Source organism: Pseudomonas fluorescens, from assembly GCF_902498065.1.
In the GTDB taxonomy this organism is placed as follows: Bacteria; Pseudomonadota; Gammaproteobacteria; order Pseudomonadales; family Pseudomonadaceae; genus Aquipseudomonas; species Aquipseudomonas fluorescens_BJ.
Genome location: NZ_CABVIR010000008.1, coordinates 168,914 through 336,031, shown reverse-complemented (window position 1 = coordinate 336,031; position 167,118 = coordinate 168,914). Strand labels below are relative to the sequence as shown.

At 59.5% G+C, this 167,118-nt stretch carries 165 protein-coding genes and 5 tRNA genes (1 of these 170 running past the window's edge); 106 read left to right on the top strand and 64 right to left on the bottom strand.

The annotated features are described in order from the left end of the window. Nucleotides 1–209: 209 nt before the first annotated feature. The 49 genes from birA (at nt 210) to bfr (ending at nt 35,585) form a co-directional block, all read left to right on the top strand. Nucleotides 210–1,169 (top strand): bifunctional biotin--[acetyl-CoA-carboxylase] ligase/biotin operon repressor BirA, encoded by a 960-nt coding sequence (gene birA, locus F8N43_RS25285; RefSeq protein ID WP_150634797.1) that lies wholly within the window; start codon nt 210–212, stop codon nt 1,167–1,169. Continuing rightward, the gene (locus F8N43_RS25280; protein ID WP_150634796.1) at nt 1,159–1,908 is read left to right on the top strand and encodes a pantothenate kinase; all 750 of its coding nucleotides are present in this window, start codon (nt 1,159–1,161) and stop codon (nt 1,906–1,908) included. The genes birA and F8N43_RS25280 overlap by 11 nt, the downstream gene beginning before the upstream one ends. Before the next feature lie 7 nt (nt 1,909–1,915). After that, on the top strand, nt 1,916–2,356 hold the full coding sequence (locus F8N43_RS25275) for a hypothetical protein (RefSeq protein ID WP_150634795.1): 441 nt from the start codon (nt 1,916–1,918) through the stop codon (nt 2,354–2,356). A 142-nt stretch (nt 2,357–2,498) separates the two neighbouring features. Continuing rightward, nucleotides 2,499–2,583 (top strand) — tRNA-Tyr (locus tag F8N43_RS25270). A gap of 23 nt (nt 2,584–2,606) precedes the next feature. After that, nucleotides 2,607–2,680 (top strand) — tRNA-Gly (locus tag F8N43_RS25265). A gap of 26 nt (nt 2,681–2,706) precedes the next feature. Further along, nucleotides 2,707–2,782 (top strand) — tRNA-Thr (locus F8N43_RS25260). 169 nt (nt 2,783–2,951) lie between these two features. Beyond that, nucleotides 2,952–3,027: transfer RNA gene (locus F8N43_RS25255), tRNA-Trp, on the top strand. A gap of 45 nt (nt 3,028–3,072) precedes the next feature. Continuing rightward, nucleotides 3,073–3,441, top strand: coding sequence for a preprotein translocase subunit SecE (secE, locus tag F8N43_RS25250; protein WP_007896620.1), 369 nt, complete (start codon nt 3,073–3,075; stop codon nt 3,439–3,441). 9 nt (nt 3,442–3,450) lie between these two features. Beyond that, nucleotides 3,451–3,984 (top strand): transcription termination/antitermination protein NusG, encoded by a 534-nt coding sequence (gene nusG, locus F8N43_RS25245; protein WP_007896622.1) that lies wholly within the window; start codon nt 3,451–3,453, stop codon nt 3,982–3,984. A gap of 117 nt (nt 3,985–4,101) precedes the next feature. Beyond that, nucleotides 4,102–4,533, top strand: coding sequence for a 50S ribosomal protein L11 (gene rplK, locus F8N43_RS25240; RefSeq protein ID WP_017341076.1), 432 nt, complete (start codon nt 4,102–4,104; stop codon nt 4,531–4,533). Further along, nucleotides 4,533–5,228, top strand: coding sequence for a 50S ribosomal protein L1 (gene rplA / locus F8N43_RS25235; RefSeq protein WP_008030883.1), 696 nt, complete (start codon nt 4,533–4,535; stop codon nt 5,226–5,228). The genes rplK and rplA overlap by 1 nt, the downstream gene beginning before the upstream one ends. Nucleotides 5,229–5,426: 198 nt before the next feature. Beyond that, nucleotides 5,427–5,927 (top strand): 50S ribosomal protein L10, encoded by a 501-nt coding sequence (gene rplJ / locus F8N43_RS25230; RefSeq protein ID WP_010467255.1) that lies wholly within the window; start codon nt 5,427–5,429, stop codon nt 5,925–5,927. Between the two features lie 80 nt (nt 5,928–6,007). Then, nucleotides 6,008–6,373, top strand: coding sequence for a 50S ribosomal protein L7/L12 (gene rplL, locus F8N43_RS25225; protein ID WP_008073881.1), 366 nt, complete (start codon nt 6,008–6,010; stop codon nt 6,371–6,373). 220 nt (nt 6,374–6,593) lie between these two features. Then, on the top strand, nt 6,594–10,667 hold the full coding sequence (rpoB, locus tag F8N43_RS25220) for a DNA-directed RNA polymerase subunit beta (RefSeq protein ID WP_010467260.1): 4,074 nt from the start codon (nt 6,594–6,596) through the stop codon (nt 10,665–10,667). A 64-nt stretch (nt 10,668–10,731) separates the two neighbouring features. Beyond that, nucleotides 10,732–14,931, top strand: coding sequence for a DNA-directed RNA polymerase subunit beta' (gene rpoC, locus F8N43_RS25215; protein ID WP_017341073.1), 4,200 nt, complete (start codon nt 10,732–10,734; stop codon nt 14,929–14,931). 216 nt (nt 14,932–15,147) lie between these two features. After that, nucleotides 15,148–15,519 (top strand): 30S ribosomal protein S12, encoded by a 372-nt coding sequence (rpsL, locus tag F8N43_RS25210; protein WP_002555494.1) that lies wholly within the window; start codon nt 15,148–15,150, stop codon nt 15,517–15,519. Nucleotides 15,520–15,638: 119 nt separating this feature from the next. Then, nucleotides 15,639–16,109, top strand: a complete 471-nt coding sequence (gene rpsG, locus F8N43_RS25205) for a 30S ribosomal protein S7 (protein ID WP_002555493.1) — start codon at nt 15,639–15,641, stop codon at nt 16,107–16,109. Between the two features lie 30 nt (nt 16,110–16,139). After that, on the top strand, nt 16,140–18,245 hold the full coding sequence (fusA, locus tag F8N43_RS25200; protein WP_150582440.1) for an elongation factor G: 2,106 nt from the start codon (nt 16,140–16,142) through the stop codon (nt 18,243–18,245). Between the two features lie 31 nt (nt 18,246–18,276). Then, the gene (gene tuf, locus F8N43_RS25195) at nt 18,277–19,470 is read left to right on the top strand and encodes an elongation factor Tu (protein WP_150634595.1); all 1,194 of its coding nucleotides are present in this window, start codon (nt 18,277–18,279) and stop codon (nt 19,468–19,470) included. A 156-nt stretch (nt 19,471–19,626) separates the two neighbouring features. Continuing rightward, nucleotides 19,627–19,938 carry a 30S ribosomal protein S10 gene (rpsJ, locus tag F8N43_RS25190; protein ID WP_003186070.1) on the top strand — a complete coding sequence of 104 codons (312 nt, stop codon included), beginning with the start codon at nt 19,627–19,629 and terminating at the stop codon, nt 19,936–19,938. 80 nt (nt 19,939–20,018) lie between these two features. Then, nucleotides 20,019–20,654 (top strand): 50S ribosomal protein L3, encoded by a 636-nt coding sequence (rplC, locus tag F8N43_RS25185; protein ID WP_003186059.1) that lies wholly within the window; start codon nt 20,019–20,021, stop codon nt 20,652–20,654. 12 nt (nt 20,655–20,666) lie between these two features. Then, nucleotides 20,667–21,269, top strand: a complete 603-nt coding sequence (gene rplD, locus F8N43_RS25180; protein ID WP_007896707.1) for a 50S ribosomal protein L4 — start codon at nt 20,667–20,669, stop codon at nt 21,267–21,269. Next, complete coding sequence (rplW, locus tag F8N43_RS25175) at nt 21,266–21,565, top strand: 50S ribosomal protein L23 (protein ID WP_002555488.1); 300 nt, start codon at nt 21,266–21,268, stop codon at nt 21,563–21,565. Before rplD ends, rplW begins: the two co-directional genes overlap by 4 nt. A gap of 14 nt (nt 21,566–21,579) precedes the next feature. After that, nucleotides 21,580–22,404 carry a 50S ribosomal protein L2 gene (gene rplB / locus F8N43_RS25170; RefSeq protein WP_003210080.1) on the top strand — a complete coding sequence of 275 codons (825 nt, stop codon included), beginning with the start codon at nt 21,580–21,582 and terminating at the stop codon, nt 22,402–22,404. A gap of 16 nt (nt 22,405–22,420) precedes the next feature. Further along, on the top strand, nt 22,421–22,696 hold the full coding sequence (gene rpsS / locus F8N43_RS25165) for a 30S ribosomal protein S19 (protein WP_002555486.1): 276 nt from the start codon (nt 22,421–22,423) through the stop codon (nt 22,694–22,696). A gap of 11 nt (nt 22,697–22,707) precedes the next feature. Continuing rightward, entirely contained in the window at nt 22,708–23,040 is a 333-nt protein-coding gene (rplV, locus tag F8N43_RS25160) for a 50S ribosomal protein L22 (protein WP_003103908.1), read from the top strand. 13 nt (nt 23,041–23,053) lie between these two features. Continuing rightward, nucleotides 23,054–23,740 (top strand): 30S ribosomal protein S3, encoded by a 687-nt coding sequence (gene rpsC, locus F8N43_RS25155; protein ID WP_003176422.1) that lies wholly within the window; start codon nt 23,054–23,056, stop codon nt 23,738–23,740. Nucleotides 23,741–23,752: 12 nt separating this feature from the next. Next, a complete protein-coding gene (rplP, locus tag F8N43_RS25150; protein WP_007896757.1) occupies nt 23,753–24,166 on the top strand; it encodes a 50S ribosomal protein L16 in 414 nt (137 codons plus the stop codon). Then, entirely contained in the window at nt 24,166–24,357 is a 192-nt protein-coding gene (gene rpmC / locus F8N43_RS25145; protein ID WP_008030901.1) for a 50S ribosomal protein L29, read from the top strand. Before rplP ends, rpmC begins: the two co-directional genes overlap by 1 nt. 2 nt (nt 24,358–24,359) lie before the next feature. Then, complete coding sequence (gene rpsQ, locus F8N43_RS25140) at nt 24,360–24,626, top strand: 30S ribosomal protein S17 (RefSeq protein ID WP_003176419.1); 267 nt, start codon at nt 24,360–24,362, stop codon at nt 24,624–24,626. A 23-nt stretch (nt 24,627–24,649) separates the two neighbouring features. Continuing rightward, nucleotides 24,650–25,018: a 50S ribosomal protein L14 gene (gene rplN, locus F8N43_RS25135; protein WP_002555479.1), complete on the top strand. Its 369-nt coding sequence runs from the start codon at nt 24,650–24,652 to the stop codon at nt 25,016–25,018. 11 nt (nt 25,019–25,029) lie between these two features. Then, on the top strand, nt 25,030–25,344 hold the full coding sequence (gene rplX / locus F8N43_RS25130; RefSeq protein WP_003176416.1) for a 50S ribosomal protein L24: 315 nt from the start codon (nt 25,030–25,032) through the stop codon (nt 25,342–25,344). A 20-nt stretch (nt 25,345–25,364) separates the two neighbouring features. Next, nucleotides 25,365–25,904, top strand: a complete 540-nt coding sequence (rplE, locus tag F8N43_RS25125; protein ID WP_003176415.1) for a 50S ribosomal protein L5 — start codon at nt 25,365–25,367, stop codon at nt 25,902–25,904. A gap of 13 nt (nt 25,905–25,917) precedes the next feature. Further along, on the top strand, nt 25,918–26,223 hold the full coding sequence (gene rpsN / locus F8N43_RS25120; protein ID WP_003176414.1) for a 30S ribosomal protein S14: 306 nt from the start codon (nt 25,918–25,920) through the stop codon (nt 26,221–26,223). A gap of 209 nt (nt 26,224–26,432) precedes the next feature. Beyond that, nucleotides 26,433–26,825, top strand: coding sequence for a 30S ribosomal protein S8 (gene rpsH, locus F8N43_RS25115; RefSeq protein ID WP_003186040.1), 393 nt, complete (start codon nt 26,433–26,435; stop codon nt 26,823–26,825). Nucleotides 26,826–26,837: 12 nt separating this feature from the next. Then, complete coding sequence (rplF, locus tag F8N43_RS25110; protein ID WP_007896774.1) at nt 26,838–27,371, top strand: 50S ribosomal protein L6; 534 nt, start codon at nt 26,838–26,840, stop codon at nt 27,369–27,371. Nucleotides 27,372–27,381: 10 nt separating this feature from the next. After that, entirely contained in the window at nt 27,382–27,732 is a 351-nt protein-coding gene (gene rplR, locus F8N43_RS25105; RefSeq protein ID WP_003186037.1) for a 50S ribosomal protein L18, read from the top strand. A gap of 3 nt (nt 27,733–27,735) precedes the next feature. Then, nucleotides 27,736–28,236 (top strand): 30S ribosomal protein S5, encoded by a 501-nt coding sequence (gene rpsE, locus F8N43_RS25100; protein WP_007943782.1) that lies wholly within the window; start codon nt 27,736–27,738, stop codon nt 28,234–28,236. Between the two features lie 2 nt (nt 28,237–28,238). Then, nucleotides 28,239–28,415, top strand: a complete 177-nt coding sequence (gene rpmD / locus F8N43_RS25095) for a 50S ribosomal protein L30 (protein WP_003186033.1) — start codon at nt 28,239–28,241, stop codon at nt 28,413–28,415. A gap of 3 nt (nt 28,416–28,418) precedes the next feature. After that, nucleotides 28,419–28,856, top strand: a complete 438-nt coding sequence (gene rplO / locus F8N43_RS25090) for a 50S ribosomal protein L15 (RefSeq protein ID WP_007896782.1) — start codon at nt 28,419–28,421, stop codon at nt 28,854–28,856. After that, entirely contained in the window at nt 28,857–30,185 is a 1,329-nt protein-coding gene (gene secY, locus F8N43_RS25085) for a preprotein translocase subunit SecY (RefSeq protein ID WP_008073883.1), read from the top strand. A gap of 27 nt (nt 30,186–30,212) precedes the next feature. Next, entirely contained in the window at nt 30,213–30,329 is a 117-nt protein-coding gene (gene rpmJ / locus F8N43_RS25080; RefSeq protein WP_002555468.1) for a 50S ribosomal protein L36, read from the top strand. A gap of 130 nt (nt 30,330–30,459) precedes the next feature. Then, the gene (gene rpsM, locus F8N43_RS25075; RefSeq protein ID WP_003186020.1) at nt 30,460–30,816 is read left to right on the top strand and encodes a 30S ribosomal protein S13; all 357 of its coding nucleotides are present in this window, start codon (nt 30,460–30,462) and stop codon (nt 30,814–30,816) included. Nucleotides 30,817–30,846: 30 nt separating this feature from the next. Then, nucleotides 30,847–31,236, top strand: a complete 390-nt coding sequence (rpsK, locus tag F8N43_RS25070) for a 30S ribosomal protein S11 (protein WP_002555466.1) — start codon at nt 30,847–30,849, stop codon at nt 31,234–31,236. 18 nt (nt 31,237–31,254) lie between these two features. Beyond that, entirely contained in the window at nt 31,255–31,875 is a 621-nt protein-coding gene (gene rpsD, locus F8N43_RS25065; RefSeq protein ID WP_003210056.1) for a 30S ribosomal protein S4, read from the top strand. A 22-nt stretch (nt 31,876–31,897) separates the two neighbouring features. Beyond that, complete coding sequence (locus F8N43_RS25060) at nt 31,898–32,899, top strand: DNA-directed RNA polymerase subunit alpha (RefSeq protein WP_003186012.1); 1,002 nt, start codon at nt 31,898–31,900, stop codon at nt 32,897–32,899. Between the two features lie 42 nt (nt 32,900–32,941). Further along, on the top strand, nt 32,942–33,328 hold the full coding sequence (gene rplQ, locus F8N43_RS25055; protein WP_007896790.1) for a 50S ribosomal protein L17: 387 nt from the start codon (nt 32,942–32,944) through the stop codon (nt 33,326–33,328). 188 nt (nt 33,329–33,516) lie between these two features. Then, nucleotides 33,517–34,971, top strand: a complete 1,455-nt coding sequence (locus tag F8N43_RS25050) for a catalase (RefSeq protein WP_150630299.1) — start codon at nt 33,517–33,519, stop codon at nt 34,969–34,971. A gap of 149 nt (nt 34,972–35,120) precedes the next feature. Beyond that, nucleotides 35,121–35,585 carry a bacterioferritin gene (bfr, locus tag F8N43_RS25045; protein WP_150630300.1) on the top strand — a complete coding sequence of 155 codons (465 nt, stop codon included), beginning with the start codon at nt 35,121–35,123 and terminating at the stop codon, nt 35,583–35,585. Between the two features lie 65 nt (nt 35,586–35,650). Here bfr and uvrA read toward each other — a convergent pair whose 3' ends face one another. Further along, nucleotides 35,651–38,485, bottom strand: a complete 2,835-nt coding sequence (uvrA, locus tag F8N43_RS25040) for an excinuclease ABC subunit UvrA (RefSeq protein ID WP_150654511.1) — start codon at nt 38,483–38,485, stop codon at nt 35,651–35,653. Nucleotides 38,486–38,676: 191 nt separating this feature from the next. Here uvrA and F8N43_RS25035 point away from each other — a divergent pair, with 191 nt between their 5' ends. Together F8N43_RS25035 and F8N43_RS25030 are read left to right on the top strand one after the other, a co-directional pair. Continuing rightward, complete coding sequence (locus F8N43_RS25035) at nt 38,677–40,074, top strand: MFS transporter (protein WP_150630302.1); 1,398 nt, start codon at nt 38,677–38,679, stop codon at nt 40,072–40,074. Between the two features lie 9 nt (nt 40,075–40,083). Next, nucleotides 40,084–40,611, top strand: a complete 528-nt coding sequence (locus F8N43_RS25030) for a single-stranded DNA-binding protein (RefSeq protein ID WP_150630303.1) — start codon at nt 40,084–40,086, stop codon at nt 40,609–40,611. Nucleotides 40,612–40,680: 69 nt separating this feature from the next. Here F8N43_RS25030 and F8N43_RS25025 read toward each other — a convergent pair whose 3' ends face one another. From F8N43_RS25025 to F8N43_RS24980, 10 genes are all read right to left on the bottom strand, one after another. Further along, the gene (locus F8N43_RS25025; protein ID WP_150638501.1) at nt 40,681–42,885 is read right to left on the bottom strand and encodes an OsmC domain/YcaO domain-containing protein; all 2,205 of its coding nucleotides are present in this window, start codon (nt 42,883–42,885) and stop codon (nt 40,681–40,683) included. Nucleotides 42,886–43,041: 156 nt separating this feature from the next. Further along, a complete protein-coding gene (locus F8N43_RS25020; RefSeq protein WP_150630305.1) occupies nt 43,042–44,199 on the bottom strand; it encodes a glutathionylspermidine synthase family protein in 1,158 nt (385 codons plus the stop codon). A 12-nt stretch (nt 44,200–44,211) separates the two neighbouring features. Then, nucleotides 44,212–44,928, bottom strand: coding sequence for a DUF1190 domain-containing protein (locus tag F8N43_RS25015; RefSeq protein WP_150638497.1), 717 nt, complete (start codon nt 44,926–44,928; stop codon nt 44,212–44,214). A gap of 18 nt (nt 44,929–44,946) precedes the next feature. Beyond that, a complete protein-coding gene (locus F8N43_RS25010; RefSeq protein WP_150630307.1) occupies nt 44,947–45,375 on the bottom strand; it encodes a DUF350 domain-containing protein in 429 nt (142 codons plus the stop codon). A 14-nt stretch (nt 45,376–45,389) separates the two neighbouring features. Next, on the bottom strand, nt 45,390–46,064 hold the full coding sequence (locus F8N43_RS25005) for a DUF2491 family protein (RefSeq protein ID WP_150630308.1): 675 nt from the start codon (nt 46,062–46,064) through the stop codon (nt 45,390–45,392). Further along, nucleotides 46,051–47,085 carry an ion channel gene (locus F8N43_RS25000; RefSeq protein WP_150630309.1) on the bottom strand — a complete coding sequence of 345 codons (1,035 nt, stop codon included), beginning with the start codon at nt 47,083–47,085 and terminating at the stop codon, nt 46,051–46,053. The genes F8N43_RS25005 and F8N43_RS25000 overlap by 14 nt, the downstream gene beginning before the upstream one ends. 72 nt (nt 47,086–47,157) lie before the next feature. Further along, entirely contained in the window at nt 47,158–47,721 is a 564-nt protein-coding gene (locus tag F8N43_RS24995) for a rhomboid family intramembrane serine protease (RefSeq protein WP_150654510.1), read from the bottom strand. A 154-nt stretch (nt 47,722–47,875) separates the two neighbouring features. Further along, complete coding sequence (locus F8N43_RS24990; protein WP_150638493.1) at nt 47,876–48,574, bottom strand: PspA/IM30 family protein; 699 nt, start codon at nt 48,572–48,574, stop codon at nt 47,876–47,878. Nucleotides 48,575–48,599: 25 nt separating this feature from the next. After that, a complete protein-coding gene (locus F8N43_RS24985) occupies nt 48,600–49,181 on the bottom strand; it encodes a YjfI family protein (RefSeq protein ID WP_150630312.1) in 582 nt (193 codons plus the stop codon). Nucleotides 49,182–49,464: 283 nt separating this feature from the next. After that, nucleotides 49,465–50,013, bottom strand: coding sequence for a cysteine hydrolase family protein (locus F8N43_RS24980; RefSeq protein ID WP_150630313.1), 549 nt, complete (start codon nt 50,011–50,013; stop codon nt 49,465–49,467). 102 nt (nt 50,014–50,115) lie between these two features. On the opposite strand from F8N43_RS24980, the gene F8N43_RS24975 reads away from it, so the two are divergent. The 3 genes from F8N43_RS24975 to F8N43_RS24965 all read left to right on the top strand — a co-directional run bounded on the left by F8N43_RS24975 (nt 50,116) and on the right by F8N43_RS24965 (nt 53,274). Continuing rightward, on the top strand, nt 50,116–51,108 hold the full coding sequence (locus F8N43_RS24975) for a GlxA family transcriptional regulator (RefSeq protein WP_150630314.1): 993 nt from the start codon (nt 50,116–50,118) through the stop codon (nt 51,106–51,108). A gap of 308 nt (nt 51,109–51,416) precedes the next feature. Beyond that, complete coding sequence (locus tag F8N43_RS24970; RefSeq protein WP_150630315.1) at nt 51,417–52,526, top strand: DUF3182 family protein; 1,110 nt, start codon at nt 51,417–51,419, stop codon at nt 52,524–52,526. After that, complete coding sequence (locus tag F8N43_RS24965) at nt 52,516–53,274, top strand: alpha/beta hydrolase family protein (RefSeq protein ID WP_150630316.1); 759 nt, start codon at nt 52,516–52,518, stop codon at nt 53,272–53,274. Before F8N43_RS24970 ends, F8N43_RS24965 begins: the two co-directional genes overlap by 11 nt. A 105-nt stretch (nt 53,275–53,379) precedes the next feature. Here the strand turns inward: F8N43_RS24965 and F8N43_RS24960 are convergent, their stop codons facing one another. The 5 genes from F8N43_RS24960 to F8N43_RS24940 all read right to left on the bottom strand — a co-directional run bounded on the left by F8N43_RS24960 (nt 53,380) and on the right by F8N43_RS24940 (nt 58,801). Then, nucleotides 53,380–54,381 carry a lysylphosphatidylglycerol synthase domain-containing protein gene (locus F8N43_RS24960; protein ID WP_150638491.1) on the bottom strand — a complete coding sequence of 334 codons (1,002 nt, stop codon included), beginning with the start codon at nt 54,379–54,381 and terminating at the stop codon, nt 53,380–53,382. Continuing rightward, a complete protein-coding gene (clsB, locus tag F8N43_RS24955) occupies nt 54,368–55,663 on the bottom strand; it encodes a cardiolipin synthase ClsB (RefSeq protein ID WP_150630318.1) in 1,296 nt (431 codons plus the stop codon). Before clsB ends, F8N43_RS24960 begins: the two co-directional genes overlap by 14 nt. Next, complete coding sequence (locus F8N43_RS24950) at nt 55,660–56,457, bottom strand: endonuclease/exonuclease/phosphatase family protein (RefSeq protein ID WP_150638489.1); 798 nt, start codon at nt 56,455–56,457, stop codon at nt 55,660–55,662. The genes clsB and F8N43_RS24950 overlap by 4 nt, the downstream gene beginning before the upstream one ends. Continuing rightward, the gene (locus F8N43_RS24945; RefSeq protein WP_150654509.1) at nt 56,454–57,380 is read right to left on the bottom strand and encodes a DUF72 domain-containing protein; all 927 of its coding nucleotides are present in this window, start codon (nt 57,378–57,380) and stop codon (nt 56,454–56,456) included. Before F8N43_RS24945 ends, F8N43_RS24950 begins: the two co-directional genes overlap by 4 nt. Before the next feature lie 209 nt (nt 57,381–57,589). Beyond that, nucleotides 57,590–58,801, bottom strand: a complete 1,212-nt coding sequence (locus F8N43_RS24940; protein ID WP_150654508.1) for an MFS transporter — start codon at nt 58,799–58,801, stop codon at nt 57,590–57,592. Nucleotides 58,802–59,111: 310 nt separating this feature from the next. Between F8N43_RS24940 and F8N43_RS24935 the strand changes: the two genes are divergently transcribed. Further along, the gene (locus F8N43_RS24935; RefSeq protein ID WP_150630322.1) at nt 59,112–61,229 is read left to right on the top strand and encodes a mechanosensitive ion channel family protein; all 2,118 of its coding nucleotides are present in this window, start codon (nt 59,112–59,114) and stop codon (nt 61,227–61,229) included. Between the two features lie 134 nt (nt 61,230–61,363). Here the strand turns inward: F8N43_RS24935 and F8N43_RS24930 are convergent, their stop codons facing one another. Then, nucleotides 61,364–65,674 carry a DEAD/DEAH box helicase gene (locus F8N43_RS24930; protein ID WP_150630323.1) on the bottom strand — a complete coding sequence of 1,437 codons (4,311 nt, stop codon included), beginning with the start codon at nt 65,672–65,674 and terminating at the stop codon, nt 61,364–61,366. A 315-nt stretch (nt 65,675–65,989) separates the two neighbouring features. Between F8N43_RS24930 and F8N43_RS24925 the strand changes: the two genes are divergently transcribed. Both F8N43_RS24925 and F8N43_RS24920 read left to right on the top strand, forming a co-directional pair. After that, nucleotides 65,990–66,874, top strand: a complete 885-nt coding sequence (locus F8N43_RS24925) for a sugar nucleotide-binding protein (protein WP_150630324.1) — start codon at nt 65,990–65,992, stop codon at nt 66,872–66,874. After that, complete coding sequence (locus tag F8N43_RS24920) at nt 66,867–67,796, top strand: NAD-dependent epimerase/dehydratase family protein (RefSeq protein WP_150630325.1); 930 nt, start codon at nt 66,867–66,869, stop codon at nt 67,794–67,796. Before F8N43_RS24925 ends, F8N43_RS24920 begins: the two co-directional genes overlap by 8 nt. Before the next feature lie 73 nt (nt 67,797–67,869). On the opposite strand, the gene F8N43_RS24915 is transcribed toward F8N43_RS24920, so the two are convergent. The 5 genes from F8N43_RS24915 to F8N43_RS24895 form a co-directional block, all read right to left on the bottom strand. Beyond that, nucleotides 67,870–68,568 carry an OmpW/AlkL family protein gene (locus tag F8N43_RS24915; protein WP_150630326.1) on the bottom strand — a complete coding sequence of 233 codons (699 nt, stop codon included), beginning with the start codon at nt 68,566–68,568 and terminating at the stop codon, nt 67,870–67,872. A 221-nt stretch (nt 68,569–68,789) separates the two neighbouring features. After that, a complete protein-coding gene (locus tag F8N43_RS24910) occupies nt 68,790–69,308 on the bottom strand; it encodes a DUF3299 domain-containing protein (RefSeq protein ID WP_150630327.1) in 519 nt (172 codons plus the stop codon). Nucleotides 69,309–69,319: 11 nt separating this feature from the next. Beyond that, the gene (locus F8N43_RS24905) at nt 69,320–70,585 is read right to left on the bottom strand and encodes an ABC transporter permease (protein ID WP_150638479.1); all 1,266 of its coding nucleotides are present in this window, start codon (nt 70,583–70,585) and stop codon (nt 69,320–69,322) included. Between the two features lies 1 nt (nt 70,586). Further along, entirely contained in the window at nt 70,587–71,297 is a 711-nt protein-coding gene (locus tag F8N43_RS24900; protein ID WP_150630329.1) for an ABC transporter ATP-binding protein, read from the bottom strand. 156 nt (nt 71,298–71,453) lie between these two features. Continuing rightward, complete coding sequence (locus F8N43_RS24895) at nt 71,454–72,038, bottom strand: DUF2796 domain-containing protein (protein ID WP_150630330.1); 585 nt, start codon at nt 72,036–72,038, stop codon at nt 71,454–71,456. A gap of 134 nt (nt 72,039–72,172) precedes the next feature. On the opposite strand from F8N43_RS24895, the gene F8N43_RS24890 reads away from it, so the two are divergent. Further along, nucleotides 72,173–72,520: a hypothetical protein gene (locus F8N43_RS24890; RefSeq protein WP_150654507.1), complete on the top strand. Its 348-nt coding sequence runs from the start codon at nt 72,173–72,175 to the stop codon at nt 72,518–72,520. On the opposite strand, the gene trxA is transcribed toward F8N43_RS24890, so the two are convergent. From trxA to F8N43_RS24875, 3 genes are all read right to left on the bottom strand, one after another. Further along, nucleotides 72,517–73,389: a thioredoxin gene (gene trxA, locus F8N43_RS24885; RefSeq protein WP_084319670.1), complete on the bottom strand. Its 873-nt coding sequence runs from the start codon at nt 73,387–73,389 to the stop codon at nt 72,517–72,519. The two genes, F8N43_RS24890 and trxA, sit on opposite strands and share 4 nt — an antisense overlap. Nucleotides 73,390–73,587: 198 nt before the next feature. Then, on the bottom strand, nt 73,588–74,244 hold the full coding sequence (locus F8N43_RS24880) for a class I SAM-dependent methyltransferase (RefSeq protein WP_150630333.1): 657 nt from the start codon (nt 74,242–74,244) through the stop codon (nt 73,588–73,590). Further along, a complete protein-coding gene (locus tag F8N43_RS24875) occupies nt 74,241–74,705 on the bottom strand; it encodes a YbaY family lipoprotein (protein WP_150630334.1) in 465 nt (154 codons plus the stop codon). The genes F8N43_RS24880 and F8N43_RS24875 overlap by 4 nt, the downstream gene beginning before the upstream one ends. A gap of 128 nt (nt 74,706–74,833) precedes the next feature. On the opposite strand from F8N43_RS24875, the gene nrdR reads away from it, so the two are divergent. The 12 genes from nrdR to F8N43_RS24815 all read left to right on the top strand — a co-directional run bounded on the left by nrdR (nt 74,834) and on the right by F8N43_RS24815 (nt 83,639). Next, entirely contained in the window at nt 74,834–75,298 is a 465-nt protein-coding gene (nrdR, locus tag F8N43_RS24870; protein WP_003228656.1) for a transcriptional regulator NrdR, read from the top strand. Beyond that, nucleotides 75,295–76,428, top strand: a complete 1,134-nt coding sequence (gene ribD, locus F8N43_RS24865; protein WP_150654506.1) for a bifunctional diaminohydroxyphosphoribosylaminopyrimidine deaminase/5-amino-6-(5-phosphoribosylamino)uracil reductase RibD — start codon at nt 75,295–75,297, stop codon at nt 76,426–76,428. The genes nrdR and ribD overlap by 4 nt, the downstream gene beginning before the upstream one ends. 45 nt (nt 76,429–76,473) lie before the next feature. Further along, the gene (locus F8N43_RS24860) at nt 76,474–77,136 is read left to right on the top strand and encodes a riboflavin synthase (RefSeq protein ID WP_150654505.1); all 663 of its coding nucleotides are present in this window, start codon (nt 76,474–76,476) and stop codon (nt 77,134–77,136) included. Nucleotides 77,137–77,152: 16 nt separating this feature from the next. Further along, the gene (gene ribBA, locus F8N43_RS24855; protein ID WP_150630336.1) at nt 77,153–78,244 is read left to right on the top strand and encodes a bifunctional 3,4-dihydroxy-2-butanone-4-phosphate synthase/GTP cyclohydrolase II; all 1,092 of its coding nucleotides are present in this window, start codon (nt 77,153–77,155) and stop codon (nt 78,242–78,244) included. Between the two features lie 91 nt (nt 78,245–78,335). Then, nucleotides 78,336–78,812, top strand: coding sequence for a 6,7-dimethyl-8-ribityllumazine synthase (ribE, locus tag F8N43_RS24850; protein WP_003185938.1), 477 nt, complete (start codon nt 78,336–78,338; stop codon nt 78,810–78,812). Then, nucleotides 78,809–79,309, top strand: a complete 501-nt coding sequence (nusB, locus tag F8N43_RS24845; RefSeq protein ID WP_150630337.1) for a transcription antitermination factor NusB — start codon at nt 78,809–78,811, stop codon at nt 79,307–79,309. The genes ribE and nusB overlap by 4 nt, the downstream gene beginning before the upstream one ends. An 18-nt stretch (nt 79,310–79,327) precedes the next feature. Beyond that, nucleotides 79,328–80,293: a thiamine-phosphate kinase gene (gene thiL, locus F8N43_RS24840; protein WP_150638465.1), complete on the top strand. Its 966-nt coding sequence runs from the start codon at nt 79,328–79,330 to the stop codon at nt 80,291–80,293. After that, nucleotides 80,290–80,793, top strand: a complete 504-nt coding sequence (locus F8N43_RS24835; RefSeq protein ID WP_008033735.1) for a phosphatidylglycerophosphatase A — start codon at nt 80,290–80,292, stop codon at nt 80,791–80,793. Before thiL ends, F8N43_RS24835 begins: the two co-directional genes overlap by 4 nt. Before the next feature lie 24 nt (nt 80,794–80,817). After that, nucleotides 80,818–81,555 carry a substrate-binding periplasmic protein gene (locus F8N43_RS24830; RefSeq protein WP_150654504.1) on the top strand — a complete coding sequence of 246 codons (738 nt, stop codon included), beginning with the start codon at nt 80,818–80,820 and terminating at the stop codon, nt 81,553–81,555. 250 nt (nt 81,556–81,805) lie between these two features. After that, nucleotides 81,806–82,423 (top strand): GTP cyclohydrolase II, encoded by a 618-nt coding sequence (ribA, locus tag F8N43_RS24825; RefSeq protein WP_150630340.1) that lies wholly within the window; start codon nt 81,806–81,808, stop codon nt 82,421–82,423. After that, nucleotides 82,420–82,839, top strand: coding sequence for an MFS transporter (locus tag F8N43_RS24820; RefSeq protein WP_150630341.1), 420 nt, complete (start codon nt 82,420–82,422; stop codon nt 82,837–82,839). Before ribA ends, F8N43_RS24820 begins: the two co-directional genes overlap by 4 nt. After that, complete coding sequence (locus F8N43_RS24815; RefSeq protein ID WP_150654503.1) at nt 82,839–83,639, top strand: cobalamin-binding protein; 801 nt, start codon at nt 82,839–82,841, stop codon at nt 83,637–83,639. Before F8N43_RS24820 ends, F8N43_RS24815 begins: the two co-directional genes overlap by 1 nt. A 34-nt stretch (nt 83,640–83,673) precedes the next feature. Here the strand turns inward: F8N43_RS24815 and F8N43_RS24810 are convergent, their stop codons facing one another. The 5 genes from F8N43_RS24810 to F8N43_RS29735 form a co-directional block, all read right to left on the bottom strand. Beyond that, nucleotides 83,674–85,557, bottom strand: a complete 1,884-nt coding sequence (locus F8N43_RS24810; protein WP_150654502.1) for a TonB-dependent receptor domain-containing protein — start codon at nt 85,555–85,557, stop codon at nt 83,674–83,676. Between the two features lie 170 nt (nt 85,558–85,727). Continuing rightward, the gene (gene dxs / locus F8N43_RS24800) at nt 85,728–87,626 is read right to left on the bottom strand and encodes a 1-deoxy-D-xylulose-5-phosphate synthase (protein ID WP_150654501.1); all 1,899 of its coding nucleotides are present in this window, start codon (nt 87,624–87,626) and stop codon (nt 85,728–85,730) included. A gap of 91 nt (nt 87,627–87,717) precedes the next feature. Then, nucleotides 87,718–88,605 carry a (2E,6E)-farnesyl diphosphate synthase gene (gene ispA, locus F8N43_RS24795; RefSeq protein ID WP_150638453.1) on the bottom strand — a complete coding sequence of 296 codons (888 nt, stop codon included), beginning with the start codon at nt 88,603–88,605 and terminating at the stop codon, nt 87,718–87,720. Next, nucleotides 88,602–88,844: an exodeoxyribonuclease VII small subunit gene (locus F8N43_RS24790; protein ID WP_007894317.1), complete on the bottom strand. Its 243-nt coding sequence runs from the start codon at nt 88,842–88,844 to the stop codon at nt 88,602–88,604. Before F8N43_RS24790 ends, ispA begins: the two co-directional genes overlap by 4 nt. Nucleotides 88,845–89,498: 654 nt before the next feature. Further along, nucleotides 89,499–89,624 (bottom strand): hypothetical protein, encoded by a 126-nt coding sequence (locus F8N43_RS29735; RefSeq protein WP_263596747.1) that lies wholly within the window; start codon nt 89,622–89,624, stop codon nt 89,499–89,501. Between the two features lie 15 nt (nt 89,625–89,639). Between F8N43_RS29735 and F8N43_RS24785 the strand changes: the two genes are divergently transcribed. Genes F8N43_RS24785 through F8N43_RS24760 form a run of 6 tightly spaced genes read left to right on the top strand, consistent with a single transcriptional unit; the run spans nt 89,640 to nt 99,813 of the window. Next, nucleotides 89,640–90,431 (top strand): YfaP family protein, encoded by a 792-nt coding sequence (locus F8N43_RS24785; protein ID WP_150630346.1) that lies wholly within the window; start codon nt 89,640–89,642, stop codon nt 90,429–90,431. A gap of 32 nt (nt 90,432–90,463) precedes the next feature. Next, on the top strand, nt 90,464–92,176 hold the full coding sequence (locus tag F8N43_RS24780) for a DUF2138 domain-containing protein (RefSeq protein WP_150630347.1): 1,713 nt from the start codon (nt 90,464–90,466) through the stop codon (nt 92,174–92,176). Then, nucleotides 92,146–92,811, top strand: coding sequence for a DUF1175 domain-containing protein (locus F8N43_RS24775; RefSeq protein WP_412070962.1), 666 nt, complete (start codon nt 92,146–92,148; stop codon nt 92,809–92,811). The genes F8N43_RS24780 and F8N43_RS24775 overlap by 31 nt, the downstream gene beginning before the upstream one ends. Then, nucleotides 92,808–97,373: an alpha-2-macroglobulin family protein gene (locus F8N43_RS24770; RefSeq protein ID WP_150654500.1), complete on the top strand. Its 4,566-nt coding sequence runs from the start codon at nt 92,808–92,810 to the stop codon at nt 97,371–97,373. The genes F8N43_RS24775 and F8N43_RS24770 overlap by 4 nt, the downstream gene beginning before the upstream one ends. Before the next feature lies 1 nt (nt 97,374). Beyond that, on the top strand, nt 97,375–98,994 hold the full coding sequence (locus tag F8N43_RS24765; RefSeq protein ID WP_150654499.1) for a DUF2300 domain-containing protein: 1,620 nt from the start codon (nt 97,375–97,377) through the stop codon (nt 98,992–98,994). 3 nt (nt 98,995–98,997) lie between these two features. Next, nucleotides 98,998–99,813 (top strand): YfaP family protein, encoded by an 816-nt coding sequence (locus tag F8N43_RS24760; protein ID WP_150630350.1) that lies wholly within the window; start codon nt 98,998–99,000, stop codon nt 99,811–99,813. Nucleotides 99,814–100,271: 458 nt separating this feature from the next. On the opposite strand, the gene F8N43_RS24755 is transcribed toward F8N43_RS24760, so the two are convergent. From F8N43_RS24755 to F8N43_RS24715, 9 genes are all read right to left on the bottom strand, one after another. Continuing rightward, entirely contained in the window at nt 100,272–101,021 is a 750-nt protein-coding gene (locus F8N43_RS24755; RefSeq protein WP_150630351.1) for a S24 family peptidase, read from the bottom strand. A 226-nt stretch (nt 101,022–101,247) separates the two neighbouring features. Further along, complete coding sequence (gene ppa, locus F8N43_RS24750) at nt 101,248–101,775, bottom strand: inorganic diphosphatase (RefSeq protein ID WP_150654498.1); 528 nt, start codon at nt 101,773–101,775, stop codon at nt 101,248–101,250. 113 nt (nt 101,776–101,888) lie between these two features. Beyond that, nucleotides 101,889–102,701 (bottom strand): zinc-dependent peptidase, encoded by an 813-nt coding sequence (locus tag F8N43_RS24745; protein WP_150654497.1) that lies wholly within the window; start codon nt 102,699–102,701, stop codon nt 101,889–101,891. A 3-nt stretch (nt 102,702–102,704) separates the two neighbouring features. Further along, nucleotides 102,705–103,361 (bottom strand): DedA family protein, encoded by a 657-nt coding sequence (locus F8N43_RS24740; RefSeq protein WP_150630353.1) that lies wholly within the window; start codon nt 103,359–103,361, stop codon nt 102,705–102,707. A gap of 288 nt (nt 103,362–103,649) precedes the next feature. Next, on the bottom strand, nt 103,650–104,111 hold the full coding sequence (locus F8N43_RS24735) for a GNAT family N-acetyltransferase (RefSeq protein WP_008042983.1): 462 nt from the start codon (nt 104,109–104,111) through the stop codon (nt 103,650–103,652). 119 nt (nt 104,112–104,230) lie between these two features. Further along, nucleotides 104,231–105,055: an ethanolamine ammonia-lyase subunit EutC gene (eutC, locus tag F8N43_RS24730; RefSeq protein ID WP_191623647.1), complete on the bottom strand. Its 825-nt coding sequence runs from the start codon at nt 105,053–105,055 to the stop codon at nt 104,231–104,233. An 8-nt stretch (nt 105,056–105,063) separates the two neighbouring features. Further along, nucleotides 105,064–106,458: an ethanolamine ammonia-lyase subunit EutB gene (locus F8N43_RS24725; protein WP_150630355.1), complete on the bottom strand. Its 1,395-nt coding sequence runs from the start codon at nt 106,456–106,458 to the stop codon at nt 105,064–105,066. A gap of 136 nt (nt 106,459–106,594) precedes the next feature. Beyond that, on the bottom strand, nt 106,595–107,965 hold the full coding sequence (eat, locus tag F8N43_RS24720; RefSeq protein ID WP_150654496.1) for an ethanolamine permease: 1,371 nt from the start codon (nt 107,963–107,965) through the stop codon (nt 106,595–106,597). Nucleotides 107,966–108,231: 266 nt separating this feature from the next. Beyond that, nucleotides 108,232–109,752, bottom strand: a complete 1,521-nt coding sequence (locus F8N43_RS24715) for an aldehyde dehydrogenase family protein (RefSeq protein ID WP_017341015.1) — start codon at nt 109,750–109,752, stop codon at nt 108,232–108,234. A gap of 300 nt (nt 109,753–110,052) precedes the next feature. Here F8N43_RS24715 and F8N43_RS24710 point away from each other — a divergent pair, with 300 nt between their 5' ends. The 4 genes from F8N43_RS24710 to F8N43_RS24695 all read left to right on the top strand — a co-directional run bounded on the left by F8N43_RS24710 (nt 110,053) and on the right by F8N43_RS24695 (nt 114,408). Next, on the top strand, nt 110,053–111,966 hold the full coding sequence (locus F8N43_RS24710) for a sigma-54-dependent Fis family transcriptional regulator (protein ID WP_150638413.1): 1,914 nt from the start codon (nt 110,053–110,055) through the stop codon (nt 111,964–111,966). A gap of 186 nt (nt 111,967–112,152) precedes the next feature. Next, nucleotides 112,153–113,502, top strand: a complete 1,350-nt coding sequence (mpl, locus tag F8N43_RS24705) for a UDP-N-acetylmuramate:L-alanyl-gamma-D-glutamyl-meso-diaminopimelate ligase (protein ID WP_150630359.1) — start codon at nt 112,153–112,155, stop codon at nt 113,500–113,502. Beyond that, complete coding sequence (gene ubiX / locus F8N43_RS24700) at nt 113,499–114,131, top strand: flavin prenyltransferase UbiX (RefSeq protein ID WP_008035761.1); 633 nt, start codon at nt 113,499–113,501, stop codon at nt 114,129–114,131. The genes mpl and ubiX overlap by 4 nt, the downstream gene beginning before the upstream one ends. Next, entirely contained in the window at nt 114,124–114,408 is a 285-nt protein-coding gene (locus tag F8N43_RS24695; RefSeq protein WP_150630360.1) for a YceK/YidQ family lipoprotein, read from the top strand. The genes ubiX and F8N43_RS24695 overlap by 8 nt, the downstream gene beginning before the upstream one ends. 188 nt (nt 114,409–114,596) lie before the next feature. Here F8N43_RS24695 and F8N43_RS24690 read toward each other — a convergent pair whose 3' ends face one another. The 3 genes from F8N43_RS24690 to F8N43_RS24680 form a co-directional block, all read right to left on the bottom strand. Next, a complete protein-coding gene (locus F8N43_RS24690) occupies nt 114,597–115,238 on the bottom strand; it encodes an oxidoreductase (protein WP_150630361.1) in 642 nt (213 codons plus the stop codon). Between the two features lie 27 nt (nt 115,239–115,265). Next, a complete protein-coding gene (locus F8N43_RS24685; protein ID WP_150630362.1) occupies nt 115,266–116,984 on the bottom strand; it encodes a C13 family peptidase in 1,719 nt (572 codons plus the stop codon). Between the two features lie 103 nt (nt 116,985–117,087). Then, nucleotides 117,088–117,543, bottom strand: a complete 456-nt coding sequence (locus F8N43_RS24680; RefSeq protein WP_084319697.1) for a MaoC family dehydratase — start codon at nt 117,541–117,543, stop codon at nt 117,088–117,090. A gap of 183 nt (nt 117,544–117,726) precedes the next feature. Here F8N43_RS24680 and F8N43_RS24675 point away from each other — a divergent pair, with 183 nt between their 5' ends. From F8N43_RS24675 to F8N43_RS24665, 3 genes are read left to right on the top strand one after another with little or no spacing between them, the layout of a single operon-like run. Continuing rightward, nucleotides 117,727–118,089 (top strand): CidA/LrgA family protein, encoded by a 363-nt coding sequence (locus F8N43_RS24675; protein WP_150630363.1) that lies wholly within the window; start codon nt 117,727–117,729, stop codon nt 118,087–118,089. Then, nucleotides 118,086–118,802 (top strand): LrgB family protein, encoded by a 717-nt coding sequence (locus F8N43_RS24670; protein WP_084319699.1) that lies wholly within the window; start codon nt 118,086–118,088, stop codon nt 118,800–118,802. Before F8N43_RS24675 ends, F8N43_RS24670 begins: the two co-directional genes overlap by 4 nt. Nucleotides 118,803–118,812: 10 nt before the next feature. After that, nucleotides 118,813–119,403 (top strand): LON peptidase substrate-binding domain-containing protein, encoded by a 591-nt coding sequence (locus F8N43_RS24665; RefSeq protein WP_150638411.1) that lies wholly within the window; start codon nt 118,813–118,815, stop codon nt 119,401–119,403. On the opposite strand, the gene F8N43_RS24660 is transcribed toward F8N43_RS24665, so the two are convergent. Next, entirely contained in the window at nt 119,404–120,720 is a 1,317-nt protein-coding gene (locus F8N43_RS24660) for a bifunctional DedA family/phosphatase PAP2 family protein (protein ID WP_150630365.1), read from the bottom strand. A 191-nt stretch (nt 120,721–120,911) separates the two neighbouring features. Further along, entirely contained in the window at nt 120,912–121,610 is a 699-nt protein-coding gene (locus F8N43_RS24655; protein WP_150630366.1) for a DNA-3-methyladenine glycosylase, read from the bottom strand. A gap of 189 nt (nt 121,611–121,799) precedes the next feature. Here F8N43_RS24655 and F8N43_RS24650 point away from each other — a divergent pair, with 189 nt between their 5' ends. The 13 genes from F8N43_RS24650 (at nt 121,800) to F8N43_RS24590 (ending at nt 134,373) form a co-directional block, all read left to right on the top strand. After that, complete coding sequence (locus F8N43_RS24650; RefSeq protein WP_150638409.1) at nt 121,800–123,071, top strand: glutamate-5-semialdehyde dehydrogenase; 1,272 nt, start codon at nt 121,800–121,802, stop codon at nt 123,069–123,071. A 1-nt stretch (nt 123,072) separates the two neighbouring features. Beyond that, nucleotides 123,073–123,762: a nicotinate-nucleotide adenylyltransferase gene (gene nadD / locus F8N43_RS24645; protein WP_150630368.1), complete on the top strand. Its 690-nt coding sequence runs from the start codon at nt 123,073–123,075 to the stop codon at nt 123,760–123,762. A gap of 72 nt (nt 123,763–123,834) precedes the next feature. Then, nucleotides 123,835–124,329: a ribosome silencing factor gene (gene rsfS / locus F8N43_RS24640; protein ID WP_150630369.1), complete on the top strand. Its 495-nt coding sequence runs from the start codon at nt 123,835–123,837 to the stop codon at nt 124,327–124,329. 9 nt (nt 124,330–124,338) lie between these two features. Next, a complete protein-coding gene (gene rlmH / locus F8N43_RS24635) occupies nt 124,339–124,806 on the top strand; it encodes a 23S rRNA (pseudouridine(1915)-N(3))-methyltransferase RlmH (protein WP_150654495.1) in 468 nt (155 codons plus the stop codon). A gap of 9 nt (nt 124,807–124,815) precedes the next feature. Then, entirely contained in the window at nt 124,816–126,711 is a 1,896-nt protein-coding gene (gene mrdA / locus F8N43_RS24630) for a penicillin-binding protein 2 (protein WP_150630371.1), read from the top strand. Between the two features lie 31 nt (nt 126,712–126,742). Continuing rightward, entirely contained in the window at nt 126,743–127,846 is a 1,104-nt protein-coding gene (gene rodA, locus F8N43_RS24625) for a rod shape-determining protein RodA (RefSeq protein ID WP_191623650.1), read from the top strand. A 17-nt stretch (nt 127,847–127,863) separates the two neighbouring features. Then, nucleotides 127,864–128,874, top strand: a complete 1,011-nt coding sequence (mltB, locus tag F8N43_RS24620) for a lytic murein transglycosylase B (RefSeq protein ID WP_150630373.1) — start codon at nt 127,864–127,866, stop codon at nt 128,872–128,874. Next, nucleotides 128,874–129,884 carry a septal ring lytic transglycosylase RlpA family protein gene (locus F8N43_RS24615; RefSeq protein ID WP_150630374.1) on the top strand — a complete coding sequence of 337 codons (1,011 nt, stop codon included), beginning with the start codon at nt 128,874–128,876 and terminating at the stop codon, nt 129,882–129,884. The genes mltB and F8N43_RS24615 overlap by 1 nt, the downstream gene beginning before the upstream one ends. Before the next feature lie 183 nt (nt 129,885–130,067). Further along, nucleotides 130,068–131,225 (top strand): D-alanyl-D-alanine carboxypeptidase family protein, encoded by a 1,158-nt coding sequence (locus tag F8N43_RS24610; protein WP_008035100.1) that lies wholly within the window; start codon nt 130,068–130,070, stop codon nt 131,223–131,225. An 86-nt stretch (nt 131,226–131,311) separates the two neighbouring features. Beyond that, the gene (locus tag F8N43_RS24605) at nt 131,312–131,587 is read left to right on the top strand and encodes a DUF493 domain-containing protein (protein ID WP_003215438.1); all 276 of its coding nucleotides are present in this window, start codon (nt 131,312–131,314) and stop codon (nt 131,585–131,587) included. After that, entirely contained in the window at nt 131,587–132,234 is a 648-nt protein-coding gene (gene lipB / locus F8N43_RS24600) for a lipoyl(octanoyl) transferase LipB (protein ID WP_150638404.1), read from the top strand. The genes F8N43_RS24605 and lipB overlap by 1 nt, the downstream gene beginning before the upstream one ends. A 1-nt stretch (nt 132,235) precedes the next feature. Next, nucleotides 132,236–133,261, top strand: coding sequence for a lipoyl synthase (lipA, locus tag F8N43_RS24595; RefSeq protein ID WP_010467371.1), 1,026 nt, complete (start codon nt 132,236–132,238; stop codon nt 133,259–133,261). Nucleotides 133,262–133,422: 161 nt separating this feature from the next. Continuing rightward, nucleotides 133,423–134,373 (top strand): S66 peptidase family protein, encoded by a 951-nt coding sequence (locus F8N43_RS24590; RefSeq protein ID WP_150630375.1) that lies wholly within the window; start codon nt 133,423–133,425, stop codon nt 134,371–134,373. Nucleotides 134,374–134,490: 117 nt separating this feature from the next. On the opposite strand, the gene F8N43_RS24585 is transcribed toward F8N43_RS24590, so the two are convergent. The 5 genes from F8N43_RS24585 to leuS form a co-directional block, all read right to left on the bottom strand. Next, nucleotides 134,491–135,813, bottom strand: coding sequence for a lytic murein transglycosylase (locus F8N43_RS24585; RefSeq protein ID WP_150630376.1), 1,323 nt, complete (start codon nt 135,811–135,813; stop codon nt 134,491–134,493). Between the two features lie 62 nt (nt 135,814–135,875). Continuing rightward, a complete protein-coding gene (gene arfA, locus F8N43_RS24580; protein WP_150638402.1) occupies nt 135,876–136,040 on the bottom strand; it encodes an alternative ribosome rescue factor ArfA in 165 nt (54 codons plus the stop codon). A 130-nt stretch (nt 136,041–136,170) separates the two neighbouring features. Continuing rightward, complete coding sequence (gene holA / locus F8N43_RS24575) at nt 136,171–137,208, bottom strand: DNA polymerase III subunit delta (RefSeq protein ID WP_150638400.1); 1,038 nt, start codon at nt 137,206–137,208, stop codon at nt 136,171–136,173. A gap of 39 nt (nt 137,209–137,247) precedes the next feature. Then, a complete protein-coding gene (gene lptE / locus F8N43_RS24570; protein WP_150630379.1) occupies nt 137,248–137,853 on the bottom strand; it encodes an LPS assembly lipoprotein LptE in 606 nt (201 codons plus the stop codon). 87 nt (nt 137,854–137,940) lie between these two features. Beyond that, on the bottom strand, nt 137,941–140,547 hold the full coding sequence (gene leuS, locus F8N43_RS24565; protein WP_150630380.1) for a leucine--tRNA ligase: 2,607 nt from the start codon (nt 140,545–140,547) through the stop codon (nt 137,941–137,943). 279 nt (nt 140,548–140,826) lie between these two features. Here leuS and F8N43_RS24560 point away from each other — a divergent pair, with 279 nt between their 5' ends. Then, nucleotides 140,827–141,147 carry a hypothetical protein gene (locus F8N43_RS24560; protein WP_150630381.1) on the top strand — a complete coding sequence of 107 codons (321 nt, stop codon included), beginning with the start codon at nt 140,827–140,829 and terminating at the stop codon, nt 141,145–141,147. A 702-nt stretch (nt 141,148–141,849) separates the two neighbouring features. Here F8N43_RS24560 and F8N43_RS24550 read toward each other — a convergent pair. From F8N43_RS24550 to miaB, 6 genes are all read right to left on the bottom strand, one after another. Next, nucleotides 141,850–141,931: transfer RNA gene (locus F8N43_RS24550), tRNA-Ser, on the bottom strand. 131 nt (nt 141,932–142,062) lie between these two features. Beyond that, on the bottom strand, nt 142,063–143,586 hold the full coding sequence (gene lnt / locus F8N43_RS24545) for an apolipoprotein N-acyltransferase (RefSeq protein WP_150630383.1): 1,524 nt from the start codon (nt 143,584–143,586) through the stop codon (nt 142,063–142,065). Nucleotides 143,587–143,601: 15 nt separating this feature from the next. Beyond that, a complete protein-coding gene (locus F8N43_RS24540) occupies nt 143,602–144,441 on the bottom strand; it encodes an HlyC/CorC family transporter (protein WP_045062079.1) in 840 nt (279 codons plus the stop codon). 5 nt (nt 144,442–144,446) lie between these two features. Further along, entirely contained in the window at nt 144,447–144,941 is a 495-nt protein-coding gene (gene ybeY, locus F8N43_RS24535; RefSeq protein ID WP_150630384.1) for an rRNA maturation RNase YbeY, read from the bottom strand. Continuing rightward, on the bottom strand, nt 144,934–145,938 hold the full coding sequence (locus tag F8N43_RS24530) for a PhoH family protein (protein ID WP_150630385.1): 1,005 nt from the start codon (nt 145,936–145,938) through the stop codon (nt 144,934–144,936). Before F8N43_RS24530 ends, ybeY begins: the two co-directional genes overlap by 8 nt. A 206-nt stretch (nt 145,939–146,144) precedes the next feature. Next, the gene (gene miaB, locus F8N43_RS24525) at nt 146,145–147,473 is read right to left on the bottom strand and encodes a tRNA (N6-isopentenyl adenosine(37)-C2)-methylthiotransferase MiaB (protein WP_191623648.1); all 1,329 of its coding nucleotides are present in this window, start codon (nt 147,471–147,473) and stop codon (nt 146,145–146,147) included. 135 nt (nt 147,474–147,608) lie between these two features. Between miaB and F8N43_RS24520 the strand changes: the two genes are divergently transcribed. Further along, a complete protein-coding gene (locus F8N43_RS24520) occupies nt 147,609–147,938 on the top strand; it encodes a DUF1820 family protein (RefSeq protein ID WP_007894425.1) in 330 nt (109 codons plus the stop codon). A gap of 42 nt (nt 147,939–147,980) precedes the next feature. On the opposite strand, the gene F8N43_RS24515 is transcribed toward F8N43_RS24520, so the two are convergent. The 4 genes from F8N43_RS24515 to F8N43_RS24500 all read right to left on the bottom strand — a co-directional run bounded on the left by F8N43_RS24515 (nt 147,981) and on the right by F8N43_RS24500 (nt 151,516). Beyond that, the gene (locus tag F8N43_RS24515) at nt 147,981–148,535 is read right to left on the bottom strand and encodes a tetratricopeptide repeat protein (protein WP_150630387.1); all 555 of its coding nucleotides are present in this window, start codon (nt 148,533–148,535) and stop codon (nt 147,981–147,983) included. Nucleotides 148,536–148,760: 225 nt separating this feature from the next. Continuing rightward, on the bottom strand, nt 148,761–150,044 hold the full coding sequence (gene hemL / locus F8N43_RS24510) for a glutamate-1-semialdehyde 2,1-aminomutase (protein WP_150654494.1): 1,284 nt from the start codon (nt 150,042–150,044) through the stop codon (nt 148,761–148,763). 32 nt (nt 150,045–150,076) lie between these two features. Then, the gene (gene thiE / locus F8N43_RS24505; protein WP_150630389.1) at nt 150,077–150,700 is read right to left on the bottom strand and encodes a thiamine phosphate synthase; all 624 of its coding nucleotides are present in this window, start codon (nt 150,698–150,700) and stop codon (nt 150,077–150,079) included. Nucleotides 150,701–150,718: 18 nt separating this feature from the next. Further along, a complete protein-coding gene (locus tag F8N43_RS24500; RefSeq protein WP_150654493.1) occupies nt 150,719–151,516 on the bottom strand; it encodes a hydroxymethylpyrimidine/phosphomethylpyrimidine kinase in 798 nt (265 codons plus the stop codon). A gap of 313 nt (nt 151,517–151,829) precedes the next feature. Here F8N43_RS24500 and F8N43_RS24495 point away from each other — a divergent pair, with 313 nt between their 5' ends. From F8N43_RS24495 to F8N43_RS24480, 4 genes are all read left to right on the top strand, one after another. Beyond that, nucleotides 151,830–154,214, top strand: coding sequence for a hybrid sensor histidine kinase/response regulator (locus tag F8N43_RS24495; protein ID WP_150630391.1), 2,385 nt, complete (start codon nt 151,830–151,832; stop codon nt 154,212–154,214). A 73-nt stretch (nt 154,215–154,287) separates the two neighbouring features. Next, nucleotides 154,288–155,934, top strand: coding sequence for an acyl-CoA dehydrogenase family protein (locus tag F8N43_RS24490; protein ID WP_150654492.1), 1,647 nt, complete (start codon nt 154,288–154,290; stop codon nt 155,932–155,934). Between the two features lie 177 nt (nt 155,935–156,111). Then, nucleotides 156,112–157,611 carry an AMP nucleosidase gene (amn, locus tag F8N43_RS24485; RefSeq protein ID WP_191630150.1) on the top strand — a complete coding sequence of 500 codons (1,500 nt, stop codon included), beginning with the start codon at nt 156,112–156,114 and terminating at the stop codon, nt 157,609–157,611. A 71-nt stretch (nt 157,612–157,682) separates the two neighbouring features. Further along, nucleotides 157,683–158,324: a pseudouridine synthase gene (locus F8N43_RS24480; RefSeq protein ID WP_150654491.1), complete on the top strand. Its 642-nt coding sequence runs from the start codon at nt 157,683–157,685 to the stop codon at nt 158,322–158,324. Here F8N43_RS24480 and F8N43_RS24475 read toward each other — a convergent pair. Both F8N43_RS24475 and F8N43_RS24470 read right to left on the bottom strand, forming a co-directional pair. Then, complete coding sequence (locus tag F8N43_RS24475) at nt 158,319–158,528, bottom strand: DUF2788 domain-containing protein (RefSeq protein WP_007937369.1); 210 nt, start codon at nt 158,526–158,528, stop codon at nt 158,319–158,321. The two genes, F8N43_RS24480 and F8N43_RS24475, sit on opposite strands and share 6 nt — an antisense overlap. Nucleotides 158,529–158,738: 210 nt before the next feature. Further along, nucleotides 158,739–159,218 (bottom strand): Lrp/AsnC family transcriptional regulator, encoded by a 480-nt coding sequence (locus F8N43_RS24470; protein WP_007894448.1) that lies wholly within the window; start codon nt 159,216–159,218, stop codon nt 158,739–158,741. Nucleotides 159,219–159,654: 436 nt separating this feature from the next. On the opposite strand from F8N43_RS24470, the gene F8N43_RS24465 reads away from it, so the two are divergent. Continuing rightward, nucleotides 159,655–160,719 (top strand): DUF6515 family protein, encoded by a 1,065-nt coding sequence (locus tag F8N43_RS24465; protein ID WP_150638386.1) that lies wholly within the window; start codon nt 159,655–159,657, stop codon nt 160,717–160,719. Here F8N43_RS24465 and F8N43_RS24460 read toward each other — a convergent pair. Next, nucleotides 160,704–161,612, bottom strand: coding sequence for a cation diffusion facilitator family transporter (locus F8N43_RS24460; RefSeq protein WP_150630396.1), 909 nt, complete (start codon nt 161,610–161,612; stop codon nt 160,704–160,706). The genes F8N43_RS24465 and F8N43_RS24460 overlap by 16 nt on opposite strands. A gap of 29 nt (nt 161,613–161,641) precedes the next feature. Further along, nucleotides 161,642–162,061: a polyribonucleotide nucleotidyltransferase gene (locus F8N43_RS24455; RefSeq protein WP_150630397.1), complete on the bottom strand. Its 420-nt coding sequence runs from the start codon at nt 162,059–162,061 to the stop codon at nt 161,642–161,644. A 362-nt stretch (nt 162,062–162,423) separates the two neighbouring features. On the opposite strand from F8N43_RS24455, the gene hrpB reads away from it, so the two are divergent. The 3 genes from hrpB to F8N43_RS24440 all read left to right on the top strand — a co-directional run bounded on the left by hrpB (nt 162,424) and on the right by F8N43_RS24440 (nt 166,235). Beyond that, nucleotides 162,424–164,943, top strand: a complete 2,520-nt coding sequence (gene hrpB, locus F8N43_RS24450; RefSeq protein ID WP_150638383.1) for an ATP-dependent helicase HrpB — start codon at nt 162,424–162,426, stop codon at nt 164,941–164,943. Nucleotides 164,944–165,113: 170 nt separating this feature from the next. Continuing rightward, the gene (locus F8N43_RS24445) at nt 165,114–165,692 is read left to right on the top strand and encodes an NAD(P)H-dependent oxidoreductase (protein ID WP_150638381.1); all 579 of its coding nucleotides are present in this window, start codon (nt 165,114–165,116) and stop codon (nt 165,690–165,692) included. A gap of 159 nt (nt 165,693–165,851) precedes the next feature. After that, nucleotides 165,852–166,235: a MerR family transcriptional regulator gene (locus tag F8N43_RS24440; protein ID WP_150654490.1), complete on the top strand. Its 384-nt coding sequence runs from the start codon at nt 165,852–165,854 to the stop codon at nt 166,233–166,235. Nucleotides 166,236–166,316: 81 nt separating this feature from the next. Here the strand turns inward: F8N43_RS24440 and F8N43_RS24435 are convergent, their stop codons facing one another. Beyond that, nucleotides 166,317–167,118, bottom strand: partial view of a LysR substrate-binding domain-containing protein gene (locus tag F8N43_RS24435; RefSeq protein ID WP_150654513.1) — the 3' portion only. The gene runs 128 nt beyond the window's last position; the window shows 802 of its 930 coding nt (coding positions 129–930); its start codon lies off the right edge, out of view; its stop codon occupies nt 166,317–166,319.

The window sequence follows — 167,118 nt, the reverse complement described above, 5'->3', positions numbered from 1 at the left end:
ACTCAGCAGTGAAACGATGCATCGCCGATGGTAGTGTGGGGTTTCCCCATGTGAGAGTAGGTCATCGTCAAGATTAAATTCCGAAACCCCTATCTGCGTATGCAGGTAGGGGTTTTGTTTTGTCCGCGAGAAAATCTGCCCAGTACGGTTTCTATGCAACGGCTCGAGGCATGGCTATCATGCGGGCCTCATTGTGAGGCGGGACTTGCATGCTGACGTTGTTAAAGCTTCTTAAGGATGGCCGATTCCATTCAGGTCAAGCGCTAGGCGCCGCTTTAGGTGTCAGTCGGAGTGCTGTGTGGAAGCAGCTTCAGCTTCTGGAGGCTGAGCTTGGCTTGTCCATCCACAAGGTGCGAGGGCGTGGTTATCAATTGGCCTCGCCGTTGACACTGCTCGACTCTGTCGCGATAGCAGAGCAGGCGCCTTCTTGTAATTGGCCCGTTCTGGTTTTCGATTCAATTGACTCCACTAACGCTGAAGCGCTGCGCGCAATAGAGCGCGGTCAGGTAGCGCCGTTTCTTGTGCTCGCCGAGCGGCAGACGTCTGGCCGTGGGCGTCGTGGGCGTAAGTGGGCAAGTCCTTTCGCGGAAAATATCTATTACAGCCTGGTGCTGCGTATTGACGGTGGCATGCGCCAGCTGGAAGGCTTGAGCCTTGTTGTTGGACTTGCAGTCATGCAAACCTTGCGAGCGCTTGGTGTCTCAGATGCAGGCTTGAAATGGCCTAACGATGTTTTGGTAGGTCAGAAAAAGCTCGCGGGGATACTGCTTGAGTTGGTGGGAGATCCTGCTGATGTGTGTCATGTGGTTCTGGGTGTCGGGATCAATGTGAACATGCAGATGACCGATGAGGTTGATCAGCAGTGGACGTCTTTGCGGCTTGAATCAGGGCGGTCATTCGATCGCAATCAATTGGTCGCGCAGTTGGGGCAGATGCTCCAGGTTTATTTGCGTCGGCATCAGCTCGGTGGATTTCCTGCTATCCAGGCAGAGTGGGAGCAGAATCATCTGTGGCAGGGGCGGGCAGTGTCGTTGATCGCCGGAGTTAACCATGTAGATGGCGAGGTGCTGGGTGTTGATAGTCAGGGGGCTCTGCGCTTGAAGGTGGGTGGTGTGGAAAAAATCTTTAGTGGTGGTGAGCTCAGCTTGAGGTTGCGTGATGATTCTTGAGCTCGACTGCGGGAATAGTTTCATCAAGTGGCGAGTACTCAAAGCTGATGCTCGCCAGGTGGTTGGTGAGGGGGTTGTGGACTCCAATCTTGCGTTGCTGGAGAGTTTGGGCGCGCTCAAGGGGCTCGCCCTCAAGTTTTGCCGATTGGTCAGTGTTCGAACGGCAGAAGAGACCAGTGCATTGATTGTTCTGCTGACCGATACTTTTGGAGTGTCAGTAGTTTGCGCGGCGCCCGCTCGCGAAATGTCGGGCGTTCGCAATGGCTATGAAGAGTTCGAACGCCTGGGGCTCGATCGCTGGCTCGCGATGCTTGGGGGATTCAAATTAGCATCGGGTGCATGCCTGGTGCTTGATTTTGGTACTGCCGTCACTGCGGATTTCGTCGCCGGTGATGGAGAGCATCTCGGGGGATTTATTTGTCCGGGAATGCCATTGATGCGAAATCAGTTGCGCACCCATACCCGTAAAATTCGCTATGGGGATCTGGCAGCTGAGCGCGCCATTGAAAGCCTCGTTCCCGGCCGCACAACCGCCGAAGCGGTTGAGCGGGGCTGCTCGCTGATGCTTAGAGGCTTTGTTCTGACCCAGTTGGAGCTTGCGCGTAGCTACTGGGGGGCAGATTTTACCGTATTTCTGACCGGTGGAGATGCAGGGTTGGTTTCTGAGATTGTGCCAGACGCTAGAGTGGTCCCGGACCTGGTATTTGTGGGGTTGGCTATGGCATGTCCTTTGTCCTGAGGTTCTTATGCGTTGGTTGTTTCTGCTGCTGCTTGTTCTGAATGTGTTCTATTACATCTGGCACCAACAAGAGGCTCCTCTGCGCGCGAAGGATGTCACTCCTCTGAGTTTGTATAGGGGAGGGCAGCAGGATATTCGCTTGTTGAGTGAGACGACTGATCCTTCCCTTGACAAGGGAAAGGCGTCTCTGTCGGACGGTAGCTGTTTGTACTTGGGTGGTTTTGTTCGTCAAGAAGCGATTCAGGCCGTTGAGCGGCGCTTGAATGGCATGGAGATCAAGTATCAGCTCCTGCCAAAGGATCTTCCTGAATTAGCGGGTTATTGGGTTCGAATCGCCCCTGAAAGCCGGCGTTGGCTGGGTGACATTCAGCTGCAAAACCTTTCTAGAGAATTCAATGAGTTAAAACATAAAATAATGCTGTGCGAGGGGGTTGCACCCGCTGAATAGTTTGAATAGAATGGCGCCCGCTTCGCAGTGAACGCCTTTAACGGCAAGCGCTACGAAGTGACGTCAACGCAGCTAACCTCAGGTTTTTAATGAGAAAATGCTTGACAGAAGGCTGGCATGATATAGAATGCCGGCTCGCTTAGGAGGGGTTCCCGAGCGGCCAAAGGGATCAGACTGTAAATCTGACGTCTACGACTTCGAAGGTTCGAATCCTTCCCCCTCCACCATTTTTAGCGAGAGCTGCAAGCTCGCGGGTATAGTTTAGTGGTAGAACCTCAGCCTTCCAAGCTGATGATGCGGGTTCGATTCCCGCTACCCGCTCCAAGTTTGCAGATCCTGCAAAGTGTTGCGCTCTTGTAGCTCAGTTGGTAGAGCACACCCTTGGTAAGGGTGAGGTCAGCGGTTCAAATCCGCTCAAGAGCTCCATATAACAAGGCAGATATGAAAATATCTGCCTTTGTTTTAATGGTCGCGGTCGCTACTGGTTTTTTGCTGGGTGGTCGTGCGGATAGCTCTGGTTTGAAGTCGGGGCTGTCGAGTAAATTGTTGTAATGTCTTTTTTGGGCCGGCATAATGGTCGGCCTGATTTTGTTTTAGGTCAGTAGCTCAATTGGCAGAGCGACGGTCTCCAAAACCGTAGGTTGGGGGTTCGATTCCCTCCTGACCTGCCAGATTCACCTGGTGTGTCTGGCTTTCTTTTCACAGGATCTTCATAGATGACTCCTAAAGCTGAAGCTCAAGGCTCTCGCTTCGATCTGCTCAAGTGGCTAGTAGTAGTCGCTTTGGTGGTTGTTGGCGTTGTTGGTAATCAGTATTATTCTGCTTCGCCGATCCTGTACCGCGTGCTTGCATTGCTTGTCATTGCTGCTGTAGCTGCCTTTGTAGGTCTGCAGACAGTTAAGGGCAAGTCTTTCTTTGTACTGGTTAAGGAAGCTCGCACCGAGATTCGTAAAGTCGTATGGCCAACTCGCCAAGAAACCACGCAGACCACGCTGATTGTTGTGGCTGTCGTTCTGGTTATGGCGTTGCTGTTGTGGGGGCTTGATTCCCTGCTCGGCTGGCTTGTTTCCTTGATTGTCGGCTAAGGGTGTCCCGTGGCTAAGCGTTGGTACGTTGTGCATGCTTACTCCGGTTACGAGAAGCATGTCATGCGCTCGTTGGTAGAGCGCGTAAAGCTGGCTGGCATGGAAGATGGCTTTGGCGAAATTCTGGTTCCCACTGAAGAAGTGGTTGAAATGCGTAATGGCCAGAAACGCAAAAGCGAGCGCAAGTTCTTCCCAGGTTATGTGCTGGTTCAGATGGACATGAATGAGGGTACTTGGCACTTGGTCAAGGATACTCCTCGGGTGATGGGTTTCATTGGCGGTACCGCTGATAAGCCTGCGCCGATCACAGATAAAGAAGCAGAAGCAATTCTGCGTCGCGTTGCTGATGGTAGCGACAAGCCGAAGCCGAAGACGTTGTTCGAGCCGGGCGAGTCTGTACGTGTCAATGACGGACCGTTTGCCGATTTTACCGGTACGGTTGAAGAAGTTAACTACGAAAAGAGTCGGATCCAAGTGGCAGTGCTCATTTTCGGTCGCTCTACTCCGGTAGAGCTCGAGTTCAGTCAGGTCGAAAAGGTCTAGCTGAGCAAGCATCCCAACCCCGCAGCCCTAGGCTGTGGGGTTTTGTCGTCACTGGGATAAACGCGCAAGTAACCGGGGAGCCTTTCGAGGCGTTCGAACCCGTAATTGGAGTGCCTCATGGCCAAGAAGATTACCGCTTACATCAAGCTGCAAGTGAAGGCCGCTCAGGCTAACCCAAGCCCACCTGTTGGTCCTGCTCTGGGTCAGCACGGCGTGAACATCATGGAATTCTGCAAGGCCTTCAACGCCCGTACTCAGGGTATTGAGCCAGGTCTGCCGACTCCAGTGATCATCACTGTCTACAGCGACCGTAGCTTCACTTTCGAAACCAAATCCACCCCTGCTTCGGTTCTGCTGAAGAAGGCGGCCGGTCTGACTAGCGGTTCCGCTCGTCCGAACACCGTTAAGGTTGGCACCGTGACTCGTGCTCAGCTGGAAGATATCGCGAAAGTTAAAAACGCGGATCTGACTGCAGCTGATATGGAAGCAGCCGTGCGTACCATCGCCGGTTCTGCTCGTAGCATGGGCCTTAACGTGGAGGGTGTGTAATGGCTAAGTTGACCAAGCGTCAAAAGGCTATCGCCGGCAAAATCGAAGCAGGCAAGTCCTACAACTTTGTAGACGCTGCCTCTCTGCTGGCCGAGCTGTCGACTGTCAAGTTCAGCGAGTCGTTCGACGTTGCTGTGAACCTGGGCGTTGACCCGCGTAAATCTGACCAGGTCGTTCGTAGCGCTACTGTGCTGCCACACGGTACTGGTAAGACTGTTCGCGTTGCTGTGTTCACTCAGGGTCCAGCTGCTGAGGCCGCTCTGGCTGCCGGCGCTGACCGTGTAGGTATGGACGACCTGGCTGCCGAAATGAAAGGCGGCGACCTGAACTATGACGTAGTTATCGCATCCCCGGATGCAATGCGCGTTGTAGGTCAGTTGGGTCAGATCCTCGGTCCACGTGGCCTGATGCCTAACCCTAAAGTCGGCACCGTAACGCCAGACGTAGCTACCGCGGTTAAGAACGCCAAGGCTGGTCAGGTTCGTTATCGCACCGACAAAAACGGCATCATCCACACTTCCGTTGGCAAGATCGGCTTCGACGCCGTCAAGCTGAAGGAAAACGTTGAAGCCCTGATCGCTGATCTGAAGCGTATCAAGCCAGCTTCCTCGAAAGGCATTTACGTCAAGCGCGTTACCCTGAGCACCACCATGGGCCCAGGTCTGGTCATCGACCAAAGCTCGCTCGACGCGTAAGACACAGGTTGGCGTAAGCGATTGCGCCAATTGAAAGATTGGGGTCCCTGCCTGGCGGGGGCTATCCAAGACCGTAGGCGACGCAAGTCTTAAACCTCAAGCCTACGCAGATGGTGCTCCCGGTTCCTTACCGAATCAGACACCAAAACGACATCTGGCCTCGGTTGGATGAAACGGTAACAAGCAGGAGTTTTTCCCGTGGCAATTAAACTTGAAGACAAGAAGGCCATCGTCGCTGAAGTCAACAAGGCTGCCCAAGTTGCTCTGTCCGCTGTCGTGGCTGATGCCCGTGGCGTAACAGTAGGCGCTATGACCGGACTCCGTAAAGAGGCTCGTGAAGCTGGCGTTTACGTACGTGTTGTACGTAACACCCTGCTCAAGCGCGCCGTTGCTGGCACTCAATATGACGTGCTCAACGACGTGTTCACTGGCCCGACCTTGATTGCATTCTCCAAAGAACATCCGGGCGCTGCTGCTCGTATCTTCAAAGAGTTCGCAAAAGGTCAGGATAAGTTCGAGATCAAGGCAGCTGCGTTCGAGGGCAAGTTCCTCGCGGCTAATCAGATCGACGTACTGGCAAGCCTGCCGACCCGTGACGAAGCAATTTCTCAGCTGATGAGCGTGATTCAAGGCGCAACCAGCAAATTGGCTCGTACTCTGGCGGCTCTTCGCGACCAGAAAGAAGCTGCTGCAGCCTAAGGCTGAGCGTCTCCTTTCAGCGTTTATTGTTTATTTCGACGGCCGCGTAGGCTGTCACCCCAATACAGGAATTTATAGTCATGTCTCTGACTAACGACCAAATCATCGAAGCAATCGGCGAAAAATCCGTTCTGGAAATCGTTGAGCTGATCAAGGCCATGGAAGAGAAGTTCGGCGTTTCTGCTGCCGCTGCTTCCGCTGGTCCAGCTGCTGTTGCTGCCGTTGTTGAAGAACAAACTGAATTCAACGTCATGCTGACCGAAGCTGGCGAGAAGAAAGTTAACGTGATCAAGGCAGTACGTGAACTGACCGGTCTGGGCCTGAAAGAAGCCAAGGCTGTAGTTGACGGCGCTCCTGCCATGGTTCTGGAAGCTGTTTCGAAAGACGCCGCTGACAAAGCCAAAGCTACTCTGGAAGAAGCAGGCGCTAAAGTCGAGCTGAAGTAAGCATCGACTTTGCTCCTCCAGCCCGAGCGTTAAGCGAAAGGCTGATGGCTGGTGGCTCTTGCCACCGGCCTTTTTCCGTTATTGGCAGCCGACTGGGTCGGTGCTCGTAACGAGCTGTAACCACCCGATGCGGTGGCGCAAACCATGGGGTTTGCACGATTTTCTGGCTGCTCCCGTCGGGAGGGGCCAAACAAGCAGGTGACCAAGCTGGGGAACGCTGATGGCTTACTCATATACTGAGAAAAAACGTATCCGCAAGGACTTTAGCAAGTTGCCGGACGTCATGGATGTGCCGTACCTCCTGGCCATCCAGCTGGATTCGTATCGTGAATTCTTGCAAGCGGGAGCGACTAAAGATCAGTTCCGCGACGTGGGCCTGCATGCGGCCTTCAAATCCGTTTTCCCGATCATCAGCTACTCCGGCAATGCTGCGCTGGAGTACGTCGGTTATCGCCTGGGCGAACCGGCATTTGATGTCAAAGAATGCGTATTGCGCGGTGTAACTTACGCCGTACCTTTGCGGGTAAAAGTGCGCCTGATCATTTTCGACAAAGAATCGTCGAACAAAGCGATCAAGGACATCAAAGAGCAAGAAGTCTACATGGGTGAAATTCCCCTGATGACTGAGAACGGTACCTTCGTAATCAACGGTACCGAGCGTGTAATCGTTTCCCAGCTGCACCGTTCCCCGGGCGTGTTCTTCGACCACGACCGTGGCAAGACGCACAGCTCCGGCAAACTGCTGTACTCCGCGCGCATCATTCCTTACCGCGGTTCGTGGCTGGACTTCGAGTTCGACCCGAAAGACTGCGTGTTCGTACGTATCGACCGTCGTCGCAAGCTGCCTGCATCGGTACTGCTGCGCGCGCTCGGCTATACCACTGAAGAAGTGCTCGACGCGTTCTACACCACTAACGTTTTCCACCTGAGCGGCGAAACCCTCAGTCTGGAACTGATTGCTTCGCGTCTGCGTGGTGAAATCGCTGTTCTTGATATTCAGGACGAGAAGGGCAAGGTCATCGTTGAGGCTGGTCGCCGTATTACTGCGCGCCACATCAACCAGATCGAAAAAGCCGGTCTCAAGACCCTGGAAGTGCCTCTGGACTACGTCCTGGGTCGCACTACCGCCAAGGCCATCGTGCATCCGGCAACCGGCGAAATCCTGGCAGAGTGCAACACCGAGCTGAACACCGAGATCCTGGCAAAAATTGCCAAGGCCCAGGTTGTTCGTATCGAAACTCTGTACACCAACGATATCGACTGCGGTCCGTTCGTCTCCGACACCTTGAAGATCGACTCCACCAGCAACCAATTGGAAGCGCTGGTCGAGATCTATCGCATGATGCGTCCTGGCGAGCCGCCAACCAAAGACGCTGCCGAGACTCTGTTCAACAACCTGTTCTTCAGCCCTGAGCGCTATGACCTGTCTGCGGTCGGCCGGATGAAGTTCAACCGTCGTATCGGTCGTACCGAGATCGAAGGTTCGGGCGTGTTGTGCAAAGAAGACATCGTCGCGGTATTGAAGACTCTGGTCGACATCCGTAACGGTAAAGGCATCGTCGATGACATCGACCACCTGGGTAACCGTCGTGTTCGCTGCGTAGGCGAAATGGCCGAGAACCAGTTCCGCGTTGGCCTGGTACGTGTTGAGCGTGCGGTCAAAGAGCGTCTGTCGATGGCTGAAAGCGAAGGCCTGATGCCGCAAGACCTGATCAACGCCAAGCCAGTGGCTGCGGCGGTGAAAGAGTTCTTCGGTTCCAGCCAGCTGTCCCAGTTCATGGACCAGAACAACCCGCTGTCCGAGATCACCCACAAGCGTCGTGTTTCTGCACTCGGCCCTGGCGGTCTGACTCGTGAGCGTGCTGGCTTTGAAGTTCGTGACGTACACCCGACTCACTACGGTCGTGTATGCCCGATTGAAACACCAGAAGGTCCGAACATCGGTCTGATCAACTCCCTGGCCGCTTATGCGCGCACCAACCAGTACGGCTTCCTGGAGAGCCCGTACCGTGTGGTGAAAGACGCTCTGGTCACCGACGAGATCGTATTCCTGTCCGCCATCGAAGAAGCTGATCACGTGATCGCTCAGGCTTCGGCCACGATGAACGACAAGAAAGTCCTGATCGACGAGCTGGTAGCTGTTCGTCACTTGAACGAGTTCACCGTCAAGGCGCCGGAAGACGTCACCTTGATGGACGTATCGCCGAAGCAGGTAGTTTCGGTTGCAGCGTCGCTGATCCCGTTCCTCGAGCACGACGACGCCAACCGTGCGTTGATGGGTTCGAACATGCAGCGTCAAGCTGTACCAACCCTGCGCGCTGACAAGCCGCTGGTCGGTACCGGCATGGAGCGTAACGTAGCCCGTGACTCCGGCGTTTGCGTCGTGGCTCGTCGTGGCGGTGTTATCGATTCCGTCGACGCCAGCCGTATCGTGGTTCGTGTTGCTGATGATGAAGTTGAAACCGGCGAAGCTGGTGTCGACATCTACAACCTGACCAAATACACCCGCTCCAACCAGAACACCTGCATCAACCAGCGTCCGCTGGTGCGTAAAGGTGATCGGGTTCAGCGTAGCGACATCATGGCCGACGGTCCGTCCACCGATATGGGTGAGCTGGCTCTGGGTCAAAACATGCGCATCGCGTTCATGGCATGGAACGGCTTCAACTTCGAAGACTCCATCTGCCTGTCCGAGCGTGTTGTTCAGGAAGACCGCTTCACCACGATCCACATCCAGGAACTGACCTGTGTGGCGCGTGACACCAAGCTTGGGCCAGAGGAAATCACTGCAGACATCCCGAACGTGGGTGAAGCTGCACTGAACAAGCTGGACGAAGCCGGTATCGTTTACGTAGGTGCTGAAGTAGGCGCAGGCGACATCCTGGTTGGTAAGGTCACTCCGAAAGGCGAGACCCAGCTGACTCCGGAAGAAAAACTGCTGCGTGCCATCTTCGGTGAAAAAGCCAGCGACGTTAAAGACACCTCTCTGCGCGTGCCTACCGGCACCAAAGGTACTGTCATCGACGTACAGGTCTTCACTCGCGACGGCGTTGAGCGTGATGCTCGTGCACTGTCGATCGAGAAGACTCAACTCGACGAGATCCGCAAGGACCTGAACGAAGAGTTCCGTATCGTTGAAGGCGCGACTTTCGAACGTCTGCGCTCCGCTCTGGTCGGCCACAAAGCCGAGGGCGGCGCTGGTCTGAAGAAAGGTCAGGACATCACCGACGAAGTACTCGACGGTCTTGAGCATGGTCAGTGGTTCAAACTGCGCATGGCTGAAGATGCTCTGAACGAGCAGCTCGAGAAGGCCCAAGCCTATATCGTTGATCGCCGCCGTCTGCTGGACGACAAGTTCGAAGACAAGAAGCGCAAACTGCAGCAGGGCGATGACCTGGCTCCAGGCGTGCTGAAAATCGTCAAGGTTTACCTGGCAATCCGTCGCCGCATCCAGCCGGGCGACAAGATGGCCGGTCGTCACGGTAACAAAGGTGTGGTCTCCGTGATCATGCCGGTTGAAGACATGCCGCACGATGCCAATGGCACCCCGGTCGACGTCGTCCTCAACCCGTTGGGCGTACCTTCGCGTATGAACGTTGGTCAGATCCTTGAAACCCACCTCGGCCTCGCGGCCAAAGGTCTGGGCGAGAAGATCAACCGGATGATCGAAGAGCAGCGCAAAGTCGCTGAACTTCGTAAATTCCTCGACGAGATCTACAACCAGATCGGCGGTCGTAACGAAGATCTGGATAGCTTCTCCGACCAGGAAATCCTGGATCTGGCGAAGAACCTGCGTGGCGGCGTTCCAATGGCCACTCCAGTGTTCGACGGCGCCAAGGAAAGCGAAATCAAGGCCATGCTGAAACTGGCTGACCTGCCAGAAAGCGGCCAGATGCAGCTGACCGACGGCCGTACCGGCAACAAGTTCGAGCGCCCGGTTACTGTTGGCTACATGTACATGCTGAAGCTGAACCACTTGGTAGACGACAAGATGCACGCTCGTTCTACCGGTTCGTACAGCCTGGTTACCCAGCAGCCGCTGGGTGGTAAGGCACAGTTCGGTGGTCAGCGTTTCGGGGAGATGGAGGTCTGGGCACTGGAAGCATACGGTGCTGCTTACACTCTGCAAGAAATGCTCACAGTGAAGTCGGACGATGTGAACGGCCGTACCAAGATGTACAAAAACATCGTGGATGGCGATCACCGTATGGAGCCGGGCATGCCCGAGTCCTTCAACGTGTTGATCAAGGAAATTCGTTCCCTCGGCATCGATATCGATCTGGAAACCGAATAACACGTGACGCGAATCGAGAGCGGGGCAGGATTGCCCGCTCTCTGCTCCGCCAGGAGGAAAGGCCTTGAAAGACCTACTGAATTTGCTGAAAAACCAGGGTCAAGTCGAAGAGTTCGACGCCATCCGTATTGGATTGGCATCGCCTGAGATGATCCGTTCGTGGTCGTTCGGTGAAGTTAAAAAGCCGGAAACCATCAACTACCGTACGTTCAAACCTGAGCGTGACGGCCTGTTCTGCGCCAAGATCTTTGGCCCGGTAAAGGATTACGAGTGCCTGTGCGGTAAGTACAAGCGCTTGAAGCACCGTGGTGTGATCTGCGAGAAGTGCGGCGTTGAAGTCGCGCTGGCTAAAGTTCGTCGTGAGCGCATGGCGCACATCGAACTGGCCTCGCCAGTTGCCCACATCTGGTTCCTGAAATCGCTGCCGTCGCGTATCGGTTTGCTGATGGACATGACCCTGCGTGATATCGAACGCGTTCTCTACTTCGAGAGCTATGTCGTTATCGATCCAGGCATGACCACCCTTGAAAAGGGTCAGCTGCTGAACGACGAGCAGTACTTCGAAGCGCTGGAAGAGTTCGGCGACGATTTCGATGCCCGCATGGGTGCCGAAGCTGTCCGCGAACTGCTGCACGCTATCGATCTGGAGCACGAGATTGGCCGTCTGCGTGAAGAAATTCCGCAAACCAACTCCGAAACCAAAATCAAGAAGCTTTCCAAGCGTCTGAAGTTGATGGAGGCCTTCCAGGGTTCCGGCAACCTTCCAGAATGGATGGTGCTGACCGTTCTGCCGGTTCTGCCGCCGGATCTGCGTCCACTGGTCCCGCTGGATGGCGGTCGCTTCGCGACTTCCGACCTCAACGATCTGTATCGTCGAGTGATCAACCGTAACAACCGCTTGAAGCGTCTGCTCGATCTGTCCGCTCCGGACATCATCGTTCGCAACGAAAAGCGTATGTTGCAGGAAGCTGTCGATGCACTGCTCGACAACGGTCGTCGTGGCCGCGCTATCACCGGTTCCAACAAGCGTCCTCTGAAATCCCTGGCTGACATGATCAAGGGTAAGCAAGGTCGTTTCCGTCAGAACTTGCTCGGTAAGCGTGTTGACTACTCTGGCCGTTCGGTAATTACCGTAGGTCCGACCCTGCGTCTGCACCAGTGCGGTCTGCCGAAGAAAATGGCTCTCGAGCTGTTCAAACCGTTCATTTTCGGCAAGCTGGAAATGCGTGGTCTCGCGACCACCATCAAAGCCGCCAAGAAGATGGTCGAGCGCGAGCTGCCGGAAGTTTGGGACGTTCTCGCTGAAGTGATCCGTGAACACCCGGTTCTCCTCAACCGTGCACCGACCCTTCACCGTCTGGGTATCCAGGCGTTTGAACCGGTACTGATCGAAGGTAAGGCTATCCAGCTGCATCCTCTGGTCTGTGCTGCGTACAACGCCGACTTCGACGGCGACCAAATGGCCGTGCACGTACCGCTGACGCTGGAAGCCCAGCTGGAAGCGCGTGCGTTGATGATGTCGACCAACAACATTCTGTCGCCAGCCAACGGTGAGCCAATCATCGTTCCGTCGCAGGACGTTGTATTGGGTCTGTACTACATGACTCGTGAAGCGATCAACGCCAAGGGCGAAGGTCGTGTCTTCGCGGATCTGCAGGAAGTTGACCGTGTGTTCCGTGCCGGCGAAGCCGCACTGCACGCCAAGGTCAAAGTGCGGATCAACGAAACTGTCAACGATCGTGATGGTGGCAGCGTCAAGAACACCCGTATCGTCGACACCACTGTCGGCCGTGCGCTGTTGTTCCAGGTTGTTCCACCTGGTCTGTCGTACGACGTCGTCAACCAGCCGATGAAGAAAAAAGCGATCTCCAAGCTGATCAACCAATGCTATCGCGTGGTTGGTTTGAAAGAGACCGTGATCTTCGCTGACCAGTTGATGTACACCGGTTTTGCCTATTCGACCATTTCCGGCGTTTCCATCGGTGTTAACGACTTCGTTATCCCGGATGAAAAAGCCCGCATCATCGGTGCTGCCACCGACGAAGTGAAAGAGATCGAAAGTCAGTACGCCTCCGGCCTGGTAACCCAGGGCGAGAAGTACAACAAAGTGATCGACCTTTGGTCCAAGGCGAACGACGAAGTTTCCAAGGCGATGATGGCCAACCTCTCGAAAGAGAAAGTCATCGACCGTCATGGCGTCGAAGTCGACCAGGAATCTTTCAACTCGATGTACATGATGGCCGACTCGGGCGCACGGGGTTCTGCTGCGCAGATCCGTCAGCTCGCCGGTATGCGTGGCCTGATGGCCAAGCCGGACGGTTCCATCATCGAAACGCCGATTACTGCGAACTTCCGTGAAGGTTTGAGCGTACTTCAGTACTTCATCTCGACTCACGGTGCTCGTAAAGGTCTGGCGGATACCGCGTTGAAAACTGCGAACTCCGGTTACCTGACTCGTCGTCTGGTAGACGTGGCGCAGGATCTGGTTGTGACCGAGATCGATTGCGGCACCGAGCATGGCCTGGTAATGACTCCGCACATTGAAGGCGGTGACGTTGTTGAGCCGTTGGGTGAGCGCGTATTGGGCCGTGTCATCGCCCGTGACGTGTTCAAGCCAGGTACTGAAGAAGTTATCGTTCCTGCCGGCACGCTGGTAGACGAGAAGTGGGTCGAGTTCATCGAGCTGAACAGCATCGACGAAGTGATCGTGCGTTCGCCAATCAGCTGCGAAACCCGCTACGGTATTTGCGCCAAGTGCTACGGCCGTGACCTGGCTCGTGGTCACCAGGTGAACATTGGTGAAGCGGTCGGCGTTATCGCTGCCCAGTCCATCGGTGAGCCGGGTACCCAGCTGACCATGCGTACGTTCCACATCGGTGGTGCGGCAAGCCGGACCTCCGCAGCCGACAGCGTTCAGGTGAAGAATGGCGGTACCGTCCGTCTGCATAACCTGAAACACGTTGAGCGAGTGGATGGCTGCCTGGTGGCTGTATCCCGTTCCGGTGAGCTGGCAATCGCTGATGACTTCGGTCGTGAGCGCGAGCGCTACAAGCTGCCGTACGGTGCTGTGATTTCGGTTAAAGAAGGTGACAAGGTCGACGCTGGCGCAATCGTGGCCAAGTGGGATCCGCACACTCACCCAATCGTTACCGAAATGAAAGGTACCGTGACCTACGTGGGCATGGAAGAAGGCATCACGATCAAGCGTCAGACTGACGAATTGACCGGTATGACCAACATTGAAGTACTCGACGCCAAAGACCGTCCAGCTGCCGGTAAAGATATCCGTCCTGCTGTGAAGATGGTTGATGACAACGGTAAGGATCTCTTGCTGCCGGGTACCGACGTAATTGCTCAGTACTTCCTGCCTGCCAACGCCCTCGTCGGTGTTGCGGATGGTGCGAAAATCGCGATCGGTGATGTTATCGCTCGTATTCCGCAAGAGACTTCGAAGACCCGTGACATCACCGGTGGTCTGCCGCGTGTTGCCGACTTGTTCGAAGCCCGTCGTCCGAAAGAAGCCTCGATTCTGGCTGAAGTCAGCGGCACCATCGCGTTCGGTAAAGAGACCAAAGGCAAGCGCCGTCTGGTTATCACCCCGAACGACGGTAGCGATCCGTACGAAGAGCTGATTCCGAAGTGGCGTCACCTGAACGTCTTCGAAGGCGAACAGGTAAACCGCGGCGAAGTCATCTCCGACGGCCCGAGCGATCCACACGACATCCTGCGTCTGCTGGGTGTGAGTGCGCTGGCCAAGTACATCGTGAACGAAATCCAGGACGTTTACCGTCTGCAAGGCGTGAAGATCAACGACAAGCACATCGAGACCATTCTGCGTCAGATGCTGCGTAAAGTTGAAATCGCTGAATCCGGCGATTCCAGTTTCATCAAGGGCGACCAGATGGAATTGACTCACGTACTGGTAGAGAACGAACGTTTGGCTGGCGACGAGAAATTCGTTTCCAAGTTCACTCGCGTGCTGCTGGGTATCACCAAGGCGTCGTTGTCCACCGAATCGTTCATCTCGGCGGCTTCCTTCCAGGAAACCACTCGCGTACTGACCGAAGCGGCGGTAACCGGCAAGCGCGATTACTTGCGTGGCCTGAAAGAAAACGTGGTCGTGGGTCGTCTGATCCCGGCCGGTACCGGTCTGGCTTATCACAGCGAGCGTAAACGCCGTCGTGATGCTGACAAACCGTTGCGCGTAAGCGCCAGTGAAGTGGAAGCTGCACTGACCGAAGCGCTGAACTCTAGCGGTAACTGAGTTCTGCGATAAATGAGTGTAAGGCCCTGGTCGTTCCGTTCATCGAATCAAGACATTTTGTCGAGGTTGGATGAGCGGGAAGGTCGGGGCCTTGCCTTGACTGGGGGCAAGATCCTCTTTAGACTCTTGTACCCCTAAATTTGGCGGGAATTCGTTCCTGCCATTTTGCTTTTCTTGCAAGACAATAGCGTCGCAAGACAACAGTGGAGCTAGTAGATGGCAACTATCAACCAGCTGGTACGTCAGCCGCGTAAGCGTATCGTCGAGAAATCCGACGTGCCTGCGCTGCAGAACTGCCCGCAACGTCGTGGCGTATGCACTCGTGTGTATACCACCACGCCGAAAAAACCTAACTCGGCACTGCGTAAAGTATGCCGTGTGCGTCTGACCAACGGTTTCGAGGTTTCCTCGTACATCGGCGGTGAAGGCCACAACCTGCAAGAGCACAGCGTCGTACTGATCCGTGGCGGCCGTGTAAAAGACTTGCCAGGTGTTCGTTACCACACCGTTCGCGGCTCTTTGGATACTTCCGGCGTTAAAGGTCGTAACCAAGGTCGTTCGAAGTACGGTACCAAGAAGCCTAAGTAGTAGTGGCTTTTTGTAAAAACTGAATCATCTATTTTTCTGAGTCGATAAGAGTAAGGTCGGAGGCGTCCCGAAAGGGCACCGATTCCGAGCGAACCTGAAGACCGTTTGAGGGCTTATCCATGCCAAGAAGACGCGTAGCAGCCAAGCGCGAAGTGCTTGACGATCCAAAATACGGCAGCCAGATCCTGGCCAAGTTCATGAACCACGTGATGGAAAGCGGCAAGAAAGCCGTTGCCGAGCGTATCGTTTATGGCGCGCTGGAAAAGGTTAAAGAACGCAAGAACAGCGACCCCCTGGAAATCTTCGAGAAAGCTCTCGACGCCATCGCTCCGCTGGTCGAAGTAAAGTCGCGCCGTGTAGGCGGTGCTACTTACCAGGTTCCGGTCGAAGTTCGTCCGTCCCGTCGTAACGCTCTGGCAATGCGCTGGTTGGTAGACTTCGCCCGTAAGCGCGGCGAGAAGTCTATGGCCCTGCGTTTGGCTGGCGAACTGTTGGACGCTGCTGAAGGCAAAGGTGCTGCAGTTAAGAAGCGTGAAGACGTGCACCGTATGGCTGAAGCCAACAAGGCTTTCTCGCACTACCGCTTCTAATTTTAGCGTCACTAATTTTGCGAGGGCTTTATGGCTCGTACAACACCGATTAACCGCTACCGTAACATTGGTATCGTTGCTCACGTGGATGCTGGTAAAACCACCACCACCGAGCGCGTCCTTTTTTACACTGGCAAAAGTCACAAAATGGGCGAGGTGCATGACGGCGCCGCGACCACAGACTGGATGGTTCAGGAGCAGGAGCGTGGTATTACCATTACTTCTGCTGCCATTACCGCCTTCTGGCAGGGTTCCGAGAAGCAGCACAAGGACCAATACCGTTTCAACGTCATCGACACCCCGGGCCACGTTGACTTCACTATTGAAGTTGAGCGTTCCCTGCGTGTTCTCGACGGCGCGGTCGTTGTGTTCTGCGGCACCTCGGGTGTTGAGCCTCAGTCGGAAACCGTATGGCGTCAAGCCAACAAGTACGGCGTTCCACGTCTTGTTTACGTAAACAAGATGGACCGTGCTGGTGCAAACTTCCTGCGCGTGATCGGCCAGATCAAGCAGCGTCTGGGTCACACTCCGGTGCCAATCCAATTGGCTATCGGTTCCGAAGACAACTTCCAGGGTCAGATCGATCTGATGGCTATGGAAGCTGTTTACTGGAATGACTCCGACAAAGGCATGGTTCCAGTTCGCAAGCCTATCCCTGCTGAGCTGCAGGAACTGGCTGACGAGTGGCGCGGCAACATGGTTGAGGCTGCGGCCGAAGCCAGCGAAGAACTGATGAACAAGTACCTCGAAGGTGAAGAACTCACCAACGCGGAAATCAAGGCCGCTCTGCGTCAGCGTACTATCGCTGGCGAAATCGTCCTGGCTGTTTGCGGTTCTTCCTTCAAGAACAAGGGCGTTCCCCTGGTTCTCGACGCCGTTATCGATTACCTGCCTGCTCCAACTGACATTCCTGCCATCAAGGGTACTGACCCTGATGACGAGGAAAAGCAGATGGAGCGTCATGCAGATGACAGCGAGCCGTTCTCGGCTCTGGCTTTCAAAATCGCTACCGACCCATTCGTGGGTACTTTGACCTTCGTCCGTGTTTACTCGGGCGTGTTGGCCTCCGGCGACGGCGTGATCAACTCGGTTAAAGGCAAGAAAGAGCGCGTGGGTCGTATGGTGCAAATGCACGCAAACGCCCGTGAAGAAATCAAGGAAGTGCGCGCTGGTGACATCGCGGCCTTGATCGGCATGAAGGACGTCACCACTGGCGAAACCTTGTGCAGCGCTGACAAGCCAATCATCCTGGTTCGCATGGACTTCCCGGAGCCGGTTATTTCGGTTGCCGTAGAACCTAAGACCAAGGATGACCAGGAAAAAATGGGTATCGCTCTGGGCAAGCTTGCTCAGGAAGATCCATCTTTCCGCGTCAAGACTGATGAGGAGACTGGTCAAACGATCATCTCCGGCATGGGCGAGTTGCACCTGGACATCCTGGTTGACCGGATGCGCCGCGAGTTCAACGTTGAAGCCAACATCGGTAAGCCTCAGGTTTCCTATCGTGAGCGCATCACGAAGAACTGTGAAATCGAAGGCAAGTTCGTTCGTCAGTCCGGCGGTCGTGGTCAGTTCGGCCACTGCTGGATCCGTTTTGCTCCTGCTGACGAAGGTCAGGAAGGTCTGCAATTCGTGAACGAAGTGGTGGGTGGTGTGGTTCCTAAGGAATACATCCCGGCTATCCAGAAGGGTATCGAAGAGCAGATGAAGAACGGCGTTGTTGCCGGTTATCCGCTGATCGGCCTGAAGGCTACCGTGTTTGATGGTTCCTACCACGACGTCGACTCGAACGAGATGGCGTTTAAGGTGGCTGCTTCCATGGCGACCAAGCAACTGGCCCAGAAGGGCGGTGGTGAGTTGCTCGAGCCGATCATGGCGGTAGAGGTTGTTACACCTGAAGACTATATGGGTGACGTGATGGGCGACCTTAACCGTCGTCGCGGCATGATCCTGGGTATGGAAGATACGGTTTCCGGTAAAGTAATTCGTGCCGAGGTTCCGTTGGGCGAGATGTTCGGTTATGCGACCGACGTTCGTTCCATGTCCCAAGGTCGCGCAAGCTACTCTATGGAATTCAAAAAATACAATACGGCTCCGTCGCACATCGTCGAAACCGTTACCAAAAAACAAGGCTGATTCAGCCCCTTTAGGCTAGGAGTTAATTGTCGTGGCTAAAGAAAAATTTGATCGTTCCCTACCGCACGTCAACGTTGGCACCATCGGTCACGTTGACCATGGTAAAACCACTCTGACTGCTGCTCTGACTCGCGTCTGCTCCGAAGTTTTCGGTTCGGCTGTTGTTGCTTTCGACAAGATCGACAGCGCACCAGAAGAAAAGGCTCGTGGTATCACCATCAACACCGCGCACGTTGAGTACAACTCGAAGATCCGTCACTACGCTCACGTTGACTGCCCAGGTCACGCTGACTATGTGAAGAACATGATCACCGGTGCTGCTCAAATGGACGGCGCTATCCTGGTTTGCTCGGCCGCTGATGGTCCGATGCCACAAACCCGTGAGCACATCCTGCTGTCCCGTCAGGTAGGCGTTCCGTACATCGTGGTTTTCCTGAACAAGGCTGACCTGGTAGACGACGCTGAGCTGCTGGAACTGGTTGAGATGGAAGTGCGCGATCTGCTGAGCACTTACGACTTCCCGGGCGACGACACTCCGATCATCATCGGTTCTGCTCGTATGGCTCTTGAAGGTCTTGACGACAACGAAATGGGTACCACTGCTGTTAAGAAGCTGGTGGAAACTCTGGACAGCTACATCCCAGAGCCAGTTCGTCTGACCGACAAGCCGTTCCTGATGCCAATCGAAGACGTATTCTCGATCTCGGGTCGCGGTACTGTTGTGACTGGTCGTATCGAGCGCGGTATCGTTCGCGTTCAAGATCCACTGGAAATCGTTGGTCTGCGTGACACTACTGTCACCACCTGCACCGGTGTTGAAATGTTCCGCAAGCTGCTCGACGAAGGTCGTGCTGGCGAGAACTGCGGTGTTCTGCTGCGTGGTACCAAGCGTGACGACGTTGAGCGTGGCCAGGTTCTGGTTAAGCCGGGTTCGGTTAAGCCGCACACCAAGTTCACTGCAGAAGTTTACGTTCTGAGCAAGGAAGAAGGCGGTCGTCATACTCCGTTCTTCAAAGGCTACCGTCCACAGTTCTACTTCCGTACTACTGACGTGACTGGTAACTGCGAGCTGCCAGAAGGCGTTGAAATGGTAATGCCAGGTGACAACATTCAAATGACTGTTACCCTGATCAAAACCATCGCAATGGAAGACGGTCTGCGTTTCGCTATCCGTGAAGGCGGTCGTACCGTCGGCGCTGGCGTCGTAGCCAAAATCATCGAGTAAGCTCTTTTTGAGTTAACTTTGATGAGTTGAAAAAGCCCCCGCTTAGCGGGGGCTTTTTTATTGGGTTGACACCTATCTGGGGCGTCTATAGAATTGCGCCTCCTTTTAACGGGCGTATTGCGCTCGGTGGGAATAGCAGCCGGAGTCTGAAATCCAATGCAAAATCAGCAAATCCGTATCAGGTTGAAGGCTTTTGACCATCGCCTGATCGACCAATCCACCCAGGAAATCGTGGAAACCGCGAAACGTACTGGTGCTCAAGTGCGTGGTCCAATTCCACTGCCTACCCGTAAAGAGCGGTTCACCGTTCTGGTCTCCCCGCACGTCAACAAAGACGCGCGTGACCAGTACGAGATCCGTACTCATAAGCGCGTTCTGGACATCGTCCAGCCAACGGATAAAACCGTTGATGCTCTTATGAAGCTTGATCTTGCGGCCGGTGTGGAAGTGCAGATCAGCCTCGGCTAAGACTCGGTCTTAGTCGTGTAACGCTCTGAAATGGGCGGCCATAGCGGGTGAAAGCCCCGTACACTCATGAGGTTTACAACATGACTATTGGTGTAGTCGGTCGTAAATGCGGTATGACCCGTATTTTCACCGAAGAAGGTGTCTCCATTCCGGTCACGGTCATTGAGATCGAGCCGAATCGCGTCACCCAGTTCAAAACTGAAGAGACCGATGGCTATCGTGCAGTGCAAGTCACTGTAGGCGAGCGTCGTGCTTCGCGTGTTACAGCTGCTCAGGCTGGCCACTTCGCTAAGGCGAACGTTGCCGCTGGTCGTACCGTAATGGAATTCCGTCTTGAAGAAGGCGAGTACCAGGCCGGCGATCTGATCAACGCTGAAATCTTCGCTGCTGGTCAACTGGTTGATGTAACCGGTCAGTCCAAAGGTAAAGGCTTCCAGGGTACGATCAAGCGTTGGAACTTCCGCGGGCAAGATAATACCCACGGTAACTCCGTGTCCCACCGCGTTCCAGGCTCTATCGGCCAGTGCCAGACTCCTGGTCGTGTATTCAAGGGCAAAAAAATGTCCGGTCATATGGGCGCTGAGCGCGTGACCGTGCAGTCCCTCGAAGTAGTGCGCGTGGACGCTGAACGCAATCTGTTGTTGGTCAAGGGCGCTGTTCCTGGCGCTACTGGCGGCAACTTGGTTGTACGTCCAGCAGCCAAGGCTCGCGGTTAAGGGGAAGCTGACATGCAATTAAATGTAAATGACGCTCAAGCGATCGAAGTTTCCGAACTGACATTTGGCGGCGAATTCAACGAGACGCTGGTTCACCAAGCAGTCGTGGCCTACATGGCCGGCGGCCGTCAAGGTTCCAAGCAGCAAAAGACCCGTTCCGACGTTCGTGGTGGCGGTAAGCGCCCATGGCGTCAGAAAGGTACTGGCCGTGCTCGTGCCGGTACTATCCGTAGCCCAATCTGGCGTGGCGGCGGTACCACTTTCGCAGCTCGTCCTCAGGATCACACCCAGAAGCTGAACAAGAAGATGTACCGCGCAGCAATGCGTTCCATCCTTGCTGAGCTGGTGCGTACTGATCGTCTGGTTGTGGTTCAGGACTTCGCTGTTGATGCACCGAAGACCAAAGATCTGCTGAACAAACTGACCGGCATGGGCCTGACTGACGTCTTGATCGTGTCTGAAGTGGTTGATCAGAACCTGTACCTGGCTGCTCGCAACCTGCCACACGTTGATGTACGTGACGTGCAAGGTTCCGATCCAGTTAGTCTGATCGCATACGACAAGGTGTTGATCACCGTGTCGGCCGTGAAGAAATTCGAGGAGCTGCTGGGATGAACCAGGAACGCGTATTTAAAGTTCTGCTTGGCCCGCACGTTTCCGAGAAGGCTACGGTTCTGGCTGACAAGAAAGGCCAGTTCGTTTTCAAGGTTGCAACTGACGCAACCAAGCTGGAAATCAAGAAGGCCGTCGAAAGCCTGTTCAGCGTGAAAGTTGAGCGTGTTACTACCCTGAATGTTCTGGGTAAGAGCAAGCGCACCGCTCGCGGTCTGGGCAAGCGTAATGACTGGAAGAAGGCAGTTATCTCCCTTCAGCCAGGCCAAGATCTCGATTTCAGCAGCAGTGCTGAGTAAGGAAGGGGTGCATCATGGCAATCGTTAAATGCAAACCGACTTCCCCTGGCCGCCGTTTTGTGGTCAAGGTGGTCAACCAGGAGCTGCATAAAGGCGCTCCTCACGCACCGCTGCTCGAGAAAAAATCGAAGACTGGTGGTCGTAACAACAATGGTCGTATTACCACTCGTCACATCGGTGGTGGCCATAAGCAGCATTATCGTCTGGTCGATTTCCGTCGTAACGACAAAGATGGCATCGCTGCCACTGTCGAGCGTATCGAATACGATCCAAACCGTACTGCTCACATCGCTCTGCTGCTGTACGCAGATGGCGAGCGTCGCTACATCATCGCCCCTAAAGGCGTTAGCGCTGGCGACCAGCTGATCGCAGGTGCTTTGGCGCCGATCAAGCCGGGCAACGCTCTGCAACTGCGTAACATTCCAGTTGGTAGCACCGTACACGGCATCGAATTGAAGCCAGGTAAAGGCGCGCAAATCGCTCGTTCCGCTGGTGCTTCGGCTCAGCTGATCGCTCGTGAAGGTGTCTACGTGACCCTGCGTCTGCGTTCTGGTGAGATGCGTAAAGTGCTGGCTGAATGCCGCGCGACCCTGGGTGAAGTCTCGAACTCCGAGCACAGCCTGCGTTCGCTGGGTAAAGCTGGTGCCAAACGCTGGCGTGGCGTTCGCCCAACCGTTCGTGGTGTTGCCATGAACCCGGTTGACCACCCACATGGTGGTGGTGAAGGTCGTACCTCTGGTGGTCGTCATCCGGTATCGCCATGGGGCTTCCCGACTAAGGGCGCGAAGACTCGTGGTAATAAGCGTACCGACAAAATGATCGTCCGTCGTCGCAAGTAAATAGAGGGATACGACAGTGCCACGTTCTCTGAAAAAAGGTCCTTTTATCGATCTTCACCTACTGAAGAAGATCGAAGTGGCGGCGGAAAAGAACGATCGCAAACCAGTTAAAACCTGGTCGCGCCGTTCGATGATCCTGCCACAAATGGTCGGTCTGACCATCGCAGTACACAACGGTCGTCAACATGTGCCAGTTCTCGTGAACGAAGACATGGTCGGCCACAAACTGGGCGAGTTCGCCGGTACCCGCACATATCGTGGGCACGTGGCTGACAAGAAAGCCAAGCGTTAAGGGGTTAGGAAATGGAAGTAGCCGCTAAGTTGTCGGGCGCTCGAATCTCCGCCCAGAAAGCCCGCTTGGTCGCCGACCAGATCCGCGGGAAGAAGGTGGGCGAAGCGCTCAACTTGTTGGCTTTCAGCAGTAAGAAAGCCGCCGAGATCATGAAGAAAGTGCTGGAGTCGGCCGTAGCCAACGCCGAGCATAACGAAGGCGCAGACGTTGATGACCTTAAGGTCAGCACCGTTTTCGTCAACGAAGGGCGTTCGCTGAAGCGAATCATGCCACGTGCCAAAGGCCGTGCTGATCGCATCGTCAAGCGGTCTTGCCATATCACTGTCAAGGTTGCTGACAAGTAACGGAGTCGAAGAGATGGGTCAGAAAGTACATCCCATTGGCATTCGCCTGGGAATCGTCAAGGAGCACACCTCCGTCTGGTACGCAGACGGTCGGACTTATGCGGACTATTTGTTCGCTGATCTGAAGGTGCGTGAGTATCTCCAAGACAAACTAAAAAGCGCGTCCGTAAGCCGTATCGATATCCATCGTCCGGCCCAAACTGCACGTATCACCATCCACACCGCTCGTCCAGGTATCGTTATCGGGAAGAAAGGTGAAGATGTTGAGAAACTGCGTCAGGACCTGACCAAACAAATGGGTGTGCCTGTGCACATCAATATCGAAGAAATCCGCAAGCCGGAGCTCGACGGTATGTTGGTTGCGCAGAGCGTAGCTCAGCAGCTGGAGCGTCGTGTAATGTTCCGTCGCGCTATGAAGCGCGCTGTACAGAACGCCATGCGCATTGGTGCCAAAGGCATCAAAATCCAAGTGAGCGGTCGTCTCGGCGGTGCTGAAATCGCACGTACTGAATGGTATCGCGAAGGTCGTGTGCCACTGCACACCCTGCGTGCCGACATCGACTATGCCAACTACGAAGCTCACACCACTTACGGTGTGATCGGTGTAAAGGTTTGGATCTTCAAAGGCGAAGTAATTGGTGGTCGCCAAGAAGAACTGAAACCACAAGCACCAGCGCCTCGTAAAAAAGCTGCTAAGTAAGGGGTACGCCAAATGTTGCAACCAAAGCGTACGAAGTTCCGCAAGCAGATGACAGGCCACAACCGTGGTCTGGCTCAGCGCGGTAGCAAAGTCAGCTTCGGCGAGTTCGCGCTGAAGTCTGTAGCTCGTGGTCGTCTCACCGCTCGTCAGATCGAGTCAGCGCGTCGTGCTCTGACCCGTCACGTTAAACGTGGCGGCAAGATCTGGATCCGTGTATTCCCGGACAAGCCTATTTCCAAAAAGCCCCTCGAAGTTCGGATGGGTAAAGGTAAGGGTAGTGTGGAGTACTGGGTTGCCCAGATTCAGCCAGGCAAAGTCCTGTATGAAATCGAGGGCGTTTCTGAAGAGCTGGCGCGTGAGGCTTTTGCCCTGGCTGCTGCAAAGCTGCCGCTCGCCACCGCTTTTGTTAAACGGACGGTGATGTGATGAAAGCGAACGAACTTCGTGAAAAAGACGCGCCGCAGCTTAACGAGCAACTGCTCGGCCTGCTGCGCGACCAGTTCAATCTGCGCATGCAGAAAGCAACTGGCCAGTTGGGGCAGTCTCACCTGCTCCGGCAAGTTAAGCGTGACATCGCTCGCGTGAAGACTGTGCTCAAACAGCAGGCAGGTAAGTAATCATGGCTGAAGCCGAAAAAACCGTCCGTACGCTGACTGGCCGTGTTGTCAGCGACAAAATGGACAAGACCATCACCGTTCTGATCGAGCGTCGCGTAAAGCACCCGATCTACGGTAAATACGTTAAGCGTTCGACTAAGCTGCACGCGCACGACGAAACCAATCAGTGCCACATCGGCGATAAAGTCACTATTCGTGAAACTCGTCCGCTGGCCAAGACCAAGTCTTGGGCGCTGGTTGATGTTCTCGAACGCGCTGTGGAAGTCTAAGGACTAGGGGTCGGAGAAATTATATGATTCAGACTCAATCCATGCTCGATGTGGCCGATAACAGCGGCGCTCGCCGCGTTATGTGCATCAAGGTGCTGGGTGGCTCCCATCGTCGTTACGCTGGTATCGGTGACATCATCAAAGTTACCGTGAAGGAAGCAATTCCTCGCGGTAAAGTGAAAAAAGGCCAAGTGATGACTGCTGTTGTAGTCCGCACTCGTCACGGCGTACGTCGTGCTGATGGCTCCATTATCCGCTTTGATGGCAACGCTGCTGTTCTTCTGAACAACAAGCAAGAGCCGATCGGCACCCGTATCTTTGGGCCAGTGACCCGTGAACTTCGTACTGAGAAGTTCATGAAGATCGTCTCGCTCGCCCCAGAAGTGCTGTAAGGAGATCCGACATGCAAAAGATTCGTCGTGACGACGAGATCATCGTGATCGCCGGCAAAGACAAAGGTAAGCGCGGTAAGGTGCTTAAGGTTCTCGCTAACAACCGTCTGGTTATTGGCGGTCTGAACCTGGTTAAGCGTCATACCAAGCCTAACCCGATGTCGGGCGTACAAGGCGGTATCGTCGAAAAAGAAGCTCCACTGGACGCTTCTAACGTCGCCATTTTCAACGGCGAAACCAACAAGGCTGACCGCGTTGGTTTCAAAGTAGAAGACGGCAAGAAAATTCGTGTCTTCAAGTCGACCCAAAAAGCGGTTGATGCTTGAACACTGCTAGGTAGAAGACCATGGCACGACTAAAAGAGATTTACTGGAAGGAAATCGCACCGAAGCTTAAGGAAGAACTTAAGCTTTCGAACGTGATGGAAGTTCCACGCGTTACCAAAATCACCCTGAACATGGGTCTGGGCGAAGCGGTCGGTGACAAAAAAGTCATCGAACACGCTGTTGCTGACCTGGAAAAGATCACCGGCCAGAAAGTCGTTGTGACCTACGCTCGGAAATCCATCGCTGGCTTTAAAGTCCGTGAAGGTTGGCCGATCGGCGTCAAAGTGACCCTGCGCCGTGAGCGTATGTATGAATTCCTGGATCGTCTGCTGTCGATCTCCCTGCCTCGGGTTCGCGACTTCCGCGGCCTGAATGCCAAGTCCTTCGATGGTCGTGGTAACTACAGCATGGGCGTTAAAGAGCAGATCATCTTCCCGGAAATCGACTACGACAAGATCGATGCTCTCCGCGGTCTGGACATTACCCTGACCACCACTGCCAAGAACGATGATGAAGGTCGCGCCCTGTTGCGTGCTTTCAAATTCCCGTTCCGCAACTGATTGGAGTAGGAAAATGGCCAAGATGAGCATGAAAAACCGCGAGCTGAAGCGTCAGCTCACGGTTGCCAAGTACGCCAAAAAGCGTGCAGCACTGAAAGCTATCATCGTTGATCTGAACGCAAGTCCAGAAGCGCGTTGGGAAGCTACAGTAGCTCTGCAGAAGCAGCCACGTGACGCAAGCGCTTCGCGCATGCGTAACCGCTGCCGCCTGACCGGTCGTCCACACGGCGTTTACCGCAAGTTCGGCCTCGGCCGTAACAAGCTGCGTGAAGCTGCAATGCGTGGTGACGTACCTGGTCTGGTTAAAGCCAGCTGGTAAGCACTGTCAAAGTCTCGGTGTTCGGGATCGCAAGATCCTGACCACCGGTGACCTTGAACTTGAATCAAGCCCCTTTTGGGGCTTGATTCATTTGTGGGGTGTGTCTAGAATACCCGGCTCGCCTGAGCCCGTGCTTTTATCGCATGGATGTGCTCGGCGACAAGTAGTAGCCGCAAGGCTAATTTTTTTGTATTAGGAGCGTCTAGCCCATGAGTATGCAGGACCCGTTAGCGGACATGCTAACTCGAATCCGTAATGCCCAGATGGCTGAAAAGTCCGTCGTAAGCATGCCATCTTCTACTTTGAAGGTAGCTGTTGCCAAAGTCCTGAAGGACGAAGGTTACATTGCGGGTTATCAGATCAGCAGCGAAATCAAACCACTGCTGTCCATCGAGCTGAAGTACTTCGAAGGCCGTCCGGTCATCGAGGAAGTGAAGCGCGTTAGCCGTCCAGGCCTGCGTCAGTACAAGTCCGTCGATGATCTGCCAAAAGTTCGTGGCGGTCTCGGTGTGTCTATCGTCTCCACCAACAAAGGTGTGATGACGGATCGTGCTGCGCGCGCTGCCGGTGTCGGCGGCGAAGTTCTTTGCACTGTGTTCTAAGGGGGGATAAGCATGTCACGCGTCGCTAAGAACCCCGTTAAGCTGCCAGCCGGTGTCGAAGTCAAATTCGCAGGCCAACAGCTTTCGGTGAAGGGTGCCAAGGGTACTCTCGAACTGAACATCCATTCGTCCGTTGAGATCGTTGAAGAAGCTGGTGAGCTGCGTTTCGCTGCTCGCAATGGCGATCAACAAACTCGCGCAATGGCTGGTACCACTCGTGCGTTGGTAAACAACATGGTCCAAGGCGTAAGCCAAGGCTTCGAGCGTAAGCTCCAGCTGGTCGGTGTCGGTTACAAAGCGCAAGCAAAAGGCACAGTGCTGAACCTGGCTCTTGGCTTCTCGCACCCAGTGGATTATGAACTGCCGGAAGGCATCACCGCTGAGACTCCTAGCCAAACCGACATCCTGATTCGGGGTATCGATAAGCAGCTGGTAGGTCAAGTGGCCGCCGAGATCCGCGACTTCCGTCCACCAGAGCCGTACAAAGGCAAAGGTGTGCGCTACGCGGACGAAGTCGTCCGTCGTAAAGAAGCCAAGAAGAAGTAGGGCATAGCAAATGACCGACAAAAAAGTTACTCGACTGCGTCGCGCTCGCAAAGCACGCCTGAAAATGCACGAACTCGAAGTCGTGCGTCTCTGCGTGTTCCGCTCGTCGCAGCACATCTACGCCCAGGTCATTTCGGCCGACGGCAACAAAGTCCTGGCATCTGCCTCGACTTTGGATAAAGAACTGCGTGATGGCGCCACTGGCAACATCGACGCGGCCACTAAGGTTGGCCAGCTGGTCGCTACGCGTGCTAAAGCCGCTGGCGTCTCGCAGGTGGCTTTCGACCGCTCTGGCTTCAAGTACCACGGCCGCGTCAAGGCGCTGGCTGATGCTGCTCGTGAAGCTGGGCTGGAGTTCTAAGTTATGTCAAATAACGACCAAAAGCGCGACGAAGGCTACATTGAGAAGCTGGTTCAAGTTAACCGCGTAGCCAAAACCGTAAAAGGCGGCCGTATCTTCACTTTCACCGCGTTGACCGTGGTTGGTGATGGTAAAGGGCGTGTTGGCTTCGGCCGTGGCAAGTCACGTGAAGTGCCTGCTGCGATCCAGAAGGCAATGGAAGCTGCTCGTCGCAACATGATCCAAGTTGATCTGAACGGCACCACTCTGCAGTACGCAATGAAGTCCGGTCACGGCGCTTCGAAGGTGTACATGCAGCCTGCTTCTGAAGGTACCGGTATCATCGCTGGCGGCGCTATGCGTGCTGTCCTCGAAGTTGCTGGCGTTCAGAACGTTCTGGCCAAGTGCTACGGCTCGACTAACCCGGTAAACGTGGTTCACGCCACTTTCAAAGGTTTGAAAGCTATGCAGTCTCCTGAATCCATTGCCGCCAAGCGTGGCAAAAGCGTCAAGGAGATCTTCTGATCATGGCTACCGTTAAAGTTACGCTGATCAAAAGCATGACCGGCCGCATCCCTAACCACAAACTGTGCGTTAAGGGTCTGGGTCTGCGTCGCATCGGTCACACTGTAGAAGTACTTGATACTCCCGAGAATCGCGGGATGATCAACAAGGCTTACTACATGCTGCGTGTCGAGGGTTAATCGATGAAACTCAATGATCTGAGTCCAGCGCCGGGTTCCCGTCGCGAAAAGCATCGTCCGGGCCGTGGTATCGGTAGTGGTTTGGGCAAGACCGGTGGCCGTGGCCACAAAGGTCAGTCCTCCCGCTCCGGTGGCACCATTGCTCCAGGCTTTGAAGGCGGTCAACAGCCGCTGCATCGTCGCCTGCCGAAGTTCGGTTTCGTTTCCCTGAAAGCCATGGATCGCGCAGAAGTGCGTTTGTCCGAGCTGGCTAAAGTGGAAGGCGACATCGTCACCGTGCAGTCCCTGAAAGATGCCAACGTGATCAACGTCAACGTACAGCGTGTGAAAATCATGCTGTCCGGCGAAGTGACTCGCGCTGTTACCATCGGAAAGGGAATCGGCGCCACCAAAGGTGCGCGTGCGGCTATCGAAGCAGCTGGCGGCAAGTTCGAGGAATAAATGGCTAAGCAAGGTGCTCTCTCTGCGCTCGGCAAAGGCGGTATGTCTGAACTCTGGGCTCGTCTGCGTTTTCTGTTCCTGGCGATTATCGTCTACCGAATAGGCGCACACATCCCGGTTCCAGGTATCAACCCGGACCGACTCGCGGACCTGTTTCGACAGAATGAGGGGACCATTCTTAGCTTGTTCAACATGTTTTCCGGCGGCGCGCTGGAGCGGATGAGCATCTTTGCATTGGGGATCATGCCGTACATTTCGGCATCGATCATCATGCAACTGATGACAGCCGTCAGCCCGCAGCTGGAGCAGTTGAAGAAGGAAGGTGAAGCTGGGCGTCGCAAGATTGCCCAGTACACCCGCTACGGCACTGTCGTCCTCGCTCTCGTTCAGGCAATTGGCATGTCCATTGGTCTGGCAGGGCAGGGCGTATCGTTCACTGGTGACTTTGGCTTCCATTTCGTCGCGGTATCCACTTTTGTGGCTGGTGCGATGTTCATGATGTGGCTGGGTGAGCAGATTACTGAGCGTGGTGTTGGCAACGGTATCTCGATGTTGATTTTCGCAGGTATCGTCGCCGGTCTTCCGAGAGCGATCGGGCAGTCTTTCGAGTCTGCACGTCAGGGTGATATCAACATCTTCGCCCTGGTTGCCATCGGTTTGCTGGCAGTAGCGATTATCGGTTTTGTGGTGTTCATTGAGCGTGGCCAGCGTCGTATTGCTGTTCACTACGCCAAGCGTCAGCAGGGCCGTAAGGTGTTTGCTGCGCAGACTAGCCACTTGCCGCTGAAGGTGAACATGGCCGGTGTTATTCCGGCTATTTTCGCGAGCAGCATTTTGCTGTTTCCGGCTTCGTTGGGTACCTGGTTCGGTCAGTCTGAAGGTATGGGCTGGTTGCAGGACATCTCGCAGTCGATCGCTCCTGGTCAGCCGTTGAATATTCTGCTGTTTAGTGCAGGGATTATTTTCTTCTGCTTCTTCTATACGGCGTTGATGTTCAATCCGAAAGACGTAGCGGAAAACCTGAAGAAGTCCGGTGCCTTTATTCCGGGCATCCGTCCAGGTGAGCAGTCGGCGCGCTACATTGACGGCGTTCTGACTCGTTTGACCCTGTTCGGTGCTCTATATATGACGGCCGTGTGCCTGCTGCCCCAGTTCCTGGTGGTTGCGGCAAACGTTCCGTTCTACCTTGGCGGGACCTCGTTGCTGATCGTCGTCGTGGTTGTGATGGACTTCATGTCCCAAGTACAATCGCACCTCGTTTCGCACCAGTACGAATCCCTGATGAAGAAAGCCAACCTGAAGGGTTACGGCAGCGGCATGTTGCGCTGAGTACCCATAAGGTTCGAGGAGTTGGTGATGAAAGTTCGTGCATCGGTGAAAAAGCTGTGCCGTAACTGCAAGATTATTCGCCGCGAAGGTGTTGTTCGAGTAATTTGCAGCGCGGAACCGCGTCACAAACAGCGCCAAGGCTGAGTGTGATTGTGCTTCAAGCCCGGTAGCTAGTGCGCTACCGGGTTGATTATTTGTTATTACAGCGATATTATCTCGCGCCCTATTTCTTGGCTTCCGGGGCGTAGGTAGCTGTCAATTGGAGTCCCACTGAATGGCCCGTATTGCAGGCGTTAACATTCCAGATAACAAGCATACTGTTATCTCGCTGACCTACATCTATGGTGTTGGTCGCACTACTGCACAGAAGATCTGTGCAGTGACTGGGGTAAACCCAGCCGCAAAGATCAAGGATCTGAGCGACGAGCAGATTGAACAGCTGCGTGGCGAAGTGGCGAAGTTCACCACTGAAGGTGACCTGCGTCGCGAAATCAACATGAAAATCAAGCGTTTGATGGACCTCGGTTGCTATCGCGGTCTGCGTCATCGTCGTGGTCTTCCAGTACGCGGTCAGCGTACCAAGACTAACGCGCGTACCCGTAAAGGTCCGCGTAAGCCGATCCGCAAGTAATCGCCCCAGCGAATCGACAGGAAATTAATCATGGCTAAACCTGCTGCTCGTCCTCGTAAAAAAGTTAAAAAGACAGTGGTTGATGGCATCGCCCACATCCATGCATCTTTTAACAACACAATCGTGACCATCACCGACCGTCAAGGCAACGCTCTTTCCTGGGCTACCTCCGGTGGTTCGGGTTTCCGCGGTTCCCGCAAGTCCACCCCGTTTGCTGCTCAAGTAGCTGCTGAACGTGCTGGTCAAGCTGCGCTGGAATACGGCCTGAAAAACCTCGACGTTAACGTCAAAGGTCCAGGCCCAGGTCGTGAATCTGCAGTCCGCGCTTTGAACGGCTGTGGCTACAAGATCGCCAGCATCACCGACGTGACGCCAATCCCGCACAACGGGTGCCGTCCGCCGAAGAAGCGCCGCGTGTAATCCAGGAGATTGTAAAGAATGGCTCGTTACATTGGTCCAAAATGCAAACTCGCTCGTCGCGAAGGCACCGATCTCTTTCTGAAGAGCGGCGTGCGCGCGATCGAATCGAAGTGCAACATTGAAGCAGCACCTGGTATCCACGGCCAACGCCGCGGTCGCCAGTCCGATTACGGCACCCAACTGCGCGAAAAGCAGAAGGTCCGTCGTATCTACGGCGTTCTCGAGCGTCAATTCAGCGGCTACTACAAAGAAGCTGCTGGCAAGAAAGGTGCAACCGGTGAAAACCTGCTGCAACTGCTCGAATGCCGTCTGGACAACGTTGTATACCGTATGGGTTTTGGCTCTACTCGTGCCGAATCCCGTCAGCTGGTATCGCACAAATCCGTCAGCGTTAACGGTCAGACCGTAAACGTACCGTCTTACCAGGTTCGTGCTGGTGACGTGGTCGCGATTCGCGAGAAAGCAAAGAACCAACTTCGCATTGTCCAAGCTCTCGATCTGTGTGCCCAACGTGGCCGCGTAGAATGGGTAGAAGTAGACACTGAGAAGAAGTCGGGCGTTTTCAAGAACGTTCCAGCTCGCAGTGATCTGTCCGCCGACATCAACGAAAGCCTGATTGTCGAGCTCTACTCCAAGTAAGGGCTAGAAAATAGGTGCATCCATGCAGATTTCGGTAAATGAGTTCCTGACACCCCGCCATATTGATGTGCAGGTTGTCAGTCCAACCCGCGCCAAGATCACTCTCGAGCCTCTCGAGCGTGGTTTCGGCCACACCCTGGGCAACGCGCTGCGCCGCATCCTGTTGTCCTCAATGCCCGGCTGTGCAGTAGTCGAGGCCGAGATTGACGGTGTACTCCATGAGTACAGCGCCATCGAAGGCGTACAGGAAGACGTAATTGAAATCCTGTTGAACCTTAAAGGTCTGGCTATCAAGCTGCACGGTCGTGACGAAGTTACGCTGACCTTGTCGAAGAAGGGTTCGGGGGTGGTTACCGCTGCCGATATTCAGCTGGATCATGATGTCGAGATCGTTAACCCCGATCACGTAATCGCTAACCTGGCGTCTAACGGCGCCCTGAACATGAAGCTCACCGTAGCTCGTGGTCGTGGTTATGAACCGGCAGACTCGCGTCAGAGCGATGAAGACGAAAGCCGCAGCATCGGTCGCTTGCAGCTTGACTCTTCGTTCAGCCCGGTTCGCCGTATCGCATACGTGGTGGAAAACGCCCGTGTCGAGCAGCGTACTAACCTGGACAAGCTGGTTATTGATCTGGAAACCAACGGTACCCTGGATCCTGAAGAGGCTATCCGTCGCGCTGCAACCATTCTGCAACAGCAGTTGGCTGCGTTCGTCGACCTCAAAGGTGACAGTGAGCCAGTGGTTGTCGAGCAGGAAGACGAGATCGATCCGATCCTGCTTCGCCCGGTTGACGATCTGGAACTGACTGTACGTTCGGCTAACTGCCTTAAGGCGGAAAACATCTACTACATCGGTGACCTGATTCAGCGTACCGAAGTAGAGCTGTTGAAGACTCCGAACCTTGGCAAGAAATCCTTGACTGAAATCAAGGACGTTCTGGCCTCCCGCGGTCTGTCCCTCGGCATGCGCCTCGACAACTGGCCGCCTGCAAGTCTTAAGAAGGACGACAAGGCGACTGCCTGATCGTCGTAATCACCGAACGTTGTGTTTGGTAAGGAATGAACCATGCGTCATCGTAAAAGTGGTCGTCACCTGAGCCGCACCAGCTCGCACCGCAAGGCCATGTTTCAAAACATGGCGGTGTCGCTGTTCGAGCACGAGCTGATCAAAACTACACTGCCAAAAGCTAAAGAACTGCGTCGCGTTGCTGAGCCGCTGATCACTTTGGCCAAGACAGACAGCCTGGCTAACCGCCGCCTGGCCTTCGACCGTACTCGTTCGAAAGCTATCGTTGGTAAGCTCTTCAACGACCTGGGCAAGCGTTACGCTACCCGTGAGGGTGGCTACCTGCGCATCCTCAAGTGCGGCTTCCGCACTGGCGACAACGCGCCTATGGCGTACGTCGAGTTGGTTGATCGTCCTGTCGGCGGTGAAGCTGTATCCGCTGAGTAAGACGTCAGTCTGAAACGAAGAACCGGGCCTAGCGCCCGGTTTTTTGTGGGCGTTCGAAAAGCGAAGCCGTTGTTAGTAATTTTCTATCGACACTTACAAGTTAATGAATTTGTAGGTGTAACGTTCCTGATCAATACTCCCTCTCAGCCGATAAGCCGGCAGTTCAGACTGACAGAGGAAGAGATCGCATGAGCCAAAATAAAACACTTACAACCGCCAGTGGCGCTCCTGTCGCCGACAACCAGAATTCCCGCTCTGCCGGTCCTCGCGGCCCATTGCTGCTCGACGACTTCCACCTGATCGAGAAACTTGCCCACTTCAACCGTGAAAACATTCCTGAGCGCCGCGTACACGCCAAAGGTTCGGGTGCTTACGGTACGTTCACCGTCACGCGTGACATTACCGAGTACACCAGCGCCAAGCTGTTTGAATCTGTCGGTAAGCAAACGCCAACCTTCCTGCGTTTTTCCACTGTGGGTGGTGAGCGCGGTTCGGCAGACACCGAGCGCGATCCACGTGGCTTCGCCCTGAAGTTCTATACGGAAGAAGGCAACTGGGACATCGTTGGTAACAACACACCGGTGTTCTTCATTCGCGATCCGCTCAAATTTCCGGACTTTATCCACACGCAAAAACGCCTGCCGCAGAGCAACCTGAAAAGCGCGCAGATGATGTGGGACTTCTGGTCGCACTCGCCCGAGGCGCTGCACCAGGTCACCATCCTGTTTTCGGACCGTGGCATCCCTGACGGCTACCGTCACATGCACGGCTTCGGCAGCCACACTTACAGCCTGATCAACGCCAGCGGCGAGCGTCACTGGGTGAAGTGGCACTACAAGACCCAGCAAGGAATCAAGAACCTGGCGCCGGCAGAGGCTGCACGCCTGGCCGGTACGGATCCGGATTACGCACAACGCGACTTGTTCGGTGCCATTGAGCGCGGTGATTTCCCGAAATGGCGCGTATGCATTCAGATCATGACCGAGGCCCAGGCTGCTGCGCATTACGAGAATCCTTTCGACGTGACCAAGACCTGGTCGCAGAAAGAGTTTCCACTGATCGAAGTGGGCGAATTGGAACTCAACCGCAATCCGCTGAACTACTTCGCCGAAGTCGAGCAGGCGGCGTTCGGTCCGAGCAATATGGTGCCGGGTGTTGGCCTGTCGCCAGACCGCATGCTGCAAGGTCGCGTGTTCGCTTACGCAGATGCGCACCGTTACCGTGTAGGCACGAACCACCAGCAGTTGCCGGTGAATGCGCCTCGCAGCCCGGTCAATAGCTACCAGCGTGATGGTTCCATGGCGTTTGGAAGCAATGGCGGTGCTGCGCCGAACTACGAGCCGAACAGCTACGTCGAGGCGCCGAAACAGGCACCTCGCTACGCTGAGCCGGCTCTGGCATTGAGTGGTGCGGCCGATCGTTACGACCATCGCGAAGACACCGACTACTACAGCCATGCCGGTGCGCTGTTCCGGCTCATGAATGATGAGCAGAAGGCGCTGTTGGTCAACAACATCGCCGGAGCAATGGCTGGCGTCTCCACTGATGTGGTTGATCGCCAATTGCAGCACTTTTTCAAGGCCGACCCGGCGTATGGAGAAGCAATCGCAAGGGCACTCAACGTACAGCTTAACGAAGTCTAAACGAGAAGCAGAACCGCCCTCATTTGGGCGGTTTTTGCGCTATTTAAACTACTTTTCTCAGAATATCTTCGCTTTTATCGCGTAAACCAAGTGACCAAACAGTCGTCGTGGTTCAAACTACAGACTTTCAAGCAGGGAGATGTAGGGCGATGCAAGGCCACCCAGACGTAATCGATTACCTCAACACGTTGCTGACCGGCGAACTGGCCGCGCGTGATCAATATTTCGTTCACTCGCGGATGTATGAGGACTGGGGATTCACCAAGCTCTACGAACGAATCAACCACGAGATGGAAGAGGAAGCAGGGCACGCCGATGCCCTGATGCGCCGAATCCTGATGCTGGAAGGCACGCCACGCATGCGTCCGGACGATCTCGATGTCGGCACTTCGGTACCTGACATGCTCGCTGCCGACCTGCGTCTGGAATACAAAGTCCGCGCCGCACTCTGCAAGGGCATCGAGCTCTGCGAGCAGCACAAAGACTACGTCAGCCGCGAGATCCTGCGCATTCAGTTGAACGATACCGAAGAAGATCACACCTACTGGCTGGAGAAGCAGTTGGGGCTGATCAAGTTGATCGGTCTCGAGAACTATCTGCAATCCCACACCTGATTGCAGCCGAGACAAAAAAGCCCCTGTCACCGACAAAGTGACAGGGGCTTTTTCATGGGGCTGACTTAGGCTTTGTCGCGAGCCAGCAGCGGCTTGAGGTAGAAGCCGGTGTGAGACTGCTTCATCTCGGAGACTTCTTCAGGCGTACCGACGGCAATGATCTGCCCGCCTTTGGAACCACCTTCCGGCCCCAGATCCACCAACCAGTCAGCCGTCTTGATCACGTCCAGGTTGTGCTCGATCACCACTACAGTGTTGCCGTGGTCGCGCAGTCGATGCAACACGTCGAGCAGTTGCTGGATATCCGCGAAGTGCAAACCGGTAGTCGGTTCATCGAGGATATACAGCGTCTTGCCGGTATCGCGCTTCGACAGTTCACGGGACAGTTTCACCCTCTGGGCTTCACCACCGGACAACGTGGTCGCCGATTGCCCCAGCTTGATGTACGACAGGCCGACATCCATCAGCGTCTGAAGCTTGCGCGCCAAGGCAGGCACCGCATCGAAGAACACCCGAGCCTCCTCGATGGTCATCTCAAGGGTTTCATGGATGCTCTTGCCCTTGTACTTGATCTCCAGCGTTTCGCGGTTGTAGCGCTTGCTCTTGCAGACGTCGCACGGAACATAGATGTCTGGCAGGAAGTGCATTTCTACCTTGATCAGGCCATCGCCCTGACAGGCCTCACAGCGTCCGCCCTTCACGTTGAAGGAGAAACGCCCCGGTCCGTAGCCACGCGAACGGGATTCCGGCACGCCGGCGAACAGTTCGCGAATCGGCGTGAACAGCCCGGTGTAGGTTGCCGGGTTGGAGCGGGGCGTGCGGCCGATCGGGCTTTGGTCAATGTCGACGACCTTGTCCAGATGCTCCAGCCCCTTGATGCTGTCGTGAGCCGCAGCCTCGAGCGTCGTCGCACCGTTGAGTGCCGTCGCGCTCAAAGGAAACAGCGTGTTGTTGATCAGCGTCGACTTGCCCGAGCCGGAGACGCCGGTGACGCACGTCAGCAGGCCAATCGGAATGTCCAGATCGACGTTGCGCAAGTTGTTGCCGCGAGCACCCTTGAGGGACAGCGACAACTTCTTGTTCCGCGGTGTGCGTTTGGCCGGGACGGCAATCTTCACCCGGCCTGACAAATACTTGCCGGTCAGGGAGTCAGGGTGAGCCATCACCTCGGCGGGTGTGCCTTCGGCGACGATATGCCCGCCATGAACGCCAGCACCCGGGCCAATATCCACGACATAGTCCGCCAGGCGAATGGCATCTTCATCGTGTTCGACCACGATCACCGTGTTGCCGATGTCCCGTAGATGCTTGAGCGTGCCAAGCAAACGGTCGTTATCGCGCTGGTGCAGACCAATCGACGGTTCATCGAGGATGTACAGAACGCCCACCAGGCCGGCGCCGATTTGGCTGGCCAGACGAATCCGCTGAGCTTCACCGCCGGACAGCGTGTCGGCACTGCGATCCAGCGACAGATAATCGAGACCGACGTTAACCAGGAACTGCAGTCGCTCACGGATTTCCTTGAGGATCTTGTCGGCAATTTCACCGCGACGTCCGGTCAGTTTCAATACGCCGAAGTACTCGCACGCATCGCCAATCGGCAGATTGGTCACCGCCGGCAGTGTCTTCTCGCCTACCCAGACATGCCGCGCCTCGCGACGCAGGCGTGTGCCACGGCAGTCAGGGCAAGGCTGGGTACTGAGGAACTTGGCCAGCTCTTCACGCACAGACGCCGACTCGGTTTCGCGATAGCGACGATCGAGATTCGGCACGATGCCTTCGAACGGGTGCGAACGTTTGACGATATCGCCACGGTCGTTCAGGTATTTGAAGTCGACGTTTTGCGAACCGCTGCCGTGCAGGATGAATTTCTGCTGATCGGCCGACAGTTCGTTGAACGGTACTTCGAGGCTGAACTTGTAGTGCGCCGCCAGCGACCCGAGCATCTGGAAGTAATAGACGTTGCGCCTGTCCCAGCCGCGAATCGCGCCCTCGGCCAGGGTCAGTTCTCCATTGACCAGTCGCTTGATGTCGAAGAATTGCTTCACCCCCAGGCCATCGCACGTCGGGCAGGCACCGGCCGGGTTGTTGAAGGAGAACAGCTTGGGTTCCAGTTCGCTGATCGCGTGGCCACAAATCGGGCAGGCGAAGCGCGCGGAAAAGATGATCTCTTCGCCCGGCTCGTCGTCCATCGGTGCGACGAGGGCGATACCGTCCGCCAGTTTCAGCGCGGTCTCGAACGACTCGGCCAGACGCTGTTGCAGATCGGCGCGGACCTTGAAGCGGTCGACTATGACATCAATCGAATGCTTCTTTTGCTTGTCCAGCTTCGGCAGCTCATCCAGCTCGCAGATCCTGCCGTTGACCCGGGCCCTTACAAAACCCTGGGCGCGCAACTCTTCGAAGACCGAAAGGTGTTCGCCTTTGCGCTCGCGAATCACCGGCGCCAGCAGCATGAGCTTGCTGCCTTCCGGTTGCGCTAGGACCAGGTCGACCATCTGGCTGACGGTCTGCGCTTCCAGCGGAATGTCGTGGTCCGGGCAACGCGGAATACCCACGCGAGCGTAAAGCAGGCGCAGGTAATCGTAGATTTCGGTGATGGTGCCGACGGTCGAGCGCGGGTTATGCGAGGTCGACTTCTGTTCGATGGAAATGGCTGGCGACAAACCTTCAATGGTGTCGACGTCAGGTTTTTCCATCATCGACAAAAACTGCCGGGCATAGGCCGACAGCGACTCGACATAGCGGCGCTGGCCTTCGGCGTACAGCGTGTCGAATGCCAGGGACGATTTGCCGGATCCGGACAGGCCGGTGATGACGATCAGTTTGTCCCGTGGCAGGGTCAGGTCGATGTTCTTCAGGTTGTGGGTTCGGGCCCCACGAATCAGGATCTTGTCCAAAGTGGCCTCGCTCGGCGGGCGTCGAAAACGTAGGAGTATACGGCCAAATACTGGATGGATGCACACTATCAAACGAGTGGATGGCTGTCTTACATGAAGAGTCTGTCAGCGGAGCGCGTCAAAGCGTCGCGATATACCCTGTCAATCGATGGGACTGGTAGAATCGCCGCCGGTTCACATGAGGTTTTTCCATGCACGATCCCCACAGCGAACGCATGAGTGGCAGTGAGACCCGCGCTGCAAGCGGTCTGGCCCTTGTGTTCGCCTTCCGTATGCTTGGCATGTTCATGGTGTTGCCGGTACTGGCGACCTATGGGATGGATCTGGCAGGAGCGACCCCGGCCCTCATCGGGCTGGCGATTGGCGCTTACGGCCTGACCCAGGCGATTTTTCAGATTCCTTTTGGTTTCATTTCCGATCGCATCGGTCGCCGCCCGGTGATTTACCTGGGGCTGATCATCTTCGCCCTCGGCAGCGTGCTGGCGGCCAATGCCGATTCGATCTGGGGCGTGATCGCCGGACGAATCCTGCAAGGCGCCGGGGCCATTTCCGCGGCCGTGATGGCGTTGCTGTCAGACCTGACCCGCGAACAGCATCGGACCAAAGCCATGGCCATGATTGGCATGACGATTGGTCTGTCGTTCGCGGTCGCCATGGTGGTAGGACCGTTGCTGACTCGCGCCTTCGGCCTGTCCGGGTTGTTCCTCGCCACCGGCGGCATGGCGCTGGTGGGTATCGTGATTGTGATGTTCATGGTGCCGCGGTCCACCGGGCCGTTGCAGCACCGTGAGTCCGGCGTTGCGCGTCAGGCGCTGATGCCGACGCTCAAGCACCCCGACCTGTTGCGCCTGGACCTGGGCATTTTTGTGTTGCACGCGATGTTGATGTCGAGCTTCGTTGCATTGCCGCTGGCCCTGGTCGAAAAAGCCGGGTTGCCCAAAGAGCAGCACTGGTGGGTCTACCTGACCGCGCTGCTGATTTCCTTCTTCGCCATGATCCCGTTCATTATCTACGGCGAGAAGAAACGCAAAATGAAACGAGTTTTATTGGGCGCGGTGCTGACGCTGATGCTCACTGAGCTATTCTTCTGGCAGTTCGGCGATAGCTTGCGGGCTCTGGTAATTGGGACGGTGGTGTTTTTTACCGCGTTCAACTTGCTGGAAGCTTCGTTGCCATCGCTGATCAGCAAGGTTTCACCGGCGGGCGGCAAGGGCACGGCGATGGGGGTTTATTCCACCAGTCAGTTCCTCGGATCGGCACTGGGCGGGATACTCGGCGGCTGGATGTTCCAGCATGGCGGTCTGTCGGTTGTCTTCCTCGGATGCGCCGGCCTGGCTGCCCTCTGGTTGGCCTTTGCTGTTACCATGCGCGAACCTCCCTACGTGACGAGCCTGCGCTTGCCGTTGTCGCCCGAGGCGATCCGCGAAGCGGGTCTGGTCGAGCGCCTGATGGCCGTTGTAGGGGTAACAGATGCAGTGATCGTCGCGGATGAAGCGGCGATTTACATCAAATTGGACACCGAACTATTGGATCGCACCACCCTCGAGCGTCTGGTGAACAACCCGGCCGCGACAGCGTGCGAAGCCTAGGAGAACGTTATGGCCCGTGGGGTTAACAAAGTCATATTGGTCGGCACTTGCGGCCAGGATCCCGAAGTTCGCTACTTGCCTAACGGTAACGCCGTGACCAACCTGAGTCTGGCGACCAGCGAACAGTGGACCGACAAGCAAACCGGTCAGAAGGTCGAGAAGACCGAATGGCACCGTGTGTCGATGTTCGGCAAAGTGGCGGAAATCGCCGGCGAATACCTGCGTAAAGGTTCGCAGGTCTACATCGAAGGCAAGCTGCAGACCCGCGAGTGGGAAAAAGACGGTATCAAGCGTTACACCACTGAAATCGTGGTCGACATGCAAGGCACCATGCAACTGCTCGGCGGCCGTCCACAACAGGGCGACCAACAAGGCGGGGGCAATAACTATCAGCAGTCCGCTCCGGCTCCACGCCAGCAGGCTCCGCGCCCGCAGCAGTCGGCACCGCAACAGCAGTCACGTCCAGCTCCACAGCAGCAGGCCGCTCCTCAGCCAGCTCCGGATTTCGACAGCTTTGATGACGATATCCCGTTCTGATCCATAGCTTTTCAGAACCGCAGACAAAAAAAAGCGAAGCCCTTGGGCTTCGCTTTTTTGTGGGCGCTGTTAATGGGGCAACGTGCTTACCTTAGCCCGTGCCGAATGCAGCTTCTTGTAGCTATCGATCAGGCGCTGGTGCCTGTCGAGACCCTCCAGTTTCATGCTGGTCGGCGTCAAGCCATGGAAACGCACGCTGCCGTCTACCGATCCGATCGCTGCATCCATCCGCTCGTTGCCAAACATCCGGCGGAAATTGGATTCGTAGTCTTCCAGTTCCAGGTCTTCGTCCAGCTTCATCTCCAGCACCACATTGACGGCCTGGTAGAACAAGCCACGCTCAACCGTGTTGTCGTTGTACTGCAGGAACATTTCCACCGCTTCTTTCGCCTCTTCAAATTGCTGCAAGGCGAGATAAATCAGCAGCTTCAATTCCAGAATCGTCAGCTGACCCCAAGCGGTATTGTCGTCAAATTCGATGCCGATCAGGCTGGTGATGTCGGTGTAGTCGTCCAGCTCGCTTTCCACCAGACGCTCGACCAGCGCTTGCAGTTCTTCTTCGTCCAGGCGATGCAGGTTCAGGATGTCGGCGCGGAAGAACAGCGCTTTGTTGGTGTTATCCCAGATCAGATCGTCTACCGGATAAATTTCCGAATAGTCCGGCACCAGGATGCGGCAGGCCGTCGCGCCGATATGCTCGTAGACCGCCATGTACACTTCTTTGCCCATGCCTTCGAGAATGCCGAACAAGGTCGCAGCTTCCTCGGCGTTCGAGTTTTCACCCTGGCCGGAGAAGTCCCACTCGACGAATTCGTAATCCGATTTGGAGCTGAAGAAGCGCCACGACACCACGCCGCTGGAGTCGATAAAGTGCTCGACGAAGTTATTCGGCTCGGTCACCGCATGACCCTCAAACGTCGGTTGGGGCAAGTCGTTGAGGCCTTCGAAGCTGCGGCCCTGGAGCAATTCGGTGAGGCTGCGTTCCAGCGCCACTTCCAGGCTTGGGTGCGCGCCAAACGAGGCGAACACACCGCCGGTACGCGGGTTCATCAACGTGACGCACATCACCGGGAATTCACCCCCCAGTGACGCATCCTTGACCAACACCGGGAAGCCCTGTTCTTCCAATGCCTGAATACCGGCCAGTATGCCGGGGAACTTGGCCAGCACGTGGGCCGGCACATCCGGCAGTGCAAATTCACCTTCGATGATTTCGCGTTTGACCGCGCGCTCGAAGATCTCCGACAGGCACTGCACCTGGGCCTCGGCCAGCGTGTTACCGGCACTCATGCCGTTGCTCAGAAACAGGTTTTCAATCAGGTTGGACGGGAAATACACCACCTCGCCGTCCGACTGGCGTACGTAGGGCAGCGAGCAGATGCCGCGTTCTTCATTGCCCGAGTTGGTGTCGATCAGATGGGAGCCACGCAGCTCGCCGTCGCGGTTGTAAATCTTCAGGCAGTACTCGTCGAGAATTTCAGTCGGCAGCGCGTCTTTACGACCAGGCTTGAACCAGCGTTCGTCCGGGTAATGCACAAACGGCGCGTTGGCGATGTCTTCGCCCCAGAACTGGTCGTTGTAGAAGAAGTTGCAGTTGAGTCGCTCGATAAACTCGCCCAATGCCGACGCCAGCGCGCCTTCCTTGGTCGCGCCCTTGCCGTTGGTGAAGCACATCGGCGAGTGCGCATCGCGGATATGCAGCGACCACACGTTGGGCACGATATTGCGCCACGAGGCGATTTCGATCTTCATGCCCAGGTCCGCCAGGATGGCCGACATATTGGCGATGGTCTGCTCCAGCGGCAGATCCTTGCCCGCAATGTAAGTGCCTGCCTCTGAACTGGAAGCAGGCATCAGCAGCGCCTGGGCATCGGCGTCGAGGTTTTCCACCTCTTCGATCACAAACTCAGGCCCGGCCTGCACCACTTTTTTCACGGTGCAACGGTCGATGGAGCGCAGGATTCCCTGGCGGTCCTTGTCGGAGATGTCTGCCGGCAACTCGACCTGGATTTTGAAAATCTGGTTGTAGCGGTTTTCCGGGTCAACAATGTTGTTCTGCGACAGGCGGATGTTGTCCGTAGGGATGTTGCGCGTGCTGCAGTACAACTTCACAAAGTACGCCGCACACAACGCCGACGAAGCCAGGAAGTAGTCGAACGGGCCCGGTGCCGAGCCATCGCCCTTGTAGCGGATAGGTTGATCGGCCACCACCGTGAAGTCGTCGAACTTGGCTTCAAGCCGAAGGTTGTCGAGAAAGTTGACCTTGATTTCCATGGGGGATTACCAGAATAACGGGCTAGACGATTTGGCCGCCATTATCCGGCTTTTCAGCGGTAAGTCTTGTGGTTGTCTGGTCCTTGATCAGGTTTACAGCTGTTTCACCCAGACGCCCGATGCACGGCACCGGGCTTTTTCTAAACCATGATTTGTTCAGTCGAGTATCAGGTGCGGCAGGAACCGGCTCGAATCCTTGGTGATCAGGCTGTTGTCTTCACGCACTCCGATCCCTGCCGCCTGATCGCCGATCACCCAAGAACCGATAAGCGTGTAGCTATCACCAAACTGCGGCAGCGGCGCGAATTCCTGAAGGATAAACGGCGCGTCCGTGTAGGGCCCGTCCTCTTTTACGATCAGACCGTCCGCTGTTTGCAGCTCGATGTTGGCGCCTTCCCGCGAGAAGAACGGCTTGCGCACCCAACCCTTGGGCACCGCCGTGTTCGGGTCGGTATCCAGATGGGCGGCGAGCAGGTTCGGATGGCCTTTGTTGAATTCCCACAACAGCGGCAGGATGCCTTTGTTGGAGATGATGGATTTCCAGGCCGGTTCGAAAAATTGCGTATCACTCTGGGCAATCGCTGCACCAAAGGGCTCGTGGAAGATGAACTCCCAGGCGTGCAGTTTGAACAGGTGAGGAATCCAGCGATCTTCAAGGTCGACGAAGCGTCCGTCACTGGTCAGGCCAATGTCTTCGATGTCGATGTGGCGGGATTCGATGCCGACCTTTTCCGCCACCAGCCGCAGGTAATCGGTGGTGCCTTTGTCCTCGACCGAGTCTTTCATCGAGGCGAAATAGAAGGGCTGTGTAAGCTGCAATTGAGCAAAGGCCTGATGCAGCTTTGTGTCGATGCTGTTGAACTGGTCGGCGTGCTTGGGCAGCAAGCCGCGTTCGATGCATTGCTCCAGCCAGCCCCACTGGAACGCCGCCGCCTCGTACAGGCTGGTCGGCGTGTCGTAGTTGAGCTCCAGCAGTTTGGCCGGGCCACTTCCGTTATAGGAAAAGTCCATGCGCCCGTACAGATGCGGATGACCTTCCAGCCATGACGTACGAACCAGGTCGTAGAACGGTGCCGGAATGCTCAGGCGCCCCAGCAACTCCTCGCTCTGCACCACGCGGGCCACCAGGTCCATGCACATCTCATGAATCTCGGTGGTCGGGTCTTCCAGATCGTTTTCGATCTGCTTGAGCGTGAACTGGTAGTACGCGCTCTCGTCCCAATAGGGTTCGTCGTCGATGGTGTGGAACATAAAGCCGAGATTCTCGGCAGTCTGTTTCCAGTCAGGACGCTCTGCGCAATGGATTTTCTTCATGGCCCGGTTTCCTTAGCTGCTCGACCCGCCGCCGCCCCAGCCGCTGCGTGCACTGGCTTTGCTGCCGAAGCCGCCACGGGAAGTGGACGAGGCAACGGACACCGGCTTGCTTGCAGAAGAACGGATCGAGTCGGCGTAATTGCTGCTGCCGTATCGCGCCTGATTGGATTTGGTAAAGGTCGAACCTTTCGAAATCCGCTGGCCGAGCGTCGACGACGAATAGCTGCCCCGGTCGTCGCGGTAGCGGTAAACCGGCTCGGAGTAATAGCTGTTGCGGTTGTTGCTCAGCATGTTGCCAATCAGCAGGCCCGTCAGCAGGCTGGTGCCGGAGAATCCGGAGCCGCCACTGTTCGCTTCCGAGGCGGGCAATTGCGCTTTGGCGGCGTCCACCTGGGATTGCGTCACCTCGCCATCGGCGGTCAATTCGAAGCCGCCGAGTTTGGGGATGAATTTGCCGGCGGAGTCCTGCTGGCACCAGTCGGCGACGAAGTCAGCGTCGCAATCGGCCTGGTTGTCGTACACCGGTGCAATGCGCCGATGCTCAGCCATGGCGGTCATGAAGGCGTCCGAGCAGACGTCCACCGGAAGTTTTTCATCGGCGCATTGCTGCACGGACTGGAAGTTGTACTTCTTCTGTACCGCGTAGGTTTTTTCTGTTGGCCCGCAACCTGATATCGCCATGGCGACCGATGCTGCCAGCGAGAGCTGAACGTACTTGCTTCGTTTCATCGGGAGCTCCGTGCGCGATCAGTTCGAGGTAGGGGTCATGCAGGCGGCATTCAACATGCCGACGCTGATGGCCACGGCTGCCACGTAGATACCGGCGGCGATTTCGCCTTTCTTGATGCGCTCGGAGGTGCCCTTGAGCACCAGGCTGGTCATCAGGAACGCCAGCAATTGCACGAATGCCGCAATGACTGCCCAGACGACGAAATCGAGAATGCTGATCGAGTAGGCAATCACGTTGCTGGCCGGAATGGCGAAACCGATGACGGCGCCGCCCAAGGCGATTGCGGCCGCGACGTTGCCCGAACGGATCAGTTCGAATTCTTTGTGCGGGGTGAGGCGGGTGTAGATGAACTGGAACAGCGCGAACAGCACGGCGGCGCCGACGATGTACGCAACAAACCCGAACACGGCGGCTTTGTTCAGGGAGACGGAGAGCGCTTCTAGCATGGGTTTCTTCCTTTTTAAAAAGTGTTCAGGTCGGTGGTGTACAGCGAAATGCCCAACGAAGTGCTCAAACTGATCGTGCCTTCGGCGTCTTCTTCGACGGAAAACAGCAGGAACTCACGACGGTCGGTCAGACCGGTTTCGCGGGCGTACAGCATCGAACGGTGCTCGATACTGTAGGACTCTTCCGGATTGTTCAGCTGTTCGCTCAACGCCACCAGTTCTGTCTGGCCATTTTCGGTGCCCCATTCGCGGGTGTACTCGACGCCGTTGTGGGTGTAGGTCGGCAGCCCGATCAAGCTTTGCGGGCCTGCCAGCCGACGCAGCTCCGCTTCGCTGCTGATGGTGATGTAGCTGAGGTAGTTGAACAGGATCACCGACTCGATCTGGCCAGCGATATCGCCGGTGGTGTGCACTTGCAGCCAGTAGTCTTCGTCGTTCATGTAATAGCGCGACAGCCAGGTCGACTGCCCGAGGTCAATGGTGCCGTTGCTCCAGACCTGTTGGGAGCCGGGAATGGCCACCGAGGTTTTTTCGTCGAGCAACAATTTAAGCGTGGTGTCGAACATTACGCCTTTGCCCAGCGCCAGACCCAACGGGCCGGTGGCTGGTTGGGTTTGGTTGGCTGTCCATTTCGACTCTGTATTCGCGTTCGGGGCCTCAAGCCCCATCAACTGCTTAAACCATCCCATTGGAGATTTCCTTGAGGCGAGTGGAGGCGATGTAGAAGAGCTCGCCGCCGTCAATGCGCGTCGCGCCGGGCGGGTTGATCGATGGTTGTCGGGCGCCCTTGGCGCGATAGCCGATGAGGGTGGCGTTGTGACGTTCTTTCATCTGCGTGTACAGATCGCCGAACGTCGCGTTAAACGTCTCGGGCAGTTTCATCAGGTATTGGGTCGCGCCCTGGCCCACGCACAGCAATTCGTTGATGACCACGGACGAACCCGGGTCCTGGGAGGCGCGCACGAGCATCTCGATGGCCATGCTTGACGTGCATTCCAGGCTGGGAGCGTAGGCGCTGGCGAGTGCGGCGATTTCACTGTCGTTGAAATGCGCGACCACATGCCCGACAGGTTTCAGCTGATTGACCGCCAGTACGGTGGCCAGGGTCAGGTCGTCTGAATGGGTTCGCACCAGCACGCGCTCGGCTCCGGGAACGCCGGCACGCAATAGCAGTGCCACCGAGGACAGGCTTTCGCCCTTGATGAAGGCTGCCTGGCCGGGCATGGGATTTTCTTCAAGGGTGCAATCGCAAATGACGATCAGGTTGTCGTTCGAGGTTTCATCCTGAAGCAACAATTCGACGACCCGTTCGCTGGACGCACCTTCCCAGCCGATGAGCACCGTATGCCCGACCTTGCCGGTGTAATCACCTTTGCCCTTCATGCCTTTTCTCCATACATCGATAACACTGCTGGTGGTTTTGCCGATGGCGGCCGTCAGCAGCGCAATGCCGCCGAGCATGACCCAGGTGGCCACGAAAATGCGCCCCGCCGATGTCTGTGGCGCGAGATCGCCATAGCCTACGGTCAGCGTGGTGGTGAGATAGAAGTAGGTAAACGTGGCGGGGGCGGTGAGGTGCTGTTCGCCCAGCAACACCAGGCCCAGATACGCCGTGGTCAGGTGCACGCCCAAGGCAATGACCAGTCCTGCCCAGCCGAATCGGTGGAAGAGGGACGAGGCATACATGCGCAGTAAAAGGAAAATCGACATTGCGTCCCTGACTCCGTGGGTATTCATTCCTTGGCGACGTTATCGCCTCGGCGTCTGAATGCTCAAGTGCGGTTAACCGGCGGCATTAAACCTGCTGCGCGGCGCAGAGAAAAGTACTTTGGCTGCAATAAATCCGGCGAGCGCACCAAAGAGATGCCCTTCGAAGGACACACCCTGGCGCGGAAGAAAGCCAAAAACCAGGCCGCCATACAGCAATGCCACGACGCTGGCCGTGATCAGGTTGCCCCAGCTGCGGTGAAACCAGGCGCGGGACAGCAGATAAGCCCAGAGCCCGAATACCCAGCCGCTGGCACCGATGTGCACGCCGGAAAATCCGAACAGCCAGACCAGCGAACCGCCCAGCAGAATGATGATCGCGCTGACGGTGAGGAACCGGTTGAGCCCCTCGACAATGACCAAGGTACCCAGAATCAGGAAGGGAATCAGGTTGGCGCTGAGGTGCGCAAAGGATGCGTGCAAAAAGGGTGACGTGATGATGCCGACCAATCCGTGGACGGTTCTCGGCACCAGGCCGAAGGCCACAAGGCTGTAGCCGGTCGCGACATTGAGCAGTTGCAGCGCCACCATGAAAATGGCGAGGCTGGCGATTGTCTTGAAACCCTTCAGGGCATCCATCCTTGACCTCGTATCAATCGGAATTGCAACGCAAAGCCATGTGGGAGCGAGCCTGCTCGCGAAGAGGGAGTGTCAGTCAACATTAATGTCGCCTGACAAACCGTAATCGCTAGCAGGCTAGCTCCCACAGGTTATGTATCTGCGACTGAGTGGGTTACTCAGCCGATTTCTGCTTCAGGCGTTCCAGGATCGCGTTGGCGCTGCCCGCGTCCGGCGTGATGCCGGCTTCGCGCAGTTTGCGCTCCAGGTCGGTACCGGTCGAGGCATCGGCCAGTTGGTCCTGGGCTTCCAGTTCCGCGGCACGTTGCTGCTGCTTGGCCTGCAAGCGATTCAACGTACCGACGGCGGTTTCCAGTTTGCCATTGGCGCCGCCGCTGGCGATGGACGCGCTGACCTGTGCTTTCTGTACGCTTTCGCGGGCCTTGGCCATGTCCACTTGCTGGCGCAGGCTTTTGATGCGGTTTTCAGCCTTGGTGATGTCTTTGCGCATGTTTTCCGCATAACCACCGAATTCAGTGGCCTGCTTCTGCTCGACATCCAGTTCATTGGTCAGGGTCGAAATGGCTTCGGCCACTTCCAGTGCCAGATCCTCACGGTTCGCCTGGATCGCGGCCAGGGCTTTGGATTCCAGGTCCTTGATTTTGGCGTTGTACTCGCTGACGCGATCGGCCGACAGTTTGTGCTTGGCCATGATGGTCACCAACTCACGCTTGGCGTTGGCCAGCGCGCTGTCAGCATCGCGAATTTCCTGGTCGAGGATGCGCAGGGCCTGTTGGTCGACGATCGATTCGCCGACTTCGTTGGCGCCGCCACGCAGTGCGGTGAACAATTTGCTCCAGATGGACTGAGTCATTGGATATTCCCTGATTCCCGAATAATTAATTGAAGAAACGTTCGAAGGCTTCGCTGGCGCGCTGCACGTTGTCGACGAGGGTTTTGACCTCGGTCACGACGTTGGTCAGGCTCGAGTCGGAGCTGAGTGCGCCAAACATGTTGTAAACGACCTGCCCGTTGGGCATGGACTCGATACCGATCGACGACAGCGGAAACATTTCCCGGCTGCGCAACACGGCATCATTGAAGGCCGGCACGTCTTTGATCGACTCGACGTCGACCAGCACGGTATCGACGATGATCTGGTCGCCCACCACCGCGATGTAAATCGGCAAGCCACCGAAGTCGTTCATTTCCAGCTTGATGCTGGACTCGGAGCCTTGAACGAGGGAGAGGGTGATGTCGTTCGAGACCACTTCGTCCAGGGCTTGAAGGGCGCTGTAGAGGCGATCGATGTTCCAGTTGTTACCTGCGCTCATGTAATTCTCCGACATGAATGAGCCAGCCCGAATCGGTTGGCGTAGCTGTTTCTCCATCTGCTTGAGCAGGCTTCGGTTTTCGGGAAGCACCCAAGTCTCGTGTTTCACATAACCGGCGGCCCCCAGGCCCGCCCGCATCTGCTTCATGTAGAAGCTCGACGGTTTTTTCGCGGACGGTTTCGAGCGCTCTCCCTTGCGGCTCGCTGAATCGGTCACAGACCCGGCAGACGGATCTGATGGAGAGCTGCTGTTCATGGTGCTGACCTCGTTGTGAAAAACTCACGCGTGAGAAACACTACAGGCAAATCTGGCAACCCTCAATAGCTCACGCGTGAGATTTTTCGGGCTCTGGGAACTGTGGGTTCAAAAGTGTTTTCTTTCCACGCACGACGGTGGGAGCGAGCAGGCTCGCTCCCACAGGTCCTTCGTTTCAAACAGCCAGAAACTCGTTAGTAGAGATTACGCTGGCGTAGGCAAAGCCCAATGCCGACATGAAGGCAGCGTGAACGTGGGCGGCCGGAACGGTGAGGCCGTTGAACTCCAGGTCACGGGAGGCGCAGGCGTCGTGGATCACCGTGACGCTGTAACCGAGGTCGTTGGCCGCGCGGGTGATGCCGTCGATACACATGTGACTCATGCTGCCGACCACCACCAGTTCCTTGATGCCTTGTTCGTCGAGAATGGACTGCAGTTCCGTTTCGCGGAACGAGTTGACGAAGTGCTTGAGCACCACCGGCTCGTCGGCACGGTTCAGGACTTTGGGGTGCAGCTTGGCGCCTTCGGAGCCGGGGGTGAAGAACGGCGCTTCGTCGGACGTGAACTCGTGGCGAATGTGCACCACCGCGTCGCCGGCATCGCGAAACGCTTTGAGCAGACGCACGGCGTTATCCGCAGCAGCGTCGGCGCCGACTAGCGGCCACTTGCCTTGAGGGAAGTAGTCGTTTTGGATATCAACTACGATGAGTGCTTGCTTGGCCATGACTGTTTCCTCGAAGTATGTGTTGGGTGTGGAATGAAGTATTGGCTGCGCAGGGCCGTTCGAGGATTGGCCGCACCGACAATTGAAGGGGGAAAACTGACAATGGACGCACCAAGGGCAATCGCCGAGCTGGGCGTGTTGATCTATCCCGGCGCGCAGATGGCGGCGGTGCACGGGCTGACGGACTTGTTCGGGGTGGCGAATCGGATTGCCGCCGAGCATCAGTCGGCGCAGTTGCCGCTGCTGCGGGTCAGCCATTGGCAGGTCGATGGCGATCAGGTGCCCGAGCGCGTCTATGACAGTCATCCCGCGCCGGACGGCGCATTGGTGGCGGTGTTGATCCCTCCGTCGATTGGCGGTTTTTTCGAAGGCCAGGCACCGCAAGGCTTGCTGAGCTGGATTCGTCAGCAACATGCACAGGGCGCGACCCTCGGCGGCGTCTGTGTGGGTTCGATTCTATTGGCTGAAAGCGGCCTGCTCGACGGCCGCAGCGCCACCACCCACTGGAGCTCGGCCAAGACTTTCGCCGAGCGTTATCCCGCGATCAAGCTCAAGGCCGATACGCCGATCGTCGATGACGGCGACCTGATCACCACGGCCGGGTTGATGGCCTGGTCCGAGCTGGGGTTGCGCCTGGTGGACCGGCTGCTGGGGCCGAGCATCGCCACCGGCACCGCACGGTTTCTGGTGGTGGAACACAGCGACAGTGCAAGTGAATGTGGCAGCAACTTTTCACCGATCCTCAGCCACGGCGATGCCTCGATTCTCAAGGTTCAGCATTGGCTGCAAAGCACCGGCGCGACCGATGTTTCGCTGACGACCATGGCCGAACGGGCAGGGCTGGAAGAGCGGACCTTTCTGCGCCGGTTCCGCGCTGCGACCGGGCTGAAACCCACCGAGTACTGCCAGCATTTGCGGGTCGGCAAGGCCCGGGAAATGCTTGAGTTCACCAACGGCACCATCGACCACATTGCCTGGACCGTGGGTTATCAGGACCCGAGCGCGTTTCGCGCGACATTCAGAAAGATTACCGGGTTGGCACCGAGTGATTATCGGGCGCGGTTTGGAGTGACGCCCTCAAACGTTGCTCGTTAGCCAGAATGCCGCCGATCAAAATGTGGGAGCGAGCTTGCTCGCGATGAGGCCATAACATTCAGCGTTTATTTCGACTGATCCACCGCAATCGCCGGCAAGCCGGTCTCGCTCCCACAATGACCTTGCGTATCGCGTGAGTCGTGCAAAATGCCGGGAGTGAACGAGCAGTCGTGCAGAATGAGACAGGCTCAGTGCTATTACCCATTCGGCAACTGATTGAATTGTCGAAGGTTTCAATACGGGAGCCCTTGGCCTGATCTCTGCACCCCTCCCACTACATTCATCGAGCGCCGATTGAAGGGGGACGCATGACCCCAACAAACCGCAATAAACTGGTAGTCGCCCATTCGGTGCGGCCCGACGCGCCACAGCATGAAGTCGACACCAATCGCGCATTGGCCCGTTGGCTGGCGCAGGTTCTCGGGTTCAAATTCGGCGGCAGTTACGACCCCGAACACCACGCAGGCTGTGATCTTTATCTGCTGCCAACCCAAACCCTGGTCGGCGCTGCTGCCGCGCGGCAATTGGGCGTCAAAGGCCCGAAGGATTTGTGGGGGGGCTATGTCGAACATGATTTCATCTGCACCAAAGCCATCAGCCACGGCCTGCGCAATAAAAACGCTGTTGCTCCACACGGCTGGTCGCCATTGTTTTCCGAACGGGTGCGCAGCGTGGTGCTCGATGGTCTGAGCGTGTTCTCCCTCGACGATGCACGTCCGGCAGCGGAGCATTTGCTCTATAGCGGCCCGATTCGCCTGAAACCGATCCATGCCTGCGCCGGACGCGGTCAGGAGGTGATCCAGAACCTCGACGAATTCGATGCGATCCTCGGCAGGCCCGATGCCAAGGCGCTGTTCACCGAAGGTGTGGTGTTGGAGCAAGACCTGAGCGATGTGGTGACTCACAGTGTCGGCCAAAGCTTCATCGGCGACGCCGTGCTCAGTTACTGCGGTGATCAGTACTTGACCGCAGACGGTCATGGCGAGCAGGTTTATGGAGGTTCCAATCTGCTGGTGGTGCAGGGCGGCTACGACGATCTGCTCGAACTGCAACTGCCCGAGGATGTGCGCTTGGCCATCCAGCAAGCGCAGGTGTTCGACCGCGCGGCGGACGAGGCCTATCCCGGCTTCTATGCCTCGCGGCGCAACTACGACATCGCGCAAGGCCTGGACAGTAACGGCAAACAGCGCAGCGGCGTGCTTGAACAGTCCTGGCGCATGGGCGGTGCCAGCAGTGCCGAAGTGGCGGCGTTGCAGAGCTTCGTCAACGACCCGGGGATGCGTGCAATTCGCGTGTCTTCGGTGGAAACCTACATCGATCAAGCGCTGCCGGCGGATGCCATCGAGGTGTACCGCGGGCCGGCGCAAAACAGTGAATTTCTCCTCAAGTACGTAACGGTCAAATCCTATGACGGCTAGAAGCGAAACCATCCAGATCGACATCGACGATGAACAAATGATCGGGACTTTTCTCAGCCCCAAATCGAAAGTCCCCGGCGTGCTCTTCGTGCACGGTTGGGGCGGCAGTCAGGAGCGTGATCTTGAACGGGCCAAAGGCATCGCCGGTTTGGGCTGTGTGTGCCTGACGTTCGACTTGCGCGGGCACACCGGCGGCACCGGCATTCCGCTGACACGGGTCACCCGTGAAGACAACCTGCGAGACCTGCTGGCGGCGTACGACCGTTTGCTCGCGCATCCAGCGCTCGATACCTCGGCGATTGCCGTGGTCGGCACCAGCTATGGCGGCTATCTGGCTTCGATTTTGACGTCATTGCGCCCGGTGCGCTGGCTGGCACTGCGCGTGCCTGCGTTGTATCGCGATGAACAATGGCACACGCCCAAGCGCGAACTGGACAAGCTCGATTTGCGTGATTACCGCAGCACGCTGGTGCGCGCCGACAACAATCGCGCGTTGCATGCCTGTTCGCAATTTACCGGGGATGTGCTGCTGGTGGAGTCTGAGACGGACGACTATGTGCCCCACGCGACCATCATGAGTTACCGGGCCGCGTGTCAGCAGACGCACTCGCTGACCCACCGCATCATCGACGGCGCCGACCACGCGTTGAGCGAGCCGGTGTCGCAGCAGGCGTATACCTCGATCCTGGTGGACTGGATTACCGAGATGGTGGTGGGTGAGCGGTTGAGCATTATCCAGTCGAAGTGAGTGGTGGTGCTCCTGACGCCATCGCGAGCAGGCTCGCTCCCACAGTTGAACTCGGTCTAATGTGGGAGCGAGCCTGCTCGCGATGGCGTCTTCAAAGGCACCCAATCACGTGGGCTTCTTCGCAATCCGCAGCGACTTGGCCTTGGCCTCGACGATCAAATACATCACCAACGTAATCAACAACGGCAGGATGAAATAAATCGCCCGATACGCCAGCAAGCCCGCCACCAGACTTCCCCGCGAAGCCTCATGTTGCAGCAACGCGACAAACACCGCTTCCAATACCCCGAGCCCCGCCGGAATGTGCGTAATCACCCCGGCTATCGCGCTGATCAACAACACGCCAAGCACGAGTGGATAATCCAGTTTGCTCGGCAGAAGGGTGAAAATCACCGCCGCCATCAGCGACCAGTTCAGCGCTCCGAGCGCCAGTTGCAGCATCGCCATGCGCAGGGATGGCAAGTTGATTTCGACGCCGCGAATCGCCCATTCGCGCCGCTTGGAAAACTGACAAGCCGCCAGGTAACCCGCGCTCACCAGCAGCAACAAAATACCCACGCCCTGCAAGGCACCACTGCTGAGTTTCCAGCCCGGTGGCATGCGTACCAGTCCGCTGCTGAACACTGCGCCGGCAATCACCATGTAACCGAACCAGTTAGTCGCCAGGCTCAGGCCGAGGATTTTCGCGATGTTGCTTTTACTCACGCCGAGCCGCGAGTAAAGCCGATAGCGCATGGCAATGCCGCCGACCCAGGCACTCAGGTTGAGGTTGAAGGCGTAGCTGATGATCCCCACGGGCAGGATCTGCTTCCAGGTCAGGTCCTGTCGGATATAGGTACGGCCAATCAGGTCGAAGCAGGCGTACACCAGAAAACTCACCAGCGTCAGCCCGGAGGCGATGATCAACGTGCGTACTTTGAAATCGGCGAGGGTGTCGAATACCTCGTTCCATTCGATGCGCTGGGCCAACAGGGTGAAGAGGACGATCAGCGCCAGGAAAAACAGCATCGTCAGCGGTTTTTTCCACTGACTCCAGCGTGTTTTTTTTACCGAGGCGGGCGTCGGGCTGTCGGCGTGAGGTGACGAGTGGGTTTCAGCGCGGTCCATGGCGATCACTCCCGGCAGCGTGGGTGAAGGGTTTCAGGCGCGGCTTGTGTGCCGGCAGCCAACCGGCCCAGGCCGGGAAATGCCGCAGGAAGTGAAACACCAGAAAACCGACGGTCATGTGCCAGACCCTTCCGCGCGGGGATTTGTCCGCACACATGGCTTTGCAATGGTTGTTGCTCAGCGTTTCAAGGCGTTCGAACAAATCGCGGTTGAAGGCCCGATCGCGGATCAGCACATTGGCTTCCAGGTTCATCGACAGGCTCAACGGGTCGAGGTTGCTTGAGCCAACGGTGCTCCAGTCTTCGTCCACCAGCGCGACTTTGCCATGCAACGGGCGCTCGCAATATTCGTGAATCTGCACCCCGGCCTTGAGCAAGTAGTCATAGGTCATGCGCGCCGCCAGTTTGGCCACCATCATGTCTGGCTGGCCTTGCAGGATCAGTCGCACCTCGACGCCCCTGCGCGCGGCGTTGCGTATCTCGCGCAGCAAGCGATAGCCGGGAAAGAAGTAGGCGTTGGCAATCACCACGCGACGTTGGGCGGTGCGCAGGACTTGTCGATAAACCTCTTCGATGTCGGTCTGATGATCACCGTTGTCGCGGTACACCAAACGGACCTGGCCATCGTGATCGTTGAACGCCAGCTCCGCGCGCCGCTGCCGCCGGCGTTGCCACCAGTATTTGGCGCGGGCCGGGCGACCGCATTGCAGCAGGGCGAAATGATGAATGTCGGCCACCGCCGGGCCTTGCACTTCAACCGAATAATCCTGCTTGGCCTCGGGGCCGAAGTCGGCCAGATGGTCAGCAGAAAAGTTGATCCCGCCGATGAACGCAATCGCGCCGTCGACCACCACGATTTTGCGGTGCAGGCGTCGGAACCAATTGGTGCGGATACCCAACCGCTTCGGTGCCGGGTCAAATATTTGCAGGTGCACACCGGCCTCGCTCAATGCGGTGAGATAGCCGGTGCTCAGCTCGCCGCAGCCAAAACCGTCGAGACTGGCGGTGACCCGCACACCTCGTTGAGCCGCGTCGATCAGCACTTGCTGCAGCTCATCGCCGACTTTGTCCTCGAACACAATGAAGGTTTCCAGGAGGATTTCAGTCTTGGCCTGGCGCATGGCTTCGAACACCCGCGGGAAATATTCTTCGCCGTTTTCCAGCAGATCCACCCGGTTGTTGCCCTGCCAGCCGTACTCAACGTCGACCACCCCGGGTTCACGCACCGGCGGGTTGGTGGGCACGTGTTCCACGGTGGTCTTTTCCATCGGTGCGCTGCTCATAGCTCGATCTCCACCGATAGCGGTGCGTGGTCGGAAAGGTGTGACCAGGGTCGCGCCGCCAGGACTTGCGGACGGCTGGCCTTGAGGTTGCGTACGTAGATGCGGTCCAGGCGCAAGGCCGGCATTCGAGCCGGAAAACTGCGCGCCGGTTTGCCGTGGTGTTCGGCGAAGACCTCGCGCAAACCACAGGGCTTGAGCAGCGCATCGGCGCGCTGGCGCCAATCGTTGAAGTCACCGGCGACAATCACTGGCGCGTCGCTCGGCAATTCTGCGAGGCGCTGGGTCAGCAGTTTCAATTGTTCGTTACGATGGGTTTCGCGCAGCCCCAGATGGACGCAAATCGCGTGCACTTCCGGGCCATCGGCGGGCAGGCGCAATACGCAATGCAGGATGCCGCGGTTCTCGTGTCCACTGATGGACACGTCAAGGTTGTCATGGCGAATGATCTGGAATTTCGACAGCAGCGCATTGCCGTGATCGCCCGCCGGGTACACCGCGTTGCGCCCGTAGGCGAATTGCGGCCATAGCGTGTCGGCGAGAAATTCGTACTGCGGCATCGTCGGCCAGTTGCTGTAGCGCCGGGGATGATGTTCGTGGGTGCCGTGGACTTCCTGCAAAAACACCACGTCGGCGGACACGCTGCGCACCGCTTCACGCAGTTCCGGCAGGATGAAACGCCGGTTCAGCGCGGTAAAACCCTTGTGTGTGTTGACCGTCAGCACGGTGAAGCGGCGCACGGCGGCCATGGTTGGCGGCTGATCATCGGTGGCGTTGAACGGCTCGGGCCCATTCATGGCAGCACCCCTTCGGCAGCAGGCTCACCGGGGGCGGTGACGAGGCGCTTGTCGAGATGGAAATGTTCGAGCAAACGGCGGGCATCGAAGGGCGCGCGGACCTTGATGTCATTGTCGAAATAGCAAAACACTTCGCGGGATTTGCGCGTCTTGGGCTTTTGCCGCGGTGCGATCAGTTGCGGGTCGGAGGGTTGTCGGCCGTGGTTCCAGGCGTCGATCCGTTCACCCCAGCGCTCCAGCGCTTCGGGGGTGTAACCGCTGGCATAGAGTTCTTCGGCGCCGTGCAGGCGCAGGTAGACGAAGTCACTGGTGATGTCTTCGCGATACGGCCATTTACCGGCGGTGTCAGCGATGACCAGGGCAACGTTGTGACGTTTGAGCAGGCGGACAAACGCCGGGTCGACGAACGTGTCGTTTCTGATCTCCACGGCATGGCGCAAAGGCTTTTTCTTGTAAGCCTTCATGCTGGCGTGACCGCTCACGTGCGAATCATGCTGGCGGGCGAGGTGGGCGGCCTGTTCGGTGTCGCGGGGTAATTGCTCGAGAAAGTGTTCGAACAGCTCGGCGTCGAACTTGAAGTTCGGCGGGAATTGCCAAAGGACAGGGCCGAGTTTTTCCTTGAGTTCCAATACCCCTGAGGCAAAGAAGTTCGCCAGGGGTTTATGGACATCTCGCAGGCGTTTGATGTGGGTGATGAACCGCGGGGCTTTGATGCTGAAGACGAAGTCTGCCGGGGTTTCGTCGTACCACTGGGCGTAACGTTCGGGCCGTTGCAGGGCGTAAAACGATCCATTGATCTCGATGCTGTTGACCGCCCGTGACGCGAACTGCAATTCGCGCTTCCGGGTCAGCCCCTTCGGGTAGAAATCGCCCCGCCAGGGTGTGTAGCGCCAGCCTGAAATACCAATGTGAATCCCCGCCATGTCGCCTCCTGTCTGATGGTCCTCGGTTGCCCCTGTCTTTTGATGACTGCGGGGCAAGCGAGAAAGTTTCGACGGGACTACGGACGGTAAACGCGAAAGAACATCAAGGATCCTGTGGGAGCGGGCTTGCCCGCGATAGCGGACTATCAGTCACATTAGTGTTGGATGTGCTGCCGCCATCGCGGGCAAGCCCGCTCCCACAGGTTTTATCAGTGGCCGGCGGCGACGCGGGTCGAGCCTTCAGCCGGTTCGGCGTACACCGGGCCGAGACGATCAAGACGCCCGCTCCACGCAGTCAGCGCCAGCGCCACCAGCACCACCAGACCACCGATCCACGCGGTGTGGATCAGGCCCATGTGAGCGACGATCAAACCACCGCCCCACGCCCCACCGGCAATGCCCAGGTTGAACGCGGCGATGTTCAGGCCGGAAGCCACGTCCACTGCATTTGGCGTGTGATGTTCGGCCTGACGCACCACATACACCTGCAAGCCCGGCACGTTGCCGAACGCGACCGCGCCCCAGACCAGCACGGTGGCCAGCGCCAGCCATGGGTTGACGGCGGTGAAGGTCAGCACGAACAGCACGGCGGCGAGCAGTGCGAAGATGATTTTCAGGGCGCTGATCGGGCCGCGTTTGTCGGCCAGTTTGCCGCCCCAGATGTTACCGACGGCCACCGAGATGCCGTACACCAGCAACACCAGGCTGACGGTGCCAGCGCTGAAACCAGAGATGTCTTGAAGAATCGGCGCGAGGAACGTGAAGGCGATGAACGAACCGCCGTAACCGACCGCCGTCATGGCATACACCAGCAACAGGCGTGGTTGCTTGAGGACCTGCAACTGTTCCAGCAGCGAAGCCGGTTTGCTGTGGGTGATGTTTTTCGGCACGTAGAGCAGGCTGCCGATGAACGCAATCACACCCAGTGCCGAGACGGCGAGAAAGGTTTCACGCCAGCCGAAATGCTGGCCGATGAACGTCCCCAACGGCACACCGGTGACCAGCGCCACAGTCAGGCCGGTGAACATGATCGCAATCGCGCTGGCGGCTTTTTCCTTCGGCACCAGGCTGGTGGCGATGGTCGAACCGATCGAGAAAAACACCCCGTGGGCCAGGCCAGTGACGATCCGCGCAATGATCAGCGATTCGTAGCTCGGCGCTTTCCAGGCCAGCAGGTTGCCGAGGGTGAACAGCACCATCAGCGACAACAGCAGCAGTTTGCGCGGGACTTTGCCGGTGAGGGCGGTCAGCACCGGGGGGCCGATGGCCACGCCCAGGGCGTAAAGGCTGACCAGCAGGCCGGCGGACGGCAGGCTGACGCCGAGGTCGGCGCCGATAGTGGGTAACAGGCCAACGATGACGAACTCGGTCGTCCCGATGGCAAAGGCGCTGAGGGTCAGCGCGAGCAAGGCAATGGGCATGGCTGCAACTCCGGTGGGTTGATTGATGGAGCGCAGTGTCCGGGTTTGGGTTGTGAGGAAAAATAGAGGGGTGGGCATTTGATATTTGCGTGCAGGTCAAATATCAACAGAGCACCACGGTTAAATGTGGGAGCGAGCCTGCTCGAGATAGCGGTGGTTCAGCCCCATCAATGCTGGATGTGCCGCCGCTATCGCGAGCAGGCTCGCTCCCTCAGGGAGAATGGCTGGAACGTTATCTCGGGGCCAAACCGAACTTGCCGGGCATTTGTCAATCAGTTCCTTACAGACCCTTTTCAAGGAGCTCCCCGTTTTGCTCAAGTTCAAGACCGCGATATTACTCGGGGCGTTGCTGTTTCTAGGCAGCAACGAACTGGAAGCCGCCACGCTGCCGGGACTTCCCGCCGCAGTCGAGGAGCCGGCAAAACCTGAACCGCTGGTCCAGGGCGGTTTACTGGGAGCAATCAGTTCCAGCATCGACGACGTTCAGGACAAGCTCGACCTCAACGAAAACCTGGTCGACGCCTGGCGCCTGCGGGCGGATCGGGCGGCGGATGAAGTCGACAAACTGGTGAATCAGCCTTCGTCTCGATCGCCGATGAGCGTGGTCGGCGATTTCCTGTTGTTGTCCGGCGTCTGGCTCGGTGTGTTCGCGTTGCTCACAGTGCTCGGCGCCCTGCTGGACAAGCGCTTGAGTGCCGGGCGTTTTTTTCGCAAACGGCAACGCAGCCAGGACCTGCTCGGCTACCTGCTGCCATACACAATTCCCGCGTTGATCTGCCTGCCGCTGACGTTATACGTCAGCCATTTTCTGCCGAACTCGGTGGGCCGGGCGTTGGCCCTGTGTTTTGCCTACGCCACCAGCAGCGGCATTTTCTCCACCTCGATGTTCTTGTGCGTGATCGTCATGTTCAACACCGGGCACAAGCGGCGGGCGGTGCAGATCATCCGTGATTACTGCCCCAAGCCGCTGTTCCTGATCGGCTTTCTCGCGGCGCTCAGCGATGCCTTGACCAGCCCGCAGATCGCCCGGCAACTGGGCGGCAACATCACCAGCAGCATCGCGGTGTTTACCGGTCTGTTTGCCTCGATCATCTTCGGATTGTTGGTGATTCGCCTGCGGCGTCCGGTGGCGCATCTGATCCGCAACCGGGCGCTGGCGCAGCGCTTGAAACAGCCTTCATTGCAGGAATCCCTGCGAATCTTTTCCGGGCTCTGGTACTGGCCGATTCTGCTGATGGTAATGGTCTCGGCGATCAACCTGATCGGCGTCGGCGAGGACAATCAGAAAGCCCTGCGCTGCGCGTTGTTCACCACCATTCTGCTGATCGCCACGGTGTTCCTCAGCACGATTTTTCAGCACCTGTTCAAATCCGGAAAAGCCCAAGCGATCCAGCGCAGCAGTGCCTACAAAGAACGCTTTCTCAGCTTGCTGCATGCGCTGCTGAGGATTGTCATGGCCGTGGCGTTCATCGAAATTCTCGGGCGGATCTGGGGCGTGTCGCTGTTCGAGTTCGCCGAGCGCAACTCGGTGGGCCGGGCGATCAGTGAGTCGCTGAGCAGCATGGGCCTGATCTTCCTGGTGACCTGGTTGCTGTGGGTGGTGCTCGATACAGCGATTCAGGAAGCATTGAAACCGCCGATCAATAAACGCACGACGCAGCCCAGTACGCGGGTCAAAACCATCCTGCCGCTGCTGCGCAACGCGATCAAAATCATCCTCGTGGTGATCTGCGCCATCACCACCATGGCCAACCTGGGGATCAATGTTGCGCCTTTGTTGGCCGGCGCCGGGGTGGTCGGACTGGCCATTGGTTTCGGTTCGCAGCAACTGGTGCAGGACGTGATCACAGGCCTGTTCATCATCATTGAAGACACGCTGTCGATCGGCGACTGGGTGGTGCTCGATTCCGGGCATGCCGGCACCGTCGAAGGCCTGACCATCCGCACCTTGCGCCTGCGCGACGGCAAGGGCTTTGTGCACTCGGTGCCGTTTGGGCAGATCAAGGCTGTGACAAACCAGTCGCGACAATTCGCCTATGCGTTTTTCTCGGTGCAGTTCACCTATGACACCGATGTCGACAAGGCCATCGAGCTGATCCGCGAGGCGGGGGATTCGATCCGCGACGACGCGTTTCTCAAGTACAACCTGCAAGGGCCGCTCGACGTGTTTGGCGTCGACAAAATGGACCTCAACGGCGTGGTGCTGACGGCGCAGTTTCGTACGGTGTCAGGTGGGCAATATGCGGTGAGCCGGGCCTTTAACCAGCGCTTGAAGAAGCTTGTGGATAACAGCCCGTGGGTGCATTTCGCGCAGACTTATCCACAGCAGGTTTTGATGCCCCGGCAGGTTGCTACTGCGCAGGGAGACGATGACCTTGTGCCGGAGAATTCGCCGGTGTTGCTGCCGGATCAGCCGCGTACCCAATGATCTTTGTGGGTGCTGATGGCCCCATCGCGGGCAAGCCCGCTCCCACAGAGATTAGCTGTGTTGCACAGATTGTGATCCCCCCCGAGAACACTGTGGGAGCGGGCTTGCTCGCAATGGGGCCGGCCCGGACAGCATCAATGCCGGATCAGTTTGTTGTGTAACTCGGCAGTCGATGGCTGATCCAGCTCCAACCAGAAAACCTGCTTCCCGGCGATCTCGGCCGCCGCCGGAAGACCATCGCGGTACACCAGCCGATTACTCGCCAACGCCGGCACTTTTGCACCGGGTAACAGCGTGCCCGTCAGGTTCAGCGGATCAACCCCGCACACCGCGATCAAACTCCCGTCATGCGCCCGCCGCCGCACTTCGCGCAGCAATGGAATCGCCTCGGGCAAGGCGAACTGCTCACCGGCCAGACCGCTGACAAACCGCCCGCCGCGAATTTCGCCGCGAGCCTCCAGCCGATGGAACGTACGCAGCAATTCCCGCCAGCTCGGCAACCAATCGGCTTCGCGTTCCAGCAGGCGCCAGAACACCACGCCGTAGCGGCGCAGCAAGGTCATGGCGATGTGTTCCAAGGTGTCGCTCGGCGTTGGATGTTTGTTGTCGACAGTCGGCGCTGGCGGCCCGCGTCTTAGTAAGGCCCAGCGCCCGGCATCGTCCATGCCGCCGATAAAGGCGCCACGCCCGCGCCGGCTGCTGCGATTCTGCCGTTTACTGGCCGGGGTGATCAGCGCCCGCAAACCGGCAAAGCTGTCGGCATTCACCAGCCCGGCGCCGACCAGTTCCTGCAAGGCGATTTCCAGCTCCGAGCGCAGCAAATGAGCCTCGTGAATCAGCTCATCAAAAAACAGCGCACCGTGCTGACGGAGGGCTTCGTAGACCTTTTGCGTTTTCGGCGACAGCTCGCTGACGGGTGTCTGCTCGGTCAGACTGCTCCACAACCCGACCTGACTGCGCGGCAGCAACACAATGGGCGTGCTGCGCAACGCGGTGCCGGCGCTTTTGCTGCGTGCAGTCAGGCGCGTCCAGACCAGTTTGCCGCTGCGGCACAGGTCATCCAGCCAGCTCGCCGAATAGCCTTTGATTCGTACCGGCAGAATGTCGCTGTCCCAGGCGGATGCAGCGGCGGGGTAGCCTTCGAATTGACCGACAATCGCAGGCAATACGGCGCTGCCCTGGCCCTGGGTCGCCGTAGAAAGATGCTGCCAGTCGAACAGAAAACGCATGAAATCCTGCAACGTCACGGGTTCGATTTCCCGCCGCAGACGCTTGACCGTGTAGCGATGAATCCGCGCCAGCAGATGCCGTTCGCACCACTCTTCCTGATCGGCGCCGGGAGTGAAGTGGCCGCGCAGCACATAACCCTCGCGCTCCAGATGCGCGAGTGCGTGGGTGATGTGAGTCGGGGTTAATCCTAACGGTTCGGCAATCGCGCTCAGCGGCAACGGACCAAAAGCGCTGAGCCGCGCGCGGACGACTTCCAGCACCGCTTCATCCAACTCCCAGGCTTCATCGAACCCCGGCAGCGCCTCCAGCGGTGGGAATAATTTCGCCTGTGGATAAATCGCCCGCAGGCACGTCAGCCGTTCAAGTGCCAGCCACAGTGATCGTTCGGTATCGACTTGCAAACGACTGGCGCGACCGCTCTCGGCAAGGGCCTTCAACCAATCAATCCACTGCGGATTGGCCTGCGCCTCGGCATCGGTGATGCACGCGAGGCTCATTAACGTTTCGTGCATTTCATCGACATTGCTCGGCGTTGGCCACGCCTCATCGCGCACCGCTTGAATCGCCTCGGCGTCCAGCGCGCCGAGGTCGTTGGTGGATTGCGGGTCGGTCCAGCGCCGATTGAGCACGGCTTGGGTGCGGCGTTCTTCCAGCGGCGCATCGTCGAGAAAGGTGTAAGGCCGGGCGCTGAGAATTTCCGCGGCCAGCGGCGAGGGCGCCGGCAGGTCGCGGCTGATCAGGCGAACGTCGCCGCTTTCCATGCGCCGCAATAACGTGAGCCAGCCTTCGCAGTCCATCGCTTCGTGCAGGCAATCGTCGAGGGTCTGTTCCACCAGTGGATGTTCGGGAATCTCGCGTTCGCCGGCGAGGTTTTCCACGCAGGCGATCTGGTCGGGAAACACACTGGCGATCAGGTCTTCGCTTTTCATCCGTTGGATCTGCGGCGCAACTTTGCGTCCGCCGCTATAACGCGGCAGCGCCAGCGCAACCCCGGCATTCCAGCGCCAGCGCACGCCGAACAGCGGCGCATCGAGCACCGCTTGAATCAGCAGGTGCTCGGCGCTGTTGCTGTGCAGGTAGCGCCAGACATCATCGAGCTCAAAGCTGTGGCTGGTGGACAGCGACAGCACGATCGCGTCTTCGCTGGCGGCGGCCTGCAACTCGAAATTGAAGGTGCGGCAGAATCGCTTGCGCAAGGCCAGGCCCCACGCGCGGTTGATGCGGCTGCCGAAGGGCGTGTGGATGATCAGTTGGGTGCCGCCGGACTCGTCGAAAAAGCGCTCCATCAGCAGCGTGTCCTGCGAGGGCAGGGCGCCCAAAGTCAGGCGCGCGCGGGCGAGGTAATCCACCAGTTGTTCGGCGCTGTCGAGGTTCAGGCCGAGGGTGTCGGTCAGCCAGTCGAGGGCGGGTTGCAAGTTGCCGGGTGTAGCACCGAGCAGGGCGTCGAGTTGTGCTTGCAGGCGCGCCACGGCGAAGGACAACTCAGCGCTGCGCCCCGGCGCTTCACCGAGCCAGAACGGAATGGTCGGTGGCTGCCCGTGAGCATCCTCGACCCGGACCTTGCCGGTCTCGACCCGCAGGATTCGGTACGAGGTATTGCCCAGCTGAAAGATATCGCCGGCGATGCTTTCCACGGCGAAGTCTTCGTTGACGCTGCCGATGTTCAGCCCTTGCGGTTCCAACAGCACGCTGTAGTCGGCGTTGTCTGGAATGGTGCCGCCGCTGGTCACCGCGGTCAGTTTGCTGCCTCGGCGACCACGCAACGTACGCGTCACGGCGTCGCGGTGCAGGTAGGCGCTGCGAATGCCCTGGCGACCGTTGTAGCCTTCGGTGAGCATCTGCAACAACGCCTGATAATGTGTTTCGTCGAGTCCGGCGTAGGGCGAGGCTTTGCGGAACATCTCCAGCAGCGCCTGCTCCGGCCACTCCTGGCAACTGACCTCGGCGATGATCTGCTGGGCCATTACGTCCAGCGGCGCTTGAGGAATCTGCAGGGTGTCGAGTTCGCCCCGACGCACGCAGTCGAGCAGGGCGGTGCATTCGATCAAATCGTCGCGGGTGGTGGCGAACAACCTTCCCTTGGGTGTGCCGCCGACCTGGTGGCCGGAGCGGCCAACCCGTTGCAGAAACCCGGCAATTGAACGTGGCGAGGCGATCTGGCAGACCAGGTCGACATCGCCGATGTCGATCCCCAGTTCCAGCGACGCCGTGGCAATCAGCACTTGCAGGTCGCCGCGCTTGAGCCGCTGTTCGGCGTCGAGGCGAAACTCCTTGGCCAGGCTGCCGTGGTGGGCGGCGACGGCTTCCTTGCCGAGACGCTCGCTCAAATGCCGGCTCAAACGTTCGGCCAGGCGTCGGGTGTTGACGAAAATCAGCGTGGTGCGGTGTTCGCGGGCGAGAGCGGCGAGACGGTCGTAGACCAATTCCCAGACATCGTTGGCCATGACTGCGGACAACGGCACCGGCGGTACTTCGATGCCCAAGTCCCGAGGGCGGGCGTGGCCGATGTCGATGATCTCGCATTCGCGATCACGTCCCACCAAAAAGCGCGAGACGGCTTCGATCGGTTTTTGCGTGGCGGACAGGCCGATGCGCATCAACGGCACTGCGCACAGCGCCTGCAACCGTTCCAGGCTCAGCGCCAAGTGGCTGCCGCGTTTGCTGGCGGCGATGGCGTGGATTTCATCGACGATCACCGTGCGCGTGGTGCTGAGCATTTGCCGGCCGGAGTCGGAGCCGAGCAGCACGTAAAGGGACTCCGGGGTGGTCACCAGAATGTGCGGCGCGGTTTTACGCATCGCCGAGCGCTCTTTTTGCGGCGTGTCGCCGGTGCGCACGGCGGTGTTGATCTGCAACTCGGGCAGGCCCATCGCGCGCAGCTGTTCGGTGATGCCGGCCAGCGGATTTTGCAGGTTGATCTGGATGTCGTTGGACAAGGCCTTGAGCGGCGAGACGTAGACCACCCGTGTTTCGTCGGGAAGTCCGTCTGCGGTTTCCAGGCCTCGGTGAACCAGATCATCGATGACGGCGAGAAACGCGGTGAGGGTTTTGCCGGAGCCGGTGGGCGCTGCGATCAGGGTCGAACGGTGCTGGCGGATCAGCGGCCACGCCCGGGCCTGGGCGGCAGTGACCGTCGGGAAGGTGCTGCTGAACCAGGCGCTGACGGCGGGGTGGAAGCCTGCCAGGGCCGCGTCCGTGGGAATGGGCAGATTCATGGAGTGATTTATGCGGGCGGGGGGATGAAGATGCAAGTACCGCTCGGGAGCCGTGTCGATCCTTCTGTCCTCTTCGCGAGCAGGCTCGCTCCCACAAGGGATCTGCGGCGTACGCAAATTAATTGTGGGGGCGGGACCGGCTTGCCGGCGATGGGGCCAGTCGCAGCAGCACAAATCCTGCAGATCTACACTTTACGGATGACGGTTGCGCACTAAACCCGCAAAATGCAACGATTCCGGCAACTATCGACGACATCGCCCGCGAGCGTTGTCGATAAAAGCCATTGTTCCAATCAGACTGGGCCTGCTGACTCTATGCGAATGCGCCTTATGTTATTGGGCGGCGGAAATGCCCTTGGGCAGGCGCTGATTCGCCTCGGTGCGGAGGAAGACATCGGTTTCCTCGCCCCCCGCCCACCGCAAGACGGCTGGGACGCCGCGAGCCTGACGCAACTGCTCGACGACACGCGCCCGGACGCGCTGATCAATCTCGCCTACTACTTCGACTGGTTCCAGGCGGAGACGGTCAGCGAAACGCGTCTGGCCGGGCAAGAGCGTGCGATCGAGCGTCTGGCCGAATTGTGCCAGCATCACAACATTGTTCTGCTGCAACCCTCGAGCTATCGCGTGTTTGACGGCTCACGGGCGACCGCCTACAGCGAAAAAGACGAGCCGGTGCCGCTGGGCCTGCGTGGTCAGGCCTTGTGGCGGATCGAGCAAAGTGTGCGCGCGACTTGCCCTCAGCATGTGCTGCTGCGGTTCGGCTGGCTGCTCGATGACAGCCCCGACGGCACTCTCGGGCGATTCCTGTCCCGCGCCGAACAACCTGACGAGCTGCTGATGGCCGATGACCGCCGGGGCAACCCGACGCCGGTCGACGACGCGGCACGGGTGATCATCTCGGTGCTCAAGCAACTCGATTGCGCGGCGCCGCTGTGGGGCACCTACCATTACGCAGGGCACGAGGCGACCACGCCGCTGGCGCTGGGGCAGGCGATTCTCACCGAAGCCCGCGCGCTGCATCCGCTGGCCATCGAAGCGCCGACCGCCCAGGCTCACGCCGCGCGCCCGGATGCTGCCGAAGAGCCGCAACACGCGGTGCTGGCCTGCAAGAAAATCCTTCATACCTTCGGGATCAAGCCCCGCGCCTGGCGTGCGGCACTCCCAGGCTTACTGGACAGGTTCTATCGCCATGGCTGACGGCCCCGTTTTAATCACCGGCGGCGCCGGTTTCATCGGCTCGCACCTGACCGACGCCTTGCTCGCCAAAGGCCATTCGGTGCGGATTCTCGATGACCTGTCCACCGGCAAACGCAGCAACCTGGCGCCGGATAATCCTCGCGTCGAGCTGATAGTCGGCGACGTCGCCGATGCGGCCCTGGTCGCTCGCGCAATGGCCGGTTGCAGTGCGGTCGCGCATCTGGCGGCCGTGGCGTCGGTGCAGGCCTCGGTGGACGATCCGGTGAAGACCCACCAGAGCAACTTCATCGGCTCGCTGAATGTCTGCGAAGCCATGCGCCAGAGCGGTGTCAAACGCGTGCTGTTTGCCTCCAGCGCAGCGGTCTACGGCAACAATGGCGAAGGCCAGTCGATCGACGAAGACACGCCCAAGTCACCGTTGACGCCGTATGCGTCGGACAAGTTGGCCAGCGAACATTACTTCGATTTCTACCGTCGCCAGCATGCTCTGGAACCGGTGATTTTCCGCTTCTTCAACATCTTCGGCCCGCGCCAGGACCCGTCCTCGCCGTACTCCGGGGTGATCAGCATTTTCAGCGAGCGCGCGCAAAACGGCCTGCCGATTACCGTATTCGGCGACGGCGAGCAGACGCGGGACTTCGTGTATGTCGAGGACCTGGTCGACGTGCTGGTGCAAGCCATCGAAAAGCCGCAGGTTGAAATCGGTGCGGTCAACGTCGGCTGGAACCGGGCGACCACGCTCAAGCAAATGCTGGAAGCGTTGAAAGTGGTGGTCGGTGACCTGCCAGCCGTGAGCTACGGCCCGGCGCGTTCTGGTGATATCCGCCATTCGCGGGCGAACAATCAGCGACTGCTGGAGCGGTTTACCTGCCCCGAACAGACACCGATGGCTGTCGGCCTGGCGCGGTTGCTCGGTCGCTGAGTTTTTCGCCCTCATGAAAAAGGCGCCTGTGAAGGCGCCTTTTTTTGCAGCTCGTTCCCACCACGTGAACGATTTAGAACTTGTAACCCAAGCCCACCATGTAGATGAACGGGTCGACATCCACATCGACCTTGGCACGGGTGCCTGGTTTCACTGCGTCGTTTTCCACGGTCGCAGTGGTATCGATGTCGATGTAACGCACCTGGGCGTTGAGCAAAATGTTGTCGGTGATCATGTAGTCAGCACCGACCTGAAAGGCCATACCCCAGGAGTTATCCGCCTTGAAGTTGCTGAAGCCGGCGGCGTTGGCCTCGCTGCCGACGTGCTCGTCGTAGATCCAGGTGTAGTTGATACCGGCGCCAACGTACGGCTGGAATGCAGACTCGCCGTTCAGTGGGTAGTAGACAATGCTCAAGGTCGGCGGCAGGTGTTTCAGGCTGCCGAGTTTGCCGTTGGCCGGGCCGAGGATGGTGCCTTTGATCTTCACGTCATGTTCGAATGGCGTGGCCGCGAGCAGCTCGATGCCCCAGTGGCTGTCGAGCATGTAAGCGAAGTTCAGACCCAGTTGCGTGTCGCTGCTCATGGTCGCCTTGCCATGCAGATCGGTGCCGGCTAACGGACCTTGATCGACCTTGACGCTGGAGCTGTCGGCTTTCGGGTTGACGGTAATTGCACCGGCACGAAGGAGGATGTCGCCGGCTTCGTGGGCGTGGGCGAGTGGGGCTGCGAGCGCGAGGGCAAACAGCGAAGCGCTGAGCAAGGACTTGTGCATGGAGGCTCCAGAGGACGTTGAAAATGTTCGATGTCCAATGGTACGGAGCCGTCTGGTACGGACTTTTGATTCAGCTCAATGAAACAGTCATGGGGTTGGTTTTTGTGGAACTTTTGATGGCCCCATCGCGGGCAAGCCCGCTCTCACAGGATTTAGGTGATCCCTGTGGGAGCGGGCTTGCCCGCGATAGCGATTGATCACACAACACAGAACCACCGGATTCACTCCGGCAATTCATACACATAAATCTTGTCCGCTTCCATCTGATACCCCGCATCCGCCAATTCGCTGGTCGACGCCTTGACCTGCAACGCCCCCTCGATCCAGTAAGGCTGATACAGCTCGTCCAGCTTCACGCCGACTTCGCTTTTCACATGCACGATCTGGTTCGACGGCGGTGGCGGTACGTGGATGCAGGCGCCGAAATACGGCACCAGCAGAAACTCCGTGGTACGACCTTCTTCGCTCACTTCCAGCGGCACGATGTAACCCGGCAGGCGGATGTTCTGACCGTCGAGGCTCTTCACCACAGGCGCATTGGGCATGTCCTGTCTGGCGGCTGGCGCCGACTCGGCGGACAACGTGCTGCTCATCTGCGACATATCGTGCAGCGGCGTCATGTTTGGTACTTCCGGCGCGGCGTCCGGCGGGATCATTTCCGACCAGGTCAGCTCTTTCGGTTCGGCCGCCCACAGCGGCAGGGCGACCAGCATCAACAGCGCAAGCAGAGCGCGGGGCATCATTAACGTCCTCATAGTCGGATCGACAGGCCATCGGCCAGGGATTGGCGATACGCGCGCCACGCCGGCACGCTGCCCATCAGCAACGCGGCGATCAGGATGCCACCGAGCAGCGTCCATTCATATTCACTTGGCCACGCCAGCGGCAGATACAAACCGTAATTGGCTTGCACGTAACCCTGAGCCGCCGCGATGCACACGTAAAGCAGCGCCACGCCGGCGATCACGCCGGACAGCGCCAGAGCAAACGCCTCCAGCACCAGCAACGTCGCGATGTGCCACGGACGAGCACCCACCGAACGCAGGATCGCCATCTCGCGCCGACGTTCATTCAGGCTGGTGAGAATCGCCGTGAGCATGCCGATCAACCCGGTCAGCACCACGAACAGCGAGACCACGAACAAGGCTTTTTCTGCGGTGCTCATCAAACTCCACAGCTCTTGCAGCGCCACGCCCGGCAGGATCGCCAGCATCGGTTCGCCACGGAATTCGTTGATTTCACGCTGCAGCGCAAAGGTCGAAATCTTGCTGTTGAGGCCGAGCATGAACGCGGTAATCGCTTGCGGCGTCAGGTCCATGTTGCGCGCCTGATCGGCACTGATCCGACCGTTGCCGCGCGCGGGAACGCCGTTGTGCCAGTCGACGTGAATGGCTTCCATGCCGCCGAGGCTGATGTGCAATGTACGGTCGACCGGGGTGCCGGTGCGTTTGAGAATGCCGACCACGGTGAACGGTTTGTCGTCGTGTTTGACCAGGCTGATCACCGCCACGCCGTGGGCCAGCACCAGTTTGTCGCCGAGTTTGTAGTGCAGCGCATCGGCCACTTCGGCGCCGAGCACTACTTCGAAGGGGTCGGTGGCAAAGGCGCGACCGTCGGCCACTTCCAGGTGTTGTTGATGGCCGTACTGGTAGTGCTCGAAGTACGCCTCGGTGGTGCCCATCACCCGGTAACCGCGATGGGAATCGCCGAGCGACATCGGGATCGCCCACTTCACTTTCGGATTGTTGGCGAAGTGTTCGAAGCTGTCCCAACGAATGTTGTTGGTGGCGTTGCCGATGCGGAACACCGAGTACAGCAGCAGGTTCACCGAACCGGAGCGGGCGCCGACGATCAGGTCGGTGCCGCTGATGGTGCTGGCAAAACTGGCCTTGGCTTCGGTGCGAACCCGCTCCACGGCCAGCAGCAGGCAGACCGACAGGGCGATGGCGAACGCGGTGAGGATCGCGGTGAAGCGGCGGTTAGCCAGGCTGGCCATGGCTAGACGAAACAGATACATCTCAAACCTCGGACAGGGTGGCGGCGCGATTAAGATCGGCCAGTGACAAGTGGCGATCGAACAGCGGCGCGAGGCTTTGGTCGTGACTGACGAACAACAGACTCGACCCGGCTTCGCGGCATTCGGCGAACAACAGGCGAATGAAATTTTCGCGGGCGTCGTAATCCAGGGCCGAGGTCGGCTCGTCGGCGATCACAAGTTCCGGCTGACCGATCAAGGCGCGGGCGGCGGCGACGCGTTGTTGTTGGCCGATGGACAGCGAATCGGCGCGGCGGCTGAGGAGGCTTTCATCCTTCAAACCCAAATGAGCGAGCAGGGTGGCGGCGGCTTGATCGACGCTGCCATGGCGCTGGATGGCCCGTTCGGCGCGCAGTCGGGAGAAGTGGCAGGGCAGCTCGACGTTCTCGCGCACTGAGAGAAACGGCAGCAGGTTGAACTGCTGGAAAATGTAGCCGGTGTGATCGACGCGGAAGCGATCACGCGCACCGGCGCCGAGTTCGGTCAGTTCCTGGCCGAGCAGGCGAATGCTGCCGCGATCCGGCTTCTGCACACCACCGAGCAGGCCGAGCAGGGTGGTCTTGCCGCTGCCGCTGGGGCCTTTGAGGAAGAGCGTTTCACCCGGTTCCAGGCGGAAGGCCGGGATGTCCAGTAAGGTCGAGTGACCGGGCCAACTGAAGCCCAGGTCGGACAGTTCGATGAGTGCTTGGGTCATGGCGCCGGTTTCATGGGTTCGTCTCAATTTCACATTCAATACAACCTCCTGTGGGAGCGAGCTTGCTCGCGATAGCGGTGTGTCAGCCAACAAAGATGTTGAATGTCAGGACCTCATCGCGAGCAAGCTCGCTCCCACAGGGTTCTTCGAGTGGATTCAAAATTTCAGGGCAGCCGCCTTGGCCGTCACTTCTACCCCTTGCTGCCCGCTCGGGCTGATCAGTTGTACCTGAATTTTCTGGGTCGCCGGGAACGTGTTGAAAAGGTTTGCCAGATCCAGGGTTTTCAGTGCGCCCGGCGTCGCGCAGGTGAACTGGTAGTGAGCGTGGATTTCGCTGTGGTCGTGGTGATGCTCGTCTTTGGCATCGTCGTCATGATCATCATCGGCATCCGGCTTGTCACCGAACAGCGGGCTTTCCAGTTCCTGAGTCGCGACCACACAACCCGCTGCTTTCGGCAGGTTGAACAGGGTCAGCGGCTTTTCAAGTTGCGCACGGGCGGCGGCGACTTTGGCTTTGTCGGCGTCGGTGGTGGCGGCGTGTTCGAAACCCACCAGGTTCATCGCCGGGCTTTCCAGCTCAAGTTCGAGGGTCTGACCGTCCAGCGCTGCGTTCAGGCGTCCGACACCATGTTCGTGGGCGCCAAGGCTGCCGTGTTCATGGTCGTGATCATGTTCATCAGCGGCGTGAGCGAGGGCCAGCGGCAACAGGGCAAACGGCAAAGCGAGCAGCAGACGACGCATGGCGGGTCTCCGAAGGTAAAATGAATAAATTGTTATGTAATCTTATAACGTAAGTGCGGAGAGTTTGACCGTCCGCTTGGCGTTGCACAAGTCCCATGGGAGCATGTGGGTCAGAAATGTGCAGGAGCAGACTTATGTTGCGAATACGCGGAAGCATCGGCGACTGGCCGGTGGATTTGACCCTGGAGATGGACGACGGTGACTGGGCGCGGCTCGGCGCACAGTTGCAGGTGGTCAAGCCTGAAGCCAGCGTGGCGCCGTCGAAACCGGTCAATCAGGACGATGCGCAGTGGCAGATTGCAAAGGATTTGTTGCGCAAGGCCGGACAATTGAGCGGGCCTGATTTGCTTGAGCAACTGGAAGGACTGACGGGCAGCCCATCGTCGGGCAAACGCCTGTTGGTGCGGTTGCGCCATAGCGCGCAGGTGAAAGTGTCGAGCGGCGGGGATACGCCGCTCTATAGCTGGATCAACCCGGCTTAGTACAGCGCAGCAAACAACTTGCGACGGTACGTGGTCACCAACGGATGATCATTGCCCAGCAATTCGAACACTTGCAGCAAGGTCTTGTGCGGCAAGCCTTCGCTGTAGCTGCGGTTGCGGATGAACAGCTTGAGCAATGCATCCAGCGCCGCGTCGTACTGCTGACGGGCCAGTTGCTGGATCGCCAGTTGATACACCGCCTCATCGTCCTGCGGGTTCTTCGCCAGACGCGCCTTCAGGTCCGCGGCATCCGGCAGGTCCTTGGCCTGGCCGAGAAACTGGATCTGCGCTTTTGCGCCGGCCAACGCCGCCTTGTGTTCATCGCTTTTGACCGCGTCGAGCACGGTTTGCGCTTCACCCAGCTCGCCCCGTTCAGTCAGGCAACGGGCATACAGAATCAGCGCTTTGGCGTTGGTGTTGTCTTCGCCCAGCAGCACTTTGAGAATCGCTTCTGCGTCGGCGAAACGACTTTCGTCAAACAGCGCCTGAGCCTGCTCGAAAGGGTCGGCCGCCGCCGGTGGCGGCATTTGTACGTGAGGCTCCAGCATGGCGCGGACGGCGGATTCCGGTTGCGCACCGGCAAAACCGTCCACTGGCTGGCCATCCTTGAACAACACCACGGTCGGCAGGCTGCGAATGCCGAAGCGGGCAACGATGTCCTGTTCGAGGTCGCAGTTGACCTTGGCCAGCAGCAATTCGCCCTGATAGCTCTCGGCAATGGTCTGCAGCATCGGCATCAGCACTTTGCAGGGCGCACACCATTCGGCCCAGAAATCCACCAGCACCGGTTTGTGGAAAGAGTTCTCGATTACCGACTGGTCGAAATCGGCAGTCGTGGCGTCGAAGATGTACGGCGTTTCCTGACTCATGGGGGATCTCGTAAAAGCGTGAATAGGGCAACTATACGACTTGGTGGGGTGTGGCCGGAAGCGGGGTGGTCTTTGAGAAGTGTGTCGTCTGACAGGACGCTTTCGCGGGCAAGCCCGCTCCCACAGTGGTTTTGTGTGGAACACGGATTTAGCGCCAGGCCCGAATCCCTTGTGGGAGCGGGCTTGCCCGCGATGCTTTTAGCCGCGCCGCGCGTGGTACAGGCTCACATGCCGAAACTCTTCAGGCTCAGCCAGGTCCGGCAAGGTCATCGCTTCGAGCATTTCGATGCGTTGATACAACGGATGACGAAAATCCCGCACCCGTGAATCCGCCACCAGCGCCTCCTGGCCACGGCTCAAAAACTCGTCGAGCAGCGGCAGGTTCGCCCGGTCATACAACACGTCGGCGACCAGGATCAGATCAAACCGGTCCGCCTCGGCGAAAAAGTCCGTCGAGTAGCTCAGTTCCACTTCATTGAGTTCGGCATTCGCCCGACACGCGGCAATCGCCAGCGGGTCCAGGTCACAGGCCACCACCTCCAGCGCCCCGGCTTTCACGGCGGCAATCCCCGCGACTCCGGAACCGGCACCAAAATCCAGTACGCGCTTGCCTTTGACCCACTCGGGGAATTTGGCGAGATAGCGGGCCATCGACAACCCGCTGGCCCAGCAAAAACTCCAGTACGGCGGTTCATGCAGAATCCGCCGGGTTTCTTCCGGGCTGAAGGCGCGGTCCATGTTGTCGCCGTCGATCAGCCAGAGTTTCAGGGCGGTATCGGGCAATGCGACCGGGACAAGCTGTGCATCACCGAGCAACTCGCCCAAGGCCTGTTGCAGGTCGAACGGTGCAATCATGGCGCTTTGACGAATTGCAGCTGACCCAAGGCCTGGGTCGTTGCCTGTGTGATGACTTGCGACGGCAGGTGCAAAATCAGCTGGCCGGACTGGCTGGCGCGGCCCCGCAGTTCCACGCGGACACCGGCCGGAAACGATTCCGGGTTGAAACGCAGGTGAAACGGCAGCGCTTGATTGGTGCCGATCAGGCTGGAACTGGCGAGCAGTTGTTGCGGGCGGTCCTTGTCGTCGATTACCAGCAGGGCCAGCTCGACTTCCGCACCGGCCGGCACGCCTTGCAGGGTGCCGCTCAGTTCCCGTTGATACGCGGGGAGCGGGCCGAGGTTGGCGGACTCTTTGGCTTTCTTCTGCGCCGCCTGTGGGGCTGGCCCTGGCGTCGGCGGCTGGGGCTTGGGTGCATCGCTGCTGCAGGCCACCAACAGGCTGAAAAGGCTGAGCAATACGAGCGGTCTGAGGGACATTTGCGGCTCCAGCAAGGTGAAATCCATGGATCGTTCTCTATAGCCAGTCTGTATACCGCAAACCCTATGGCTTGTCTTGCCACCGGGATGCGCTACCATGGCCCTCCCTTTTTTTGTTGCCTGCCACCATGCACTGTCCCTTCTGCGGTGCCAACGACACCAAGGTCATCGACTCGCGTCTGGTCGCCGAGGGCGAACAGGTGCGCCGCCGGCGCGAATGCCTGGCCTGCGGCGAACGTTTCACGACGTTCGAAACCGCTGAACTGGTGTTGCCGCGCCTGATCAAAACCGACGGCAGCCGCCAGCCGTTCGACGAAGAAAAACTCCGCGCCGGCATGCAACGTGCGCTGGAGAAGCGCCCGGTGAGTGTCGAACGCCTCGAATCGTCGCTGGTGCACATCAAACACAAACTGCGAGCCACCGGCGAGCGTGAGGTCAAGTCCCTCGTGGTCGGTGAACTGGTGATGGCCGAGCTGCAAAAGCTCGACGAAGTCGCCTACATTCGTTTCGCCTCCGTGTATCGGCGCTTCCAGGACCTCAACGAGTTCCGCGAAGAGATCGATCGCCTGGCCCGTGAGCCGGTGAAAGAATGACCACTGCCACAGAGCTTGCCATCCTCGACGCCCATTACATGGCCCGCGCCCTGGAACTGGCGCGCAAAGGCTATTACACGACCCACCCCAACCCGCGGGTTGGCTGCGTGATCGTGAAGGACGGGCAAATTGTCGGCGAAGGCTGGCACGAGCGCACCGGCGAACCCCACGCCGAAGTCCACGCCCTGCGCGCTGCGGGCGACAAAGCCCGAGGCGCCACCGCTTACGTGACCCTCGAGCCGTGCAGCCACCACGGCCACACACCGCCCTGTGCCGATGCACTGGTGAACGCGGGCGTCGCTCGCGTGGTTGCGGCGATGCAGGACCCGAACCCGTCGGTGGCCGGTCGCGGCATGCAGCGTCTGGCTCAGGCCGGCATCGCGATCGAAAGCGGTGTGCTGGAAGGCGAGGCGCGCAAGCTCAATCAAGGCTTCCTCAAGCGCATGGAGCACGGCTTGCCGTTCGTGCGGGTCAAGTTGGCCATGAGCCTCGACGGTCGCACGGCGATGGACAGCGGCGAAAGCCAATGGATCACCGGCCCGGCCGCACGCTCGGCGGTACAGCGCCTGCGCGCCCAGGCCAGCGTGGTCCTGACCGGTGCCGACACGGTGCTCGCTGACAATGCCCGTTTGACCGTGCGTGCGGGTGAGTTGGGGCTGGACGCCGAGCAAACCGCGTTGGCCATGAGCCGTCCGCCGCTGCGTGTGCTGATTGACGGCCGCCTGCGCGTGCCGCTCGATGCGCCGTTCTTCAAGGCCGGCCCGGCGCTGGTCGCCACCTGCATGGCAATCGAAGAGCAATACGCCAACGGTCCGGAATGCCTGATCGTGGCCGGCGACGATGGTTTGGTCGACCTGCGCAAGTTGCTGGTCGAACTGGCCAATCGTGGCGTCAATGAAGTGCTGGTCGAGGCCGGGCCGCGTCTGGCGGGGGCATTTGCCCAGCAAGGTCTGGTGGACGAGTTCCAGATCTTCATCGCTGGCAAGTTTCTCGGCTCTTCGGCCCGGCCATTGCTGGACTGGCCGCTGGCGCAGATGAAAGATGCGCCCGAGCTGAAAATCACTGAAATCCGCGCGGTTGGCGATGACTGGCGAGTCATTGCCATTCCTGCGCCAGCGGCGAGCGTATAATTCCGGCCTGCGCCACGCGACGGCCCTGTTCTCGAGGAGGACTCCATGTTTACCGGCATCATCGAATCCATCGGCAGTATTCGTGCATTGACCCCAAAAGGCGGAGATGTGCGGGTACACGTAGAAACCGGCAAGCTCGATCTGAGCGACGTCAAACTGGGCGATAGCATCGCGGTCAACGGCGTGTGCCTGACGGCCGTTGAATTGCCGGGCAATGGCTTTGCGGCTGACGTCAGTCGCGAAACCCTCGACTGCACCGCCATGAACGACCTGAAAAGCGGCAGCCCGGTCAACCTGGAAAAAGCCCTGACCCCGACCACTCGCCTCGGCGGGCATCTGGTCAGCGGTCACGTCGATGGCGTGGGCGAAGTGGTTGCCCGCACCGAGAACGCACGCGCCGTGGAATTCCGCATCCGTGCACCGAAGGAACTCGCGAAGTACATCGCCCATAAAGGCTCGATCACCGTCGACGGCACCAGCCTGACCGTGAACGCGGTCGATGGCGCCGAGTTCCTGCTGACGATCATTCCGCACACCCTGAGCGAAACCATCATGGCGTCGTACCAGCCAGGTCGCCGGGTGAACCTTGAAGTCGACTTGCTTGCCCGTTATCTGGAGCGCCTGCTGCTAGGCGACAAGGCCGCAGAGCCTGCTTCTGGAAACATCACTGAAAGCTTTCTGGCCGCCAACGGCTACCTCAAATCCTGACTCAAGGGGGTGCCTTGTGGCGCTCAATAGCATCGAAGAACTGGTTGAAGACATCCGCCAAGGCAAGATGGTCATCCTCATGGATGACGAAGACCGCGAGAACGAAGGCGACCTGATCATGGCCGCCGAGTGCTGCCAGCCTGAGCACATCAACTTCATGGCCAAGCATGCCCGTGGCCTGATCTGCATGCCGATGAGCCGCGAGCGCTGCGAACTGCTGAAGCTGCCGCTGATGGCGCCGCGCAACGGTTCCGGTTTCGGCACCAAGTTCACCGTATCGATCGAAGCGGCGACTGGTGTGACCACCGGCATCTCCGCCGCCGACCGCGCGCGCACCGTGCAGGCCGCTGCCGCGAAAGACGCCAAGGCTGAAGACATCGTCAGCCCTGGCCACATCTTCCCGCTGATGGCCCAGGCCGGCGGCACCCTGGCCCGCGCCGGCCACACTGAAGCTGCCTGCGACCTCGCGCGCATGGCCGGTTTCGAGCCGAGCGGCGTGATCTGCGAAGTGATGAACGACGACGGCACCATGTCCCGTCGCGCCGAACTGGAAACCTTCGCCGCCGAGCACAACATCAAGATCGGCACCATCGCCGACCTGATTCACTACCGGATGATCCACGAACGTACCGTTCAGCGGATTGCCGAACAGCCGCTGGACAGCGAACTGGGCCAATTCAACCTGGTGACCTATCGTGATTCCGTGGAAGGCGACGTGCACATGGCCCTGACCCTGGGCAACGTCTGCGCTGAAGAGCCGACCCTGGTTCGCGTGCACAACATGGACCCGCTGCGCGACCTGTTGATGGTCAGGCAGCCGGGCCGCTGGAGCCTGCGTGCCGCCATGGCTGCGGTTGCCGAGGCGGGCAGCGGCGTGGTGCTGTTGCTCGGTCACCCGCTCGATGGCGACGTATTGCTGGCACACATCCGTGAAACCGCAGAGCACGCACCGGCGAAAAAACCGACCACCTACAGCATCGTCGGTGCCGGTTCGCAGATTCTTCGGGACCTGGGCGTGCGCAAAATGCGCCTGATGTCTGCACCCATGAAATTTAATGCGATATCCGGTTTCGATCTGGAAGTTGTAGAATACGTGCCCTCCGAATAATGACCGGTTGTTACCGGCCCTGTATTCGCGGTTCAAATATCACTGAGGGACGCGTAGAAGACGCGTCCCGGCTCTTTAAGAGAACTAACGAATGACCCTGAAGACCATCGAAGGTACCTTCATCGCCCCTAAAGGCCGCTACGCTTTGGTAGTAGGCCGTTTCAACAGCTTCGTCGTTGAAAGCCTGGTCAGCGGTGCAGTTGATGCCCTGGTTCGCCATGGCGTGAGCGAAAGCGACATCACCATCATCCGCGCGCCTGGCGCCTTCGAAATCCCGCTGGTTGCGCAGAAAGTCGCTCAGAAGGGCGAGTACGCGGCAATCATCGCCCTGGGCGCGGTCATTCGTGGCGGTACGCCGCACTTCGAATACGTGGCGGGCGAATGCACCAAGGGCCTGGCCCAGGTGTCCATGGAATTCGGCGTACCGGTCGCTTTCGGCGTCCTGACCGTTGACTCCATCGAGCAAGCCATCGAACGTTCCGGCACCAAGGCCGGTAACAAAGGTGCCGAAGCTGCCCTGTCCGCCCTGGAAATGGTCAGCCTGCTGGCGCAGTTGGAGGCCAAGTGATTAGCGACGAAAGCGATCGTTTCAACCCGCGCGATCCAAAGCCTGCGGATGCCGGCAAGCCATCGAAAAGCGTCAAGCGTCGCGAAGCCCGTCAGCTCGCGACCCAGGCGCTGTACCAATGGCACATGGCCAAGCAGTCGCTGAACGAGATCGAAGCGCAGTTCCGGGTCGATAACGATTTCAGCGATGTCGATGGCGCCTACTTCCGTGAAATCCTCCACGGGGTTCCCGCGCAGATGGACAAGATCGACGCGGCTCTCAAGCCGTGCCTGGACCTGACCATCGAAGAGCTGGACCCGGTTGAACTGGCAGTATTGCGCCTGTCCACCTGGGAACTGCTCGAGCGCGTCGACGTGCCGTACCGCGTTGTGATCAACGAAGGTATCGAGCTGGCGAAAGTCTTCGGTTCCACCGACGGCCACAAATTCGTCAACGGTGTACTCGACAAGCTGGCCCCGCGTCTGCGTGAAGCTGAAGTGAAGGCGTTCAAGCGCTAACCCGCGCTTGAAACTGCGATGGGTGAGTTTGAGCTGATTCGCAATTTCTTCGCCGCCGCGCCCTGTGCGCAAGGCGGCGAAGGCGTTGCCCTCGGGATCGGCGATGACTGCGCCTTGCTGGCTGTTCCTCCCGGGGAGCAGTTGGCGATTTCCACCGACACGCTCGTGGCCGGTGTGCATTTCGCAGACCCTTGCGACCCGTTTCTGCTCGGTCAGCGTTCGCTGGCCGTGGCCGTCAGCGATCTGGCTGCCATGGGCGCCACCCCCGTTGCCTTTACCCTTGCCCTGACCTTGCCTTCGGCGACCGCCGACTGGCTGCAAGCGTATGCCCGTGGATTGACCCTCATGGCGCAGCGCTGCGGTGTGGCACTGGTGGGCGGCGATACCACCCGTGGGCCGTTGAGCCTGACCATGACGGTGTTCGGGCGTGTGCCGGGCGGTTTGGCGCTGACCCGCAGTGGCGCGCAGCCAGGCGAGTTGCTTTGTGTCGGCGGTGAACTGGGCAACGCCGCCGGTGCCTTGCCGCTGGTGCTCGGTCAGCGAACTGCCGACGCCGCCATCGCCGATCCGCTGTTGGCGCATTACTGGTCGCCGCAACCGCAACTCGCATTGGGCCAGGCATTGCGCGGCAAGGCGACTTCGGCGCTGGACATCTCCGACGGCCTGCTCGCCGACTGCGGGCACATCGCGCTCGCGTCGAAGGTCGGCCTTCAGGTTGAACGGGACCGATTGCCGCTGTCGAAGGCTTTAGTGGCCTTCCTCGGTCAACCGGGTGCCGAACACGCTGCCCTGAGCGGCGGAGATGACTACGTGCTGGCCTTCACCTTACCGTCCGTCGAGTTGCCACAACTGATGGCAGATGGCTGGCCGATCCATGTGGTCGGGCGTGTGGTGGCGGGACAGGGCGTCGTGCTGTTGGATGCTGCCGGACAAGACATCACCCCGCAAACCCGGGGCTATCAACATTTTCGGGAGACACCGTGACAGATCATCCCAAACAGGTTCCGGCGGAATTCGTACCGCCGTCGGTCTGGCGCAATCCATGGCATTTCCTGGCGTTCGGCTTCGGTTCGGGCACCTTGCCAAAGGCACCGGGCACCTGGGGTTCCTTGGTTGCGCTACCCTTTATTCCGTTGTGGCAGATGCTGCCCGACTGGGGTTACTGGCTGATGCTGGGCATCACCATGCTGTTCGGCTTCTGGCTGTGCGGCAAAGTGGCCGACGATTTGCGCGTGCACGACCACGAAGGCATCGTCTGGGACGAAATGGTCGGGATGTGGATCACCCTGTGGCTGGTGCCGGAAGGCTGGTACTGGTTGCTCGCGGGTTTTCTGGTGTTCCGCTTCTTCGACATTCTCAAGCCGTGGCCGATTCACTGGATCGACCGGCATGTGCACGGCGGTGTCGGGATCATGCTCGACGACGTATTGGCCGGGGTGTTCGCGTGGTTGGCGATGCAGGGGCTGGTATGGATTTTCGCCTGATGAGTGGCGGAGCAGGAGACTAGGATGGCTCGACGCTGGTTGGTTGTGACGGGTTTCGCCCTGTTTGCTTCGCTCGCCCTGGCGGGGGAGGCAGTGACCACGCCATCGGTGATCCATCTGGCCAGCGAAGACTGGGAAGACTACACCGCCGCCGATGGCCGTGGCCTGGGTTGGGATGTGCTGCGTGAAGTCTTCGAGCCGGCCGGGGTTAAGCTGGACATCCGCACCGAACCTTACATTCGCGCCATCGGCCTGGTCCAGCGGGGCGAAGTGGACGCCTGTGTCGGCGGCTATCGCGATGAAGTCAGCGACCTGCTGTATCCGCGTTGGAATTACGACACCGATCACATTTACGCCCTAGGGCTGGCCAATAACCCGACGCCGACCCCGGAGACCCTGGGCAATTATCGACTGGCCTGGGTTCGCGGCTATGATTTCCAGAATTACCTGCCCAACATAAACCGCTATAACGAAGTCGTTCGGCGCACTGGCATTCTGTCGATGCTGACCCACGACCGCGCCGATTTCTACATCGACGCGCTGACCGAGGTGGATTACATAGTCCGCCAGGCCAAGGATCCGTCCCAGTTCCGACGCACGCACATCGCAGAATTGCCGCTGTACCTGTGCTTTGCCGATACGCCCAAGGCGCGGGAGTTGATGGCGCTGTTCGACCGGCGAATGGAGCTGCTGGTCAAAAACGGCCGACTGAAACCGATCTTCGAACGCTGGAAGCAGCCGTATCCGTTTGATTCGAACTGAACAAAGATCCTGCGTGCGTGATGATTCCTGTGGGAGCGAGCTTGCTCGCGATAGCGGACGCTCATTCACCATTGATGTCGACTGACACATCGCTATCGCGAGCAAGCTCGCTCCCACAGGGGCTGAAACAGGGCGGGGATCAAACTTTTAGATCGTTATGCTCCATAATTCAGCCTAAGCGTCTGTAGGAACCTGCTGTTACAATGCCGCGTCTGCGAATCTCCAGTACTTATTGATCAGGAGCACACCGGTGCCTGTCGTTTTTGTCGCCGCTTCCAAGCTGCCAACGCCTTTTGCGCAATTCACCATGCACGGCTTTCTCGATGAAGAAAACGGGCGCGAGCACGTCGTGCTGAGCCTCGGTGAGTTCGGCGACGGTGCCCCGGTACTCGGCCGCTTGCACTCCGAATGCCTGACTGGCGATGCCTTGTTCAGCCAGCGCTGCGACTGCGGCTCGCAACTCGAGGCCGCCTTGCAGGCCATCGCCCGTGAAGGCCGTGGCGTGTTGCTGTACCTGCGTCAGGAAGGCCGCGGCATTGGCTTGCTGAACAAGATCCGCGCCTATGAATTGCAGGACGGCGGCGCCGACACCGTTGAAGCCAACGAGCGTCTGGGCTTCGCCGCGGACCAGCGCGACTACGCCATGTGCCTGCCGATGCTCGAGCACCTGGGCGTGAAATCCCTGCGCCTGATGACCAACAACCCGCGCAAGGTCAAAGCCCTGACCGACATGGGCATCGTTGTCGCCGAGCGCGTGCCGTTGCACACCGGCCACAATCCGCACAACAAACTCTACCTGGCCACCAAGGCCAGCAAGCTCGACCATATGATGGGCAACGAGCATCAGGGTGAGGTTGACCGGGCGTGACCCGCGGTCAAGTTCGGCGGCGACTGTCCGTCAGTTGGTGGCAATACCTGGCGCTGGCCTTGTTGCCACTGTTTGTGATCAACGGCGTTTTCGGTCAGGGCGAGGCGATCCTGCCGGTGCTGGCGATGCCGATGTTCATCGCCGGTGTGGCCTCGATGTTTGTCAGCCTGAAGTTTTTCGGTGGCTATAAACACGCACTGATCGCCACCCAGAAAGCCTTCGATACCCCTGAAGAGCCCGCCGCCTGGATTGTCTTGGCTGCCAAGCGCCGTACTGCGTTTCTCGCCGCTGGTTTGCCCGCCTGGATCGGTGCGTTGGCCGTCTTCGTGGGGCTTGAAGCCGTACCGTTGGTGCTCCTGGCGCTGTCGACCACGGTGCTGTTCTACCTCTACCGTATCCCCCGTCAACTCGGCTGATGCGCCGCATCGGGCTGGCGGTTTTGCTGCTGCTCGTCAACGCTTCGGCTGTTGCGGTCGAGCGCGTCGTCAGCCTCGCGCCGTCGCTCTCTGAAATCGTCGTTGAGCTGGGTTCAGCTGATCTTCTGGTCGGTGTTCTGGATGCCGGCGATCGTCCTGCTGAACTCAAGGACCTTCCATCCGTTGGCCGCTACGGTCAGTTGGATATGGAGCGGCTGCTCAGCCTGAAACCCGATTTGCTGCTGCTCTGGCCTGGCAGCGTCGGCCCGGCCCAGCGTGAACAACTCAAGCGCCTGAACATCCCCACCTACGTCGCCGATCCGCACAACCTTGAACAACTGACCGCGCAAATCGAAGCGATTGCCGCGCAGCTCGGCCGGCCCGAGCGTGGCGTGTCACTGGCCAGCGATCTGCGTCAGCGCCTCGATGCACTGCGCCAGCGCTATCGACGGGACGAACCGTTGCGGGTGTTTTACCAGGTCTGGGATCGTCCGCTGTACACCGTCGGCGGCGGGCAGATCATCAGCGATGCTCTGGACGTGTGCGGCGCGCGCAATGTGTTTGCCGACCTGGCATTGCCGGCGCCGCAAGTCAGCGTGGAGGCGGTGTTGCAGCGCAATCCCGAGGTGATTCTGGCCAGCGATCAGGCGCAGCTGGAGGCTTGGAAGGCCTGGCCACAAGTGACGGCGGTGGCGCAGGGCCGATTGCGGTTGGTGACGGATAAAGGGCTGGAGCGGCCGAGTGGGCAGATGATTGAGGCGACGGCCAAGTTGTGCCAAGTCATCGCGCCCGACCGCTGAGACCGAGGTGCATACATCGCGGGCAAGCCCTGGATCAAAGCTCTGGTGTCCAGGTCACCCCAAACATCCACGCCCGACCTTCCTCGCGATACCCGAACTGACTGTCATCATGGCTGTACAGCGCCCGGCTGTAACCCTTGTCCAACAGGTTGTCGACCTTCAACTCAAGCTTGATTTCGTGATTCAGCGCCCAACTGCTGCGCAAAGCCAGCAGCGCATACCCGCCTAACGGCTGCTGATTGTTCTCATCGTCGTAACTGCTGCTCACCGCTTGCCAACTGGCGCCGAGGCCCAGCCGATCAAACTGTCGATCCAGATCCAGACTCAATGTCCGCCGTGCACGCCGCGCCAACGTATGGCCACTGGCACGATCCTGTGGGTCGATGATCGCCACGCCAAGATTGCTCTGCCAGCCGAACAGTTCTTGCTTCAACGCTGCTTCAAACCCGTTGATCCGTGCCGAGGCGACGTTCTGCGGACGGTAGTTGCTGCCGACGATAATCGCGTCCTTGAGGTCAGTGCGATACAGCGAGGCTTCGAGGCGGCTGGTATCGGTCAGCTGGCTGCGCCATTGCAGCTCGTAACTTTTCGAGGTTTCGGGCTTCAGGTCAGGATTGCTGAAACCCGGGTAATACAAGTCATTGAACGTCGGTGCGCGAAAGCCTTCGCTGTAGGTCAGCAGCACATCGTTGTCCGGGTTCAACGGCAGGGTGAACGTGCCGCTCCAGCTGTTCTGACTGCCGAACTGCTGGTTCTGGTCGCGGCGCAGGCCCAGTTCCGTGGAGAAGCTGTCTGCCTGATAGCGATGCTGGATAAACGCTGCGCGGTTCCAGCGGCTGTCCTCGTCGAACGCTGTGCTGCTGTTGATGCGGTCTTCGTACCAGTCGCCGCCCAGGGTCAGGCCATTGCGCTCGTTCAGCGTCAGGTCGTTCTGCCAGTTCACTGAGTCGCGATACGTGTTGAACACGCTGCGTTCGTCGCTGAGCTTGTCGAAGGATTTCTCGCGGTTCTCGCTGTGGCCGAATTCGACGCGGGTTTTCCACAGGTCGTTGATGCGCGCATCGACGTAACTGCTGACGCCGCTCACGGTGAAATCACTGTATGGCCGCTGTTGGTAGGACGTTTTTGTCATTTCGTCGTAGCGCCCGAACGGATTGTCGATCTCGCTTTTGCCGCGGTTATCCAGCACGTTGGCGCCGATTTCGACGTCATCGGTGAGGGCGTGACTCAGGCTCAGGCTCAACGACTGGTTGCGATACTCATCGTGATCGCCATCGCTCGGGTAGGACTCATGGGTGCGATTGATCCCGGCCGTTTCATCGAGGCTGGCGCCCAGGTTGAAGCGGGTTTTCTCATCGCCACCGGATAATCCGAGGCTGCGCTCCCACGTCTGGTTGCTGCCAAAGCCCATATGCAGACGCGGTTGCAGACCCTGTTCGGCGCCACGGCGGGTGAAAATCTGGATCACCCCGCCAATCGCATCGCTGCCGTAAATCACCGAACGGGAGCCGCGCAGCACTTCCACGCGCTCGACCTGCTCGATGTTGATGTGTTGCAGGTTACTGTCGCCGGAGGTCGAGTTGCCGATGCGTTGACCGTCCACCAGCACCAGGCTCTGCGCCGACTTCGTCCCTCGAATGTAAATCCCCGGAAGACTACCGCGCCCGCCGGTTTGCCCGACTTGCACACCGGGCACCCGACGCAGCAAGTCAGTGACGCTGCTTGGTTGCAGGCGGTCGATGTCCTCGCGGGTGAATACGGTGTTGGCGGCGCTGCTGTCGTTGCGGGCTTCGACCTGGCGGTTGGCGCTGATCAGCACGTCGGGCAGCTTCAGGGCCTGGTCGCGTTCGAAAGTGTCGGCCAGCAGTGGGCCGGACGGCAGAAGTGTCAGCGTCAGGGCGAGGGGGGAGAGTTTCATGGGCAGTCCGTTGACGCTTTAAAGCGAACAAAAGTTTTGAAGGGCATAGAAAACCACTGTGGGAGCGAGCCTGCTCGCGATTGCGCTCTTTCAGTCAACATCTACATTGACTGACAGACCGCAATCGCGAGCAGGCTCGCTCCCACAGGGTATTGCATTTATTCAGTGGATCAGATGTTCAGCAGTTGCAGCCGCTGACGCACCGACGCTTCGATCCCTGCTTCATCCAACCCGCACTCGGCCAACATTTGCGCAGGCTTGGCGTGTTCGACGTAAACATCCGGCAAGCCCAGGTGCAGCATCGACTTGAGGATGTTCTCGCGGGCGAGGAATTCGCTGACCGCGCCACCGGCACCGCCCATGATCGCGTTTTCTTCGATGGTCACCAGCAACTCATGGCTGCCGGCGATTTCGCGAACCAGTGCTTCATCCAGCGGTTTGACGAAACGCATGTCGACCACGGTGGCATCCAGCGTTTCGGCGACTTTCAACGCCTCGGCCAGTTGCACGCCAAACACCAGCAGGGCGACTTTGCTGCCCTGGCGGCGGACCACGCCTTTGCCGATCTCGATCGGTTGCAGGTCTTTCTCGATGGTTGCGTTCGGGCCGGTGCCGCGCGGATAGCGCACCGCCGCCGGGCCGTTGTACAGGTGGCCGGTGGTGAGCATTTTGCGCAGTTCGTTTTCGTCGCTCGGGGTCATCACCAGCATGCCGGGGATGCAGCGCAGGAATGACAGGTCGAAACTGCCCGCGTGGGTCGGGCCGTCTTCGCCGACCAGGCCGGCGCGGTCGATGGCGAACAAGACGTCGAGGTTTTGCACCGCCACATCGTGAACAAGCTGATCGTAGCCGCGTTGCAGGAACGTCGAATAGATCGCCACCACCGGTTTCGCGCCTTCGCAGGCCATACCCGCGGCGAAGGTGACGGCGTGTTGCTCGGCAATCGCCACGTCGAAATAGCGCAGCGGGAAACGCTCGCTGAAGGCCACCAGGTCGGAGCCTTCTTTCATCGCCGGGGTGATGCCCACCAAGCGCGGATCGCTCGCGGCCATGTCGCACAGCCATTCGCCGAACACGGCGGAGTACTTCGGCCCGCCGGCTTTCTTCGGCGCAGCGGCCGGAGCGTCCAGCGGTTCGAGTTTGGTGATCGCGTGGTAGCCGATCGGGTCGACTTCCGCCGGGGCGAAGCCTTTGCCTTTCTTGGTGACGATGTGCAGGAACTGCGGGCCTTTCAGATCGCGCATGTTGCGCAGGGTGGCGATCAGGGTCGGCAGGTCGTGGCCATCGATCGGGCCGATGTAGTTCCAGCCCAGCTCTTCGAACAGCGTGCCGGGAACCAGCATGCCTTTGGCGTATTCTTCGGTGCGGCGGGCAATTTCCCAGGCGCCGGGCAGGCGCGACAGGACCTTTTTGCTGCCTTCGCGCATGCTTGCGTAGGTGCGGCTGGAAAGGATTTTCGCCAGGTAATTCGACAAGCCACCGACGTTGCGCGAGATCGACATGTCGTTGTCGTTGAGGATCACCAGCATGTTGGCGTTCACTTCCGGCGCGTGGTTCAACGCCTCGAAGGCCATGCCCGCGGTCAACGCACCGTCACCGATCACCGCAATCGCCTTGCGATCGCTGTTCTGCAGGCGGGCGGCAATGGCCATGCCCAGCGCGGCGCTGATCGAGGTGCTGGAGTGGCCGACGCCAAAGGTGTCGTACTCGCTCTCGGAACGACGCGGGAACGCGGCGACGCCGTCCTTCTGGCGCAGCGTGGCCATGCGCTCGCGGCGGCCGGTGAGGATTTTGTGCGGATAAGCCTGATGACCCACGTCCCACACCAGCCGGTCGTCCGGGGTGTCGAAGACGTAATGCAACGCGATGGTCAGCTCGATGACGCCCAGGCCGGCACCGAAATGCCCGCCGGTCTGACCGACCGTGTAGAGCAATTCCAGGCGCAACTCATCGGCCAGGGTTTCCAGCTCGGCTTCGCCTAACCGGCGCAGGCCGTCCGGCGTGTTGGCACGGTCGAGCAGGGGCGTGGTCGGGCGCTTGCGGGGAATCTCATGAAACGTCGTGGGCATCAGGCGAATCGTTATAGGTATAGAAGAGGCGGCAGTTTACCTGATGCATCGGCCCCTGCCCACGCGTTGCTCTTTTTTGGCCGATACGCTGTCAGCTGCGGCGTTCGACGATATAACGGGCCAAATCACGCAACGGCTCGGCGGCCGCGTCAAACGGTCGCAGCGCGTGCAGGGCCTGATCGCGCAATTCCAGCGCGTAGGCTTTGGCCGCATCAAGGCCGAGCAGGGCCGGGTAGGTCGGCTTGTCGCGCGCGATGTCGGCGCCCTGGCGTTTGCCGAGGGTTTCGGTATCGCTTTCGACGTCGAGAATGTCGTCCTGCACCTGGAACGCCAGGCCGATGGCCTGTGCATAGGTCTGCAAGGACTTCAGTTCGTCTTTCTCGGCACGGCCGCTGGCGAGGGCGCCGAGTTTGACGCTGACCTCGATCAGCGCGCCGGTTTTGTGCCGGTGCATGGTTTCGAGGGCTTTTTGATCGAGTTTCAGGCCGACCGAACCGAGGTCGATGGCTTGACCGCCGACCATGCCGGCCGGGCCCGCCGCCAACGCCAGTGCGCTGACCATTTGCAGGCGGATTTCAGCGTCTGACGAACTCAGGCGCGGGTCGAGCAGGGCGCTGAAGGCCAGGCTCTGCAAACCGTCACCGGCGAGAATCGCGCAGGCTTCGTCGAATTTTTTATGGGTGGTCGGCTGGCCGCGACGCAGATCGTCGTCGTCCATCGCCGGCAGATCGTCGTGCACCAGCGAGTAAGCGTGGATCAGCTCCACCGCGCAGGCTGCGCCGTTGGCTTGCTCGGCCTTGCCGCCCAATGCTTCGCACGCTGCGTAGGCCAGCAGTGGACGCACGCGTTTGCCGCCGTTCATCACGCTGTAGCGCATGGCTTCGTATAGCCGCGCGAGTTCCGGGCTGGGTGCGTTGAACAAGGTTTCCAGTGCCGCGTTGACACGGGCCTGGCTGGTCGCCGAATACGCTGCAATCATTCTGGCTGATCCGCGTCGAAGGGTTCCTCGGCCAGCTCGCCATCACGCTCGAGCAGCACTTGAACCTTTTGCTCGGCCTGGGCCAGCGCTGCCTGGCAATCGCGGGTCAGACCGATGCCTTGCTCGAAAGCCGTCAGCGAGTCTTCCAGCGACAGTTCGCCGTTCTCCAGTCGCTCCACCAGCGTTTGCAGGTCGGCGAGGGATTGTTCGAAATCCAGTGCAGCTTTTTTGCGGGCCATGGCGGCGATTTCCGGTTGACGTTAAACCGGCGCGACACTAGCAGACATGGGGGGTATGGGCAAATCAGCGGCCGTTGCGTGCTAGGGATTTGGGTGGGTGTATATCCATTATTAGTGTGATGGCGGTTATTGGTTCCGCCCTTACGGCGGGTCACTTTCGAAAAGCCTGCGCGGCCCGGCGGAAAGTAACCAAAGCGCTTTTGCCCCTTTCGTTCGGTGCCTCGCTGAGGCTCGGCATGCCCTCCTTCCGGTCCTGCTCCGTGGGTCCGCCGCCATCGGCCATCCACGGCCGGGGGGCGGCTAACCCGGCATCCATGCCGGGTTACCCACTTCACAGAACCTCCACTCGACCTCTCGAGGGGGCGGCTACCGCCAATCCAATCGAGGCGGCCTACCGGTCGACCTGGCTCTTCAAGTGTGCGCATTTCCCTGTGGGAGCTGGCTTGCCAGCGATGGTCGTTAACGATGACGCGTGCTGTCTGAATGAACGCGGTGCCTGGACGCTCATCGCTAGCAGGCTAGCTCCCACAGGGTTTCGGGTACCTCCGCAGAACAGGATTATTCGGCTCATTTTGTGAGCCGAATAAGGCCGCTATTCGGCTCACGCCCCACAATCATCGTGATCTCCACCGCAAATCAAGATGTATCCGATTGTTAAAAACCCGCCAAATCGCTAACCTTCGCGCCTTCTACGACCCAATAGTCACGGGTCTTTCTGACGAAACGCAGTTTTTGGATCTGTAACGCGCCGAGGATCAGGCGCAAGGTTTCGTTATGCATGGCAGGAGGCGTCACATGCGTTCATTTCTTCTATTGCTGATGGGGCTGGTTTGCGCGACCGCTGTCTGCGCCGAGCCGACGGCCGAGCTGTCGGAACCGGTGGGCGGCTGGCGCTACAACGGCCTGCTCGATCGCAGTGAAAACCCGCAAGTTGCCTATCCCACGCCGCCCATCGACCGGGGCGTGCAGCGCAATCGCACGATGATCCAAGGCCAGCTCAAAGCCATCGGCGCGCAACGCGGGCCGCACACGCTGGCCGTCAACGGCAATCCACTGAACCTCTACACCGACGACCAAGGGCGTTTCGCCCGGCCGTATGCGTTTGGCGCCGGTTCCAACAGCGTCGAAGTGCGCAGTGCCGAAGGCAAATCCCTCAAGCGCGTCCAATTCTATGAAGCCAACAACCTGCGCACTCCGGCTCGGATTCGCGTGGTGCTGGGTTGGGACGATCCGAAAGCCGAGCTCGACCTGCACATCATTACTCCAGACGGCCAGCATGCGTTCTGGGCTCGCCCGGCGATGAGCAACGGTGGTGGCCTGGACCCGGACGGCGTCGATGGCCCCGGTCCGGAAATGTTCACCATGACCGCGCCGCTGCATGGCACCTATCTGGTTTACGTGAACTATTGGGGCAACTTCGGCAGCGGCGGCTATAACTTCGATGAGACCAGCAACCAGAACGAGGTGATCACCTCGCAAATCAACCTGGTGCTCAACGAAAACACCGTCGACGAAAAACGCGAGACCTTCATCGTGCCCCTGCGCGCGATCGGTGACCTGCTGCTGGTCAAGACTTTCAACTATTAAACATCCCGCACCACGGATTGGGTTTTGTAAACATGAGCGATAACACTGTTTCTCCGGCTGCTGAGGCGCCTGCTGCCAAACCTTCCCGGCGTTGGCCAATGCTGCTGGGCGGGCTGATCCTGGTGGCTGGCGTGGCGGCCGGACTTGGCTGGTTCATGCACAAACCCAAGGCGCCGCCCGCAGAGTTGGCCAGCGACAAACTGGGCATGAGCCGCCCCGACGGCCTGCTCGAAACCCATTCCTTGAGCCAGTTGCCCAAGGACTTGCTGGCGGTGCCGTTCCTTAAGGAAACCCTTACCGAAGATTTCGTCTTCTATTACGAAGCCCATGCCGATCGCCTTGGCTTGATCGGCAGTCTGCGCCGGATCATTTACGAACATGACCTGAAGTTGCAGGACAGCCTGATCGAACAGCTGTTCGATCAACCGGCGGACGTGGCGCTGTGGCGCGGGGCGGATGGTCGTCTGAAAGATTTTTTGTTGGTGATGGATCGTGGTGGTCTGGCCAAAGTGCTGGAGCCGCTGGCGAAAGTGGCGCTGGATGATTCGCAGCTGACCCAACTCGGTGACCTCAAGGTCGCCGGCGATACGGTGCCGCTGTATCAGCTCACCTACAACAACAGCAAAGCGCTGCTGTTTGCCTCTCATGGCGACAAGCTGGTGGTGTTGTCCAATCCTTCGAAACTGTACGACAACAGTAATGGCCCGATCGATGAGCTCGGCATGGTTTCGACTCAATCGCTGGAAGCACTGCTCGGCGGCCAGAAACTGTTCCCCGAAGCCTTCGGCCTGCCACTGCGCGCGCCTGAAGTGAAACAACGCCTGTCGGTCAATTCCAGCGTGCTGGCCATGGGTTACCAGCGTTTCATTCCGAACTTCGCCGGACTGCGCTTCGACATGGACGACAAGGGCTGGCACAGCTTCCTCGCCATGGATGAACTGGAGAACCAGCCGGACTTCGATTTCAAACCGATCTGGCAAGCCATGCCGATGGGCGCCAGTGCTTGCGTGGCCCTGCCGCTCGCCGCCGAACAACAGAAACCGCTGCTGGTGAAACTCGGGGCCGAAGAAACCGTGGCGCAGGCCCTGACCGAACACATGGCCGGTGCTGCCGGCCTGTGCTGGTACGCCGATTCGCGGCTGTACACGCCGCTGCTGGTGGCCAGCCTGAACGATGATGACAGCGCCAAACTCGATGGCGATCTGGGCAGCCTGTTCGGTTCAATGGTCGGCGCCTACGAAGGCAACGTCGAAGAACACGCATTCCCGGTGGTGGAAAAGCAGGAAGGCGAAAACCACCAGTGGCAGCGTCAGGTCAGCTCCAACTTCGGGCCTTACAAAGCCAAGGATGCCGAGAACCCGGACGCAATCACCGGCAAGGCGTTCATGAAAGTCAGCCTGGCGCGCCACGGTTCTACGTTGCTGTTCTCCCTCGACGACAAGCTCGTGGACAAAGCCCTCGGCACCCTCGACAAACGTTTCCCGCCGATGGCCGACGTGGTGCCCAAAGACCTGCTGATGCCGGTCTACTTCGGCCCGGATTCCATGGCGCAACTGATGCAACAGGAAACCCTCGACAGCCTGCCGCAGGACATGGAACCGGTGTTTTATAACGCCGCGCAAACCTACCTGATCCCGAAACTGCGCAAGCTCGGCGGCTATGGCAAGTACGCGTTGACCTTGCCCGAGGGCAGCGAGCCGGACGGCCACTGGCAATGGCTGCCACTGGAGTGGAAAGCCCTGTGACCGCACTTATCCGAGGCCTCGGCCTGCTGGCGATGTTGCTGGGCAGTCGCGCATTTGCCACCGAAGCGGCACCGCTCGATCCGCAGCAGTCCCAGGTGTTTCGCGCCTGGTTCGTGCGCATCGCCCAAGAGCAACTGACCCAAGGCCCGAGCCCGCGCTGGTATCAGCAGGACTGCGCCGGACTCGTGCGTTTTGCCGCCAACGAAGCGCTGAAAGTCCATGACGACAAATGGCTGCGCAGCAATGGTCTGTCCAACCGCTACCTGCCGCCGGAGCTGCAACTGAGCGAAGCCCAACGCGGTCTCGCCCAGCAATGGCAGCAGGGCGGCGGCAAGGTCGGGCCTTACGTCAACGCGATCAAACTGATTCAGTTCAACAGCCATCTGGTTGGCCGCGACCTGGCGCAAGCCCGGCCCGGCGACTTGATGTTTTTCGATCAGGGCGACGACCAGCACCTGATGATCTGGATGGGCCGCTACATCGCCTATCACACCGGCACCACCACCCCCACTGACAACGGCATGCGATCCGCGAGCCTGCAGCAACTCATGACATGGAAGGACACCCGATGGATACCCGACGCAGCCAACCCCAACTTCATCGGCGTCTATCGACTGAACTTTCTCTCCCAATGACCGGTGCCCGCATGCTGCGTTTTCTGTCTCTATTGTTGGTGTTGGTACTGCCTTTTTCGGCAGTGAACGCTGAAGACACAGTCGAGCCGAGCGGTTACACGCCGGTGGCCGGTGAAAGCTTTTTCCTGTTGGCGGACAGCAGTTTTGCCAGCGACGAACAGGCGATGGTTCGCCTCGAAGCGCCGGGCCGCGACTATCGTCGCTTCCGCATGGAGCCTTACGGCGGCGCGGACATTCGCGTGTACCGCATCGACAAACCGCTGGATTTTCTCAAGCGCCAGAAGAACCTGCACCGCGTGGTCAGCGACGGCCAGTTCAAGGGCGAAGGCCTGTCGAATACCCTCGCGTACCTGTGGGACAACTGGTACCGCAAATCCCGTCGCGTGATGCAGCGGGCGTTTTCCTACGAATCGCGCAAACAAGTCACCGAGGAAGTGCCGGAACTGAAGATGGGCACTGCGATTGCTGCACCGACGCCTTACGACGCCCAGCCGCAATTCGCGCTGATTCCGGGCCTGCCGGTGGTCAGTCAGTTCCGTTATCCGTTGTGGCAAGCCAAACCGATCCAGCCGCCTGCTGGGGTGAACCTCGCCGGTTCTTCCAGCGAGTTCGTCACGGTCGCGCCGGGCAACGTGTACATCCCGTTGGGCAACCTGAAGCCGGGCCTGTACCTGGTGGAAGCGCTGATCGGCAAGTACCGCGCGACCACCATGGTTTTCGTCTCCAACACTGTGGCGGTGAGCAAGATTGCCGGTGATGAACTGCTGGTCTGGGCCGCGCGCAAACACGAAGGCAGTTCGGTGCCGAAAGTTAACGTGCTGTGGACCGATGGCCTCGGCGTGATGAGCAGCGGCGCCACCGACACCGATGGTTTGCTGCGCCTCAAACACGTCAGCCCGGAGCGTTCGTTCGTGATCGGCGAGGACGAAGAGGGCGGGGTGTTTGTCTCCGAGAACTTCTATTACGACAGCGAAATCTACGACACCAAACTTTATGCCTTCACCGACCGGCCGCTGTATCGGCCGGGGGATTGGGTGTCGTTGAAAATCGTCGGTCGCGAGTTCAAGAATGCTCGCGATTCAGTGTTGCCGACTGCCGCCGACGTCAACGTCACGGTGCTCGATGCCACGGGCACGGCGCTGCAATCGCTGGCGCTGAAGCTCGATTCCAAGGCGGGTACCCAAGGTCGTTTCCAGTTGCCGGACAATGCCGTGGCCGGTGGTTATGAACTGCGTTTCAGCTACAAGGACCAGGCCTACAGCAGCGCCTTCCGGGTGGCCGAATACATCAAGCCGCACTTCGAAATTTCGTTGAACCTGGCCAAGCAGGATTACCGCACCGGCGAACCGGTGAAAGGCAGCCTGGTGCTGCTCTACCCTGACGGCAAGCCCGTCGCGAATGCCAAATTGACCCTGAGCCTGCGCGCTCAGCAACTGTCGATGGTCGACAACGAACTGCAATACCTCGGGCAATTCCCGGTGGAGCTGACCAGCACCGAACTGACCACCGATTCCAAGGGCAACGCGACCCTCGACCTGCCCGCCGCCGAGAAACCGAGCCGTTACATGCTCACCGTTTTTGCCAGCGATGGCGCGGCGTATCGGGTCAAGACCACCAAGGAAATTCTCATCGACCGTGGCGCCGCGAGTTTCCGCCTGAGCGCGCCGCAGCGCTTCAGTGCGGTGGGCGACAAGGTCGCATTCCGCTATTTGAATGAAGGTGGCAGTGAGCGGAGCAAAGCGGTCACGCCGAGCGGCTACAGCTGGGTGCGTCTGGAAGATCAGACCACTGGTGAAGGCAAGCTCGCTGCGACGGATAAAGGCTTCACATTGGCCTTCGAGCGTCCCGGCACCTACAACCTGACATTGAAGGATGAGCATGGTCGTGTGGTCGGTGCGACCGGTCATTCGGTCACCGGTGATGGCGTCAAGGCCGTGCCCGGCACCGTGGAAATTGTCCTCGACAAACCCGAGTACAAGGCCGGCGATGAAGCCCTCACGCTGATCACTTTCCCCGAGCCTGTGAGCGATGCGCTGCTGTCGCTGGAGCGCGACAAAGTCGAGGCCACTGCGCTGATGTCCAAGGGTGGCGACTGGCTGAAGATGGAAAAACTCAGCGATACCCAATACCGCGCGCGCATCCCGGTGAAGGATAATTTCGCGCCGAACCTGACGTTCTCCGTGCTCTACACCAAGGGCGGCCAGTACAGCTTCCAGAACGCCGGGATCAAGGTGATTGCGCCGCAGATCGACGTGGCCATCGCCACCGACAAAGAGGTGTATCAGCCGGGCGATACGGTATCCGTGGACCTGACAACCCAGTTTGCCGGCAAGCCGATTCCGGCGCACCTGACGGTCAGCGTGGTCGACGAAATGGTCTACGCGCTGCAACCGGAAGTCGCGCCGACCATCGACCAGTTTTTCTACCACCCGCGCCGTAACAACGTGCGCACCAGCGCCAGCCTGTCGTTCATCAGCTACGACGTCGCGTTGCCGGGCAGTCCCGGTGCGCCGGGCAAAGCCAACCGCAGCGAACGTGGCGTGAAAGTGCTGGAGCGGCCACGTCGTGAAGACGTCGACACCGCTGCATGGCAGCCGGAATTGATCACCGACGCCAACGGCAAAACCCGTTTCACTTTCAAAATGCCGGACTCGCTGACTCGCTGGCGCATCACGGCGCGGGCCATTGCCGACGACGGTCAGGTAGGGCAGAAAAAGCAATTCCTGCGCTCGGAAAAACCGCTGTACCTGAAGTGGAGTGGCCCGACCAGATTCCGCACAGGCGACAAACCGGATCTCGGCGTGTTCGCCTTCAGCCAGGCGGAAAAACCGGTCAAGGCTGAGCTGGTGATTCATTACGCCGGCGCCGAACAACGGGTGCCCGTGACGCTGAACAACGGCATCAACTACCTCGCATTGCCGGCGTTCGCCTTGGCCAGTGGCGAGTGGACCGCCGAGCTGGTGCAGGACGGCAAAACCGCTGACGCGCTGGCCGTGCGCCTGACCACGACCGGCGAAGGCTGGCAGGTCACACAAAGCCAAAGCCTGGACGTGGCCAGCGGTGATACACCGCTGACCTTGCCGGCGGACGCAACGGACATTCGCCTGCGCCTGGATGACAGCCCGCAAGCGCTGTTCCGCTCGGCGCTCGACGATTTGCTGAGCTATCCCTATGGCGGCGTCGAGCAGACGGCCAGTCGTTTGCTGCCGTTGAGCATTGCGTACCCGACCTTGTCGTCGAATCCGCAGATCCGCGATCGCCTGCGCCTAATCATGCAAAACAGCCGTCTGCGCCTGGTGCAAATGGCCGGGCCGTCGGCAAGCTTCACCTGGTGGGGCATGGACGGTGAACCGGACGCGTTCCTCACCGCGTACGCCTACTACGCCGATTGGCACGCCAGCAAAGCGCTGGAGCTGAGCCTGCCGCCGGAGCATTGGCAGCGGGTGTTGGAGGTGTATTCCAAGCAGGCGAAAAACACGCCACTGCTGCAACGGGCGTTGATCCTGTCGTTTGCCAAACAGATGCAATTGCCGGTGAATACGTTGCTCAGTGGCTTGATGGATGACCTGGCGAAAGCGGGTGAAGGCAACGCCGCGAACCTGATGGAGGATGGCGAAGACAGCATCGTCATGAGCGATCCGGATTCGGCGCTCGGGTTGGCGGCGGCGCGTACGTTGACGGCATCGCTGGCTCGTCAGTCCAAGGTGACGTTGCCCGACGCTTTCAATCGTCAATTGCCCGATGCGCAACAGCGTCTGGCGGTCAGTTCCCAGCCGTTTGCCGAAGCGCTGAACCTGTCGCTGCAAGCCTTCGATCAGGCTCACGCGCAAGCCTTGTTGCAGCGTCTGTTGCCACAGCAATCGACCCTGGAACGCGCGTTGGCGCTGACCTGGTTGCAACGCAGCATCGAGCAGGCTTCGCCCACCATCGCACTGGCACCGGGTGACGGCTGGAAGAAAAACTACGGTGATACCGGTGAGATGTATTGGACGTGGCAGGGCGCTGCGCCGGTGCCAGCGGTGTTGTCGCTGAGCGGGACGCAAGAGCGCCCGTTGCGGGCGGCGTTGAGTTTCCAGACTAAACAACCGCCAGTTGATCCGATGGCTGTGACCATCACCCGTCGCTTGTCGCGTCTGGTGCCGGGTGATGAAGCTTTCACCTTCAAACTGGAAGCGATCGGCACCAAGCCGTTGTCCAGCGACAGTCTGTATCTGGACGAAGTGATCATCACCAGCAAAGCCGCAAAACCGCTGCGCTACGGGATGATCGAAGTGCCGCTGCCACCGGGCGCGGATGTTGAGCGCACCACGTGGGGCATCAAGTTGATGGGCAAGGCTGGCACTGAACCGACGGCGCTGGAGAAGGCACGCTTCGAACCGGGTCAGATGGCTTACGCGATTCCGGTGGATGCCCTGAGCGGCGAATTGCGCTTGCGTCACCTGGTGCGCTTCTCGCAGAAAGGCCAGTTCAACCTGCCGCCGGTGCGTTTCACGCAGGTCTACGCGCCGCAGCATCAGGCCCAGGAACAGAAACCGGCGCTCGGTCAGGTCACGGTCAACTGACATGACCCGGCGTTGGCTCTGGTGGCTGCTGTGTTTGATCCCTGCGCTGGCGACAGCGCAGGACGAACCGCTGCGTCTGGGGTTCAAGGGTGAATTGCTGTCGCTGAGCCGGACTCAAGTGATTTCTCGCGAGCCGCTGCCTGCGGATTTTCAAACGCCATTGGGCAGTCTGTGGAAGCTGTTTGTCTACGGCTGGCTGGTGGACACCGGCGCACGTGAGCCGGCTTATGAATGTCGCGGGCAGTCGAAAGAGGAAGTCTATTGCTGCACCGCGGGCGGGAAGATTGAGCGTGATCAGGCGCTGGTGAAGTCCTGCGGTTTGTATTTTGAGCCGGCGCGGTTGGGTATTTCCGGCGCAGATTGGCGCTCGTATTGGCAGGCGCGACAGGCGCCTGAGTGGCTGCTGGATTTGCCTTCGTTGCAGCCTTCCACGCGGGTTTCGGTGGTGGAGTTGCTGCGAATGCTGGCCGTGATGCCCGCGCAGGATCAGGCGCGACGGGTGTTGCTGGACGTGGTGCTGAATGCGGCCGACGGCAATGTCGTCGGCGAACTCGGTGGCCGGTTGCGGGTGAAAACCTGGAGCTGGTTGGGGGATCAGGATCCGTCGTCGCGTCAGGGTGGGTTTGCCGGATGGACAGTGGATGGCACGCCGATCTGGGCCGGTGGGCGGGGGACCAGTCAGATGGTTCTGCGCAATTACGGTCAGGCGTTGGCGTCTGTGTTGCCGGTTGATTGGCCTTTGGATGCGGGGCGTTGCGTTGAAGTCGGATTGTTTTCTCGCTATCCGATCGGGCGCGTGCTGGCGGGGGATCGGGTTGTTTCTTCCGGGCCTTTGCAGGGCGACTATCGCGTTGAATTCGCCAATGGCAATCAACTGGATATTCACAGCGACGGGGAGCTGTTTTTGGTGGGCGACAAACTGGTCGCACGCCTGGACCGAGAAGAGTACGTCGCCCGGGTCCTGCAGCGCGAAGCCAAACCTGAACCCGCCGAAGCCGCCAAAGCCCTGGCCATCGCCATTCGCACCTACCTGCTGCAAAACGCCACCCGCAACGGCGACTGCCTAAGCATCGACGACAGCAGCAGCCGCCAACGCGTCGCCCCACGCCCGGCCACCACCGAGTCGCGCAACATCGCCGCGTGGACCAGCGACCTGGTCCTCGCCGGCAGCACCGTCACCTACCACTCCGACCAGCCCGGCCCGGACAAACTCTCCTGGCAGCAAGCCGTCGAACAAGCCAGCGCCGGCCAACGCTACGACGCCATCCTGCTGCACGCTTACCCACGCGCCAGCCTCAGCCGCTGGGACAACCCCGTCGCCTCCTGCGAGACGCTGCCCGCCGCGCAAGACTGGCTGCAAACCCAACGCCGCGGCTGGCGCCAGCGTCTCGAAAGCGAAACCGGCTACAACGAAGTCAGCACATTCGCCGTCTGCCGCCTCGCTTTCGGCCGCCCCTACGTCGACCGCGAGCGTCAGCGCATTTATGTGCGCGGCGTGCTGTCGCTGCAAGACCGCCTCGACCTGACCCACGAATACCTGCACCTGGCCTTCGAAGCACACCCCAACGGCCAGGATGAAACCTACATCGAAGGGCTCGCCCGCCACCTCTTGCTGGAATAGGCCATGAAACTCCGTTATCCACAGGTCTTCCTGTTCCTTTGTTCTGTTTGCGTGTTGCCGACGGTTTCCGCGGCTGAAAGCGCCGCCAAACTCGACACCCCCGTCGGCGGCTGGCGCACCGGTGCGGTCGAAGGCGAAGGCGAACACTTCCGCCAGACCGTCAACTACCCGGCCTCCTCGGTGAATACCCCGGCAGGTCAGGCCAACACCGCACGCATCACCGGCCAGATCAAAGCCACGCCCAAGTCCACTGAACCGGGCCGATTGATCGTCAACGGCGTCAGCATGCCGCTGAAAATCGACCCCACTGGTCGCTTCGATCGACCGTTCTCGTTTCCCAATGGCAGCAATAGCGTCGAAGTCCGCAGTCCTGATGGTCAGCAGCGGCATCGAACGCAGTTTCTCAATGCCAGTGGTGGCGCGACGCCGGCGAAATTGCGTGTGTTGCTGGCTTGGGACAGCGATGGCACGGATCTGGACTTGCACCTCGTCACGCCCGATGGCGCGCACATCTGGTACGGCGATCGTGTCGCGCCTAATGGCGCTGCGCTGGATGTGGACGTGACCACCGGTTATGGCCCGGAAATCTTCGCCATGCCGGCGCCGATCAAAGGGCAATACCTCGTTTATGTGAACTACTTCGGGGGTGGGTATCGGAGTAATGAGGACGGACAGGAGGATGCGGTTCAGCCGCTGACCACGGCGCAGGTGACGGTGATTACCGAGGAAGGGACGCCTAGCGAGAAGATGGAGACTTTTCTGGTGCCGATGCGGGCGGTAGGGGAGTTGACGTTGGTTAAGGGGTTTAGTTATCCGTGAGTGAAAAGTTTAAACAGTGCCGACACTATTAAATCGGGCAGCAGGCAGCTGCCCAATTGCTGAGGGGAGACCTTAAGGTCAAAACGCGGGCATTAAAAAGCCGGCTTGTGGCCGGCTTCTCGGGGACTGGCTTGGTTCATTTTTGGTAAACCGCGCCAGCCTTCAAAACGTACACCCGGATCTTGCGTCCGGCTGTGGGACTCGGCGAGAAAATCATCTGCCTTGTCGGTGCGATCGGAGCCGCGGGGCGGGTCGATGCGCAAATGTGGGGCGCAGCATACTGATTTTTTTGAGGAATTCCCAGCGTGGTGTGCGGGTTAGGACTGTCAGTTGCTTGGGATCGGGTAGCTGACCCGGGTTTTGCGGTGAAGGTTCCACCGCCTTCGCGAGCAAGCTTGCTTCAGGTACTGCGCAATCCTTGTGGGAGCGCGCTTGCTCGCGAAGGTCGCGGCGCGGCGTTACAGGAACGGCACTGGCGGTCTGCGCTTGTTCAGTGTCGAGCACCAAAACACCCACCCCAAGACCCGGATGTTCTGCTCTTCGATTTGCGCGGCCCTGAACGTCTCATCCGGGTATTCGGCGCTGTTGTGGCTGCGCAATCGCAATCCATTCCCCGGCGTCCGGTGCAGGTACTTGATACGCAGCATTCCGTCGTGCTCGATCGCGTAAATTTCCCCATCCACGATCTGCGTCAGGCCCCGATCAATGGCGACGGTTGATCCGTCGGCAATTTTCTCCGCCATGCTATTGCCGATCATATGGGCGCAGATGGCGTCCGCATGGTTGATTTCCAGTGAGTCGAGATGGCTGCGTGGAAGGCGCAGGGGCTGGCTGGTGTCCACGATGACATGGGTTTTGTTCGAACCCGGACCGACAGGGGCTTCCTTGTAAAAGGGCAACTCGACATCGGTCGGCTCGATGACGGTGTAAACGCCACGGATGGCCTGGGCGTCGAAGGTGCTGCCGGTCTCATCGACCAGCCGCAGGTGTCTGGCATCTTTCGGGCCTTCGAGATATTTGAGCCACTCGCTGTTGACCGAGAGCTTTCTGGCGACGGCTTCCATGCAGTGATCGGGCACGCCGCGGGTGTACCAGTTGTGGACGTTTTGCGGCGCCGTGCCGAGGAATTCGGCAAATCCGGTCGTCGTGATGTTCGCTACTTTGAGCAGCGCTTTAAACCGTGGACCGCTAGTGTTTTTTTTCTTCATGGGCACGAGTTTACGGGCGTATGGCGAGGCTTTGAATAAACGAACCGTTCAAAATGCGCGGGAAATTTGCGACCTCATGTAAGACGTATCGAGTAAAAATTAAACAAGAAAAAACCGATGCGCTGGAGGGTTAAACGACGTGTTTAAAACCTTTCCGGCGCGCACAAAAAACCCCGGATCAACCGGGGTTTTTTCAAGTCGTCAGTGGCGCAAGGCCAGTGGCGTCTCAGCCTTTATAGGCAGCAACCGACTTGGTGACCGCTTCGCGGGCGGCGTCTGCACCGGCCCAGCCTTCGATCTTCACCCATTTGCCTTTTTCGAGATCTTTGTAGTTCGCGAAGAAGTGCTCGATCTGCTGAATCAGCAGGGGTGGCAGGTCGGTGTATTCCTTCACGTCGACGTACAGCTGGGACAGCTTGTCGTGTGGCACTGCGATGACTTTGGCATCGCCGCCGCCGTCGTCGGTCATGTTCAGGATGCCGACCGGACGGGCACGGATCACGGAACCTGGAGCAACCGGGTAAGGGGTCACAACCAGCACGTCGAGGGGGTCACCGTCGTCAGCCAGGGTGTTCGGGATGTAACCGTAGTTGGCCGGGTAGAACATCGGGGTGGCCATGAAACGGTCAACGAACAGGCAATCGCTGTCTTTGTCGATTTCGTATTTGATCGGCGCGTGGTTGGCCGGGATCTCGATCGCGACGTAGATGTCGTTCGGCAGGTCTTTGCCAGCCGGAATCTTGCTGTAGCTCATTGGGCGGTGCCCCCGTTAGTTGACCAAAAACACTTGGCCGGATTGACCAAAAAGTGGCGGCGATTATAGGCATATTCCGCCGTTGATGCCATGCACCAAGGGTCTTGTAGACCTTAGTCGCGTGCCTGATAGACCGGGTCTTCGGCCAGAAGTTGCCGCAGCCGAGTCAATGGATCCTGTCGGTAAAACAGCTTCAGCTGTTCATACACCCGAGGATACGCCTCGTGCAGCAAATCCGGGGCGCTGAAGAAGTATTCGCTGGTGACGGCGAAGAACTCGGCGGGGTTTTCCGCGGCGTAGGGGTCGATGGCGGTTTCGGCCTCCGGGTTGCGGTCCAGTTGTTGGTCGAGGTCGTCGTAGGCCTCTTGCATGACGCTGGCCCAGTCGCTGACCCGCATATCTGCGTGCAGCGGCGGCAGGCCGTTGGCGTCGCCGTTGAGCATGTCGAGTTTGTGCGCGAGTTCGTGGATTACCAGGTTGTAGCCTTCCCAGCCACCACTGGCCATCACGCCGGGCCAGGCCAGAATGATCGGGCCTTGTTGCCAGGCTTCACCGCTGTGTTCGCCGTCCCACTCGTGTTCGACGCCGCTGGCGTCGCGATGGCGCTGGGGGCTGAGGAAGTCGTCGGGGTAGAGAACGATTTCGTGAAAACCCTGATACCAGTTCAAGTCGCCCAGGTTCAGCAACGGCAATTGCGCCTGGGCGGCGAGCAGCAAACGCTGCTCCTGATGGAGTTCGACGCCGGGCAGGGCGGTCAGGTGTTTGTCTTCGAGGAACAGTACGCAAGCTTCGCGCAGCCATTGGTCTTCAGCGGCGCTGATGCCGTCGAGAAAACTCAGGTGATGGCGCACTCGCTGCCACATGTCGTCGGCAATCGGGTGTCTGGCCAGGATGCGCCGGCGACGCCAGGCGCTGAGCGACCACATCGGTTAGCGAGGTTCAGCTTTGGACGCGGCGTTGCCGAAGCGGCTGCGGACGACGCCGATGATCATCGGCACCAGCGACAGCAGAATGATGCCCACCACCAGCAGCGACAGGTTTTTCTTGATGAACGGCACGTTGCCGAAGAAGTAACCGAGGGTCACCAAACCACCGACCCAGAGGATGGTGCCGAGGACACTGAAAAAGAAGAAACGCGGATAGGGCATTTTCGCTACGCCGGCGACGAACGGTGCAAAGGTGCGAATGATCGGCAGGAAGCGCGCCAGAGTCACGGTTTTGCCGCCGTGCTTGTCATAGAAGTCGTGGGTTTGTTGCAGATAATCGCGGCGGAAGATTTTCGAGTTCGGGTTGCTGAACAGTCGTTCGCCCGCCGTTCGTCCGATAACGTAGTTGGTGCTGTCGCCGAGAATCGCCGCCAGCATCAGCAGGCCACCCAGCAACACCGGGTCCATGCCGCCACCGGCCGCCACGGCGCCCGCGATGAAAAGCAGGGAATCACCCGGCAGGAAGGGCATCACCACCAGGCCGGTCTCGCAGAAGATCACCAGAAACAGGATGGCGTAGATCCATGGCCCGTAATTGTTTACCAGCAAATCGAGGTAAACATCGAGATGCAGGATAAGGTCGAGCGGGTTGAAATCCATGGGGCACCTGTGGTGACGGCCCGACTCGGCAGGCCTGTGCGGATGACTTCGCGTAAGGCTACAGACGGGTGTAGTTTTTCTTACAAGCCGGAAAGGTCCGCATTATACGGGCTGAGAAGTGAAAAGCGCGTCGAGTTTGTAGCGGGGGATTTCGCACGAGACAGACGGCGGGCGTGGTCTGTTTTTGTAGGAGCAAGCTTGCTCGCGATTACGGTGTGTCATTCAACACAGGTATCGGATTTCGGATTGCGATCGCGAGCAAGCTTGCTCCTACAGGGGGGATGCCGGTCAGAGCTCGTCGCTGATCGGCAGCACGTAGTTCTTGAACTCGGTGTCTTCCTTGAACCCGATGGATTCGTAGGTTTTCTGCGCGATTTTGTTGTCGCTGCTGGTGGATACGCGCATACGCACGGCATTGGTTTCCTTGGCCATTTTTTTTGCGGTGCGCATCAGGTTGTCTGCGACCAACTGACGGCGGGCGTCTTCGGCGACATAAATGTCGTTGAGGATCCACACGCGTTTAAGCGAAAGCGACGAAAAGCTCGGGTAGAGCTGACAGAAACCCATCAGCTTTTTATCGTCGTCATCGGCCAGGGCCAGGTAGATCACCGATTCCTTGCGACGCAGGCGTTTTTCGAGGAACGCCCGGGACGAGTCCGGATACGGCAGGGAACCATAAAACTCGCGATATTTGACGAACAACGGGGTCAGCAGGTCCAGGTGTTCGAGGGTCGCTTGAATAATCCGCATCGATAGGTCTCGTCTTCAAGTGGCTGTCTTCACGTGCTCTGACGGCGAACGGTTCTCACTCGGGCAGCCGTGTTTCGATCCTGCCTGAAACCGAATGAGAAACGCAATGCGGAAACGGTTCAGGCATTCGGCGGACTCAGTAGGAAATTACCTTTCATGTCTGCACCTGCGTCCGACTCCAGCGTCTGAAGCTGTGCTTCGTCCTTCAGGTTGACCCCCGACAACTGCCGCCGACAGGCTTCACGCATCAGATAAAGCAATCGGTGTGCCGCCATGCCATAGCTCAAGCCTTCCAGGCGTACATTGGAGATACAGTTGCGGTAGGCATCCGTCAGGCCGACCTTTGGATTGTAGGTGAAATATAATCCCAGGCTGTCTGGGGAGCTGAGGCCAGGGCGTTCGCCAATCAGGATCACCACCATTTTGGCGCCCAGCAGCTCACCGATTTCATCGGACACCGCGACCCGGCCCTGTTCTACCAGAATCACCGGCGAAACCGTCCAGCCATCGACTTCGATCTGCTCTCGCATGCGCGCAAGGAAGGGGACGGTATGACGGTGCACTGCCAGTGCCGACAAACCATCAGCCACGACAATCACCAGATCGACGCCGCCGGGGTGGGCTGAAGCGTGGTTGCGCAGGATTTGCGCGGACTCATCGCTCAATTTCCGCCCCAGGTCAGGGCGCTGTAAATAACTGTCCCGGTTTGTGGCGGCGCTGTGCAGGAGCACACTTTCGTACCCGCATTCGGCCAGTTGCGAGCTGAGCCCCGCATGGTCGAAGGGCAGGTGCACCGCGTCCCGAGCCTGGGCGTGGGCGTATTGGAAATCCAGCTGTGCGCTGGTCGGCATGCTGGTGCCCGTGCGGCCAAGGGCAATCCGCGCCGGGGTCAGGCGCCGCAGTTGCAGCAATGGATTTTCTGAGTCAACAGGCGGTTTATCCATCTCCACAGTCATCCCAGTTGCCCCATCGCTTGGCGGAAGGCTGGCGGCAGTCGGTCGCCGAAATGAATCTTGCCGTCTGCCTGGGTGAAGATGCCCATTCTGGCCAGCCACTGTTCGAATTCTGGCGCGGGTTTCAGGCCCAGGGTTTGTCGCGCGTATAGCGCGTCGTGGAACGAGGTGGTCTGGTAGTTGAGCATGATGTCGTCGGAACCTGGGATGCCCATGATGAAGTTGATCCCGGCCACGCCGAGCAGGGTCAGCAAGGTGTCCATGTCGTCCTGGTCGGCTTCGGCGTGGTTGGTGTAACAGATGTCGCAGCCCATCGGCACGCCCAGCAGTTTGCCGCAGAAGTGATCTTCGAGGCCGGCGCGAATGATCTGTTTGCCGTTGTAGAGGTACTCCGGGCCGATGAATCCTACAACCGTGTTCACCAAAAACGGTTTGAAATGTCGCGCCACGGCGTAGGCGCGGGTTTCGCAGGTTTGTTGATCGATGCCGTAATGGGCGTTGGCCGACAGGGCGCTGCCCTGGCCAGTCTCGAAATACATCAGATTTTGCCCAAGCGTGCCGCGATGCAGGCTCAAACCGGCGTCATAGCCTTCCTGCAAAACGTTCAGGTTGATGCCGAAACTGGCATTGGCCGCTTCGGTGCCGGCGATCGACTGGAACACCAGATCCAGCGGAACGCCGCGGTTGATCGCTTCGATGGACGTGGTGACGTGGGTCAGTACGCAGGCCTGTGTGGGAATTTCGTAGCGCTGGATGATCGCGTCGAGCATTTCCAGCATCGCGCAGATCGAGGCAATGCTGTCGGTGGCCGGGTTGATGCCGATCATCGCGTCGCCGTTGCCGAACAGCAGCCCGTCGAGAATGCTCGCGGCGATGCCCGCCGGTTCGTCGGTGGGATGGTTGGGTTGCAGGCGTGTGGATAAGCGTCCGCGCAGGCCCATGGTCCCGCGAAACTGCGTGACCACGCGGATTTTCTGCGCCACCAGCACCAGATCCTGTACGCGCATGATTTTCGACACGGCTGCGGCCATTTCCGGCGTCAGGCCCGGGGCGAGGGCACGCAGGCTCTGTTCATCGGCGGCATCGCTGAGCAGCCAGTCGCGGAAACCGCCGACAGTCAGGTGGCTGACTGCGGCGAAGGCTTGTGTGTCGTGGGTGTCGATGATCAGTCGGGTGACTTCATCGGCCTCGTAGGGAATCAGCACTTCCTGCAGGAAATGAGTCAGCGGGATGTCGGCCAGGGCCATTTGCGCGGCCACACGCTCGCCATCGTTGAGGGCGGCGACGCCAGCCAGGAAATCGCCGGAGCGCGCCGGGCTGGCCTTGGCCATGACCTCTTTGAGGCTGGCGAAGCGGTAGGTCTGGGCGCCGACGGTATGGACGAATGTGGCCACGGTGTCCTCCTGATTCTATAAATGTCTCAAATACACCGCCGAACCCTTGTGGGAGCCAGCAGGCTGGCTCCCACAAGGGAACTGTGTGCACTTCAATAAAGCAGGTGCCGGGCATGCGGCCCGGCGCCGGTGCAACTCACACGCCTTCGAGCATCGCATCCGCCGGTGCATCCAAACGCTGCTTGGCGGTCAGTTGGAAATACAAATAACCGGCCGCCATGAAGCCAAGGAACACGCAGCCGATCAGCGGGTTGAACCACGCCATCGCCACCAGGCACACCACCGCCAGAAACAGCGCAATGCCCGGAACGATCGGATAGCCCGGTGCGCGGAAGCTGCGTTCCAGGTTCGGCTCGGTTTTACGCAGCTTGAACAGGCTCAGCATACTGATGATGTACATCACGATGGCGCCGAATACCGACATGGTGATCATTGCCGCCGTCAGGGTCATCCCTTGCAGGTTGACCAGGCCGTCGCTGTAGATCGCCGCGATGCCGATCACGCCGCCGGCCAGAATGGCCCGGTGAGGGGTCTGGAAGCGCGACAGTTTGGCCAGCGAGCGGGGCAGGTAACCGGCTCGGGCCAAGGCGAAGAACTGCCGCGAGTAACCGAGAATGATCCCGTGGAAACTCGCCACCAGCCCGAACAGGCCGATCCAGACCAGCATGTGCATCCAGGTCGAATTGTTGCCGACCACGGCTTTCATCGCCTGCGGCAGCGGGTCGTTGATGTTCGACAGTTGGCGCCAGTCGCCCACGCCGCCGGCCATCACCATCACGCCGATCGCGAGGAATACCAACGTCAGAATGCCGCTGACGTACGCTTTGGGAATCGTGCGTTTCGGGTCCTTGGCTTCTTCAGCCGCCATCGCCGCGCCTTCAATGGCGAGGAAAAACCAGATCGCAAACGGGATCGCCGCAAAGATGCCGGGGATGGAGGCAATGGTGAACTCGTTTGCGCCCGACCAGCCGTTGAGCACGAAGTTGCTGAAACTGAAGCCCGGCGCGACCACGCCCATGAACACCAGCAGCTCGGCGACAGCCAGGACGGTGACCACCAATTCGAAGGTCGCCGCGATGCTGACGCCGAGGATATTCAGGGTCATGAACACGAAATAGGCGCCAACGGCTGCAATCTTGGGGTCAAGTTCCGGGTATTGCACGTTCAGGTAAGCGCCAATGGCCATCGCAATCGCCGGGGGCGCAAAGACGAATTCGATCAGGGTGGCGATGCCGGCGATGAGGCCGCCTTTCTCGCCAAAGGCCCGCCGGCTGTAGGCAAACGGCCCGCCCGCATGGGGAATCGCGGTGGTCAATTCGGTGAAGCTGAAGATGAAGCAGGTGTACATCGTCGCCACCATCAGCGCGGTGACGAGGAAGCCCAGGGTGCCTGCGGTGCCCCAGCCGTAACTCCAGCCGAAGTATTCGCCGGAAATCACCAGGCCGACGGCAATGCCCCATAAATGCAGGGTGCCGAGTGTGGGTTTGAGCTGTGTGGAAGAAGTCATAAGTCCTCGCTGTCTTTTTTATTGTTTGATCTGTTGGACTTTCGGGAACTGCATTTACTTGTAGAGCGGGCACGCAAAGCCCATGCCAGAGCGGCAGGGCGATGTTTTGATGTTGTCGTTAAGGGCGCCATCGCGGGCAAGCCCACTCCCACAGGTTTTTGAGGTGAACCTGATTTTTGGGTTGACCCCAAAAACCTGTGGGAGTGGGCTTGCCCGCGATGACTATCGAAAGGGCGACACAGGAATACCCGCATCGCCCCCGGTTTTTAGAAGAACCCCAACGGATTGATGTCGTAGCTCACCAGCAGGTTTTTGGTCTGCTGATAGTGATCGAGCATCATTTTGTGGGTTTCACGCCCGACGCCGGACTTTTTGTAACCACCGAACGCGGCATGCGCCGGGTACAGGTGATAGCAGTTGGTCCACACGCGACCGGCCTTGATGGCGCGGCCCATGCGGTAGGCGCGGTTGATGTCGCGGGTCCAGAGGCCGGCACCCAGGCCGAACTCGGTGTCGTTGGCGATGGCCAGGGCTTCGGCTTCGTCCTTGAACGTGGTGATGCTCACCACAGGGCCAAAGATTTCTTCCTGGAACACGCGCATTTTGTTGGTGCCCTTGAGCAGGGTCGGCTGGATGTAATACCCGGTCGCCAGGCTGCCCTCGAGTTTTTCGATCTTGCCGCCGGTCAGCAGTTCGGCGCCTTCGCCCTTGGCGATTTCCAGGTACGAAAGGATTTTGTCGAACTGTTGCTCGGACGCCTGTGCGCCGACCATGGTGTCGGTGTCCAGCGGGTCGCCACGTTTGATTTGCAGGACTTTGTTCATGACCACTTTCATGAATTCGTCGTAGATCGACTCTTGTACCAGTGCACGGGACGGGCAGGTGCAGACTTCGCCCTGGTTGAAGAACGCCAGCACGAGGCCTTCAGCGGCTTTCTCGATGAACGACGGTTCGGCCTTCATGATGTCTTCGAAGAAAATGTTCGGCGACTTGCCACCCAGCTCCACGGTGGACGGAATGATGTTTTCGGCGGCGCATTTCATGATGTGCGAACCGACCGGGGTCGAGCCGGTGAAGGCGATCTTGGCAATGCGTTTGCTGGTGGCCAGAGCCTCACCGGCTTCTTTGCCGAAGCCTTGCACCACGTTCAGCACGCCCGGCGGCAGCAGGTCGCCGATCAGCTCCATCAGCACGGTGATGCCCAGCGGGGTTTGCTCGGCAGGCTTGAGCACCACGCAGTTACCGGCGGCCAGGGCCGGGGCGAGTTTCCAGGCGGCCATCAGGATCGGGAAGTTCCATGGGATGATCTGCCCGACCACGCCCAGTGGTTCATGGATGTGATAAGCCACAGTGTTGCCGTCGATCTCGGCAGCGCTGCCTTCCTGCGCGCGGATGCAACCGGCGAAATAACGGAAATGGTCCGCGGCCAGCGGGATGTCGGCGTTGAGTGTTTCACGCACGGCTTTGCCGTTGTCCCAGGATTCGGTGATCGCCAGCAGTTCCAGGTTCTGCTCGATGCGGTCGGCGATTTTCAGCAGCACCAGCGAGCGCGCCTGAGCGGACGTGGCGCCCCAGGCATCGGCAGCGGCGTGGGCAGCGTCCAGGGCTTTGTCGATGTCTTCGGCCGTGGAGCGCGGGAATTCGGCAATCGGTTGGCCATTCACTGGCGAGGTGTTGGTGAAGTACTGACCTTTGACAGGCGCGACGAACTCGCCGCCGATGTAGTTACCGTATTTGCTCTTGAACGAAACGATAGCGCCTTCAGTACCGGGGTGAGCGTAACGCATGGTGATTTCTCCTTGGCTTTTGTGCTTATAAGGGAGAGCGCATGTGCGCTTGCTATAAGCGTAGAGCAAAGGTCGGGCCACTGCCTTGCAGGTCAGACAAATCAAGGCCTTGCGCGATTTTTGTCGGACGGGCGGGCGGCGCCTGTGACGCTTTCGGTACACCTCGGGTGACAGTTTGTACCGTTCATGGCACAGCTTGTGACTGAGCAGTCTTGCCAGCATTGCAATGCTCGCCCGGCTGGAGGATGCTCTGGCATCACCTCAGTACGGGTCGCCGAGCCCCGGGGAGAATAATAAGAAATGCACGACAACCATTTGAGTCGCCATGCCCAGCAAGTATTGACGGTGACCCAAGGCAAGTCCCACCTGCACGGTCCCGGCAGCGATCCGTCCATCGCGCGGTCCTGGCTGCGTTGTCTTGAGGACTATCACCTCGACCCGGCCCTGACGATGGCGCCAACGGTGCTGGAACATGGCCGCGTCCTCGAAAGCCGCGAGCGCTTGCAGCAAGTGCTGCACATTGCCGGCAACGAAATGAGCAGCCTGCATCAGCAACTCTCCGGCGCCGGTCATGCGGTGCTGCTGACCGATGCGCGCGGGGTGATCCTCAACTGCGTGACGGCACCTGCCGAGCGGAAGATTTTCGAGCGCGCCGGCCTCTGGCTCGGCGCCGACTGGAGCGAGGCCTGCGAAGGCACCAACGGCATCGGCACCTGCCTGGTGGAACGCCAGTCGCTGACCATCCACCAGGACGAACACTTTCGCGGCCGTCACACCGGCCTGACCTGCTCGGCGAGCCCGGTGTTCGATCCGCATGGCGAACTGCTGGCGGTGCTCGACGTTTCCTCGGCGCGGCACGAAGTCTCGCGGCAGAGTCAGTTCCACACTATGGCGCTGGTCAATCTGTCGGCGAAGATGATCGAGAGCTGCTATTTCCTGCGCTACTTCGACAATCAATGGTTGCTGCGTTTTCACCTGCAGGCGGAATCCGTCGGTTTGTTCAGCGAAGGGCTGCTGGCGTTCGACGGCGAAGGGCGGATCAGCGCGGTCAATCAGAGCGCGCTGAACCTGCTGGGGCATATTCGCGGCGGGCTGCTGGGCAAACCGGTGGAGGCGTTTTTCGATTGTTCGCTGGATGAGTTGCTGGGCCGCGCGAGTGTCAATGCCAGCGCCAGTTGGCCGCTGCGCACCCGCGACGGGCGGAGCCTGTTTGCGGTGTTGCGCGGCCAGCCGCGTAGCATTCCAGTGCCTGTGGTGCCAAGCCAGGTCACTGCCGAGCCTGCGCGACTGTCGAGCATTTGTCTGGGCGATACGGGTTTGCAGGACGACTTCCGCAAATCCCTGCGGGTCTTCGAACGGGATGTGCCGCTGTTGATCAATGGTGAAACCGGGTCCGGCAAAGAGGCCTTTGCCAAAGCGGTGCATCAGGCCAGTCAGCGGGCGGAAAAGGCCTTCGTTGCGCTCAATTGCGCGGCCATCCCGGAAAGCCTGATCGAAAGCGAGCTGTTTGGCTATCGCGGCGGCAGCTTCACCGGCGCACGCAAGGAAGGCATGCGCGGCAAGTTGCAGCAGGCGGATGGCGGGACCTTGTTTCTCGATGAAATCGGCGACATGCCGCTGGCATTGCAGACCCGGCTGTTAAGAGTGCTGGAGGATCGGCAAGTAGTGCCGATTGGCGGTGAGCCGGAGTCGGTCAATGTGCGGATCATCAGCGCCACTCACCGTAATTTGCTGGAACGGGTGCAGGACGGCAGCTTCCGCGAGGATTTGTACTACCGGCTCAACGGGCTGGAGATCGCACTGCCGGCGTTACGCGATCGCAGTGACAAGTCACAGTTGCTCGACTTCTTGCTTGCGCAGGAAGCGGGCGTGGAGACGGTGCTGATTGATGAGCCCGCCCGCCAGGCGTTGTTGGGCTTTGCCTGGCCCGGGAACGTGCGGCAGTTGCGCAATGTGCTGCGCACGTTGGCGGCGTTGTGTGACGGCGGGCGGATCGGGCTGGAAGATTTGCCGGCGATGATTCGGCAGACGCGACCGATGCCGATTGTTGCCGTTGAACAGCTTTCCGAACACCCCTTGGATGATGCCGAGCGACTGGCATTGTTGAATGCGCTGGAACAGACACGCTGGCATATGACGCATACCGCTGAACAGCTGGGTGTCAGCCGTAATACCCTTTATCGAAAATTGCGTAAACACGGGATCGCCCGGTAAACCGCATCGCGACCAATCGCGGGCAAACCCGCTCCCACAGGACTTAAGTCGTTCACAATTTTCAGGCATGGCGCAAGACCTGTGGGAGCGGGCTTGCCCGCGATTGGCGTCCGTGAGATCCGAAACACAAGGTGCGATTTTCGCCTCCCTACGCTAACCTGCGGCCATGTTTTACGAGGTCGACTAATGCACATTCATATTCTTGGTATCTGCGGCACTTTCATGGGTTCGATGGCGGTTCTGGCCAAAGAGCTGGGCCATCACGTGACCGGCTCCGATGCCAACGTCTATCCGCCCATGAGCACTCAGCTCGAGGCGCAGGGCATTGAACTGACTCAAGGCTACGATCCCGCCCAGCTCGATCCGGCGCCGGATCTGGTGGTCATCGGCAACGCCATGTCCCGCGGTAACCCGGCGGTTGAATACGTACTGAACAAAGGCCTGCCTTACGTCTCCGGCCCGCAGTGGCTGGCCGACCACGTGCTGCAAGGTCGCTGGGTACTGGCCGTGGCCGGCACGCACGGCAAGACCACCACCAGCAGCATGCTCGCCTGGGTGCTGGAGCACGCGGGCATGAGCCCTGGTTTCCTGATCGGCGGCGTGCCGCAGAATTTCTCGGTGTCGGCGCGTCTGGGCGGCACGCCGTTCTTCGTGATCGAAGCCGACGAGTACGACAGTGCGTTCTTCGACAAGCGCTCCAAGTTCGTCCACTACCGCCCACGCACGGCGATTCTGAACAACCTGGAGTTCGATCACGCCGACATCTTTCCCGATCTGCCGGCCATCGAGCGACAGTTCCACCATTTGGTGCGGACTATCCCGAGTGAAGGCCTGGTGATCCACCCGACCACCGAACCGGCCTTGCTGCGTGTGATCGAGATGGGCTGCTGGACTCCGGTGCAAACCACCGGCGCTGGCGGTCAGTGGCAGGTCAAACTGCTGAGCGAAGACGGTTCGAAATTCGAAGTGATGTTCGAAGGCGTCGCTCAAGGCGTGGTCGAGTGGGACATGACCGGTCAGCACAACGTCGCTAACGCCTTGGCGACCCTGGCAGCCGCGCGGCATGTCGGTGTCGTGCCGTCCATGGGAATCGCCGCGTTGAGCGCGTTCAAAAGCGTGAAGCGCCGGATGGAGAAAGTCGCGGAAGTGCGTGGCATCACCATCTACGACGACTTCGCTCACCACCCGACGGCCATCGCCACGACCCTCGACGGGCTGCGTAAACGCATCGGTGACGCGCCACTGATCGCCATCATCGAGCCGCGTTCCAACTCCATGAAGCTCGGCGCTCACCGCGACGGTTTGCCGGAAAGCGTGGTCGATGCCGATCAGGTGATCTGGTATGCACCCGCCAACCTCGGTTGGGATTTGGCGGCGACCGCCGCGCTGTGCACGGTGCCGTCGATTGTCAGCGATTCGCTGGAAGGCATTATCGAGCGCGTGAAAAGCCAGGCGCAGCCCGGCACTCACGTGGTGATCATGAGCAACGGCGGCTTCGGCGGCCTGCACGGCAAACTTGCCGAGGCGCTTAAATGAACAACGGCCCGGAACGCATCACGCTGGCGATGACCGGCGCCTCGGGCGCCCAGTACGGTTTGCGCCTGCTGGACTGCCTGATTCGTGAAGACCGTGAGGTGCACTTCCTGATATCCAAGGCTGCGCAACTGGTGATGGCCACCGAGACTGACGTCACGCTGCCGCCGAAAACCCAGATGATGCAGGCCTTCCTGACCGAATACACCGGCGCGGCCGCCGGGCAGATTCGGGTGTACGGCAAGGAAGACTGGATGTCGCCGGTGGCCTCGGGCTCCGGCGCGCCGTCGGCCATGGTGGTCGTGCCCTGTTCGACCGGCACGCTGTCGGCCATTGCCACCGGTGCCTGCAACAACCTGATCGAGCGCGCCGCTGATGTCACGCTGAAGGAGCGTCGTCAGCTGATTCTGGTGCCGCGTGAAGCGCCGTATTCGAGCATTCATCTGGAGCACATGCTCAAGTTGTCGAATATGGGCGTGACCATTTTGCCGGCATCGCCGGGCTTCTATCATCAACCGCAGACCATCGATGACCTGATTGACTTCGTGGTGGCGCGGATCCTCAACCTGCTGAACATTCCACAAGACATGCTGCCGCGTTGGGGCGAACACCATCTGACCAGCGATGAATAAGCTGCTGATGATTGTGCTGGCGTTGCAATTGGCGGGTTGCGCCACGGCGCGCACGCTGAATGCTGCCAAGCCGGGCGCGCCGTTGGTGTATGCGGGGACGCGACTGGATTTGTACGCCATGAATGGCGGGTGCTGTGCGATGGATCGTTTTGGGGCAGAGGCGCCGAGCTATCCTGGCGTTGATCTGCCGGCGAGTGCTTTGCTGGATACGTTGTTGTTGCCGTTGTCGGTGCTGACGGTGATCGGGGTGAGTTTTCAGGCGACGGGCGGGTTGTAGGAGAGCGCTTTGCGCCCTATCGCGAGCAGGCTCGCTCCTACCTTGGATGTGTGTGCCCCATCGCCAGCAGGCTGGCTCCCACACTGAAATGCATTCCCTTGTGGGAGCCAGCCTGCTGGCGATGACGGCGACACAGAACAAATGTGGGCGCGAGCCAGCTTGCAATGATTCATCCCTGAATCAGCCAATTACTTGCCGAGCTTGCGCAACTCATCCGACTCGACAATCCGCACCCCATCCTGCTCCTCCAGCGCCAGCCGCCACATCGCCCGAGCCAGCTGACAGGCTTCGATGCCGTGGTATTTGCCCGGGATCAGGCGCGACAACGGTCCGGCGAACTGTTCGGCCAGGCGCGGCTCGATACGATCACCCAGTAACACCGAAGGTCGGCAAATGGTCAGTTGTGGCCAGTTTTGCGCGCGCAATGCGTACTCCATCTCGCCTTTGACCCGGTTGTAGAAAACCGAGGACCTGCGATCGGCCCCCAGGGCGCTGATCACGATCAAGTGCCGCGCGCCCATTTCCCGCGCCCGTTTGGCGAAAGCCACCACCATGTCGAGGTCTACTGCGCGAAACGCCTCTTCCGAGCCGGCCTGTTTGATCGTGGTGCCAAGACAGCAGTACGCGATATCAACGCGACCGCTCAATTGTGGCAGGAACACGGTCGGGTCGCCGACCGGGTTTTCCAGATGGGGGTGCTCGGCCAGTGGCCGGCGTGAGGGGGCCAATACGCGTGTGATCGTGGGCTCGTTGAGCAGGCGATCAAGCAAATGTTCACCGGTCAGGCCGGTAGCTCCGGCGAGCAATACGTGCTGAGGCGTCAAGTACATAGTGTTCCCCCCTTGATACTGTTCAGCTTAGTTGCTCTTTGCATCCTCGTTGCTGATAGAGACACTTTGTAGCGCTTTTCGTGCCTGCTGTTTGCGTAACAGCTGCCAGTGGGAGAGTACGGTTTTCGGCGCCCAGATCTGCGGTTCAGAGGCTTCGAAGCTGTCTGCCAGCTCACGCTCGGCCACGCTGGCCTTGGCCAGTTTGAAGGCTTGTTCAAGATCGTCGGTCTGATTCAGGGCCTGGGCGAACAGCGCATCGCCGAAGTACGTGAAGTTGGCTTCCTCCGTGCACCCGAAGGACACGCGGTCGGCGCGCGCAGCTGTCATGATCAGGGTGCGTTCGTCCTTGAGGGCCGGGATGAAACCACCGGAGTAGCAAGACGAAATCACGATGATCTTGTCGCGGTTTTTCAGCGGGGCGAGCACGGCAGCGAGTTCGTCGGCCGGCAGGTCGGACAGCTCCATACGCGGCTGATCGAGCACGAGTTCGTGTTCGCTGGTGCCGTGGCTGGTCAGGTAGATGAAGATCAAGTCTTCCGGACCGCTGCGTTCGGCCAGCGTGAGCGCGGCGCGGCGCAGGTTTTCCCGGGTGGCCATGGGCCGATCGACGAGATGGTCGCGATGGTTCACCAAACGAATCTGGCCAAACGCACCGAAGCGGCTGGTCAGCATGTTGCTGACGTAGTCGGATTCGCGCAGGAACACGCTCTGCTTGCCGTCACCGCCGAGGGTCAGGGTGTACAACTCGATCGCCGGGGTCGAGGCGGGCACATTGGCCAGCGCGTCTTCGAGCAAGCGGCCTTGGGCCAGCAAGCCGAGTTCGAGGCTGTCGGGTAGCAGCTTGCCGTCGGCATCGCGTACTCGCTGGCCATTGACCCACGTGCCGCTCTGCACGGTGCCATCGGTCAACACCAGCGTGCCGCGGCCCTGATAACTGTCGCCGTCGAACTGGCCGATGTAGAAACTTCCATCAGGCAAGTTCAGCCGGCCCTGGCCGGTGAAACGCCAGTCGCTGAACTGGCCGATGTAGTGGCTGCCGTCGGCACCGATTAGTTCGCCCTTGCCGTTCAGCGAGCCTTCCTTGAACTGACCGAGCCAGACATCGCCGTCGGCGTTTTCGTAGCGGCCCTTGCCGTGCAGTTGGTTGTTCTTGAAGCCGCCGACGTAGATATCGCCTTCAGCGCTGTTGAACGTCCCGTTGCCTTCCAGCTGACCGTCCTTGAAATGGCCGGTGAACTGATTGCCGCTGGCGTCGCCGCGCTGGCCTTCCCCGTTGGGTTTGCCATGGGCGAACTGACCTTGATACGAACTGCCGTCTTCGAGCTCCAGACGTCCGAGCCCTGAATATTGATCGGCCTTGAACTCGCCGCGATAGGTCATGCCGTTTTCTTTGAGGGTGCCTTCGCCTTCGCGCCGACCCGCCTTGAAGCCGCCGGTGTAGCTGCTGCCGCTGGTGGTCAGCGTGCCCTGGCCGTCGAACAGCCCCAGGTTGAAATTGCCGCGATACACTTCGCCGTTGCTGCCGTGCCATTCGCCCGGGCCATGCCATTGACCCTTGTCGAAACTGCCGGCGTACCAGCTGCCGTTCGGGTAATCGACGCGACCCTGACCTTGCAGCAATCCGTTGACCAGGTCGCCGCGATAGCGTCCGCCGTCCGGCAGGCGCGCATCGGGCGGCAACAGCGATTCGCCGTCGCCGCAAGCGGTGAGCATCAGGGTCAAGGCAATGAGTGCAAGTGAGCGCATAGCGGGATCCGGGCAATTAGGCGACCGAGTATGCCGCAGCTCTATGACTTAGATATAGAGAGAGGTCGCGAAACAGCGTGAGCTGCTTCGCATCCGGGAGGGTTTACACGAAGCAGAGTGACAGCGGCTCGGCGATATAGGCCGGTTTGTCCGAACCTTCGATCTCGAGCGTGGCGGTGGCCTTGAGCAGCCATTGGCCGGGTTTCTTCTCGGTGACTTCGTTCATGTCGACCTTGAGGCGAACCCTGGAATTGACCTTCACTGGCTGGATGAAACGAACGCTATCCAGACCATAGTTGACCACCATCTTTGCCCCTTCAGGCAGGATGAGGATGTCTTCCATCAGTTTCGGGATCAATGACAGCGACAGGAAACCGTGGGCGATGGTGCTGCCAAATGGCGTTTGCGCGGCTTTGACCGGGTCGACGTGGATGAACTGATAGTCCCCTGTGGCTTCGGCGAACAGGTTGATGCGCTCCTGATCGATGGTGAGCCATTCGGAACGTCCAAGTTCCTTGCCGACATAATCTTTGAGCTCTGCAACGGGAACATAGGGCATTGAGACTCTCCTTGGGTTCATCGGTTTTATAGTTTTGAGTTGGGGGGATTTGACCTCCCGGATTACCACTTTAGATCAACATGGCAAATTGCTCCGGTCAACCGACCATGCTTTTGGCGAATGCCGGTCTATAGCGTTGGCATGCTTATAATGCCGGGCGCGATTTTTCGGGGGAGAGGACGGATGTTGTTACGTGGCCTGACCTGGCTGGTGTTGTTCCAATTGCTGGGCACCGCCATCAACCATTTGTTTTTGCCGGTGCTGCCGGGGCCGATCATTGGCTTGCTGCTTCTGCTGGTGTACCTGATCAGCCGTGGCCAGGTCGGCGAACCGCTGAGCCTGGCGGCCGGCAGCCTGCTGCGTTACCTGCCGTTGCTGCTGGTGCCGCCGGCGGTGGGCGTGATGGTTTACGCCAAGGACATTGCCGCGGACTTCTGGGCCATCGTCGGCGCACTGGTGTTGTCGCTGCTGCTGTCCATGGCGTTCGCCGGCGTGCTGATGCAGCGCATGGTCAAGCGCCACGCGCACCGCGAGGACTCGCAATGATCTTCGACTGGCAGGGCGCCTGGGCGTCGGTGATTCATCACCCGTTGTTTGGCATCGGCATCACCCTCGGCGCCTATCAGCTGGTGTTGGCGGCGTTCGAGAAAACCCGCTGGATTTTTCTGCAGCCGGTGCTGGTCTCCATGCTGTTGGTCATTGGTGTACTGGTCGGCTGCGGCCTGACTTATGCCGAGTACCGCAAGAGCACCGAGATCCTCAGCATTTTGCTCGGTCCGGCCACGGTCGCGCTGGCCGTGCCGCTTTACCTCAATCTGCGGCGGATCCGGCAGTTGTTCTGGCCGATATTTACTACGCTGGTGATAGGCGGTGTCGTCGCCACCGGCATGGGCGTGTTGCTGGGTTGGTCGTTTGGTGCCGAGCACATGATCCTGATGACCATGGCGCCGAAGTCAGTGACCTCGCCGATCGCCATGCTGGTGGCCGAGCAGATCGGCGGCGTCGCGGCGCTGGCGGCAGTGTTTGTGTTGATCACCGGCGTGATCGGGGCGATCTTTGGTCCGAGCCTGCTGAACCGGCTCGGCGTCCACAGCCCCGAGGCGCGCGGCATGGCGCTGGGCATGACCGCTCATGCGGTGGGCACGGCGGTGGCCATGCAGGAAAGTGAAGAGTGCGGCGCCTTTGCGGCGCTGGCGATGAGTCTGATGGGCGTGGCCACGGCGGTGTTCCTGCCGTTGGCGGTGTCGATGGTGGTGTAAGGAAATGTCTATGAGCTTGCCGCTTTTCCCGCTGAACACGGTGCTGTTTCCTGGCTGCATCCTCGATTTGCAGATCTTCGAGGCGCGCTACCTGGACATGATCAGCCGCTGCATGAAACAGGGCGGCGGTTTCGGCGTGGTGTGCATTCTCGACGGTAAAGAAGTCGGCATCGCTCCGGCAGGTTACGCGCTGGTCGGTTGTGAAGCGCTGATCACCGATTTCAAGCAACAGGACAACGGTTTGCTGGGTATTCGCGTGCAGGGTGGGCGGCGTTTCCACGTGTTGCGCACCGAGGTCCAGCGCGATCAACTGACCGTCGCCGAGGTCGAGTGGCTGGAAGACGAGCCGGAGCAACCGTTGCAGGATGAAGACGCCGACCTCGTCGCACTGCTCAAGGCATTGGCCGAACACCCGATGGTCGAAGCGCTGAACATGGGCACCGAAGCGACCGGGCAACAGTCGCTGGCCAATCAGTTGGCGTACCTGTTGCCGTTCGCCGAAGTGGACAAGATCGACCTGCTGCAACTCGACGATCCGCAGCAGCGACTGGATGCGATCCAGGCGCTGCTCGATGAATTGCAGGGTGAGTTGTTCGCCTGATCAGTAGGCGTATCGCAACATCGCGTGGGGCAAATGTCGCAGCGCGAAGAACCCGAATAATGCCACCATCGCCGGCAACACCAGCCACCAGACCTTGGGTGGCATGGCATTGAGCGGGGTCTGGCGCTGGATCAGCCCCAGGCTCGCCGCACAGACACACGCCGCCAGCATGGCGCCGGCCAGTACGTCCGTTGGCCAGTGCGCGCCCAGGTACACGCGCGACAAGGCAATCGCCAGTGCCGGCAGGCAACCGACCAGCAACCAGGTCAGGCGCATCCGCGGCGGTTGTCCGCGACCGGCCAGAACGGCGAGTGTCAGGAACAGCGCAAAAGAGCCCGAGGCATGGCCACTGGGCATGCTGTAGCTGACCAGTGGATCACTTAGAACCTCCGGGCGCACGCGGGCGAAAAACTGTTTGGTGAAGGTGTTGCCCAGTGCGGTGACGAGCAGGGTGCTGCCGACGAAAATCGCCTGTCGCCATTGCCGGGTCAGCAACAGCAACACGGTCAGCAGGGCGCTGAACAGCAGCATGTTGCGGAATTCGCCGATCAGCGTGAAGGTCACGGCCACTTCATCGAGCATCGGGCTGCGGTGCTCCTGCACCAGAGTCATCACACCCTGATCGAGAGCGGTGAGGTGCGGGTAGCCGATGAACAACCCGGTCAGAATCAGCACACTCATGCCGGCAATCAGCATCGTAGCCTTGCGATGACGGCGCAGGCTGCTGGTCGCGCTCAGGCCGACCATCACCGCGATACTGCCTGCGACGATCCCGGCCTCAGGCCAGAAACCCTCCGGCAATGGCAAGCGAATCGCCGCCCCCGTGGCCCAGCCGGGCAGCAGATAGGCGACGCTCCAGCCGGCGGCGGCCAGCAGGCTTACGGCGACGAAGCGCGGGAAGGGCATGTCGAACATCCCGGCAACCATCGGCAGCATCGGCCTGAGTGGTCCGATGAATCGTCCGACCAGCAGGCTGGCGATGCCATAGCGTTGGAAGTAAGCCTCGGCCCCGGCGATCCATTCCGGGTGGTGACGCAGACCGGGCAGGCGCCGGATGTTCTGGTGGAAATGTCGCCCGACAAAGTAGGAAACGATGTCGCCCAGCACCCCGGCGGTGAATCCCAGCAGCAAGGTTTCGCTCAACGAGAGCGCGCCGCTGCCGGCCAGCACCGCGACGGCAAACAGCAACACCGTGCCGGGTACGATCAAGCCGGCAATCGCCAGGCACTCCACGAAGGCCACTATGAATACTGCGGCGGCCAACCATTGCGGGTTGACCGTCAGCCATCCGGTCACGCTATCGAGCCATGGGCCCATAAAAACAACTCCATTGAATATTCAGATGGTCCCCGTGGACCCGCGCACATCTCGAAGCACAATTGAATCCTGTGGAGCGGGCTTGCCCGCGATAGCGGTATAACAGGCGACATTGATATCAGTCTGCATGGCCTCATCGCGGGCAAGCCCGCTCCCACAGGGATTGCGGAGGCTTAAAGTTCTTTGATTGTTCATGTCAGCACAAAATAATCGCGACCTTCGACCTGTCCCCGCCGCAGCGGGTTCCGCGTGCAATACGGCGCGTAAGCCGCATCGACGAAGCGGTACATCAGGTGCTCATCGCGGCCGTGGGGAATGCCCAGGCGCGTGGTTTGAATGATGTGGCCCGGCTCCGGGCCGACATCTTCCACTAGCAGCACTTCATGATCGAAGCGCTTCGCGTCCCAGACCGGCACCTTCAACCCCAGCGCCTTGCACAGCAGCGTTTGCCCGGCACAGAGCTTTTGCGACGGGCGAGGGCGGCCCTGGGCATCGGGATTGTTCAACAGCATCTGCGCCAAGCTCGCCGGGCCGCTCAATTCATCGACCCATGGATACGCGGATTTGATCAACACAGCATTGCCCGGACCTTCAGCGCTGAAATTCAGGGAATCGCCGCCACGGGCGTAATACATATAGATGTGGCCGCCATCCAGAAACAAAGCCTTACGCTTTTCCGTGTAGCCGAGCGAGGCATGGCTGCCTTTTTCTTCGAAGTAATAGGCTTCGGTCTCGATGATCCGGGCGCTGAGCCACAGTTCGCCGACCCGATGCCGGATGACTTTGCCGAGTAAATCCCGGGCCAGCGTTTGCGCATCCCGGTCGAAAAACGCGTCCGGGAGCCCGATGGGCAGGCCCGCAGCGGTCGCACGAACAGTCAGGTTGGTCATGATGAGCGGCATTTATCACAGCTGATTGAGTCGTGATGATAACAATTTGCAGCTTAATCACGGCTGAACGTCGGCAAATTGGCCTCCATTTCGACCATCCGCCCGTCACCGCTGTTAGTCAGGGGACGCGACAGCTATAATCTGCCGCTTTACTCTTTACCAAGACCTTAGCAAAGACCGCCACCGACCATGACTGAGTCCGTTCTCGACTACATGACCCGCCTGGGTCGCGCCGCCCGCGAAGCGTCGCGCATCATCGGCCGTGCCAGCACCGCGCAGAAAAACCGCGCCTTGCAGGCGGCTGCCAATGCGCTGGACGCCGCGCGTGCCGAGCTGACGGCCGCCAATGAGCTGGATCTGGCTGCGGGTCGAGCCAACGGTCTTGAGCCTGCGCTGCTGGAACGTCTGGCGCTGACCCCGGAACGCATCGACGGCATGATCGTCGGCCTGCGCCAGGTGGCCGCGTTGCCGGACCCGGTCGGTGCCATTCGCGACATGAGCTTCCGTCCGTCGGGGATTCAGGTCGGCAAAATGCGCGTGCCGCTGGGCGTGATCGGGATCATCTACGAATCCCGGCCCAACGTGACCATCGACGCCGCCAGTCTGTGCCTCAAGTCCGGTAACGCGACCATCCTGCGCGGCGGTTCCGAGGCGATCAATTCCAACCGCGCCATCGCCGCCTGCATTCAACGCGGTCTGGCTGAAGCCGATCTGCCGGCCGCCGTGGTTCAAGTGGTCGAGACCACTGACCGTGCCGCGGTGGGCGCGCTGATCACCATGCCTGAATACGTCGACGTCATCGTGCCCCGTGGTGGCCGAGGCCTGATCGAACGGGTCAGCCGCGACGCTCGCGTGCCGGTGATCAAGCATCTGGACGGCATTTGCCACGTTTACGTCAGTGCCCACGCGGATCTGCCGAAGGCCCAGCGCATCGCCTTCAATGCCAAGACTTACCGCTATGGCATCTGCGGTGCGATGGAAACGCTGTTGGTGGATCAAGCCGTTGCCAAAGATTTTCTGCCGTCGATGGCTGCCCAGTTCCGCGAAAAAGGTGTCGAACTGCGCGGTTGCGAGCGCACGCGGGCGATCATCGATGCCGCAGTGGCCACTGAAGACGACTGGCACACCGAATATCTTGCACCGATCCTTTCGATCCGCGTGGTCGACGGGCTGGACCAGGCCATCGAGCACATTAACAAGTACGGCTCCCATCACACCGATTCGATCGTCAGCGAAAACCTTGCCGACACCCGGCGTTTCGTCGCGGAAGTCGACTCGTCGTCGGTGATGATCAACACCCCGACCTGTTTCGCTGACGGCTTCGAATACGGATTGGGTGCCGAGATTGGCATTTCTACTGATAAGCTGCACGCCCGCGGCCCGGTGGGTCTCGAAGGTCTGACCTGCGAGAAGTACATCGTGGTCGGTGATGGCCAGTTGCGCGGCCAGGCGACGGTCTGACTTGGGCGACCTTAATCCGTCGGCCCCGGTAACCGCCAGCGAACCTGCGCCTCGACGTATCGGCATGCTGGGGGGGACGTTCGACCCGGTGCACATCGGCCATTTGCGCGGTGCGCTGGAAGTCGCCGAATCACTGGCACTCGACGAGCTGCGCCTGACGCCGAGTGCCAGGCCGCCTCATCGCGGTACGCCGCAGGTGTCGGCGAAGGACCGTCTGGCGATGGTCGAATGCGCGGTGGCCGGTGTGGCACCGTTGGTGGTGGACGCCCGTGAATTGCAGCGGGACAAACCGTCCTACACCATCGATACCCTGGAACTGATGCGTGCCGAACTGGCCGCTGAAGACCAGGTTTTTCTACTTTTGGGCTGGGACGCATTTTGCGGCCTGCCCACTTGGCACCGCTGGGAAGAGTTGCTCCAGCATTGCCACATCCTGGTGCTGCAACGCCCGGATGCCGACAGCGAACCGCCGGATGCCTTGCGCAACCTGCTGGCAGCGCGCTCGGTGAGCGACCCGCTGGCCCTCAAAGGGCCGAGCGGACAGATTGCATTCGTCTGGCAGACGCCGCTTGCGGTATCCGCCACCCAGATCCGTCAACTGCTGGCCAGCGGTAAGTCGGTACGTTTCCTGGTGCCCGACGCGGTCCTGGCCTACATCGATGCGCACGGACTCTACCGTGCGTCGAACTGAAAAAGGGTGCGCTTCAAGGCACGTGAATGCGTGTAGCGAAGCGCCCGAACATACGAGCAAAACGAGTTTTATATGACGAACAAAGACGTAACTAAAGTAAAGCGCAAAGGCACATTCAAGAGCGCCCCCCTGCCAGTAGAAGTTCCAACCGGCCCTGAGCTGGCTGGCGAAGAACTGGTCAAGGTTGCCGTAGCAGCTCTGGAAGACGTCAAGGCCCAGGACATCCAGGTCATCGACGTTCGTGAGAAGCAAAGCATCACTGACTTCATGATCATCGCCACCGGTACGTCCAACCGTCAGATCGGCGCGATGCTGGACAAGGTCCGCGAAGCCGTCAAAGCCCAGGGCGTCAAGCCACTGGGTGAAGAAGGCAAGGGCGACAGCGACTGGGTACTGCTGGATATGGACGACGTCATCGTGCACATGATGACCGCCTCGGCTCGCCAGTTCTATGACCTGGAGCGCCTGTGGGCCGGTGCAGAGCAGAGCCGTTCGGCCAGCGCTGCGCATCACAGCCCGGAAAACACCCATGAGCATTTCACCAAGCTCAACAAAGACCAGCAATAAGGGACCGCTGTGCGACTGCGACTGATCGCCGTCGGTTCACGCATGCCCAAATGGGTGGAAGAAGGCTGGCATGAATATGCCAAGCGTCTTCCGTCCGAGCTGGCGCTGGAACTGGTGGAAATACCGCTCAACACCCGTGGCAAGAACGCCGACGTGGCGCGCTTCATCCGTCAGGAAGGCGACGCCATGCTGGCCAAGGTCGGGCCGAACGAGCGCGTTGTCACCCTCGAAGTCCACGGCAAGCCCTGGAGCACCGAGCAGTTGGCGGTCGAGCTCGATCGCTGGCGGCTGGACTCGCGCACGGTGAATTTCATGGTCGGCGGCCCCGAAGGGCTGGCGCCGGAAGTCTGTGCGCGTGCGGATCAGCGTTGGTCGTTGTCACCGTTGACGTTGCCGCACCCGCTGGTGCGGATTCTGATCGGCGAACAGCTGTACCGTGCCTGGACAGTTCTGTCCGGCCACCCTTACCACAAGTAGTTCTGCCTCATGTCCCAGCCGATCCGCATCAAGGACCACGAAAAAGACGCCCGTCTGGTGCGTGGCCGCGTCGTGTTCGGGGCCATTGCAGTGGTGGTGCTGATCGGCGTGCTGATCGCTCGCCTGTATTTCCTCCAGGTGATCCAGTACGAATACCACTCGACCCTGTCGGAAAACAACCGCGTCCATGTGCAGCCGATTCCGCCGACCCGCGGATTGATCTTCGACCGCAATGGCGTGGTGGTGGCCGACAACCGGCCGAGCTTCAGCCTGAGCATGACCCGCGAGCGCTCCGGCGACTGGCAGCAAGTGCTCGATGTGATCGTCGAAGTGCTGGAGATGACGCCCGAGGATCGGGTGATTTTCGAGAAGCGCATGCGCCAGGGGCGGCGGCCGTTCGAGCCGGTGCCGATCCTGTTCGAGCTGACCGAAGAACAGATCGCCCGTATCGCCGTGAACCAGTTCCGCTTGCCGGGTGTTGAAGTGGTTGCGCAACTGGTGCGGCATTACCCGCAGGGCGCGCACTTTGCGCATTCGGTGGGTTACATGGGGCGGATCAACGAGAAAGAGCTGAAGTCCCTCGATCCGGTCAATTACAGCGGCACCCACCACATCGGCAAGACCGGCATCGAGCGCTTCTATGAGCCCGAGTTGCACGGTCAGGTGGGTTACGAAGAAGTCGAAACCAACGCGCGAGGCCGCGTATTGCGGGTACTCAAGCGTACCGATCCGATTCCCGGCAAGGACATCGTCCTGAGCCTGGACATCAAATTGCAGGAAGCGGCCGAAGCGGCACTTGGCGGTCGCCGTGGTGCGGTGGTGGCGCTCGATCCGGCGACCGGCGAAGTACTGGCGATGGTCAGTCAGCCGAGTTTCGACCCGAACCTGTTTGTCACCGGCATCAGCTTCAAGGCGTACGCCGAGTTGCGCGATTCCATCGACCGGCCGCTGTTCAACCGCGTGCTGCGTGGTCTGTACCCGCCAGGTTCGACGATCAAACCGGCGGTGGCGATTGCCGGTCTGGATTCTGGCGTGGTCACCGCGTCGACACGGGTCTTCGACCCCGGTTACTACCAACTGCCCAACTACGACCACAAGTACCGTAACTGGAACCGTACCGGTGACGGCTACGTCGACCTCGATACGGCGATCATGCGGTCCAACGACACCTACTTCTATGACCTGGCCCACAAGCTGGGGATTGATCGCTTGTCGGCCTACATGGGCAAGTTCGGCATTGGCCAGAAGGTCTCGCTGGACATGTTCGAAGAGTCGCCGGGACTGATGCCGTCCCGTGAGTGGAAGCGCGCGACCCGTCGCCAGGCATGGTTCCCGGGTGAAACGCTGATTCTGGGGATCGGTCAGGGCTACATGCAATCCACGCCGCTGCAACTGGCGCAAGCCACGGCGCTGGTGGCCAACAAAGGTGTGTGGAACCGTCCGCACCTGGCCAAGACCGTCGAAGGCGAGCGGCCCAAGGATGACAATCCGATGCCGGACATCATCCTGCGTGACCCGTCTGACTGGACCAAGGTCAACCACGGCATGCAGCAGGTAATGCACGGCGCCCGGGGTACGGCGCGCAAGGCCTCGATCGGCGCGCAATACCGGATCGCCGGCAAAAGTGGTACGGCCCAGGTGGTCGCGATCAAGCAGGGTGAGAAGTACGACCGCTCCAAGGTTCAGGAACGCCATCGCGACCACGCCTTGTTCGTCGGTTTCGCGCCGGCCGACAACCCGAAAATCGTGGTGTCGGTGATGGTCGAGAACGGCGAATCCGGTTCCGGTGTCGCCGCGCCTGTGGTGCGCCAGGTCATGGACGCCTGGCTCCTTGACCAGGACGGCCGACTGAAAGCCGAATACGCCAGCCCTATCAGTGCGGAGGCTACGGCCCGTGAAGAGTAATTTCGATCGCATCCTCTCCAGTGAGGATGTGATGCGTCGCCGTGCGACGTTGTTGCAGCGCATGCACATCGACGGCCCATTGCTGATCCTGCTGCTGACCCTCGCCGCCGGCAGCCTGTTCGTGCTGTATTCGGCCAGCGGCAAGAGCTGGGACCTGTTGGCCAAACAAGCCACTTCATTCGGCATCGGCCTGGTGTCGATGATCGTCATCGCCCAGTTCGAACCGCGATTCATGGCCCGTTGGGTGCCGGTCGGTTATGTGGTCGGCGTGCTGTTGCTGGTGGTAGTGGACGTCATGGGCCACAACGCCATGGGCGCCACGCGCTGGATCAACATTCCGGGGGTGATCCGCTTCCAGCCTTCGGAGTTCATGAAAATCCTGATGCCAGCGACCATCGCCTGGTATTTGTCCAAACGCACGTTGCCGCCGCAGCTCAAGCATGTGGGTGTCAGTCTGTTCCTGATCGGTTTGCCGTTCATTCTGATCGTGCGTCAACCCGACCTCGGCACTTCGCTGTTGATCCTCGCAGGTGGCGCATTCGTTTTGTTCATGGGCGGGCTGCGCTGGCGCTGGATCATCAGCGTGCTGGCCGCCGCTGTGCCGGTGGCCGTGGCAATGTGGTTTTTCATCATGCACGACTACCAGAAGCAGCGAATCCTGACGTTCCTCGACCCGGAAAGCGATCCGCTGGGCACCGGCTGGAACATCATTCAGTCGAAAGCTGCCATCGGTTCCGGCGGCGTGTTTGGCAAGGGTTGGCTGTTGGGCACCCAGTCGCACCTGGACTTCCTGCCGGAAAGCCACACCGACTTCATTATTGCGGTGATGGGCGAAGAGTTCGGCCTGGTGGGCATCTGCGCACTGCTGCTGATTTACCTGTTGTTGATCGGTCGCGGGCTGGTGATTACGGCCCAGGCCCAGACATTGTTCGGCAAATTGCTCGCGGGCGCCCTGACCATGACGTTTTTTGTTTACGTTTTCGTCAACATCGGTATGGTCAGTGGCCTGTTGCCGGTTGTGGGGGTACCGTTGCCGTTCATTAGCTACGGAGGAACTTCGCTGGTGACGCTGCTGTCAGCGTTTGGGGTTTTGATGTCGATCCATACCCATCGTAAGTGGATCGCACAGGTTTGAATAAGGTGAAGATTTCAATGCAAGTAATGCGTGGCTGGGCGACTCGATACGCGCCATGGGTCGGCCTGGTAAGCATCCTTGGCACAGCGCAGGACGCGTTGGCCGGCGATTACGAGGGCACACCCCAGGTGGCCGAATTCGTCGGTGAAATGACCCGCGACTACGGCTTTGCCGGTGAACAGCTGATGGGCGTGTTCCGCGAAGCCGAGCGCAAGCAGTCGATTCTGGACGCGATCTCCAAGCCTGCCGAACGGGTCAAGCAATGGAAAGAATATCGCCCGATGTTCATCACCGACGCGCGCATCGCCCGTGGCGTGGATTTCTGGCGGCAGCACGAGGCGGTACTGGCCCGTGCCGAGCAGGAGTATGGCGTGCCGGCCCAGGTGATTGTCTCGATCATCGGCGTTGAGACCTTTTTCGGTCGAAATACCGGCAATTTCCGGGTGATCGACGCTTTGTCGACCCTGGGTTTCGACTATCCTCCCCGTGCCGAATTCTTCCGCAAGGAGTTGCGTGAATTCCTGTTGCTGGCCCGTGAAGAGCAGGTCGATCCCTTGACCCTCAAAGGCTCCTACGCCGGAGCGATGGGCTTGCCGCAGTTCATGCCGAGCAGTTTCCGCGCCTATGCGGTGGACTTCGACGGTGACGGCCACATTAATATCTGGACCAATCCGGACGATGCCATCGGCAGCGTCGCCAGTTATTTCAAGCGTCACGGCTGGGTCGCCGGCGAACCGGTAGTCAGCCGCGCCGACGTGCGTGGCGAGCAGGTGGACGAGGGTTTGACCACCGGCATCGAACCGACTAAAACCGTTGGAGAGTTGCGGGCTCTAGGGTGGTCAAGTCATGATGCGCTGCGCGATGATATGCCGGTCACGGCATTCCGCCTGGAAGGTGACAATGGCCCTGAATACTGGATGGGCCTGACGAATTTTTACGCAATCACGCGTTATAACCGCAGCGTGATGTACGCCATGGCCGTACATCAACTGTCTGAACAGCTGGTACAAGCACGGGGCGTCAAGTAATGCGGGCATTGCCTATGAATAAACCCCTGAAGCTGATGGCATTCGCCACGTTGGCAGTGCTGGTCGCCAGTTGTTCGACCAGTCGCGCGCCGTCTCAGAAATCCACCACCGCCGTGCGCTCGACGCCGGGGCTGGACATCAACCGCGCCCATAAAGATGGCGCGCCGTGGTGGGACGTCGACGTATCGCGCATCCCGGATGCCACGCCGACCCTGCACACCGGCCCTTACAAGGCCAACCCGTACACCGTGCTGGGCAAGACTTACTTCCCGCTGCAGGAATCCAAGACCTACGTCGCCTCGGGCACGGCGTCGTGGTACGGCACCAAATTCCACGGCCAGAACACCGCCAATGGCGAGGTTTACGACCTGTATGGCATGAGCGCCGCTCACAAGACCTTGCCGCTGCCGAGTTACGTTCGGGTGACCAACCTGGACAACAACAAGTCAGTGATTTTGCGGGTCAACGATCGCGGGCCGTTCTACTCGGACCGCATCATCGACTTGTCCTACGCCGCCGCCAAGAAACTCGGCTATGCCGAAACCGGCACGGCGCGGGTCAAGGTCGAAGGCATTGATCCTCAGCAATGGTGGGCAGCCAAAGGCCGTCCGGCGCCTTTGATGCTCAACGAGCCGCAAGTCGCGCAGAATACTGCGCCGACGATTACCGCTTCGGCCGGCACGGTCGAGCAATGGACACCGCCGCCGCAGCAACACGCCGCCGCTGTTGTGCCCGTGCAGATCGATGCAAAAAAAAACGCTTCTGTACCAGCCTCTGGCCAGTATCTGCAGGTGGGCGCGTTCGCCAACCCGGACGCTGCAGAACTGCTGAGATCGAAGCTCAGCGGGATGGTGAGCGCTCCGGTGTTCATCAGCTCGATCGTGCGCAATCAACAGACACTGCATCGGGTGCGCCTGGGGCCGATCGGCTCGCCGGGTGAAATCCAGCAAGTGCAGAACAGCGTGCGCCTGGCCAATCTCGGTTCGCCGAGCGTGGTCACCGCCGAGTAATACGTAGTACTTGATTGACGGTTCACTTGCGGTTTTGGGGGGTGAACCTGGTTGTTGGCTCGTTGAAGAACAAAAGCCCGGCAAGGGTTCTGAGTGAACGACTGAACACGCGATGGCCCGTTAGAAGGTCATCTAGATTAGTTTTGCCTTCGGGCAGTTTCCATTAGCGATTTCGAGAGACGGATGAACATCACCACCTTTGCCAAACGCCTGTGCCTTCTAGTCCCGCTGCTCCTCTCGCCTGCCGCCTTCGCGGTCGAGATGATGCCGTCGCCGCCACAACTGGCCGCCAAAGCCTATGTGCTCATGGATGCCAGCAGCGGCAACGTGCTGGTCGAGAACAACGGTGACCAGCGTCTGCCGCCTGCCAGCCTGACCAAGCTGATGACCGCGTACATCGCGACCCTGGAAATCCGTCGCGGCCAGATCGGCGAAAACGACCCGGTGACCGTCAGCGAAAACGCCTGGCGCACCGGCGGTTCGCGGATGTTCATCAAGGTCGGTTCGCAAGTGACGGTCAGCGACCTGTTGCACGGCATCATCATTCAGTCGGGTAACGACGCCAGTGTTGCGCTCTCCGAGCACATCGCCGGCAGCGAAGACGCCTTCGCCGACATGATGAACAAAACCGTGGCCGACCTGGGCATGACCAACAGCCACTTCATGAACCCGACCGGTCTGCCGAACCCTGAGCACTACTCGTCGGCTCACGACATGGCCGTGCTGGCTCGTGCAATCATCCACGAAGACCCGGCTCACTATGCGATCTACTCGCAGAAAGAGTTCTTCTGGAACGGCATCAAGCAACCTAACCGCAACCTGCTGCTGTGGCGCGACAAGACCGTTGACGGTCTGAAAACCGGCCACACCGACGAAGCCGGCTATTGCATGGTGTCTTCGGCTGTCCGTGATGGCATGCGCCTGATCGCCGTGGTGTTCGGCACCAACAGCGAAGTGGCACGTGCTTCGGAAACCCAGAAGCTGCTGACCTACGGTTTCCGTTTCTTCGAAACCCAGACCTTCTATCAGAAAGGTGCCGAGCTGGCCCAGGCGCCTGTCTGGAAAGGCAGCACCAATCAAGTCAAGGCCGGTCTGGCTGAAGACCTGACCATGACCCTGCCAAAAGGCCAGCTGAAAAAGCTCGCTGCCAGCATGACCATGAACCCGCAACTGGTTGCGCCAATCGCCAAGGGCGACGTGATCGGTAAAGTCGAAGTCAAACTGGACGACAAGGTAGTGCACAGCGCTGACCTGATCGCTCTGGATGGCGTTGAAGAGGGTGGTATCTTCCGTCGCATGTGGGATAGCATCCGTCTATTCTTCTACGGCTTGTTCAACTGAATTAGTGTGCACCTGCATGGTCCCGCGCTCATCCGGCGCGGGGGCATGCCCGTCGCCACGGCTTACGCTTACGAGGCCGTTACGCCATGACCGATACCGAAGTAAAGGCGCCCAAGATCGAATTCCCCAACGTTGATTACCCGGTTAAGGTGATCAGCGATACCGGTGTTGGCAACAAAGACAAGATCATCGAGATCGTCAAGAAACACGCGACGATCAACCATGATCGTGTGGATGAGCGCCAAAGCACCAACGGCAAATACACCACGATTCAACTGCACATCGTCGCCACCGACCAGGACCAGCTGTACAACATCAACAGCGAACTGCGGGCTACCGGCTTCGTGCACATGGTGCTGTGATGTCTGGCACGCTGGGCTTTCGCGAGCTTGGCCAGATGGCTTACGAGCCGGTCTGGCATGCCATGCAACGCTTCACCAATGAACGCGGCAGCGATGCCGCGGACGAGATCTGGCTGGTTGAGCACCCATCGGTGTTCACTCAGGGGCAGGCCGGCAAGGCCGAACACTTGTTGCTGCCGGGGGATATCCCGGTGGTGCAGGTCGATCGCGGTGGTCAGGTGACCTATCACGGCCCCGGCCAGTTGGTCGCCTATCTGTTGCTCGATGTACGCAAGCTGGGTTTCGGCGTGCGTGACCTGGTCACCCGCATGGAGCACTGCCTGATCGAGCTGCTGGCCAGCTACGGCGTCACGGCTGCGGCCAAGCCGGATGCACCGGGCGTCTATGTCGACGGTGCGAAAATCGCTTCCCTGGGTCTGCGGATCCGCCACGGTTGTTCCTTTCATGGGCTGGCCCTGAATGTGGACATGAACCTGGAACCGTTTCGACGGATTAATCCCTGCGGCTACGCCGGGCTGGCGATGACCCAGCTGAGCGATCACGCAGGATCGATTGAATTTGCCGAGGTTAGTGCCCGGCTGCGCGCGCAGCTCGTCAAACACCTCGACTATGCTGAGCAGACGACCCTAACGGGCGGAATCGACTGATATGACTACTGATGCAGTGCAAACCATGATCCCGACGCTGGATGTCACCGAGCGTCCGGCCCCGCGTGCCAAGGTTGAAGCCGGCGTCAAGCTGCGCGGCGCCGAGAAGGTTGCACGCATCCCGGTAAAGATCATTCCGACCACCGAACTGCCGAAGAAACCTGACTGGATCCGCGTGCGCATCCCGGTTTCCCCGGAAGTCGACCGCATCAAGGCCCTGCTGCGCAAACACAAGCTGCACAGCGTGTGCGAAGAAGCATCCTGCCCGAACCTGGGCGAGTGCTTCTCCGGTGGCACTGCGACCTTCATGATCATGGGCGACATTTGCACCCGTCGCTGCCCGTTCTGCGACGTTGGCCACGGCCGTCCGAAACCACTGGACGTGAATGAGCCGGAAAGTCTGGCTATTGCCATCGCCGACCTGAAACTGAAATACGTAGTGATCACTTCGGTTGACCGCGACGACTTGCGTGACGGCGGTGCCCAGCACTTTGCCGACTGCATCCGTGAGATCCGCAAGCTGTCGCCGAACGTGCAGCTCGAAACCCTGGTTCCGGACTACCGTGGCCGCATGGACGTCGCGCTGGAAATCACCGCCGCCGAGCCGCCGGATGTGTTCAACCACAACCTGGAAACCGTGCCGCGCCTGTACAAGGCCGCGCGTCCGGGTTCGGACTACCAGTGGTCGCTGACCCTGCTGCAGCGCTTCAAGCAGATGATGCCGCACATTCCGACCAAATCCGGCCTGATGCTGGGTCTGGGCGAGACTGACGAAGAAGTCATCGAAGTCATGAAGCGCATGCGCGAACACGACATCGATATGCTGACCCTCGGCCAATACCTGCAACCGTCCCGCAGCCATTTGCCGGTGGAGCGTTTCGTCCACCCGGACACCTTCGCCTGGTTCGCTGAGGAAGGTTACAAGATGGGCTTCAAAAACGTCGCTTCCGGTCCGCTGGTACGTTCTTCGTACCACGCCGATGAGCAGGCGAAGCTGGTTAAAGCTGAATTGATGTCGTCCTTGTAACAAAGTGCCCGCAAGGCTTTTCAGCCTTGCGGGCGTTTTTGTTGGCCGTGCTTACGGCAACTTCAGTCTTTTCCTGCAACCTGCGGGGCGACTGACCCTCTTCTGTTTATTCCCGTTCCTGACTACTGTGTGCAGAAGCTTTCGCGCAGGGAGATTCATGGATGACCGTTCGACCGACCCATACTCTTTTTCCCCATAAACCCGTTCCGGCCTTGCCCTCGCAAGGGCTGATCGGCGTCATAGCGCCCGCCGGCCCCGCGGCACTGGATACCGACAAGGCCGTCAGCTGGATGCGTGCACGCGGTTACGCATTGCGGATTTTTCCCGGTGTGTATGCGCAGGAAGGCTACCTGGCCGGCAGTGACGATGTGCGGCTCAATGACCTGCACGCAGCGTTCGCTGACAGTGAGGTCGATGCAATCATTTGCCTGCGCGGTGGTTACGGCACACCGCGTTTGCTCGATCGCATCGATTTCGAGTTGCTGCAAAACAACGCCAAGCCGTTCATCGGCTACAGCGACATCACGGCGCTGCACCTGGCGATCAGCCGTTATGCGGGGTTCGTGACTTTCCATGGTCCGTTGCTCAATGCAGATCTGTTGGGCGACAAGCAAAAGCCTACCGAGTCCTCGTTTTTCAACATGCTCAGAGGGCAAGTAAAGGCGGGTAGCGTATTGGCGCACCCGGTGGCCTACCCGTTGACCACAATCGAGCCTGGCATTGCTCACGGGCGCTTGCTCGGAGGCAATCTTGCGATGATTGCCGCGACCATGGGCACGCCTTATGAAATGGATGCCGAGGGCGTCATTCTGTTTATCGAAGATATTAATGAGCCGCTGTATCGCATTGATCGGCTGCTGACTCATCTTCGGCTCGCGGGGACGCTGGGCAAATTGCGCGGAGTTCTGGTGGGAGATGTGGCCGGGGTTGATACTGTTGCGCTGGAACGGTTGCTCAAGCAGACGTTTGAGCCGTTGCGGATCCCGGTGCTGGCCGGGTGGCGCAGCGGGCATTGTGACCCGAACCTGACGTTGCCGATGGGAGCGTTGGTGAGGCTGGATGCGGGGAGCAAGGAGTTGGTGCTGGAGCAGGATGTGGTGGTCAGGCGCTAGAAATCTATCGCCAGGCAGTCAGTCATCGCGGGCGAGCCCGCTCCCACAGCAGAAGTGTCAGTCGCAGAATTAGCGTACGACACAAACCCTGTGGGGGCGGGCTTGCCCGCGATGCTCTTAGCGGTTACGCAGGCCTTCTAGCAACTTGTGCGTCGGATACCCGTCCGCCGGCCAGCCAAACGACTGCTGGGCGCTGCGGATCGCTTTGCGAGTATTGGCGCCGATGATGCCGTCGGCGGTGCCCGCGTCGTATTTCTGCGCACTCAGCAGGTTTTGCAGCTCGATCCGTTCGGTACGACTCAGCGGCAAGTCATCTTTGGGCCAGGTGCCATTGATAAAACCCGCGCCGTTGAAACGCTCGGACAACAAACTGACGGCCAGCGCGTAGGACGACGAGTTGTTGTACTTGAGGATCGCACGGAAGTTGTCGAGCACCAGGAATGCCGGGCCGCGATAGCCCGCCGGGAGCAACAAGGCGGCCGACAGGTGTTCCGAGCCTGCCGGAACCTGGCCACCGTTAGGCAACGTGACGCCCAATTGCTGCCATTCGGCGACGCTCTTGCGAATCGCGCCATCGGCCAACACGTAGTTGAAGCTGCCCGGCAGCTGTACCTCAAAGCCCCATGGCTGGCCTTTCTGCCAGCCCGAGCTTTGCAGGTAGTGCGCAGTCGACGCCAGTGCGTCGGCGGAACTGCCCCAGATATCGCGACGACCGTCGCCATCAAAGTCCACGGCGTGGGTGTTGTAGGTGGTCGGGATGAATTGGGTCTGACCCATGGCACCGGCCCAGGAACCGAGCATTTTCTCTGGGTCGATGTCGCCCTGTTGCAGGATCTGCAGGGCCGCGATCAATTGCGCATGGGCGAAACCAGGACGCCGGCCTTCGTAGGCCAGGGTCGCCAGGGAGTTGATCACCGACTTGCTGCCCTGAAACTGGCCGAAGTTACTTTCCATGCCCCACACCGCAACCAGTGCCTGACGATCGACGCCGTAGCGTTGTTCGATGCTTTGCAGGATGTCGGCGTATTGGCTGACCAGCGCCTGACCTTTGCGCACGCGCAGCGGCGACAGGGCGCCGTCGAGGTATTCCCACACCGGGCGGGAAAATTCCGGTTGACTGCGGTCGGCACGGATGACGCTGGTGTCCAGGCTGACATTGGCGAAGGCGCGGTCGAACAGGTCGGCGCGGATGCCAGCGGCCAGCGCATCCTTGCGGAAACCCGCCTGCCATTCGGCGAAGGTCTGGGTCGGCTGGATGTCGAGATTTTCACCGGTCGGCACCACGGGCGGGATCACCGCAGGGGCTGTTGCGACAGGAAGGGTCTGAAGCGGTTGGGCGTCGGCGGCGGTCGGTTTTTCCGCGCAGGCGACAAGCAGAACGAGGCTGGAGGCAGCAATCAATTGGCGCAAATGCCAACGACGGGAAATACAAAGGGGCATGCACGGGTCCAGGGAATACGAATCAGGTGCAGACCTTAACATGTTGAGCGATGGCTTGCCTTTCAGGCCGCCAGAAAGTAAGAAGCCTCCCAGCTATTAGACTGGAAGGCTTCGCGGCGGTAGCTGCCTTTGCCCTTGCCGGCTCGTTCCTGACGGCTGCGGAACAGTGGCTGGGCGATGATGGATTTGGCCTTGTTGTGGCCATTCCTGGATGGCTTTTTGCTCATGATCATATCTCTCGATTGAGTGGTTTTGCGGGAGAAATGATCTGCCGAAGTTTGGATTTTGTCCAGACCTGCGACATGTGGGAAAAGTCGACCTGTGGCGAAGGGAGCAAGCTCGCTCGCTACAAAGGCCTTATTCGGCAGGCAATGTCAGCCGCTGCCCAGCCATCAACAACGACAACCGACTCAAACTCATCCATGGCGAACCTGCCGCCTGGCCTTTGATTTGCGCATCAATCCGCTGTGCTTCCAGCAACAACTGCGCCCAGCGTTGCGCCGAGTAACGTTGCAGAGCTTTGCTCATCAGCGGTTTGCGTTTATCCCAGACCGGCGGACGGGCAGAGCTGAAGGCTTTGTCCAGCGGCACGCCCTGGCTGTATTGCAGCGACAGGCTGGCCAGCAAGCGCAGTTCCCGGGCCAGCGCCCAAAGAATCACCGGCGGTTCGACACCTTCCCCGCGTAGACCTTCGAGCATGCGCAGGGCATGCGCCGCTTCGCCGTTGAGAATCGCATCAGTCAGGCCGAAGACATCGAAGCGCGCGCTGTCGGCCACTGCGGCTTGCACGGTTTCGACGGTTATCTGGCCACCTTCGGCCATCAGCTTGAGCTTTTCGATTTCCTGCGCGGCAGCCAGCAAGTTGCCCTCGACTCGCGCGGCGATGAGTTCCACGGCGTCCTGACTGGCGGACAGGCCTGCCTGAGACAAGCGCTGCCGAATCCAGCCCGGCAACTGGCTGGCTTCCACCGGCCAGATTTGCACGAACTGGGTGTGCTGACCTTCGACCAACGCCTTGCCCCACTTGGTTTTCTGCGCGCTGCCGTCGAGCTTCGGCAGGCTGATCAGCAACACAGTGTCTTCGGCCGGTCGCGAGCAGTATTCGATGAATGCAGCTGCACCTTTGTCGCCGGGTTTGCCGGACGGCAGGCGCAGTTCCAGCAAGCGTTTTTCAGCGAACAACGACATGCTTGCGCCGGCTTGCAGCAGCGTTCCCCAGTCGAAACTGGCATCGGCGGCGAACACCTGGCGTTCGTCGAAGCCCTGTTGACGGGCGGCTGTGCGAATGGCGTCGGCGGCTTCCTGACACAGCAGCGGATCGTCGCCACTGATGATGTAGACCGGCGCGAGCGCACCTTGCAGGTGTTTGGCGAGTTGGGCGGGGGCGAGTTTCATGGGCGAGGGCAAGCGGGGCGCCTGAGCGCCCCGCAAGTCTTATTGCTGCGGGATTTCGATGGGCGACTGGCGTGGCGTTTCCGCTTCAGCCTTGCGCGCCGCTTCCAGGGCTGCAGCTTCAGCCTTGGCCTTGGCCTCAGCAGTTTGTTGCAGCTGATCCAGCTGGGCCGGCGACAGTTGCTGCAAGCGCAGCATCATGCGTTGCACCAACTCGCGACGGATCTCCTTGCGAGCATCGGTGGATTCCTGATCGGAACCCACCAGGTTGTTGCCGTCATGGATAAAGACTTTCTGCACTTCGAGCTTGTCGCTCAACAGGAGCAGGTTGTGCTCACCACTGATGTCGTAGCTGAGTACCGTGGTCACCTGGTACTCGCCAGTACGGCCGGCGCCTGCATAGCTGAGGATGCGCTGGCTTTCCTGCTCATCGGCCAGCACCAGTTTGTAAGGCGCGCCCGTGTGGATATTGACGCCGCTGCTTTCCAGCAACTGACGCATCATGGTCACGGTTTCGCCGTAGGAGTTGCGTGCACTCAGGTCGAGTTCCTTGAAGGCGAGTTCATAGGTGCCGGTACCGCGCAGCTGGAAACCGCAGGCGCTCAACAGGACCGCGAGGCCCATCACCAGCAAATTGCGTTTGATCATCTTGTTGCTCCCCTTGAAACCATGTGGGCCGATCATGCGACCCGAAAGGTTTTACTCGGCGCCAGGCTCACCTGGCGCCTGATCCAATTAGCTGGCGACGATATTGACCAGTTTCCCGGGCACTACGATCACTTTACGAATAGTCAGGCCATCGACAAAGCGCAGCACGTTTTCGTTGACACGGGCAGCGGCTTCGACTTCTTCGCGAGTCGCGGTGGCCGGCATTTCGATCTGGCCGCGCAGTTTGCCATTGACCTGGATCACTAGCGTCAGGCTGTCCTGCACCAGCGCGGTTTCGTCCACCACGGGCCAGCCGGCATCGATCACCGGGTCTGCGTGACCCAGTTGATTCCACAGCTCGTGGCTGATGTGCGGGGTGATCGGAGCCAGCAGCAAAGTCACAGCTTCCAGACCTTCATGAGCCAGTGCGCGATCCTGTTCGGTACTTTGCGGAGCCTTTTCCAGTACGTTCATCAGCGTCATCACCTGGGCGATGGCAGTGTTGAATTTGTGGTTCTGGCCGACGTCGTGGCTGGCCTGCTTGATGGCCAGGTGGATCGAGCGGCGAATGGCTTTCTGCTCGTCGTTCAGGCCGGCGACGTCCAGTTTCCCCGGCAGGCCCTGAGTGACGTGCGCTTGAGCCAGGCGCCAGACGCGCTTGAGGAAGCGGTGCGAGCCCTCTACTCCGGAGTCGGACCATTCCGCGCTCATGTCGGGTGGCGAGGCGAACATCATGAACAGGCGGCAGGTGTCTGCGCCGAACTGGTCAATCATCGACTGAGGGTCGACGCCGTTGTTCTTTGACTTGGCCATCTTCTCGGTGCCGCCGATTTCTACCGGCAGGCCGTCGGCGATCAGCTTGGCGCTGATGACCTTGGCCTTGCTGTCGCGTTCGAGTTCTACGTCCGCCGGGTTGAACCAGGTGTAAGCACCGTTGGCTTCGCGACGATAGTAAGTCTCGGCGATGACCATGCCCTGGGTCAGCAGGTTCTTGAACGGCTCGTCGGAGCTCACCAGGCCTTCGTCGCGCATCAGCTTGTGGAAGAAGCGCGCGTAAAGCAGGTGGAGAATGGCGTGTTCGATACCGCCGATGTACTGATCCACCGGCAGCCAGTGGTCCGCCGCGGATTTTTCCACCAGGCCACCTTCATAGTGCGGCGAGGCGTAACGAGCGTAGTACCACGACGACTCGACGAAGGTGTCCATGGTGTCGGTTTCACGCTTGGCCGGTGCACCGCATTTCGGGCACGAGCACTCGTAGAACTCGGGCATGCGTGCCAAGGGCGAACCCGCGCCGTCCGGAACGACGTCTTCCGGCAGGACCACAGGCAATTGATCTTCCGGGACCGGCACATCACCGCAGGTGTCGCAGTGGATGATCGGGATCGGGCAGCCCCAGTAACGCTGGCGGCTGATGCCCCAGTCGCGCAGGCGGAACTGGGTGCGCGAGGCACCGAGGCTCTTCTTGATCAGCGCGACTTCCATGGCGTCAAACGCGCCGGCGAAGTCGAGGCCGTCGAACTCGCCGGAGTTGATCAGCGTACCGTGTTCGCCGTAAGCGTCCTGCCACGGCGCCGGGTTGGTGTCGCCGGAGCTGGTACGCACCACCGATTTGATCGGCAGGTTGTATTTGTGGGCGAATTCGAAATCACGCTCGTCGTGCGCCGGGACCGCCATGACCGCGCCATCGCCGTAGTGCATGAGCACGTAGTTGGCGACCCATACCGGGAGTTTTTCACCGGTCAGCGGGTGCTCGACGAACAGTGAAGTCGGCAGGCCTTTTTTCTCTTGAGTGGCGACATCGGCTTCAGCGACGCTGCCGCCCTTGCATTCAGCGATGAACGCTTGCAGCTCAGGGTTGTTCTGCGCGGCCAGCGTGGCCAAGGGGTGTTCAGCGGCTACGGCAACGTAAGTCGCGCCCATCAGGGTGTCCGGACGGGTGGTGAAGACTTTCAGCGCGCCGGCTTCGCCGATGGAATCGACGTTGTACGGGAACTGCACTTCCATCCCGCGGGACTTGCCGATCCAGTTGCGCTGCATGGTCTTGACCTGTTCAGGCCAGCCCGGCAGATCGTCGAGGCTCGACAGCAGCTCATCCGCATAGGCGGTGATCTTGAAGTAGTACATCGGGATTTCGCGCTTTTCGATCAGCGCGCCGGAACGCCAGCCGCGACCGTCGATCACTTGCTCGTTGGCCAGAACGGTCTGGTCGACCGGGTCCCAGTTCACGGTGCCGCTTTTTTTGTAAATCACGCCTTTTTCGAACAGGCGAGTGAACAGCCATTGTTCCCAGCGGTAGTAATCCGGCTTGCAGGTGGTCACTTCACGCGACCAGTCCACCGCCAGGCCCAGGCTGCGCAGCTGGGTTTTCATGTAGGCGATGTTTTCGTAGGTCCACTTGGCGGGCGCTACGTTGTTCTTCATCGCGGCGTTTTCCGCCGGCATGCCGAAGGCGTCCCAACCCATGGGTTGCAGGACGTTCTTGCCTTGCATGCGCTGATAGCGGGAGATCACGTCGCCGATGGTGTAGTTGCGCACGTGCCCCATGTGTAGCTTGCCGCTGGGGTAAGGGAACATCGACAGGCAATAGAAAGTCTCCTTGCCTGGCTGTTCACTGACTTCAAAGGACTTTTGCTCGTCCCAGAACGACTGGGCGGCGGCTTCGATTTCACGGGGCTGATATTGTTCGTGCATGGCTACTTTTGAACTGAATAGGGGTGGCCTAATCCTCTTCAATGCAACGCTGGACGATGAATGCGCCAATTCGGCGTTTCGGTGCCCAGGCGAGCTGGAAGTGGAGTTACAGGAAGCGCCGTAGCATACATGACCGCGCTCTACCGAGGGAAACCCTGATTACACGCGCACGTCGCCCGATTTGCCCTGCGAGGGCCGTTGGTCGCGGCGCTCAGCCGGTTTGTTCATGGAAGCTAAGCTCTAAATGGGGAGTGAGTCTTATCTTCAATGAGGTGAGGGATGGTTGAGTCACAGCAAAAAGTTACAAAGCCGGAGCTGTACGAAAGACTGATCGATCGTCTGGGAATGGCCCTGGATTCGGCAAAAACCGCTGACCGGCTGCGCGATGAGCGTCCCCTGGAGCTGGAATTGCGTGGCCTGAGCCCCGCAGAGTTTGCGCTGGTCAAGGCGTATCTGGATCGCAGTGAACGTGAAACACACGGATGCTTGTCAGAAGCAGTGAAGCAGCTCGACGCACCACGTTCGGCCAAGATCATCTGGCTCAAGGACAAGGCACCCGGCAGGGACGCGGTAAAGGTCCGGTCTCTGCAATTCAAGTAAGGGCACTTGAACTCATGACGTTTGGTTATTTTGAATCATAGTCCTTCCGCATTTGTTGTCGCATTGCGTCAACCCACTTAGGCTTCGGGCATCTTCAGGAGATGCTCGATGCCTTTTCGTTATTTCGTAAAACAACTTCTGCTGCCGCCCGGCATTTTACTGCTGTTGCTGATGCTTGCCTGGTGGTTTCGCCGCTCAAGGCCGCGGCTGGCCGGGCTGTGCTTTACGCTGGGACTCGGCGGGTTCTGGCTGATGAGTCTGCCGGTGGTTGTGCAGTGGAGCGCCAAGGCGCTGGAACGGGAGCCGGCGCTGGATCGCTCTGAATGGGCGACCCTGAGTCAGCGCGCTGATGCGATCGTTGTGCTGGGGTCCGGGCGTGAGAGGGGCGACCTGGCCTGGGGCAACGACCAGCCGACCGGCGTAGGTCTGGGGCGTCAGCGTTATGCCGCGCGACTGGCCAAGGCTTCCGGCCTGCCGATCCTGACCAGTGGTGGTCTGCATTTCGGCACGCCGCCCACCGAAGCCAAATTGATGGCGGATTCGATGCTCGAAGACTCTGGCGTAATCGTGCGTTGGCAGGAGGGGCGTAGCCGTACAACTTGGGAAAATGCGCAGTTCAGTGCCCAGATGCTGTTGCCGGATGGCATCAAGCGCGTGGTCGTGGTGACTCAAGCCTGGCACATGCCGCGGGCGGTCTGGAGTTTCCAGCAGGCGGGATTTGAGGTGGTACCCGCGCCGGTGGGGTTTCTAGGCGTGGACAATGCCCGGCCATTGGGCGGCTGGATGCCGGAATTCAAGTCGATCTGGCAGAGCGGGCAGTTGCTGAATGAAGCGGTGGGGCAGGTGGGGTATTCGTTGTTTTATCGCTGACCTGTGGTGAGGGGATAAATCCCCTCGCCACAAAGCTCGCCAGTCTCAGACGGTTTTGGCCATCCGGTTCGCCACCAGTGCCCAGCCAAACAACGACACGCATATGATGATCAACGGCCACGAACGCCATTGCAGGTAAGGCGTCAGGTTATGCATCGGCACCACTTCGCCGTACAGGATGCCGCGTTCGAACTGCGGGATCTGCGTGGTGATCTGACCGAACGGGTTGATGAGCCCGGTCACGCCGTTGTTGGTGGCGCGGATCATCCAGCGGCCGGCCTCAAGCGCGCGCATCTGCGCCATCTGCAAGTGTTGCAACGGCCCGATGGAAGTGCCGAACCAGGTGTCGTTGCTGATGGTCAGCAACAGATCGCTGCGCGCGGCAAGGCTGGCGGCAAACTCCGGGTAAACCACTTCGTAGCAGATGTACGGTGCAATCTGATAGCCCTTGGCTTGCAACATCGCCTGATCGGCGGGGCCGCGGGCAAAGTCTGACATTGGCAGGTCGAAGAAGGCGATCAGGCCGCGCAGCACGTCCTGCAATGGTACGTATTCGCCGAACGGCACCAGCTTCTGCTTGAGGTAAGTGCCGTCGCCTTCGCCTACGACGGTGATGCCGTTGAAGTAACGCTTTTCGTGGCGCACTTCCTGGCGGATGGGCACGCCGGTAATCAGTGCGGTTTTACGCTCTGCGGCGAAATTCCCCATCATGCTCAGGTAGCCCTCGGCGGACTCCTTGAGCACCGGGATCGCCGTTTCCGGCCAGATCAGCAGGTCGACACGCTTGGAGCTGAAGCTCATGTCGCGGTACAGGGCCAGCTGCGCGTTGAGCTGTGCCGGGTCCCACTTCATGCTTTGTTCGATATTGCCTTGGAGCGCCGCGACACTCAGCGCCGGGCCAGACGGGCTGGTCCAGGCATGGCCTTTAAGCGCGATGCCGGCGACCCAAGGGCCGACCAACAGCAGCGCACCCGCCACGATAAAGGCTTTGCGACCCGTCTTGATCAGGCGAGAAGCGTTGTAGATCAGCGCGGCGGTCAAGGCCAGGGTGAAGGACACCAGCCACATCCCGCCCACGGGTGCGAGCCCGGCCAACGGACCGTCGAGCTGGCTGTAACCGGAGTAGAGCCACGGGAAACCGGTGAGGAACCAGCCGCGAAACGCTTCCTGGCCGACCCACAACGCCGCAAACGCCAGGGCATCGGCCAGCGGCGCCTCGTTACGACGCAGCCAGCGCGCCCAGATCCAGGCGGGCAGGGCGAAGAACCAGGCAATCGCTGCGGTGAAGAGCAGCATCAGGAACCCGGCCAGCAACACCGACGCGCCGCCAAAGTTGTGGATGCTGTAGTAGATCCAGCTGGTGCCGGCGCCAAACAGACCGAAACCGAAGCACCAGCCACGGCCCAGGGCCTGACGTGGGTTCAGCTCGCGCAAACCGGCATAAAAGAACCCGACCGCCAGCAGTGCCAGCGGCCAGATGTCGAACGGCGCCAGGGCCAGGGTGGTGATTGCACCGGCCGCCACGGCCAGCAGGTTACCGGGCCAGCCGGGGCGGTTTATCCAGCGCATTTCAATCCTTAGGTATTACCGGGCAATAGGCGTCAGGCGCAGCAAGTGAATCCGACGGCTGTCGGCGTTGAGGATACGAAAGCGATAAGGGCCGATTTCGGTGATTTCGTTGCGTTTTGGCAGGTGCCCGAACGCGCTCATCACCAGGCCGCCGACGGTGTCGAACTCGTCGTCGGAGAACTCGCTGTCGAAGAACTCGTTGAAGTTTTCGATCGGCGTCAGGGCCTTGATCAGGAAGTCACCGCTGGGCAGCGGCTTGATGTAGCTGTCTTCCTCGACGTCGTGCTCGTCTTCGATGTCGCCGACAATCTGTTCCAGCACGTCTTCGATGGTCACCAGGCCAGCCACGCCGCCGTATTCGTCGATCACGATGGCCATGTGATTGTGGTTGGCGCGGAATTCGCGCAGCAGCACATTAAGGCGCTTGGACTCCGGCACGAAAGTGGCCGGGCGCAGCAGGTCCTTGATGTTGAAGCTGTCGCCGTTCTCCTTGAGGATCAACGGCAGCAAGTCTTTGGCCAGCAATACGCCCATCACGTCATCGTGGCTTTCGCCGATGACCGGGTAACGGGAGTGGGCCGAGTCGACCACGGCGGGCAAAAACTCGCGGGGTGTCTGGGTCGCCTTGATGCTGATCATCTGCGAGCGCGGGACCATGATGTCCCGTACTTGCAGGTCCGCAACCTGGATGGCGCCTTCGACGATGGCCAGCGCTTCGCTGTCCAGCAACTTGTTCTGGTGTGCATCGCGCAGGAGCTCCAGCAGCTCCTGACGGTTCTTCGGCTCGTGGGCAAAAGCCTGGGTGAGCTTACCCAGCCATGACTTCTGCCCGTTGCTCGATCGATCTTCGCTCATAGCGATTACTCTGAATCCTTTGTTGTAACGATAGGGGATGTTTCTGTTTCGTCGTCCGCGTACGGATCGGGGTAGCCCAACTCAGCAAGCAACGTTCGTTCCAGCGCTTCCATTTCTTCGGCTTCCTCGTCATCTATATGGTCGTAACCCAGTAGATGCAAGCAACCGTGAATGACCAGATGTGCCCAGTGAGCCTTTGGTTCCTTGCCCTGTTCGGCAGCTTCGCGCGTGACTACCGCCACGCAGATCACCAGATCGCCCAGCAGCGGGATGTCGAGAAACTCGTCAGGCACATCGGCAGGAAACGACAGCACGTTGGTGGCGTAGTCTTTTTGTCGCCAGGTGTGGTTCAGCTCGCGGCCTTCGGCTTCGTCGACCAGGCGAATGGTCATCTCTGAGTCGGCCGTGCGCTGGCGCAGGGCCAGTTCACACCATTGGCGGAACTCGGCCTCGCTGGGGGCAGACGCTTCGGTAGCCAGTTGCAGATCAAGCTCAAGCATCGCGGCGACTGTCCTTTGGTGTTTCGTCTGCCACGCGATTCTCGAAGCGCTCGTAGGCTTCGACGATCCGCTGCACCAGTGGGTGGCGTACAACGTCTTTTGGCTTGAAATGGGTGAAGCTGATGCCCGGCACGTCTTTGAGCACTTCGATCACGTGGTGCAGTCCGGACTTGGTGCCTTTCGGCAGGTCGACCTGGGTGATGTCACCGGTGATGACCGCTGTGGAACCGAAACCGATCCGGGTCAGGAACATCTTCATCTGCTCGACGGTGGTGTTCTGGCTTTCGTCGAGGATGATGAAACTGTTGTTCAGCGTGCGACCGCGCATGTACGCCAGTGGCGCAACTTCGATCACCTGGCGCTCGATCAGCTTGGCAACGTGTTCGAAGCCGAGCATTTCGTAAAGTGCGTCGTAGAGCGGGCGCAGGTACGGGTCGATCTTCTGTGACAGGTCACCGGGCAGGAAGCCGAGTTTTTCGCCCGCTTCAACCGCCGGACGGACCAGCAGAATGCGTCGGATCTGCTCGCGTTCCAGCGCGTCTACCGCGCAGGCGACGGCCAGATAGGTCTTGCCGGTACCGGCCGGACCGATGCCGAAGTTGATGTCGTTACCGAGGATTTCCTTCACGTAGCGCAGCTGATTCAAGCCGCGAGGGCGAATCATGCCTTTTTTGGTGCGCAGGGCTACGGAGGGTTCGGACGGCGAAACGTTGTCCAGCTCTTCGACGGCCGATTCCTGCAGGAACAGGTGAACCATGTCCGGCGACAGCTCGGTACCCTTGGTTTCCCGGTACAGGCGGCGCAGGAGGTTTTCCGCGGAGGTGGTGTGTTTGGGGTCGCCGATCAGCTCGAACTGGTTTCCGCGGTTGCGGATCTCGATGGTCAGGCGTTGCTCGATCAAGCGCAGGTGCTCGTCGAACATCCCGCACAGATTGGCAAAGCGGCGAGCCTCAAAGGGCTCGAGGATAAAACGGTGTGGTTCTATGGGTGCGTTCAAGGTCGTATTTAGCCGCCCTGGGGCAATTAAGATGAAATCAAGGATAACGCCAGTGAGGCGGGTGCGAAAGCTCTTAAATATCTCGACCTCAAACACCGTCCCTTGTGGGAGCCGGGCTTGCCCGTGATGAACGATTACACGGTGTGTCAGCCAGACCGCGTTGTGGCCATCGCGGGCAAGCCCGGCTCCCACAGGGATTTGTGGTGTTACTGGATCAGCGAGCCGCGCAGCGAGTGCGGCTGTGCCGCATCGATGTGCACGTCGGCGAACTGGCCGATCAGGGTCGGATTGTCGCAGCGGAAGTTGACGATCCGGTTATTCTCGGTCCGGCCTTGCAGCTCGCCGGGGTCTTTTTTCGAGTAATCGGTCACCAGAATCCGCTGGACCGAACCGACCATTTGTCGGCTGATCTCGAAACCTTGCTGGTTCAGGCGATGTTGCAGGGCATTCAGGCGCTCTTTTTTCAGCTCTTCAGGCGTTTCGTCGGCCAGATCGGCTGCCGGTGTGCCCGGGCGCTGGCTGTAAACGAACGAATAGGAGAAGTCGAAACCGACGTCTTCGATCAGCTTCATGGTTTGTTCGAAGTCTTTTTCGGTCTCGCCGGGGAAGCCGACGATAAAGTCCGAGCTGATGCAGATCCCTGGCACGGCCGCGCGCAACTTGCGAAGTTTGGATTTGTATTCCAGCGCGGTGTGGTTGCGTTTCATGGCCGAAAGAATGCGGTCCGAGCCCGACTGCACCGGCAAGTGCAGGTGTTTCACCAGTTCCGGCACTTCAGCGTGGGCCTGGATCAGGCTGTCGGAGAACTCCAGCGGGTGCGAAGTGGTGTAGCGGATGCGGTCGATGCCATCGATGGCGGCGACCACGCGGATCAGCTCGGCCAGATCCGCCAGGCGACCATCGTGAGTCGTGCCGCGATAGCCGTTGACGTTCTGGCCCAGCAGCGTCACTTCGCGCACGCCGTTCTCGGCGAGGTGGATGATCTCGGCAATCACGTCATCGAACGGGCGGCTGACTTCTTCGCCGCGGGTGTAGGGCACCACGCAGAATGTGCAGTACTTGCTGCAACCTTCCATCACTGACACATAAGCGCTCGGGCCATCGATGCGCGGCTCGGGCAGGTGGTCGAATTTCTCGATTTCCGGGAACGAGACGTCCACTTGCGGCAATTTGGTGGCGCGGGCGGCGTCGATCATTTCCGGTAAGCGGTGCAAGGTCTGCGGGCCGAACACCACGTCCACGTACGGGGCGCGGTCACGGATGGCGGCGCCTTCCTGGCTGGCCACGCAACCGCCGACGGCAATCACCATTTCAGGGTTGGCCAGTTTCAGTTCGCGCCAGCGGCCGAGCTGGGAATACACCCTGTCCTGGGCGCGCTCGCGAATCGAGCAGGTATTGAGCAGGATCACGTCGGCGTCTTCAGCGCGAGCGGTAACTTCCAGGGCCTGATGTTCACCCAGCAGATCGACCATGCGCGAGCTGTCGTACTCGTTCATCTGGCAACCGTGGGTTTCGATGTAAAGCTTCTTGGCCATGGATACAGTCATCACGTGATTCAAAGAACCGCGCATTATAGGGAACATGTCCCCAGGTTCCTACCGCTGCGCGTCCGGTGGCTATGCTATAGTTCGCGCCCTCATTTTTATCCCCCGATGTGTTGCTCGCCCACCATGACCAAACGTGAAGCTCCAATCTACAAGGTGATTTTCCTCAATCAGGGCCAGGTGTACGAAATGTACGCCAAGCAGATCTATCAAAGTGATCTGTGGGGCTTCCTGGAAGTGGAAGAGTTCGTCTTTGGCGAGCGCACGCAAGTGGTCGTCGACCCGAGCGAAGAGAAGCTCAAGGCTCAGTTCGAGGGTGTCGTGCGCAGTTTTGTGCCGATGCATTCGATTGTGCGCATCGACGAAGTCGAACGTCTTGGCACGCCGAAAATCAGCGAAGCCCGTGGCGCGGTCGGCAATGTCATGCCGTTTCCGATGCCGATGCCTGAGAAGTAAGCCTCTGTGGCGAGTGGGCTTGCCCCCTCGCCAGCGCTGGAATCAGGGAAGAGGCGAGAAAGGCGTACGCCCATCCACGCTCTGCAATTCCATCAGGTACTTGCGGAAGATTTGCCCAAGCACCTGCGTTGCAACCTCAAGTTCTTCACGCGGCATCTTCTCGGCGACTTCATCCGCCGTATCCAGCGCTTCTTCCGCACCATTGACCGCCGCCATTTTCAGCACGATATATGCCTGAACGTTATTGGCCGGTACGCCTTCGCCGTGGAAGAACATGGTGCCGAGCTTGAATTGCGCCTGGGCATGGCCTTGCAACGAGGCCTTTTCGAAGTAATCCAGGGCTTTTTTGAGATCGCGCGGGGTGTTTTTGCCGTCGTAGTAGAACTCACCCAACTCGTATTGCGCTTGTGCATCCCCTTCATCCGACGCTTTCTGACAGGCGGCGAGCGCCTGTGCCAGGTCTTGCGGCTGGGTATTGAGGGTGCAGCGACCCATCGCTGGGATTAACAACGAGTTGCCGCCTGCTTGTGCGAGCGCGAGCAGGGGCTGAAGGAGCAACAGGCAGCCCAATGCAAGGGCGCGGCCGGTGCGGTTCATGGGAATCGACTTACCTCTGAAGGGCGCGCGGACCCAACGAGGGGATCCAATAAGCGCGCATTATGAAATAAGCAGGGCCAACCTTACAAAGTCTTTACTCGTTTTTCTGCTGCGCGGGGAATATATCGCCCGGTTTACGGGGGATTATCGGCAGATGAGTAAGAAAAGACGCTGGAATGTAGGTAAAAGCTGACGCTGGCAATCGCCAACGTCAGCGGCACAGGGTTATTTCAATGCAGCGAAAGCGCGCTCGGCGGCATCCAGCGTCAGTTTCAACTCGGCTTCGCCGTGGGCGATCGAAGTGAAACCGGCTTCGAATGCGCTCGGTGCCAGGTAAACGCCGCCTTCAAGCATCAGGTGGAAGAAGCGGCCGAACAGCTTCGCGTCGCTGGCCATCACGTCATCGAAGGTGACGATGTCGTCGGCGCCACTGAAGTACAAGCCGAACATGCCACCGGCCTGGGTGGTCACGAACGGAATGCCGGCGGCGTCGGCGCGCTGTTGCAGGCCATCGAGCAGGCGGCTGGTGTAGTCGCTCAGCTCGGCGTGGAAGCCTGGGCGGCTGATCAGGCGCAAGGTTGTCAGGCCGGCCGCCATCGCCAGCGGGTTACCCGACAAAGTGCCCGCCTGATATACCGGGCCCAGTGGCGCGATGTGCGACATGATTGCGCGTTTGCCGCCGAAGCAGCCAACCGGCATGCCGCCACCGATGATCTTGCCGAACGTGCTCAGGTCTGGGGTGACGCCGTAATGCGCTTGAGCACCACCGAGTGCGACGCGGAAACCGGTCATCACTTCGTCGAAAATCAGCACCACACCGTGCTTGTCGCACAGGGTTCGCAGGCCTTCGAGGAAGCCCGGCGCCGGCGGCACGCAGTTCATGTTGCCGGCCACTGGCTCGACGATGATGCACGCGACCTCCTGGCCAACTTCGGCGAGCATGGTTTCTACCGCGTCGATGTCGTTGAACGGCAGGGTCAGGGTGTGTTTGGCGAAGGCCGCCGGTACACCAGCCGAGCTCGGCACGCCTTGGGTCAAGGCGCCGGAACCGGCTTTGACCAGCAGGCTGTCGGAGTGACCGTGGTAGCAGCCTTCAAACTTGATGATGCTGTCGCGGCCGGTGAAACCACGGGCCAGGCGAATCGCGCTCATGGTCGCTTCGGTGCCGGAGCTGACCATGCGCACCATTTCCATCGACGGCACGATCGAGCAGACCAGGTCGGCCATCTCGGTTTCCATCTCGGTCGGGGCGCCGTAGGACAGGCCGTGTTCCAGCTGTTTACGCACCGCGTCCAGCACGTCCGGGTGGCTGTGGCCGAGGATCATCGGGCCCCAGGACCCGACGTAATCCACATAGCGCTTGTTGTCTTCGTCGGTGACGTAGGCGCCTTCCGCGTGTTTGAAGAACAACGGCGTACCGCCCACGCTCTTGAATGCGCGAACAGGCGAGTTCACGCCACCGGGAATGTGTTTCTGGGCATTGGCAAACAGCGTTTCGGAACGAGACATGATAGGACTCTCAAATCAGACTTTTAAGCTACTTAGATAGAAAGCAGGGCATTAAAGGCGCGGGCGCGACGGGTGACTTCAGCCGTGCTCTCGGCGCCGAACAAACCGTGGACCACCGCCAGCAGATCGACCCCGTGGGCCACCAGCGGGGCGGCGTTTTCCAGAGTGATGCCGCCGATCGCGCAGATCGGCAGGTGCAATTTGCTGCGGGCCTGGTCGAGCAGTTCGAGGCTGCAGGCCGGTGCGCCGGGTTTGGTGTTGGAGTTGAAGAAGCGGCCGAAGGCGACGTAGCTGGCGCCTTCCTTGGCCGCTTGCTCGGCGAGTTCAAGTTGCGCGTGGCAAGTCGAACCGATGATCGCCTGGCGACCGAGCAGTGCCCGCACCGGCATCAGCGGGCCATCGGTCTGGCCCAGGTGCACGCCGACGTTCAGGCGTGCGGCCAGTTCCGCATCGTCATTGATGATCAGATGGGTCTTGTAGCGTTCGCACAGATCGCGCAAAGCTTCAGCCTCGCGCAAGCGGCGGGCCTCGTCGCTGGTCTTGTCGCGGTATTGCAGCAGAGTGACGCCGCCTTCCAGCGCCGCCTCCACGTACGAAAGAAATTTACCGGCCAGTAACTGGCTGTCGGTAATGGCGTACAGGCCACGTAGTTTCATCGGGCAAGCCTCATGGCGTTACGAACAGAAATCCAGCGGCAGGCGGCGCGGCACGAACTGACCTTTGCCCAACTGCTCGGCATCGCGCAGGGTGCGCCACGTGTAGTTAAGCGCGGTCTGCACGGCGCTGACGAGGTTTTCACCTTGGGCCAGACGACCGGCGAGGGCACTGGCCAGCGTGCAACCGGAACCGTGGTAACTGCCGGGCAAGCGTTGACAGGTATAGGTTTCGCGCAGGCCGTCGCGGCTGTACAGGCGATTGTGTATTTCGTGTTCATCGCCGTGGCCGCCGGTGATCAGCAGGTGTTTGACGAACGGCAGGAGTTTTTCAGCGCACTCGTCGGCGGTGCCTTCGGGCAGTTCGGCGAGGATGCGGGCTTCGGGAAGGTTAGGGGTGGCGATGATGGCCAAGGGCAGCAGGCGTTCGCGCATCGCGTAGCCGACTTCATCCTTGCCCAGTCGTCCGCCACCGCCGGCGCGCAGCACCGGGTCGCAGACCATCGGCAAATGCGGGTGCGCCTGCAGCAGTTCGACGACGGTGTCGACCATTTCCAGGGAACCGAGCATGCCCAGTTTGACGGCGGCGACTTCGGAATCGTTGAGCACAGCGATGGCCTGAGCCAGCACCCACTCACGGTCGAGGACGCGGAAGTCCGTGACATTGACCGTGTCTTGCACGGTCAGGGCGGTGACGGCCGGGGCCGCATGACAACCCTGGGCAAGCAGGGCTTCGATATCTGCCTGCAAGCCGGCGCCACCACTTGGGTCGTGGCCGGAGAGACAGAGGACAACGGGGCGAGAGCTGTAGATATTCATGGTGCGCGAGCTTACCACCAAACATCAATTTTCGGGTGCAGTGCCCGCCACGTCTGCCGATAGAGAGTCATGGGCGGGCAATGCAACGGCCGGGATCGGCAAAAACTGACCCGCCAATCAACTCTGGCTCAATGTTATCCGCTGTAATGCCCGTGCTAGAGCCTTTGCAGGAAAAATTTCAATGGTGTTCAATGGCCATCAACGGCTATGCTAGAGTGGATCCAAACCAATAACAGGTAATGCCGGTTTTACGTCTTCTCAAAAGGAATGAGGGGCTTCCTGAGATAACCGGACAGGCCACGCTGGGGCTTAAATGCGCTATTTGCTGATGTTGCTGTTTTGCTTGCCCCTCATGGCGAGCGCAGTCGAGTTCGATGAATTCACTCAAAGCCTGCCCCTGGGCCGAGCCCTGCAAGTGTTCGAAGATGCCGACGGTCAGGCGACCATCGATGATGTCCGTGCGCAAGCTGCGGCCGGACACTTCAAACCCCACGACAAGGCCACGCTCAACGCCGGTTACTCGCGTTCGGTGTTCTGGTTGAAAATCGACCTGCATTACCGCCCGACCAATCCCGGCGCACAACGGACGTGGCTGCTGGAACTGGCCTATCCACCCCTCGATCACCTTGATCTGTATTTGCCCGATGCTGGCGGTGGCTATCAATTGGCCCGTCAGACCGGCGACGCCTTGCCGTTCAACACTCGCGAGATTCGCCAGAACAACTACCTGTTCGATCTGAATTTCACACCCGATCAAACGCAATCTGTGTACTTGCGCCTGCAAAGCGAAGGGTCGATCCAGGCGCCGGTCACCTTGTGGTCGAGCACCGCGTTTCTTGAAGAACAGCCGGTTCGGCTATATGTGTTGGGCCTGATTTACGGCGTGTTGTTGGGGATGCTGGTCTACAACCTGTTCATCTATCTCAGCGTGCGCGACACCAGTTATCTCTATTACATCTTCTATATAGCCTCGTTCGGCCTGTATCAGCTGTCGGTGAATGGCGCGGCCGTGCAGTATTTCTGGCCGGACAATCCGTGGTGGGCCAATGCCGCGACGCCTTTCTTCATCGGTTGCGCAGGGCTGTTCGGCAGCCAGTTCGCCCGCAGCTTCCTGCAAACGGCGACCCTCAACCGCTGGCTCGATCGCTTGCTGCTGGCGTTGATTGCGTTCGGTGCGGTGGTTGTCGGGTTGTCGTTGATGACCAGTTACGCCTTGGCCTTGCGCTTGGCGACAACGTTGGCCCTGACGTTCACCGTGGTGATTTTCGCTGCAGGGTTTTTCGCCTGGTGGCGCGGCTTGCGGGTGGCGCGTTATTTCATCATCGCCTGGTCGGCGTTTTTGCTCGGCGGCATCATCAACACATTGATGGTGTTGGGTTACCTGCCGAACGTGTTCCTGACCATGTATTCCAGCCAGATCGGCTCGGCCATCGAAGTGGCCCTGTTGTCCCTGGCCCTGGCCGACCGCATCAACGCCATGCGCGAGCAGCAGGCGCAGACCTTGTTCGATGCCAGTCAGAAACTCGAAGTGCTCAACCAGCAACTGGCGCACAGCAACAAGCTCAAGGATGAATTCCTCGCCACGCTGACCCACGAATTGCGCACGCCGATGAACGGCGTGATCGGTTCGCTGGAGTTGATGCAAACCGTCGAGATGGATCCGGAGCTGGAGCAATACCAGCAAACGGCTGCCGGTTCGGCGCGAGACATGATGCGCATGGTCAACGGCATTCTTACCCTGACCGAATTGCAGGCCGGCAAGCTCAAGGCTTCGGCGTCCACCTTCAGTTTGCGCAGTGTGGTCGATGCTTTGCGGGTGCAGTTCGACGGCAACGCGTCGGGCAAGTCGCTGGACTTCAAGGTCGACGTGACGCCGGGCCTGCCCGACCGCTTGCACGGCGACAGCGTCAAGTTGGCGCAATGCCTGGAATGCCTGTTGGATAACGCGATCAAGTTCACGCGAGTGGGCGGGGTGGCGCTACGGGTCACGGGTAAAAACGTGGAGCCCGACAGAGTGGCGTTGTCCTTTGCGGTGATCGACACCGGCATCGGTTTTACCGATTTGGGCGAGGCGACGCTGTATCAGCGGTTCTTCCAGCTCGACGGCTCGATGACCCGTGAGTATGGCGGCCTCGGTGTCGGCCTGGCGATCTGTCGACAACTGGTCGATCTGCTCGGCGGGAACCTCACGCATCGCTCCGAACCAGGTCGTGGCAGCCGTTTCCAGCTTGACGTCGAATTTGAACTTCCCGTGGTAGACCGCGTGACAACGCCATTGATGACCCGCGAATTCCCGCGCCTGCGCTTGCCTCAGGACTGCACGGTGCTGCTGGTGGATGACAACAGCATCAATCAATTGGTGATGCGTGGCATGTTGCTCAAGCTTGGGTTCCAGGTCCGCACGGCAGGCAACGCAGTGGTCGCGCTGGAAATCCTGCAGCGTGAAACTTTTGACGCCGTACTCCTCGAGGGTCAGTTGTCGCCCCTCGATGGCGTGTCTGTCTGCTGCCAGATCCGGGCCTTGCCGGGTTGCGCCGAATTGCCGGTGTTTGTGATTGCCTCGAGTGCTGACCGGGATCGTTGCCCAACCGGTGCCTTGATCGATCACCTGAGCAAACCGGTGAAATTCGAAGACTTGCAGGCTGCGTTATATCGACGAGTGCTTTGTCCGAAACAAGGCGAAAGCGCCGACAGTTAGGCGGATATGCCACTTTGTTCGGCCTCGGGGCAGTGCTTAACTGAATCCCTTGGTTGACCAAAGGAGCCCCGTCATGAACCTGCATCAGTTCGCCGAAACCCACGAAGTCACCAACCAGCCACCGTCGCTGGATGGTGTAAACCTGTATCGCATCGATCTGCCGTTGCAGGAGTGGTCGCGGCGTTTCGGGGCCGGTTGGGCTGAATCGCGGATCGACGCTTATGGCGCACTGGCCGGCGGACCGCTGATGGAAGCGGGGTTTCTGGCCAATCAGAACAAGCCAGTGTTCAGCAGTCACGACCGTTATGGTCACCGCATTGATCTGGTGGAATTTCACCCGGCGTATCACGAGCTGATGCGAACGGCCATCGAACACGGACTGACCTCGCTGCCCTGGGCGCATCCACAGGACGGCGCCCACGTCGCCCGCGCCGCCATGACCTATCTGCACAGCCAGGCCGAAGCCGGCAGTGGTTGTCCGCTGACCATGACGTTCGCCAGCGTCCCGGCGATGCGCCTGCAAGCGGATCTGGCCAAGCAGTGGCTGCCGAAAATCCTCGCCACCGAATATGACCCGCGCAACCTCGGCATGGCCCACAAGGCCGGCGTCACCGTCGGCATGGCCATGACCGAGAAGCAGGGCGGCACCGATGTGCGGGCCAACACCACCAAGGCGTATCCGGTGGGGGCCAGCGGTCCCGGCCAGGCTTATGAGCTGGTGGGCCACAAATGGTTCTGTTCCGCGCCGATGTGCGACGCCTTCCTCACGCTGGCGCAGACGGACAAGGGTTTGACCTGTTTCCTGTTGCCCCGCCATCGTCCGGACGACACGCGCAATCAGTTCTACATCCAGCGCCTGAAGAACAAACTCGGCAATTGCTCCAACGCCTCCAGCGAAGTCGAGTTCCGGGGGGCGCTGGCGTGGATGGTCGGTGAAGAAGGGCGCGGCGTTCCGACCATCATCGAAATGGTGGCCATGACCCGCTTCGATTGCATGGTCGGTTCCAGTTCGCTGATGCGCCAGGCATTGACCCAGGCCAGCCATCACTGCGCTCACCGTAGGGTCGGCGGCAAGCTGCTCAGCGAGCAACCGTTAATGCAGAACGTGCTTGCCGATCTTGCACTGGAAAGTGAAGCGGCCCTGGCGTTGAGCCTGCGCATGGGCAAGGCGCTGGATCATCTGGATGATGAGCACGAAGCGAAATTCGCCCGCCTGGTGACGGCGGTGGGCAAATACTGGATCTGCAAACGCGCGCCCGCGATGATCAACGAAGCCGCCGAATGCATGGGCGGTGCGGGTTATGTCGAAGACAGCATCCTGCCGCGTTTGTACCGTGAGGCACCGGTCAATTCGACATGGGAAGGTTCCGGCAACGTGCAATGCCTGGATGTGTTGCGGGCGCTGTCGAAAGAGCCCGGTGTGCTCGATGTGCTGTTCAGCGAATTGGGCGATGGGCACGGCGACAAACGGCTGGCTGCGCACATCAGCCAACTGCAGGTGGCCTTCAAGGACACCAGCGACATTCAGTATCGTGCGCGGCAGCTCACGGAAGACATCGCCTTGGGGCTACAGGCCAGGCTGTTGCTGGAGGCGGGCAATTCGGCGGTCAGCGATGCCTTTATTGCCAGCCGTCTGAATGGCGGCGGCCGAGTGTACGGTGCGTTGCCTCGGGGATTGGATGTGGAAGCGATCGTCGCCCGGTCAACCCCGCTTCTGTAACAAACACCGACCTCCTGTGGGAGCGAGCCTGCTCGCGATGACGGACTGTCAGCCAACAAAACTGCTGAATGTTGAACCGCTATCGCGAGCAGGCTCGCTCCCACATTGGATCTGTAGTGGGTTCAGGATTTATGTACCAACACGCCACTGTTCCCGTGAAGCGACGATGCAGGCAAGATGAAGGCCTGCAAGTCAGAACACAGGATGCTGATCGTGACCGAAGCTTTTATTGTCGTTCAAACCGCCGAGGAAGCCGTGGACCGGCTTGCTCACCTGCACAATCGTGCCACCACCGCGCTGAACCAGGCGCTCAAGCGTTACCTCAAGGATCGAGTTGAACCGGACGCCGAACAGCGTGCGATGTTTCGTTATCCTGAACTGCGTCTGACCTACCATTGCCACGGCGAAGTCCCGCAAACCACCCGAGCCTACGCCAAGGTGCAATTGCCGGGGACCTACAGCGTCACCGTCACCCATCCGGCGGCTTTCCGCAAATACCTGCTGGAACAACTCGTGCCGTTGATGCATGACTTCACCGTGACCGTGGAAGTCGGCATCAGCCAGCAGAACATTCCTTATCCGTACGTGGTCGAGCAGGGCGATGAACTGGCCGGCTCCGGCGTGACTGCGGCCGTGCTGGCGCGGGTGTTCCCGAGTACCGACCTGTCCGCCGCCACCGATGGTATTGCTGACGGTTTGTACGATTGGGAAAACACCGACCCGCTGCCGCTGGCCCTGTTCGACGCCGCGCGGGTGGATTTCTCGCTGCGCCGGCTGGTGCACTACACCGGCAGCGACTGGCGTCATGTGCAGCCGTGGATTCTGTTGACCAACTACCACCGCTACGTTGACCAGTTCATCGTTCATGGCCTTGAGCAGTTGCGCAGCGATCCGCGTTTCGTGCGCATGGTTCTGCCGGGCAACGTGATCATCGAAAAGAGCATGGATCACGGCGAAGCCTCGGCGATTGCGGCCGGTGTGGTTTGGCATCGCTATCAAATGCCGGCCTATCACCTGATTGCCAGTGACGGTCATGGTGTGACCCTGGTGAACATCGGCGTCGGCCCGTCCAACGCCAAGAACATCACCGACCATTTGGCGGTGCTGCGTCCGCATTGCTGGCTGATGATTGGTCACTGCGGCGGTTTGCGTCAGTCGCAGACCATTGGCGACTACGTGCTGGCTCACGCCTACATGCGCCGCGACGGGATTCTCGACCGGGTGGTGCCGCCTAACATTCCGATTCCGGCCCTGGCCGAAGTGCAGATGGCGTTGCAGCAAGCGGCGGCCAACATCACCGGCGAGAAGGGCGACGAGCTGAAGAAACGCCTGCGCACCGGTACCGTGCTGACCTACGACGACCGTAACTGGGAATTGCGCTGGGCGCAGGAACGGCCGCTGATCAACCTGTCCCGCGCCGTGGCGGTGGACATGGAAAGCGGCACCATCGCCGCGCAAGGTTATCGCTTGCGAGTGCCGTATGGCACGTTGCTCTGTGTGTCGGACAAACCGCTGCACAGCGAAATCAAACTGCCGGGTTCGGCCAACGCTTTTTATGAGCGCGCGGTCAGCCAGCACTTGAAGATCGGTATCGAGGCGGTGGATCTGTTGCGCACCGAACTCAACTCGTTGCACTCGCGCAAACTGCGCAGCTTCGACGAGCCGCCGTTTCGGTAACAGTTGTCATGGTCATTTGGCGGTCAGGGCACTAGCATTAGCAGCCCTGACCGTTAGATGTTCTCTTCGCCATGTCCCGTCCCCAACGTCCCGTTTCCCGCCGCCCTGGCGTGAAGCTTGCGCCATCCTCATCAGCCCCGCGCCGTGTCGCCAAGGCGCCACCGGCCGAGCCGAAGCTGATCCTGTTCAACAAACCTTTCGATGTGCTGACGCAATTCAGCGACGGCGAAGGGCGGGCGACGCTCAAGGACTACATCGAGATTCCCGGGATTTACCCGGCAGGACGGCTGGATCGCGACAGCGAAGGCTTGCTGTTGCTGACCAACGACGGCCAGCTTCAGGCGCGGATTGCCGATCCCAAACACAAACTGGCGAAGACCTATTGGGTGCAAGTGGAGGGCGAACCGAGCGCCGAGCAGTTGCAGCGTTTGCGCGAGGGTGTCGAGTTGAATGACGGCATGACCTTGCCCGCCGAAGCGCGGCAACTGGATGAGCCTGAATTGTGGCCGCGCAACCCGCCGGTGCGTTTTCGCAAAAGCGTGCCGACCAGTTGGCTGGAGCTGGTGATTCGCGAGGGGCGTAACCGTCAGGTCCGGCGCATGACCGCAGCGGTCGGCTTGCCGACGTTGCGGCTGGTGCGGGTCAGGATCGGGGACTGGTCGATCGAAGGGCTCGATCAGGGCCAGTGGAAAGAAGTGCCGGCGCGCTTATAACGTGCCGGATTCGATCAAACCGATGACCACGCTTTTGATCACGAATGCGGCCACGCCCAGACCGAGCACGAAGAACAGGATGAACGAGCCAAAGCGCCCGGCCTTGGATTTTTTCGCCAGATCCCAGACGATGAAACCCATGAAAATGATCAGAATGCTGACCAGTCCGGTCATCATCCACTCTTCGAATACTGCAGGATCCATCAGGTAACTCCAGCGCAAGCGGGGCTAAAAGGCGCTGGAGTATACGGCATGGGGGATTGGCGCAGTATTGACCTGCGGCGGTGTGTCGCAGCTATTCGTCGCCTGTGCAGACCCCTTCGCGGGCAAGCCCGCCCCACAGGTTATGTATCGATCACGATATTGCGATTGACACAAAACCTTGTGGGAGCGGGCTTGCCCGCGATGGCGGATTCAGCTGCGCAGATGAGTCAGCGGCAACTCAGTGCTGTTCAACACCTGATTCAACACAAAACTCGACCGCACACTCGTCACCCCTTCAATCCGTGTCAGATGCCCCAGCAGCAATTTCTGATAGTGATCCATGTCCGGCACCACCACCTTGAGCTGATAGTCCGCATCCATCCCCGTTACCAGGCTGCATTCCAGCACTTGCGGCAACGTGCGAATCGCCGCCTCAAAGTTTTCGAAACGCTCCGGCGTATGCCGGTCCATGCCGATCAGCACATAGGCGGTCAGGCTCAAACCGAGCATCTTGCGGTCCAGCAGGGCCACCTGGCGGGTGATGTAGCCGTCGTCCTCCAGTTGCTTGACCCGGCGCGAACACGGTGAAGGCGACAGGCCGATGCGTTCGGCCAGCTCCTGGTTGGAGATGCGCGCGTCGCGCTGCAATTCCGCCAAAATGCTCAGGTCGTATCGGTCGAGTTTGCTCATCAATCAGGCCTTTGTCATATCAATTGCGGCAGATTATCTATCCAGGGTTAAAAATTGCGCAAGTCATGTTTATTTGAGCAATCTTCGCAATCATCTGTCGCCGCTGCAGGCCTATTCTTATCACCAGAATCACTGCTCGGACAAACAGTCCACAGCGGCTCGCCCAATCAGGCCAGTCGCGGTCGCCACCCCCACCGGGGATGTGCCGGCCCCCGAGCTACACACTGTCCAGAAGACGGCGTGAGGTGAGCCGACGTCAAAAGCGTCGAGCACGGACGAAGTTCTCAAAGGGAGGCCGACGGGTCTCCCTTTTCTTTTGCCCGCAATTTATCGCCGGCCCCTCAATAAATAAGTTGCGCGACTGATAACCTGTTGCAGAACCGGCCTGTGCTTTCCCAGTCTTACGTACAGGCTCTAACCCGCAGTGAGGAAAAGCATGAAGTCGCGCATCTGGCGTTTGGCCGGTGTTGGTTTGCTGTGTATCAGTGTCACTGCGCAATCGCTGGCCGATGAGCCGCAGAACCGTGGTCCCGATAACGGGCAGCGGGGCGACGGCCATCAGGGCAACAATCAGGGGCATGGCGGCAACAATCAGCCCCGCCCGCAAAACAATCCTCAGCAGAATCAGCCACGCCCGCAGAGCAACGAGATCATTCGCGGCGACAACAGTCGGCAGTTCGAGCACAACGGCCAGCCGAGCAATGGCGGGCAGTGGCAAAACAATCAGCCACGCGACAATCAGCCTCGCGACTTCAACAATCCCGTTCGGCCACCACCGCCGCCGCCACAATTGCCGGCCAACGACCTGCCGATCCAGGGCCGGCCCGATACCGTGCGCCAGACCCAGCAACCACAGCGCGGCTACTACAATGACGTGCCGCGGCGTAACGACAACAACAACCAGCACTGGCAGAACAACGGCCCGCGTCCCGATGATCATCGCTGGGCCGGTCGCCCGGACGGGCACGGTAATGGTTGGGGCCCGGGGCCGCAGTATCGTCCTGGTCATGTGATCGACCGCTTCCCGGACCGCGACTATCGCGTGCCGTATCGTGGCCAGGATTATTTCTTCTCCGGCGGCTACTGGTATCGCCCGCTCGGCCCGCGCTATGTCGTGGTGCAGCCGCCACGGGGGATTCGCGTCAGCTACCTGCCGGATTACGCCCGCGAAGTGTGGATTGGTGGTGCGCTGTTGTTCCTCGCGGCCGGTTCGTATTACGCCTACCAGGAAACCACTCAGGATTACGTGGTGGTCGAGCCCCCGGTGCAACCGCAGCCGCAACCGCTCAGCAATGGTTATGACGTGGTGGCCTATCCGGCCAACGGGCAGTCGCCGGAGCAGGTCAATCAGGACGGTTACGAGTGCTATCAGTACGCGGTGCAGCAGAGTGGCTTCGATCCGCGCACAGCCACTTACCAGCCGGACCCTTCGGTGGTGCAAGCCTACCGTCAGGCCCAGGGCAACTGCCTGAGCAGTCGCGGGTATCAGGTGAGTTTCTGATTCACCCTGGGGGCCTTCACCGCCTCCTGCGGGTCGGCGTGCACCAGCACCTCGGCTCGCGGGTAAGCGGCGTGAATCGCATCCGCCGCCTGATCGCTGATGCCGTGGGCGACTGACAGGGTCAGTTCGCCCGGCAATTCCAAATGCAATTGCACGAACCACTGGTTGCCGGAAACCCGCGTGCGCAGGTCATGCGCACCCAGCACGCCGGGTACGCTGCAAGCCAGTTCGAGCATGTGCTGACTGACATCTGGCGGCAGCTCTTCATCCATCAGCACGGTAAAACTTTCCCGGGCGATTTGGATGGCGCTCCAGAGGATGTAAGCGGCGATCCCCAATCCAAACCATGCATCCACCTGATGCCAGCCGAACCCCGCCAGCACCAGTGCCACCAGAATGCTGCCATTGAGCAGCAGGTCCGAACGGTAATGCAGGGAGTCGGCACGCACGGCGTTGGAACCGGTGGCCTTCACTACTCGATGCTGCAACATCAGCAACGCCAACGTCAGCACCAGGGAAAACACAATCACGCCAATGCTGATCCACGGCGCACCCACCGGTTCGGGATGCTTGAGCCGATCAAACGCCTGTAACGCAATCAACACCGCACTGCCGCCAATGAACAGTGCCTGCGCCATCCCCGCCAACGACTCGGCCTTGCCATGCCCGTAACGGTGATCGTCATCGGCAGGGCGCAACGCGTAATGCACCGCCAGCAGGTTGAGCAACGAGGTGACGCCGTCGAGGACGGAATCGGTCAACCCGGCGAGCATGCTCACCGAGCCGCTCAGCCACCAGGCGATGCCCTTGGCAACGATCAACATGCACGCGACTGCCACCGAGGCACGGGTCGCCAGCCGCAGCAGGCGGGCGTGTTCGGAACTGGAAATCATAGGTGCGGCTATTCCTTTATGTGCACGGATTACGCGGCAGGCTGCAGGCCGAGCAGGGCCAGTTGCTGAGTGCTGCCCTTGTGCTGGATCAGGCGTGGATCGTCCAGCGGGAAGCTGCGGCCCAATTCGGTTTCAAGAATAGTCTGCAATTTGTGGGTATCGACCTTGCCGTCTGCGCCGATGGCTTCCTTGAGTTTTTCCGGCGCCACCTGCGCAGTCTCGCCCGGTGCGTAATAGATCGCGCCGGAGGCGAAGTCCACGGCAAACGCGATCAGGCCGGGGATGATGTAGAACAGCAGGCCCACGGCATCCAGCGCGGCGATGGCGGGGTCGATCTTGCCTTCGATCTGCCCGCGACGATCAGGGTAGAAAATCGATCCGCAAGCAGTGACCTGGGTCAGCAGGGTTGCAACCAATACACCGCCAATCAGGCGAAAGGGAACACGCATAGGAAATCTCCTGAGTAGTCTTGAAACGAAAGGGCGTCTCTATGAATTAGGACCCTGATAAACACCGAGCAGTTCGCCGTTATACTCGGCCCGGCAGGGCGTGCCCACAGTAAATTGCGGTCGCGTCTCACCCCTTCCTGGAATAGTTGAGTACTGAAGTTGTTTCTTCCAGTTCGACCACGTGTAACGGCTGATGAATTTGATCGGGGTTCGGCCCTCCGGGCTGAAGCTGTGGACGCGCCATGCTGCGTTGCGGGACTTGGTAAGGAAACGAACCTTACCTGCGTCCCGCGCCTTGCCTGGTACGTCCACAGCTTCAACTCGACTCGCAATTTACTGTGGGCACGCCCTGGGGAGCCAGCATGATTTCTTTGCCGATTGATGAAGTTTTACCCGCCCTGCGTGAAGCCTTGGCTACACGCCACGAAGCTGTGCTCGAAGCACCGCCCGGCGCCGGTAAAACCACCCGGGTGCCCTTGGCCTTGCTCAACGAGCCGTGGCTGGCTGGGCAGACCATTCTGATGCTCGAACCGCGTCGGTTGGCGGCGCGTGCGGCAGCGGAGCGTCTGGCCAGCGAGCTGGGCGAAAAGGTCGGTGAAACCGTCGGCTATCGCATTCGGCTGGACAGCAAAGTCGGCCCCAACACCCGTATTGAAGTGGTCACCGAAGGCATTCTCACCCGCCGCTTGCAGGACGACCCGGCGCTGGAAGGCGTGGGTCTGCTGATCTTCGACGAATTCCATGAACGCAGTCTCGACGCCGATCTGGCGCTGGCCCTGAGCCTGAATGGCCGGGAGCTGTTCCGCGACGATCAGCCGCTGAAAATCCTGTTGATGTCGGCAACGCTGGAAGGCGAACGCCTGGCCGGGTTGCTCGATGACGCACCGATCCTGCGCAGCGAAGGCCGCATGTACCCGGTAGCGATGCGCTGGGGCCGGCCGTTCCAGCCCGGTGAATTCATCGAGCCGCGCCTGGTGCAGACCATCCTTGAAGCCTTGAACGATGAAACCGGCAGCCTCCTGGTATTCCTGCCGGGGCAAGCGGAAATCCGCCGGGTGCATCAACAACTGGCCGATGCGCTGGGCGATAACACGCCGGTGTTGCTCTGCCCGTTGCACGGTGAACTGGACCTCGCCGCGCAACGCGCCGCGATTGATCCGGCACCGGCAGGCTTTCGCAAAGTGGTGCTGGCGACCAACATCGCCGAGACCAGCCTGACCATCGACGGCGTGCGCGTGGTGATTGATGCCGGGCTGGCGCGGGTGCCGCGTTTCGATCCGGGCAGCGGCATGACCCGTCTCGACACGCAACGCATCTCCCGCGCCAGCGCCACTCAGCGCGCCGGTCGGGCAGGGCGGCTGGAGCCGGGCGTGTGTTATCGCTTGTGGTCGCAGGATCAACACGAGCAACTGGCGGCGTATGCCAGTGCGGAAATTTTATCGGCGGACCTTGCGGGGCTGGCGTTGCAACTCGGTCGCTGGGGCGTGACGCCGGGGCAGTTGGTGTGGCTCGACGTGCCGCCAGCCGCCGCGTATGCACAGGCTCAGGACTTGCTTGATCGACTGGGGGCACTGGACGGCGAAGCGCTGACCCGCCACGGTCAGGCCATGGCCGAACTGCCGGCGCATCCGCGCATCGCCCATTTGCTGCTGCGCGGTCAGGCGCTTGGCTTGGCAGAGATGGCGTGCGATGTCGCGGCATTGCTCGGCGAGCGGGATATCTTGCGGGGTGCCGGCGCCGATCTGCACAGTCGATTGGTGCTGCTGTCCGGTGAAGAACGTGCCGCGCGCGGTGCTCAGGGCGGCGTGCAACGGGCTCGGCAACTGGCGCGTCAGTATCGCGGTTACCTGCGCGGCAAACCGTCGGAGCCGGTCAGCGACCCGGATCATCCCCGCTGGCTCGGCGCACTGTTGGCGCTGGCCTATCCCGACCGTGTGGCGCAGCAACGTCGAGCGGGCGGCGCGGAGTATCGCCTGGCCAACGGTCGTGCGGCGTTGTTCGCCGAGGCTGACAGTTTGATGAAGCAGTCGTGGCTGGTGATCGCCGATCTGGGCAGTCGTCAGGGCCAGCGTGAGGAACGGATTTATCTGGCGGCGGATTTCGATCCGGCGTTATTCGATTCAGTGTTGGCCGAGCAAGTGCGGGTGGTCGATCAGCTGGATTGGGATGAGCGCGAAGGCGTGTTGCGCGCCGAGCGTCAGCGCAAGGTCGGGGAGTTGATCCTCAGCCGTGAACCCTTGACCGGGCTCGATGAAACCGCGCGCAGTCAGGCGCTGGTGAATCTGGTGCGGCGCAAGGGACTGGAGCTGTTGCCGTGGACCCCGGAGTTGCGTCAGTGGCAGGCGCGGGTGGCGTTGTTGCGGCAGTTGGATCTGGGTAGCAAGCGTGAGAGCGAGTGGCCGGATGTCAGCGACGCTGCATTGCTCAAAAGCCTCGAACATTGGCTGATGCCGTATTTGGGCAAAGTCTCGCGGCTCAGTCACTTCGCCAATCTGGACCTCTCGAGCATCGTCCATAACCTGCTGCCGTGGCCGTTGCCGCAGCGGCTGGAGGAGCTGGCGCCACATCATTTGAGCGTGCCGTCAGGGTCCTCGATTCGGCTGGATTACAGTGAGCAGCCGCCGATTCTGGCGGTGCGGTTGCAGGAGTTGTTCGGCTTGGCCGAAACGCCGCGCATCGCCGGTGGGCGGCAGGTGGTGAAATTGCATCTGCTGTCCCCGGCACGGCGGCCGGTGCAGGTGACGCAGGATCTGGCGAACTTCTGGCGCAGCACGTATGCCGAGGTGAAGAAGGATTTGAAGGGGCGGTATCCGAAGCATTACTGGCCGGATGATCCGCTGGTGGCTGAGGCCACGGCGCGGATCAAACCGCGCAAGGTTTAGCGGCCGTGCTCCGCAACGCCGTGCGCTATATCAGTACCCAATCCAGGGCGGCCTGATCTTTGGTCCGCTCGTATAAAGGTCAGATTATTCGTAATCCCGGTTGAATCACCCATTGACTCTCCCGTTACGGGCACACCCTACCCTGAGAGCTTCACTTTCAGGATGTCGTCATGATGAGCAAGCGAGTACTGGTAATTCTGGGGCACCCGTCAACCGACAGTTTTTGTGGTGCGTTGACCGAGGCGTATGTCGAGGCGGCCAAAAGTGCCGGGCATGATGTGCGTCTGTTACGACTGGATGCGTTGAGCTTCGATCCGGTGCTGCACGAGGGCTATAAACAGATTCAGCCACTGGAACCCGATCTGCTCAAGGCCCAGGCCGATATCACCTGGGCTGAGCACCTGGCCTTTGTCTATCCGATCTGGTGGGGCGGCATTCCGGCCTTGATGAAAGGTTTTTTCGACCGGACGTTTTTGCCCGGCTTTGCCTTCAAATACCGCGAAGGCAAAGCCTTTCCCGACAAGCTCTTGAAAGGACGGACCGCTCACCTGCTGGTCACGATGGACACTCCACCGTGGTATTACAAATGGGTCTATCGCATGCCTGGCCTGCACCAGATGCGCAAGACCACGCTGGCGTTCTGTGGCATCAAGCCATTGAAGACCCTGACGTTTGGCCCGTTGCTCGGTTCCAGGTCCAATCATCGGGATGCCTGGCTCAAGCAAGCCCGGGCACTCGCCAGCCACTGATACGTCCGTTGTGCAGCATCGCCTCCAACGGGCGATGCCCGCTTCATGCCTGCCAGTCCCCCGCCATTTGATGCCCTCGGGTTCCCGCGTTCGCATGCCTATGTAAAGATTCCTCCGCGCGAGCGAGCGCCCCTTTCCTGGCATAAAAAGGACTTTTTCATGTATATCGGCAAAGCGGCCCTGTTGTCGGGTACGACGATCAAAAGCATCCGCCACTATGAAGACATTGGCTTGCTGCCGCCGCCCCAGCGGGAAGGCAAATATCGGGTCTACAACCAGCAGAGCGTTGAACTGCTTACGTTCATCAAATGCGCCCAGCAACTGGGCTTCAAGCTTAAGGAAATGCAGGCGATCCTCCAGGATCACCGGGGCCAGGAGCTGCCCTGGGACTTGGCGAGCAAGGCAATTGCCGACAAGAAAGTGGAGTTGATGGCCCGGATCGAAGGGTTGCAGCAGGTTTACGCCGGGCTCGAGGCGTTTGAAACCAACCTGAAGGACGCCCAATACCAGTGCCAGTTTGAACGCCTTGGCAAAACCGCTTGAGCGACCTTGCGGGGGTGTTAACGAAGCACGACTGACTGGGAACAAGCGCCGCCTTCAAGTCCATCGTGAGCAAGCGCGCTCCTACAAGAGCAGGTGTGAACCTTGAGATTTAGCGGTCAGTTGCTCTCGACAATAATCGGCAAACAACTGCGCCGGTTTGGTCAGTTGCCCGCGTTTGAGCCACGCCGCCACCAGTCCTGAGCCGGTGACGTCTTCGATGATGTCCACGCACACCACTTTCTGACCGTCGTAGGTGCATTCCGAGTGCGGGCGGGTGACCAGGATCGAGAAGCCGAACCCTTGCCCAACCATGCCCCGAACCATCTCGATCGACGGTGAGCTGAAGGCGATGTTCGGCGAAAGGCCCAGTTCTTCAAAGAGGCTGACGAAGTAGGTCCGGCTCGGTTGCACGTCCAGCAGAATCATCGGCTCCAGGCACAGGTCGCGCAGTGAAACCTGTTTGAGCTGGGCAAACCGGTGATCCGCCGGCAGCAGTGCATAAGGCCGCTGCGCCGGCATCAGCGGTTCGGTTTCGATGGTGGCGTCGAGGTCGTGTTCATAGAGGATCGCCAGGTCGAAGGTGCCTGAGGTCAGGCCTTGCACCAACTCTTGCTGCTCGCCATCGCGGATGCGGATTTTCACGCCGGGGTACAGCGCCGAGAACCCGGCAATCAATTGCGGCAGGTACAGCGGCGCGACGGTTTCGAAGCAGCCGATGTCGATTTGCCCGGCTACCACGTCATTGTCGGCCAGAGCGTTCTGCTCGAACTCCTTGGCCATGCGCAACAGTTCCTGGGCCTTGCGGTAGAAGCGTGCACCACTGGGGGTCAGGGACACGCCTTGCGCGTGATGACGGATCAGCAGTTGCACGCCGAAGCTGTCT

Bases quoted from the DNA above. Each gene is read 5' to 3' on its own strand.
- birA (WP_150634797.1), top strand. From the start codon at position 210: ATGCTGACGTTGTTAAAGCTTCTTAAGGATGGCCGATTCCATTCAGGT.
- F8N43_RS25280 (WP_150634796.1), top strand. From the start codon at position 1,159: ATGATTCTTGAGCTCGACTGCGGGAATAGTTTCATCAAGTGGCGAGTA.
- F8N43_RS25275 (WP_150634795.1), top strand. From the start codon at position 1,916: ATGCGTTGGTTGTTTCTGCTGCTGCTTGTTCTGAATGTGTTCTATTAC.
- secE (WP_007896620.1), top strand. From the start codon at position 3,073: ATGACTCCTAAAGCTGAAGCTCAAGGCTCTCGCTTCGATCTGCTCAAG.
- rplK (WP_017341076.1), top strand. From the start codon at position 4,102: ATGGCCAAGAAGATTACCGCTTACATCAAGCTGCAAGTGAAGGCCGCT.
- rplA (WP_008030883.1), top strand. From the start codon at position 4,533: ATGGCTAAGTTGACCAAGCGTCAAAAGGCTATCGCCGGCAAAATCGAA.
- rplL (WP_008073881.1), top strand. From the start codon at position 6,008: ATGTCTCTGACTAACGACCAAATCATCGAAGCAATCGGCGAAAAATCC.
- rpoB (WP_010467260.1), top strand. From the start codon at position 6,594: ATGGCTTACTCATATACTGAGAAAAAACGTATCCGCAAGGACTTTAGC.
- rpsL (WP_002555494.1), top strand. From the start codon at position 15,148: ATGGCAACTATCAACCAGCTGGTACGTCAGCCGCGTAAGCGTATCGTC.
- rpsG (WP_002555493.1), top strand. From the start codon at position 15,639: ATGCCAAGAAGACGCGTAGCAGCCAAGCGCGAAGTGCTTGACGATCCA.
- fusA (WP_150582440.1), top strand. From the start codon at position 16,140: ATGGCTCGTACAACACCGATTAACCGCTACCGTAACATTGGTATCGTT.
- rpsJ (WP_003186070.1), top strand. From the start codon at position 19,627: ATGCAAAATCAGCAAATCCGTATCAGGTTGAAGGCTTTTGACCATCGC.
- rplC (WP_003186059.1), top strand. From the start codon at position 20,019: ATGACTATTGGTGTAGTCGGTCGTAAATGCGGTATGACCCGTATTTTC.
- rplD (WP_007896707.1), top strand. From the start codon at position 20,667: ATGCAATTAAATGTAAATGACGCTCAAGCGATCGAAGTTTCCGAACTG.
- rplW (WP_002555488.1), top strand. From the start codon at position 21,266: ATGAACCAGGAACGCGTATTTAAAGTTCTGCTTGGCCCGCACGTTTCC.
- rplB (WP_003210080.1), top strand. From the start codon at position 21,580: ATGGCAATCGTTAAATGCAAACCGACTTCCCCTGGCCGCCGTTTTGTG.
- rplV (WP_003103908.1), top strand. From the start codon at position 22,708: ATGGAAGTAGCCGCTAAGTTGTCGGGCGCTCGAATCTCCGCCCAGAAA.
- rpsC (WP_003176422.1), top strand. From the start codon at position 23,054: ATGGGTCAGAAAGTACATCCCATTGGCATTCGCCTGGGAATCGTCAAG.
- rplP (WP_007896757.1), top strand. From the start codon at position 23,753: ATGTTGCAACCAAAGCGTACGAAGTTCCGCAAGCAGATGACAGGCCAC.
- rpmC (WP_008030901.1), top strand. From the start codon at position 24,166: ATGAAAGCGAACGAACTTCGTGAAAAAGACGCGCCGCAGCTTAACGAG.
- rpsQ (WP_003176419.1), top strand. From the start codon at position 24,360: ATGGCTGAAGCCGAAAAAACCGTCCGTACGCTGACTGGCCGTGTTGTC.
- rplN (WP_002555479.1), top strand. From the start codon at position 24,650: ATGATTCAGACTCAATCCATGCTCGATGTGGCCGATAACAGCGGCGCT.
- rplX (WP_003176416.1), top strand. From the start codon at position 25,030: ATGCAAAAGATTCGTCGTGACGACGAGATCATCGTGATCGCCGGCAAA.
- rplE (WP_003176415.1), top strand. From the start codon at position 25,365: ATGGCACGACTAAAAGAGATTTACTGGAAGGAAATCGCACCGAAGCTT.
- rpsN (WP_003176414.1), top strand. From the start codon at position 25,918: ATGGCCAAGATGAGCATGAAAAACCGCGAGCTGAAGCGTCAGCTCACG.
- rpsH (WP_003186040.1), top strand. From the start codon at position 26,433: ATGAGTATGCAGGACCCGTTAGCGGACATGCTAACTCGAATCCGTAAT.
- rplF (WP_007896774.1), top strand. From the start codon at position 26,838: ATGTCACGCGTCGCTAAGAACCCCGTTAAGCTGCCAGCCGGTGTCGAA.
- rplR (WP_003186037.1), top strand. From the start codon at position 27,382: ATGACCGACAAAAAAGTTACTCGACTGCGTCGCGCTCGCAAAGCACGC.
- rpsE (WP_007943782.1), top strand. From the start codon at position 27,736: ATGTCAAATAACGACCAAAAGCGCGACGAAGGCTACATTGAGAAGCTG.
- rpmD (WP_003186033.1), top strand. From the start codon at position 28,239: ATGGCTACCGTTAAAGTTACGCTGATCAAAAGCATGACCGGCCGCATC.
- rplO (WP_007896782.1), top strand. From the start codon at position 28,419: ATGAAACTCAATGATCTGAGTCCAGCGCCGGGTTCCCGTCGCGAAAAG.
- secY (WP_008073883.1), top strand. From the start codon at position 28,857: ATGGCTAAGCAAGGTGCTCTCTCTGCGCTCGGCAAAGGCGGTATGTCT.
- rpmJ (WP_002555468.1), top strand. From the start codon at position 30,213: ATGAAAGTTCGTGCATCGGTGAAAAAGCTGTGCCGTAACTGCAAGATT.
- rpsM (WP_003186020.1), top strand. From the start codon at position 30,460: ATGGCCCGTATTGCAGGCGTTAACATTCCAGATAACAAGCATACTGTT.
- rpsK (WP_002555466.1), top strand. From the start codon at position 30,847: ATGGCTAAACCTGCTGCTCGTCCTCGTAAAAAAGTTAAAAAGACAGTG.
- rpsD (WP_003210056.1), top strand. From the start codon at position 31,255: ATGGCTCGTTACATTGGTCCAAAATGCAAACTCGCTCGTCGCGAAGGC.
- F8N43_RS25060 (WP_003186012.1), top strand. From the start codon at position 31,898: ATGCAGATTTCGGTAAATGAGTTCCTGACACCCCGCCATATTGATGTG.
- rplQ (WP_007896790.1), top strand. From the start codon at position 32,942: ATGCGTCATCGTAAAAGTGGTCGTCACCTGAGCCGCACCAGCTCGCAC.
- F8N43_RS25050 (WP_150630299.1), top strand. From the start codon at position 33,517: ATGAGCCAAAATAAAACACTTACAACCGCCAGTGGCGCTCCTGTCGCC.
- bfr (WP_150630300.1), top strand. From the start codon at position 35,121: ATGCAAGGCCACCCAGACGTAATCGATTACCTCAACACGTTGCTGACC.
- F8N43_RS25035 (WP_150630302.1), top strand. From the start codon at position 38,677: ATGCACGATCCCCACAGCGAACGCATGAGTGGCAGTGAGACCCGCGCT.
- F8N43_RS25030 (WP_150630303.1), top strand. From the start codon at position 40,084: ATGGCCCGTGGGGTTAACAAAGTCATATTGGTCGGCACTTGCGGCCAG.
- F8N43_RS25025 (WP_150638501.1), bottom strand. From the start codon at position 42,885: ATGGAAATCAAGGTCAACTTTCTCGACAACCTTCGGCTTGAAGCCAAG.
- F8N43_RS25020 (WP_150630305.1), bottom strand. From the start codon at position 44,199: ATGAAGAAAATCCATTGCGCAGAGCGTCCTGACTGGAAACAGACTGCC.
- F8N43_RS25015 (WP_150638497.1), bottom strand. From the start codon at position 44,928: ATGAAACGAAGCAAGTACGTTCAGCTCTCGCTGGCAGCATCGGTCGCC.
- F8N43_RS25010 (WP_150630307.1), bottom strand. From the start codon at position 45,375: ATGCTAGAAGCGCTCTCCGTCTCCCTGAACAAAGCCGCCGTGTTCGGG.
- F8N43_RS25005 (WP_150630308.1), bottom strand. From the start codon at position 46,064: ATGGGATGGTTTAAGCAGTTGATGGGGCTTGAGGCCCCGAACGCGAAT.
- F8N43_RS25000 (WP_150630309.1), bottom strand. From the start codon at position 47,085: ATGTCGATTTTCCTTTTACTGCGCATGTATGCCTCGTCCCTCTTCCAC.
- F8N43_RS24995 (WP_150654510.1), bottom strand. From the start codon at position 47,721: ATGGATGCCCTGAAGGGTTTCAAGACAATCGCCAGCCTCGCCATTTTC.
- F8N43_RS24990 (WP_150638493.1), bottom strand. From the start codon at position 48,574: ATGACTCAGTCCATCTGGAGCAAATTGTTCACCGCACTGCGTGGCGGC.
- F8N43_RS24985 (WP_150630312.1), bottom strand. From the start codon at position 49,181: ATGAAGCAGATGCGGGCGGGCCTGGGGGCCGCCGGTTATGTGAAACAC.
- F8N43_RS24980 (WP_150630313.1), bottom strand. From the start codon at position 50,013: ATGGCCAAGCAAGCACTCATCGTAGTTGATATCCAAAACGACTACTTC.
- F8N43_RS24975 (WP_150630314.1), top strand. From the start codon at position 50,116: ATGGACGCACCAAGGGCAATCGCCGAGCTGGGCGTGTTGATCTATCCC.
- F8N43_RS24970 (WP_150630315.1), top strand. From the start codon at position 51,417: ATGACCCCAACAAACCGCAATAAACTGGTAGTCGCCCATTCGGTGCGG.
- F8N43_RS24965 (WP_150630316.1), top strand. From the start codon at position 52,516: ATGACGGCTAGAAGCGAAACCATCCAGATCGACATCGACGATGAACAA.
- F8N43_RS24960 (WP_150638491.1), bottom strand. From the start codon at position 54,381: ATGGACCGCGCTGAAACCCACTCGTCACCTCACGCCGACAGCCCGACG.
- clsB (WP_150630318.1), bottom strand. From the start codon at position 55,663: ATGAGCAGCGCACCGATGGAAAAGACCACCGTGGAACACGTGCCCACC.
- F8N43_RS24950 (WP_150638489.1), bottom strand. From the start codon at position 56,457: ATGAATGGGCCCGAGCCGTTCAACGCCACCGATGATCAGCCGCCAACC.
- F8N43_RS24945 (WP_150654509.1), bottom strand. From the start codon at position 57,380: ATGGCGGGGATTCACATTGGTATTTCAGGCTGGCGCTACACACCCTGG.
- F8N43_RS24940 (WP_150654508.1), bottom strand. From the start codon at position 58,801: ATGCCCATTGCCTTGCTCGCGCTGACCCTCAGCGCCTTTGCCATCGGG.
- F8N43_RS24930 (WP_150630323.1), bottom strand. From the start codon at position 65,674: ATGAATCTGCCCATTCCCACGGACGCGGCCCTGGCAGGCTTCCACCCC.
- F8N43_RS24925 (WP_150630324.1), top strand. From the start codon at position 65,990: ATGCGAATGCGCCTTATGTTATTGGGCGGCGGAAATGCCCTTGGGCAG.
- F8N43_RS24920 (WP_150630325.1), top strand. From the start codon at position 66,867: ATGGCTGACGGCCCCGTTTTAATCACCGGCGGCGCCGGTTTCATCGGC.
- F8N43_RS24915 (WP_150630326.1), bottom strand. From the start codon at position 68,568: ATGCACAAGTCCTTGCTCAGCGCTTCGCTGTTTGCCCTCGCGCTCGCA.
- F8N43_RS24910 (WP_150630327.1), bottom strand. From the start codon at position 69,308: ATGCCCCGCGCTCTGCTTGCGCTGTTGATGCTGGTCGCCCTGCCGCTG.
- F8N43_RS24905 (WP_150638479.1), bottom strand. From the start codon at position 70,585: ATGTATCTGTTTCGTCTAGCCATGGCCAGCCTGGCTAACCGCCGCTTC.
- F8N43_RS24900 (WP_150630329.1), bottom strand. From the start codon at position 71,297: ATGACCCAAGCACTCATCGAACTGTCCGACCTGGGCTTCAGTTGGCCC.
- F8N43_RS24895 (WP_150630330.1), bottom strand. From the start codon at position 72,038: ATGCGTCGTCTGCTGCTCGCTTTGCCGTTTGCCCTGTTGCCGCTGGCC.
- F8N43_RS24890 (WP_150654507.1), top strand. From the start codon at position 72,173: ATGTTGCGAATACGCGGAAGCATCGGCGACTGGCCGGTGGATTTGACC.
- trxA (WP_084319670.1), bottom strand. From the start codon at position 73,389: ATGAGTCAGGAAACGCCGTACATCTTCGACGCCACGACTGCCGATTTC.
- F8N43_RS24880 (WP_150630333.1), bottom strand. From the start codon at position 74,244: ATGATTGCACCGTTCGACCTGCAACAGGCCTTGGGCGAGTTGCTCGGT.
- F8N43_RS24875 (WP_150630334.1), bottom strand. From the start codon at position 74,705: ATGTCCCTCAGACCGCTCGTATTGCTCAGCCTTTTCAGCCTGTTGGTG.
- nrdR (WP_003228656.1), top strand. From the start codon at position 74,834: ATGCACTGTCCCTTCTGCGGTGCCAACGACACCAAGGTCATCGACTCG.
- ribD (WP_150654506.1), top strand. From the start codon at position 75,295: ATGACCACTGCCACAGAGCTTGCCATCCTCGACGCCCATTACATGGCC.
- F8N43_RS24860 (WP_150654505.1), top strand. From the start codon at position 76,474: ATGTTTACCGGCATCATCGAATCCATCGGCAGTATTCGTGCATTGACC.
- ribE (WP_003185938.1), top strand. From the start codon at position 78,336: ATGACCCTGAAGACCATCGAAGGTACCTTCATCGCCCCTAAAGGCCGC.
- thiL (WP_150638465.1), top strand. From the start codon at position 79,328: ATGGGTGAGTTTGAGCTGATTCGCAATTTCTTCGCCGCCGCGCCCTGT.
- F8N43_RS24830 (WP_150654504.1), top strand. From the start codon at position 80,818: ATGGCTCGACGCTGGTTGGTTGTGACGGGTTTCGCCCTGTTTGCTTCG.
- F8N43_RS24815 (WP_150654503.1), top strand. From the start codon at position 82,839: ATGCGCCGCATCGGGCTGGCGGTTTTGCTGCTGCTCGTCAACGCTTCG.
- F8N43_RS24810 (WP_150654502.1), bottom strand. From the start codon at position 85,557: ATGAAACTCTCCCCCCTCGCCCTGACGCTGACACTTCTGCCGTCCGGC.
- dxs (WP_150654501.1), bottom strand. From the start codon at position 87,626: ATGCCCACGACGTTTCATGAGATTCCCCGCAAGCGCCCGACCACGCCC.
- ispA (WP_150638453.1), bottom strand. From the start codon at position 88,605: ATGATTGCAGCGTATTCGGCGACCAGCCAGGCCCGTGTCAACGCGGCA.
- F8N43_RS24790 (WP_007894317.1), bottom strand. From the start codon at position 88,844: ATGGCCCGCAAAAAAGCTGCACTGGATTTCGAACAATCCCTCGCCGAC.
- F8N43_RS29735 (WP_263596747.1), bottom strand. From the start codon at position 89,624: ATGCATAACGAAACCTTGCGCCTGATCCTCGGCGCGTTACAGATCCAA.
- F8N43_RS24785 (WP_150630346.1), top strand. From the start codon at position 89,640: ATGCGTTCATTTCTTCTATTGCTGATGGGGCTGGTTTGCGCGACCGCT.
- F8N43_RS24780 (WP_150630347.1), top strand. From the start codon at position 90,464: ATGAGCGATAACACTGTTTCTCCGGCTGCTGAGGCGCCTGCTGCCAAA.
- F8N43_RS24775 (WP_412070962.1), top strand. From the start codon at position 92,146: ATGGCTGCCACTGGAGTGGAAAGCCCTGTGACCGCACTTATCCGAGGC.
- F8N43_RS24770 (WP_150654500.1), top strand. From the start codon at position 92,808: ATGACCGGTGCCCGCATGCTGCGTTTTCTGTCTCTATTGTTGGTGTTG.
- F8N43_RS24765 (WP_150654499.1), top strand. From the start codon at position 97,375: ATGACCCGGCGTTGGCTCTGGTGGCTGCTGTGTTTGATCCCTGCGCTG.
- F8N43_RS24760 (WP_150630350.1), top strand. From the start codon at position 98,998: ATGAAACTCCGTTATCCACAGGTCTTCCTGTTCCTTTGTTCTGTTTGC.
- F8N43_RS24755 (WP_150630351.1), bottom strand. From the start codon at position 101,021: ATGAAGAAAAAAAACACTAGCGGTCCACGGTTTAAAGCGCTGCTCAAA.
- ppa (WP_150654498.1), bottom strand. From the start codon at position 101,775: ATGAGCTACAGCAAGATTCCGGCTGGCAAAGACCTGCCGAACGACATC.
- F8N43_RS24745 (WP_150654497.1), bottom strand. From the start codon at position 102,701: ATGTGGTCGCTCAGCGCCTGGCGTCGCCGGCGCATCCTGGCCAGACAC.
- F8N43_RS24740 (WP_150630353.1), bottom strand. From the start codon at position 103,361: ATGGATTTCAACCCGCTCGACCTTATCCTGCATCTCGATGTTTACCTC.
- F8N43_RS24735 (WP_008042983.1), bottom strand. From the start codon at position 104,111: ATGCGGATTATTCAAGCGACCCTCGAACACCTGGACCTGCTGACCCCG.
- eutC (WP_191623647.1), bottom strand. From the start codon at position 105,055: ATGGATAAACCGCCTGTTGACTCAGAAAATCCATTGCTGCAACTGCGG.
- eat (WP_150654496.1), bottom strand. From the start codon at position 107,965: ATGACTTCTTCCACACAGCTCAAACCCACACTCGGCACCCTGCATTTA.
- F8N43_RS24715 (WP_017341015.1), bottom strand. From the start codon at position 109,752: ATGCGTTACGCTCACCCCGGTACTGAAGGCGCTATCGTTTCGTTCAAG.
- F8N43_RS24710 (WP_150638413.1), top strand. From the start codon at position 110,053: ATGCACGACAACCATTTGAGTCGCCATGCCCAGCAAGTATTGACGGTG.
- mpl (WP_150630359.1), top strand. From the start codon at position 112,153: ATGCACATTCATATTCTTGGTATCTGCGGCACTTTCATGGGTTCGATG.
- ubiX (WP_008035761.1), top strand. From the start codon at position 113,499: ATGAACAACGGCCCGGAACGCATCACGCTGGCGATGACCGGCGCCTCG.
- F8N43_RS24695 (WP_150630360.1), top strand. From the start codon at position 114,124: ATGAATAAGCTGCTGATGATTGTGCTGGCGTTGCAATTGGCGGGTTGC.
- F8N43_RS24690 (WP_150630361.1), bottom strand. From the start codon at position 115,238: ATGTACTTGACGCCTCAGCACGTATTGCTCGCCGGAGCTACCGGCCTG.
- F8N43_RS24685 (WP_150630362.1), bottom strand. From the start codon at position 116,984: ATGCGCTCACTTGCACTCATTGCCTTGACCCTGATGCTCACCGCTTGC.
- F8N43_RS24680 (WP_084319697.1), bottom strand. From the start codon at position 117,543: ATGCCCTATGTTCCCGTTGCAGAGCTCAAAGATTATGTCGGCAAGGAA.
- F8N43_RS24675 (WP_150630363.1), top strand. From the start codon at position 117,727: ATGTTGTTACGTGGCCTGACCTGGCTGGTGTTGTTCCAATTGCTGGGC.
- F8N43_RS24670 (WP_084319699.1), top strand. From the start codon at position 118,086: ATGATCTTCGACTGGCAGGGCGCCTGGGCGTCGGTGATTCATCACCCG.
- F8N43_RS24665 (WP_150638411.1), top strand. From the start codon at position 118,813: ATGAGCTTGCCGCTTTTCCCGCTGAACACGGTGCTGTTTCCTGGCTGC.
- F8N43_RS24660 (WP_150630365.1), bottom strand. From the start codon at position 120,720: ATGGGCCCATGGCTCGATAGCGTGACCGGATGGCTGACGGTCAACCCG.
- F8N43_RS24655 (WP_150630366.1), bottom strand. From the start codon at position 121,610: ATGACCAACCTGACTGTTCGTGCGACCGCTGCGGGCCTGCCCATCGGG.
- F8N43_RS24650 (WP_150638409.1), top strand. From the start codon at position 121,800: ATGACTGAGTCCGTTCTCGACTACATGACCCGCCTGGGTCGCGCCGCC.
- rsfS (WP_150630369.1), top strand. From the start codon at position 123,835: ATGACGAACAAAGACGTAACTAAAGTAAAGCGCAAAGGCACATTCAAG.
- mrdA (WP_150630371.1), top strand. From the start codon at position 124,816: ATGTCCCAGCCGATCCGCATCAAGGACCACGAAAAAGACGCCCGTCTG.
- rodA (WP_191623650.1), top strand. From the start codon at position 126,743: ATGCGTCGCCGTGCGACGTTGTTGCAGCGCATGCACATCGACGGCCCA.
- mltB (WP_150630373.1), top strand. From the start codon at position 127,864: ATGCAAGTAATGCGTGGCTGGGCGACTCGATACGCGCCATGGGTCGGC.
- F8N43_RS24615 (WP_150630374.1), top strand. From the start codon at position 128,874: ATGCGGGCATTGCCTATGAATAAACCCCTGAAGCTGATGGCATTCGCC.
- F8N43_RS24610 (WP_008035100.1), top strand. From the start codon at position 130,068: ATGAACATCACCACCTTTGCCAAACGCCTGTGCCTTCTAGTCCCGCTG.
- F8N43_RS24605 (WP_003215438.1), top strand. From the start codon at position 131,312: ATGACCGATACCGAAGTAAAGGCGCCCAAGATCGAATTCCCCAACGTT.
- lipB (WP_150638404.1), top strand. From the start codon at position 131,587: ATGTCTGGCACGCTGGGCTTTCGCGAGCTTGGCCAGATGGCTTACGAG.
- lipA (WP_010467371.1), top strand. From the start codon at position 132,236: ATGACTACTGATGCAGTGCAAACCATGATCCCGACGCTGGATGTCACC.
- F8N43_RS24590 (WP_150630375.1), top strand. From the start codon at position 133,423: ATGACCGTTCGACCGACCCATACTCTTTTTCCCCATAAACCCGTTCCG.
- F8N43_RS24585 (WP_150630376.1), bottom strand. From the start codon at position 135,813: ATGCCCCTTTGTATTTCCCGTCGTTGGCATTTGCGCCAATTGATTGCT.
- arfA (WP_150638402.1), bottom strand. From the start codon at position 136,040: ATGAGCAAAAAGCCATCCAGGAATGGCCACAACAAGGCCAAATCCATC.
- holA (WP_150638400.1), bottom strand. From the start codon at position 137,208: ATGAAACTCGCCCCCGCCCAACTCGCCAAACACCTGCAAGGTGCGCTC.
- lptE (WP_150630379.1), bottom strand. From the start codon at position 137,853: ATGATCAAACGCAATTTGCTGGTGATGGGCCTCGCGGTCCTGTTGAGC.
- leuS (WP_150630380.1), bottom strand. From the start codon at position 140,547: ATGCACGAACAATATCAGCCCCGTGAAATCGAAGCCGCCGCCCAGTCG.
- F8N43_RS24560 (WP_150630381.1), top strand. From the start codon at position 140,827: ATGGTTGAGTCACAGCAAAAAGTTACAAAGCCGGAGCTGTACGAAAGA.
- lnt (WP_150630383.1), bottom strand. From the start codon at position 143,586: ATGCGCTGGATAAACCGCCCCGGCTGGCCCGGTAACCTGCTGGCCGTG.
- F8N43_RS24540 (WP_045062079.1), bottom strand. From the start codon at position 144,441: ATGAGCGAAGATCGATCGAGCAACGGGCAGAAGTCATGGCTGGGTAAG.
- ybeY (WP_150630384.1), bottom strand. From the start codon at position 144,941: ATGCTTGAGCTTGATCTGCAACTGGCTACCGAAGCGTCTGCCCCCAGC.
- miaB (WP_191623648.1), bottom strand. From the start codon at position 147,473: ATGGCCAAGAAGCTTTACATCGAAACCCACGGTTGCCAGATGAACGAG.
- F8N43_RS24520 (WP_007894425.1), top strand. From the start codon at position 147,609: ATGACCAAACGTGAAGCTCCAATCTACAAGGTGATTTTCCTCAATCAG.
- F8N43_RS24515 (WP_150630387.1), bottom strand. From the start codon at position 148,535: ATGAACCGCACCGGCCGCGCCCTTGCATTGGGCTGCCTGTTGCTCCTT.
- hemL (WP_150654494.1), bottom strand. From the start codon at position 150,044: ATGTCTCGTTCCGAAACGCTGTTTGCCAATGCCCAGAAACACATTCCC.
- thiE (WP_150630389.1), bottom strand. From the start codon at position 150,700: ATGAAACTACGTGGCCTGTACGCCATTACCGACAGCCAGTTACTGGCC.
- F8N43_RS24500 (WP_150654493.1), bottom strand. From the start codon at position 151,516: ATGAATATCTACAGCTCTCGCCCCGTTGTCCTCTGTCTCTCCGGCCAC.
- F8N43_RS24495 (WP_150630391.1), top strand. From the start codon at position 151,830: ATGCGCTATTTGCTGATGTTGCTGTTTTGCTTGCCCCTCATGGCGAGC.
- F8N43_RS24490 (WP_150654492.1), top strand. From the start codon at position 154,288: ATGAACCTGCATCAGTTCGCCGAAACCCACGAAGTCACCAACCAGCCA.
- amn (WP_191630150.1), top strand. From the start codon at position 156,112: ATGAAGGCCTGCAAGTCAGAACACAGGATGCTGATCGTGACCGAAGCT.
- F8N43_RS24480 (WP_150654491.1), top strand. From the start codon at position 157,683: ATGTCCCGTCCCCAACGTCCCGTTTCCCGCCGCCCTGGCGTGAAGCTT.
- F8N43_RS24475 (WP_007937369.1), bottom strand. From the start codon at position 158,528: ATGGATCCTGCAGTATTCGAAGAGTGGATGATGACCGGACTGGTCAGC.
- F8N43_RS24470 (WP_007894448.1), bottom strand. From the start codon at position 159,218: ATGAGCAAACTCGACCGATACGACCTGAGCATTTTGGCGGAATTGCAG.
- F8N43_RS24465 (WP_150638386.1), top strand. From the start codon at position 159,655: ATGAAGTCGCGCATCTGGCGTTTGGCCGGTGTTGGTTTGCTGTGTATC.
- F8N43_RS24460 (WP_150630396.1), bottom strand. From the start codon at position 161,612: ATGATTTCCAGTTCCGAACACGCCCGCCTGCTGCGGCTGGCGACCCGT.
- F8N43_RS24455 (WP_150630397.1), bottom strand. From the start codon at position 162,061: ATGCGTGTTCCCTTTCGCCTGATTGGCGGTGTATTGGTTGCAACCCTG.
- hrpB (WP_150638383.1), top strand. From the start codon at position 162,424: ATGATTTCTTTGCCGATTGATGAAGTTTTACCCGCCCTGCGTGAAGCC.
- F8N43_RS24445 (WP_150638381.1), top strand. From the start codon at position 165,114: ATGATGAGCAAGCGAGTACTGGTAATTCTGGGGCACCCGTCAACCGAC.
- F8N43_RS24440 (WP_150654490.1), top strand. From the start codon at position 165,852: ATGTATATCGGCAAAGCGGCCCTGTTGTCGGGTACGACGATCAAAAGC.